209 protein-coding genes, 4 tRNA genes, 4 rRNA genes and 2 pseudogenes (2 of these 219 running past the window's edge) are annotated in these 230686 nt (G+C 65.2%); 102 read left to right on the forward strand and 117 right to left on the reverse strand.

What is annotated here, in order from left to right; all coding sequences use genetic code 11:
- Positions 1–228, forward strand: partial view of a hypothetical protein gene (locus tag EDD25_RS08810; protein ID WP_134172943.1) — the end only. The gene continues 315 nt to the left of window position 1, outside the view; only the last 228 of its 543 coding nucleotides appear in the window; the start codon falls outside the window, past its left edge; it ends in the stop codon at positions 226–228.
- A gap of 22 nt (positions 229–250) precedes the next feature.
- Here the strand turns inward: EDD25_RS08810 and EDD25_RS08815 are convergent, their stop codons facing one another.
- The 8 genes from EDD25_RS08815 to EDD25_RS08850 form a co-directional block, all read right to left on the reverse strand.
- Positions 251–706, reverse strand: coding sequence for a DUF2975 domain-containing protein (locus EDD25_RS08815; protein ID WP_134172944.1), 456 nt, complete (start codon positions 704–706; stop codon positions 251–253).
- A 176-nt stretch (positions 707–882) separates the two neighbouring features.
- Positions 883–1455, reverse strand: a complete 573-nt coding sequence (locus tag EDD25_RS08820) for a recombinase family protein (RefSeq protein WP_134172945.1) — start codon at positions 1453–1455, stop codon at positions 883–885.
- Positions 1456–1589: 134 nt separating this feature from the next.
- Positions 1590–2963: a TniQ family protein gene (locus EDD25_RS08825; protein ID WP_134172946.1), complete on the reverse strand. Its 1374-nt coding sequence runs from the start codon at positions 2961–2963 to the stop codon at positions 1590–1592.
- Between the two features lie 10 nt (positions 2964–2973).
- Entirely contained in the window at positions 2974–3882 is a 909-nt protein-coding gene (locus EDD25_RS08830) for a TniB family NTP-binding protein (protein ID WP_134175310.1), read from the reverse strand.
- Between the two features lie 2 nt (positions 3883–3884).
- Complete coding sequence (locus EDD25_RS08835) at positions 3885–5465, reverse strand: Mu transposase C-terminal domain-containing protein (RefSeq protein WP_166671248.1); 1581 nt, start codon at positions 5463–5465, stop codon at positions 3885–3887.
- 283 nt (positions 5466–5748) lie between these two features.
- Positions 5749–6408: a 2-phospho-L-lactate guanylyltransferase gene (gene cofC, locus EDD25_RS08840; RefSeq protein ID WP_198418895.1), complete on the reverse strand. Its 660-nt coding sequence runs from the start codon at positions 6406–6408 to the stop codon at positions 5749–5751.
- Complete coding sequence (gene cofE, locus EDD25_RS08845) at positions 6405–7217, reverse strand: coenzyme F420-0:L-glutamate ligase (protein WP_134172949.1); 813 nt, start codon at positions 7215–7217, stop codon at positions 6405–6407. The genes cofC and cofE overlap by 4 nt, the downstream gene beginning before the upstream one ends.
- Positions 7218–8219: a TIGR03557 family F420-dependent LLM class oxidoreductase gene (locus EDD25_RS08850; protein ID WP_134172950.1), complete on the reverse strand. Its 1002-nt coding sequence runs from the start codon at positions 8217–8219 to the stop codon at positions 7218–7220. It abuts the gene before it with no gap.
- A 116-nt stretch (positions 8220–8335) separates the two neighbouring features.
- Between EDD25_RS08850 and EDD25_RS08855 the strand changes: the two genes are divergently transcribed.
- Positions 8336–9172, forward strand: coding sequence for an exodeoxyribonuclease III (locus EDD25_RS08855; protein WP_134172951.1), 837 nt, complete (start codon positions 8336–8338; stop codon positions 9170–9172).
- A gap of 18 nt (positions 9173–9190) precedes the next feature.
- Positions 9191–9793, forward strand: a complete 603-nt coding sequence (locus EDD25_RS08860; protein WP_134172952.1) for a putative antibiotic biosynthesis monooxygenase — start codon at positions 9191–9193, stop codon at positions 9791–9793.
- Positions 9794–9801: 8 nt separating this feature from the next.
- On the opposite strand, the gene EDD25_RS08865 is transcribed toward EDD25_RS08860, so the two are convergent.
- A complete protein-coding gene (locus tag EDD25_RS08865; protein WP_134172953.1) occupies positions 9802–10518 on the reverse strand; it encodes a fumarylacetoacetate hydrolase family protein in 717 nt (238 codons plus the stop codon).
- 326 nt (positions 10519–10844) lie between these two features.
- Here EDD25_RS08865 and EDD25_RS08870 point away from each other — a divergent pair, with 326 nt between their 5' ends.
- Positions 10845–11660, forward strand: coding sequence for an alpha/beta fold hydrolase (locus EDD25_RS08870; RefSeq protein ID WP_166671249.1), 816 nt, complete (start codon positions 10845–10847; stop codon positions 11658–11660).
- 87 nt (positions 11661–11747) lie between these two features.
- On the opposite strand, the gene EDD25_RS08875 is transcribed toward EDD25_RS08870, so the two are convergent.
- Together EDD25_RS08875 and EDD25_RS08880 are read right to left on the reverse strand one after the other, a co-directional pair.
- Entirely contained in the window at positions 11748–12611 is an 864-nt protein-coding gene (locus EDD25_RS08875; protein WP_134172955.1) for an SDR family oxidoreductase, read from the reverse strand.
- Positions 12612–12795: 184 nt separating this feature from the next.
- Positions 12796–13203, reverse strand: coding sequence for a sortase (locus EDD25_RS08880; protein WP_134172956.1), 408 nt, complete (start codon positions 13201–13203; stop codon positions 12796–12798).
- A gap of 193 nt (positions 13204–13396) precedes the next feature.
- Between EDD25_RS08880 and EDD25_RS08885 the strand changes: the two genes are divergently transcribed.
- Together EDD25_RS08885 and EDD25_RS08890 are read left to right on the forward strand one after the other, a co-directional pair.
- A complete protein-coding gene (locus tag EDD25_RS08885; protein ID WP_134172957.1) occupies positions 13397–14542 on the forward strand; it encodes a methyltransferase in 1146 nt (381 codons plus the stop codon).
- A 15-nt stretch (positions 14543–14557) separates the two neighbouring features.
- Complete coding sequence (locus EDD25_RS08890; protein ID WP_134172958.1) at positions 14558–15901, forward strand: MFS transporter; 1344 nt, start codon at positions 14558–14560, stop codon at positions 15899–15901.
- Here EDD25_RS08890 and EDD25_RS18370 read toward each other — a convergent pair.
- The 3 genes from EDD25_RS18370 to EDD25_RS08905 form a co-directional block, all read right to left on the reverse strand.
- Entirely contained in the window at positions 15816–16142 is a 327-nt protein-coding gene (locus EDD25_RS18370) for a DNA alkylation repair protein (protein ID WP_422386800.1), read from the reverse strand. The two genes, EDD25_RS08890 and EDD25_RS18370, sit on opposite strands and share 86 nt — an antisense overlap.
- A gap of 197 nt (positions 16143–16339) precedes the next feature.
- A complete protein-coding gene (locus tag EDD25_RS08900; RefSeq protein ID WP_134172960.1) occupies positions 16340–16594 on the reverse strand; it encodes a DNA alkylation repair protein in 255 nt (84 codons plus the stop codon).
- 39 nt (positions 16595–16633) lie between these two features.
- Positions 16634–18073 carry an APC family permease gene (locus tag EDD25_RS08905; protein WP_134172961.1) on the reverse strand — a complete coding sequence of 480 codons (1440 nt, stop codon included), beginning with the start codon at positions 18071–18073 and terminating at the stop codon, positions 16634–16636.
- A 332-nt stretch (positions 18074–18405) separates the two neighbouring features.
- On the opposite strand from EDD25_RS08905, the gene EDD25_RS08910 reads away from it, so the two are divergent.
- Genes EDD25_RS08910 through EDD25_RS08925 form a run of 4 tightly spaced genes read left to right on the forward strand, consistent with a single transcriptional unit; the run spans position 18406 to position 22498 of the window.
- Complete coding sequence (locus tag EDD25_RS08910; RefSeq protein ID WP_134172962.1) at positions 18406–19812, forward strand: DUF6421 family protein; 1407 nt, start codon at positions 18406–18408, stop codon at positions 19810–19812.
- Entirely contained in the window at positions 19805–20452 is a 648-nt protein-coding gene (locus EDD25_RS08915) for an SDR family NAD(P)-dependent oxidoreductase (protein ID WP_134172963.1), read from the forward strand. Before EDD25_RS08910 ends, EDD25_RS08915 begins: the two co-directional genes overlap by 8 nt.
- A 43-nt stretch (positions 20453–20495) precedes the next feature.
- On the forward strand, positions 20496–21380 hold the full coding sequence (locus EDD25_RS08920; RefSeq protein ID WP_134172964.1) for an ABC transporter ATP-binding protein: 885 nt from the start codon (positions 20496–20498) through the stop codon (positions 21378–21380).
- Complete coding sequence (locus tag EDD25_RS08925) at positions 21377–22498, forward strand: ABC transporter permease (RefSeq protein ID WP_175183016.1); 1122 nt, start codon at positions 21377–21379, stop codon at positions 22496–22498. Before EDD25_RS08920 ends, EDD25_RS08925 begins: the two co-directional genes overlap by 4 nt.
- A 49-nt stretch (positions 22499–22547) precedes the next feature.
- On the opposite strand, the gene rrf (EDD25_RS08930) is transcribed toward EDD25_RS08925, so the two are convergent.
- The 4 genes from rrf (EDD25_RS08930) to EDD25_RS08945 all read right to left on the reverse strand — a co-directional run bounded on the left by rrf (EDD25_RS08930) (position 22548) and on the right by EDD25_RS08945 (position 28234).
- Positions 22548–22664: ribosomal RNA gene (rrf, locus tag EDD25_RS08930) — 5S ribosomal RNA — on the reverse strand.
- A gap of 173 nt (positions 22665–22837) precedes the next feature.
- A 5S ribosomal RNA gene (rrf, locus tag EDD25_RS08935) occupies positions 22838–22954 on the reverse strand.
- A gap of 140 nt (positions 22955–23094) precedes the next feature.
- Positions 23095–26221 (reverse strand): 23S ribosomal RNA (locus EDD25_RS08940).
- Positions 26222–26699: 478 nt separating this feature from the next.
- Positions 26700–28234 (reverse strand): 16S ribosomal RNA (locus tag EDD25_RS08945).
- The 16S, 23S and 5S rRNA genes sit together here, the layout of an rRNA operon.
- A gap of 685 nt (positions 28235–28919) precedes the next feature.
- Between EDD25_RS08945 and EDD25_RS08950 the strand changes: the two genes are divergently transcribed.
- The 3 genes from EDD25_RS08950 to EDD25_RS08960 all read left to right on the forward strand — a co-directional run bounded on the left by EDD25_RS08950 (position 28920) and on the right by EDD25_RS08960 (position 32390).
- Positions 28920–29990, forward strand: coding sequence for a threonine aldolase family protein (locus tag EDD25_RS08950; RefSeq protein ID WP_134172965.1), 1071 nt, complete (start codon positions 28920–28922; stop codon positions 29988–29990).
- Positions 29987–31675: a long-chain-fatty-acid--CoA ligase gene (locus EDD25_RS08955; protein WP_134172966.1), complete on the forward strand. Its 1689-nt coding sequence runs from the start codon at positions 29987–29989 to the stop codon at positions 31673–31675. The genes EDD25_RS08950 and EDD25_RS08955 overlap by 4 nt, the downstream gene beginning before the upstream one ends.
- A gap of 109 nt (positions 31676–31784) precedes the next feature.
- Complete coding sequence (locus tag EDD25_RS08960) at positions 31785–32390, forward strand: nitroreductase family protein (protein WP_134172967.1); 606 nt, start codon at positions 31785–31787, stop codon at positions 32388–32390.
- Positions 32391–32396: 6 nt separating this feature from the next.
- Here the strand turns inward: EDD25_RS08960 and EDD25_RS08965 are convergent, their stop codons facing one another.
- The 3 genes from EDD25_RS08965 to EDD25_RS08975 form a co-directional block, all read right to left on the reverse strand.
- Positions 32397–32867: a hypothetical protein gene (locus EDD25_RS08965; protein WP_134172968.1), complete on the reverse strand. Its 471-nt coding sequence runs from the start codon at positions 32865–32867 to the stop codon at positions 32397–32399.
- A gap of 50 nt (positions 32868–32917) precedes the next feature.
- Positions 32918–33964 (reverse strand): zinc-dependent alcohol dehydrogenase family protein, encoded by a 1047-nt coding sequence (locus tag EDD25_RS08970; RefSeq protein WP_134172969.1) that lies wholly within the window; start codon positions 33962–33964, stop codon positions 32918–32920.
- A 73-nt stretch (positions 33965–34037) separates the two neighbouring features.
- Positions 34038–36221, reverse strand: coding sequence for an ATP-dependent Clp protease ATP-binding subunit (locus EDD25_RS08975; RefSeq protein WP_134172970.1), 2184 nt, complete (start codon positions 36219–36221; stop codon positions 34038–34040).
- 157 nt (positions 36222–36378) lie between these two features.
- Between EDD25_RS08975 and EDD25_RS08980 the strand changes: the two genes are divergently transcribed.
- Together EDD25_RS08980 and EDD25_RS08985 are read left to right on the forward strand one after the other, a co-directional pair.
- Positions 36379–39774 carry a DEAD/DEAH box helicase gene (locus tag EDD25_RS08980; protein ID WP_134172971.1) on the forward strand — a complete coding sequence of 1132 codons (3396 nt, stop codon included), beginning with the start codon at positions 36379–36381 and terminating at the stop codon, positions 39772–39774.
- A gap of 44 nt (positions 39775–39818) precedes the next feature.
- Positions 39819–40391 (forward strand): histidine phosphatase family protein, encoded by a 573-nt coding sequence (locus EDD25_RS08985; protein ID WP_134172972.1) that lies wholly within the window; start codon positions 39819–39821, stop codon positions 40389–40391.
- Between the two features lie 16 nt (positions 40392–40407).
- Here EDD25_RS08985 and EDD25_RS08990 read toward each other — a convergent pair whose 3' ends face one another.
- The 5 genes from EDD25_RS08990 to dnaK form a co-directional block, all read right to left on the reverse strand.
- On the reverse strand, positions 40408–41574 hold the full coding sequence (locus tag EDD25_RS08990) for a class I SAM-dependent methyltransferase (RefSeq protein WP_134172973.1): 1167 nt from the start codon (positions 41572–41574) through the stop codon (positions 40408–40410).
- 119 nt (positions 41575–41693) lie between these two features.
- Positions 41694–42110: a heat shock protein transcriptional repressor HspR gene (locus EDD25_RS08995; RefSeq protein ID WP_134172974.1), complete on the reverse strand. Its 417-nt coding sequence runs from the start codon at positions 42108–42110 to the stop codon at positions 41694–41696.
- A gap of 2 nt (positions 42111–42112) precedes the next feature.
- A complete protein-coding gene (locus EDD25_RS09000; RefSeq protein ID WP_134172975.1) occupies positions 42113–43114 on the reverse strand; it encodes a DnaJ C-terminal domain-containing protein in 1002 nt (333 codons plus the stop codon).
- Entirely contained in the window at positions 43107–43790 is a 684-nt protein-coding gene (locus tag EDD25_RS09005; protein ID WP_134172976.1) for a nucleotide exchange factor GrpE, read from the reverse strand. Before EDD25_RS09005 ends, EDD25_RS09000 begins: the two co-directional genes overlap by 8 nt.
- A gap of 8 nt (positions 43791–43798) precedes the next feature.
- The gene (dnaK, locus tag EDD25_RS09010) at positions 43799–45673 is read right to left on the reverse strand and encodes a molecular chaperone DnaK (protein WP_134172977.1); all 1875 of its coding nucleotides are present in this window, start codon (positions 45671–45673) and stop codon (positions 43799–43801) included.
- Between the two features lie 304 nt (positions 45674–45977).
- On the opposite strand from dnaK, the gene EDD25_RS09015 reads away from it, so the two are divergent.
- The 3 genes from EDD25_RS09015 (at position 45978) to EDD25_RS09025 (ending at position 55586) form a co-directional block, all read left to right on the forward strand.
- Entirely contained in the window at positions 45978–50978 is a 5001-nt protein-coding gene (locus EDD25_RS09015; protein WP_134172978.1) for a DUF4082 domain-containing protein, read from the forward strand.
- 335 nt (positions 50979–51313) lie between these two features.
- Complete coding sequence (locus EDD25_RS09020) at positions 51314–53854, forward strand: AMP-binding protein (RefSeq protein ID WP_134172979.1); 2541 nt, start codon at positions 51314–51316, stop codon at positions 53852–53854.
- Positions 53855–54266: 412 nt separating this feature from the next.
- Complete coding sequence (locus EDD25_RS09025; RefSeq protein ID WP_166671251.1) at positions 54267–55586, forward strand: MFS transporter; 1320 nt, start codon at positions 54267–54269, stop codon at positions 55584–55586.
- Positions 55587–55706: 120 nt separating this feature from the next.
- On the opposite strand, the gene EDD25_RS09030 is transcribed toward EDD25_RS09025, so the two are convergent.
- Positions 55707–56231: a hypothetical protein gene (locus EDD25_RS09030; protein ID WP_134172980.1), complete on the reverse strand. Its 525-nt coding sequence runs from the start codon at positions 56229–56231 to the stop codon at positions 55707–55709.
- Positions 56232–56381: 150 nt separating this feature from the next.
- On the opposite strand from EDD25_RS09030, the gene EDD25_RS09035 reads away from it, so the two are divergent.
- From EDD25_RS09035 to EDD25_RS09080, 10 genes are read left to right on the forward strand one after another with little or no spacing between them, the layout of a single operon-like run.
- Positions 56382–56813: a hypothetical protein gene (locus tag EDD25_RS09035; protein WP_134172981.1), complete on the forward strand. Its 432-nt coding sequence runs from the start codon at positions 56382–56384 to the stop codon at positions 56811–56813.
- A gap of 38 nt (positions 56814–56851) precedes the next feature.
- Entirely contained in the window at positions 56852–57736 is an 885-nt protein-coding gene (locus EDD25_RS09040) for a V-type ATPase subunit (RefSeq protein WP_134172982.1), read from the forward strand.
- The gene (locus EDD25_RS09045) at positions 57723–59036 is read left to right on the forward strand and encodes a V-type ATPase 116kDa subunit family protein (RefSeq protein WP_134172983.1); all 1314 of its coding nucleotides are present in this window, start codon (positions 57723–57725) and stop codon (positions 59034–59036) included. Before EDD25_RS09040 ends, EDD25_RS09045 begins: the two co-directional genes overlap by 14 nt.
- A complete protein-coding gene (locus EDD25_RS09050) occupies positions 59033–59467 on the forward strand; it encodes an ATP synthase subunit C (protein WP_134172984.1) in 435 nt (144 codons plus the stop codon). The genes EDD25_RS09045 and EDD25_RS09050 overlap by 4 nt, the downstream gene beginning before the upstream one ends.
- Before the next feature lie 14 nt (positions 59468–59481).
- Positions 59482–59706: a hypothetical protein gene (locus tag EDD25_RS09055; protein ID WP_134172985.1), complete on the forward strand. Its 225-nt coding sequence runs from the start codon at positions 59482–59484 to the stop codon at positions 59704–59706.
- On the forward strand, positions 59703–60230 hold the full coding sequence (locus EDD25_RS09060; protein ID WP_134172986.1) for a hypothetical protein: 528 nt from the start codon (positions 59703–59705) through the stop codon (positions 60228–60230). Before EDD25_RS09055 ends, EDD25_RS09060 begins: the two co-directional genes overlap by 4 nt.
- Positions 60227–61963: a V-type ATP synthase subunit A gene (locus EDD25_RS09065; protein ID WP_134172987.1), complete on the forward strand. Its 1737-nt coding sequence runs from the start codon at positions 60227–60229 to the stop codon at positions 61961–61963. Before EDD25_RS09060 ends, EDD25_RS09065 begins: the two co-directional genes overlap by 4 nt.
- Positions 61960–63396, forward strand: a complete 1437-nt coding sequence (locus tag EDD25_RS09070) for a V-type ATP synthase subunit B (RefSeq protein WP_134172988.1) — start codon at positions 61960–61962, stop codon at positions 63394–63396. The genes EDD25_RS09065 and EDD25_RS09070 overlap by 4 nt, the downstream gene beginning before the upstream one ends.
- Entirely contained in the window at positions 63393–64034 is a 642-nt protein-coding gene (locus EDD25_RS09075; protein WP_277871670.1) for a V-type ATP synthase subunit D, read from the forward strand. The genes EDD25_RS09070 and EDD25_RS09075 overlap by 4 nt, the downstream gene beginning before the upstream one ends.
- Entirely contained in the window at positions 64031–64456 is a 426-nt protein-coding gene (locus EDD25_RS09080) for a universal stress protein (RefSeq protein WP_134172990.1), read from the forward strand. The genes EDD25_RS09075 and EDD25_RS09080 overlap by 4 nt, the downstream gene beginning before the upstream one ends.
- 48 nt (positions 64457–64504) lie before the next feature.
- On the opposite strand, the gene dcd is transcribed toward EDD25_RS09080, so the two are convergent.
- Complete coding sequence (dcd, locus tag EDD25_RS09085) at positions 64505–65110, reverse strand: dCTP deaminase (protein ID WP_134172991.1); 606 nt, start codon at positions 65108–65110, stop codon at positions 64505–64507.
- Positions 65111–65181: 71 nt separating this feature from the next.
- Between dcd and EDD25_RS09090 the strand changes: the two genes are divergently transcribed.
- Positions 65182–65252: transfer RNA gene (locus EDD25_RS09090), tRNA-Gly, on the forward strand.
- 228 nt (positions 65253–65480) lie between these two features.
- Here EDD25_RS09090 and EDD25_RS09095 read toward each other — a convergent pair.
- Positions 65481–66518 (reverse strand): LCP family protein, encoded by a 1038-nt coding sequence (locus EDD25_RS09095; protein ID WP_134172992.1) that lies wholly within the window; start codon positions 66516–66518, stop codon positions 65481–65483.
- Positions 66519–67064: 546 nt separating this feature from the next.
- On the reverse strand, positions 67065–68543 hold the full coding sequence (locus tag EDD25_RS09105) for an HNH endonuclease signature motif containing protein (RefSeq protein WP_134172993.1): 1479 nt from the start codon (positions 68541–68543) through the stop codon (positions 67065–67067).
- A gap of 233 nt (positions 68544–68776) precedes the next feature.
- Between EDD25_RS09105 and EDD25_RS09110 the strand changes: the two genes are divergently transcribed.
- The 3 genes from EDD25_RS09110 to EDD25_RS09120 all read left to right on the forward strand — a co-directional run bounded on the left by EDD25_RS09110 (position 68777) and on the right by EDD25_RS09120 (position 70919).
- The gene (locus EDD25_RS09110) at positions 68777–69631 is read left to right on the forward strand and encodes an NAD-dependent epimerase/dehydratase family protein (protein ID WP_134172994.1); all 855 of its coding nucleotides are present in this window, start codon (positions 68777–68779) and stop codon (positions 69629–69631) included.
- A 279-nt stretch (positions 69632–69910) separates the two neighbouring features.
- Positions 69911–70327 carry a DUF4383 domain-containing protein gene (locus EDD25_RS09115; RefSeq protein WP_134172995.1) on the forward strand — a complete coding sequence of 139 codons (417 nt, stop codon included), beginning with the start codon at positions 69911–69913 and terminating at the stop codon, positions 70325–70327.
- Positions 70328–70361: 34 nt separating this feature from the next.
- On the forward strand, positions 70362–70919 hold the full coding sequence (locus tag EDD25_RS09120; protein ID WP_134172996.1) for a hypothetical protein: 558 nt from the start codon (positions 70362–70364) through the stop codon (positions 70917–70919).
- Positions 70920–70947: 28 nt separating this feature from the next.
- Here the strand turns inward: EDD25_RS09120 and EDD25_RS09125 are convergent, their stop codons facing one another.
- Positions 70948–72255 (reverse strand): ATP-dependent DNA helicase, encoded by a 1308-nt coding sequence (locus EDD25_RS09125; protein ID WP_134172997.1) that lies wholly within the window; start codon positions 72253–72255, stop codon positions 70948–70950.
- A 115-nt stretch (positions 72256–72370) separates the two neighbouring features.
- On the opposite strand from EDD25_RS09125, the gene EDD25_RS09130 reads away from it, so the two are divergent.
- Positions 72371–73417 carry a hypothetical protein gene (locus EDD25_RS09130; protein WP_134172998.1) on the forward strand — a complete coding sequence of 349 codons (1047 nt, stop codon included), beginning with the start codon at positions 72371–72373 and terminating at the stop codon, positions 73415–73417.
- An 18-nt stretch (positions 73418–73435) separates the two neighbouring features.
- Here the strand turns inward: EDD25_RS09130 and EDD25_RS09135 are convergent, their stop codons facing one another.
- From EDD25_RS09135 to EDD25_RS09205, 15 genes are all read right to left on the reverse strand, one after another.
- Positions 73436–75412: a bifunctional copper resistance protein CopD/cytochrome c oxidase assembly protein gene (locus tag EDD25_RS09135; RefSeq protein ID WP_134172999.1), complete on the reverse strand. Its 1977-nt coding sequence runs from the start codon at positions 75410–75412 to the stop codon at positions 73436–73438.
- Between the two features lie 201 nt (positions 75413–75613).
- Positions 75614–75901 (reverse strand): HU family DNA-binding protein, encoded by a 288-nt coding sequence (locus tag EDD25_RS09140; RefSeq protein WP_035835256.1) that lies wholly within the window; start codon positions 75899–75901, stop codon positions 75614–75616.
- Between the two features lie 342 nt (positions 75902–76243).
- Positions 76244–76549, reverse strand: coding sequence for a 30S ribosomal protein S14 (gene rpsN, locus EDD25_RS09145; RefSeq protein ID WP_134173000.1), 306 nt, complete (start codon positions 76547–76549; stop codon positions 76244–76246).
- A 2-nt stretch (positions 76550–76551) separates the two neighbouring features.
- Positions 76552–76719 carry a 50S ribosomal protein L33 gene (gene rpmG, locus EDD25_RS09150; RefSeq protein WP_022885354.1) on the reverse strand — a complete coding sequence of 56 codons (168 nt, stop codon included), beginning with the start codon at positions 76717–76719 and terminating at the stop codon, positions 76552–76554.
- A complete protein-coding gene (rpmB, locus tag EDD25_RS09155; RefSeq protein WP_134173001.1) occupies positions 76719–76955 on the reverse strand; it encodes a 50S ribosomal protein L28 in 237 nt (78 codons plus the stop codon). The genes rpmG and rpmB overlap by 1 nt, the downstream gene beginning before the upstream one ends.
- 145 nt (positions 76956–77100) lie before the next feature.
- The gene (locus EDD25_RS09160) at positions 77101–77502 is read right to left on the reverse strand and encodes a Fur family transcriptional regulator (protein WP_134173002.1); all 402 of its coding nucleotides are present in this window, start codon (positions 77500–77502) and stop codon (positions 77101–77103) included.
- Positions 77499–78305: a metal ABC transporter permease gene (locus EDD25_RS09165; protein WP_134173003.1), complete on the reverse strand. Its 807-nt coding sequence runs from the start codon at positions 78303–78305 to the stop codon at positions 77499–77501. Before EDD25_RS09165 ends, EDD25_RS09160 begins: the two co-directional genes overlap by 4 nt.
- Entirely contained in the window at positions 78305–79192 is an 888-nt protein-coding gene (locus EDD25_RS09170; RefSeq protein ID WP_134173004.1) for a metal ABC transporter permease, read from the reverse strand. Before EDD25_RS09170 ends, EDD25_RS09165 begins: the two co-directional genes overlap by 1 nt.
- On the reverse strand, positions 79193–79984 hold the full coding sequence (locus EDD25_RS09175) for a metal ABC transporter ATP-binding protein (RefSeq protein WP_241986439.1): 792 nt from the start codon (positions 79982–79984) through the stop codon (positions 79193–79195).
- A gap of 7 nt (positions 79985–79991) precedes the next feature.
- Positions 79992–80987, reverse strand: a complete 996-nt coding sequence (locus tag EDD25_RS09180) for a metal ABC transporter substrate-binding protein (RefSeq protein ID WP_134173005.1) — start codon at positions 80985–80987, stop codon at positions 79992–79994.
- Positions 80988–81047: 60 nt separating this feature from the next.
- The gene (locus tag EDD25_RS09185; RefSeq protein ID WP_134173006.1) at positions 81048–82766 is read right to left on the reverse strand and encodes a hypothetical protein; all 1719 of its coding nucleotides are present in this window, start codon (positions 82764–82766) and stop codon (positions 81048–81050) included.
- 111 nt (positions 82767–82877) lie between these two features.
- The gene (locus tag EDD25_RS09190) at positions 82878–84218 is read right to left on the reverse strand and encodes a dihydrolipoamide acetyltransferase family protein (protein ID WP_134173007.1); all 1341 of its coding nucleotides are present in this window, start codon (positions 84216–84218) and stop codon (positions 82878–82880) included.
- A gap of 28 nt (positions 84219–84246) precedes the next feature.
- Positions 84247–85290 (reverse strand): alpha-ketoacid dehydrogenase subunit beta, encoded by a 1044-nt coding sequence (locus EDD25_RS09195; protein WP_134173008.1) that lies wholly within the window; start codon positions 85288–85290, stop codon positions 84247–84249.
- Complete coding sequence (locus EDD25_RS09200) at positions 85290–86381, reverse strand: thiamine pyrophosphate-dependent dehydrogenase E1 component subunit alpha (protein ID WP_134175316.1); 1092 nt, start codon at positions 86379–86381, stop codon at positions 85290–85292. Before EDD25_RS09200 ends, EDD25_RS09195 begins: the two co-directional genes overlap by 1 nt.
- Positions 86382–86448: 67 nt before the next feature.
- Complete coding sequence (locus tag EDD25_RS09205) at positions 86449–87555, reverse strand: histidinol-phosphate transaminase (protein ID WP_134173009.1); 1107 nt, start codon at positions 87553–87555, stop codon at positions 86449–86451.
- A gap of 86 nt (positions 87556–87641) precedes the next feature.
- Here EDD25_RS09205 and EDD25_RS09210 point away from each other — a divergent pair, with 86 nt between their 5' ends.
- Entirely contained in the window at positions 87642–88028 is a 387-nt protein-coding gene (locus EDD25_RS09210; protein WP_134173010.1) for a phage holin family protein, read from the forward strand.
- On the opposite strand, the gene EDD25_RS09215 is transcribed toward EDD25_RS09210, so the two are convergent.
- Together EDD25_RS09215 and EDD25_RS09220 are read right to left on the reverse strand one after the other, a co-directional pair.
- The gene (locus EDD25_RS09215) at positions 88003–89553 is read right to left on the reverse strand and encodes an alpha/beta hydrolase family protein (protein ID WP_134173011.1); all 1551 of its coding nucleotides are present in this window, start codon (positions 89551–89553) and stop codon (positions 88003–88005) included. The genes EDD25_RS09210 and EDD25_RS09215 overlap by 26 nt on opposite strands.
- Before the next feature lie 4 nt (positions 89554–89557).
- The gene (locus EDD25_RS09220; protein ID WP_134173012.1) at positions 89558–89839 is read right to left on the reverse strand and encodes a hypothetical protein; all 282 of its coding nucleotides are present in this window, start codon (positions 89837–89839) and stop codon (positions 89558–89560) included.
- A 125-nt stretch (positions 89840–89964) separates the two neighbouring features.
- Between EDD25_RS09220 and EDD25_RS09225 the strand changes: the two genes are divergently transcribed.
- Together EDD25_RS09225 and purB are read left to right on the forward strand one after the other, a co-directional pair.
- Positions 89965–90492 carry a low molecular weight protein-tyrosine-phosphatase gene (locus tag EDD25_RS09225; RefSeq protein WP_134173013.1) on the forward strand — a complete coding sequence of 176 codons (528 nt, stop codon included), beginning with the start codon at positions 89965–89967 and terminating at the stop codon, positions 90490–90492.
- Positions 90489–91871, forward strand: coding sequence for an adenylosuccinate lyase (purB, locus tag EDD25_RS09230; RefSeq protein ID WP_134173014.1), 1383 nt, complete (start codon positions 90489–90491; stop codon positions 91869–91871). The genes EDD25_RS09225 and purB overlap by 4 nt, the downstream gene beginning before the upstream one ends.
- Before the next feature lie 99 nt (positions 91872–91970).
- Here purB and EDD25_RS09235 read toward each other — a convergent pair whose 3' ends face one another.
- The 6 genes from EDD25_RS09235 to EDD25_RS09260 form a co-directional block, all read right to left on the reverse strand.
- On the reverse strand, positions 91971–92222 hold the full coding sequence (locus EDD25_RS09235) for a hypothetical protein (protein ID WP_134173015.1): 252 nt from the start codon (positions 92220–92222) through the stop codon (positions 91971–91973).
- A complete protein-coding gene (locus tag EDD25_RS09240; RefSeq protein WP_241986440.1) occupies positions 92219–92818 on the reverse strand; it encodes an HdeD family acid-resistance protein in 600 nt (199 codons plus the stop codon). Before EDD25_RS09240 ends, EDD25_RS09235 begins: the two co-directional genes overlap by 4 nt.
- Before the next feature lie 50 nt (positions 92819–92868).
- Positions 92869–94242 carry an NAD(P)(+) transhydrogenase (Re/Si-specific) subunit beta gene (locus EDD25_RS09245; RefSeq protein WP_134173016.1) on the reverse strand — a complete coding sequence of 458 codons (1374 nt, stop codon included), beginning with the start codon at positions 94240–94242 and terminating at the stop codon, positions 92869–92871.
- Positions 94239–94553: an NAD(P) transhydrogenase subunit alpha part 2 gene (locus EDD25_RS09250; RefSeq protein ID WP_134173017.1), complete on the reverse strand. Its 315-nt coding sequence runs from the start codon at positions 94551–94553 to the stop codon at positions 94239–94241. Before EDD25_RS09250 ends, EDD25_RS09245 begins: the two co-directional genes overlap by 4 nt.
- Positions 94553–95740: a Re/Si-specific NAD(P)(+) transhydrogenase subunit alpha gene (locus EDD25_RS09255; protein ID WP_134173018.1), complete on the reverse strand. Its 1188-nt coding sequence runs from the start codon at positions 95738–95740 to the stop codon at positions 94553–94555. The genes EDD25_RS09250 and EDD25_RS09255 overlap by 1 nt, the downstream gene beginning before the upstream one ends.
- A gap of 205 nt (positions 95741–95945) precedes the next feature.
- A complete protein-coding gene (locus EDD25_RS09260; RefSeq protein ID WP_166671253.1) occupies positions 95946–97481 on the reverse strand; it encodes an MFS transporter in 1536 nt (511 codons plus the stop codon).
- A gap of 114 nt (positions 97482–97595) precedes the next feature.
- Here EDD25_RS09260 and EDD25_RS09265 point away from each other — a divergent pair, with 114 nt between their 5' ends.
- The gene (locus EDD25_RS09265) at positions 97596–98222 is read left to right on the forward strand and encodes a TetR/AcrR family transcriptional regulator (RefSeq protein WP_175183007.1); all 627 of its coding nucleotides are present in this window, start codon (positions 97596–97598) and stop codon (positions 98220–98222) included.
- 66 nt (positions 98223–98288) lie between these two features.
- Here the strand turns inward: EDD25_RS09265 and EDD25_RS09270 are convergent, their stop codons facing one another.
- Positions 98289–98780 (reverse strand): nucleoside deaminase, encoded by a 492-nt coding sequence (locus EDD25_RS09270; protein WP_241986441.1) that lies wholly within the window; start codon positions 98778–98780, stop codon positions 98289–98291.
- 17 nt (positions 98781–98797) lie between these two features.
- The gene (locus EDD25_RS09275; protein WP_134173022.1) at positions 98798–99580 is read right to left on the reverse strand and encodes an IclR family transcriptional regulator; all 783 of its coding nucleotides are present in this window, start codon (positions 99578–99580) and stop codon (positions 98798–98800) included.
- Positions 99581–99835: 255 nt separating this feature from the next.
- Here EDD25_RS09275 and EDD25_RS09280 point away from each other — a divergent pair, with 255 nt between their 5' ends.
- The 3 genes from EDD25_RS09280 to EDD25_RS09290 are packed head-to-tail and all read left to right on the forward strand — an operon-like array spanning position 99836 to position 102172.
- Positions 99836–100069, forward strand: coding sequence for a hypothetical protein (locus EDD25_RS09280; protein ID WP_134173023.1), 234 nt, complete (start codon positions 99836–99838; stop codon positions 100067–100069).
- Positions 100066–101349, forward strand: a complete 1284-nt coding sequence (locus tag EDD25_RS09285; protein ID WP_134173024.1) for a DUF6986 family protein — start codon at positions 100066–100068, stop codon at positions 101347–101349. The genes EDD25_RS09280 and EDD25_RS09285 overlap by 4 nt, the downstream gene beginning before the upstream one ends.
- A gap of 4 nt (positions 101350–101353) precedes the next feature.
- Complete coding sequence (locus EDD25_RS09290; RefSeq protein ID WP_134173025.1) at positions 101354–102172, forward strand: bifunctional allantoicase/(S)-ureidoglycine aminohydrolase; 819 nt, start codon at positions 101354–101356, stop codon at positions 102170–102172.
- Between the two features lie 214 nt (positions 102173–102386).
- Here EDD25_RS09290 and pucL read toward each other — a convergent pair whose 3' ends face one another.
- Genes pucL through EDD25_RS17975 form a run of 3 tightly spaced genes read right to left on the reverse strand, consistent with a single transcriptional unit; the run spans position 102387 to position 104087 of the window.
- On the reverse strand, positions 102387–103289 hold the full coding sequence (pucL, locus tag EDD25_RS09295; RefSeq protein WP_134173026.1) for a factor-independent urate hydroxylase: 903 nt from the start codon (positions 103287–103289) through the stop codon (positions 102387–102389).
- 1 nt (position 103290) lies between these two features.
- Complete coding sequence (gene uraH / locus EDD25_RS09300) at positions 103291–103629, reverse strand: hydroxyisourate hydrolase (RefSeq protein ID WP_134173027.1); 339 nt, start codon at positions 103627–103629, stop codon at positions 103291–103293.
- Entirely contained in the window at positions 103626–104087 is a 462-nt protein-coding gene (locus EDD25_RS17975) for a hypothetical protein (protein WP_241986442.1), read from the reverse strand. The genes uraH and EDD25_RS17975 overlap by 4 nt, the downstream gene beginning before the upstream one ends.
- 136 nt (positions 104088–104223) lie before the next feature.
- On the opposite strand from EDD25_RS17975, the gene EDD25_RS09310 reads away from it, so the two are divergent.
- From EDD25_RS09310 to xdhC, 4 genes are all read left to right on the forward strand, one after another.
- The gene (locus EDD25_RS09310; RefSeq protein WP_134173028.1) at positions 104224–104712 is read left to right on the forward strand and encodes a nucleoside deaminase; all 489 of its coding nucleotides are present in this window, start codon (positions 104224–104226) and stop codon (positions 104710–104712) included.
- A 127-nt stretch (positions 104713–104839) separates the two neighbouring features.
- Positions 104840–106342, forward strand: a complete 1503-nt coding sequence (locus tag EDD25_RS09315; RefSeq protein WP_134173029.1) for a xanthine dehydrogenase small subunit — start codon at positions 104840–104842, stop codon at positions 106340–106342.
- Complete coding sequence (xdhB, locus tag EDD25_RS09320) at positions 106339–108714, forward strand: xanthine dehydrogenase molybdopterin binding subunit (protein WP_134173030.1); 2376 nt, start codon at positions 106339–106341, stop codon at positions 108712–108714. The genes EDD25_RS09315 and xdhB overlap by 4 nt, the downstream gene beginning before the upstream one ends.
- Before the next feature lies 1 nt (position 108715).
- A complete protein-coding gene (gene xdhC, locus EDD25_RS09325; protein ID WP_134173031.1) occupies positions 108716–109537 on the forward strand; it encodes a xanthine dehydrogenase accessory protein XdhC in 822 nt (273 codons plus the stop codon).
- A gap of 2 nt (positions 109538–109539) precedes the next feature.
- Here xdhC and allB read toward each other — a convergent pair whose 3' ends face one another.
- Complete coding sequence (gene allB / locus EDD25_RS09330; protein ID WP_134173032.1) at positions 109540–110913, reverse strand: allantoinase AllB; 1374 nt, start codon at positions 110911–110913, stop codon at positions 109540–109542.
- Between the two features lie 116 nt (positions 110914–111029).
- Between allB and EDD25_RS09335 the strand changes: the two genes are divergently transcribed.
- The gene (locus EDD25_RS09335; RefSeq protein WP_198418871.1) at positions 111030–111860 is read left to right on the forward strand and encodes a COG4705 family protein; all 831 of its coding nucleotides are present in this window, start codon (positions 111030–111032) and stop codon (positions 111858–111860) included.
- A gap of 202 nt (positions 111861–112062) precedes the next feature.
- On the opposite strand, the gene EDD25_RS17765 is transcribed toward EDD25_RS09335, so the two are convergent.
- From EDD25_RS17765 to EDD25_RS09380, 9 genes and pseudogenes are all read right to left on the reverse strand, one after another.
- On the reverse strand, positions 112063–112230 hold the full coding sequence (locus EDD25_RS17765) for a hypothetical protein (RefSeq protein WP_198418872.1): 168 nt from the start codon (positions 112228–112230) through the stop codon (positions 112063–112065).
- Between the two features lie 72 nt (positions 112231–112302).
- On the reverse strand, positions 112303–113211 hold the full coding sequence (locus tag EDD25_RS09345) for an ATP-binding protein (protein ID WP_134173033.1): 909 nt from the start codon (positions 113209–113211) through the stop codon (positions 112303–112305).
- On the reverse strand, positions 113208–113870 hold the full coding sequence (locus tag EDD25_RS09350; protein WP_134173034.1) for a response regulator transcription factor: 663 nt from the start codon (positions 113868–113870) through the stop codon (positions 113208–113210). The genes EDD25_RS09345 and EDD25_RS09350 overlap by 4 nt, the downstream gene beginning before the upstream one ends.
- Positions 113871–113918: 48 nt before the next feature.
- The gene (gene dnaB / locus EDD25_RS09355; RefSeq protein WP_134173035.1) at positions 113919–115292 is read right to left on the reverse strand and encodes a replicative DNA helicase; all 1374 of its coding nucleotides are present in this window, start codon (positions 115290–115292) and stop codon (positions 113919–113921) included.
- Between the two features lie 413 nt (positions 115293–115705).
- Positions 115706–116155 carry a 50S ribosomal protein L9 gene (gene rplI / locus EDD25_RS09360; protein ID WP_134173036.1) on the reverse strand — a complete coding sequence of 150 codons (450 nt, stop codon included), beginning with the start codon at positions 116153–116155 and terminating at the stop codon, positions 115706–115708.
- An 11-nt stretch (positions 116156–116166) separates the two neighbouring features.
- Positions 116167–116430 carry a 30S ribosomal protein S18 gene (rpsR, locus tag EDD25_RS09365; protein ID WP_035835236.1) on the reverse strand — a complete coding sequence of 88 codons (264 nt, stop codon included), beginning with the start codon at positions 116428–116430 and terminating at the stop codon, positions 116167–116169.
- A 48-nt stretch (positions 116431–116478) separates the two neighbouring features.
- A complete protein-coding gene (locus tag EDD25_RS09370) occupies positions 116479–116991 on the reverse strand; it encodes a single-stranded DNA-binding protein (RefSeq protein WP_134173037.1) in 513 nt (170 codons plus the stop codon).
- A gap of 315 nt (positions 116992–117306) precedes the next feature.
- Positions 117307–117657 (reverse strand): annotated as a pseudogene (gene rpsF, locus EDD25_RS17770) (30S ribosomal protein S6); the annotation flags it as partial.
- A 267-nt stretch (positions 117658–117924) separates the two neighbouring features.
- A complete protein-coding gene (locus tag EDD25_RS09380; protein WP_134173039.1) occupies positions 117925–119373 on the reverse strand; it encodes a CCA tRNA nucleotidyltransferase in 1449 nt (482 codons plus the stop codon).
- A 92-nt stretch (positions 119374–119465) separates the two neighbouring features.
- Here EDD25_RS09380 and EDD25_RS09385 point away from each other — a divergent pair, with 92 nt between their 5' ends.
- The 6 genes from EDD25_RS09385 to EDD25_RS09410 all read left to right on the forward strand — a co-directional run bounded on the left by EDD25_RS09385 (position 119466) and on the right by EDD25_RS09410 (position 127280).
- Complete coding sequence (locus tag EDD25_RS09385; RefSeq protein WP_134173040.1) at positions 119466–121676, forward strand: DUF6049 family protein; 2211 nt, start codon at positions 119466–119468, stop codon at positions 121674–121676.
- Positions 121673–123295 carry a murein biosynthesis integral membrane protein MurJ gene (gene murJ, locus EDD25_RS09390; protein WP_134173041.1) on the forward strand — a complete coding sequence of 541 codons (1623 nt, stop codon included), beginning with the start codon at positions 121673–121675 and terminating at the stop codon, positions 123293–123295. Before EDD25_RS09385 ends, murJ begins: the two co-directional genes overlap by 4 nt.
- Before the next feature lie 152 nt (positions 123296–123447).
- Positions 123448–124422 (forward strand): thioredoxin-disulfide reductase, encoded by a 975-nt coding sequence (trxB, locus tag EDD25_RS09395; RefSeq protein WP_134173042.1) that lies wholly within the window; start codon positions 123448–123450, stop codon positions 124420–124422.
- Between the two features lie 10 nt (positions 124423–124432).
- Positions 124433–124756, forward strand: coding sequence for a thioredoxin (gene trxA / locus EDD25_RS09400; protein WP_134173043.1), 324 nt, complete (start codon positions 124433–124435; stop codon positions 124754–124756).
- Positions 124757–124880: 124 nt separating this feature from the next.
- Positions 124881–126200: an aminotransferase-like domain-containing protein gene (locus EDD25_RS09405; RefSeq protein WP_134173044.1), complete on the forward strand. Its 1320-nt coding sequence runs from the start codon at positions 124881–124883 to the stop codon at positions 126198–126200.
- Between the two features lie 84 nt (positions 126201–126284).
- Complete coding sequence (locus EDD25_RS09410) at positions 126285–127280, forward strand: D-alanine--D-alanine ligase family protein (RefSeq protein WP_134173045.1); 996 nt, start codon at positions 126285–126287, stop codon at positions 127278–127280.
- A 536-nt stretch (positions 127281–127816) separates the two neighbouring features.
- On the opposite strand, the gene EDD25_RS09415 is transcribed toward EDD25_RS09410, so the two are convergent.
- The 10 genes from EDD25_RS09415 to rpmH form a co-directional block, all read right to left on the reverse strand.
- Entirely contained in the window at positions 127817–128059 is a 243-nt protein-coding gene (locus EDD25_RS09415) for a hypothetical protein (protein WP_134173046.1), read from the reverse strand.
- A gap of 143 nt (positions 128060–128202) precedes the next feature.
- Complete coding sequence (locus EDD25_RS18375; RefSeq protein ID WP_422386787.1) at positions 128203–128322, reverse strand: GIY-YIG nuclease family protein; 120 nt, start codon at positions 128320–128322, stop codon at positions 128203–128205.
- A 711-nt stretch (positions 128323–129033) separates the two neighbouring features.
- Positions 129034–129993: a ParB/RepB/Spo0J family partition protein gene (locus tag EDD25_RS09425; RefSeq protein WP_134173047.1), complete on the reverse strand. Its 960-nt coding sequence runs from the start codon at positions 129991–129993 to the stop codon at positions 129034–129036.
- Positions 129993–130931 carry a ParA family protein gene (locus tag EDD25_RS09430; RefSeq protein WP_134173048.1) on the reverse strand — a complete coding sequence of 313 codons (939 nt, stop codon included), beginning with the start codon at positions 130929–130931 and terminating at the stop codon, positions 129993–129995. Before EDD25_RS09430 ends, EDD25_RS09425 begins: the two co-directional genes overlap by 1 nt.
- A gap of 44 nt (positions 130932–130975) precedes the next feature.
- Complete coding sequence (rsmG, locus tag EDD25_RS09435) at positions 130976–131611, reverse strand: 16S rRNA (guanine(527)-N(7))-methyltransferase RsmG (protein WP_424948539.1); 636 nt, start codon at positions 131609–131611, stop codon at positions 130976–130978.
- 3 nt (positions 131612–131614) lie between these two features.
- Positions 131615–132100, reverse strand: coding sequence for a Jag family protein (locus EDD25_RS09440; RefSeq protein ID WP_241986455.1), 486 nt, complete (start codon positions 132098–132100; stop codon positions 131615–131617).
- Positions 132101–132255: 155 nt separating this feature from the next.
- Positions 132256–133239, reverse strand: a complete 984-nt coding sequence (yidC, locus tag EDD25_RS09445) for a membrane protein insertase YidC (protein ID WP_134173050.1) — start codon at positions 133237–133239, stop codon at positions 132256–132258.
- 8 nt (positions 133240–133247) lie between these two features.
- Positions 133248–133559 carry a membrane protein insertion efficiency factor YidD gene (yidD, locus tag EDD25_RS09450; protein ID WP_134173051.1) on the reverse strand — a complete coding sequence of 104 codons (312 nt, stop codon included), beginning with the start codon at positions 133557–133559 and terminating at the stop codon, positions 133248–133250.
- Positions 133556–133933 (reverse strand): ribonuclease P protein component, encoded by a 378-nt coding sequence (gene rnpA / locus EDD25_RS09455; RefSeq protein ID WP_134173052.1) that lies wholly within the window; start codon positions 133931–133933, stop codon positions 133556–133558. Before rnpA ends, yidD begins: the two co-directional genes overlap by 4 nt.
- 8 nt (positions 133934–133941) lie before the next feature.
- Positions 133942–134079 carry a 50S ribosomal protein L34 gene (rpmH, locus tag EDD25_RS09460; protein ID WP_010204566.1) on the reverse strand — a complete coding sequence of 46 codons (138 nt, stop codon included), beginning with the start codon at positions 134077–134079 and terminating at the stop codon, positions 133942–133944.
- Between the two features lie 328 nt (positions 134080–134407).
- On the opposite strand from rpmH, the gene dnaA reads away from it, so the two are divergent.
- From dnaA to EDD25_RS09510, 10 genes and pseudogenes are all read left to right on the forward strand, one after another.
- The gene (gene dnaA / locus EDD25_RS09465) at positions 134408–135826 is read left to right on the forward strand and encodes a chromosomal replication initiator protein DnaA (RefSeq protein WP_134173053.1); all 1419 of its coding nucleotides are present in this window, start codon (positions 134408–134410) and stop codon (positions 135824–135826) included.
- Between the two features lie 386 nt (positions 135827–136212).
- Positions 136213–137361, forward strand: a complete 1149-nt coding sequence (gene dnaN / locus EDD25_RS09470; RefSeq protein WP_134173054.1) for a DNA polymerase III subunit beta — start codon at positions 136213–136215, stop codon at positions 137359–137361.
- Positions 137362–137393: 32 nt separating this feature from the next.
- A pseudogene (locus EDD25_RS09475) lies at positions 137394–137561 on the forward strand (6-phosphogluconate dehydrogenase); the annotation flags it as partial.
- A gap of 5 nt (positions 137562–137566) precedes the next feature.
- The gene (gene recF / locus EDD25_RS09480; RefSeq protein ID WP_134173055.1) at positions 137567–138754 is read left to right on the forward strand and encodes a DNA replication/repair protein RecF; all 1188 of its coding nucleotides are present in this window, start codon (positions 137567–137569) and stop codon (positions 138752–138754) included.
- On the forward strand, positions 138747–139259 hold the full coding sequence (locus tag EDD25_RS09485; protein ID WP_134173056.1) for a DciA family protein: 513 nt from the start codon (positions 138747–138749) through the stop codon (positions 139257–139259). The genes recF and EDD25_RS09485 overlap by 8 nt, the downstream gene beginning before the upstream one ends.
- Before the next feature lie 121 nt (positions 139260–139380).
- The gene (gyrB, locus tag EDD25_RS09490) at positions 139381–141357 is read left to right on the forward strand and encodes a DNA topoisomerase (ATP-hydrolyzing) subunit B (RefSeq protein WP_134173057.1); all 1977 of its coding nucleotides are present in this window, start codon (positions 139381–139383) and stop codon (positions 141355–141357) included.
- Between the two features lie 82 nt (positions 141358–141439).
- Positions 141440–143965, forward strand: a complete 2526-nt coding sequence (gene gyrA / locus EDD25_RS09495) for a DNA gyrase subunit A (RefSeq protein WP_241986456.1) — start codon at positions 141440–141442, stop codon at positions 143963–143965.
- The gene (locus tag EDD25_RS09500; protein WP_134173059.1) at positions 143958–144362 is read left to right on the forward strand and encodes a DUF3566 domain-containing protein; all 405 of its coding nucleotides are present in this window, start codon (positions 143958–143960) and stop codon (positions 144360–144362) included. Before gyrA ends, EDD25_RS09500 begins: the two co-directional genes overlap by 8 nt.
- Before the next feature lie 97 nt (positions 144363–144459).
- Positions 144460–144533 (forward strand) — tRNA-Ile (locus EDD25_RS09505).
- Positions 144534–144580: 47 nt separating this feature from the next.
- Positions 144581–144653: transfer RNA gene (locus EDD25_RS09510), tRNA-Ala, on the forward strand.
- Between the two features lie 161 nt (positions 144654–144814).
- Here EDD25_RS09510 and EDD25_RS09515 read toward each other — a convergent pair.
- Positions 144815–145342, reverse strand: a complete 528-nt coding sequence (locus EDD25_RS09515) for a hypothetical protein (RefSeq protein ID WP_134173060.1) — start codon at positions 145340–145342, stop codon at positions 144815–144817.
- Between the two features lie 111 nt (positions 145343–145453).
- Between EDD25_RS09515 and EDD25_RS09520 the strand changes: the two genes are divergently transcribed.
- Positions 145454–145993: a peptidylprolyl isomerase gene (locus EDD25_RS09520; RefSeq protein WP_134173061.1), complete on the forward strand. Its 540-nt coding sequence runs from the start codon at positions 145454–145456 to the stop codon at positions 145991–145993.
- Between the two features lie 164 nt (positions 145994–146157).
- Positions 146158–146856, forward strand: a complete 699-nt coding sequence (locus tag EDD25_RS09525) for a rhomboid family intramembrane serine protease (RefSeq protein WP_338419626.1) — start codon at positions 146158–146160, stop codon at positions 146854–146856.
- A gap of 107 nt (positions 146857–146963) precedes the next feature.
- Here the strand turns inward: EDD25_RS09525 and EDD25_RS09530 are convergent, their stop codons facing one another.
- A complete protein-coding gene (locus EDD25_RS09530) occupies positions 146964–147209 on the reverse strand; it encodes a cell division protein CrgA (RefSeq protein WP_134173063.1) in 246 nt (81 codons plus the stop codon).
- A gap of 118 nt (positions 147210–147327) precedes the next feature.
- On the opposite strand from EDD25_RS09530, the gene EDD25_RS09535 reads away from it, so the two are divergent.
- The 3 genes from EDD25_RS09535 to EDD25_RS09540 are packed head-to-tail and all read left to right on the forward strand — an operon-like array spanning position 147328 to position 148952.
- The gene (locus tag EDD25_RS09535) at positions 147328–148146 is read left to right on the forward strand and encodes a class E sortase (protein WP_134173064.1); all 819 of its coding nucleotides are present in this window, start codon (positions 147328–147330) and stop codon (positions 148144–148146) included.
- A gap of 9 nt (positions 148147–148155) precedes the next feature.
- Entirely contained in the window at positions 148156–148317 is a 162-nt protein-coding gene (locus EDD25_RS17520; RefSeq protein WP_166671254.1) for a hypothetical protein, read from the forward strand.
- Positions 148314–148952 (forward strand): anthranilate synthase component II, encoded by a 639-nt coding sequence (locus tag EDD25_RS09540; RefSeq protein ID WP_134173065.1) that lies wholly within the window; start codon positions 148314–148316, stop codon positions 148950–148952. Before EDD25_RS17520 ends, EDD25_RS09540 begins: the two co-directional genes overlap by 4 nt.
- Before the next feature lie 31 nt (positions 148953–148983).
- On the opposite strand, the gene pknB is transcribed toward EDD25_RS09540, so the two are convergent.
- The 7 genes from pknB to EDD25_RS09575 all read right to left on the reverse strand — a co-directional run bounded on the left by pknB (position 148984) and on the right by EDD25_RS09575 (position 157813).
- Positions 148984–150681 (reverse strand): Stk1 family PASTA domain-containing Ser/Thr kinase, encoded by a 1698-nt coding sequence (gene pknB / locus EDD25_RS09545; protein ID WP_134173066.1) that lies wholly within the window; start codon positions 150679–150681, stop codon positions 148984–148986.
- 67 nt (positions 150682–150748) lie between these two features.
- Positions 150749–152458 carry a protein kinase domain-containing protein gene (locus EDD25_RS09550; protein ID WP_134173067.1) on the reverse strand — a complete coding sequence of 570 codons (1710 nt, stop codon included), beginning with the start codon at positions 152456–152458 and terminating at the stop codon, positions 150749–150751.
- Positions 152455–153906 carry a peptidoglycan D,D-transpeptidase FtsI family protein gene (locus tag EDD25_RS09555; RefSeq protein WP_134173068.1) on the reverse strand — a complete coding sequence of 484 codons (1452 nt, stop codon included), beginning with the start codon at positions 153904–153906 and terminating at the stop codon, positions 152455–152457. The genes EDD25_RS09550 and EDD25_RS09555 overlap by 4 nt, the downstream gene beginning before the upstream one ends.
- Positions 153906–155303: an FtsW/RodA/SpoVE family cell cycle protein gene (locus EDD25_RS09560; RefSeq protein WP_134173069.1), complete on the reverse strand. Its 1398-nt coding sequence runs from the start codon at positions 155301–155303 to the stop codon at positions 153906–153908. The genes EDD25_RS09555 and EDD25_RS09560 overlap by 1 nt, the downstream gene beginning before the upstream one ends.
- The gene (locus tag EDD25_RS09565) at positions 155290–156516 is read right to left on the reverse strand and encodes a PP2C family protein-serine/threonine phosphatase (protein ID WP_134173070.1); all 1227 of its coding nucleotides are present in this window, start codon (positions 156514–156516) and stop codon (positions 155290–155292) included. The genes EDD25_RS09560 and EDD25_RS09565 overlap by 14 nt, the downstream gene beginning before the upstream one ends.
- Before the next feature lie 5 nt (positions 156517–156521).
- Positions 156522–157091 carry an FHA domain-containing protein FhaB/FipA gene (locus EDD25_RS09570; protein ID WP_134173071.1) on the reverse strand — a complete coding sequence of 190 codons (570 nt, stop codon included), beginning with the start codon at positions 157089–157091 and terminating at the stop codon, positions 156522–156524.
- On the reverse strand, positions 157088–157813 hold the full coding sequence (locus tag EDD25_RS09575; protein ID WP_134173072.1) for an FhaA domain-containing protein: 726 nt from the start codon (positions 157811–157813) through the stop codon (positions 157088–157090). Before EDD25_RS09575 ends, EDD25_RS09570 begins: the two co-directional genes overlap by 4 nt.
- A 203-nt stretch (positions 157814–158016) precedes the next feature.
- Between EDD25_RS09575 and EDD25_RS09580 the strand changes: the two genes are divergently transcribed.
- The 5 genes from EDD25_RS09580 (at position 158017) to EDD25_RS09605 (ending at position 162169) form a co-directional block, all read left to right on the forward strand.
- A tRNA-Leu gene (locus EDD25_RS09580) sits at positions 158017–158100 on the forward strand.
- A 405-nt stretch (positions 158101–158505) separates the two neighbouring features.
- Positions 158506–158859, forward strand: a complete 354-nt coding sequence (locus tag EDD25_RS09590; protein WP_134173074.1) for a hypothetical protein — start codon at positions 158506–158508, stop codon at positions 158857–158859.
- Positions 158856–159488, forward strand: coding sequence for an arsenite efflux transporter metallochaperone ArsD (gene arsD / locus EDD25_RS09595; RefSeq protein ID WP_241986443.1), 633 nt, complete (start codon positions 158856–158858; stop codon positions 159486–159488). The genes EDD25_RS09590 and arsD overlap by 4 nt, the downstream gene beginning before the upstream one ends.
- A gap of 7 nt (positions 159489–159495) precedes the next feature.
- Positions 159496–161280, forward strand: coding sequence for an arsenical pump-driving ATPase (arsA, locus tag EDD25_RS09600; protein ID WP_134173075.1), 1785 nt, complete (start codon positions 159496–159498; stop codon positions 161278–161280).
- 238 nt (positions 161281–161518) lie between these two features.
- Complete coding sequence (locus EDD25_RS09605; protein WP_243834555.1) at positions 161519–162169, forward strand: hypothetical protein; 651 nt, start codon at positions 161519–161521, stop codon at positions 162167–162169.
- Here the strand turns inward: EDD25_RS09605 and EDD25_RS09610 are convergent.
- Together EDD25_RS09610 and EDD25_RS09615 are read right to left on the reverse strand one after the other, a co-directional pair.
- Positions 162108–162728 (reverse strand): flavin reductase family protein, encoded by a 621-nt coding sequence (locus EDD25_RS09610; RefSeq protein WP_134173076.1) that lies wholly within the window; start codon positions 162726–162728, stop codon positions 162108–162110. The two genes, EDD25_RS09605 and EDD25_RS09610, sit on opposite strands and share 62 nt — an antisense overlap.
- A gap of 42 nt (positions 162729–162770) precedes the next feature.
- Positions 162771–163025 (reverse strand): hypothetical protein, encoded by a 255-nt coding sequence (locus tag EDD25_RS09615; protein WP_134173077.1) that lies wholly within the window; start codon positions 163023–163025, stop codon positions 162771–162773.
- Positions 163026–163157: 132 nt separating this feature from the next.
- Here EDD25_RS09615 and EDD25_RS09620 point away from each other — a divergent pair, with 132 nt between their 5' ends.
- Positions 163158–163802, forward strand: coding sequence for a hypothetical protein (locus tag EDD25_RS09620; RefSeq protein ID WP_134173078.1), 645 nt, complete (start codon positions 163158–163160; stop codon positions 163800–163802).
- Here EDD25_RS09620 and EDD25_RS09625 read toward each other — a convergent pair.
- From EDD25_RS09625 to EDD25_RS09635, 3 genes are all read right to left on the reverse strand, one after another.
- Positions 163799–165268: an MDR family MFS transporter gene (locus EDD25_RS09625; RefSeq protein ID WP_134173079.1), complete on the reverse strand. Its 1470-nt coding sequence runs from the start codon at positions 165266–165268 to the stop codon at positions 163799–163801. The genes EDD25_RS09620 and EDD25_RS09625 overlap by 4 nt on opposite strands.
- A 103-nt stretch (positions 165269–165371) precedes the next feature.
- Positions 165372–166832, reverse strand: coding sequence for a glycerophosphodiester phosphodiesterase (locus EDD25_RS09630; protein ID WP_134173080.1), 1461 nt, complete (start codon positions 166830–166832; stop codon positions 165372–165374).
- Between the two features lie 95 nt (positions 166833–166927).
- Positions 166928–169447: an excinuclease ABC subunit UvrA gene (locus EDD25_RS09635; RefSeq protein WP_134175328.1), complete on the reverse strand. Its 2520-nt coding sequence runs from the start codon at positions 169445–169447 to the stop codon at positions 166928–166930.
- Positions 169448–169603: 156 nt separating this feature from the next.
- Between EDD25_RS09635 and EDD25_RS09640 the strand changes: the two genes are divergently transcribed.
- The gene (locus EDD25_RS09640; protein ID WP_166671256.1) at positions 169604–170449 is read left to right on the forward strand and encodes a class II glutamine amidotransferase; all 846 of its coding nucleotides are present in this window, start codon (positions 169604–169606) and stop codon (positions 170447–170449) included.
- Between the two features lie 48 nt (positions 170450–170497).
- On the opposite strand, the gene EDD25_RS09645 is transcribed toward EDD25_RS09640, so the two are convergent.
- From EDD25_RS09645 to EDD25_RS09660, 4 genes are all read right to left on the reverse strand, one after another.
- Positions 170498–172156 (reverse strand): AMP-binding protein, encoded by a 1659-nt coding sequence (locus EDD25_RS09645; protein WP_338419627.1) that lies wholly within the window; start codon positions 172154–172156, stop codon positions 170498–170500.
- Positions 172157–172216: 60 nt separating this feature from the next.
- Complete coding sequence (locus tag EDD25_RS09650) at positions 172217–173458, reverse strand: acyl-CoA dehydrogenase family protein (RefSeq protein WP_134173082.1); 1242 nt, start codon at positions 173456–173458, stop codon at positions 172217–172219.
- Positions 173459–173508: 50 nt separating this feature from the next.
- Positions 173509–175626 (reverse strand): 3-hydroxyacyl-CoA dehydrogenase NAD-binding domain-containing protein, encoded by a 2118-nt coding sequence (locus EDD25_RS09655; RefSeq protein WP_166671257.1) that lies wholly within the window; start codon positions 175624–175626, stop codon positions 173509–173511.
- Positions 175627–175753: 127 nt separating this feature from the next.
- Positions 175754–176455: a TetR/AcrR family transcriptional regulator gene (locus tag EDD25_RS09660; protein ID WP_134173084.1), complete on the reverse strand. Its 702-nt coding sequence runs from the start codon at positions 176453–176455 to the stop codon at positions 175754–175756.
- Positions 176456–176658: 203 nt separating this feature from the next.
- Between EDD25_RS09660 and EDD25_RS09665 the strand changes: the two genes are divergently transcribed.
- Entirely contained in the window at positions 176659–177642 is a 984-nt protein-coding gene (locus EDD25_RS09665) for a bile acid:sodium symporter family protein (RefSeq protein ID WP_134173085.1), read from the forward strand.
- Between the two features lie 14 nt (positions 177643–177656).
- Here EDD25_RS09665 and EDD25_RS09670 read toward each other — a convergent pair whose 3' ends face one another.
- Complete coding sequence (locus EDD25_RS09670) at positions 177657–178490, reverse strand: LuxR C-terminal-related transcriptional regulator (RefSeq protein ID WP_134173086.1); 834 nt, start codon at positions 178488–178490, stop codon at positions 177657–177659.
- 102 nt (positions 178491–178592) lie between these two features.
- Here EDD25_RS09670 and hxlB point away from each other — a divergent pair, with 102 nt between their 5' ends.
- The 3 genes from hxlB (at position 178593) to EDD25_RS09685 (ending at position 180990) form a co-directional block, all read left to right on the forward strand.
- The gene (gene hxlB / locus EDD25_RS09675; protein WP_134173087.1) at positions 178593–179186 is read left to right on the forward strand and encodes a 6-phospho-3-hexuloisomerase; all 594 of its coding nucleotides are present in this window, start codon (positions 178593–178595) and stop codon (positions 179184–179186) included.
- A gap of 66 nt (positions 179187–179252) precedes the next feature.
- The gene (gene hxlA / locus EDD25_RS09680) at positions 179253–179876 is read left to right on the forward strand and encodes a 3-hexulose-6-phosphate synthase (protein ID WP_134173088.1); all 624 of its coding nucleotides are present in this window, start codon (positions 179253–179255) and stop codon (positions 179874–179876) included.
- 172 nt (positions 179877–180048) lie between these two features.
- Entirely contained in the window at positions 180049–180990 is a 942-nt protein-coding gene (locus tag EDD25_RS09685) for an NADP-dependent oxidoreductase (RefSeq protein ID WP_134173089.1), read from the forward strand.
- A gap of 103 nt (positions 180991–181093) precedes the next feature.
- On the opposite strand, the gene EDD25_RS09690 is transcribed toward EDD25_RS09685, so the two are convergent.
- Positions 181094–181762, reverse strand: a complete 669-nt coding sequence (locus tag EDD25_RS09690) for an HAD hydrolase-like protein (protein WP_241986445.1) — start codon at positions 181760–181762, stop codon at positions 181094–181096.
- 160 nt (positions 181763–181922) lie between these two features.
- Between EDD25_RS09690 and EDD25_RS09695 the strand changes: the two genes are divergently transcribed.
- On the forward strand, positions 181923–182921 hold the full coding sequence (locus tag EDD25_RS09695; RefSeq protein WP_134173090.1) for a DMT family transporter: 999 nt from the start codon (positions 181923–181925) through the stop codon (positions 182919–182921).
- Between the two features lie 21 nt (positions 182922–182942).
- Here EDD25_RS09695 and nucS read toward each other — a convergent pair whose 3' ends face one another.
- Positions 182943–183638 (reverse strand): endonuclease NucS, encoded by a 696-nt coding sequence (nucS, locus tag EDD25_RS09700; RefSeq protein WP_134173091.1) that lies wholly within the window; start codon positions 183636–183638, stop codon positions 182943–182945.
- A gap of 44 nt (positions 183639–183682) precedes the next feature.
- Complete coding sequence (locus tag EDD25_RS09705; protein ID WP_338419630.1) at positions 183683–184954, reverse strand: MFS transporter; 1272 nt, start codon at positions 184952–184954, stop codon at positions 183683–183685.
- Positions 184955–185081: 127 nt separating this feature from the next.
- Here EDD25_RS09705 and EDD25_RS09710 point away from each other — a divergent pair, with 127 nt between their 5' ends.
- The 3 genes from EDD25_RS09710 to EDD25_RS09720 all read left to right on the forward strand — a co-directional run bounded on the left by EDD25_RS09710 (position 185082) and on the right by EDD25_RS09720 (position 188918).
- Positions 185082–186119 carry an iron ABC transporter substrate-binding protein gene (locus tag EDD25_RS09710; protein WP_134173093.1) on the forward strand — a complete coding sequence of 346 codons (1038 nt, stop codon included), beginning with the start codon at positions 185082–185084 and terminating at the stop codon, positions 186117–186119.
- A 76-nt stretch (positions 186120–186195) separates the two neighbouring features.
- Complete coding sequence (locus EDD25_RS09715; protein WP_134173094.1) at positions 186196–187773, forward strand: ABC transporter permease; 1578 nt, start codon at positions 186196–186198, stop codon at positions 187771–187773.
- Positions 187770–188918 (forward strand): ABC transporter ATP-binding protein, encoded by a 1149-nt coding sequence (locus EDD25_RS09720; RefSeq protein ID WP_134173095.1) that lies wholly within the window; start codon positions 187770–187772, stop codon positions 188916–188918. The genes EDD25_RS09715 and EDD25_RS09720 overlap by 4 nt, the downstream gene beginning before the upstream one ends.
- A 5-nt stretch (positions 188919–188923) precedes the next feature.
- Here EDD25_RS09720 and EDD25_RS09725 read toward each other — a convergent pair whose 3' ends face one another.
- On the reverse strand, positions 188924–190300 hold the full coding sequence (locus tag EDD25_RS09725) for an MATE family efflux transporter (protein WP_134175334.1): 1377 nt from the start codon (positions 190298–190300) through the stop codon (positions 188924–188926).
- A gap of 50 nt (positions 190301–190350) precedes the next feature.
- On the opposite strand from EDD25_RS09725, the gene EDD25_RS09730 reads away from it, so the two are divergent.
- The 3 genes from EDD25_RS09730 to xylB all read left to right on the forward strand — a co-directional run bounded on the left by EDD25_RS09730 (position 190351) and on the right by xylB (position 194897).
- Positions 190351–192315 (forward strand): M13 family metallopeptidase, encoded by a 1965-nt coding sequence (locus tag EDD25_RS09730; RefSeq protein WP_134173096.1) that lies wholly within the window; start codon positions 190351–190353, stop codon positions 192313–192315.
- A 70-nt stretch (positions 192316–192385) separates the two neighbouring features.
- Entirely contained in the window at positions 192386–193288 is a 903-nt protein-coding gene (locus tag EDD25_RS09735) for a serine hydrolase (protein ID WP_134173097.1), read from the forward strand.
- Positions 193289–193481: 193 nt separating this feature from the next.
- Positions 193482–194897 carry a xylulokinase gene (xylB, locus tag EDD25_RS09740; RefSeq protein ID WP_134173098.1) on the forward strand — a complete coding sequence of 472 codons (1416 nt, stop codon included), beginning with the start codon at positions 193482–193484 and terminating at the stop codon, positions 194895–194897.
- Positions 194898–195016: 119 nt separating this feature from the next.
- On the opposite strand, the gene EDD25_RS09745 is transcribed toward xylB, so the two are convergent.
- The 5 genes from EDD25_RS09745 to EDD25_RS09765 form a co-directional block, all read right to left on the reverse strand.
- Positions 195017–196501 carry an HNH endonuclease signature motif containing protein gene (locus tag EDD25_RS09745; RefSeq protein ID WP_134173099.1) on the reverse strand — a complete coding sequence of 495 codons (1485 nt, stop codon included), beginning with the start codon at positions 196499–196501 and terminating at the stop codon, positions 195017–195019.
- Between the two features lie 535 nt (positions 196502–197036).
- On the reverse strand, positions 197037–198032 hold the full coding sequence (locus EDD25_RS09750; protein WP_134173100.1) for an NAD-dependent epimerase/dehydratase family protein: 996 nt from the start codon (positions 198030–198032) through the stop codon (positions 197037–197039).
- Positions 198033–198172: 140 nt separating this feature from the next.
- The gene (locus EDD25_RS09755; RefSeq protein ID WP_338419628.1) at positions 198173–198904 is read right to left on the reverse strand and encodes a TSUP family transporter; all 732 of its coding nucleotides are present in this window, start codon (positions 198902–198904) and stop codon (positions 198173–198175) included.
- A 112-nt stretch (positions 198905–199016) separates the two neighbouring features.
- Positions 199017–199226 (reverse strand): YbdD/YjiX family protein, encoded by a 210-nt coding sequence (locus EDD25_RS09760; RefSeq protein ID WP_134173102.1) that lies wholly within the window; start codon positions 199224–199226, stop codon positions 199017–199019.
- Positions 199226–201502: a carbon starvation CstA family protein gene (locus EDD25_RS09765; protein WP_134173103.1), complete on the reverse strand. Its 2277-nt coding sequence runs from the start codon at positions 201500–201502 to the stop codon at positions 199226–199228. Before EDD25_RS09765 ends, EDD25_RS09760 begins: the two co-directional genes overlap by 1 nt.
- Before the next feature lie 175 nt (positions 201503–201677).
- Between EDD25_RS09765 and EDD25_RS09770 the strand changes: the two genes are divergently transcribed.
- Positions 201678–203063, forward strand: a complete 1386-nt coding sequence (locus EDD25_RS09770; protein ID WP_134173104.1) for a glycine--tRNA ligase — start codon at positions 201678–201680, stop codon at positions 203061–203063.
- Between the two features lie 98 nt (positions 203064–203161).
- Here EDD25_RS09770 and EDD25_RS09775 read toward each other — a convergent pair whose 3' ends face one another.
- The gene (locus tag EDD25_RS09775; protein ID WP_134173105.1) at positions 203162–204217 is read right to left on the reverse strand and encodes a zinc-binding dehydrogenase; all 1056 of its coding nucleotides are present in this window, start codon (positions 204215–204217) and stop codon (positions 203162–203164) included.
- 460 nt (positions 204218–204677) lie between these two features.
- On the opposite strand from EDD25_RS09775, the gene EDD25_RS09780 reads away from it, so the two are divergent.
- Positions 204678–205364, forward strand: a complete 687-nt coding sequence (locus EDD25_RS09780; RefSeq protein WP_134173106.1) for an SRPBCC family protein — start codon at positions 204678–204680, stop codon at positions 205362–205364.
- A 53-nt stretch (positions 205365–205417) separates the two neighbouring features.
- Here the strand turns inward: EDD25_RS09780 and EDD25_RS09785 are convergent, their stop codons facing one another.
- Positions 205418–206803 (reverse strand): glutamyl-tRNA reductase, encoded by a 1386-nt coding sequence (locus EDD25_RS09785; protein ID WP_134175336.1) that lies wholly within the window; start codon positions 206801–206803, stop codon positions 205418–205420.
- A gap of 63 nt (positions 206804–206866) precedes the next feature.
- Between EDD25_RS09785 and hemE the strand changes: the two genes are divergently transcribed.
- The 12 genes from hemE to EDD25_RS09845 all read left to right on the forward strand — a co-directional run bounded on the left by hemE (position 206867) and on the right by EDD25_RS09845 (position 217227).
- On the forward strand, positions 206867–207997 hold the full coding sequence (gene hemE / locus EDD25_RS09790) for a uroporphyrinogen decarboxylase (RefSeq protein ID WP_424948540.1): 1131 nt from the start codon (positions 206867–206869) through the stop codon (positions 207995–207997).
- A gap of 6 nt (positions 207998–208003) precedes the next feature.
- Complete coding sequence (locus tag EDD25_RS09795) at positions 208004–209497, forward strand: protoporphyrinogen/coproporphyrinogen oxidase (RefSeq protein ID WP_134173107.1); 1494 nt, start codon at positions 208004–208006, stop codon at positions 209495–209497.
- Positions 209498–209614: 117 nt separating this feature from the next.
- Positions 209615–209962, forward strand: a complete 348-nt coding sequence (locus EDD25_RS09800; protein WP_134173108.1) for a YtxH domain-containing protein — start codon at positions 209615–209617, stop codon at positions 209960–209962.
- 64 nt (positions 209963–210026) lie between these two features.
- Entirely contained in the window at positions 210027–210443 is a 417-nt protein-coding gene (locus tag EDD25_RS09805; protein WP_134173109.1) for a phage holin family protein, read from the forward strand.
- Entirely contained in the window at positions 210433–210732 is a 300-nt protein-coding gene (locus tag EDD25_RS09810; RefSeq protein WP_241986448.1) for a hypothetical protein, read from the forward strand. Before EDD25_RS09805 ends, EDD25_RS09810 begins: the two co-directional genes overlap by 11 nt.
- 78 nt (positions 210733–210810) lie before the next feature.
- Entirely contained in the window at positions 210811–211563 is a 753-nt protein-coding gene (gene hemQ, locus EDD25_RS09815; RefSeq protein WP_134173110.1) for a hydrogen peroxide-dependent heme synthase, read from the forward strand.
- Positions 211563–212657 carry a ferrochelatase gene (locus tag EDD25_RS09820; RefSeq protein ID WP_134173111.1) on the forward strand — a complete coding sequence of 365 codons (1095 nt, stop codon included), beginning with the start codon at positions 211563–211565 and terminating at the stop codon, positions 212655–212657. The genes hemQ and EDD25_RS09820 overlap by 1 nt, the downstream gene beginning before the upstream one ends.
- Positions 212600–213607: a hydroxymethylbilane synthase gene (gene hemC / locus EDD25_RS09825; protein WP_134173112.1), complete on the forward strand. Its 1008-nt coding sequence runs from the start codon at positions 212600–212602 to the stop codon at positions 213605–213607. The genes EDD25_RS09820 and hemC overlap by 58 nt, the downstream gene beginning before the upstream one ends.
- Complete coding sequence (locus tag EDD25_RS09830) at positions 213604–214383, forward strand: uroporphyrinogen-III synthase (RefSeq protein ID WP_134173113.1); 780 nt, start codon at positions 213604–213606, stop codon at positions 214381–214383. Before hemC ends, EDD25_RS09830 begins: the two co-directional genes overlap by 4 nt.
- Before the next feature lie 64 nt (positions 214384–214447).
- The gene (hemB, locus tag EDD25_RS09835; RefSeq protein ID WP_134173114.1) at positions 214448–215431 is read left to right on the forward strand and encodes a porphobilinogen synthase; all 984 of its coding nucleotides are present in this window, start codon (positions 214448–214450) and stop codon (positions 215429–215431) included.
- On the forward strand, positions 215428–216744 hold the full coding sequence (gene hemL / locus EDD25_RS09840; protein ID WP_134173115.1) for a glutamate-1-semialdehyde 2,1-aminomutase: 1317 nt from the start codon (positions 215428–215430) through the stop codon (positions 216742–216744). Before hemB ends, hemL begins: the two co-directional genes overlap by 4 nt.
- A 129-nt stretch (positions 216745–216873) precedes the next feature.
- A complete protein-coding gene (locus EDD25_RS09845; RefSeq protein WP_134173116.1) occupies positions 216874–217227 on the forward strand; it encodes a hypothetical protein in 354 nt (117 codons plus the stop codon).
- Positions 217228–217236: 9 nt separating this feature from the next.
- Here the strand turns inward: EDD25_RS09845 and EDD25_RS09850 are convergent, their stop codons facing one another.
- The 5 genes from EDD25_RS09850 to trhO form a co-directional block, all read right to left on the reverse strand.
- On the reverse strand, positions 217237–217626 hold the full coding sequence (locus tag EDD25_RS09850) for a DUF1304 domain-containing protein (RefSeq protein WP_134173117.1): 390 nt from the start codon (positions 217624–217626) through the stop codon (positions 217237–217239).
- A gap of 39 nt (positions 217627–217665) precedes the next feature.
- Complete coding sequence (locus EDD25_RS09855) at positions 217666–218505, reverse strand: ABC transporter permease (RefSeq protein ID WP_241986450.1); 840 nt, start codon at positions 218503–218505, stop codon at positions 217666–217668.
- Positions 218502–219404, reverse strand: a complete 903-nt coding sequence (locus tag EDD25_RS09860) for an ABC transporter ATP-binding protein (protein WP_134173118.1) — start codon at positions 219402–219404, stop codon at positions 218502–218504. Before EDD25_RS09860 ends, EDD25_RS09855 begins: the two co-directional genes overlap by 4 nt.
- 75 nt (positions 219405–219479) lie before the next feature.
- Positions 219480–220700, reverse strand: coding sequence for a cysteine desulfurase-like protein (locus tag EDD25_RS09865; RefSeq protein ID WP_134173119.1), 1221 nt, complete (start codon positions 220698–220700; stop codon positions 219480–219482).
- A 34-nt stretch (positions 220701–220734) separates the two neighbouring features.
- On the reverse strand, positions 220735–221631 hold the full coding sequence (gene trhO, locus EDD25_RS09870; RefSeq protein ID WP_134173120.1) for an oxygen-dependent tRNA uridine(34) hydroxylase TrhO: 897 nt from the start codon (positions 221629–221631) through the stop codon (positions 220735–220737).
- Positions 221632–221706: 75 nt separating this feature from the next.
- On the opposite strand from trhO, the gene EDD25_RS09875 reads away from it, so the two are divergent.
- The 3 genes from EDD25_RS09875 to EDD25_RS09885 all read left to right on the forward strand — a co-directional run bounded on the left by EDD25_RS09875 (position 221707) and on the right by EDD25_RS09885 (position 224107).
- Complete coding sequence (locus EDD25_RS09875) at positions 221707–222243, forward strand: YbhB/YbcL family Raf kinase inhibitor-like protein (RefSeq protein WP_134173121.1); 537 nt, start codon at positions 221707–221709, stop codon at positions 222241–222243.
- A 123-nt stretch (positions 222244–222366) separates the two neighbouring features.
- Entirely contained in the window at positions 222367–223335 is a 969-nt protein-coding gene (locus EDD25_RS09880) for an alpha/beta hydrolase (RefSeq protein ID WP_241986451.1), read from the forward strand.
- Between the two features lie 208 nt (positions 223336–223543).
- A complete protein-coding gene (locus EDD25_RS09885; RefSeq protein WP_134173122.1) occupies positions 223544–224107 on the forward strand; it encodes a thioesterase family protein in 564 nt (187 codons plus the stop codon).
- A gap of 13 nt (positions 224108–224120) precedes the next feature.
- Here EDD25_RS09885 and EDD25_RS09890 read toward each other — a convergent pair whose 3' ends face one another.
- From EDD25_RS09890 to EDD25_RS09900, 3 genes are all read right to left on the reverse strand, one after another.
- Positions 224121–224642 carry an SRPBCC domain-containing protein gene (locus EDD25_RS09890; RefSeq protein WP_134173123.1) on the reverse strand — a complete coding sequence of 174 codons (522 nt, stop codon included), beginning with the start codon at positions 224640–224642 and terminating at the stop codon, positions 224121–224123.
- An 84-nt stretch (positions 224643–224726) separates the two neighbouring features.
- Positions 224727–226298 carry a phytoene desaturase family protein gene (locus EDD25_RS09895; RefSeq protein WP_134173124.1) on the reverse strand — a complete coding sequence of 524 codons (1572 nt, stop codon included), beginning with the start codon at positions 226296–226298 and terminating at the stop codon, positions 224727–224729.
- Positions 226299–226342: 44 nt separating this feature from the next.
- Positions 226343–227257 (reverse strand): LysR family transcriptional regulator, encoded by a 915-nt coding sequence (locus tag EDD25_RS09900; RefSeq protein ID WP_134173125.1) that lies wholly within the window; start codon positions 227255–227257, stop codon positions 226343–226345.
- Positions 227258–227413: 156 nt separating this feature from the next.
- On the opposite strand from EDD25_RS09900, the gene EDD25_RS09905 reads away from it, so the two are divergent.
- Positions 227414–230686, forward strand: partial view of a proline dehydrogenase family protein gene (locus EDD25_RS09905; protein ID WP_134173126.1) — the 5' portion only. The gene runs 297 nt beyond the window's last position; the window shows 3273 of its 3570 coding nt (coding positions 1–3273); the start codon lies at positions 227414–227416; the stop codon falls past the right edge of the window.

Below are 230686 nucleotides of genomic sequence, written 5' to 3' on the forward strand. Positions count from 1 at the left end.
GCGAAGGCCGCTGCAAATGTGTACAACGGAGAGCGGATTGTAAGAGTTTGCTTCTGGTGGACGCAAGCAAGCAGGACGTCGCCGACGACGTGTGCGAATGCTACCTTCAGCGGCGGTAGTTGGTACGCGTCGCCAGAAGAAATAGCGGTCTTCGATGACTCACTTGATTCCAACGCACCGCAGACCATCTTCAACATCCAGACCTCCCGGATAGACCCGAGGGGTTAATCGACGAGAGGAGGGGGCCGGGTCAGTTGTGCGAATAGTGCACTGCGGGCCTGGTCCCAAGGAATAGAACAAGGAAACCAGAGCCCAACAGAGCCACGAGCCCGCCAGAGATAAGTCCAAGCATCACGCCTGGGGTCGTGTATCCCATGACGTTTAGTGCGATAAAAGCTGACGCATCGAGCACGATGAACGCGACTAGGCAGCCGACAATCGCGCGTAACCATCCAAAGGACGAAGAATCGAATCTGTCATCGCGCACGAGTATGACAAGCCGCAGTCCGATGACGGCAATAGCTTGCCAGCATGCGATTGCGACGACACCCCAGATGATGGATGGCACCGCGAGCGGGTTGACCTCCGGGAATACCGATACGACGCTATCCACCGCATGGGGGAGAGCCCACACCTGGGTGAACACGGACAAGACCAGCAGAACGAGAAGTAACGCGTTCAGCGCGAACGAGGTCCAACGGCGCATCTTTGCCTCCTTGATCTACTTGACTCTTGCCACAGGCACCATACTTGCACATCGACCTAAGGATCATCGCCGCCGTCATCAGTACAGCGGCCCGGTATCGTCGCGAGACTTGTAGTGAATCTGTCGAAGCAAAGCGGAGGCGGGCTCAAACTCGAGGTCTGGCCAGTAGTTTGGCGCTAAGGGTTGAGGTGGCGGTAGATCGTTGCTCGTGAGACGCCGAGGGCTTTGGCGATTTGGGTGGGGGTTTCGCCGCGTTGTTGTCGAGCTTTGGCTGCTGCGAGCGTGTCGGGTGTTATGACGGTCGGGCGTCCACCGACCCGGCCCTGGACTCGGGCGGTGGTGAGGCCGGCGAGGGTGCGTTCGCGAATCATGTCTCGTTCGAGTTCGGCGAACGCGGCCATCATGGTGAAGAAGAATTTGCCTTCTCCGGTGGGCCGGTAAGTTCCGGCGAGTGTGCCGGTGAGGATCTGGAGGGCGATGTGTTTGTCGTGGAGGTCATCGGCGATGGTGAGGACTTCTTTGACGGATCGTCCGAGGCGGTCCAGTTTCCAGACACAGAGGGTGTCGCCTGGCCGGAGGTAGTCGAGCGCGGCGATCAGCCCGGGCCGGCTGAGTGCACGGCTGGAGATGGTGTCGGTGAAGATCCGTCCGCAGCCGATGGATGTGAGTGCGTCGTGTTGCATCGTGGTGTCTTGGCTGTGGGTGGAGACGCGGGCGTAGCCGACGAGGGTGACGTGTGTGGTGGCCATTCGTCTATCGTCTCAGAATAGTCTCAGAACATCGTCGATCCCAACTAGGTTCTGAGACGGGTTGTGGACGTTCGCGCATCGGCGTGTCGTTGATGGTGCTGTTGGTCTCGAAATGTACCGTTTTTGGACACCGGTCAATCGCCGCCACTTGCGGAGGTTGGGTCGAGGAGTGGACGATCGGCGCGGCCGCGCTGTTCACGCACTTCCTGCCGCAGCTCGGCAGCCCCGTCCCGGAGATGGGCGATTTGTTGGTCGCTTATGGTACTGAGCTCGCTGATGCGTTGGTCAGCGTGAGTTCGCTCACGCCGGGCGTTCGCCCGTGCTGCGTCGCGTTCAACGATCGCGGTCGCTAGGTGCTCGCGCAGCGAGCGACCTTCCTCCCGAAGGGTGTCCTTGGCTGTTCGGGCCTGATCGAGCTGGTCCCGAATTTTGGCGAGATCAGTCTCGATGCGCTGAGCTCGGGCTGCCTCGTCGTCGGCGCGGGCAACCGCTCCTCGAGCACGTTCTTCGGCTTCGGCCCACGCGGCAGAAGCCGTCTCGGCGCGCGCTGCGGCGTCATCGCGTTCATGCTCGGCCTCCCCCAGCCGCGTGCGCACGGTCGTCAGCTGCTCGCGCAGCCGGGACAGCTCGGCCTGCGCCTGTGCGTTCTGGGCCTTCGCCGCGGACCGGACGGCGACCAGCTCGGCCGTCACCTGGTCGAGAGCGTGCTCCCGGTCCCCCAGCTCGAGCTGAGTGACGGTGAGGTCGGCGTGCCGCTGGTCGGCCAGCTCTGATGCTTCCGTTGCTGCGGCGTCAGCTTCCAGCCGCTCCGCGTCGGCCTGACGTTGAGCTTGCTCGGCGCGGCGGGTTCGGGTGGTTGCGGCGGCGACTTGTGTGGCGGCCTCGGTCGTCACTGATTCGATCTGAGCCTCAACGGCGTCCGGGTCAGCAACGGTCTGCAGCTCCTCTTTGAGGGCGGTGAGTTGCTGGCCCAGTTGCTCGAGCATCCCTGTGATCTGGCCGCTGAGCTCTCCGGCGCGCTGGCGCGCGGCGTCAACTGGGCGTTTCTCGTCCTCGATGTTCCGGCTCGGTTCGTCGGCCAGACGGCGCCGTGCGCGCCAGCCGGCAGCCCGGTTGTGCCCGTCGTCGTCGCAATACTCCGGGGGCCGGCCACTGCCAGATTCCGCGCTCACTGCGGCGCGGACGCACCCCGGGAACCGGCACGTACGTTGCGCGCCCTGCTGCACCTCATCACTCTTATCGCGCCGCCAGGGAACCCAACCGGCCGCATCCATCTGCCGTAACCGGTCCGGGGTGACGCCGGTGCGCTCGGCCGGGACGTCGATCATGGCGGATGTCGCTGCCGCGTCGATGTCCTCAGGGGGGCGCCATCTGAGCGTGAAGCCGAGGTCATCGCCGAGGAGGGTGAGGTCGGTGCTATAGCAGGCGGCGATACGGCGCAGCCAGGAGTAGAACGTTTCACCGTCGATCGGGGCCGGATGCACGGGCCATCGGCGCGGCCCGGTCACGATGTACTGGTCACAGTAGTTCTCGTTCGAATACGCGCTTTCGTTCGGTGGGCCCGAGGTAGTCGGCCATGACCAGGGTGCGTTGGTTGATGCTTTCCTCACCGCTTTCAACAGCGGCGATCGCCGCAGCGGTCAGGAGGTGGGCGAGTTCCCCGATGGTTCCCTCGCAGCGAGCCAGCAGATATTGGGCCATGTCGTCGGTCGCGATGGTGGAAGGATGCTGCAGTGGCAACGCTCTCGCGAAGCTGGCTAACAACGACACGGTGTCGGCATTGACAGTCCATAGGGGCAGGACGACGGGTTCGAATCGGTTCTCGAGCTGGTCGTCGGATCGGATGGCAAGGTACGCTTCTCGTGTTCCGACGCCGATGATGGGGATGTGTAACTCGTTGCCGAGGAAACGCAGCAGATTGAGGAATTCCCGGCGGCTGCTGCCAGCCCCGGCTAGGACGTTATGCAGCTCGTCGATGACGAGCATGCGCACACCCGTTGACCGCAGCAGACTCAGCGACATCTGCTCCACCTCGGCCAACCGCCACCGGGGTTGAAGTGGCGCGCCCAGCGCGGCTAGGAGCGCGATGTAGAACCGCAGCACGGACGGTTCGGAGGGCATCTGCACGCACAACACGGCGATGTGTTCCCGGTGCGGTTCGGTCACTGGCAGGTGCCCTCGGCGGAACTTTTCCACGATCATCGACTTGCCATTGTTGGTTGGCCCCACCAATAACAGGTTCGGCATCCGCTGTTTGTCGGGCCAGCCCAGCAGGGCCTCCAGTCGGGCGACCGTCACTACCGCCTTGGGGTAGCCGATCCACCGGTCCGCTCGGATCAGCTCCACCCGCTCGCCCGTCGGTAGCCGTGCACTGCCGCGCACCGTGGGGTGCAGGTGAGATAAATCTGGTGCGACATCGTCGGACATGGTCACCACTGCTCGATCTGATCGAATCCAGCGACCGTTATCGCTGGCGACGGTGTGTTCGGTGGCTCATCGTCCGGTGAATCCGCCGGCTCGACGGCGCCCGGGCTCTGGGCGGCGCTCGTCGCTACGGCCGGTGTGGTGCGGCGTCGTTCGGCGTCACGGCGCATGCGTTTCGTGGTTTTCGACGCGGTGCTGGCGATGTCCCTCATCTGCCCGATCATCCGGAACAGGACTTCCTCATCCACCTGCGCGATGCCACGCTCGTGCAACCGGGCCAGGGCACGCTGGTGCTCCCAGAGACTCACAACCGGGTTCGCCATCGTCCGATACGGCACCTCTACATAGAGGTGCCCGTCGGGATCCAACACCCAGATCCGGCTGATGTCCCGCGGGTCCCGCCGGATCAGGAACGGAGCCAACGTGTCGCGCCTGCCGATCCACGGTTTCAACGCGTTGGCGAAGTAGTGGACGTGGTCGATGACGAATCCCGTCCGCGTCAGGGTCCGCCGCACAACGGGGAGAAAATCGATCAGGAACGCTGTCGGGTTCGACACCACCGCCGGCATCCCGGTCGCGGCGACGCCTTCGGCCCACCGGCCGGCGGGCGTCTGCCCCAACGTGCTGTGAAGACTGCCGTGGTAGCTGGCCACAGCCAGGGCCAACCATTTCTCCAACTCGCCAAGCGTCAGCATCGCCATTCGGTCCGAGTCATACCGGCCACGCTCGACCGGATTGGAGAAGGTCGTCCCAGGAAGTTCGTGGACCTGCTGCATCGCGGTCCCAATCACCCGCTCCACGATCCCGCCGTAGTGCGGCCGGCCCGGCGGCCGGTACGCCAGCTCGATTCCGTGCTGCTCGCACCCACGACGCAGCGCCTCGCTCTTAAACTCCGCCGCGTTATCCAAATACAACTGCCGTGGCTTCCCACTCATCGGCCACGGTGCGTCAACTCCCAGACTCTCCAGCCACGGCCGTTTATCGGTGGCAGTATGCGCCAGGCAGAGGCCCACGGACACGGCCGACGGAGCCTCCAACGTGACGACCATCCCCACCAACGTGCGGCTGAACACATCGATCGCCACGGTCAGATACGGGCGCCCGATCGGTTGTCGTTCCCGCTCGTCGACGACGATCACGTCGATGACCGTGTGATCGATCTGCACCTGCTCCAAAATGGTGCCAATCACTGGAACGTCACCGCCGGCGGGCTGCAACGACCGCACCGCATCCGGACCTCCCCGGCGCCGGCCCACCTCCACCGGATTCAACGCCCGGATCCGCCGCTCCACCGTGTTCCGCGCTGGAACTGGAAGCTGTCGCATCCGGCACGCTCCCGCGATGTCACGGTATACCGCCGCCTGGGTTCGCTTCTGCCGGGTCAGGAACTGCTTCCGCACCACCTCACGGACAAGGTCCTCAACCGCGGCTGTCAGCCGCCACGTACCTTTCCCATGCGAGGAACGCCCCGGAGCCAAATCCGTCAGCAACCCCGACCCCGTTCGATGGCGTTTGATAAGCAGGTAGACCTGGCGCCGCGATATCCCCAGCGATAATGCGGCCGCATCGACCGCGGCCCGGCCCACGATCGCTCGGGCCGCCAACGGCGCAATCACCGCTGACACCCTCATCGTGCGATCCCACAGAGCAGCCGGCATCGTCAACGTGCCGGACTCAGAAAAACGTACCGATTCCGCGTCCACCCCGCCACCTCCTTATTGTGCAGAGGAGTAGTGAGCAAAAAACAGTTTAGTGCAGGGGTGAACGGAAAAACCAGTGCTCAACACTCGCCTGCACAACCCCGAAAACACGCGGGACGCTGTGCAATCGTGAACGGAAAATGACACAAACGCCACCGGCCTGTTCGGCCTATTGCGGGGCGGGCCCGACCGGCTCCTGAAGAACCGCGCGCGAGTACGGGCCGAGACCCAGGCCGTGCGCGACGTCGAGGTCCTCGGCCGTGTCCACGTCGCGGCGTATCGTGGACCTCGCGGCCACCTCAAGCGGCACGTAGCCGGCCGCCTCGTGCGCCGCCCGCGACCCGGGGCCGAAGAGAAGCGCAGGAGGCAGGCCCGACCGCACGAGCAGCGCGGTTGTTCCGGTCCCAGCGGCATCGGGCACCATCGCCAGCGCGTACGCCGCGGCGAGGTCCAGTGTCTTCGTGAGGTCTGTGGCGCGCAGCGCGGGAAGGTCGCCCGTGACGACGGCCAGCGGGGCATCGGGGAAGGACGCTCGGGCCGCAGCAGCACCCTGCCGGATCGCCGCGTTGAGCGGGTCCTCGGACGGGGCCCCCGCCCGATCGGCTCCCCTGGCCTCGGGCACGATGACGGCACCGAGCAGCTCCAGTGCGGCACCCAGCGCGACGTCACCCGTGACGACGAACACGCCGAGCACTCGAGGCGACCCGAGCGCCACCGAGACGGTGTCAAGCGCGAAGGCCTCGGCAAGCGCGGCTCGTTCGGGCAGGGCGCCCAGTCGGCTCTTGCCTCCCGGATTCCCCTTGGCCGGAACCACAACGACCCAGCTCAATCGAATGCATCCTCGGTGAGCGCAGCGGCGCGGCCGGCGGCGTACCCCTCCGCATAGCCCTCGTCATGCGCCTCATTCGTCCCCAGACGAAACATGTCCGTCTCACTCGGGCGTTGCAGCGCGGATGCCCCGGCGAGCGTCATATCCCCCACCAGATGCGCGAGGCCACGCACGACGGCGACCGGGTTGCCGCTGGTCTTGCCCTTGACGAGGTCGGCGGCCCCGGCGATCTCGTCGGCGACGGCCGCTGCGGTGACGTCGAGGCGGCGACCAGAGGCATCCGCTGTGCCACGAAGGTCATCGAGCACGGCGAGGCCGGCCGCACCGATCGCGATGTCGGTCTGGCCATCCCGCCACGGGCGACCGGCGGTGTCGGTGATGACGACGCCGAGCCGCAACCCCGTGCGCGCCCGCAACGCGGTGCACAGGGCGCGCGCCGAGGCATCCGGGTCAACGGGCAGCAGCAGCACAACACCGTCGGGCGTGTTGCTCGTGTCGACCCCGGCCGCGGCCATGATCAGCCCCTGCCGGTTTTGCACGATGCGGGTCACGCCGCCCGGATGCGCCCTGGTGGCCACGACCCGCACGGTCTCGTCGGTGATCGCCTGCTCCCGATCGGTCGCCGCGCGTTGCCTGCCCTCGGCCTTGGAGACGATCTTGCTGGTGATGGCCAGAATGTCGCCGTCGATCAGCCGTGAGTCCACGGCCGCGGCGATGAGTGACGCCAGGTCGGCACCGGCCACGATCTCGCCGAAACCGCCCAGGGTGAATACCGTCAGCTCACCGTCCGGGGGCAGGTCGTGCGGCATCTAGCGAACGAGTTTCGGCAGTACCTGCGCGCCGAACACGTCGATCCACTGGCGCTGGTTGCGGCCCACGTTGTGCAGGTAGATGCGATCGAAGCCCAGGTCAACGAACTTCTGAATGTATTTGCGGTGCTCGTCGGGGTCGGCCGAGATGACCATGCGCCCCTCGAAGTCCTCCGGGCGCACGAGCTTGGCAATCTGCTCGAATTCGAACGGGGAGCGAATGTCGCCCTTCGGGAACTTCATTCCGCCGTTCGGCCACTCGAGCAGCGCGTTCTTCATCGCCTCTTCATCGGTTTCGGCCCAGCTCATGTGCAGCTGCAGCACCTTGGGCATCGTTGACGGGTCCTTGCCCGCGTCGCGGGCGCCGTCATCGAACTTGCCAAAGAGCATCGAGATCTTCTCGAGCGGGGCACCGACCGTGATGAGGCCGTCGGCGTGGCGACCGGCGCGCTTGGACGTCACCGGGCCCGCCGTTGCCACCAGGATCTCGGGGGCGACCTCGGGCATGGTCCACAGCCGCGTGGACTCAAGCTTGTAGAACTGGCCGGAGTGTTTCACGTCTTTGCCGGCGAGGGACGCGGTGAACAGCTTCGAAATGATCTCGATGGCCTCGAACATACGGTTGATGCGCTCGGGGGCCTCGGGCCAGTATTGGCCGACGATGTGCTCGTTGAGCGCCTCGCCCGAACCGAGTCCGAGCCAGTGCCGGCCCGGGTACATGGCGGCAAGGGTCGCGGAGGCCTGGGCGACCATGGCGGGGTGCCAGCGAAAGGTCGGTGCGGTGACGCCGGGACCCAGGTCGCCCGTCGTGCGTTCGGCGATGGCCGCGAGCACGCTCCACACGAATGAGCTCTGGCCCTGCTGCGGAACCCACGGTTGAAAGTGATCCGCCGCCATCACGCCGCTGAATCCGTGTTCTTCGGCATACGCCGACAGTGCAACCGCCTCCGAGGGGGCGAATTGCTCCAACATTGCCGCGTAGCCAATCTGCAAATCCGTCATAATGACCTTCCTGTGCATCGGGTGGTCCTCCCCATCTAACCGCAACACCACCCGTCCGCGCTTCCTTGCCCGGTTGGACCGCAGCTTCGCCGGGCGCTGGCGAATAGGCTGGACGCATGCGCATTGCCACCTGGAACGTCAACTCCATCCGTGCCAGAGTCGACCGCACCGTGGACTGGATGGTACGCGAAGACATCGACGTGCTCGCCATGCAGGAGATCAAGTGCAAGCCCGAACAGTTTCCGGCGCAGCCGTTTGAAGACGCGGGCTACGACCTCGCCATTCACGGGCTCAGCCAGTGGAACGGCGTCGCCTTCGCGAGTCGCCTTCCCATCACGGATGTTGTCACCGCCTTCCCGGGGATGCCCGGCTTCCTGAAAGGCGCGGAGGGGCCAGACCTGCCCGCCGAGGCACGGGCCCTCGGCGTGACGATCAACGAGCAGCGCCTCTGGAGCCTCTACGTGCCCAACGGTCGCGCGCTCGGCGACCCGCATTACGCGTACAAGCTCGAATGGCTCGCTGCCCTGCAGCGGCACGCGCAGAGCGAGCTCGCGGCCAATCCGCACCTCGCCCTCGCCCTGATGGGCGACTGGAACGTGGCCCCGTTCGATGAGGACATGGGCGACCCCAGTTTCATGCCCGGCGAATCGACCCACATCTCCGCGCCCGAGCGTGCGGCCTTCACGGCGTTCGAGGCCGCCGGGCTGCACGATGTCGTGCGCCCCCTCGTGCCGGAGGGATTCACGTTCTGGGACTACAAACGCCTGCGCTTCCCCCGCAACGAGGGAATGCGCATCGACTTCATCCTCGGCTCCGAGGCCTTTGCCGACCGCGTCACGGATGCGAGCATCCACCGCAACGAACGTAAGGGTGACGCACCGAGTGATCATGTGCCCGTGGTCGTCGACGTGGATATCGACGGTGAAGACGATGACCGCCCGATGATCTTTTAGCGATAGCCCCAGGACACCATGTCGACATCCGCGCCCCGACCGATCCCGCCGTCGTCGGCATCCGTTACCGTATCGATCTCACGCTGGGTCGACCCGAGCCGCATCGAGGAGGCGACCGGCTGGATGCAGGCCGGCATGGACCTCGCGCACCAATACCCCGGTTTTCTCGGTTCGGGCTGGGTGCGCGCGAGCGAGGACTCCGGGCATTGGCAGATGCTCTACAAGTTCTCCAACGCCCAGTCTCTCAAGGCGTGGGAGTCCTCGATCGACCGCTCTGAGTGGCTGCACGCAGGCCGCGACCTGGTGCTCGATGCCCGTGATGAATCGAAGCGCACGGGAATTGAGGGCTGGTTCGATGCGCCGCAGGAAGCGGAGCCGGGGACCGCCATTCTGCCACCACCACGTTGGAAGCAGGCCGTCAGTATCTGGCTCGGGTTCTTCCCCCTGAACCTGGCATTCACGTTCCTCATAGCCGCATTCGTGCCGGCGTGGAACGACCTCTGGACTGTGGCGCGCGTTCTGCTGACCACCCTCGCCCTGACGCCGATCATGACCTACCTCCTGCTGCCGTGGATCACCCGCATGCTGCGGCCCTGGCTGCAGAAACAAAAAAAGAAGTAGCCGGCCGGTTACACGACACGGAAGCTGAGCTCGCCGATACCGTCGATTCCCCCTGCCACCACGTTGCCGGTCACGATGGCGCCAACGCCGGCGGGCGTGCCGGTGAAGATGACGTCGCCCGGCAGCAGCGTGACGGAGCGTGAGAGCGCGGCAACGATGTCGGGAACGGGCCAGATCTGGTCGACAAGATCGCCGACCTGCTTCGGCTGACCGTCGACGCTCAACCAGATTCGAGCGGATACGGGATGGCCGATAACGCTCGCCGGCACGAGCGGCGTGCACGGGCCGGAGAAATCGAACCCCTTCGCGAGGTCCCATGGCCGGCGGAGCGACTTCGCGCTGTTCTGCAGGTCACGCCGGGTCAGGTCGATTCCCGCGCCGTAGCCCCACACGTGTGCGAGGGCATCGGCGGGCTCGATGCTGCTGCCCCCTTCGCCGATGGCGACGACAAGTTCCATCTCAAAATGCAGGTTTTCCGTCTCTGGCGGGTACGGCACCTCGTTCGGTGCGACCTGGCGCGCCGGTACGCCCTCGTGCACGGCGAAGACCGCGTCGGCGGGCTTGGCGAAGAAGAAGGGAGGCTCGCGGTCGGGATCGTTTCCCATTTCCCTGGCGTGATCGGCGTAATTGCGGCCCACGCAGTACACCCGGCGCACAAAGAAACGGTCGTCGGAACCGGCCACGGGGAGGCTGGCGGGCAATGGTGCCGAGAGTGCGGAACTCATGAGGTCCTTTCGAAGGCGGGCAGGGTGAGGGCTGGGCAGGGGCAGGGCAGAGTCAGGCCAGGAGCGCCGCGATCACGAGCAGCTGCATCAGCAGCGCGGGGGCGGCCACGAAGAAGGCCATCCGGTTGAGCACCCTGATGGATCCGGGCCCCCGCAATCCCGAACCGTTCCACGAGGTAACCGACCAGGATCACGAACCCAATGATCCCCAACCCCACCAGCACGCCGACCATTCACCCGAGCTTACGGCCACGTGCGCGGCGCCCTGCCGCTGGTACCAAAGCGGGGGGTATGCCCCGCATCATCCGCACCGCTACGCTCGCATCATGGCACACCTCGTTGTTCCCGGCGCATCGCTCTACTACGAGACGGCTGGGCACATCTCGGCCCCCGCCCTGCTGCTCCTGCATGCGGGAATCGCGCACCTGCGCATGTGGGATCTCCAGGTGGCGGCCCTTGCTGCGCACCACTACGTCATCCGCTTCGACGCTCGAGGTTTTGGGCGTACCGAGGCCGAAGACAAGCCGTTTTCGAATCGAGCGGATGCCCTCGCCCTGCTCGATCACCTCGGCGTGGACCGCGCGACCCTGGTCGGGTGCGACCGAGGGGGGACGATCGCCCTCGACCTGGCCGTGGCCCACCCGGAGCGCGTCGCCGGGCTCGTCACGATCGGCGCCGGACCGAGCGGTTTCCCTGAAGTTGAGCTGTCAGAGGCCGAGGACACCATCTTCGATTCGCTGGATGCGGCGTTCAACGCCAAGGACCCCGAAGGGATCTCTCGCCTGGAGGTGCTGCTCTGGGCGGTCGGTCCGCTTCGCCGGGAGAACGACCTCGACCCCTCGTTCCTCCAGTCCGCCTATGCCATGAACCTCGACAACGCAGCACACTTCGATGAGCACCCGTTCCCGCAACCGCTCGATCCGCCGGCCGCCGACCGGGTGGTCGAGATCATGGTGCCGGCCCTGGTGACCGTGGGTGAATTCGACCTCACTCCCGCCCTCGCCGAGTACGAGTACCTGCTTGAGGTGATGCCGCAGGCGAGCGGATGCACGTTCCGCGACGCCGCCCACCTGCCGAGCGTCGAGCATCCGAAGGAATTCCAGAGCGTTCTCGTGAGCTGGCTGGCCCAAAACGGTCTCTGACCGCCGCTGCCTGCGACACCTGTTGCCGAAACGGACGATTATGCCTGGAGCACCAGGCAGCATTGTCCGATTGGGGAACAGGTACGGCTAGTCGAGCTCGACAGCGTCGGGCGCGAGAGATTCGCGACCGACCCAGTCGTTCATCGAGCGGTACACGCCGAATCCGCTGGCCACCTTGTCCCAGACCGGCAGGGGCAGGGTGCCGCGCAGCGCCCGGGCGAGCGCCACCGTCCACGGCATCATCAGCATGGGTTTACCGGCCAGCATCGCCCGCCAGACCCGCTCGACCACATATTCCGGGGTCATCAGCGGGGTGAGCAGCGGCCCGCGGGCACCGTCGAACATGCCGGTGGAGACGTAGCTTGGGCACACCGTTGTCACCTTCACCTGGCCGAAGCCCTGCTGCTCCAGCTCGAGGCGCAAGGAATCGCTCCAGCCGATGAGCGCCGCCTTAGAGGCCGCGTAGACGCTCATACGCGGGTTGGACAGCGTTCCGGCGGCCGACGCGATGTTGACGATGCGGGCCTCCCGAGCGCCGTTGGTCATCATGTGCGGCAGGAATTCGCGCGCAATGTACATGGGGGCGAGCGCGTTCACCTTCATGGTGGGGCGAATGTCGTCGCCGTTGTCGTGCTCCCAGAAGAACTTGCCCCGCACGATCCCGGCGTTGCTGATCACGATGTCGGGGTCACCCACTTCCGTGCGCACCCGCTGTGCGGCCTGGGCGATGGCACCAAGGTCGGCAATGTCCACCACGAAGGGTGAAATGAGCGTGCCTTTCTCGGCACGCTCGGCCAGCAGCGATGCCGCGGTGGCGAGAGCGGTCGCGTCGTTATCCCACAGGATCACGGCCCTGGCCCCCTCGGCCACTGCTCGTTCGGCGTATAACCGCCCCATTCCCCGGGCCGCACCGGTAATCAACACGCGTGCTCCAGCAACCGTTCGACTCATGTACCCATCATTGCAACTTCTGGACCCGTTCTGGCGTCCGAACTGTTACGTTCGGTGGCGAATTTCGCACGAGACGGCGCTCGGTTTCTCGCGCGTCACCATATGGCGCCCAGCATCGACACCCGCATCCGGCCTGTTGCGCGCTCAGACAACGGATGCCGCGGGCGGCGCGCACGTTGCCTGGCTAAGCGAACATCAAAACCAAGCCGAAAATACCGGATGCGACGCCCACCAGAATCAGAAGGAGCCCGGTCAGGCGCAGGGCACGGCCATCGTGACTCGGGTCGTCGGTGCGGCAACGGTCCGGCGAGCGCGGCCGGAACCACACCGGAATGTCGTCCCCGGGCAGCAGCCCGTGGGACTCGTGGGTGTTCTGCTGACCAGCGTGCACGTCGCCCTGGCCGTCGAACCATCGGATGACCGAGCCGGTTTTGGAGACGGCGATCACGCCATCCGCTTTCACCCATCGATGACTCACCATGCGCACAATCAGCCCCATGATCAGAAGCGGAATCCCGGCCACGAAGCCCACTAGGGTGAGAATCTCCGTGATGACGCCGGCGGTTGAGTGCAGGTCCAATTCATCCGCCATTCGTCGTCAATAATCCCGTGGGTAAATGTTATCGGCTGTGCGGGGGTCTCCGGGAACGGATCTCCAGTGCCCGGCGCCGAGCGACGTGCCTGTGGCTACGTTTTTCCGCGCCGTGCAGCAGCCAGGTCGCCCCCGGGTGGGATAATTCAGAGCAGACGACCGCTTGGGCCGTTCGACCCCGGGAGCCAACGCAATGCCCAGCACCACGCACGCAACCACCGACGCGCCACGCATCCAGTGGGAGGAGGCTGGCACCGCGCACTCCGCCCTCTGGCGCTCCGACAGCGGCTGGGCCGCGCCCACACGCGTGGTCGTCGTCGACGATACCCTCACCGCCGATGCTGCGTACCGCCTCGCTTCCTCGGGCACGGGCATGTTGTGGCGGGGTGACTTTCACAATGCCCGCCAACTGCTGAGCGCACTCGCCCGCCGGGTCGAACGCGGGCAGCGGATGCGAGACCGCGACCTGACCGCGGCCTTCCGCCGGCACCGCACCGAGGCGCTGCGTCGGGCCCACCTGCTCGGGCTTCTGCTCGTTCCGCTCGACACCGACCTTCGCATTCCACTGCGTCGGGCACCCAACGTTCGCCAGGCCTGCCTCGAGGTGTATGGCCCGAAGGCTCCGGCCTCTGTCGTTTCCCTGCGTGAAGTCATGGGCGTCATCGGCGCGCACGAGTGGCGCACCAAGGGAGTGGAGATCGAGGCGCTCGGAGCTCGCATCCACCCGCACTACGGCGTGTTCTCCCCCGTGCGCGGCGAATACCTCGACCTGGTGGCGTCCGCGCCGCTGCCCGGTACCGGGCTCGCCTTCGACATCGGCGCCGGAACGGGCGTGCTCTCCGCGATCCTGGCCCAGCGCGGCGTTTCGCGCATTGTGGCCACCGACCAGGACGCCCGCGCCCTGGTCTGCGCCCGCGAGAATATTGCCGCACTCGGATTTTCCTCGAGCGTCGACGTGGTCGAGGCCGATCTATTTCCGGCTGGGCGCGCCGACCTCGTGGTGTGCAACCCGCCGTGGATTCCCGCGGCAGCGACAACGTCCACCGACTTCGCCGTGTACGACCCGAACAGCCGCATGCTGCGCGGCTTTCTCGCGGGACTCGCCGATCACCTCGAACCAAACGGCGAGGGATGGCTCATCCTCTCCGACATTGCGGAGCGCCTCGGACTGCGATCACGGGCGGAGCTGCTCGACCTCATCGAAGACGCGGGACTCGCGGTCGTGGCTCGCCTCGACACTCGCCCGAAGCATCCGCGTGCCTCCGACCCCACCGACCCGCTGCATGCCGCACGTGCGGCCGAGGTCACGTCGCTCTGGCGCCTCAAAATCGCGGCCTGACCCGAGGAGCACGTTGTGACGGCGGAACTTCAGGCCCCATCCGGGCGTTCGGCGAGGCTCGACGCCCTGCCGTTCACCCGGGAGCACCGCAAACTGCTGGTGGGCTCGGGGGCCGGCTGGGCGCTCGACGCCATGGACGTCGGCCTCATTTCCTTCGTACTCGCCCAACTGGCCGTGCAGTGGCAGGCCACCAGCACCGAGCTCTCGCTCATCGCCTCGGCCGGCTTCGTGGGCATGGCCATCGGCGCAGGCCTCGGCGGGCTGCTCGCCGACCGCATTGGCCGGCGCCAGGTCTTCGCACTCACCCTGCTGATCTACGGCCTCGCGACCGGGGCGTCAGCGCTCTCTGGCGGGGTCGCTGTTCTCATCGCCTGGCGATTCGTGGTGGGTCTCGGTCTCGGCGCGGAACTCCCCGTGGCGTCAACGCTTGTGAGCGAATTCGCGCCGCCGAAGATTCGCGGGCGCATCATCGTGATTCTTGAGTCCTTCTGGGCTGTGGGCTGGACCCTCGCGGCCGTGATCGGCTTTCTCGTGGTGCCGGCCTCAGCGGATGGCTGGCGCTGGGCGCTGTTCATCGGCGCCATTCCCGCGGTCTATGCCGTGGTCGTGCGCCTGGGCCTGCCCGAATCCGTGCGGTTCCTCGAGTCGAGGGGCCGTCACGACGAGGCGGAAGCCACCGTGCGACGCTTCGAGAAGTCGGCCGGGGTCGCGACGCCGACGGCCGAGATCGCGGCACTGCCTCCCGTCCCTCTCGCCGCGGCGAAACCGCGCGTTTCGGTGCTGTGGTCTCCCGGACTTCGTCGACGCACCGGCGCCCTCTGGCTGGTGTGGTTCTGCGTCAACTTCTCCTACTACGGCGCCTTCATCTGGCTGCCGACGATCCTGGTGGCGTCGGGGTTCTCGCTCGTGCGGTCCTTCGCGTACACGCTCATCATCACCGTGGCGCAGCTGCCGGGCTACGCCGCGTCGGCATGGCTCGTTGAACGCTGGGGACGCCGCCGCACGCTCGCCGTGTTCCTCGTCGGATCCGCGGTCTCGGCCGTGCTCTTCGGCCTCGCCGGAGACACGAGCCAGGTGATCGGGGCCGGCATGCTGCTGTCGTTCTTCAACCTCGGTGCCTGGGGCGCGCTCTACGCCGTGACCCCCGAGATCTACCCCACGAGCATTCGTGCCACCGGGGCGGGGTGGGCGGCCGGGATCGGCAGGATCGCAGCGATTCTGGCGCCACTTGCGGTTCCCCTGCTGCGGGATGTGGGCGGCGTCGGCCTGCTGTTTACGGTGTTCGCCGCCTTCTTCGTCGTGGCTGCCCTCGGCGCCCTCGGCCTTCCCGAAAAGCAGGGCGTGGCCCTCGAGGACTAGAGGATGTCGACCGCGAGGCCGCCGGTCCCGCTACCGCCGCCGTGCGCGATTGGTCGATGTGCTTCCCCGGCTCCCGCAGCATCCAGCCAACGGCCTTGTGCATGAGCGGTTCACGGTCGCCCAGCAGCCGTGTCGCCAGCTCAAGCGTCGTGCTCGCGTCGCCGCGCATGATGAGGCCGAGGCTGCCCACCATGGCCACCCGCCGGCGCCAGAGCGCCTCGCTGCCGGCCAGCTCGAACATCACGTCGCGCGGCCGGTCACACAGCTACGTTCCGAGCAGCGTGGGCACCGAGCAGTCCACGAGGTCCCAATTGTTCACCCGCCCCGCCGCACAGCGGCGAGGTAGGCTGTCGCCAGGCGGGTGCGAGCCTCTACATCGCGGGCGGCCGGCTTGCTCGCCTTCTCGAACTGCGCCACCAGGATGAGCAGGCCGGTCAGTCAATGTTCGTGCACCTCGCTCTCGAGCAACACGTCGATCTCGGCCTGGGGCAGCGCCGCGAAGGCCTTTACGCTGGTGCCCACGACCGGGACCTTGAGCCCGAGGAAAACGTCACCGTCCGCGTACTGGACCGGCCCTGTCTGGAAGAACCGCGCCACGCCCTCCGCGAATTCCGGATCGGCCAGGCCGCCCAGTGGCCCTTTCACCGCGCACGCCGTGAGTGAAGCAGGGAAGGTTCGCGCAGCATCCGTCATGTGCGCGCCCTCACCCGCCGGGGGCCGGTGGGGCTCCGGTCAGGAGCGCCCCGAACCCAGCGTCGCCAGCAGGCGGTCCTCGGCGTCATGGCCCGGCGCGATGCCGGCAGGAATGCGCAGGAAGAAGAAGACGCCGCCGACCCACCACAGCCCGAACAACAGCCAGGGTTCGAACGACAGCGCTGCGGGCATGCCCGGCAGGTACAGGCTCAGTAGCGCCAGGCAGAGGGCCACGGCCGCGACGCCGATCACGATTCCGCCGTTGCCCTTGCCGCCGATGCGCAGCGGGCGGTCCATCTGGGGTTCGCGGCGACGCAACACCACGAAGGCGACAGCCACCAGGATGTACGCCAGGACGATGCTCGGGGCACCGGAATCGACGAGCCAGCCCAGCATCTGGGTGCCGAAGAACGGGGCGAGGAACGACAACGCGCCAATGAAGAGGAGCGCATTGGTAGGCGTGCGGAACTTCGGGTGCAGCACGCCGAACCATGCCGGGAGCATGCCGGAGCGGGCCATTGAGAACATGAGACGGGATGCGCCGAGCAGCAGCGAGTTCCACGAGGTGAGAATTCCCGCGATTCCGCCGGCAATGAGCACCTTGGCCATGACGTCGGTGCCGAACAGTGCACCCATGGCATCCGCGGTCGCGATGTCGGTCTGGCCGATATCGGCCGCACTCATCGACGACGACGTGGTCAGCACGATCATGACGTACCAGATGGTCGCCAGGATCACGGCGACGACAACGAGCTTGCCGATCTGGCGCGGCTCCACATCGACCTCTTCGGCGGACTGCGGGATCACGTCGAAGCCGACGAACAGGAACGGCACGACGACGAGCACGGCGAAGAACCCGCCCATACCACCGGTGAAGAACGGCTCCATGTGCGTGGCCGATCCGCCGGTGAACGAACCGAACACGAGCATCGCGCCGATGATCAGCAAGAAGAGGACGACAAAAGTCTGTACGACCCCGGCCAGTTTCACGCCGCGAATGTTGATGCCCGTGATCACGACGGCCGCGATGGCTCCGACCAGCGCCCAGGTCAGGTAGACCTGTTCACCGGCGATCTGCCACAGCGGAATCTGGCTCAGATTCGGAAACAGGTACCCGGCGGTGCGTGGCAGGGCTACGGCTTCGAAGGCGACGATGGTGACGTAGCCTCCGGTGATCGCCCACGATCCGACGAACGACCAGCGCGGGCCCATGGCCCGAAGCAGGAAGTTGTGTTCGCCGCCGGCCTTCGGCATGGCTGCGGTGAGTTCGGCGTAGGTGAGGCCCACGATGCACATGATGATTCCGCCGGCGATCATGGCCGCGACGGCGCCCATCGTGCCGGCTTCGTTGATCCAGCCGCCCGTCAGGACCACCCAGCCGAAGCCGATCATGGCCCCGAATCCGAGCGCGAGCGCGTCTCGATTTCCTAATACTTTGAGAAGCGAATGATCAGTTTTGTGGCTCTGCATGGCAGGCATGTCTCCCAAATGTCTCGACTCGCACTCGACGCTGAGTGGACCTCGCCTTCGACGAATCACTCGGGTCGCCGACTGCGTTATTAGTGATCACTCTGCCATAGTCACTGCCGCACTCTGCCGCGGGCACAGCGTGTCATGCAAACTGCCTATTTTCCACGTAACGCCCGCAGCAGGCAGCGGCAGCGGTGATTCTCAGCGCGCAGGGACGTCCGCGCGCAATTACTGCGAGAAAATTGCAACAAAACGCCGCCTTTCCCTCGATACGCTTATGACTTGCGCGCTTGCTGCGCTCACAGTCGCAACCGCGGCGCTTCAGAGGACGGGAGGTTCCCATGTCGATGTCAGTAAAAGAAACGCACGCTCAAAATGCGCTGGTCGGTGAGCCCGAGGTTCTCGAAGATGCTCGCGTCACCGAACTGGCCGAGCACCCGGCCTGGTTGCGTCTCAAGGCCGCCGCGACCGCGCTGCAGGCAGTGCAGACGCAAGACGGTTCGGTTGCCGATACGTCGCTGCACACGGATGCCGCGGCATCCGTTGCCCTGCTCACCGGTGCCATCCAGCAGCTCGCGCCGCTCTTTGCCCACGACGTCGCCTACCTCGACGCGCTCGTGGTGGACTTCGAGCGTTGGGTGGCCGAAGGATTCGGTGTGCCCGACTTCTACGACGCCCTCATGCAGTTCCAGCCGCAGCAGGATCGCATCGACGGCCTCGCGCACCTCGTGGTCTTCCCGATGTACACGCAGAACGGCAGCACCAACCGGCTCGTCGAAGCGGTGCTGATCGAGGTGATCTGGCCGCGTTTCATTGCCGAGCTCGAGGAGGGGTACACGAACAAGCTGTTCGTTCCCATTCGTTTTCTCGACTTCACGCCCGGATACGACACGAACTCCGCTGTGCTGTTTCCCGAAACGGTTGCGATGCGGGAGATCCCGACGTTCACGTGGGGCGCGATCTTTGCCGATCGCGAAGCCGCGAGATTCCGTCGGGTCGTGCGCGCAGCATCCGAGATCACCCGCCTCGATCTTCCCGCAGAAGCGCTCGGCCTGCTGAATGACCAGCACCTCACCGAAGAAACCTTCGTGATGTGGGACCTCATCCACGACCGAACCCACATGCGCGGTGACCTGCCGTTCGATCCGTTCATGATCAAGCAGCGCATGCCGTTCTTCCTGTATTCCCTGGAGGAATTGCGCTGCGACCTCACCGCGTTCCGCGAGTCGGTCACCATCGAACGCAGCGAACTCGCCAGCCCGGAGGCTCGCAAGCATGCCAAGCTCGTGCAGTACGCCGTGATCTTCGACCGCATCTTTCGGTTTGCGATCACGGGCAGCCGGGTGCGCAACTATGACGGTCTCGGCGGACAGTTGCTCTTTGCGTGGATGCACCAGCATCACGTGCTGCACTGGACAAACACGCGTCTCACGTTCGACTGGGACGCCGTTCCCGACGTGGTCATCGCTCTGGGCAAGCAGATCGACGAGCTGTACTGGGCGTCGATTGACCGACCGAAGAAGGCGCACTGGCTCGCCGCGTACGCCATGATCTCCGAGACGCTCACCCCCAACCCGGCCTCGGTCTGGGCCAACGGGCTGCCGCGGGAGGTACTCGCGGGGGCACCCAAGGGGTACACCGACGCCGTCCTGGACGATGAGTTCCCCCTGTCGATGTTCTTCGAGGCCCTCGAGAAGAAGATGAAGACGATCATCGCATCAACGGCGGGCATCACCGCTCATGACTAGCGCCGTCGCTGGACGCACCGTGCTCATCGCCGGTGCGTCCAGCGCGGCCGGCCGTGCCGCCTGTGCCGCACTCACGGATGCCGGCGCTCGCGTCGTCGCTGTCGGATCCAATCTCGAACGGCTGCAGACCGTCGCCGCCGAGGCCCGATTCGTGTGTGATCTCGCGGACTACGCGGCCGTCACCAACCTCGTTTCGCTCGTGCATGCCGACGTCGGCCGCATCGACGGTCTCATCCACCTCGTGGGCGGCTGGCGAGGCGGCGGCGGTCTGATCGGACAGACCGACGACGACTGGGACTTCCTGCAGGCGCACGTCGTGACCACGCTGCGCAATACCACCCGGGCGTTCAACGCCGACCTTCTCGGCTCGCCAGCCGGCCGGCTCGCCATCGTCTCCTCCGTGTCGGTCAACCGGCCAACCCCCGGCGGCGCGAATTACTCGACAGCCAAGGCTGCCGCCGAAACCTGGGTGCGCGCGGTCGGTTACGGCTTCGCCAAGGCCGAATCGAACTCTGCAGCGATCATCTTCGTCGTGAAAGCGCTCGAGGGACTCGAGAGGGAGCTGGCATCACGTGTGGTCGGGCTGTGGGACGAGCCCGCGGCATCCGTCAACGATACGCGGGTCACCCTCACCACCTGACCCGGCTGGTAGCCTGCACAGCACGGTCAACGAAGAGGTGGTCATGCTCGACATCAGGGCTGTCAGCAAGCGCTACGGTAGCAAACCCGTACTCACCGATGTGAGCTTCACCGTGGTGGACGGCCGTATGACCGGCTTCGTCGGTGCCAATGGTGCCGGCAAGACCACCACGATGCGCATTATCCTCGGCGTGCTCACCCCCGACACCGGCACCGTACTCATCGATGGCGCGCCCGTGACCGCCGGCGACCGACGCCGTTTCGGCTACATGCCCGAGGAACGCGGCCTCTATCCCAAGATGAAGCTGGGAGAACAGCTCGTCTACCTGGCCCGGTTGCACGGCCTGAGTACGGCATCCGCTCGTCAGAACAGCAGCACCCTCCTGGAGCGACTCGGTCTGGCCGAGCGGACCGGTGACCTGGTGCAAGCGCTGTCCCTCGGCAACCAGCAGCGGGCACAGATCGCGGCGGCCCTCGTGCACGACCCCGAGTTCCTCGTTCTCGACGAGCCATTCTCCGGGCTGGACCCGATTGCCGTCGAAACGGTGATGACCGTGCTCACCGACTACGCCGCGAGCGGCGCGCCCGTGCTCTTCTCCTCCCACCAGCTCGACATCGTCGAGCGCCTCTGTGACGACCTGGTCATCATCGCCGACGGCCGGATCCGCGCGAACGGCTCCCGCGAGGGGCTCCGCCAACGATTCAGCCGCCCCCGGTTCGAGATTCGTTCTCCCGGCGACACGGCCTGGGTCGGCACGCTGCCCGGCATCACCCTCGTGGAGACGGCGCCCGGCCTGGCCATTTTCGAAGCAGAAACGGATGCCGCCAGCCAGGGCGTTCTGCGACACGCACTCGAACGGGGACCGGTTGACTCGTTCAGCCAGCAGCGCCCGAGTCTCGCCTCAATTTTCAGGGAGGTTGTGCAGTGAACGCGAACCGTCCGGTGCACACGGCGCCAACGTTCGGGCACAGCGTCTGGCTCGTTTCTACCCGAGAGATCGTGGCACGGTTACGGAGCAAATCCTTCCTGATCTCGACGTCCATCCTGCTGCTGATCTCCGTGGCCTCCGTCGTTGTGGGCAGCATCGCGGCCCAGAACACGATGCTCCCGCGGGTGGCCGTGGTGGGTGTCGTTGGTCAGAACATCCCGCAGCTCAAAGCTTTCACCCTCATACCGGCCGACAGTGTGGCCGAGGCGGAGACCCTCGTACGCGACGGGCGGGTGGATGCCGCGATTGCGCCCGCTTCCACCGACACGTCTCCCCTGGGGCTCTCCGTCACCGCCCTCTCGGAGCCGCCGGCGGCGATCATGGCTGCCCTCAGCGTTGCGCCAACGGTGCGGCTGCTCGAGCCGCCTGCGCGGGACACTCGCCTCGCCTACCTTGTGGCCATCGGCTTCGGTCTCGTCTTTCTCATGTCGTCCGTGACGTTCGGGTCCACGATCGCCCAGAGCGTGGTGGAGGAGAAGCAGACGCGCATCGTGGAGATCCTGATGTCGACGATCCCGGTTCGAGCGCTCCTCGCGGGGAAGGTCGCCGGCAACAGCATCATGGCATTCGGCCAGATCGTGGCCATTGGCCTGCTCGTGTCGATCGGACTGGCCACCACCGGGCAACAGGCGCTGCTGTCGGGCATCGGACCCTCAATCGTGTGGTTTGCCGTTTTCTTCGCGTTCGGCTTCGTGCTGCTCGCCTCGCTGTATGCTGCCACGGCCTCCCTCGTGTCCCGCCAGGAAGATGTGGGATCGGCAACATCACCGGTCATGATCCTCGTGATGATCCCGTACTTCCTGGTGATCCTCTTCAACAACAATCCCACGGTACTGGCCGTCATGTCCTACATTCCGTTTTCGGCGCCCGTGGGGATGCCCATGCGCATCTTCCTGGGGTCCGCGGCCTGGTGGGAGCCGCTCGTGGCGCTCGTGATTCTCGTGCTGACCACGGCAGCGGTGATTGCGGCGGGGTCACGTGTCTACGCCCACGCTCTGCTGCGCATGGGCGCGCGGGTTCCGCTGCGGGAAGCGTTGCGGCGCGGATCGGAGCGTTAACGCAGAAAGGCCGCCCCGTGGGGCGGCCTTTCTGGTCTTGCTAAGCGAAGTCCGGCGGTGTCCTACTCTCCCACAGGGTCCCCCCTGCAGTACCATCGGCGCAAAGAGTCTTAGCTTCCGGGTTCGGAATGTGACCGGGCGTTTCCCTCTTGCTATGGCCGCCGAAACACTGGGTGACGCACGAGGCGTCAAGCATTTCGAACAGTCGTTGCTTCGTTCTTCCAGTCTACAGGAACCCGGGGCCCTGCCTGACCGGTGGTGGGGGCCCGTTCGGCCTGCCGGGGTGTTAACGCAAGAAAGCCACCCCGTGGGGTGGCTTTCTGCGTGTTGCTAAGTTAAGTCCGGCGGTGTCCTACTCTCCCACAGGGTCCCCCCTGCAGTACCATCGGCGCAAAGAGTCTTAGCTTCCGGGTTCGGAATGTGACCGGGCGTTTCCCTCTTGCTATAGCCGCCGAAACACTTGGTGATGCGTGTTTCGAACCTATATTTTTTAGTTATAGACCCCTGCAATGTTTATTAGACACCGTGGGGTGTTGTTCTCGACCGTACATCGAGAACCACATAGTGGACGCTAAAGCAGCTTCTTCAAACTGAGTGTTATCAAATTATCGGCTTATTAGTACCGGTCAGCTTCATGGGTCTTTAGTCCCCACTTCCACATCCGGCCTATCAACGCAGTAGTCTAGCTGCGAGCCTCTCCCCCTAAGGGATGGAAATCTCATCTCGAAGCCGGCTTCCCGCTTAGATGCTTTCAGCGGTTATCCGTTCCGAACGTAGCTAATCAGCGGTGCTCCTGGCGGAACAACTGACACACCAGAGGTTCGTCCATCCCGGTCCTCTCGTACTAGGGATAGATCTTCTCAAATTTCCTGCGCGCGCAGCGGATAGGGACCGAACTGTCTCACGACGTTCTAAACCCAGCTCGCGTACCGCTTTAATGGGCGAACAGCCCAACCCTTGGGACCTACTCCAGCCCCAGGATGCGACGAGCCGACATCGAGGTGCCAAACCATGCCGTCGATATGGACTCTTGGGCAAGATCAGCCTGTTATCCCCGAGGTACCTTTTATCCGTTGAGCGACAGCGCTTCCACAAGCCACTGCCGGATCACTAGTCCCGACTTTCGTCCCTGCTCGACGTGTCAGTCTCACAGTCAAGCTCCCTTGTGCACTTACACTCGACACCTGATTACCAACCAGGTTGAGGGAACCTTTGGGCGCCTCCGTTACTTTTTAGGAGGCAACCGCCCCAGTTAAACTACCCACCAGGCACTGTCCCTGAACCGGATCACGGTTCGAAGTTAGGTATCCAATATGACCAGAGTGGTATTTCAACGATGACTCCACCTGAACTAGCGTCCAAGCTTCACAGTCTCCCACCTATCCTACACAAGCCACACCGAACACCAATACCAAGCTGTAGTAAAGGTCACGGGGTCTTTCCGTCCTGCTGCGCGTAACGAGCATCTTTACTCGTAATGCAATTTCGCCGAGTTCGCGGTTGAGACAGCTGGGAAGTCGTTACGCCATTCGTGCAGGTCGGAACTTACCCGACAAGGAATTTCGCTACCTTAGGATGGTTATAGTTACCACCGCCGTTTACTGGGGCTTAAATTCTCAGCTTCGCCTTGCGGCTAACCGTTCCTCTTAACCTTCCAGCACCGGGCAGGCGTCAGTCCGTATACATCGTCTTGCGACTTAGCACGGACCTGTGTTTTTAGTAAACAGTCGCTTCCCACTGGTCTCTGCGGCCTTCGAACGCTCCCGGAGCAAGTCCGTTCACGCCTCAGGCCCCCCTTCTCCCGAAGTTACGGGGGCATTTTGCCGAGTTCCTTAACCACGATTCTCTCGATCTCCTTAGTATTCTCTACCTGATCACCTGAGTCGGTTTGGGGTACGGGTGACTAAAACCTCGCGTCGATGCTTTTCTTGGCAGCATAGGATCACTGATTTCGCCCTTACGGGCTACCCATCGGGTCTCAGGCTATATGAACGACGGATTTGCCTATCGTTCGCCCTACATCCTTAGACCGGGACAACCATCGCCCGGCTCAGCTACCTTCCTGCGTCACACCTGTTAATACGCTAACCGCACCAGTGTCGGGTCGTACGCTAGGCCCCTGGCCTCACCCCGAAGGGATTAGCTAGAGGATTCAGATACTTAGCATTACTGGATTAGCTTGGGCGGTTTTTCGTCAGTACGGGAATATCAACCCGTTGTCCATCGACTACGCCTGTCGGCCTCGCCTTAGGTCCCGACTTACCCAGGGCGGATTAGCCTGGCCCTGGAACCCTTGATCTTTCGGAGGACGGGTTTCTCACCCGTCTTTCGCTACTCATGCCTGCATTCTCACTCGTGTAGCCTCCACGGCTGGTTTACACCGCCGCTTCGCTGGCCACACGACGCTCTCCTACCCATCAACACGGCTGAACCAACCACACAAGGTGGCGGCTTACCAAAAATATCAATGCCACAACTTCGGTGGCGTGCTTGAGCCCCGTTACATTGTCGGCGCGGAATCACTTGACCAGTGAGCTATTACGCACTCTTTCAAGGGTGGCTGCTTCTAAGCCAACCTCCTGGTTGTCTGCGCAACTCCACATCCTTTCCCACTTAGCACGCGCTTTGGGACCTTAGTTGGTGGTCTGGGTTGTTTCCCTCTCGACGATGAAGCTTATCCCCCACCGTCTCACTGCTGCGCTCTCACTTACCGGCATTCGGAGTTTGGCTGACGTCAGTAAGCTTTTGGGCCCCATCGGCCATCCAGTAGCTCTACCTCCGGCAAGAAACACGCAACGCTGCACCTAAATGCATTTCGGAGAGAACCAGCTATCACGAAGTTTGATTGGCCTTTCACCCCTATCCACAGCTCATCCCCTCCATTTTCAACTGAAGTGGGTTCGGTCCTCCACGACGTCTTACCGTCGCTTCAACCTGGCCATGGATAGATCACTTCGCTTCGGGTCTAGGACATGCGACTGAATCGCCCTATTCAGACTCGCTTTCGCTACGCATTCCCCTCTCGGGTTAAGCTCGCCACATATCACTAACTCGCAGGCTCATTCTTCAAAAGGCACGCTGTCACCAGAATCAGACTGGCTCCAACGGTTTGTAAGCAAACGGTTTCAGGTACTATTTCACTCCCCTCCCGGGGTACTTTTCACCTTTCCCTCACGGTACTTGTTCACTATCGGTCATGTAGGAGTATTTAGGCTTATCAGGTGGTCCTGACGGATTCACACGGGATTTCTCGGGCCCCGTGCTACTTGGGATACTCTTCGGGTGATTACTGCATTTCGACTACGGGGTTCGCACCCTCTATGACCAGGCTTTCAATCCTGTTCGTCTATACAACGCTCTAACCCTTGCCATTCGGTAGAATCGGCTGAAAAGTCCCACAACCCCGACCATGCAACGCCTACCGGCTATCACACATGATCGGTTTAGCCTCATCCGGGTTCGCTCGCCACTACTAACGGAATCACTATTGTTTTCTCTTCCTGTGGGTACTGAGATGTTTCACTTCCCCACGTTCCCTCTACCCGCCCTATATATTCAGGCGGGAGTCACCAGGTCACCTTACGGGCCTGGCGGGGTTTCCCCATTCGGAAATCCTCGGATCACAGTTCGTTTATCAACTCCCCGAGGCTTATCGCAGATTACTACGTCCTTCTTCGGCTCTACATGCCAAGGCATTCACCGTTTGCTCTTAAAAATTTGAAATCACATGAGTTTGAATCGATTAAGTATCACCACTCGAAAGTGATGATCGAAATTGACCAATGATCACGCACTTATAAATAAGTGCAGAGATCTTTGTAATCCAACGGACCAAAGTCCGTCAAATTTAAGATGCTCGCGTCCACTGTGTAGTTCTCAAAGTACGGGCGGTACCCCAACTGCCGGCCATTGATGCCAACAGAAAAGGATCCAGAGGAACAGTTCATACCCGGTCTCAACAAACTCGACCAACGATATGTTCCGGTCCCTCAGGACCCAACAGCGTGCACATACAATTCTCTCCGAACCCGAATCCTCCAACTCCCCCGTGTAAACACCGGAAAGCGTACTAACTCGAGAACGACCGTCCTCATACCAATGTCAATGTTCCACCCATGAGCGCCATCCACACCGTTCGGCGTGGCATGACTGGCATCTTTGATCTCCCTGTATACAGAGGAGAGATGCACGTGCTCCTTAGAAAGGAGGTGATCCAGCCGCACCTTCCGGTACGGCTACCTTGTTACGACTTAGTCCTAATCACCGATCCCACCTTCGACAGCTCCTTCCCACAAGGGGTTAGGCCACCGGCTTCGGGTGTTACCGACTTTCATGACTTGACGGGCGGTGTGTACAAGGCCCGGGAACGTATTCACCGCAGCGTTGCTGATCTGCGATTACTAGCGACTCCGACTTCATGAGGTCGAGTTGCAGACCTCAATCCGAACTGAGACCGGCTTTTTGGGATTCGCTCCACCTTACGGTATTGCAGCCCTTTGTACCGGCCATTGTAGCATGCGTGAAGCCCAAGACATAAGGGGCATGATGATTTGACGTCATCCCCACCTTCCTCCGAGTTGACCCCGGCAGTATCCCATGAGTTCCCACCATTACGTGCTGGCAACATAGGACGAGGGTTGCGCTCGTTGCGGGACTTAACCCAACATCTCACGACACGAGCTGACGACAACCATGCACCACCTGTATACCGACCTTGCGGGGCGACTGTTTCCAGCCGTTTCCGGTATATGTCAAGCCTTGGTAAGGTTCTTCGCGTTGCATCGAATTAATCCGCATGCTCCGCCGCTTGTGCGGGCCCCCGTCAATTCCTTTGAGTTTTAGCCTTGCGGCCGTACTCCCCAGGCGGGGAACTTAATGCGTTAGCTGCGACACGGAGACCGTGGAATGGTCCCCACATCTAGTTCCCAACGTTTACGGCATGGACTACCAGGGTATCTAATCCTGTTCGCTCCCCATGCTTTCGCTCCTCAGCGTCAGTTACGGCCCAGAGATCTGCCTTCGCCATTGGTGTTCCTCCTGATATCTGCGCATTCCACCGCTACACCAGGAATTCCAATCTCCCCTACCGCACTCTAGTCTGCCCGTACCCACTGCAGGCCCGAGGTTGAGCCTCGGGTTTTCACAGCAGACGCAACAAACCGCCTACGAGCTCTTTACGCCCAATAATTCCGGACAACGCTTGCACCCTACGTATTACCGCGGCTGCTGGCACGTAGTTAGCCGGTGCTTTTTCTGCAGGTACCGTCACTTCCAGGAAAACCCAGTCACTTCTTCCCTACTAAAAGAGGTTTACAACCCGAAGGCCTTCGTCCCTCACGCGGCGTTGCTGCATCAGGCTTGCGCCCATTGTGCAATATTCCCCACTGCTGCCTCCCGTAGGAGTCTGGGCCGTGTCTCAGTCCCAGTGTGGCCGGTCACCCTCTCAGGCCGGCTACCCGTCGTCGCCTTGGTGAGCCATTACCTCACCAACTAGCTGATAGGCCGCGAGCTCATCCTTGACCAAAATTCTTTCCACCAAGAAAGATGCCTTCCAAGGTCGTATCCGGTATTAGCTACAGTTTCCCGCAGTTATCCCAGAGTCAAGGGCAGATTGCTCACGTGTTACTCACCCGTTCGCCACTGATCAGAGAAGCAAGCTCCTCATCACCGTTCGACTTGCATGTGTTAAGCACGCCGCCAGCGTTCGTCCTGAGCCAGGATCAAACTCTCCGTAAATGTTGAATAGCTCCCCAGTCGAAACCAGGTGCCCATCTAGTGCAGAAACCCGCCGGAATAGGCGAAGAAACTGCAAGTTTGAAACTAGCAAGAACAAATCATTACTGACTTGCTTTTGTTATTTTGCGTGGTCATTAACCACGACTTCAATTGTTATTCCAAAGGAATCTCTTAGCTGCGCACCCGCTAGAAACGGATACAACAACCACGAGGTTTTTGGCATTTGACATTGTGCACGCTGTTGAGTTCTCAAGGATCGGACGCACCCAGCTTCGAACCCTAGTGGGCTATCTCGCTGAGGCAACTTGTCTAACTTAGCCACCCTGCTCGCCGCTGTCAAGTCGAGCGAAACGCACGTTCCAGGCCGCCGAAGCACACCACAAAACCCACGACTCAGACCAGGAAACCAGCGAGATGGAAGACTTACAATTCTAAACCACGAGACAACATTCATACAAGATGAACAACGGCTGTCTTCACGGCGTCGAGATGGTCCCGCATGAGGCCGAAAAGCTAAGCAGCTTTCCGCACCTGTGGGGTGACTTAGAAGACATTACGGCCATTCCCCACACGCCGCAAATCCACACCCATTTACCCACATCCCGGGCGCGCCGCCGCCCCAAACGCCTCCAGCATCCGCTCTCGCAATCGGCGGGAGTGCAGCAAGGTGCGGAACAATGGGGGCGTGACCCAACTTCATGATTTGACCCTGCGCGGTTTCGCTTCTGACAACTACTCCGGCATTCACCCCGAAATTCTCGAGGCGATCGTGCAGGCAAACGGTGCCCACCAGGTTGCCTACGGCGAAGACGTCTATACGGCACGACTACAAGAGGTGTTCGTTGAACAGTTCGGCGAAGGCATAGAGGCCTTCCCCGTCTTCAACGGCACCGGCGCGAACGTGATCGGCCTGCAGTCGATGCTCCCCCGCTGGGGCGCCGTGATCTGCACGTCCAGCGCGCACATCAATTCCGATGAGGGCGGCGCCCCCGAATATGTCGGCGGCTTCAAGCTCTTGCCCGTCGCCACCCTCGACGGCAAGCTCACCCCCGATCTCATCGACCAGGAGGCGTGGGGCTGGGGCGACGAGCACCGCGCCCAACCCCTCGTGGTCTCCATCACCCAGAGCACCGAGCTGGGTACCGTGTACACCGTCGAGGAGGTGCGGGCCATCGCCAACCACGCGCACAAGAACGGCATGACCCTGCACATGGACGGCGCCCGCATCAGCAACGCCGCCGCCGCCCTCGGGGTTCCCGTGCGGGCGTTCACCCGCGATGCCGGCGTCGACGTGCTCAGCTTCGGTGGCACCAAGAACGGCATGATGCTCGGTGAGTGCATTGTGGTGCTCAACCCCGCGGGATCCACTGGCTTGAAGTACCTGCGCAAGACGAACATGCAGCTCTCGTCGAAGATGCGGTTCATCTCGGCGCAGTTTGTTGCCCTGCTGAGCAACGAGCTGTGGCTGCGGAACGCCCGCCACGCCAACGCCATGGCGCGTCGACTGCGGGATGCGCTTGAGGCCGGGGCAGCGGATGGTTCGGTGCCGAACATCGCCTTCACGCAGGCCACGCAGGCCAACGCGGTCTTCGCGCGGCTGCCGCTGGGTGTGGCTGACCGCCTGCGGAAAAGCTTCCGCTTCTATGACTGGGACGAGCAGACCGGCGAGGTGCGCTGGATGTGCGGTTTCGACACGAGTGAGGCAGACATCGACGCCTTCGTGGCCGCCCTCAAGCGCGAGCTGGCCGCCTCGTGAACGCCTTCTCCGACCGGCCGTGGCTCGCCGCCTATGCGCCGGGCGTTCCGCACACGATCAAAGAGCCGACGGAAACGCTCAGCGACATGCTGGAGGCGTCGGTGAAGCGTTATGGTCGGCACGTTGCCCTCGACTTCTTCGGAGCGACGACCAGTTATGAGGAACTCGGCGAAGAGATCAGCCGGGTGGCGAACGGACTACGCAAGCTTGGGGTGACGCCGGGCGACCGGGTTGCCCTTGTACTGCCGAACTGTCCGCAGCATGTTGTGGCCTTCTACGCGGTGCTGCGCCTCGGCGGGATCGTCGTGGAACACAATCCCCTCTATACCAATCGAGAGATGCGCCACCAGTTCGAGGATCACGGTGCGCGCGTGGCCATTGTGTGGGACAAGGTCTACGACAGCGTGCGTTCCTTCCCCAAGGACATGGGTGTCACCGAGGTGGTCACCGTTGACCTCATCCAGGCGATGCCCCTCGGCAAGCGCCTCGCCCTCAAACTGCCCATCAAGAAGGCCAAAGCGGCGCGCGCCGCGCTCACGACGGGCCCCAGCAAGGGTGCGATCCGCTGGGACACCCTGGTCGGTTCCCGGAGGTTGCACCGCTCGCATCCGCGGCCGTCGCTCAGCGACACGGCCGTGCTGCAGTACACGAGCGGCACCACCGGCGCGCCCAAGGGCGCCGTTCTCAGCCACCACAACCTGCGTGCCAACGCCGCCCAGGGCGCCGCGTGGGTTCCAGGGCTGCGTCCCGGAAACGAAACCGTGTACGCCGTGCTGCCCATGTTCCATGCCTATGGGCTCACCCTGTGCCTCACCTTTGCCGTGAGCATGGGCGCCCGGCTCGTGCTGTTCCCCAAGTTCGACGAGAAGCTCGTGCTCGACGCCGCACGCCACGCGCCGCCCACCTTCCTGCCCGCGGTTCCCCCCATCTACGATCGGCTCGTCACGGCTGCTGCGGCTCGCAAAGTGAGCCTTGAGGGCATCCGTTTCGCCATTTCCGGCGCGATGAACCTGCCGGTTTCCGTCGTGGGACGCTGGGAAGACGCCACGGGCGGCCTGCTTGTGGAGGGGTACGGCATGACAGAGGCGTCGCCGATTGCCAGCGGCAACCCGATGGGCCCGAGCCGGCGGCCCGGCACGGTTGGCGTGCCGTTCCCGAGCACCGAGATTCGTGTGGTCGCCCCGTCCGATCCGCTCGTGGACCTGGAATTCGAGGAGGAGGGCGAGCTGTTGCTGCGCGGGCCACAGATCTTCTCCGGGTATTGGGATCGGCCGAGCGAATCTGCGCAGGTGTTGCTGCCGGACGGCTGGTTGCGCACCGGTGACATTGTGCGGGTTTCAGCAGACGGGTTCATTACCGTCGTCGACCGGATGAAGGAACTGATCATTTCGGGTGGTTTCAACGTGGCGCCCTCCGAGGTGGAGGCGGCTCTGCTGAGCCATCCCGACATTGTGGACGCCGCCGTGGTCGGGCTCCCCGGTGCAGTCGGCGGCGAGGACATCGTTGCGGCGGTCGTTCTCGTTGACGGCGCGATGCTCGACGCAGAGGCCGTGCGCGAGTACTGCCGGACCCGGCTGTCCGCCTACAAGATTCCGCGGCGCATCGTGGAGGTGGCCGACCTGCCGCGGTCGCTCATTGGAAAAGTGCTCCGTCGAGAGGTCCGCGCCACGATGATGCGCGGCTGATGAGGGGCCAAACGGATGCCGCGCTCAGGGAATTAGCTCGCGGCATCCGTGGTTGCGCCAGGTGGGTCAGCGTTGCCCCGCACATTCGCCTCTCCGAAGGATCTGCCCCATGAGCCTCATCACCGACACCCACAATCGCCGCGCCGACACCGATGCGCCGCTGATTCCGATTCTTGCCGAGCGTTGGAGCCCCCGTGGCTACGACGCGACCGCCGTCGTTGACGAGGCCGCACTGACGACCGTTCTGGAGGCCGCCCGCTGGTCTCCGTCGGCAAGCAATGTTCAGCCCGCCCGGTTCATCGTGGCCCGTCGTGGCTCGAAGAGCTTTGCCACGATCCATGGCGGCCTCATGGGCTTCAACCAGGCCTGGGCTGACTCGGCCTCCGTGCTCATCGCCAACGTGGCAGAGCTGCCCGTTGACGCGGAGACCAAGCTGGTTACGGAGAGCCCCTGGACGCGCTACGACGTGGGCCAGGCGGTGGCGCACCTCAGCATCCAGGCGCAGCACGAGGGCCTGCACACCCACCAGCTCGGCGGATTCGACGGCGTGGCCCTGTCCGAGGCCTTCGGCCTGGCCGCGAACCAGGTCATCGTGACGATCACGACCCTCGGCGTTCTGGGCGATGCGTCGACGCTCTCGCCCGCTCTGCTCGAGCGCGAGATCGCCCCGCGCACCCGCAAGCCGCTCACCGAGCTGCTGCTCGTCAACGACTAGGGATGCCTACCTCGCAGTGCGTGGCCCACGGAGCAGCAGCGTCGGAATCAACGATCCGATAATGATCACGGCCGTGAGCCACACGAGGTGAACCACGAGCGGGTACGGCCAAAACATCGTCACGCCCACACCCGCAAGCGTGATGACGATCGCCGCGAGGGCCGGCCACCACACGCGCCGCCAGGCAACCACCAGTGCCGCGGCGGGTGCCCAGTAGGCAATTTCGCTTCCCACGCCCCTGGCACGAACCATGTCGGCCGGCGCCTGCAGAAACGGCACAGCGTCGATCCAGGGTCCGAAGAACATCGCCGCGCAGTGGAACACGAGCGCAAGACCACTCACGAAGGCCACGGCGGCCCCAACCTGGCTCACGCGCACCGAACGGCGACGCAGCAGCGGGCGCCCCACCACGAGCCGAACACTTCCGGCGGCGACGGCGAAGGCCAGCAGGCCTCCCCAGAGGAACGGTTGATTCACAGCGATCCTTCCAAGGGGGACTGCGGAGCCCTCATCATTTCCAGCGGTCCTTACGGGCGGAGTAGCACCTTGATGGCGCGACGCTCGTCCATGGCCGCGTAGGCCTCGGCAACTTCGGCAAGCGGAAGCTCCAGGTCGAAGACACGGCCCGGGTTCAGGGCGCCCGAGAGCACCTCCGGCAGCAACTCGTCGACATAGCCGCGAACGGATGCGACGCCGCCGTTGAGCCCCACATTGCGGCCGAACAACGGCCGAATCTCGATCGGGCCGCCGGTGGGCACGCCGACATAGCCGACCATCCCGCCTGGCCTGGCCGACGCGATGGCCTGCTCCATCGACTCCTTGGTTCCGACGCACTCGAGCACGCAGTCAGCGCCGATGCCGTCGAGCAGCTCCTGAACGCGGGCCACTCCCTCGTCTCCGCGGAGGTCCACGATGTCGGTGGCACCGAATTCGCGGGCAACGGCCTGTCGGTCGGCGTGACGCGACATGGCAATGATGCGCGAGGCGCCGAGGCGCTTGCTCGCGAGTACGGCGCAGAGCCCGACGGCTCCGTCACCGACAACGACAACGGTGCTGCCCTGGGTGACACTGGCGGAGACGGCTGCGTGGTGCCCGGTACCCATCACGTCGGCGAGGGTGAGCAGGCTCGGCACGAGTGCGTCGTCGGGCTGCTCGGGGGTCGCCACGAGCGATCCGTCGGCGTGGGGAACGCGCACGCGCTCGCCCTGGGCGCCATCGGCGAAGCCGCCCATGCGGTCATCGGAACCCCACCAGACGCCGTTGAGGCAGGAGGTGCTCACGCCGTTCCGGCAGTTCACGCAGGTGTTGTCACAGTCGTAGAAGGGTGCGATGACGAAGTCGCCCACCTTGATCGTAGAGACTTCTGCGCCGATCTGCTCGACGATTCCCACGAATTCGTGTCCGATACGGTGTGGTTCGTTGGTGGGGGCCACGCCCCGGTAGGGCCACAGGTCCGAACCACAGACACAGGCCGCGACGACGCGCACGATGGCGTCGCCGCCGGTGGACAGCACGGGATCGGGAACCTCTTCGAGGCGCACGTCACGTTCTCCATAAATCACAGTTGCAAGCATGAATTCAACCTAACCCGCGATTCTGTGCTCTTCCGGTGCGCGCCCTGTACGGCTCAGCTCAGGCCGCAAACGCTCAATACACGTCGTCGAGATCGCCGGGTGCGACATCCTCGAGGGCGGCGGCGGCGACTATCAGCGACCCCCCGTCGCCCGCCAGTTCGACCAGCACCCGGTCCCCGTCTCGAATGTCTCCCGCGAGCAGCGCCCGAGCGAGCCGGTCGTCGATCTCCCGTTGCATGAGGCGACGCAGTGGGCGCGCGCCATAGATGGGGTCGTAGCCCTCGTCGGCGAGCCAGCGGCGGGCATCCGGTGTCACGGCGAGCTCGAGACGACGTTCGCCGAGCCGGCGCTGCAAGCGCTCGACGTAGAGCTCGACGATTTCACCGAGCTCCCCGGTGGTGAGAGTCGAGAAGATGACGATGTCGTCGAGTCGGTTGACGAACTCGGGTTTGAAGGCCTGGCGCACCAGCTGCTGCACCGCCTCCTCCTTCTGCTCGGTGGACAGCGCCGGGTCGACAAGAACCTGTGAGCCGAGATTGGAGGTCAGCACGAGGATGCTGTTACGAAAGTCAACCGTGCGGCCCTGGCCATCGGTGAGCCTGCCGTCGTCGAGCACCTGCAGGAGCACGTCGAACACCTCGGGGTGCGCCTTCTCCACCTCGTCAAAGAGGATGACCGAATACGGGCGCCGCCGCACCGCTTCGGTGAGCTGGCCACCCTGCTCGTAACCGACATAGCCGGGAGGCGCCCCGACGAGGCGAGACACCGAGAACTTCTCGCCGTACTCGCTCATGTCAATACGAACCATGGCCTTCTCGTCGTCGAAGAGAAACTCGGCGAGAGCCTTGGCCAGCTCGGTCTTGCCCACACCGGTGGGTCCGAGAAACAGGAAGGATCCGGTGGGACGGTCGGGGTCTGAGATGCCGGCGCGGGAGCGCCGCACGGCGTCGGCCACCGCACGAACGGCGGGCTTCTGCCCGATGAGACGGTGACCGAGTTCCTGCTCGAGGCTCAACAGTTTCTCGGTCTCACCCTGCAGCAACCGGCCCACGGGAATTCCGGTCCACGCGGCGACAACCGCGGCAATGTCTTCGGCGGCGACCTGGTCGTTGACCATGCGTGCGCCGTCGGACTCCTCCAGTTCGGCGGCTCCGAGCTCGCGTTCCATCACCGGAATGTCGCCGTAGAGCAAACGGGAAGCCTTCTCCAGGTTGCCCTCCCGCTGGGCGCGATCGGCGGCGCTGCGGGCAGAGTCCAGCCGTTCCTTGAGCTCGCCGATGCGGTTGAGCGAGGTTCGTTCCTTGTCCCACCGCACCTGCAGGTCGGCCAGGATCTCCCCGCGTTCCACGAGGTCGGCGCGCAGCTTCTGCAGCCGGTCCTTCGAGGCGTCGTCCTTCTCCTTCTTGAGGGCAAGCTCCTCCAGCTTGAGCCGGTCGACGCCGCGTCGCAGCTCGTCGATCTCCACCGGGGAGGAGTCAATCTCCATCCGAAGCCGGCTTGCGGCCTCATCAATGAGGTCGATCGCCTTGTCGGGCAGCTGGCGAGCGGTGATGTACCGATTCGACAGGGATGCCGCGGCCACGAGGGCAGCGTCGGCAATGGTCACCTTATGGTGGGCTTCGTATCGTTCCTTGAGGCCGCGCAGAATGGCGATCGTGTCCTCGACGGAGGGTTCATCCACGAGTACCGGCTGGAAGCGTCGCTCAAGCGCGGCATCCTTTTCAATGAATTCTCGGTACTCATTGAGTGTTGTGGCGCCAATGAGGCGCAGTTCGCCGCGGGCAAGCATGGGCTTGAGCATGTTGGAGGCGGCCACTGACCCCTCGCCACCTCCCGCACCCATAAGAGTGTGCAGCTCGTCGACGAAGGTGATGATCTGGCCGTCGGCGTCGTTGATCTCCTTCAACACAGCCTTGAGCCGCTCCTCAAACTCACCGCGGTATTTGGCTCCGGCCACGAGGGCGGCGAGATCGAGGGACACGAGCTGCTTACCCTTGAGGGAATCAGCGACGTCGCCGGCCACGATGCGTTGGGCCAGGCCTTCCACCACGGCGGTCTTGCCCACGCCGGGTTCGCCGATCAGCACGGGATTGTTCTTGGTACGGCGGGTGAGCACCTGACTGATGCGGCGGATCTCGGCGTCGCGGCCGATCACCGGGTCGAGCTTGCCGCTTTTGGCGATCTCGGTGAGGTTGACCCCGTAGAGTTCCAACGCCGTCTTGGCTTTTTCCTGTGACGGTTGCTGTCCGGCTTGCATCGCGGTTCCTCCCGAGTTGCGGCGAATTCGCTCAACTGTATCCCTCCCCCCACGACCTCACCACCCCCTGCCGCTTGCACACGATGCCGCCGAGCGGCGATGCAGGCCAAAGGTGAGAGAATGGAGGTTGGCCCAAAGACTGGAGTCCCTCTTACCTATGGCGCATACCCTCAGCACACACGAGATTGCACGACTCGTCGGCAGCCAGTCGTTTTCGCGCGGCGAACGCTACGCCCGCAACGGCCATGTCACGTCCAGGTCCTGGTTCGGCAACGGTACCCAGCTGTTCGGCAATGTGCAGGGCTCGAACCCCGAGCCCTATTCCGTGACCGTGTCGTTCACGCTCAGCTCCACGGGCGCCGTACTGCGGGCATCCGGTGTGTGCACCTGCCCCATGAAAACCAATTGCAAGCACGTGGCCGCGTTGCTCATTACGAGCGCAAGCGCGCCGGATGCCAGCCAGCCGCCACGCGGAACCGGGCGTGCACTGGGCGACAGGCGGATGCCCGTGTTTGAGTCGACCCCGGAGCCTCCGGCTCCCCCCGCCTGGCAGACCGCGCTCGGAGCGATCACCCGCCAGCGCGACGACGAGTCCACCGCAACCGCGCTGGCGCTGCAGTTCGATCTGCTGGAGCCTGCCCACGCCACACGCTTCACCGCCAGCCGTGGTCCGCAGCCGCAACGACTCGGCGCCCGCCCCATGGTGATGGGCAAGAAGAGCAAGTGGATTCGCGGCAACATCACCTGGGACAATCTCTCGTACTTGCCGGGTTCGTTCGTCCCTGAGCACCGCAAGATTCTCAGCGCCATCTATGCCCTGTATTCGGCCGGTTCGCGGTTTTACACCTACGCAGACCAGTGGATCCACCTCGACGGTTTCGCGAACCGTGCGCTCTGGGAGCTGCTCGGGGAGGCGCAGGCGAGCGGCCTCCCGCTCGTTTCCACCAACGCCACCCAGTCCGCCGTTGTCTTGAGCACAGCGGATGCCGCGCTTGAGCTCGACATCAACCGCACCGATGCGGGCCTGACGCTCACTCCCCTGGTTGAGCTCGACACCATGCGACTGCAACGCCGCGAATTCGGTTTCATTGGGGAGCCGGCCCACGGAATCTTCACCTGGTCGAACGCTGTCGACCTCGATGACGACACCGTGACGAACCTCACCCTGGCGCCACTCGCGCACCGGGTGAGCGCCGAGATGCGCGCTCTCGCCACGGCCCAGGACCCACTGCTGATTCCGGTGGCCGATGAACCGGCCTTTGTTGCCGACTACTACCCGACCCTGCGACAGCAGCTCACGCTCACGAGCCACGACGGGTCATTCACGCTGCCGGAGAGCCCGCGTGCGGTGCTCTCCCTCGACGTCACCCACCAGGCCGGCCACCGCGTTGAACTGCTCTGGCAGTGGCGCTACCTCGAGGCCGCTGACGGCACCGAAACCCCTGAACCGGATGCCGACACGGCGCACGATCTGGAGCGCTATCGCCTGGGTCTGTGGCGGTCCCCGAGCGACACCGGGTACCGCGATGACGCCGCCGAGGCAGCAATTCTCCAGGGCCTCGGCTCTGCCCTCTCCGCCTTCCCGACACTGGCTCCGGAGTACCGCGGCCACCCGCGGTTGAACGCGCGCTCCAGCCTTGAGGGCTCGGCCATGATCACGTTCCTCGACACGTTGCTTCCCGCCCTGCGTGCCCTCCCGGACCTGCGCGTCTCCGTGGCCGAAGGCGCGCCGAGTTACCGGGAGGCCGACGAGGCGCCCGTGATCAGCCTCGCCACGAGCGCCCGCGCCGACAGTCACGACTGGTTCAACCTCGACGTCACCGTGAGCATCGACGGCGAGGAGATTCCGTACGACGAGCTGTTCCGCGCGCTCGCCTCCGAGCAGGAACTCATGATCCTGGCCACCGGCACCTATTTCAACCTCGACCGGCCCGAACTGCACCAGTTGCGCCACCTCATCGAGGAAGCCCGCGGCCTGCAGGACGTCTCCTCCGATTCGCTCGGACTGAGCCGGTTCCAGGCCGACCTCTGGGAAGAACTGCAGCAACTCGGCGTCGTCGCCCAGCAGGCGGCGACCTGGCGCAGTGCCATCGCCGGCCTGACGGATGCCACCCAGATCGACGAGCGCCCGCTCTCGCCGCTCGTGCACGCCACGTTGCGCGGCTACCAGCAGGCCGGTTTCGACTGGCTCAGTTTTCTCTACGACCACGGCCTCGGCGGCGTTCTCGCCGACGACATGGGCCTTGGAAAGACCCTGCAGGCCATTGCTCTCATTGCCCACGCCCGCGACACTCATGCCGAGGACGCCGGACCCAGGTCCCCGTTCCTCGTGGTCGCTCCCACGAGCGTGGTCTCGAACTGGGCCACGGAGTGCGCACGCTTCGCACCGGGGCTCACCGTGGCCACGGTGAGCCAAACGGCCGGCAAGCGCGGCGAGACCCTGGAGTCCCTGAGCCAGGGCGCGGACGTCGTGATCACGAGTTACACGCTGTTCCGGCTCGACTTTGACGAGTACAACGGCCTCCGCTGGGCGGGGCTGCTGCTCGACGAGGCCCAGTTCGTGAAAAACCACCAGGCGAAGGCGCACCAGTGCGCCAGGCGCCTCAACACTCCGTTCAAGCTCGCCATCACCGGTACCCCCATGGAGAACAACCTCATGGAGCTGTGGTCACTGCTGTCGATCACGGCGCCCGGGCTCTTCCCGAGCCCGAGCCGTTTCACGGACTACTACCGCAAACCGATCGAGACCGACGGGGATAGTGAGCGGCTCGGGCAGCTGCGCCGGCGCATCCGCCCGTTCATGCTGCGTCGTACCAAGGACCAGGTGGCCGGCGACCTGCCCGAGAAGCAGGAGCAGGTGCTCGAACTCGACCTACACCCCAGGCACCGCAAGGTCTACGACATGCACCTAGCCCGGGAGCGCCAGAAGGTACTCGGGCTCATCGACAACATGAACGCGAATCGGTTCGAGATTTTTCGTTCGCTCACCATGCTGCGCCAGCTGAGCCTCGATGCGAGCCTGTATGACAAGAAGTACGACAGCATTCCGTCGACCAAACTCGACGCCCTGCTCGAGCTGCTTGAAGACACCGTGGCCGAGGGGCACCGCACTCTGATTTTCAGCCAGTTCACCCAGTACCTCGGCAAGGCGCGTGACCGGCTCGACGCGGCGGGGATCAGCTACTCGTACCTCGACGGCAAGACGCGCAACCGGGCCAAGGCGATCAGCGATTTCAAGGACGGCGACACCTCGGTGTTCCTGATCAGTCTCAAGGCCGGTGGGTTCGGCCTCAACCTCACCGAAGCGGACTACGTCATTCTTCTCGACCCGTGGTGGAACCCGGCGACCGAGGCGCAGGCCGTTGACCGGGTGCACCGCATCGGCCAGACCAAGCACGTGATGGTCTACCGGCTGGTATCGAAGGACACCATCGAGGAGAAGGTGATGGCGCTCAAGGCCACGAAGGCTCGCCTGTTCGAGAGCGTGATGACGGATGGCGCCGCTCGCGCGACCGCCCTGACGGCCTCGGATATTCGCGAGTTGCTCGCCTGACGGTCGTTGCGGGGCTGACCCCACCGCTGAGGCACAATAGGAGGGTGACTTCCACGACCACTTTCGCCCTCATCCGCCACGGCCAGACCGACTGGAACGCGGCACTGCGCATCCAGGGCGCCACCGACATCCCCCTGAACGACGTGGGGCGCGGCCAGGCAACGGATGCCGTGGCGCCCCTCTCCGCCTTCGAGTGGGACTTCGTGGTGTCGAGCCCACTCTCGCGAGCGGCCGAAACGGCCGACCTCATTGCCGCCGATCTCGACCTCGCGGTGAAGCACCGCATCCCGGGCCTGATAGAACGTAACTACGGTCCGGCCGAGGGGCTGACGGCCGGCGAGGAGCTCGAGGCGCTGCGCTTTCCCGGCGGGTTCCACGGCGCCGAAACCGAATCCCGCGTCGCCGAGCGCGGCATCAATGCCCTGCGGCAGCTGGCGCACGAGCACCCGGGTGCCCGCATCATCGTGGTGAGCCACGGCACCCTCATCCGCTTGAGCCTCGAACGGGTGCTGGAGCGATCAGTCGGCAGCATCGGCAATGCTTCGCTCAACCTCGTGCACCACCACCCTGCCGGCTGGAAGCTCGACATCTTGAACGGCCAGACACCGCCCGAGTAGCGCCCCCGGGGCAGGGTTACCGCCGGGTGGAGACCGTCACCGTGAACTTGGTGTTGCGGCCCACCTGGCGGGTGGGTCCCACGATGCGGGTGAGTTCCGGGCGGTAGCCGAGGTGCGTGTTCCATACCGCCCACAGCTCTCCGCCGGGACTGAGCACGCGCGCGGCGTCGGCGAACAGCTTGAGCGCAATTCCCGCGTGCACCGAAGACCCGATGTGGAACGGCGGGTTGATCAGAATGAGCTCCGCGGAGTCCTCCGCGCGGCTGCTGAGGGCGTCGTCGCGTACCACGGTGACGCGCTCGGCGAGAGCGTTGGCGTCCATGGTGGCGCGAGCGGATGCCACGGCCGCGGACGACTGGTCACTCGCGATCACGCGCAGTCGCGGACGTTGCAGGGCGAGGGCGGCGGCGAGTACACCGGTGCCGCAGCCGAGGTCGATCGCGGATTCGGCATCCGGCTTCATCCGATCGAGCACGTCGAGCAGTGCCCGGGTGCCAATGTCGACGCTCGTGCCGGCGAACGCTGCGCCATGTGCACGCACGGTGAGGCCGAGGTCGTCGTGCGTTTCGGAGTGCGGCCAGTCGGATGCGCCGGTTGCGATCGGTGACGTTGCAATGAGCACCCGCGACTTCTGGCGCGCCGGCGTCACGTTGAGGGCGCCGAAGTGGCGGCGCAGCACCTCATTCATGCTCACCGACATGTGCTTGATCCGGCCACCAGCGAAGACGAGGACGTCGGGCGCGGCGTAGCGGGCAATGGCGCCGGCGATCTCGTCAAGTTCGCCGAGGCTGCGGGGAATCTGCAGCAGCACGACGCGCGCGCCGGCCAGGAGTTCTTCACCGAGTGGGAGCGAGCGGTAGGAGTCGTCGAGACCGAAGGTGGAGGCGTTGCGCTCAAGGGCATGCTCGCCCGACAGGGCGTCCTGGTAGACGCGAAGCTTGCGGGCGCCGTGCAGGGCAGCGGCTCCCAGGGTGAGGGCGCCGTAGCGGTCCTCGAGAACGACAACGTTTCCGCTGCCGGCGCCGGCGAGTGCGCCGGCCGCTTCGTCGAGGATGAGCCGGTCACTCGCGTCGACCGCGAAGAGGTTGTCGGCTTCGACATCCGGTTTGCGGCTCAGTCGATCGAAGTCGAAATCGGTTGGTGACGCGGAGTGCGCCTGCTTGCGTGTGCCCGATTCGGACATCGTTCCCCCTGCTAACTGCGGTTACGTGGTGACGCTGATCTAGAAAGCTAAAACTGCGTACTTCATGGGTGATTCAACTGCATGGTTCATGCTGCTGGATAGTTCAACTGCATGGTGGTTCAGCCGTGGTCTCGAGGCCGCCAAATGACGACCTGGTTGGCACGCCTCGTGCGGGTGCCCGCCTTCATGGAGATGACGTCCCCGGCCGAGCCAGCCGCGAAAACGCGGCGGCCCGGTCGGTTCAGAAGCTCGTCGGCGAGTGTCGATTCCAAATCTCGTAGGCGAGATTCGAGGCGACGCACGTGATCCTCTAATTCGAGGATACGACGGATACCCTCCAAGCTCACCCCCTGAACGCCGAGTTCCGCGATCTCCCGCAGTTTGACGACGTCCCGCATCGAGTAACGACGGGACTTTCCGGCGGTGCGCTCGGGACAGACGAGGCCCATGCGATCGTATTGGCGCAGAGTCTGCGGGTGCATGCCCGCAAGCTCCGCCGCCGTCGAAATCACGAAGACCGGGGTGTTCTCATCCATGACTAGCCCTTGGCCCGAGCGATCACTTCATCGCGAGGGTTCTCCTGGGGCAGCGCCTCTGCGAAGGCTTTGAGCTTGTCCTCGGCGTCCTTGGACAGGTGCGACGGAACGGCCACCTGTACCTCGGCGAGCAAGTCGCCGGTGCCCTTGGTCGTGACGACACCTCTGCCCTTGACCCGCAGCACGCGGCCGCTGGGCGTTCCGGGTGCCACACGCAGTTTCACCGGTGTTCCCCCGAGGGTAGGCACCTCGATTGTTGCGCCGAGGGTCGCCTCCACGAAGGTGACGGGAACGTGCACGCGCAGGTTCAGGCCTTCACGCTCGAAAACGGGGTGCTTGCGCACGGTGATGGTGAGCACGATGTCGCCGGACTCTCCACCGTCGGGGCTCGGCTGGCCCTTGCCGCGCAGGCGAATTTTCTGCCCGTCGGCAACGCCGGCGGGAATCTTGACCTTGATCGGCCGACCATCATGCGTTTGCAGGCTGATCTGGTCACCCTGCGTCGCCGTGATGAAGTCGATGGTGGTTGTTGCCACCAGGTCATGACCGCGAGTCGGCGCACCTGAGCCTCGAAAACCACCCGTGGGGTTGCCGAATCCGCCGCCGCCCTGGCCGCCCCGGCCAAACCTGCCGCCGAGGAAGTCGTCGAACCCGCCTTGCTCAAAGGTGTAGCTCTGCTGGCGACCTCCGCCGCCAAACATGCCTCCGAAGGCATCTTCAAAGCCACCCGCCTGGCCACGGCCGCCGGGCGCGGCGAACCGCGCCCCGCTGCCCATGGCCCGAACGGCGTCGTACTCCTTGCGCTGCTCAGGATCGGACAGCACCGAGTTGGCCTCGCTCAGTTCCTTGAACTTCGCCTCGGTGGCGGAGTTCCCCGGATTGGAGTCCGGGTGGTACTTGCGAGCGAGTTTGCGATACGCCTTCTTCATTTCGGCCGGGGTGACATCTTTCGAGACACCCAGAACCTTATAGAAGTCCTTGTCGAACCAGTCCTGGCTAGCCATCGCTCGGTACCTGAACGACGACCTTGGCCGCGCGCAACAGTGTCGAGCCGAGGTAGTAGCCCGTTTCCGCCACGTCGCCGACGGTTTCCGTGTCGACGTCTGCGGACGGCTGCTGGAAAATCGCCTCGTGCATGGTGGGGTCGAAGGGGTCCCCGACGGTTCCGAATGAGGTCAGTCCCAGACGCTCCACGCTTGAGCGCAGTTTGCCCGCGATCGTGGCGAACGCCGTGTCACCCTCAAGGTCACCGTGCTTTTCGGCACGGTACAGGTCGTCGAGAATCGGGATCAACAGCTTCACGATGTCGCCGGTGACGCGTTCCTTCTCCACCTCACGGTTGGCTTCGGTGCGTCGACGGTAATTCGCGTACTCGGCGGTGACCCGCTTGAGGTCGGCGAGGTGCTCACTGCTCGGTTCAGCAGCCTCGCGCTCTGCAGCGTCGAGGATGTCCTGCACGGTCAGCTCGTCTTCCTCGATGCCGTCGGCCGAGGCCGCAGAGTCGGCCTCAGCCTGGGCAGCGGTCGACTCTGCCGCCTCGGTCGCCGAAGCGGCCGCGTCGGCGGATGCGGAGGAACCGGACGTCTGGTCGCCCGCCCCTGGGGCACCCTGCGTGGGTGCCCCGTCAGCGGAAGACTCGTCGTCCCGGCGCTTCTTGCCCGGGTTCTTCTTGTCTGCCATAGCTCGTTCTACTTCTTTGTCTCGTCTTCGTCGTCGTCGACAACCTCGGCGTCGACAACGTCTTCGTCCGAGTTCGCGTCGGCCGGAGCTTCTTCAGCACCTGCCTCGCCATCTCCTGCTGCGGCATCCGCCTGGCTGGCCGCGTAGATGGCCTCGCCGAGCTTGCCCTGACTCTCGTTGAGCTTGTCGAATGCGGTCTTCACGGCCGCTTCGTCGTCGCCGGCCAGAGCCGACTTGAGGGCATCAACGTCGGCCTGAACCTCGGACTTGACGTCTTCGGGCAGCTTGTCGTCGTTGTCCTTGATCAGCTTCTCGGTCGAGTAGGCGAGCTGCTCGGCCGTGTTGCGGGTCTCGGCCTCGCCGCGGCGACGCTTGTCTTCTTCTGCGTGCTCTTCGCCTTCGCGCACCATGCGGTCGATGTCTTCCTTCGCGAGTGACGATCCACCCGTGATGGTCATCGACTGCTCGGTTCCGGTGCCCTTGTCCGTGGCGGACACGTGCACGATGCCGTTGGCGTCGATGTCGAAGGTGACCTCGACCTGCGGGATCCCGCGGGGCGCCGGTGCAATCCCGGTGAGCTCAAAGGTGCCCAGGTTCTTGTTGTCGCGGGTGAACTCGCGCTCGCCCTGGAAGACCTGAATCGCCACGGACGGCTGGTTCTCGTCGGCCGTGGTGAAGGTCTCACTGCGCTTGGTCGGGATGGCCGTGTTGCGCTCGATGAGGCGCGTCATGATGCCGCCCTTGGTCTCGATGCCGAGGCTCAGCGGGGTGACGTCGATGAGCAGAACATCCTTGCGCTCACCCTTCAGAACGCCGGCCTGCAGTGCGGCGCCGACGGCGACGACCTCGTCCGGGTTGACGCCCTTGTTCGGGTCCTGGCCGCCGGTCTCGGCCTTGACGAGCTCGTACACGGCGGGCATGCGGGTGGATCCACCAACGAGAACGACGTGTGCGATGTCGGCCACCTTGACGCCGGCCTCGCGGATGACGTCCTGGAAGGGCTTCTTCGTGCGGTCGAGCAGGTCTGAGGTCATCTTCTCGAACTGGGCGCGGGTGAGCGTCTCGTCGAGGTTGGCCGGGCCGTTCTCGGTCAGCGACAGGTACGGAAGTTGGATGCTCGTCGACATGCTCGACGACAGTTCCTTCTTGGCCTGCTCTGCGGCTTCTTTCAGGCGCTGCTTCGCGATCTTGTCGCCGGAGACGTCGACGCCCGTGGTCTCCTTGAACTTCTTGATCAGGTGATCAACGATGCGCTGGTCCCAGTCGTCTCCACCGAGGCGGTTGTCGCCGGCGGTCGAGCGAACCTGGATCGTGGAGAAGTCGTCGTCCTTGCCCACCTCAAGTAGCGACACGTCGAACGTTCCGCCTCCGAGGTCGAAGACCAGGATGAGCTCGTCTTCCTTGCCCTTGTCGAGGCCGTAGGCCAGGGCGGCTGCGGTGGGCTCGTTGATGATGCGGAGCACGTTGAGCCCGGCGATCTCGCCGGCTTCCTTCGTGGCCTGGCGCTCGGCGTCGTTGAAGTACGCGGGAACGGTGACGACGGCGTCGCTGACCTTTTCTCCGAGGTACTGCTCAGCGTCGCGCTTGAGCTTGGCGAGGATACGCGAGGAGATCTCCTGCGGCGTGTACTTCTTGTCGTCAATACCGACGCTCCAGTCGGTGCCCATGTGGCGCTTCACGGAAGAGATGGTTCGGTCGACGTTTGTGACGTTCTGACGCTTGGCGGTTTCGCCAACAAGAACTTCGCCGTCCTTGGTGAATGCGACCACCGAGGGGGTGGTGCGCAAGCCTTCGGCGTTGGCGATGACGGTGGGTTCTCCACCCTCAAGTACGGCCACCACAGAGTTAGTGGTTCCGAGGTCGATGCCTACTGCACGTGCCATGTGGGTTGTTCTCCTTCAGAGTGTTCGGAGTCAAGCTTTTAAGACTTGAGTCTCATTGACTCAAGTATTCCAGCATGGAAAACTCGCTGTCAAATTTCGTGACTGAGAGTTGAGTGGGAGCGACTCAACTTTGCATGGGGAATCGCGCGCCGATGTTGTCTACCGCCCATAGTGGGCTCTCCCCACGGGCGTCGTAGAGGGCTATTGTTTGTCGGGAACAGCGCCGCTCCAGTTGTCGCGCCGCTCCAGTTGTCGCGCCGATCGGTTGCTCGTTAGTTCATTCGTCGACGAGGTGGAGAAGAACATGACCCCGGCCCGCAAGCCCTTTCTCCGGAACCTTGCCCTGTGGTTGGTGGTCCCTGCCGTCCTGGCGTCGGTCCTGACCGCCGGGATGAGCGTTCTCACGGTCGACGCCGCCGTTGCCGCGACGCATCCCTGTGCGGCGCCGGTCACGAGCGCCGTCGCCTGCGAGAACACACTGCCGGGAACGCCCACCAGCGACTGGGAAGTCTCCGGCACCGGCGACCCCAGCCTGCAGGGCTTTGCGACGTCGATGAGCGTCACGGCGGGCTCGCCGGTTCGGTTCAAGATCAAGAGCACGGCCTCGTCGTACCGCATCGACATCCTCCGGCTCGGGTACTACCAGGGCAACGGCGCACGCAAGGTAGCGGTCGGGCTTCTCCCCACCGCCTCGCTGCCGCAGACCCAGCCGGCCTGCCTCACCTTTTCCGCCACGGGCCTTATCGACTGCGGAAACTGGGCCCAGTCGGCACTCTGGAACGTGCCCGCCGACGCCGTGTCCGGCGTGTACATCGCGCATTTGATCCGCAACGACACCGGCGGCAGCAGCCTGATCCCCTTCGTCGTGCGCGACGATGCGAGCAGGAGCAGCATCGTCTTCCAGACCTCGGACACGACCTGGCAGGCCTACAACAGCTATGGGGGCAACAGTCTCTACCGGTGCACGGTCGCCTGTCCCCCCGGTAATCCGCAGACGTATAAGGCCGCCTTCGCGGTTTCCTACAACCGTCCGTTCAACCCCACCGCGCAGGGGCCCAACTGGCTGATGGACGCTGAAATGCCCATGATCAAGTTTATGGAGGCCAACGGCTACGACGTGACGTACCAGGCCGGGGTGGATACCTCCACTCGCGGTTCTCTCCTGCTCAACCACAAGGTCTTCATGTCCGTCGGCCACGACGAGTACTGGGATGCTTCGCAGCGCGCCAACGTCGAAGCCGCGCGGGATGCCGGGGTCAATCTCGCCTTTTTCAGCGGAAACGAGATCTTCTGGAAGACCCGGTGGGAGTCCAGCTCCGACGGATCGTCCACGCCGGGCCGCACGATGGTGTCCTATAAAGACACACACTTCAACGCCCCGACCGACCCCGTGGAATGGACGGGAACGTGGCGCGACCCGCGATATGGCACCTCCGGCGGGGGTGGAAATCCTGAGAATGCGCTCACCGGCCAGTTCTTTCTGGTCAACGCCGGGTCCGCCGACATTAAGGTCCCTGCCGAATATGCCCCGATGAGGCTGTGGCGCAACACTGCCGCGGCGGCGTTGACCGGAAACCAGTCGCTCACCCTCGGCGCAGGCCTGAGCACGCTCGGCTACGAATGGGACGCCGACTCCGACAACGGATTCCGCCCCGCAGGTTCCTTCCGCCTATCGTCAACCACGGTCGCCGCGCCCGAGGTCTTCACTGACTACGGGTCCACCATCGCTCCGGCCACGGTCACACACAACCTCACCATATACCGCGCGCCAAGCGGTGCGCTGGTCTTCGGAGCCGGCACAATCCAATGGTCGTACGGCCTCGACAGCTATCCGAGCCGCGGGGCGCCCGACCGCAACATGCAGCAAGCCACCGTGAACCTGTTCGCGGACATGGGCGCCCAGCCGGCCACCCTGATGGCGGGCCTGGTGGCCGCCACGAAATCGACGGACACGACGGCGCCCACCTCCGTGATCACGTCAGGCCTGGGTGGCCAGACTCTGGCCGACGGGGCGAAGATCACGATCGCCGGCACGGCATCCGACTCGGGCGGGGTCGTCGCGGGCATCGAAGTCTCCACCGACGCGGGCGCGAGCTGGCGACCGGCCACGGGAAAAAGCAACTGGACGTTCACCTGGATCGCGCACGGCAGCCCCGCATCGAACGTCAAAACCCGGGCCGTCGACGATAGCGGCAACCTGGAGACACCCGGTGCCGGAGCCACGGTGAACATCACCTGTCCCTGCTCGATCTTCGGAACCAACGTGATCCCTGATGTTGCGGATTCGGGCGATGCGGGCAGCGTGGAGCTGGGGCTGAGGTTCACGTCGGACACACCCGGGACCGTGACCGGGGTGCGTTTTTACAAGTCCGCGAATAACTTGGGCACGCATTCGGGGAGCCTGTGGTCCTCCGCCGGTCAGCGTCTGGCGACGGCGAATTTTTCGAATGAGACCGCGACCGGTTGGCAGGCGGTCACCTTCTCCACCCCGGTGACCATTGCGGCGAATACGAGCTACGTCGTGTCCTACTTCGCGCCTCAGGGGCGCTACGCGCAGTCCTCCGGATACATGTACCCGCCTCCATCCCCGATGCCGGCCGGGAACGGGTCGCTCGACAGCGCCCCGTTGCGTGCGCCCCGCAGCACGCCAGCGCAGGGGAATGGCCTGTACAACTACTCCAGCGCGAGTTCCTTCCCCTCGAACAGCTTCAACGGAGAGAACTACTGGGTCGACGTCATCTACTCGCCTGCAACCGCCACCGTCCCCAGCGTCACGTCGACGACTCCCGCCGCCGGCGCCACCGGCGTGGCCGTCGGCGCCGCCCCGTCGGCAACGTTCGACCAGACCGTCACCCCGGCGTCGATAACCTTCACCCTCACAGACGCCGCGGGCGCCACCGTCGCCGGAACAACCGGCTACGGCAGCACCACCAGCACAGCCACCTTCACCCCCACCGCCGCCCTCGCCAAAAGCACGACCTACACGGCCTCCGTCACCGGCGCCACAAACTCCGCCGGTCAGACCATGACCACCCCGAAGACCTGGACCTTTACCACTGCGGCGCCCCCGACCGTGCCTACGGTCACCTCAACGAGCCCGGCGGCTAGTGAGGTCGGTGTGGCCGTCAGCGCCCCGGTCAGGGCCACCTTCGACCAGGCGGTGACCTCGTCGTCGATCACGTTCACGCTGAAAGACGCCGCGGGCGTCGCCGTCACCGGGTCGACCACCTTTAGCACCACCACCAACACGATGACCTTCACGCCGGCCAGCGCCCTGGCCAACAGCACGAGCTACACCGCCACGGTCAGCGGCGCCACCAACTCCACCGGCCAGACCATGACCGCCCCGAAGACCTGGACCTTCACCACCGCGGCGGTCGGCGCCTGCCCGTGCAGCGTCTTCAGCCCCACCAGCGTTCCGGCGACCGTCAGCGCGAACGACACGTCGGCCGTGGAACTGGGGATGAAGTTCCGATCCGACGTGGCCGGAACGGTGACCGGCATCCGCTTCTACAAGGGAAGCCAGAACACCGGCACCCACACCGGGCACCTCTGGTCATCGACCGGCACCCTGCTCGCCTCGGTCACCTTCACCGGTGAAACCGCCTCCGGCTGGCAACAGGCCACCCTCTCCACACCCGTGAATATCAACGCCAACACCACCTATATCGTCTCCTACTTCGCCCCCAACGGCCGCTACTCCGCCAACGGCAACTACTTCGCCACCGCCACCACCAACGCCCCCCTGCAGGGACTAGCCAACGGCACCGACGGCGGCAACGGCGTCTACCGCTACGGAACAACAACGGGCTACCCCACATCCACCTACAACAACAGCAACTACTGGGTCGACGTCGTCTTCATGAAAACCAGCGCCGCCCCCGTGGTCACCACGACCACCCCCGTCGCCGGGGCCACCGGCGTGGCAGTGAACGCAGCCCCGTCGGCAACCTTCGACCAGGCGGTGACCGGCTCCTCGATCACGTTCACCCTGAAAAACGCCGCGGGCGCCACCGTCAGCGGAACGGCCGGCTACAGCAGCAGCACCAACAAGTCCACCTTCACCCCCGCCTCGGCCCTCGCCGAAGGAACGAGTTACACCGCCACCGTCAGCGGCGCCACAAACTCCACCGGCCAAACCATGACCGCACCCAAGACCTGGACCTTCCAGACCGTGGCCGCCCCGGCGGCCCCCACAATCACCGCGACCACCCCCGTCGCCGGGGCCACCGGCGTGGCAGTCAGCGCAGCCCCATCGGCAACATTCGACCAAGCGGTGACCGCCTCCTCAATCACCTTCACCCTCAAAGACGCCGCGGGCGTCGCCGTCACCGGAACGACCAGCTACAACACCATAAACAACACGGCCACCTTCGCCCCGGCTGGCACTCTGGCGTACAGCAGGAGCTACACGGCCACCGTCAGCGGCGCCACAAACTCCACCGGCCAAACCATGACCGCCCCGAAGACCTGGACCTTCCAGACCGTGGCGGCCCCGGCGGCCCCCACAGTCACCGCGACCACCCCCGTCGCCGGGGCCACCGGCGTGGCAGTCAGCGCAGCCCCATCGGCAACCTTCGACCAGGCGGTGACCTCGTCGTCGATCACGTTCACGCTGAAAGACGCCGCGGGCGTCGCCGTCACCGGGTCGACCACCTTTAGCACCACCACCAACACGATGACCTTCACGCCGGCCAGCGCCCTGGCCAACAGCACGAGCTACACCGCCACGGTCAGCGGCGCCACCAACTCCACCGGCCAGACCATGACCGCCCCGAAGACCTGGACCTTCACCACCGCGGCGGTCGGCGCCTGCCCGTGCAGCGTCTTCAGCCCCACCAGCGTTCCGGCGACCGTCAGCGCGAACGACACGTCGGCCGTGGAACTGGGGATGAAGTTCCGATCCGACGTGGCCGGAACGGTGACCGGCATCCGCTTCTACAAGGGAAGCCAGAACACCGGCACCCACACCGGGCACCTCTGGTCATCGACCGGCACCCTGCTCGCCTCGGTCACCTTCACCGGTGAAACCGCCTCCGGCTGGCAACAGGCCACCCTCTCCACACCCGTGAATATCAACGCCAACACCACCTATATCGTCTCCTACTTCGCCCCCAACGGCCGCTACTCCGCCAACGGCAACTACTTCGCCACCGCCACCACCAACGCCCCCCTGCAGGGACTAGCCAACGGCACCGACGGCGGCAACGGCGTCTACCGCTACGGAACAACAACGGGCTACCCCACATCCACCTACAACAACAGCAACTACTGGGTCGACGTCGTCTTCATGACCGGCCCGTAGCCTCACGACCGTTCGGCTTTGGTTGTGCCGGCTCGCCTGCGGTTGACCTGAGGTTTCTGGCGGGGGCCGTAGGCCGCCGTGCTGCTCGGTAGGTGGAGCACGAGTTTCCGAGCCGCGTTCGACGGCACCTACGTACTAAGGAGAGGCTTGCCTCACTAAATCGAGTAGCAAGACTTCCAACCTGAGACTGCCGTGCGAACCAACACACTAAAGAATGCATCCCCTCCTGCCAAGATATCCGCGGTGAAGCCTGTGAGAAACGCGCAGCGCAACCCGGCGATCGGTTTCGAGACCCTGCAGCTCCTCGGGGGGGGGTGCCGTCCGCGACCGCCCTTGTGACCGCGGATGGGACCCTGACCTACGCCGAGCTGGACGAACGGGTCCGGCACCGGCGGGACACACCAGGAGGCATCCGCCGACTCGTCATGGTGTCGTGCGCGAACGCTGTGGATCCCCTGGTGACCTATCTTGCCGCGCTGTCGGCTGGGCATCCGGTGCTGCTCGTCGCTGGCGACGGGGACGAGCCGAGCCAGGAGCGCAACAGGATCGGGCTCGTGGAGCGTTACGATCCCGACGTGGTTCTGGCTCGCGCAGGCGACGAGTGGCGCCTGGACGAGCGACGCGAGGGAAGCCGACACATGTTGCATCCTGAGCTCGCACTGTTGCTCAGTACTTCGGGCTCGACCGGATCGCCGAAGCTGGTTCGACTGTCACGCGAGAATGTGCGCAGCAACGCGGTAAGCATCGCCGAGTATCTTGCCCTGACACCGCAGGACAGGGCGGCCCCTACGCTGCCGATGCACTACTGCTACGGGCTTTCAGTCGTGAACAGCCACCTGATATACGGCGCGAGCCTTCTGCTCACCGAGCGTTCGGTGGTCGAACCTGAATTCTGGAACGAGTTCGAAGCGGCAGGGGCCACCTCCTTCGCCGGCGTTCCATACACCTTTGACCTGCTCGATTCCACCGACTTCGATCGGCGCGAACAGACGAGCCTGCGCTACATCACGCAGGCCGGCGGACGGCTCGCCCCCGACCGGGTGCGCGGTTACGCCCGGCTGGGCCAGCAACGCGGCTTCGACTTCGTCGTCATGTACGGCCAGACAGAGGCGACCACGCGGAAGGCCTACCTGCAACCTGAGCTAGCGGAGGCAAAGCCCGAATCCATCGGCATTCCGATACCCGGCGGACAGTTCCGCATCGACGACGCCGGCGAGGACTCGATCGGCGACCTCGTCTACACCGGGCCGAACGTGATGATGGGGTATGCGGAGAGCCCGACGGAACTCGCCGCTGGACACACCGCGGAGGAGCTGCGCACCGGCGATCTGGCCCGTCAGCACGACGACGGACTCTTCGAGATCGTCGGGCGGACCAGCCGCTTCGTCAAGATCTACGGCCTGCGGATCGACCTCGACCGGGTCGAGCTGCTCCTCGCCGACGACGGGGTCGAAGCCAGGGTGGTCAACCTCGAGGAGCACCTTGTGGTGTTCGTGCGCCATCGGTGGGCCCTCGGGCTTGTCCCGCCGATTGCCGCGAACGCACTCGGCCTGCCCAGTCACACCATCCGTGCACACCTCATCGACGAGTTCCCCCTCACGTCCAGCGGCAAGCCGGATACAGCGACCCTACTTCAGGAGGCGGCGTCCCCCGGACGAAACGAAAGCCTTGAGGACCCCGCAGGGACCGTGACGGCGGAAAATATCCGGGCCCTCTACTCGGCACTCCTCGACCGACCGGACGCGGTCACCGACGACAGTTTCGTCGCGCTGCACGGAGACTCGCTGAGTTACGTCGAGGTCTCGGTGCGGCTCGAGCAGATGCTCGGCACACTGCCCAGGGACTGGCCGGCGAAATCGGCACAGGAGTTGGCCAGCCACCGAACTGCACCGGCCGGGGCGCGACCCCGACGCACGCTGGCGCGCATGGAGACATCCGGCATGCTCCGGGCAATCGCGATCGTCCTAATCACAGGGACGCACGCCAATCTCTTCCATGTGCAAGGCGGCGCCCACCTGCTGCTCGGAATCGTGGGCTTCAACCTTGCCCGCTTCCAGTTCGCCGATGTACCTCGGCAGAGGCGGGTCAGGAGGCTGTTGCGCAGTGCCGTCCAGATCTTCGTCCCGGCCGTCCTGTGGATCGGCGGTGTCGCCCTGATCAGCGGGATGCACGAACCCGCGACGGTCTTCATGCTGCACAACCTGCTGGGCGGCGGCGATCGCTGGACGGTGCAGTGGCAGTATTGGTTCCTGGAAGCCGTCGTGTGGACGATCCTCGGCCTGGCGCTCGTCTTCTGCGTTCCTCTTATCGACCGACTCGAGCGTCGATACCCCGTTATCGTCGCGGGCTGCTTCGTCGCGGGCGCGCTTCTGCTGCGCCTGCTCCTGACCGGGGGCGTCGAGGCAGGGCCGACCGAACGGTACTCGCTGCCCATCGTGCTTTGGCTCATCGCTCTCGGCTGGCTCATCGCGCGCTCCACGGACGTCAAGCGGCGGCTGCTGACCTCGGTGGTCGTCGTGCTCACCGTCCCTGGGTTCTTCGGCGACCCGGCCCGCGAGGCGATCGCGAACGCGGGACTATTGCTTCTCCTATGGATTCCGGCGGTTCCGCTGCCGCGGATTGTGGTGCCGGCGCTCGGCATCGTGGCCTCGGCATCGTTGTACGTGCACCTCGTCCCTTGGCAGGTTTACCCCCTGCTCGAGGATGATTTCCCCCTCCTTCCCACCCTCGCCTCCTTCGCGGTAGGGATCCTCGCCTGGCACGGACATTCCGCACTGAGGGCATGGTGGGCGGCTCATCCCTCGTCCACGGCCCGCAGGCTACTGTCCGATGGTTTCGCGAAGAGGGCCAGCCGCGACCGGCGAGGCGATCGTTGACGACCTGCCGACCTGCCGACCTGCCGACGTGTAGACGTGTAGACGTGTAGACGTGTAGACGTGTAGACGTGTCGCAGAAGCTAACGTCGTGCGGGCCCGTTCTGCCAGCGCAGACTACGGCCGCGATTAGCGGGTCGCGGATTTCGTCGATCGTGCCAGCTCCTCGGCGACGGGAGCGATCTCGAATGGTTTGCGTGTGGCATCCCCACCGCTCCCGCAATAATTGCGATGGCGGCAGCCAGGAACGCAACGCCCAGCCACAACGCATTAGAGCCGAGGGTGCCGATGACGTGCATGGTTGCGTCCGCTCTGCTCTCGGGCCGCGGCGGGTCCCTGTGCGACGCCGAGGTATTGGCTGAACTCATCGTGGAACTGTGCGGCTGTCGGGCGCCCCACGCAGTAGCCTGATCGCATGACCGAGCCCGTTGTCAGTGCCGACCGCGACGTTCCCCTGCGACCCGCGCGCGGGCACGTTGTAGCGTGGGCTTTCTGGGACTGGGGATCCGCGGCATTCAATGCGGTCGTCACGACCTTCGTGTTCACCGTCTACATCACGGGTTCCTCTTTCGGCGACAAGGACGTGATTTCGGCGCAGCTCGGCTGGGCCCTCGCGATCGCCGGGTTTCTGATCGCTGTGCTCGCGCCCATCACCGGGCAGCGTTCCGACACGTCGGGTCGGCGCAAGTTCTGGCTCGGAGTCAATACCTTCGTGGTCGTGGCGATAACCGCCTGCATGTTCTTCGTCGAGGCCAGTCCGAGTTTCCTCCTCCGGGGCTTGTTCCTCGTGGCCGCCGGCAATGTTTTCTTCGAGTTCGCCGGCGTGAACTACAACGCCATGCTTGCGCAGGTGTCAACACCACGCACCATCGGCAAGGTGAGCGGTTTCGGATGGGGCATGGGCTATCTCGGCGGCATTGTGCTGCTTCTTATCGTGTACTTCGGTTTCATCCAGCCCGAGACCGGTCTCTTCGGGGTTACGAGCGAGAACGGCCTCGCCGTTCGGGTGTCGATGCTCATCTCGGCCGCCTGGTTCGGGCTGTTCGCGCTGCCGGTTCTCCTGCGTGTGCCGGAGTACCGTGCGCCGACGGCCGTACGGCGGGAGCGGGTGGGCTTCTTCCGCTCCTATGCCGTACTCGGCCACGATATTGCCCGGCTCTGGAGAACCAGCCGGCCCACGGTCTACTTTCTGCTGGCCAGTGCGGTTTTTCGCGATGGGCTCGCGGGGGTCTTCACCTTCGGGGGCGTGCTCGCCGCGTCCGTCTTCGGATTCTCGGCCGGTGAGGTGATCATCTTCGCCATTGCCGCGAACGTAGTGGCGGGCGTGGCCACGATGAGCGTGGGCGCCCTCGACGACCGGCTCGGCGCGAAACCGGTGATCGTCACCGCGCTCGTGGGCCTGCTCGTGAGCGGGCTCGTGCTGTTCTTTCTGCACGACGGCGGCCAAATCGTGTTCTGGACGGCCGGACTCGCGCTCACGCTGTTTGTGGGTCCGGCGCAGTCGGCAAGCCGCACGTTCCTGGCTCGGCTCATTCCACCGGGCCGGGAAGGTGAGGTGTTCGGTTTGTATGCCACCACGGGCCGCGCCGTGAGTTTTCTGGCCCCGCTCGCGTTCGCGCTCACGGTGACGATTTCTGGCCAGACGTACTGGGGAATTCTCGGGATCATGCTCGTGCTGCTGCTCGGCCTGCTGCTGTTGCTGCCCGTGAAAGCTCACCAGGAGCAGATCGGCTGAGGCCGGCGAGCCGTGCACCGGAGCCACGACCGCCGAGCTGAGCGGCGCCCGACGGGCGGAATCTGAGTATCCGCCGAGCCCGCCTTCGCTCGCTGACGCGTCGAGGACTGGCCCAACCGGTCAGTGGATGCGGGTGGCCTCGTTGTGCTCGATGAGCAGCCAGGTCACGCCCTCATCGGAGGACACCCACCCCTCCCACCGATACGACGTTGCGGTGATGGACGTGAAGTTCCATCGGATCGGTTTGCCGTCGGTGCGGGTGCCATCCTGGCGGATTCCGTAGCGATACGGTGTGGCCACGAGATGGCAATACTCCCCCGTCAGGGGCGAGAAGTAGCTCACACGCCAGGCGCCGGCGAGAGGGTCATAGACCCGGATGGCGGTGGCGACGGTCTCGTCCCCGGTCGGGTGCGACAGACGAGTCTCGATTTCGATGTCCTGAACCGCACGGCCATCGAGAATGAATTCCATCTGCCACACGAAGCTGCGTTCTGACCACTCGCCGGTCGCCTCGTTCAGCCGGGTGCCCGTGACGGCCCACGAACCCACGAGACGCCCGAAACGTTTCATGCGTTCCGGGTACTTCTGGGTCGCTTCAGACGCGACGAGTGCCTCGCTGAATCGGGGCGTGGGAGTGGCGGTCATGAGTTGATTTTACCGCGTGAACGTTACCTGCGTATTAACTAGACGATCAGGGCGAAGGATCAAGGGAGGCATGACGGCACCAACCTGTTGTGCCGCAGTGCGTTGGGTCTACACTCCAAGAACAGAGCGCCCTCGACTCCGAGGAGATCAATGCCAAGACAGAATTTTCTGGACCGGTTCCGCCCTGTCGGCGCGCCGGGAGGGGCGGGCCCGGCGGGCGTCCCAGCCTCAGACGAGCTCGGCCCGGAGGCCGAACTCGCCCCCGTTTTCGCCGCCCTCGCCGCCGACGTGGCGGAATGCAGCGCACTCGTCGAGGAAGCCACGAACGAGGCCGACCGTATGCTGGCCCGCGCACGTGAGCGCGCGGACGCGGTCGTGGCCCAGGCAAGACTCGACACGGGCGCCGAGGAGTCGCGTGCGGCGGCACGCGTGTTGCAGGTCGCTGCCGAAGCGGATGCTGGCCTGCTCGCTGCGGCCGATGCCGAGGCCGCCGCACTCAAGGTCGCGGGGGTCGCCCGCTTGCCCGTCGCCGTGCGGCGCGTCCTGGACGCGATGCTGGGTGAACAGCTGGCTCCGCGGTGAAGGCCGATTGGGTAGCCGCCTCCGTGCGGGCCAGGTCGATGGCCCAGCGTAGGGTCGGCGCCGGTGAAAGCCAACGCATCGCGGCGCAGCGCAGCCTCGAGGATGGCCTCGCCCTGCTCAAGCACACAACGTACGGTGAGCGCCTGGCCGGGTGCACGGATCGGGCCGCTGCAGAACGCGGCATCCGTTCGACGGTGCTGTGGCAGCTGAGGGTTCTCGCGGGATGGATACCGGGCACAGGAACGCGGCTCGCGCGGGCAGCGGCGGGCGGTTACGAGCGCGACAACATCGTGGCCCTGGCACGCAGCCTCGAGGACACCCAGCCCCCGCCTGAGTTCTTCGACCTGGGCGCTTTGGCGACGTCATGGCCTCGATTACGGGACGCGCAATCGGCTGCTGAGCTTGGCGAGGCCCTTCACACTTCCCCATGGGGAGACGCCGGATCCGGCGATACGACGGCTCGCCGAGACATCTTGACCGTCGTCTGGCTCGGTCGGCTTGCCGCAGTCGCGGAAGCCGCCCGTCCATGGGCGGAGGCGGCGAGCGGTTTGATGGCGGCGCGGATGCTGCTGGTCGACCGGTCCGTGCCCTCGGCGCGGTTCCGTGAAGTGGCGCATCCCCTTCTGGGCAGGGCCTGGGAGGGGGCCGGCAGCCTCGACGAGCTGCGCTCGGCCCTGCCGAAGGCAGCGAGCGACGCATTACGGGATGCAGACGGACCGAAGGACCTGTGGCTATCTGAAGCCAGGCTGCGGGCGACCGTGGAAACCGACGGCTTCCGCCTCCTGCGCGGTGCGATGCCCGGGCCCACGATCGTGCTGGGCGGCATTGCCGTGCTCGCGATGGATGCCTGGCGGGTGCGTGCCGCGCTCTCCGCCGCGGACTCCGGCACCGGAACGAGTGAGGTGCTCGATGCCGTGGCGTGAATCTCTCAGCCCCGTGCAGATGAAGCGGGTGGCCATCGTCGGCCCTGAGGAGCACCGCAGCGCGGTCCTCACGGCGGTCTCCCATAACGCCGCCGTTGAGCTGGATCTTCCCTACCCACCCGGGGCCGGACCGGAGGAACTCGTGCGAGCCTCGGACGCCGCGATCGTCTCCGGACCCACCGCGGCGTGGGTGGGCTGGACGCCGTCCAGGGAACTCTCCTCACTCGCCGAGGCGCTCACTCCGCTGGGCGCCGCCGTCGTGCCGTTACCTCGCCCGCGGGGCGTGCAACCGCCAACGCTGCTGACCGGCACCGGCTCCGGGCGGGTGTCGCGTACCCTTGTCGACACCTACGGCGTCGTTCCCTACGCCGACGTGGACCCGTCGCGGCTGGCCGGGCTGGCCTACGTGGTCATGTTCGGGATGATGTTCGGCGACCTCGGACACGGCGCCATCCTCTTCGCGGCCGGACTGGTGCTCCGCAGCGGCAGGATCACCCGGTTAGCCAAACTACGCAAGACGTGGCTGTTCGTGACCGGTGCCGGACTGACGTCGATGGTCTTCGGCGTACTCTACGGAGAAGCCTTCGGGCCCACGGGGCTCATACCCGTACTGTGGCTGGACCCCCTGGCCAACCCCATTCCACTGCTGGTGACGGCGCTCGTGTTTGGCGCCGTCCTGCTCGCTGGCGCCTATGCCCTCGGCACGATCAACCGGGTCAGGGAGGGAGGCTGGGGCTACGCCCTGTATGCCAGTTCCGGCATAGCCGGCTCCACGCTGTTCCTGGCGGTCGGACTGCTCGCCTGGGGAATCCTTGCCGACCAGGGCGCACTCATCGCCGTCGCGATCGTTCTCGCGGTCGCAGCACTCGGTTTCATCTTCGTGGGGTATTTCGTGGATGCGGGCGGTGGCGCAACGGGAGCGGTCCAGGCCGCTATCGAACTCGTCGACACGGTGATCAGGCTCGGGTCCAATGTTGTTTCGTTTGCGAGACTGGCCGCCTTCGGGCTTACCCACGCGGCGCTCCTCACGGTGGTCTGGGCCGGGACGACCGCCCTGTGGGCCCCGGACTGGCGTGCGGCCGCGGCGATACTCCTGTTCCTGGTCGGTAACGCTCTCACTTTCGCTCTGGAGGCCCTCGTGGCAGGAATCCAGGCGCTCCGGCTCGAATACTACGAGCTCTTTTCCCGTATCTTCCAGGCCGAAGGGCGTCCGTTTCGCCCCTGGTCGCTCACCCCTGCAGACGACTCCGCCGACGGCATCCGTGACGGCATCCGTGAAACTGAAAGGCATCATTCGTGAACATCTGGCTCGGTACGATACCTGCGTTCCTCCTGGCGACCATAGGTGCCGTCGTACTGATGAGACGCAAGCGCAGGTCCGGCCTCACCCTCCTCGTGGTCATCAACGCCGCCATCATGGCCGGCGCCCTGGCTCTCGTCGCTGCCGCGCTCACGGCGGGGCCTGCAACCGCGGCCACCGTCACGGCCGCTACCGCCACGGCCGCGACCACCACCGGCAGCGGTGGTTCCGCTCTCATCGCTGCCGCCATTGCCGTAGCGGGGTCATCGCTCGGTGCGTCATTCGCTGTCGCCTACACCGGCTCGGCCGCCCTCGCCGCAATGAGCGAACGACCAGAGATCTTCGGACGGGCAATGGTCGTCGTCGGGCTGGCGGAGGGAATCGCGATCTACGGGCTGATCATCGCCATCATCCTCATCGGTCAAGCCTGAAACGGGCAGCGATCATGTCGGATTTCGTTGCCGCGCTCGGCGAGAACGTACTGCTCGAAGGATTCGGGCTGGCCGGGGCCAGCGTTTATGTCGCAGAAACGGAGGAAGATGTGCGCCGCAGCTGGGCCCAACTCATCGGGCATGCCGGCGTCGTGATCCTCACCCCGCGCGCCGCGCGTGCCATCGGGCCGGCCGTCGGTGACCCGCATTCTCCCCTGACGGTGGTGCTGTCGTCATGACCACCCTTCAACCCGAGGCCGAGGCCGCCCTCGCCCCGGTGCGGGAAGCGCTGCTCGCCACGGCGCGGAAGACGGCCGCGCAAATCCAGGAAGATGCCCAGGCGCAGGCGCAGGTGCTCCTCGATGCGGCTCACGGGGAGGCCGATCGCATACGTGCGGGTGCCGCTGCCACCGGTGAATCAGCCGGCCGGTCGCAGGCGGCGCTGCGGTCAGCGCGCACTCGCCGACAAGCCCATGAGACCGTGCTGACGCAGCAGAACAATCTGTTTCTCGAGCTTCGACGTGAGGTCGCCGAATCCGCGACAGCTTTGCGCAGTGATCCGCGGTATCCGGATCTTCTGGACCGGCTGACCGAACGCGCGCGGGCCGCGCTGGGGCCGGATGCGACCCTCACGGAGAGCTCGGACGGAGGGGGCATCGCCGAACGTGGATCCCGCCGTCTTGATCTCTCCCTCCCGACGCTGGCTCTCAGCACCCTGGATTCCCTGTCGGCCGAGATCAGTCCCTTGTGGGTCTCGACATGACCCGCCCCGCGGGCACCGTCGTTCGAGTCAGTGGCCCGCTGGTGCAGGTGGAGGGCCTCGACCGGCTGTCCATGTTGGAGATCGTGGCCGTGGGACCCGATCGCATCAGTGCCCAGACCGTCGCCATCCGGGGCGCCCTCGCGACGCTGCAGGCCTACGAATACACCGGCGGGCTCAAAGTCGGTGATGCGGCAGAGGCCACGGGGAGCCCGCTCACCGGCCTGCTGGGGCCGGGCATGCTCGGCCGCGCCTTCGACGGGCTGCTGCGACCGCTGTCCTCTGCGCCACTCTGGCTGGAACCCGACAGAGCAGCATCCGCCGACGATCCCGCCACACTCGCCCGTGAGTGGAGTTTCGTCCCCGACGTGACGATCGGCGCCGCCGTCACCCCCGGGCAGGTCCTCGGCACCGTGCCTGAATCGGGTTCGGTGGAACACCGTGTGCTCGTGCCGCCGGGAGTGTCCGGGGTCGTGACCTGGCTGGCTGAAAAAGGTCCGGTGCGTGCGCTGGACGCCGTCGCCCGGGTGGGCGCGATCGATATCCCACTCGCCGAGTCCTGGCCGGTGCGCGCTCCGCGGCCGTTCCGAGACCGTCCCCTCGGTACCGTTCCTTTGCACACCGGCCAGCGCGTGCTGGACCTGATGTACCCGCTCGCCCGCGGGGCCTCCGCTGCCGTACCCGGCGGGTTCGGCACCGGTAAGACCATGCTGCTGCAACAGATCGCCAAGTGGAGCGACGCAGACGTGATCGTCTACGTGGGCTGTGGTGAACGCGGCAACGAAATGGCGGACGTGCTCGACGGGCTGGCGAACCTCGTGGACGAACGCACCGGCGGCAGACTGATCGACCGCACTGTCATCATCGCCAACACGTCGAACATGCCGATGATGGCGCGTGAGGCCAGCATCTACACGGGCATCTGCATCGCCGAGTATTACCGTGACATGGGCTACGACGTCGTGCTGATTGCCGATTCCACCTCGCGATGGGCGGAAGCCCTTCGGGAGTTCGCGAATCGCAACGGTGACCTTCCGGCCGAGGAGGGGTATCCGGCGGACCTCGCATCGGCGTTGGCCGCTTTTTACGAGCGCGCAGGCCGGGTGACGACCCTCGGCGGCAAGATCGCATCCGTCACGGTGATCGGGGCCGTGTCCCCGCCCGGCGGTGACATGACGGAACCGGTCACGACTGACACGCAGCGATTCATCCGTTCGTTGTGGTTGCTGGACCGAGATCTCGCCTACTCGAGACATTACCCGGCGGTCAGCTGGACCGGCTCCTTCGCGAGGGACGAGGAGGCCCTCGGTCTCTGGCATGCAGCGAACGGTGACCCCGACTGGGCCCAGCGTCGTGCCCGCGCGGCGGCGCTCCTCGCGGAGGCAGACCGCCTGAGTGACTTGGCCGAGATCATCGGAACGAACTCGCTTCCCGCCCATGAGCGCATGGTGCTCCTCGGCGGCCGGTTGCTGAGGGACGGTGTGTTGATGCAGAATGCGCTCAGCGCCAACGATGGATTCTGCTCGGCGGAGAAGGGCGCCGCCCTCCTCGACCTTGTCCTCCATGTCGTCGACGTTTGTCAGCAACTCGTGAAACGCGGAATCCCCGCGACGGTAATTGAGCAGTCGGATCTTCGGCCCGTGCTTCGGGCGAGGGAGGACACCGGCCCGGCTGACGCGGCTGCTGTTGGCTCGCTTCGGGCCGATATCGTGCGACGTCTGGAGGAACTGTCATGACCGATGCGGCGATCCCGGCGGAGGCGACACCGTTACCGGTTCGCGGGCCCGGCGACGGGCGCCTCTCGCACGGCGACGTGCGTGAGTTGCGTGGCCCCCTGGTGGTTCTCGGCGACGTCGACGACGTCGGCTGGGATGAGTTCGCCACGGTTGAGCTTTCCGGTGCACAACGCCACGGCCTCGTGTTGGAGGTCGACCACGACATCGTCACACTGCAGGTTCTGGAAGGCACCGACGGCATGGAACCCGGAGGAATCCGGGTGCGCTTCGCCGGGCGACCCCTGCAGATCCCGGTCAGCACTGGATGGCTCGGGCGTGTGTGCAATGGCCGCGGGGACCCCCTGGACGGTGGTCCCCCGGTGACCGGGGCGACGACCCTGCCCGTCACCGGCTGGCCGCTCAATCCGGTGTATCGGGAACCGCCGGCGGAGCCGGTGCTGACCGGTGTTTCCGTCATCGACGCCCTGACCACGCTCGTCAGGGGTCAGAAACTGCCCATCTTCTCGGTAGCCGGACTGCCACATCTCACCTTGGCCACGCAGATTGCGGCGCAGGCCACGTCCAGTGGCGGGGCCTTCCGTGTCATCTTCGCCGCGATGGGCCTCACGCACGCTGACATCGCCTATGTTCGCGACCGCCTCGAGGAACGATCGGCGGCCGGCGAGCTTGTGCTGTTGCTCAACGCCGCCGATGACCCTGTCATTGAGCGCATCCTCACCCCCAGGATCGCGTTGACGATCGCGGAGTATCTCGCCTACACGGAGGGCGATGATGTGCTGGTCATCATGTCTGACATGACGAGTTACGCCGAGGCCGTACGGGAGGTTTCCGCCGCCCGCCGGGAGATTCCTGCTCGCCGGGGCTATCCCGGCTACCTCTATAGCGACCTTGCAGGCCTGTATGAACGGTGCGGCCGGGTACGCGGCAGGCCCGGGTCGGTGACGATTGTGCCCGTGCTGACGATGCCGGGCGGCGACATCACGCATCCGGTGCCCGACCTGACCGGATACATTACGGAAGGCCAGATCGTACTCTCACCCGAGGCTCAGGCTCGCGGGATCTACCCGCCCGTCGATGCCCTGTCGTCCCTGTCCCGGTTGATGCGCAGCGGTGCCGGCCCTGGGCGCACCAGAGAGGACCACCTGGACGTGGCGGCGCAGCTGCTGGCCGCGCTCGCGCGCGCCCGACAGGCCAGCGAATTGGCAGAACTCGTGGGTGCTGAAGCGCTAAGCGAAACGGACCGCAGCTACCTCGCTTTCCGTGGCCTGGTCGAAGACGACCTGTTCAACCAGGGACGCGATGAGATCCGCGCCCTCGACGACACTCTCGGTCGAGCCTGGACAGCATTGGCTGCGCTGCCCGTGCCGGAGCTAACGATGATATCGACCGAGTTGCTGCAGCGGTACCTGCCCGCTCAACCGGGGCCATCGTGACGGCCACAGGGCATGCGGGAAAGGTCCGCCTCGAACGTCGGCTGTTGACGGCACGACACGGCGCGACCCTTCTCGATCGCAAACAGCGCATCATCGCCGAAGAACTCGACCGTCTGGAGCTGCATGCCGACAGCACCCGGCGGCGGTGGGAAGAGCAGGCGAACGAGGCTGCCGTATGGCTTCAACGCACCGTTGCTCTCGACGGCCAGGAACTGCTCAAGCACGCATCGCCCGCCGACCCAACCATCGTCGAGGTGAAGTGGGGCGGCGCCATGGGCGTCAGGTATCCGGTAGACGCAACCTGCGTGCTGCCCGACGCGACGCCGGCGGGCGGCAGTTCCGCGCTGGCATGGGCTACGGCGACACACCGATCCGCCATCGTCGTCGCCGCCCAGTACGCCGCAGCGCAGCGGGCGGTCGTCCTGCTATCCAGAGAGCTGACCGCGACCCGCACTCGCCAAGGGGCCATCGAGAACCGTTGGATTCCCCGGCTCGAGAACGAGCTCAGGGTGATTCGTCAGAAGCTTGAGGAACAGGAACTCGAGGAGAACCTCCGCGTGCACTGGGCCGCTAAGCACCAGGCTGAGACCTCCTCCGCGACGCGGACGAGGGACATTGGAGAAACGGATTCCCCATGAGTGACGTGATTCTGGTGGCAGTGAACGATTCTCCGGCGGCATTCGCGGCCGTCACGGCGGCCATCGATCAAGCCACGGGGCTGGGAGCCAGGCTGCACGCGGTCATGGTGGTCGAGGGCGGTGAGATCGAGCGCCACCTGGCCGCGTCCAAGATGCCGACCACCCGGCGGCAGGCGGGTGCCGACGCCGTGCTGATGCACGTTGTCGCTCGCGGCCTCGCAGCTGGTCTCGAGGTCACCGGCGTCCGGAGGTCCGGACGGGTGGCCGCCGAAATTCTCGAGGAAGCCCGCGGCGTGGGCGCGATCATGATTGTCATGGGACGCGTGGAGCGGCCAGGGCACCTCATCCCCTTCATCGGAAGTCACACCCTGCGGGTTCTGGAATTCACGACCGTTCCGGTGCTGGTCGTCCCCCTCGAGTGACCGCCGTTCTCAGCGCGTCGGCTGCAGCGAACGGATGCCTGACAAGCGTTATTCGGCGGCGGAGCCGTCTTCGTCGCCGTGCATCTTGGTGCTGTGGAAGTTCTGGAACGACCGGCTCGCCGTGGGACCGCGCTGGCCCTGGTAGCGGGAGCCGTACTGGCTCGATCCGTAGGGCTGCTCGGAGGGTGAGCTCAGCTGGAAGAAGCAGAGCTGTCCGATCTTCATGCCGGGCCAGAGCTTGATCGGCAGGGTTGCTACGTTGCTCAGCTCCAGGGTCACGTGTCCCGTGAAGCCCGGGTCGATGAAGCCGGCGGTGGAATGAGTGAGCAGCCCCAGACGACCGAGGGAACTCTTACCCTCCAGCCGGGCGGCGAGGTCATCGGGCAGGCTCACCTTTTCGTAGGTGGCGCCGAGCACGAACTCGCCCGGGTGCAGGATAAACGGTTCGTCTGGCTTCGTCTCGATAAGGCGAGTGAGCTCCGGCTGGTCCTCGGCCGGGTCGATATAGGCATATTTATGGTTATCGAAGAGCCGAAAGAAGCCGTCGAGCCGCACATCGATGCTCGACGGCTGAATCATGGCAGGGTCGAATGGGTCTAGACCGATTCGTTTGGCGTCGAGTTGGGCCTTGATATCGCGATCCGAGAGCAGCACGATGCCAGCCTATCGGCGAGAGCTTGATATGCTGGCACCGTTCCGGTTGTTGTTGACTCACGGTCGGGCGCGCGGATGTAGTTCAATGGTAGAACTTCAGCTTCCCAAGCTGATAGCGCGGGTTCGATTCCCGTCATCCGCTCACTTGTCAGTTCTCATGTCAACAGGCTTCTCAAGCCGACCTCATGTCAAGGCGACCATCTCGTTGCCACCGATCGGTGCTTGGTTGAATTTTCGCGGGTTGACCCGCGGTAAGCCCCTCGACCTTGCAGGGTCGCCGACACCATGATCATTCGTCTTTTCCGGCACAACAGCCTCGATCTCCGAGCTCTTGAGAGCTCGACAGACTCGATATTCGGGGATACCGGGTTCAACCGATCGTCTGTACCGTGGGCTCGTACTCGTCGAGGGTGTCGGTCTGGAAGCCCCTTTGCACGGCCTTGAGTTCCTCCCAGTCGATGTTCACAATCGACTGCCCGTCGGGCGAGGTTCCTGTGCCGAGCGTTGGCATCGTGAAGAACGTGACGTCGCCCACCCGAACGTCGCGCAACTCCAGGCCGAGACCGGCCAAATAGGAAGAGTTGAGGCCGTCGTCGACGGCGAGGAAGGGCGCCACCGCACCGACGAGGCCGCTAATCTTGCCGGGGTCGGTCAGTGTCTCCGCGCTCAGCGTTTGCGTCAGCACAGCCTTGATGAAGGCCTGCTGGTTCCGCGTGCGCTGGAAGTCACCGTCTTTGAAGGATTTCCGTTCACGCACGAAGTCGAGGGCCTGGGTGCCGTTCACGTGCTGAAGACCCTGGGAGAATTGGTGCCCGCCCCTGGTGAAGGGCACCTGGCTGTTGACATCGACGCCGCCGAGCGCATCCGTGATGCCCTTGAAGCCGGTGAAGTCCACAATGGCCACGTGGTCGATCCGCGCCCCGAGAACCCCTTCGATGGTTTCAATAGCCAGCGGAACACCACCGTAGGAGAGCGCCGCGTTGATTTTCGCCTTGCCGCGCCCGGGGATATCGAGCCAACTGTCGCGCACGATCGACATGACGTAGATGTTCTTTCGATCGGCCGGAATGTGCGCGACCATGATCATGTCTGAGCGCTGCCCGGTCATGTCCGCGAGTGAGCCGTTGTTCTTGCCGCGGGTATCTGAGCCGAGCAGCAGGATGTTCTGTGCCTTGCTGGCGTCGCCGGTGAGCGCAGCCGGTCGCTTGTCGAAGTTCGTGGGGAAGGGGTCGACGATCTTCTCCGCGCTGTCGAAGGTGTTGCTGAGCGTCCAGGCGTAGAGGCCGACGGTGCCGCCCACGAGGACCACGACCGCGGCGATGGCGATTAGCGCGATCTGCCAGCCGTTCCTCTTGCGGGGAGGTGCCGGCTTCTGCGCGGAGCCGAGGCTCGAAAAGATATCAGTCACTAGGGTCGTCCCAATCCAAGGTAGGTCCAGCCAGCGCCGCGCCAAGCGAACGCGCTCCGAGCGGCCGCGTCGAGCGTGTTTCCTTCATTCACGATCGTAGTAGCGCGCACGAGAAGCGCCGCCCAGACCGGGACAAGTTCGTGAAATTCGGGCTACTCGGCCACGTGACGAGTATCACGGCACCCGCGCTGGGCAGGGTCCTCCAGGCTGGTTGAGTACGTCAATTTATGACGATTGGCCAAATCCACCATGTCCGGTGGAAGCGTCCTCGACCAGTCGGTCCTATTTTCAGCTTTTCTTCGATGAGGTCGTCCACGAAACATTCCACGGAGATCCGGTACGCTTCGATGGTTTTTGGAGACAGCGCCCTGAATTTGGGCATGCATTCATGCAAGTAGTTCCGGGCATACCCCTCAGAAATTCGGGGTCGCGTTGCTGATATCTCGTTGCATTCGATTCCCATCACGTATGCGCGATCATTCAGACCGATCAACGGGACCAGCTTGTCGAGCGTGCGTGCCCGTGCGGCCAATCGACCGGTCTTTCTTAGAAGGGGGTGTCGGTGGCGTAGGTGAGGGGTTGGGCCCAGTGGTCGATTCGGGGTTTTTTGACCGGGGGTGGGGTGAGGTCTGGGGGTAGGAGTGGTGGCCGGATTCTGCTGGCGGGGTGGGTGGCGTAGTGTTTGCCGGCGGGGCTGGTCCAGGTGAGGGTTCCCTGGTCGTTTTGGCTCACGTCCCAGCCGGTTTCGTGCTTGAGTTTGTGCGATCGGCCGCAGAGCGCGGCGAGGTTGCTGAAGGTGGTTTCACCGCCGAACTGCCATGCCGTGGTGTGGTCCATGTCGCAGTGCCGGGCGCTTCTGTTGCAGCCGACGAAACGGCAGGTCTCGTCGCGCACCTCCAGGTAGCGACGGAGGGCTTTGGGCACCCGGTAGGTGTCGCGGCCGAAGGAGAGCATCGCGCCGGTCTCGGGGTGGATGAGGATGCGGTGAAACCCGGTGGCAGTGCCGGCGAGTCGGCGTGCGGTCTCGGGGTCGATCGGCCCGAATCCTTCGAGCATGGCGGGTTCGTCGCCTTTGCCCATCAGGGTGAGGATGGGGATGGTGACGTACACGTTGCCGACGACGCCGGCGCCGAGCCCGGTTTCGGTGACGCCCTTCAGCAGCAGGTCGACGGCCACGTCGCAGCGCAGCTGCGGCAGGGTGCGCTCCTCACCGGTGACGCGGAGGCTGCGCGCCATCGCTTCGACCCGGTCGTTGATGGCGCTGGCATCATCGTTGGTCAGGGTCATTTCGAGGTACGCCATGCCGTCACGGGCCGGATGCACCCCGAAACAGCGGTCTTTGACGGCGGTGGTGTGCCGGGCCCGGCTTGTCTCCGGGTGGGAGAGTTCCCGCAGGGTGATGGCCTTCTTCTTCAGTTGCGGCACCGTGAGGGTCTCGGCGTCGGTGAGCACCTCCGTCTCGTAAGTGTCCATCGCTGAGTCGGGCAACGCTAGGGCGTTGTCGATGATGACCTGCGCGTGCCGGTAACTGATGTCCCCGTCCAGCAGCGCCCGGTGTGTGCGCGGCAGGTTGTACTGGAGCAGCTCACTCTCGGTGAGCAGGTTCCGCGCGGATCCCTCGGGAAGCTTCAGCAGGGCGGCGAGCTCGGCGATGAATCCTTCGTGTGCGGCCGTCGCATCGGACCACTGAAACTCGGTGAGGTCGTGCGACCCGTTGGGCCGCCCGGACTGCGCGGTGCTCGTTGTCCACCGGTGCGCGTCCGCGATGACGACCGCGCGGGCGGCGTGAGCCATGTTGATCAGCCGGTCGAACGCGGTAATACTGTCGAGTAGTACGGCCTGGGCGTTGTCGATCACCCGGCGAATGCGCGCAACGTCAGACGGACGAACGTCACCGTTCGTAATGGCCAGCATTGGCTTCACCGGGGTCGTCAGGGGTGTCGGGTCGGGTGCAGTTGCGGGTGTGTCGGGCGGGACGGGGCCCGCGGCATCCTCTTCTGGAGGCACTTCTTCGTTGTTCTCCATAACCCAATTCAAGCAGACACCACCGACATTCCTGATTCCTGCTCAGGTTCCGATTCCACGAGTGTGGGGGCGTGGCGAGATTGTCTTGCGGGGTCTCGACAGGTCTTGGATCGAGCCTGTCGAGATTTCGACCAGCGAAGGGGTGGCGTTCCTGAGTTCGGCTCACGCGTGGGGGCGTGGCGAGGGCAGCGCACAGGGCGGGGCAGTAGCGTGGCAGGGAACGAGGAGAGCAGATGACGGTAGTAATTGCGGGATGCGGCGACCTGGGCATTGAGGTCGGGCTGCGATTCGCGGAGCTCGGCCACCGCGTCATGGGGTTGCGTCGAAACATCGACCGGCTCCCGGCGGCGATCACGGGCCAGTCGATCGATCTCACCCGGGAACAACCGATTCTGCCCGCCGACACCGAACTTGTCGTCGTGGCCATCGCGGCCGGCAGCCCCACCGTAGATGCGTACCGCGCCGCTTACGTTGACGGACTGCGCCACGTACTCGACGCCCTCGACGCCCTCGACGGCAGGGCACCGCGCCGCGTTCTTCTTGTTTCCTCGACCGCCGTGTACGACATCAACGACGCCAGCTGGGTCGATGAGCAAACCCCGGCGAACCCGAAACCGGGCACCGACACCGTTCTTCTCGAGGCCGAACGGATGCTGCACGCGCGTATTCCCACTGCCACCGTCTTGAGGTTGTCGGGCATCTACGGCCCCGGACGCGAGCGCCTGATCACGCAGGTACGCGAGGGGAAAGCCACCGTGTCCGCCGCATCCCGGCACACCAACCGGATTCACCGGGACGATGCGGCCGCCGCGATCGTGCATCTGCTGACCAGAGACGAAGCCCCCGCTCCCCTGTATCTCGGCGTTGACCATGCCCCCATTCTCATGAACGACGTGGTGACGTTTCTGGCCGCGGAGCTCGGCCTCCCCCAGCCGAGCGTCAATGACGCCCCCAGCTCCAGTCAGCGGGGCGGCGACAAGCGCCTCAGCAACCGACTCCTGCTCGAAACGGGCTTCACCTTCAGCTTCCCCACATACCAGGAGGGCTACCGAGCGCTGCTCGACGGCCGCGGAACCCGTCACACCTGACCCACGGCGCAGTAAGAGGCGCATGGGGCGCAGTCCGCACAGGCGTGGCAGCGCACTCGGCGCACGCAGCGCACTCGGCGGAGGGGCACGCCTGACGCAGGGGCACGCCGGGGCAGGGATACGCCGACGATGGCTTCACGGTGATTTCATGCCGGGCAGCGCCGGTGCGCCGCACACCGATTTCGCTCGATACACAGCCAATTCCAATCCGAGTCGACTGGACCTCCGAACAGATAGCAAGCCACGGGTTCGCCGTGACATCTACAGGAGGCAATCAACATGTCTAAATCACCCAACCGCCTCATCGCGTCCATCGTCGGTGCGGTCTATCTGCTCGTCGGCCTGCTGGGCTTCGCCTACACCGGAGGCGTCAACTTCGTGGCCACCTCGGGTGGGCTCATCCTCGGAGTCTTCGAGGTCAACCCGCTCCACAACGTCGCCCACCTGCTCATCGGGGCCGCCCTGCTGATCGCGGGCCTGTCGAGCGTTTCCGCAGCGAAGGCCACGAACACCACCATCGGTGCCGTGTACCTGCTTCTCGGTATCGTCGGGTTCTTCCTCGTGGGAACGGGTCTCAACATCCTGGCCCTCAACACGGCTGACCACTTCCTGCACCTCGCCAGCGCCCTCGTGCTACTCGGCGCCGGGCTCGGAGCGGACAAGCGCGTGACGTCCAGGACGTCGGTCACCGTCTAACCTCGCCGTTCACCAACCCTGGAAGGGAGCCCCCGTGGCCCCGACTATCCGTCTTCTGCTCGCCTTCTCTGCCATCGGTGCCGGACTGATACACCTCGCCGTCGGCGCCGGAGCTCCCTTCCCCCTGTCGGTTCTGCTGGTCGGGTTCGGCATCGCCGAGCTTGGCTGGGCGGTGGCGACGCTGTCAACGGGCCGCATCGTTCTGCCCCGCCTCATGCTGGGCGGCGCGCTCGTTCCCGTCGCGGTCTGGGCCGCGACGGCCACCCTCGGGAGCGGCCTCGGCGTATCGGCACAGGCCACCGGCCTTCCGCTGTTCCCGATGTTCATCGCCTCGCTGTTCAACATCTTCCTGGCCGTCACCCTCGCCGTCATCGCCCGGAAAGCAGCAAGCGGCTTGGGAAAGTCGATCGAATCGGCAAAACCGGCGGGGTGGAAGTTCGCCACCGCCCTGGTCCTGGGCGGAGTCATCTTCTCCGGACTCACCACGCTGGCACTGGCCGCGACGAATGCCGGGCTCTATGCCGTTCCCCACGGGTCGCACTCGGTCCCCGGGCTGGAGTTCCTCGAATCCGACGCCCACGCGGGTCACTGACCGAGAACAGCAGATCCAGGTGCCGGTACTACGAAGCCGGGTTCAGCTCGGGGGCCGCACTCGGCGGGATGTTCATGAAACGCTGCACGTTCTCGTCCACAATGATGTCGCTCGGCCGCAGCGGCCGGGTCAGGTACAACCCATCCAGGCTCGTGAGCCGACTCAGTGCCACGTAGGTCTGCCCGGGACTGAAGACCCGGGAGCCGAGGTCGACGATGGCCCGCTCGTAGGTGGCGCCCTGTGACTTATGAATCGTCACGGCCCAGGCCAGTCGCAGCGGAAACTGCGTGAATTCCGCGACAACATCCTTGCTGAGCTTCTTCGTGGCCGCGTTGTAGGTGTACTTGTACTTCTCCCACACGACGGGCTCCACCTCGTGGGTCTCCCCGTCAATGTCAACGAAAACCGTCGAGTCGACCTTGGTGACGGTGCCGATCGTGCCGTTCACCCAGCGCGGCCCGCCGTCGAGCGGCGAGTCATTGCGCAGGAACATCACCTGCGCCCCCACCTTCAACTCGAGCACCTCGTCCGCCGGGAACGTGCGACCGCCGAAGTCGCCCGTCACGTCGGCCTTGGCGGTGAGCGATTTACCCGACAGTCGTTTCAGGGCGGATGCGTTGATGCGGTTCACGGAGTCGTTACGCGTTGCCAGGGTAATGACACCCTCGGTGGGAGGAGTCCTGCCCCCGGCGGCATTCAGCGCCCCACCGATCTCGGGCGTGACCTGCCCGTGGCGCACGGCGTTGAGCATGAGCTTGAAGTCGGAGTCGCTCTGCCGGTGGATCTCGGTGAGTTCGAAGATGCGCAGATCCGCGTCTTGCCAGATCTTGGCATCGAAGAACCACATGGAGCGGTAATGGTCCGCGAAGTAGGCCCGCTCCTCCGGTCCGCCGGGCACCGGTGCCAGCTGGTACGGGTCGCCGAACAGTACGATCTGCACGCCGCCAAAGGTGTCGTGCGGGCGCTGACGGGCCTGGCGCAGGCTCCGATCAATCGCATCCATCAGGTCGGCGTTCACCATGGAGACCTCGTCAATGACGAGGGTGTCGATGGTGTTGAGCAGCTTACGGACCTGGTCGTTCTGGTCGATGGGGCTGTCCGCGATCACCCCGATCGGCAGCCGAAACAGGGAGTGCAGGGTTTGTCCGCCGACGTTCAGCGCGGCAACGCCGGTGGGCGCCGCGATCACGATCTGCTTGCTCGTGTTCCACGACAGGTGGTTGAGCAGCGTCGACTTTCCGGTGCCGGCCCGGCCGGTGACGAACACGTTCTGGCGGGTGCCCTCAATGGCCGCGAAGACGGCGGCCTGCTCGCGGGACAGTGGAATATCAGACACTCAGTACTTTCGATAGAACAGAACCCGTGTGCTCAGCCACCCACGGTGACTGCAACGGGACATTCCACTGTAACCGCCCAGCAGAGTACCCACTACTGCCCCGTAGGATATTGGAGTGACCCATGCCGACGAGAAGCAGCGCACTGCCCTGCTACGCGCCATACTGGCCTTCTGTGTCGTCGCCGCGGTCCTGGTGGCCGCCCTGTTCGCCACGATCGGTGCGCTCAACAAAGGCATCTACAGCGCGGGCGGCTTCGTTGGCCAGTATCTTGACGCGCTGGCTCGCGCCGACACCGAGGGGGCTCTCGCCCTCGATGGTGTGCAGCCCACCGAAGCTCAGCTCGACGCTGCGGGGCTCCCGAGCGATCTGCCGACAACGCTGCTGCGCGCATCCGTTCTCGGCGATCTCACCGACATTTCGCTTGCGAGCGATGTCGAGACGGAGTCGGGGTCGCACACCGTGGTGTACGACTTCAAGCTCGACGGGCGTACGTCGAGCATGCAGTTCTCCGTGGAGCCCACGGGTAAGTTCGGCGGCGTCTTCGACAGCTGGCGCTTTGCGACAAGCCCGATCGCCGCTCTCGCCGTTTCCGTTCAGCACGAGTCGACTTTCACGGTGAATGGGCTCACCCTCGACACTCGGGCGCATGCGGTAGCGGATGCGCCGGCGTCGTTCAACAATGCGGCCACCTATCTCGCCTTCGCGCCGTCTGTCTACACATTTCAGCACGATTCGGCTCTGCTCACCGCCCCGCCGGTGGCCCTGGCGGTTACACAGCCGGGCGTCACGGAGGTGTCGGTCGAGGCGGTACCGAACGAGGCGTTCACCCAGCAGGTTCAGGATGAACTCAATAAGTTTCTCGATACGGAGTGCGTCGCCCAAACCGTGCTGCAACCCACCGGCTGCCGATTCGGCATGGACATCAATAACAGAGTGCTCAACGCACCGACGTGGACCATCGCCGAATATCCGGTTGTCGCACTCACCCCAGGAGAGGTGGATTTCGAGATGCCGGACACGGCGGGACAGGCACACATCAACGTGAAGGTGCAGTCGCTCTTCGACGGCAGTATCGTGACCCGCGACGAAGATGTGCCATTCACCATGGGACTCAGCGTGACCATCCAGCCAAGCGGCGCCCTGGCCATACAGCTGCACTAGTGCGGGTCGGTTCGCCCGCTACTGGTCGCGGGCCGCCATGCGGGACAACCGTGCGTTGTATTCGGTGAGTTCGGCCTCGTGGGTGCGGTCGGCGTTGCGGTCGAGTCGCTTCGTCTCCTTGGCGTCGCTGCGGCTCCACTGGATCGCCACCGCAATCGCCAGGGCGATAGTGGGAAGTTCGCCGACTCCCCACGCGATGCCACCGCCCACTTGCTGGTCCTCAATGGCGCTGAGCCCCCAGGTGCGGCCCATCGCGCCGTACCAGTCGGCCAGCAGCAGCCGGGTTCCCATCATGAGGGCCACACCGAAGAAGGCGTGGAAGACCATGGTGCCAATGAGCAGCAACAGACGGAAGGCGTGCGGCAGACGGTACGGCACCGGGTCGATACCGATGAGCGACTGCACGAACAGGTAGCCGGTGATCAGAAAGTGCACCATCATCCACTGGTGACCGATGTGTTCGGTCGTTGCCCAGCTGAAAATCGGAGTGTAGTAGAACACCCACAGCGAGCCGGCAAACAGCCCTGCCGCCACGAGCGGGTTGGCGACCGTGCCCGCAAATTTCGAGTGCACAGCAAGCAGAATCCACTCGCGTCCGCCGCGGCTGCCGTCTTTGCGCTTGCGAATGGCTCTCGCTGCGAGCGTGACGGGCGCACCGGGAACAAGCAGCACGGGAACGAGCATGGTCAGCATCATGTGCATGAGCATGTGACTGGAGAACAGGTACTCCTGGTAGACCGTAACGCCACCACTCGTGAGGTAGAAGAGCACCACGAGGCCGGTGACCCAGAATACGGATCGGTGGATCGGCCACTTGTCGCCACGGCCGCGCAGGCGGCGCACACCGGCGAGGTAGAAGAAGATACTGAAGGCGCAGAACAGCAACCACGCGAGGTCAACCTCCCACTCGGTGAAGTACCTGGCGAAGGTGAGTTCGGGCGGCAGGGGCTCGCCGGTGAGGATCTGCGCTGGCGTTGAGGTCGGCACGGCCGACGCCACGACCTGGGCAACCGGGGTCGCCGTCCGGGCGAGCGCGGCCGCGACACCGGAGGCGAGGCCCATGAAGCCGAGTTCGGACACGACGAGCCACCAGAACCAACGCCGCTCGTGCTCGGAGCTCGAGTTGAGCCGCCTGATGAAGAAGCGCCGGTGCAGGATTCCCAAGCCACCCAACACGATCAGTGCCGCGACCTTCGCCAGCACGAGGAGTCCGTAAGGCGTGAACAAGTTCTCCCACGTGCCCACACGCAGCTCCGCGCTCACGTAGCCGGAGGCGGCCACCACGACGAACGATACGAGCGCAAGCGAGGAGTAGCGCCCGAGCACCTCACCGAGGCGGTCCTTGCCGAGGTGATTGCGCAGCACGATGATGGTCAGCAGCCCGCCGAGCCAGATGGCGGCGAACACGAGGTGCAGCCCCAGGGCCGTGATGGCCGCATTGTGCCCGGAGGCGCCTGCCGAGTGCCCCTGCTCGGCCATGGGCAGAAGGGAGAGCAGCGACACCCCGAACACGAACACGAGCGCCGTCTGGTTGCGCACGGCAAAGCACAGAACGGTGATCAGTGCGGCGAGGAGGGTCGTGGCAAGCCACGCCTGGCCGAGCGCTATTTGGCCGAAGAACTGTCCCACTGTGGCGCTGAACCGGTCATCGAGGCTGATCGGCACGTTCGTGACCTGCAGGAACGTGAAGAAACCGGTGAAGGCCGACGTCACGGCGAAAACGGCGGCGGATGCCGCAGCGAAGTCGAGCGCGAGCGCAAATTCGCGTGCCTTGGGAGTGAAAGCGAAGACCGCGAGCATGAGCGCACCGATCGCGCCGGCTGCGGAGATATTGACGAGCATCTTGGAGAGGGGAAGCCCCCACCGCACGACCGGGCCCGGATCGGCGAGCAGTTGAGCGGCCGCTCCCCCGCCGACGTTGAGGGCGACAAGGGTGGACAGCAACGCGACCAGCAGCAGGACTGACGGACCGAGAACGCGGACAAAACGAGGCACGAGCCAATCTTAACCGCCGCACGGGTGCGGCAGCCGCACGCCCGCCGCCCCCCGGGCGTCCACTCGTCGTGCGAGCACACAAAAAGGGCGCCGACCGAGGTCGACGCCCTGTTGTGCTCTAGGACTTCAGGGGCTACGCAGCCTTGGCTGACAATTCAGTCAGCGACACCGGAGCCTGATGAAACCGTAGTTTTTCTGAGACTACTTAGCGGCAGCCTTGAGCTTGCTACCGGCGGTCAGCTTGACGCGGTGACCGGCAGCGATGGCGATTTCTTCGCCGGTCTGCGGGTTACGGCCGGTGCGAGCGGCGGTTGCGGTGCGCTCGACGCCCAACCATCCCGGGATGGTGACCTTGCCGTCAGCGGCAACGGTCTCTGCGAGGGTTGCGAAGAATGCGTTCAGAACGCCGTCAACTGCAGCCTGGCTCTGTCCGGAGTCAGCGGCAACCTTGGCAACGAGCTCGGTCTTGTTCAGCGACTTGTCAGCCATTGAGTGTCCTCCTCGGACCTATGTCTGTAAAAAACAGCGATATTCGTAAACGGAAGCAACTCGTGAGAATTGCCAACTCGGTCGGTTCGACCGAGTTGAAATCTAGCAGAGATCCGCGCAATTCCGCGGATTTACGCCTGTTTGGGACGGTTTCACGGCACTTTCACTCTCTGGAGCGCTGCATTTGCGCTGTCGGCGAACCAACACGGCGTTGTCGGCAACCCCACGCGGCCTGACCCGCGAAACGAGCACACTGGCTCCGGGCACAAAAAACGGGATGTCGACCGAGGTCGACATCCCGTTCAGATGTTTCAGAGGCCGTTCACCGGCCGCCAGCTTGAGTTACCAGCTGGACTTGATGATGCCGGGCAGCTCGCCGCGGTGCGCCATGTCGCGGAAACGAACCCGCGAGATGCCGAACTTGGAGAGGTGGCCACGGGGACGACCGTCAACGGCGTCACGGTTGCGCAGTCGCACCGGACTCGCGTTGCGCGGAAGCTTCTGCAGGCCCTTGCGTGCCTCTTCGCGAGACTCGTCGGTGCCGGCCGGGTCCACGAGGGCCTTCTTGAGCTCAAGGCGCGTCGCGGCGTAGCGCTCGACGATAACCTTGCGCTGGTTGTTCTTGGCAATCATGCTCTTCTTCGCCATTTTTAGCGCTCCTCACGGAAGTCAACGTGCTTGCGCACTACGGGGTCGTACTTCTTGAGTACGAGACGGTCGGGGTTGTTGCGACGGTTCTTCTTGGTTACATACGTGTAACCAGTGCCGGCCGTCGAACGCAGCTTGATGATCGGACGTACGTCATGTGCCTTAGCCATTAGATCTTCACCCCACGAGCGAGAACGTCCTTGACAACGCGCTCGATACCACGTGCATCAATAACCTTGATGCCCTTTGCCGACAGCGTCAGCGTTACATTGCGACGAAGCGACGGTACGAAGTACGTCTTCTTCTGCACGTTCGGGTCGAAACGACGCTTGGTGCGTCGGTGCGAGTGCGAAATGTTGTGTCCGAAGCCGGGAACAGCTCCGGTCACCTGGCAGGTTGCTGCCATGGTTTCCTCCATTACCGAAGGGCGATTGCCCTTCCCAAGATTCCTTGTCGGCGGGTGCCACACGTGGCATATTCCCGCAATGTACGCACACAGGCGTAGCAGCCTTCAACGATACGTGTTCCGGGCGGTCAGCGCAAACCGATGTTCAGCCAGCGGATGCGGCGGATGCGGCGCACGTCGCGCACAGCCCGAAGACGTCAACGACATGCGCCGCTTCGGTGAACCCATGCTCCGACGCCACGTTCTTCGCCCACGTCTCCACGGCATCCGCTTCGATCTCAACCGTGAGACCGCAATTGCGGCAAATGAGGTGGTGGTGGTGGTCGTTCGTGCTGCACGCACGGTACAGGCTCTCGCCCTCGGGCGACTGCAGGGAATCGGCGCTGCCGTCGGCGGCGAGGTCGGCCAGCGCGCGATACACCGTGGCCAGGCCAATCGGTGAACCGGTGGCGTGCAGTGTGGCGTGCAGGCCCTGCGCGCTGACAAAGCCCTCACTCGCGCCGAGTGCGCCGCGCACTGCCTCGCGCTGCCAGGTGTTTCGCTTCATGCCTTTAACCGTAACCACATCTGACCCATTCGGCTCACGCCCAGGGCGAGCAGGAAGAACCCTGCCGCGGTGAGGGCGATCGCGGGTCCGGCGGCCACCTCGAGCGCGCGCGACAGCATGACGCCGATGACACCGGAGGCCGCGCCGAGCACCGGGGCGATCACGAAGATGTGCGTCGTGGTGTGCGACACCAGACGCGCGGCGGCGGCGGGTGCCGCGATGAGCGCAATGGCGAGGATGGCACCAACCGCGGGCATCGCGGTGACAACCGTCGCCGTGATGAGCGTGAGAGAGAGCACCTCGATGGGCCATTCGCGGTAGCCCGCTGCGCGGTATCCGTCGACATCAAACGTGGAGAACATGATCTGTTTTCCCAGAACGACGATCACCACGACGGCCACGAGTAGAACGCCGACGGCCAGCACGATATCGCCGGTGGTCACGGTGAGAATCGAGCCCACGAGAAAGGAGTCGACGCGCACGGGAAGGTCGGGATTGAGCGATTGCAGCAGCACGCCGAGGGCGAAGCCGGCCGTGAGAAGGATGCCGGAGGCCACCTGGCTGCCCTGGCGACGCACCCGGCCGATAAGGGTCATGAGCGCCACGATGAACACACTCGCGACAGCCGCGCCGAGTGGAATACTGCCGCCGAGGATCGTGGCGCCCACTGCTCCCGGAAATGTGGCGTGCGTGAGCGCCTGCGCGAAGAATGTGCGTTTGCGCAGAACAACGAGAGTGCCCACGAGGCCGCTCAGGGCACCGATCACCACTGCGGCGAGTAGCGCCTGTTCGAAGTATCCCATCAGCGCCTCGCCCGAAGCGGCTGGCGTGCGGAGCGACCCGTGAAACGATCAACGGCCAGTCGCGCCAGCAGCGCCACGGCGTAGCCGGCCACGAGCACCAGAACCACGGTAGCGCCACTCGGCAGGTCAATCCCGGCGTTGACGGATGCCGCGTACCCGACGGCGAGGCCGAACCAGGCGGCGAGCACGGCGAAGCCGGCCGCAATCGGGAAGAGCAGCCAGAGCCGGGTCGTGACGAGCCGTGCAAAGGCGCCTGGCACGATCAACACGGCGAGCACGAGCAGGTTGCCGACGGCATTGCTCGCCGCCACAACCACCAGAGCGATCGCCACGTTGAGCACAATGTCGAGCACGAGCGGGCGATACCCGGCCGCCGCGCTGCCGGAGTGATCGAAGGCACGAAACACCTGTTGCTTGAGGGTGAAGCTCACGAGCAGCAGTGCTACCCCACAGATCACGGCAGCTTGCACCACCTCCGTAACGCTCACGGTGAGCAGCCGACCGAAGAGCAGCTGTTCGAGCTGGCCCACGTAGTTGGTCTGCCGGGACACCACGATGATGCCGATGCTGAACATGGCCGTGAAAACAATGGCGATGGCGGCATCCGAGCTCACGGCCCGGCGCACGATCAGGGTGAGCACGACCGCTGCAATGAGCGCCGCCACCATGGCGCCCACGAAGAGACCGTCACGGCCGCCCCAGACGAATCCCACGGCGATGCCGGGAAAGACGGCATGGGTGAGACCATCACTGATGAACTCGAGTCCGCGCAGGTTCACGAGCACGCCCACGAGCCCGGCGACGAGGCTCAGCAGCACGAGTACGAGCAACGCCCGTGCCATGAACGGGAGGGTGAACGCGTCAAAGAGCGCGCCGGTGAGGTCCATTCAGTAACCGTCGTGACCGGGCAGCACCAGGGTGTGCTCGTCCATCTCCACGGACACGTCATGGAAGGTGCGCTGCACGTTATCGAGCGTGAGAACCTCCTTGCGGGGGCCGAAAGCCATCTGGGTGCCATTGAGCAGCAGCACTGATTCACACACCGCCCGTGCCAGTTCGAGGTCGTGAGTGGAGACCAGCACGGCCACGCCATCGGCCTTGAGACGCCGCACGGTTTCGATGAGCGCATCACGGTTCTGCTGGTCGAGACCGTTGAAGGGTTCGTCAAGCAGTAAGAGGCGGGGACCGGATGCGATAGCGCGCGCCAGCAGACCGCGCTGCTGCTGGCCACCGGAGAGTTCGCCGAAACGCGTCTTGGCCCGGTCACTGAGACCGACGGCCTCAAGGGCAACGGCAACGGCCTGGCGGTCAGCCCTGCCCGGCAGACGCAGCCAGCCGAGCGAACGGTAGCGACCCATCATCACGACCTGCGCGAGGGTGATGGGAAAATGCGGATCGAGCTGGTCGGCCTGCGGCACATAACCGACGGCTCCGGCCGGTGCCGGGGATGTCCCGAGCACCTCGACGGTTCCGGTCGTCCGCTGGATGAGACCAAGGACGCCCTTGAGGAGCGTCGACTTGCCGGAGCCATTGGGGCCGATGAGGGCAACGGCCTCCCCCGGCATAACCCGAAAGTCAATGTCGGTGAGCGCGGGCGCCTGAGTGTACGCGAAGGAGGCCCCCGACACACGAAGCGCGGCGGGCGCCTCCGGCGGTTCTTGAGAAGGGTTCTCGTTCACGTGTCAACTATCGCAGGTCGGCGGGAAGCGCGGCGGGCGTGGCGCCCCAGGACTCGAGAATCAGGGTCGTGTTGTGGATCTGCGCCTTGAGGTAGGTGTCACCGGCACTGCCGGGGGGACCGAGCGAGTCGACGTAGAGGGCATCGTCACCGGAATAGACCTTCACGTTCGCCTCTTTCGCGATGGTGTCGGCGGTCTTGGGGCTCAGTGAGGCCTCGGAGAACACAGCCTGCACGCCCGTTGCCCTAATGTCGGTCACGAGCGTGTCGATTGCCGCAGCGCTCGGCTCGGCGTTGTCGTCGAAGCTCGGAATGACGGCTCCCACATAGGTGATGCCGTAGGCCGTGGTGTAGTAACCGATCGCATCGTGATTGCTCACGAGCAGCCGCTCCGCAGCGGGTACGGCATCGATGTTGTCGCGGATCCAGCCGTCGAGGCTCGCGAGCGTGGCCGAATAGGCCGCCGCGTTCGCGGCAAAGAGAGCGACGTTCGACGCACTGGCGCCTTCGGCGCCGGCGAGGCCCGCTTCAACCGTTTTCACGATTGTTTCGGCGTTGCGCACGTCGGTCCAGATGTGCGGATCGCCATCGGTGTGCCCGGCGGACTCCCCTGCCTGATCCGTGCCGCGCGCGCTGCCGAGTACGGTGACATCGCTGCTCGCGTCAATGGTGACCCCCGTGAATCCGGAGGCATCGATCGCGTCATCCAGCCACTCCTCAAGACCGACACCGTTGATCACGAGCACGTCGGCGGAGGCAAGCGCGGTGAGGTCGGCGACGGAGGGGTCGTAACTGTGGGCGCTTTCGTTGGGCTGAATCAGCTGGGTGAGACTCACGTCCGGGGCGTCACCCACGACGGCGCGGGTGAGGTCCGCGACCTGCGTGGTGGTCGTCACAATCTTGATCGCGGCACCCGACCCGGTTGAGGCTGGCGTGGCGCACCCCACGAGGGTCAATGTCGCGGATGCGATCAGTGCCGGAACGGCGAAATATCTCTTACGCATTCTTCAACATTAACGTTGTTGATAATGATTGTCAACACCATTAGTGGTGCTGGGGACTCGCTACTGGTACGTCACGAGATCCGGGGTCGGGGCCACGCCGGTCATCGTCTGTTCCGGCGTCAGCATGGGGCGATCTTCATCAATGAAATTCTTCCACCCCCAGGCCACGCCGAGCGGGGCGTCCCTGTGGAGGGTCGACCAGGTGGCCTGTTTGTCGGGCTGTCCACCGAGGCCGTCCACGTGAAGGAGCAGGGCAAGCTCCGGGTGCGTCATGTCGAGAGCTCCCCGATTCTGAAGCATGCTCGGACGGAATTGGTGCAGCACGAGCAGCTTCTGCGGCAGGGCGTGTTCGTTCGTGAGCTCGGCCAGCCAGCCGACGACGGCGTTGATCTCGTCAATGTCGACGCGTCCAATTTGCGCGAGATGCCGCTGATCGGGCCCGAGCCGCCATTCGGGATCGAGCGCGAGGCCCACGTAGGGCAGCTCAAGCAGGCTGGAATACCGCTGCGCCTGGCTGAGGAAGTCGGTGCGCCCCGGCTGCAGGTCGAGCACGACATAGATGCCGGCGGCGCCCGCCGCCTCCACCCAGGGACGCAGCTTCTCCGCAGGGATCTCGTTCGAATAGTTTCCGTCGCCACCGGCGTCTGCCGCAGCCACGGTTGCAATGATCTCGTGCATGGGAATGACCGGTCGGTCGCTGAACGGCTGATAGGCCGCCGCCATCTGCTTCGCCCGCGCAATCGCCTCGGCCACCCCCTGCTCCCCCAGTACTCCGAGCACCGGCGTGCTGGGCGTTCCGTACAGGGCCACGAAGCGGCGATCGGGAAACAGAAGTTGCCCCCCGCCCGGCACCTGGGTGCCGGATGCGGCGGCGCGCACCTTGTAGTCGAGGCTCGGCTCGGCCGCGAAGGGCTCGCCAACGGCCAGTACGGCCGTGGGTGCCGCAGCGCCGAGTGCCGTCACGGTCTCGGCCGAGGCTTGCGGGTTCGGCCGACTCGATGGCACAAGCGTGACCATAACGGATGCCGCCCGCGCCGTGGCAACGCCGGCCAGCTGCGCCGGGTCATCCGTGGCCAGCATGAGGCCGCCGGTGAGCGCCGTGGCACGGGAGATGGGCGGCAGGATAATCTCGGACTCCGCCGCGGAGGGGTTGGGCGTCGGCGCCGTGTCCGATGTTGGCGGGAGTTCAAGGAGAACCGGCGCGAGGGGATCCACCTGGGCCAGGGCCGTGAGCGCGAGCGGGGCCGAGGCCACGCGCACGATCCGCAGCGGGTTCGGCAGGATGGCGTTCACGGCGTCCGCCGTTGCCGGCACCGACAGTCGCGTGCGGGGAACCTCCGCTCGACGCGTCATGGATGGCGTCGTCGTGGCGCTCACACTGCGACCGCCGCCGCCCACGCTCACGACATACGAGGCGTGCAGGCGAGTGAGCTCGGCGCTGACCACAGACGTGGTCGGGGCCCCGAACTCTGGCGTCAGCAGCAGGGGAACGCCGAGATCAACGGCGGCCGAGGCTGCGAGCAGCTGGGCGCGGTCGTTTCCGACGGGTGCCGTCACCACGAACTCGGATGTCTCGTAGAGGCCGCCGCTCACGGCAACGGCGTTCAGCACCGGGTCGACGTCGGCCACGACGGTGAGGAACGCAATCGGAAGCGCCGTTCGCGCCTGCAGGGCCGAAGGCGGGCTCGCCTCCTCCTCGGCCATGCACCCGGTGAGACCGCCGAGGGCCGCAACGGTCGCAACCAGCAGCAGGGTCAGCGAGCGACGGAGGGTTCTCATTCGCGACACCGCATCATTTGTCACCATTCCGCCGAGACGCTCTCATTTTAGCGACGCGCTCGCACCACGACAAGCGTTTACATGACCGTGTCGGGCGCCCGGGCGCAGAACCTACTCGAGCAGCAGCGCCGGCTCCTCGATGATGCTGGCCACGTCGGCGAGGAAGCGGCTCGCCACATCGCCGTCGACGACCCGGTGGTCGAAACTCGCACCGATCGTCGTCACGAAACGCGCTCGCACCTCACCGTCCACCACCCACGGCTTCTGCTTTATTGTTCCGAGGGCCACAATTCCCGCCTCACCCGAATTGAGGATGGGCGTTCCCGTGTCCATGCCGAACACGCCGATGTTGGTGATCGTGATGGTGCCATTCGCCGTTTGCGCCGGGCTGGTCTTGCCGTCTCTCGCGGTGAGGGTGAGCGCCTCGAGCGCGGAAGCGAGCTCCAGCAGGCTCATGTCCTGCGCCTCCTTGATGTTCGGCACGATCAGCCCGCGCGGGGTCGCCGCGGCGATGCCAAGATTCACGTAGTGCCGCACGATGACCTCTTCATCGGTGAACGTGGAGTTCACCGTGGGGTTGCGTCGCACGGCCCAAATCATCGCCTTGGCCATGATCAGCAGCGGCGACACCCGTACCCCGGCGAAATCGGTCGATGCCTTGAGGCGTTTGACGAATTCCATTGTGCGGGTCGCGTCCACGTCGACGAACAGGCTGACGTGCGGCGCCGTGAACGCGCTCTTCACCATGGCCTGGGCGATGGCCTTGCGCACACCCTTCACGGGAATGCGCTCGTCGCGGTCCACCGGCCATTCCGGCGTCTGGATGTTGCGGAACACGCTCGCCTGCGTCGCGGCGCGCAACACGTCTTCACGTGTGACATCGCCGACCGCTCCCGTCGCCTCCACGAGGCCGAGCTCAACACCCAGGTCCTTCGCGAGCTTGCGGATCGGCGGCTTGGCCAGAACCGGGCCATCGGATGCCGCGGGTGACGTCGCGGGAACGGCAGCGGTCGTGGATCGGGCCGGCGCCGGCGCCAACGTCTCGTGGGCGATCGCCCTGCCCCCGTGCCGCTGACGGCGAGTGGGCATCGTGGCCGGGGCCGCGCGTCCCACCAGCACCTTGTCGCCCGGCTCCTCGGTGATGGTCGAACTGGCGTCGGCGGCGGCGTCGGCAATTTCGCCGGCGCCGGCCGCGGCATCCGTTGCGTCACCGTGGGAACGAATCGTGATGATGATCGTACCCACGTCGATCATGGTGCCGGGCTGCACCAGGATCTCGCCGACGACACCCACGAAGGGCGACGGGAGTTCCACGAGCGACTTGGCCGTTTCGATCTCAACGAGAACCTGGTTGATGGCGACGGTGTCGCCGGGCGCCACCTTCCACTCCACGATCTCGGCCTCGGTGAGACCCTCGCCAACGTCGGGGAGGGTGAAGTGCGACACGCTCATGGGGTGCCTTTCTTGCAGGTGATGGAGGTCATGAGAAGGCGAGCGACCGGTCGACGGCTTCGAGCACGCGGTCGGGGCTCGGCAGGAAGTGCGTCTCCACCGCCGCGGGCGGAAACGGGGTATCGAAACCCGACACCCGCAGCACGGGGGCCTCAAGGGAGTAGAACGCCTTTTCGGCCACGGTCGCGGCAATTTCGCTGCCGACACTCACGAAGCCGGCGGCTTCCTGGGCGACCACCAGGCGGCCGGTCTTGTGCACGGACTCGAGGATGGGTGCGTAGTCGATCGGCGAGAGTGACCGGAGGTCGATGACCTCCATACTGATGCCCTCGGCCGCGGCGAGGTCGGCGGCCTGCAGCAGCACGCTCACCATGGCCCCGTGCCCCGTGACGGTGACGTCCGTGCCCACGCGCACGACCTTGCTTGCATGCAACGACATGCCGCTCTCCCCCAACAGGACCTCGCCCTTGGGCCAGTAGCGGCTCTTGGGTTCGAAGAAGATCACGGGGTCGTCGCTCTTGATCGCCTGCTGCATCATCCAGTAGGCGTCGTGCGGGTTCGACGGGCTCACCACGCGAAGGCCGGGGGTGTGCGCGAAGTACGCCTCCGGGCTTTCCTGGTGGTGTTCAATCGAGCCGATGTGCCCGCCGTAGGGAATGCGAATGACCACCGGCATGATCAGGCCACCCTCGTGGCGGTTGCGCATGCGGGCCAGCTGACTGGTGATCTGGTCGAAACCAGGAAACACGAACCCGTCGAACTGGATCTCGCACACCGGCCGGAAGCCGCGCATGGCGAGACCGATGGCGGTGCCGATGATGCCGGATTCAGCGAGGGGCGTGTCGAGTACGCGCTTGTCACCGAACTCGGCAATCAGGCCCTCGGTGACCCGGAAGACGCCACCGAGCGGGCCGATGTCCTCACCCATCAGCAGAACCTTGGGGTCGTCGAGCATCGCCTGACGCATGCCCGCGTTAAGGGCCTTGGTCATCGGCAGGGTGACGGATTCCGGGGCGGGCGCGGCGAGGTCCGTCGGGGCGATCGTCGCCGGACGCAGGGTCGTGTCGGTCATCAGTGGGACCCTTCCGCAAAGGATGCTTCGTAGCGTTCGAGCCAGGCCTTCTGCTCCGCCACGAGTGCGTGCGGTTCAGCGTAGACGTTGTCGAAGATCACCGAACGCTCGGGGCCGGTGATCTCGAGTGCGCGCCGTCGGGCGTCGGCGGCGAAGTCGGACGCCTCTTCGTCGACCGAGTCGAGGAACTGCTGCTCAATGCCGCGCCCCTGCAGGTAGCTGCGGAAACGCAAGATCGGGTCACGAGCCACCCAGTAGGCGAGCTCATCCGGGTCACGGTACTTGGTGGGGTCGTCGGCCGTGGTGTGGGCGCCAACGCGATAGGTGAGCGCCTCAATCAGGGAGGGGCCACGGCCGGCGCGGGCGTCATCCATCGACTTGCGCGTCACCGCATAGCTCGCGAGCACGTCATTGCCGTCGATCTGGGTGCCGGGCATGCCGAAACCGCCCGCTCGCAGGTACAGCGGGGTGCGGGACTGGCGGGACACGGGCACGGAGATGGCCCACTGGTTGTTCTGCAGAAAGAAGACCTGCGGCGTCTGGTAGCTCGCGGCGAAGACGAGGGCCTCGCTGGCGTCACCCTGGGATGAGGCGCCGTCGCCGTAGTAGACGATCACGGCCTGATCGGTCTCCGGTGTTCCGGTGGCCGTCGAGCCATCGAGCTGCATGCCCATGGCGTAGCCGGTTGCATGCAGGGTCTGCGAGGCGAGCACGAGGGTATAGAGGTGAAAGTTGCCGTGTTCTTCGGGCTTCCAGCCGCCCAGGGTGACGCCCCGCAGCATCCGCAGAACATCGACGACGTCAAGGCCGCGGATCATGCCGACGACGTGCTCGCGGTAGGACGGGAACACGTGGTCCTGCGGGCGCGTGGCGTAGGCGGAACCCACCTGCGCGGCTTCCTGGCCGTGGCTCGGCACCCAGAGGGCCAGCTGGCCCTGGCGCTGCAGGTTGGCGGCTTCCACATCGAACTTTCGCACCACGACCATGTCGCGATAGAAACGGCGGTAGTCCTCTTCGGTCAGGGCGTCGAGGTATGGCAGAAACTCCGCCGCGGAATCGCTCGGCTCGAAAAGCCCCTCGGGCGAGAGCATGCGCACGGTCGGGCTCGCTGAATCGGTCTGCGGACTCGTCGGGTCATTCGTCTGGGCGCTCACAGGCCTAATCCTTCCGCCGTGCCACGTGTTCGGGCGGCAACGACTCGATAATGTCTGCGGTCACGGTGAGGAGTTTCTGCATGGCTTCGTCTTCGCCGATGGACACCCGGATGCCCTCCGGCGCGAATGGCCGCACGATCAGCCCGGCATCGGCGAGCGTTTCGGCCGCGGCCGCTGTCTCGTCGCCGGTGGGGAGCCAGAGAAAATTCGCCTGCGACGCCGGGAGATTCCAGCCCTGGAGGGTGAGGGCACGCCAGGTGGCGTCACGGCGGGCCACGAGTACCCCCACGCGCCCGAGCAGTTCAGGTTCGGCGGCGAGGCTCGCGATGGCAGCGGCACTGGCCTGCCCGGTGACCGAGAGCGGGATCGCGGTGGAGCGGGCCGCATTGAGAACGGCGACAGATCCGAGGGCGTAGCCCACACGCAGCCCCGCAAGACCGTATGCCTTGGAGAAGGTACGCAGCACCACGAGGTTCGGGTAGCCCACGAGCAACGGGCTTCCACCGACCGCGTCGGCGTCGGTCACGAACTCGGCGTACGCCTCGTCGAGAAGCACGAGCAGGTCGGTGGGGACCGCCACCATGAAGGCGTGGAATTCGTCAGCGGTGACGATGGCGCCCGTGGGGTTGTTGGGCGAGCAGATGATGACGACACGAGTGCGGTCGGTGATGGCGGCAGCCATGGCCGGCAGGTCGTGCCCATGGTCGGCTCGGTTCGGTACGCGAACGCTCGTGGCGCCGGCAACGGCGACGAGGCCGGGGTAGGCCTCGAAGGAACGCCAGGAGTAGATGACCTCGTCACCCGGTCCCGCGGCCGCCAGGATGAGTTGCGCCAGCAGGGCGACGGACCCGCTTCCCACGTGGACCTGCTCGCTGTCGACACCGAACTTGGCGGCGAGCTGTTCACGCAGGGCCAGTGCCGAGGCATCCGGGTAGCGGTTGAACGCGGTTTCGGCCTGCACGGCGGCAATGACGCCGGGCATCGGGTCGAACGGGTTCTCGTTGCTGGACAGTTTGAACGCATCGGCCTGTGCCGGTTTGCCCTGCTTATATGCCGGCAGGGCGATGATCTCCGGGCGCAGTCGGACTGAGGGCTGGTCAGATTGGCTCACTCCGCGAGTCTACGCCGCCCCATATTCACGGTTGGGCATGTTTTTCCAGGCCTTGTTCAGGCTGGCGAGGGTGTCATTATGGGAACATGGCACGTTTTCTGATCAAGCTCTTCGTTAATGCGGTGGCCCTGTGGGTGACCGCGAGCATCGTCTCCGGCGTGCACGTGCTGTCCTACGCCCCCGACACCGGTGCCGTGATTGTCACGTACCTGGTCATGGCTTTCATCTTCGGCCTGGTGAACTCGATCGTGGGAACCGTCGTTCGCGTCGTTGCCTTCCCGCTCTACGTGCTCACCCTCGGCCTCTTCGCGCTGATCGTGAACGGGGCCCTGCTACTGCTGTCCGCGTGGTTCTCCGGCTTCCTCGGCTTCGGGCTCGTGGTCGACGGCTTCTGGGACGGCGTTCTCGGCGCCCTCGTGCTCAGCATCGTGAGCTGGCTCCTCGGCCTCATCGTGCGCGCCCCACGGGACTAGGCACCAGGCGTTCCCCCTTCCACCGTGTGACGGAGCCGGCACCTGAGCTGGCACCAGCACCTGAGCCAGCACCAGCACCCAGGCCAGTACCAGCACCCAGGCCAGCACCGAGGGTTGTGGTCAGGAGCGTTGCAAAGCCCGTCAATCGGCTCTCCGTCGAGCGGTCCATGGCCCGGGCCGTGTCCGTGTAAGCAGACATGCTGTGGGCGGGGAGCGGTTCGTCGGTGGGGATCGGCTCGTTGTGAAAAGCCTCCCGGCGCACGATGAGCCGGTCACCGACCGACTCTGCGCCCCCGACGCCGCCCATGCCGGTAAGGGCGGGAACGAGGTCGTTCGTGTGCTCCACGGCAACCTCGGACACCCCCTGTGGGACAGGAACGTTGCCCTCCGGCGCGCCAAAGGTCACGACGGCCTTCGCATTGAATTCCTCGTCCGCGGCAATGAGCTGCACCACGGCGCCGCCCTGCGAGTGCCCCGCGAAGATCACCGGGTCGCCGGGTCTGATCCCCGCCTGGCGCATGGCCAGGGCGACCGCCTGGGCCGAGGCGGGTTGCCCACCGGCCACGGCCTGGAGGTTGGAGGTGATGTCCCACGGTTCCGTGGCCGTGACCGGGCTCCATTCCACCGTTCCTGGCACGTACACGCCCCAGGCGGGGTGCTGCGGGTCACCATACTTCTCAATCCGCACCTGCGGGCGATCCGCCTCGGCCTTCGGGATGCGGGCCGCCACCTCCTCCAGGGTGTCGGGTGCCAGCACGGGGACGGCCCCTCCCCAACGTGTAACGATCACGGGACTGTTCTGCAGAACGCCCACGGAACTTCCCGCCATGACGGCCTCGCGCGCCACGCTCTTCGTGCCTCGAACGCCCGCGCCACCCTCGCCGAGAAGCCGGGACAGGGCGAGGGGCATGTGCAGCGCACCGGCTTGAACGTCGTCAAGCGAGGACATGACCACGCGCAGCGCGCTGACAAACGCCGTGCTCGTGAGGAGGCGAGGATCCAGGCGCACCGTGGGCGCCGAGGCCGGGGGCCTCGGTCGAGGGTCCTCTCCAACCTTCGTGAACCGCGGTCCTCCGTTCACGAGGACTCCAACGCTCTGGACTGCGAGGCCGCCGGCGACGATCGCGGCGGCCCAGAGCAGCAGCATCTGTACCGGGGGAAGCTGACCGAGTGCGGCACCCAGCCGCCACCCGATCTCTTCGCCCACGATGCGACCGACGTTCGCTCGGCCGCGTTCGACCAGTCCGTATGCCTCGGCAGCGCGGGCGAGCCTGTCGGCGAGGTCGCCGCTGTCACCCTGGATCGACTCGACCGCCCCCTCGGCCCGCATCACCGCCGCTCCGACGGTTCCGTGTACCCACTGCGGCGCCGGACTCGTTTGCAACTCACAAATGCGCGCGAGCCGCGCCTGCCATCCGTTCGCCTCTGCCTGCACCCGCCGCATGAGCTGCATCTGCGCAAAAACCGTGTCGGTTTCGACCATGACGGTGCCTCCGCCGGAGAGGACCAGGTCACCGTCGCTCATCGTGCTACAACCCGGCGTGTGCCAGGTCGATGGCCAGGGCCACCTCCCGCAGCGCGTCATCGAGCAGGCGTGCGAGTGCGTGCACGTCTCGACGCAGAGACTCGAGCCGGTCCAGGTACCCCTGCTGCGCCCTCCCTCGCCACGTGTCGGTGACGTCGTCTGCCGACAGGCTTCGCCACGCGGCCTGCACATCGTCCCGCAGCGCGTCCAGCAGCGCGCGCTGCTGGCGCAGGCCCGGAATCGGATCCGCCGCGGCCGAGCCCAACAGGTCGGTCATGAGGTACATGTCGTCTCCTTCTCACCGCCGAGAATTCCACGGCCTACCCCCGTTCACCCGGCAATTTCAGCATCCGTGGGTAAATATTCATCTGGACCACTGTGGAGGATCGCAAAGTGCTCCAGAATGGCTGCATGAGTTTTGTGTCGCTCAGTCCCGACGAGTCGACGCCCTTCCGCATCATTTTCGTGTGCACCGGAAACATCTGCCGCTCCCCCATGGCCGAACTGGTGCTGCGGGATTTGGTCACCCGGTCGGGCCTCGGACGTCTCGTCAGCACGAGCTCCGCCGGCACCGGGGACTGGCACGTGGGTGAGCGCGCCGACGCGCGCACCATCGCCGCACTGGCGGCGAGGGGCTACGACGGAAGTCACCATCGTGCGCGACAGTTTGACCCGGCGTGGTTCGCTGATTTCGATCTCGTAGTCGTGCTCGACCGGGCGCAGGATCGAATTCTGCGTAACTGGGCGACGACCGAGTCTGACCGCGACAAGGTGCGGCTACTGCTCAGTTTCGACCCGGAACAGGCCGCCCTCAGCGATGTTCCCGACCCCTACTATTCGACCGATGCGCTCTTTGCCTCGGTATTAGGCATGATTGAGAGAGCAAACCAGGCGCTTTTCATGCAACTCGCGCCGGCAATACGACAGGGAGACCGATGAGTCCACTACCCCCGCAGGTTCTGAGTCCACTCGATGGCCGTTACCGCAGCATCGTCACCGAACTGGGTGAATACCTCTCGGAGGCCGGGCTGAACCGCGCCCGCGTGCAGGTTGAGGTGGAATGGCTGATCGTTCTCACCGACCGCAGCCTCTTCGGCTCGGCCCCGCTCAACCCCGAGCAGAAGGCCGCGCTGCGGTCGCTCGTGGCCTCGTTCGGCCAGGCGGAGATCGACGAACTCGCCGAACTTGAGGCCACCACACGGCACGACGTGAAGGCCGTGGAATACCTCGTTCGTCGGCGCCTCACCACGCTCGGCCTCGACCACATTGCCGAGCTCACCCACTTCGCCGCAACCAGCGAAGACATCAACAACCTGTCGTACGCGCTCACGGTGAGCCAGGCCGTTCGCGAGGTGTGGCTTCCGAAGTACCGGCGCGTGATCGACGCCCTCCGCGGCCGGGCCCTCGAATTCCGCGGCGACGCCATGCTCGCCCGCACGCACGGCCAGCCAGCCACGCCCACCACCATGGGCAAAGAACTCGCCGTGTTCGTGTACCGGCTCGAGCGCATCCTCGCGCAGGTGGAGTCCAACGAGTACCTCGGCAAGTTCAGCGGCGCAACCGGAACCTTCGCCGCGCACGTCGTTGCCGAGCCATCCGTTGACTGGCCCGCCGTCTCTCGCGAATTCGTGGAGGGCCTCGGCCTCGGCTGGAACCCGCTCACGACGCAGATCGAGTCCCACGACTGGCAGGCCGAGCTCTACTCGAAGATCTCGCATTCCAACCGTGTGCTGCACAACCTCGCAACGGACATCTGGACCTACATTTCGATCGGCTACTTTCGGCAGATCCCCCAGGTCGGCGCCACCGGATCCTCCACGATGCCACACAAGATCAACCCGATCCGCTTCGAGAACGCTGAAGCGAACCTGGAACTCTCGAGCGCGATCCTTGACTCACTCGCCTCGACGCTCGTGACCTCGAGAATGCAGCGCGACCTCACCGACTCCACGACGCAGCGCAACATCGGCGTGGGTTTCGGGCACTCTGTGCTCGCCCTCGACAACATCGTGCGCGGCCTCGGCGAAATCGACATCGATCGTGCGCAGCTCGAAAGCGATCTTGACTCCAACTGGGAGATTCTCGGTGAGGCCATCCAGACCGTGATTCGCGCAGAGGTGTCGGCCGGACGCTCCGCGATCGCCGACCCCTATGCGCTGCTCAAGGAGCTCACCCGAGGCAAGCGCATCAACCGCGACGACCTCGTGACCTTCGTCTCCGCCCTCGACATCGGCGAGGCCGCGAAGGCCCGCCTGCTCGAACTCACACCGAGCACCTACGTGGGACTGGCCGACCCCCTCGTGGAATACCTGGGCTAAGGCGCACGGAGAAACTCACCCGCGCCAACAAAACGGATGCCGCGAGCCCTGATTCCAGGGTTCGCGGCATCGGTTTTCGTGGGGGACGGACGGTCGCTGCTAGTGACCGTCCTGCTCATCCATGTCGGACTTCTCGTCGGCATTGGGCTTGATGCCGAGCACGAGCATGGCGATGACGACGAGCGCGACGATGAACGTTATGCCAAAGGCAATGAGGGACAGCACGACATCGCGGGTGGTCAACAGGATCGTGAGGGACACGAAGAGGGCCATCACCCCGGAGATTCCGACGAGTTCGGCCGGCTTCAAGCGGTCGCGGCGACTGGGCTGGTGCGGGGTGTTCTGGGTCACGGGGAGTCCGAATCTGTGGCGACGGGGGCGACGGTTGCCACGGCATCCGTTGTCGCCCATTTGAGTGAGAGTCCGGCAATCACGAGGTACACGCCGATCATGACCAGGTAGGCACCGAGCAGGCCCACCGACACCACGGCGTTCGGGGGCAGGAGCAGGAAGGTGAGAGCGAGCACGGCGGTGGCGGCGCCGAGGAGCATCCAATCCTTCGCCACAAGCGAGCGCCCACGTGCGCGAGTGCCGCTGTAGAGCTCAAGGAAACCGGTGACGGCGGCCCAGACGCTCACGAGGTAAAGAAAGAAGCCAAGGCCACCCGTGTGGAAGGCGAGCGCCAGGGAACCGGCGACGATACCCACGATGCCCTGAATGAGGAACAGTCGGCGGGCGCGCACGTCGGTGAGAGTGAGCCAGCTGAGCACGGCCACCAGGAGGCCCGAGGCGAGCGCGAAGGAGCCGAAGGCCAGCAGGCCGAAGGCCGCGGAGTGGTCACGGTTGAACGTGATCACGGCCGCAGGGACCAGGGCGAGAACGGCCCGGCTGATCGGAACAGCCCAGTACCGTGCGCCGGTACCGGATGTTTCCAGCGCTGTGGCCACGCCTGCCTCTTTCACTCCGCGAATATCTACCCCTGTAGTCTACGCGGCGGCTAGAGAGCCTTAACGGCGGTGAGCACCTTGCCGAGGCTCTCCTTCGCGTCACCGAAGAGCAGGGTTGTCTTCGGGTCGAAGAGGAGCTCATTCTCGATACCGGCGAATCCGGGACGCATGGAGCGCTTCAGGAACACGACCTGCGCCGCGTGGCTCACCTCGAGGATGGGCATGCCGTAAATCGGCGACCCCGGCGAGGTCTTCGCGGCGGGGTTCACCACGTCGTTGGCTCCCACAACGAGCACCACGTCGGTGTTCTTGAACTCCGGGTTGACCTCGGCCATTTCCTTGAGCGACTCGTAGGGCACGTTCGCCTCGGCGAGCAGCACATTCATGTGTCCGGGCATGCGACCGGCCACCGGGTGAATCGCGAAGACGACATTCACTCCCTGCTCCTCAAGGGTCACGGCCAGCTCGGCCACCGCGTGCTGCCCCTGGGCGACGGCCAGTCCGTAACCGGGCACGATAACGACGCGCTCGGCGTAGCGCAGCAGCACGGCAATGTCGTCGGGAGCGCCTGAACGCACCGGGCGGTCACTTTGCGTGGTCGAACCGGCCGTTGATCCGCCCCGGAAGGCCCCGAAGAGAATGCCACTCACGCCGCGCCCCATGGCCGAGGCCATCGCCCGGGTGAGGATCGTTCCGCTCGCTCCCACGAGGGTGCCGGCCACCACGAGCAACACGTTGTCGAGCACGATTCCCGAAGCGGCCACGGCGAGGCCCGTGAAGGCGTTCAGCAGGGAGATGACGATCGGGACATCCGCTCCCCCGACCGGTAGCACGAGGAGCAACCCGAGGGCCAGGGACACCGCGAGCAACAGGATCGCCCAGATCAGGGCTCCCGTTCCGACGAGAAGGCCGCCGGCCACGACCGCGAGGAGCAGCACGCCCGAGACAACCCAGCGCATGCCGGGGAAGATGAGCGGGCGGGTGCTGATGAGTTCCTGCAGCTTCGCCACGGTGACGGTTGACCCGGCGAAGGAGACCGAACCAATGAGCAGGGTGAACGCCACGGCCAGCAGGATGCCGGGACCCTCGCTGTGGGCTATTTCCAGAATGGCCACGAGCGCCGCTGCCCCGCCGCCCACGCCGTTGAACAGGGCGACGAGCTGGGGCATCTGGGTCATCTGCACACGCCGGGCGATCGGGGCGGCGATGGCGGAGCCCACGGCGATGGCGATGAGAATGGCCGGAATGTTCTCGAGCCGTGCCGAGAGAAAAACGGTGGTCACCGCGAGCAGCGCGCCACCGGCGCCGATGAGGTTACCGCGACGGGCGGTGCGCGGAGAGCTCAGGCCCTTGAGGGCGAGAATGAAGCAGATCGCGGCCCCGAGGTAGAGCACCGCGGTCCACTGCGTCGACAGGATGCTCATTTCGACTCCCCCGTGCGATCGGTCGCCGGGGCCGGCCGCCGGCCGCGGAACATACCGAGCATTCGGTCCGTCACGACGAACCCGCCCACGAGGTTGACGGTCGCCAGGACAACCGCCACAAGCCCAAGGGCCAGCACCCAGCCGTTTGTGGCCTGGCCGGCCACGATGATGGCACCCACGAGAATGATGCCGTGGATGGCATTGGCGCCGCTCATCAGCGGAGTGTGCAGGGTGCTCGAAACCTTCGATACCACCTCGAAGCCCACGAAAACGGACAGCACCACGACGGTCAACAGGGTGATCGGGTCCATCAGCGTTCTCCCTCGGTCGCGGGTGCACTGGATTGCGGCTCAACGACGGGCGGCGCCAGCAGCGCGGCGGTCGGCGCGTGCCGAACGACACCCTCGTGGGTGAGGCAGGCCCCGCTGATCACCTCGTCGTCGAAGTCGGGCGTGACGGTTCCGTCCTGCGTCATCAGGGCAAGAAAATTGGCGACGTTTTTCGCATAGAGCCGCGAAGCATCCGTCGGTAGCGCGGATGCCGCATCCTTCATTCCCACGAGGGTCACGTTGCCGTCCCCCTCCGTCGACGGCACAAGCACATCATTTCCGGCGATGACACCGGCCACATTGCCTCCCGACTCGGCGGCGAGGTCGACCACGATCGAACCGGGGCGCATCCGGGCCACCATCTCTTCCGTCACGAGCAGCGGGGCCGGTCGACCGGGGATGGCCGCCGTGGTGATGAGCACATCGGCGGCGGCCACGAAGGGCGCGAGCAACTCGCGTTGCCGCACGGCGCGGTCCTGGCTGAGCTCCCGTGCATACCCGCCGGCGCCTTCGATCGCGTCGAGGTCGAGATTCACAAAGGTGGCCCCCATCGAGGCGACCTCGTCGGCCGACGCCGGACGCACGTCATAGGCCGAGACCCGGGCGCCGAGTCGTTTGGCGGTGCCGATGGCCTGCAGGCCGGCGACTCCCGCGCCAAGCACGAGTGCGCGGGCCGGTGGGATGGTTCCGGCGGCCGTCATATAGAGCGGAAAAAACCGGGGAAAACGGATGGCTGCCTCAAGGACCGCGCGGTAGCCGGCCACGAGAGACTGCGAGGTGAGGGCGTCCATGGCCTGCGCCCTCGACAGGCGCGGCACGAGTTCGAGGGCGAAAGACGTGACACCGGCCGTCGCCAGGGCGTTCACCGTGGCAAGCTCGGTGGCCGGGGAGGCCAGGCCGATGGTGATGGCTCCGCGGCGGAGCCGGGCAGCCAGGCCCGGCGCCAGCGGGCGCACGTGGCAGAACACGTCGAGGTCACCGACCGCGAGCTGGGTGACGACCGTGGCACCGGCCTTCACGTAGGCCGAATCGGCGTGACCGGCCTGCACTCCGGCTCCGGTTTCGATGAACATCTTGAGTCCCAGGGCCGCGAGCTGCGCGACCGTCTCGGGTGTCGCAGCGACGCGGCGTTCCCCCGCTCGACGCTCTCGCGCAATCACAACCCTCACGTGCGGATCCCTCCCGACGGGCGCCGCCCCGGCCGGTGAAGGTCTCGTGCGACGCTCTGACATACCCGGTCTTCTGACCTACTCAGTAGCGTAGCGAAAACGCAGGCCTGTCCGACCGACGAGGCTGGACCTGGAAGAGTAATCCGACGCCGGGGCGAGGTACGACGTGGTCGGGCGAGGGCGCATCCGCCTCGCCGGCGGCCGGTTAGGTGAGTGGCGGCTGGACGGCTCGCGGGGTGGCCTCACCGGTCGGGGCGTTGCCGTGCGGATTCGAGAGCGAGATGCCGTGTCCAATCCGCCGAAACAGCAGGGCCGCGATGATGGCACCCACGAAGAAGAACCCGGCACCCCACCAGTACGCGGTGGCATAGCTCTGAATGGCGCCCTGCGCCGCGACCGCAGCGGTGACCGGAGCATTGGCGACCAGATAGTTGGTCGCCGCCGTCGCCGCGAGGGTATTGAGCAGTGCCGTGCCGATCGAGCCGCCCACCTGCTGGCTGGTGTTGACCATGGCCGAGGCGACCCCGGCGAACTGGCGGTCGACACCGAGGGTGGCCGTCTGCATCGAGGCGGGCATGATCGATCCCATGCCGAAGCCGATGATCATGAGCGGCGGCAGAACGTCGACCACGTAGACGCTGCCAAGATCGAGGTGGGTCAGGTAGGCCATTCCGATCGCGCCGAGCATCATGCCGAACGGAACCATGACCTTGGGGCCAAACCGCGGCACCAACAGGTTCGTCGACAGTTGCGCGGCAAGAACCAGCATGGCAATCATCGGCAAGAACGACAGGCCGGTCTGCACCGGCGTGTAGAGAAGCGACGTCTGCAGGTAGTACGTCACGAAGAGGAAGACACCGAACATGCCGGCCCCGGCGATGAGAACGGAGATGTAGGCGGCGCCGCGGTTGCGGTCAAGCACAATCGCCAGCGGCAGCAGCGGATGCTCCGCCTTGCGCTGCCACAACACGAACGCGAACAAAAGAATGCCGGCCACCACGAGCATTCCCCAGGTGAGAACCGAACCCCAGCCACCCGTTTCGGCGTTGGAGAAACCGTAGACCAGGCCGAAAAGGGCACCGGAGACGAGGAGGGTCCCTGGAATGTCGAGCTTCGGCCGCGGGCCGGTGCGGGTGACGTGCTTCACAAAGATGGCCGCGCCGACAACCCCGATCACGGCGATGAACACGTTGATGTAGAGGTTCCAGCGCCAGTCGAAGTATTCGGTGAGGTAACCGCCGAGGAGCAGGCCCACGGCACCGCCGGCACCGGCGATGGCGCCGAAGACGCCAAAGGCCTTGGCACGCTCCTTGGGAATGGTGAAGGTCGTCGTGAGCACGGCCAGGGCCGTGGGGGCCAGCAGGGCACCGAACGCACCCTGCAGGGCGCGCGCGCCCACGAGCATCCCGAAGCTGCCGGCCGCACCACCAAGCGCCGACGCCACGGCGAACCCTATGAGGCCGATGATGAAGGTTCTCTTTCGACCGATCAGGTCGGACAGACGACCGCCGAGCAGCAGCAGGCTGCCGAAGGCGAGCGAGTACGCGGTCACGATCCACTGGCGGTCCCCGTTGGAGAAGCCGAGGTCGGCCTGCGCGGAGGGCAGGGCAATGTTCACGACGGTGGAGTCGAGCACGACCATGAGTTGGGCGAGGGCGACGACGCTGAGCGTCCACCAGCGGTGGGATGGCACCGGTGGCAAGCTGGTGACGCTCGAAGAAGACGGGAGAGTCTGTGACATGAGCGCCACTCTATACGACACTGACTAGTTTCGGATAGGCTCGGTACCGGAATGTGTGACGGTAAAATAAACGTTCCCGCAGCATCATGAACCACGAACCTGAAGGCGGCAGCAGTGACGCAGCTCGACCCCACCGTGATCGCTGAGCCTCCTCGGCTGGGACGCAAGCGAGACCACAGCCGCGACTCCGACATCCTGGATGCCGCCCTCGCGATCCTGGCGGAGGTTGGCTACGACGGTATGACGATCGACATGGTCGCGGCCCGGGCAAAGGCCGGCAAGGCGACCCTGTATCGCCGCTGGGCTTCGAAGGGTGAACTCGTCATCGACGCCGTCGCCTGCATGAAGAAGATCGAGGTTGACGAAACGAAGCTGCCGGACACCGGCACCCTGCGCGGCGACCTCCTCGCCCTGATCAAGCCGCACTCGCTCGAAGAGGCCGAGAAGAAGCTTCAGGTCATGGCCGGGCTCGTCTCCATGCTTGCCAGCTCTCCGGAACTCTCCGAGGCGGCGAATGCGGCCATCGTCGAGCCCCGGGTGGCGGTGAACCGCGTTCTCATGCGACGGGCCATTGACCGCGGCGAGATCTCAGCGAACTGCGACGTTGAGACGCTCTCACTGATCACGCCGGCCATGGCCGCGTATCGCGTGCTGATTCTGCGCAAGCCCGTCGACCGGGACTATATCGTGTCGCTGATCGACGGGGTCATGCTGCCGGCCGTCGGGCTGGGGCCGCACTAGCGATCCGGGCTGGTCGGCGCGAGGGCCGGTCATCACCTTGGGCCCACAGTCGATTCGTGCCCGCTGTCAGTCCCAGAAACCGCGATGGGCGGCGGCGGCCTCCGCCTCGAGAAGCGGTCCGACGACACAGATCGCGCGTTGACCGCGCGCGAAAACCTCCCGGCAGGGCAGCGACAGCGTGGGGTTTTCGGGATTGTCCCCAGTGAGGCGCAGCAGCTCCAGCTCTGACAGGGCATAGACCACCCGGCCGATCCCGGTCCAATAGATGGCACCGGCACACATGACGCACGGCTCGGCACTTGAGTACAGGGTCGCCTGAGCCAGCTCATCCGGCGTCGCGTGCAGTGACGCTTCGGCGGCGGCCTGCAGCTCGGCGTGCTGCGTCGGGTTGCCACCCGGCGGCATCGAATTGTTCTGCCCGACGGCCAGGACGACCTGGTCCCGGCCGACCACGAGGGCGGCAAACGGATGCCGACCGATATTTCGCGCGTCCTCAGCGAGTGCGATACACCGGTGAAGGTGCTCCAGGTCTGCCGCCGTCGGTACGGATTCATCCACGCCGCGCATCGTCACTCTCAGCTCGGGTTCGTCGAGTCGGTGACCGTGGCTCGGCTCAACCCGCCGCTGATGAGGCCGGCCGCCACCTGCAGCAGCGGGACTGCGCGGCTGCCGAACGACTCGTCGACCCGAGAAACGGGACCGGAGACGGAAATTGCGGTGGGGGTCGGCGCATCCGGGACGAGCACCGCAAAACAGCGAACGCCGATTTCCTGCTCATTGTCATCGATGGCATAGCCGCGAGCGCGGATCAGCTCAAGATCTGCCAGGAGGTCCTCGATGGTTCCGAGGCTCTTGTCGGTGGGCGTCGGCATGCCCGTACGACCAATGATGCGGCGCACCGCACTGTCATCCAGTTGAGCCAGGATCGCCTTGCCAACGCCGGAATCATGGGCGTGTACCCGCCGCCCCACCTCGGTGAACATTCGCATCGAGTGCGCCGACGGCACCTGGGCAACATAGATGACCATGTCCCCGTCGAGCATGGCCATGTTGGCCGATTCGCCCAGCTCGTCAACCAGCGAGGTGAGCTGAGGGATCGCCAACGACCCGAACTGTCGGCTGGCGGCGTCACCGATTCGAATCAACCGGGAACCCAGCACGTAGCGTCGATTGGCCAGCTGCCGTGCGTACCCGAGGGCAATGAGGGTGCGCAGCAGGCGATGAATCGTGGGGAGGGGAAGGGTCGTGGACGCGGCCAACTCGGAGAGCGTGGCGCCTTCTGCTGCATCAGTGATGAGTTCGAGGAGCACGAATACTCGCTCGACCGATTGCACTCCGCCAGGCGTTTTCTCGGACATATTCGAGTTCTCCCGCTGTATCTCAAGCCGCCGCCGGTGAAAACGACATTCTCATTCCGAATGGTGACAATCTGTTTTCAATTATATCGCCGGCCACTTGTCCCGACGATAAGACAAGAATCGTCCCTATTTCCATAGGGTAGAGATTATTCTCCATAATATGAAATGGTTGACTCAGGTTTGGCCGTCCAACGAGGGACGAATACCTCTCGCGGCACCCCAGCGGCGCCAGCAGCGAAGAAGATAGGACCAACCATGACACTCACAGCGACCGACCCGAAGCCCTTCACGCGAGCGGATGAGACCCTCGGCAGCGAGGCGTTGGCCTCCGTCGCGGCACTCCGTCACCGCGTCAATCCTGGCCGCCACGATTGCTTCACCGCCCGGTCCGCCCGCATTTCAACGGCGGCCGACTCCGGCGGACTCGACCTTCTGCCGAAGACCGCGCCGACACGGAGCACGGCCTGCGAACTGGTTGCCCAGCTGTGACGACCACGGGTTCCCTGAGCGAGGCAGACCTGAACCAGATCGAAGCACAACTCGCCGAGACCGACGAGTTGCTGGAGAAGAACTACCCGGGAGACGACGGCAGCAGACAGCCCGTGCACACGGTCTATGTTGCAGCTGACCGGTTCACGCCGGACTTCAGCGAATGCTGGGGCGACGAAGCCATGGCGGCCGCGACGGCACAGGGCGGCCTGGCCGAGCTCTGTAGCCTGCTCGGGCAGAGCGACTCGCTGGCCGAGGCGGTGGCGGCTCGCGTGGCGGCAAAGTTGACGACCGAGCCGGTCGAAGACCTCCGGCTCGACTTCGAAGACGGCTACGGCGATCGAGGCGACGAGACCGAGGATGCCGATGTCGTTGCGGCTGCCCGCCGGGTGGCCACGGCCGTGGCGACCGGAAGCGCGCCGCCCTTTATCGGCATCCGCTTCAAATGTTTCGAGGCGGCCACCCGTGCGCGGGGCCTGCGTACGCTGGACCTCTTCGTGTCGGGACTCGCGTCGGCCGGCGAGCTGCCGGCCGGGCTGATTCTCACGCTCCCCAAGGTGACGACGGTCGCTCAGGTGCAGGCGATGGACTTCGCTGTCCATCGGCTGGAGGAGGTCCATGGTCTGGCCCCCGGGCGGCTCCGGTTTGAGGTACAGGTGGAAACACCCCAGCTGATCCTCGGTGCGGACGGAACGTCACCGGTGGCCCGGCTCCCCCATGTCGTTCCCGGCCGAATTTCGGGGCTGCACTATGGAACCTACGATTACAGCGCCTCGCTGCAGATTTCCGCGCAATACCAGTCGATGGAGCACCCCGTCGCGGACTTTGCGAAAGAGGTCATGCAGTTGGCGGTGGCTGGCACAGGCATCCGCCTCTCCGATGGATCGACCAATATTCTGCCGGTGGGCGACGGGGCGCGCGGGGCCTGGCGCGTGCACAGCCGGCTCGTACGTCGCTCCCTCGAGCGGGGCTTCTACCAGGGCTGGGATCTGCATCCGGCTCAGCTCCCCAGCCGGTTCGCGGCAACCTATGCCTTCTACCGGCAGGGGCTGTCCGCCGCAGCGCTCCGACTGCGCAACTACGTCGAACAGTCCACGAGCGCAGTCATGGACGAGCCGGCGACGGCGCGCGCGCTGGCCGGCTTCATGCTGCGCGGGGTCCAGTGCGGGGCCATCGGCTCCGAGGAGGTGCGCGCCCTGGCCGGAATCGGTCCCGAACGCCTCATTGTCCTTGCGCACCCACGACTGGCGACCGCCCACCCCCCGAAACGGAAGAATTGACGTCATGGCCAACTATTACTCTCCCGACGGCGGTCTTCCGCCGCAGACCGCGCTGCTGACCGACCGGGCAGTGGTGAAGGAGGCCTACACGGTCATCCCCAAAGGGGTCCTTCGAGACATCGTCACGAGCAACCTGCCCGGCTGGGACAAGACCAGGTCCTGGATTCTGGCCAAGCCCATCCTCGGGTTCGCCACGACCTTCTCCCAGTTGATCGTCGAGGTGTCGCCGGGCGGCGGCAGCAGTCACCCCGAGGCCGAGGCCGGCGTCGAAGGCGTCATCTTCGTGACGCGCGGTGCCGTCATGCTCACCCTGGACGGCGAAGACCACGCCATGGAGGCCGGCGGCTACGCCTACCTCGCTGCGGGTTCTGACTGGTCACTGAAGAATTCGGCCGCCCACACCGAGGCAGCCACGTTCCAGTGGATACGCAAGGCCTACGAGCCTCTTGCCGGCTACCGGGCGACGTCATTTGTGACCCGGGACCAGGACGTCACACCGCGGGCCATGCCCGGCACCGACGACACGTGGGCGACGACGCGGTTTGTCGACCCGGATGACCTGGCTCACGACATGCACGTCAACATCGTCACGTTTCAGCCCGGTGGCACGATCCCCTTCGCTGAGACCCACGTGATGGAGCACGGCCTGTTCGTACTCGAGGGCAAGGCCGTCTACCGCCTCAACGACGATTGGGTCGAGGTCGAAGCGGGCGACTTCATGTGGTTGCGGGCGTTCTGCCCACAGGCCTGTTACGCGGGCGGCCCCGGTGCGTTCCGCTATCTGCTCTACAAGGACGTCAACCGACAGATTCGCCTCACCTGAGACCCGAAACCGCCACAATGATCAGGTCCATATTGTCGGGGTAGTTCACCGAAGCGAGTGTGCGGATGCCGCTGGTCGCGAACGTGGCGCCGATTGACAGCCGTGCATCTTGGACGTGGTTCCGGTGCGTTCGATCACCGGGCGACCCTCGTTGTGCTCACGTGACACGGTGGTGGTGATCGTCGGCCGGTGGCCGACGACCGGGAGCTCACTCTCAGCAGAAGCCGGCGATGCCTTCCCAGGCGTTGCCGGCATCCGACGCATTGTCACGGAGCACGGTGGCTTCAATGAGACCGTATGGGCGGTCGGCGGCGAAGAAGACCTCGTTCGGGTTATCGAGTCCGAACGGGGACAGGTCGACCAGAAAGTGATGTTTGTTCGGCATGGAGAACTTGATCTCGTCAATTTCGGGGTGGGCTTCCAGGACCTTCTCGCCCATCTCGTACAGGGTCTGCTGCAGGGCCAGCGAATAGTTCTCGCTGAACGCTTCGAGCAGCAGCCTCTGTACGTCGTCGTACATCGCGTTGAAGTCCAGATCCGTCGTGTTGTAGCGCCAGCGGGCGGCGACATCCGTGGCCAGGATTCTGTCGGTCACCTCAGTAAGAGTCGTATATTCGTCGCGGGGAAAGCCCACGAAGCCGGATTCGGTCGACTTGAGCACGGTGAGGTTCTTCAACCCGCCGATGACGTGCGCCGTGTCACCATCGCGCACGACAACGGCGGTTCGCACCGCCTGGCCATTACGCACGAAGGAGTGCGGGTGACCGGTTCCCTCAGCCTGGATCCGGTCCCAGCCAAACGAGTCGGCCGCCCATCGCCCGCCACTGACCCAGTCGAAGCTGGAGGTGAAGTGATCGGCGAGCCGGAGCAGGAACGCCTCCGGCGACCCGACGCCCTGGCGGGCCAGGGCGTAGACGGTGTTCTTTTGGGTGTCGGTCGCGACCACGTGGGCGGTGTCGCCGTCCAGGTGCGCGGCCTCGAAGTCACCGCGTAGTTGCGAGGTGACGTTGAGGTCTTCGATCTCGTGCCGGGCGGTGTCGCGGGTGATCTTCACCAGGCGAACCTCTGCCTTGCCGTACTGATTGGATCCAAGGATGATCCGGCTGTTGCGTGACATGTCAGCTTCCCTTGTATGTCGAAAAAGTGAAGGGGGCCAGCAGCAGAGGTACGTGGTAGTGCGCCTCACCCGCTGTGATGCTGAACGTCACGACGACCTCGGGGAAGAAGGTCGTGAGCTGGCGACCGGCGAAGTACTCACCGGTGGCGAACTCCAGTCGGTAGCGCCCGGGCGGAAGAATGTCCGGTCCGAGTCCGTTCACGCGGCCGTCGGCATCGGAAACGCCCGAGGCAATCTGTGACCAGCCGTCGGCGGCGGCGAGGAGCTCGACCGAGACGCCCGCGGCCGGTCGGCCGGACACTGTGTCGAGGATGTGGGTGGTGACAAATGAACGGCTCATGCCTGCAGTACTCCGTCTAGTCTCAGCCGTGCGATTTCCCGTCCTTGTTCTCGCACGATGGGTTCTTCCTCGTCGGGCGCCTGCCCCAATCGTTGTTGCAGGGCGGCGTTGCCCTCCCCATCAGCAAAGGGGGATGCGGCGCGTCCCGTGCACGCGAGCACTGCGTGCTTGCTCGGATAGGGCCGCGACGGGATGTTCTCGTTAATCCAGCGTTGAATATCGAGGCGGGGCCGGAGGGCCGTATCAATCTCCGAGCGCGCGGTTGCGTTGAACCGTTCAAGCAACATTGCCTGGTCCTTACGATTAATGCTGGCATCCACGGTGTAGGGGCTATACGGCGGCTTGCTTCCGTATCGTGGAACTGTTATTTCAGCACATTTAGAAGTAAAACGCATCGGTGGAATGGTGTCAACGCCGGACGCCCGCCCTGCCGCTTTTTCATTATTCAGAGTAACCATTCCAGAATCCGTGGTGATTGCTTTCCGCTGCTGTTACTGTCGGTTTCAGTCCCCGCCGGATCAATGGAAATCACGCGACTCACGTCAATCCAATCGTTGGCGATCCGGCTCCCCACGACAGAGGAAGTCCCCGCTGATGGATGCAACGAAACAAGACGTGCTCGCCCTCTCCATGGCCATCGACCTGGCCACCGAAAACGTCCGGAACAGCGGTGGCCCCTTCGGCGCGCTGGTTGTGGCCGCCGACGGCAGGGTCTTTGAGGGCACGAATCGTGTCACCGCGAACCTGGATCCGACCGCACATGCCGAGGTGAGCGCCATTCGAGCCGCTTGCCAGGGCCTCGGCACCTTCGATCTCAGCGGCGCCACGCTCTACAGCAGCTGCGAACCGTGCCCCATGTGCCGAGCCGCCGCCCTGTGGGCGCGGATCGGCACCGTCTGCTTCGCCGCCGACCGGCACGACGCGGCGGACGCGGGATTCGACGACGCGGCTTTCTACGAGTACTTCGAGCACCCCGCTGACGAGAACAGCCTCATGCCGATCGTTCGAATCGACCTCGAACGCGAGGAGGCGCTCAGGCCCTTCACCATCTGGACCAAAACCGCCACCCGAATCCGATACTGACTGCGCGCCAACTGGCGCATTATGGAATATGAATTCCACAGCAAATCCAACAGGAACCGGATGCCGTTAGGCTCGCTTCAGACGTAGGTGATTGGTTGTCACAGGCGAGACCAGAGTAAGGAAAACCATGGAACCGCGGAGCGCAACGGGGAATCTCAGTGTCACCGTGAACGGGAAACTTCGGGACATTTTCGACGGCCGAGCACACACCACCGCACTGGAGTGGCTGAGGGGCAGCGGGCTCTCCGGAGCCAAGGAGGGGTGTGCCGAAGGAGAGTGCGGTGCCTGCGCGATCATGCTGGCCCAGGCGGATGGCTCCGGCGGGACCGCCTGGACCGCAGTCAATTCCTGTCTGCTCCCACTGGCCGCACTGGACGGGCAGGAGATCGTGACCTCCGAGGGCCTGGCGACACCCGGCACCCTGCATCCGGTCCAGGTCGAACTCGCCGAACGCGGGGGGTCACAGTGCGGCTACTGCACCCCCGGTTTCGCCTGCAGCATGGCGGCTGAGTTCTATCGCCGTGGCCGGGGAACGGAGAGCACTCCCGTTGGCCACCCCGCCGACGGTGGAGATCTCGACGGCACGGAGGGATGCGGTGAGCGTGGGCCCAACGGGTTCGACCTGCACGCCCTGAGCGGCAATCTCTGTCGCTGCACCGGCTACCGGCCCATCCGGGACGCGGCCTATGCGCTCGGGGAACCAGACCCAGGCGACGCACTGGCCGCCCGCCGCGACCGTCCGTCGGCCAGCCCGTTGACGACGGTCGTGACCGCACCAGACGGCACATTCATCCGGCCGGCCACCCTGGCCGGCGCCGTGGGGCTCCTCGCCGAACACCCCGACGCCGTCCTGGTCGCCGGGTCGACGGACTGGGGGGTTGACGTGAACCTCCGCGGGCGGCGCAGCCCCGTCGTCATCGCCATCGATGCCCTGCCGGAACTTCGCGGGGTCGACGTCGGCGCCGAATTCGTGCAGATTGGTGCGGCCGTAACCCTGTCCGAGGCAGAACGGGTCCTGGCCGGACGGGTGCCGCTGCTCGCCGGGATGTTCCCCCAATTCGCCTCAAGGCTGATCCGCAACCGGGCAACCTTCGGCGGAAACCTCGGTACGGGTTCGCCCATCGGGGACACTCCCCCGGCGCTGCTCGCATTGGACGCCCGACTGGTGCTCGCCTCCAGCAGCGGTCAGCGCGAGGTCGCCCTCGAGGAGTACTTCACGGGCTATCGCACGACCGTGCTGCGGCCGGGTGAGCTCATCATGGCCGTACGCATTCCGCTGCCGCTTGCCACGCTGTCCGTCTTCCACAAGATCTCCAAGCGCCGCTTCGACGACATTTCGAGCGTCGCTGTTGCCTTCGCGATCGACGTACAGAACGGCGTCGTTCGTCGGGCCCGAGTGGGCCTCGGCGGAGTGGCCGCCACACCGTTGCGCGCCCACGATACGGAACGTGCACTCACGGGGCAGCCGTGGACGAGTGAAACCGCGGCTGACGCGGCCCGCGTGCTGGGCACGGAGGGCACCCCGATGGACGACCATCGAGCAAGTGCCCGGTATCGCAGCGCCATGCTCGAGCAGGCCCTGCTCAAGTTCTACAGCGACGTCACTCTCGACCAGGAGGCCGTCTCATGAGCACCCTCTCCTCCCGCCCCGCCGAGTCGGCCGTCGGCCGCAGCGTTGCGCACGAGAGTGCCGCGCAACACGCGACGGGTAAGGCCCTGTACACCGACGACCTGGCCGCGCACACGGTCGGCGTCCTGACAGCTTGGCCGGTTCAGGCCGGCCACGCGCATGCCAGCATCACCGGCCTGCGCACCGACAAGGCGCTGCTGGTGCCCGGTGTGGTTCGGGTGCTCACCGCTGCCGACGTGCCCGGCGTCAACGATGCCGGCATCAAGAGCGACGAACCGCTGTTTCCCTCCGAGGTAATGTTTTTCGGACACGCCGTGTGCTGGGTGTTGGGGGAATCCACCGAGGCCGCCCGGCTCGGCGCGGCGGCCGTCGAGGTCGACTATGCACCCCTGCCCTCGATCGTGACCGTGCAGGAGGCCATCCGGGCCGAATCGTTCCAGGGAATGGCTCGGACCGTGCAACGGGGTGACGCCGGTGCCGCGCTCACCACCGCCCCCCGGGTGTTCGAGGGCGTGACCGAGTTCGGCGGACAGGAGCACTTCTACCTTGAGACGCAGGCCTCCCTCGCCCAGATCGACGACGCCGGGCAGGTCTTCGTGCAGTGCAGCACGCAGCATCCGTCGGAGACCCAGGAGATCGTGGCCCACGTTCTCGGTCTCAGCAGCAACGCCGTCACGGTGCAGAACCTGCGCATGGGTGGTGCCTTCGGTGGAAAAGAAATGCAGCCGCACGGATTCGCCGCCGTCGCGGCGCTCGGTGCGCTCCTCACCGGCCGGCCCGTGCGTCTGCGCCTGAATCGTACCCAGGACATGACCATGACCGGAAAACGCCATCCGTTTCACGCATCCTGGCGCGTCGGTTTCAGCGAGGACGGCCGGGTCCTGGGCCTGCAAGCGACCCTGACAGCGGATGGCGGATGGAGCCTCGACCTCTCCGAACCGGTCCTCGGGCGGGCCCTGTGCCATATCGACAATGCCTACTGGATCCCCGACATTGAGGTGCACGGTCGGGTCGCGAAGACGAACAAGACCTCGCAGACGGCATTCCGTGGTTTCGGCGGCCCCCAGGGCATGTTCGTCATCGAAGATATACTCGGTCGCTGCGCTCCGGCGCTGGGTCTGGCTGCGGCGCAGCTGCGGCAACAGAATTTTTACACCCCCGGCCAGTCGACCCCCTACGGTCAGCCGGTTCGCCACGCGGAGCGGCTTGGGACGGTCTGGGACCAGCTGTCCACGACGAGCGAGTTCGAGACGCGTACGAGCCAGATCGCGCTGTTCAACGCCGCGCACCCACACGTGAAGCGTGCCCTGGCCATGACACCCGTCAAGTTCGGCATCTCCTTCAATTTTGCCGCGTTCAACCAGGCCGGCGCGCTGGTGCACGTCTACAAGGACGGGTCGGTGCTCATCAACCACGGTGGCACCGAAATGGGGCAGGGTCTTCACACCAAGATGCTCCAGGTCGCGGCGACCGCGCTCGGTCTCCCCCTCGACGCGGTGCGCCTGGCGCCCACGCGCACCGATAAGGTTCCCAACACGTCGGCGACTGCCGCCAGCTCCGGGACCGACCTCAATGGTGGGGCGATCAGGAATGCCTGTGATCAGATTCTTTCGCGCATGGCCGACGTCGCCGCTGGCCTGCTCGGCGTCAATGCCGCAGACGTGCGCTTTGCGCAGGGACAGGTCACGGGACTCGGTAAACCGAACGCGGCCATCCTCAGCTTCGGCGAGGTGGCCGGGGCCGCATACCTGCAGCGGGTGCAGCTCTGGGCGGCCGGTTTCTACCGCACCGCGGGGCTGCACTGGGACCCCGAGCGAATGCAGGGCGAACCGTTCAAGTATTTCGCGTACGGTGCCGCCGCGACCGAGGTGGAAGTGGATGGCTTCACCGGGGCGTACACGATTCGTCGCGTCGATATCGTGCACGATGTGGGTGATTCCCTGTCCCCCCTGATCGACATTGGTCAGATCGAAGGGGGTTTCGTGCAGGGTGCCGGGTGGCTCACCCTGGAAGACCTGCGGTGGGACGAAAGCGACGGTCCGGGGCGTGGGCGGCTGCTCACCCAGTCCGCCAGCACCTACAAACTGCCCAGCTTCTCGGAGATGCCGCAGATATTCAACGTCACGCTGCTGGAGCGTGCGACCGAAGACGGCGTGATCTACGGTTCAAAAGCGGTCGGCGAACCGCCATTCATGCTCTCGTTCAGCGTGCGTGAAGCGCTCCGGCAGGCTGCCGCGAGCTTCGGTGCCCCCGGGCACAGCGTCGAGCTCGCGTCACCGGCAACGCCCGAAGCCGTGTATTGGGCGCTGACGCGGGCCCGGCAGGACGCCGAGCGCGACGTCACGCTCTCCCCTGCCCTCGCGGACGCCTGACATGGAATGGCTGGACGCCCTCACGCGCCTGCGTGCGGCGCGCCAGGCCGGCGTGATCGTCACCGTGGCATCGGTGCGCGGCCACGCTCCGCGCGCCAGCGGGGCGAAGATGGTGGTGTCGTCGGACGACATGTGGGGTACCGTCGGCGGGGGCAATCTCGAGGTGACGGCCATTGAACACGCCCGCGGCATGATTGCGCGGAATGTGGCCGAACCGGACATGCTGACGCTGCAGCTCAGCGACAAGGCGCCGGCGATGCACGGTGTGCAGTGTTGCGGCGGGGAGGTCACGATGTTGCTGGAACCAATCCGGGTGATCCCCGCGGTCGCCGTGTTCGGTATCGGCCACGTCGGCCTCGAGCTCGCGAGGGTCCTCGTTCGCCACGACATTGAGCTTCACCTCATTGATTCCCGCGCGAGCATGGTCGCCGAGGCGCGCCTGCGCGTTCTACAGGGCAACGTGGCAACGCTGCGCGTTCACCACACCCCCGCGCCGGAAAGCGTTGTGAACGAGCTGCCGCCCGGCACACACCTGCTGATCATGACGCATGATCATGCCGAGGATATGGTGCTGTGCGACACCGCCCTCCGCCGCCGGGCATTGGGTTCCATTGGCCTGATCGGATCGAGCGCGAAATGGTCGCGGTTTCGGGTGCACCTGCTGGCGGAGGGGCACACGGATGCGGAACTGGAACGCATCCAGACCCCCATCGGAATCCGGCAGATCACGTCGAAGGACCCGGCGGCCATTGCCGTGAGCGTGGCGGCCGAGCTGCTGCGCCTCTTTGAACGAAGCGATAGCCCGGCCACGACGGCGGAGTGAGGCTACGCCTCGCCTCGGCGCAGCAGCGTTCCCCTCGGTTCTCGCCCGTCAATTTCGGTGCCGCGCAAGAAGGTCCTGCGTACCACCCCTGAAAGCGTCCGGCCCGCGTAGGGGGTGATCGGGTTGCGGTGATGCAGCCTGGCCACGTCAACGACGAAGGTGTCTTCGGGGGCGAAAATGACAAGGTCGGCGTGGTGACCGACCGCCAGGAGACCCTTACGCGCGAGGCTGGCGATGGCAGCCGGTGCTGCCGACATCCACTGCACAACCTGTTCGAGTGGGATTCCGCGCCGGTGCGCCTCTGTCCAGATCAACGGCAAGCCCAGCTGCAGTGACGACACCCCGCCCCACGCCACGGCGAAGTCGCCGCGCTCGAGGTCCTTCAAGTCGAGGGTGCTCGGGGAATGGTCAGAGACGATGCAGTCGATGGTCCCGTCGAGCAGTCCCTGCCAGAGCAGCTCACGGTTCGCGGCTTCGCGAATGGGCGGGCAACATTTGAACGCGGTGGCCCCATCCGGGATCTCTTCCGCCGTGAGCGTGAGGTAATGCGGGCAGGTCTCGACGGTGAGCCGCACGCCGTCGCGCTTGGCGTCCGCAATGATCGGCAGCGCGTCGGACGAGGATACGTGCAGGATGTGCGCTCGCGCCCCGGTCGTGCGCGCGTGCTCGATGACCTCGGCGATGGCCAGGTTCTCGGCTGCACGGGGCCGCGACGCCAGAAACGTGTCGTAGCGGTTCCCTCCGGCGGGCGGCGCCTGGTTGATCGCGTGCGCATCCTCGGCGTGCACGATCAGCACCGAGTCGAAGGACGCCACCTCCCCAAGGGCGGCATCCATCTCATGGACGGACAGGTGTGCGAATTCCTCCACACCGGAGTCCGCCAGAAAGCACTTGAAACCGAAGACGCCGGCGTCGTGCAGCGGATGCAGATCGGCCAGGTTTCCCGGCACGGCACCGCCCCAGAAGCCGACGTCGCAGAACACCTGGTCTTCGGCGACGCTGCGCTTGAGATTCAGGGCGTCGACCGTCACCGTCGGAGGGAGACTGTTGAGGGGCATGTCAATGATGGTCGTCACCCCGCCGGCAACCGCGGCCCGCGTGGCGGACGCGAAGCCCTCCCACTCGGTGCGCCCCGGTTCGTTGACGTGCACGTGGGTGTCGACGAGCCCCGGGAGCAGGGTCTCGTCGTCCGCCAGTTCAATGAGTGTCGTTCCGGTCAGGCCGGCACCGAGCGGTTCGACGGCCACGATGATGCCGTCGCGGATGCCGACCTCATGCGGTGCCACTCCGGCCGCGGTCATGATCCGGTGGCCACGAAGAACGAGGTCGTACTCACCCGCGTTCGGGAGGCCGGGGATGGGCGTGTCAGTGGTCATGTTCTTACTCTCTCAGGGTTGCGTCGGCCCGGCGACTATCGGGCGGTCGCTCGCACAACAGCACGGCCGGGAAGCCAATCAGGTTCGGTGCAGGTCTGAGCAGCCATGCTCACAGGATGACCTCACACAACGACATCATTCGGAACCAGGCCAGCGCCCGCCCGACCGACCGTGCCCGCTCGAACGCAGCGGTTCGGATGCTCAACAAGGTGCCGGAGGTCACGATCTATTTCTGGATCGTGAAAGTGCTGGCCACCACCGTCGGTGAAACCGGCGCGGACCTCTTGTCGACAACCCTCAACTGGGGTCTCTCGGTCACGACGTGGTTCATGAGCACTCTGCTCATCGCCTCCCTCGTTCTCCAGTTTCGGGCGCGACGTTACACGCCCTCGCTCTACTGGACCGCCGTCGTGTTGATCAGCGTCGTCGGCACCCTGTTCACCGACAACCTGGTGGACAATTTCGGTGTGCCGCTCTGGGTAACGACGGCCCTGTTCGCTGTGGCTCTGGCCGGGACATTCGCCGTGTGGTTTGCCCGTGAACGCACCCTGTCCATCCACACGATCCTGACGCGCAGGCGCGAGTCGTTCTACTGGCTCACGATTCTGTTCACCTTCGCCCTCGGGACCGCGGCCGGAGACCTCATTTCTGAGGGGCTCCAGCTGGGCTACGCCCTGGCCGTTGGGGTGTTTGCCGGCCTGATCGCCCTCGTCGCTGTCGCTCATTACGTGTTCACGTTCAACGTGGTGCTGTCCTTCTGGCTGGCCTACATTCTGACCCGACCGCTCGGCGCATCCGTTGGAAACCTCCTGTCGCAGGCGCACGGTGACGGCGGCCTGGGCCTCGGCACGATTGGGACCAGCCTGCTGTTCCTGGCCGTGATCGTAGCCGTCGTGATCTCCTTCACGAGGTCCGAGCGCCGGTCGCGGCTCCTGATGGCCAGGTAGCCGACGAAGACGACAATCGCCCCGGTCAGGGCGAGGGTCCCCCCACGTCGCAGCTTCCAGAAAACCAGCGCAGGAATCGCGATGATCGTACCGAACACGCTCACGAGCACGACCGCGAGCCAGTAGAGCGCGGGCAGGTAGCGCGTGGCCCGAAATTGCAGCGCGAGCACGGCGGCGAACACTCTCTACGACAAGGGCGTGCTCAGCGACGCAGCGGGTCGACGGTGGTGACCAGAAAGTCAGAGGCGGTCTCTCCCATTCCCGTGGTGAGAACCTTGGTGATCCAGAACGCCACGGTGATCTCGGGGACCTTGCTGAGGGCATCTGTTTGCGAAATGCGCTGTGTGGTTGTGTGGACGGTGTCGGTCAATGCGGACTCCTCCGCGAGGCTCTGGTGTGCGGATCTCACAACGCTAGAACCGGCCACCTGCCTCCACCCTGACTACCTCGATCGCGTGGCCACTGGGCGTGTACTCGGCAGGGTGAGCACAAACGTCGTGCGCGGTTCGCCCGGTCGCACGTCAACGTCTCCCCCGGCGGCGCGAGCGAGGCGCCGGGCCAGCGCCAGACCGAGGCCGACGCCGGGGCCGGGGCCATTGGCCGCGCGAATGCCGGGCGAGAAGAGGTCACTCGGATCGATACCGAGACCCGGGCCGTCGTCGACGACACGGATCTGGACCAGGTCCCCGCACTCCACGGCGGACACGCTGATGGCGGAGCGACTGAACCGCAGCGCGTTTTCGATCAGCGGCGCGAGCGCCCGCACCGCGACGGCCTGCGGTACCGCGAGCTCAAGCCCGGTCGACGGTGCGACGGTGACCGTTCGTTCGTCAGAACGGATGCCCGTCGTCGCCGCGGTCAGCACCTGGTCGGCGGACTCGATGATGCGCTCGAACCGTGCCCGCTGTTCGCGGGGCAGGTGGGGGTCGAGGGTGGCCAGCTCTGACTCGGCGCGCACGACCGTGAGGGGTGTGCGCAGTTCGTGAGCGAGCTCCGCACTCAGGCGCTGCTCGGCCAGGATGGCGCGGGACACCCGCGCGAGGAGTGCATCGAAAACCTGTCCGAGCTGGGTCAGCTCGTCACGCGGTTCGCCGAGGTCAAACCGGTGCGAGAGGTCATGTTCGCTCCATTCCGATGCTTTCTGGGCCATGACCGCGACCGGGCGCAGGGCGCGCCGCACGACCCAGGCCGTGAGTGCGCTGACCCCGGCCACAACCAGGACGCCGAGGCCGAGACCGAGACCCGCGAGCAGGGTGCGGTCCTGGGTGGCCCGGTAGGGCGTCAGTGAGACGCCGGCGATCACGACGCCGGCCTGCGCGGGTTCACCCTCGAGCACGGGCGGGCGGCTCATCGAAGTACGTATCCGACGCCGCGGACCGTTTCGATGCCGACCGGGGAACCCAACTCGGTGAGTTTGTGGCGCAGGCGCCGCATGTAGGAATCGATCGTGTTCTCCTGAACCATGGCGCCGTACGGCCAGGCGGATGCCACGACGTCGCGACGACGCACAACCTCGCCCGGACGTGCGGTGAGGGCGGCGAGCATGCGAAATTCGGTGGGGGTGACCGACACCTCGGCCGTGCCGCAGCGTACGGAGAATCGTTGCGGGTCGAGGCGGAGAGCCGAGTCCTCTTCGGGTGACGGGCGTCGTCGACGGGACAGTGCCTCCACCCGCACCAGTATTTCGGTCATCTTGAACGGCTTCGTCACGTAATCGTCTCCCCCGGCATGGAAGCCGGTAACGACATCGTTGAGAGCGCCCAGAGCCGTGAGGAAGAGCACGGGAGCGAATTGCCCGGCCGCGCGTAGCGCCTGGCACACGTCGCGCCCATCCGAATCCGGCAGGCCGATGTCCAGGATGATCACGTCAAGGGTCGCCTCATGGGCGAACAGGCCGAAGGCCTCCTGACCGTTGTGCGCCATCACCACGGTGTGGTTGCCCTGCGTCAACGCCTCGCGGAGCAGGCGGCGGATCTGGGGATCATCCTCGCAAACTCCGACCAGTGCCATGTCGCCATCGTACGCACCGCGAACTCACATGGACCCCAGCCAGGGTGATTAGCCGCCGGCGACCATGTCGGCGAAGCGCGAGTAGTGGCCGTGGAAGGCCACGGTGACGGTGCGCGTTGGTCCGTTACGGTGCTTGGCGACGATGAGGTCGGCCTCGCCGGCGCGCGGGTTGTCTTTCTCGTAGGCGCTCTCGCGGTGCAGCAGGATGACCATGTCGGCGTCCTGCTCGAGCGAACCGGATTCTCGCAGGTCGGAAATGGCCGGCATCTTGTCGGCGCGCTGCTCGGGGCCACGGTTCAGTTGGGACAGGGCGATCACGGGAACCTGAAGCTCCTTGGCCATGAGCTTGAGCGCACGCGAGAACTCACTGACTTCCTGCTGACGCGACTCGACCTTTTTACCGCTCGTCATGAGCTGCAGGTAGTCGATGACCACGAGTTTGAGCCCGATGCGCTGCTTGAGGCGACGGCACTTGGCTCGAATCTCGACCAGGGTCATGTTGGGGCTGTCATCGATGTAGAGCGGCGCATCGTTGATGCGACCGCGCGTGGAGGCAATGGTGGTCCAGTCCCTGGCCTCAACCGTTCCCTTACGCATGCTCTGCAGGGGAACGGATGCCTCGGCGGCGAGCAGACGCATCGCAATTTCGCTGCGTCCCATTTCGAGCGAGAAGAAGATGCTGGGCATGTCGTGCTTGATGGACGCAGCACGGGCGAAGTCGAGGGCGAGGGTGGACTTTCCGAGCGCGGGTCGGGCCGCCACAATGATCAGCTGGCCCGGATGGAAGCCGTTGGTCAGCTCGTCCATGTCGGCGAAGCCGGTGGGCACGCCGCTCATCTGGCCGTCCTTGAGCTTGGCCGCCTCGATCTCTTCAATCGCGGCCGTGACGGCGTCGGTGAGCGGAACGTAGTCTTCGGTCTGTGTGCCGCCGGTGACGGCATAGATCTCGGCCTGGGCCGTGTTGACGAGGTCGAGCACCTCGCCCTCTCCGGAATAGCCCATCTGGGCGATGCGCGTGCCTGCTTCGACCAAGCGGCGGAGCAGGGCGCGCTCGGCCACGATGGTGGAGTAGAAGCCGGCGTTGGCGGCGGTGGGAACGAGGCTCGTGAGCGTGTGCAGGTAGTCGGCACCACCGGCCCTGGTGAGTTCGCCGAGCTTGGTGAGCTCGTCGGTGACCGTGATGACGTCGGTGGGTTCACCCTGCGCGTAGAGCGAGAGGATGGCGTCGAAGATGATCTCGTGTTTGGGAACGTAGAAGTCCCCGCCCCGCACGGTCTCGACGACGTCGGCCACGGCGTCTTTGCTCAGCATCATTCCACCGAGGGCACTCTGCTCCGCAAGGAGGTCATGCGGCAGCATTCGTTCGGTCTGGCGTGGCTCCGAAGTCTTCGGCGTGGCCAGGCCCAGCTGTGCAATTGACACTCGGCACCTCTCTCTTCGCGTATTTTCAGGTGTATCAGAAGCCACTGACAGCGAGCCCCGACGCACCAACAACGTCAAGCTCGGCGCTCGCCCACACTAAATCTGCGCCGGGCGGCAAACAAACGACCCTGTGGATAACTCTGTGAGTAATCTGGGCAAAACGCCGCGTTACGTGTGCACAACCTGTGCACTCACTTGTGGATAAGTCTGGAAAACTCCAAATTAAACCGTGCTTGACCAGGGGTTAAGACTTTCCACATGGCTGTGGGAAAAGTAGTCTCAACCTTGGCTTGAATGTTCGTCATAAGGCTGCACACCTGTGCATAAAACAACCCCTTGCGTGCACATCAGGGCCCTTAATCACCTGTAGCGGAGAACCCCACTGGGGGCGCTCCGCTACCGGGTTTATCGTACTACTTTGCAGCTACCACCACGAGGGTGAGCGTTGCACTCAGTTCGTCACGAAGGCGAACAGTCGCCTTGTGCTGGCCGGTGAGCTTGATCGAGGAAAGCTCGATCTTGCGCTTGTCGACAGCACCAAGACCGGCTGCTGCAACTGCGTTAGCAACATCAGCGGTCTTGACGGAACCGAAGAGACGCCCACCAGCGCCGGCCTTGACGACCAGCGTGATCTTGGCGGCTTCAAGGGCAACCTTGAGAGCCTGTGCCTCTTCGAGGGTGGCGTGCTCGCGCGCTGCGCGGGCTGCCTTGATCTGCTCGATCTGCTTCTCGCCACCGCGGGTCCACGCAATAGCGAAGCCCTTCGGAACGAGGTAGTTGCGAGCAAACCCATTTTTGACGTCTACGACGTCGCCGGGTGCACCGAGGCCAGAAACCTCATGCGTCAGAATCAATTTCGACATGTGTGGGCTCCCTACCGGCCTGAGCCAGCGTAAGGCAGCAAAGCCATTTCGCGGGCGTTCTTGACGGCACGCGCGATGAGGCGCTGTTCCTGGACGGAGACGCCGGTGATACGACGTGCGCGAATCTTTCCACGCTCGGAGATGAACTTACGAAGGGTGGGGACATCCTTGTAATCGATGACACCTACCCGGATCGACTTCGCGGGGGCAGCGTTCTTGCCACCCTTAGCACCGCGGAGCGGCTTGCGGCGGTCGCCGCTCGACTTTCCAGCCATGATTTCCTTTGCTTTCTTAAGAGTTTTTAGCCAGGCCCAAGGCTCGGCTTAGAAGGGTGTCTCGTCGCTGAAGTTGCCCGGGCTGTTCCAGACGTCCCCACCGGATGCGGCGGGGACGCCGGATGCAGCGGGAGCGGTCGGAGCCCATGGCTCGTCCCTGCCCTGCGCGACGGGAGTGCCGCCGCGAGGACCTGACGACTGCGCGCGAGTGAGCGAGGCGGTGGCGTAGCGCAACGAAGGACCAATATCGTCGATCTCGAGCTCCATGCTCGTGCGCTTTTCACCTTCCTTCGTCTCATACGAACGCTGCTTGAGACGCCCGGAGGCAATGACACGCGAGCCCTTGGTCAGTGAACCGGCCACGTGTTCGGCGAATTCACGCCAAACGCTCGCGCGCAGGAACAGCGCGTCGCCATCTTTCCACTCACTCGTTGCGCGATCGAAATTGCGCGGAGTGGATGCGATGGTGAAGTTGGCAACCGCCAGCCCGTTCTGCGTGTAACGCAGTTCCGGATCGCTGGTGAGGTTGCCCACCACGGTGATTACGGTCTCGCCGGCCATGGTCTACTTGTCGCTTGCCTTGTCGGTCGCGTCGGCCGGAGCCTCGGTGACCTTGGCAGCAGGCTTCGCAGAAGCGGCAATCTTGGCGGCCAGTGCGGCAACGTTGGCGGCAACGTTAGCTGCCGTCTTCGTAGCAGCGGCTTCGGCCTTGACGGCAGCAGCGGCAGCGGCAGCGGCCTCGGTCTCGGCCGGAGCCTCAACCTTGGGGGCAGCCTTCGCGACAGGAGCCTCGACGACAACCGGCTTCGCAGCAGCGGCAACCTTGGCAGCCTGTGCGGCTACGACGGCTTCGGCCTTGGCGGCAATTACCTTCGGGTTGGCTGCCTTGCGGGCGGCCTTCTCGGCGGCAAGCTTGCCTGCAACGATCACCTGGGCGATGCCCTCTTCGGCGCGGAGCACCTTGGTGCGCATGACGGCCTCGGACAGCTTCAGCTGACGATCGAGCTCGACCGTTGCGTCGGCGTTCGCGGTGAAGTCGACAATGGCGTAAATGCCTTCGGTCTTCTTGTTGATCTCGTAAGCGAGACGACGGCGACCCCAGACATCAACCTTGTCAACGGTTCCGCCATCGTTGCGAACAACGTTGAGGAACTTGTCAAGGCTGGGAGCTATGGTGCGCTCATCGAGCTCGGGATCGAGGATAACCATAAGTTCGTACTGATGCATGACTAACCCACCTCCTTCGGACTAAACGGCTGCAGACTTTCTGCAACAGGAGGGTTCTGCATGTGTTAAACGTGGAGGCCGGGAATCCGGCGCACAGACAACCTGCCCAGACTACCGGATGCCGGCAACTTTCGCCACCACTGGCCCACGTTCACTGTTTCTCACCTGCGCGACCCTGTCACGACCGAGTGTGGCACCGCCGGTCTCCGCTCGCCGGGCCGTGCGAAGAAGCCGTGCGAAGTATCCATTCGCTGGCCCTGGGGAGGACTACGGGGTCGGAGGAACCTCAGCGCGCGCCGCCCACCACGCCAGCAGTCGACGGGTTGCCTCCTCGGCGCCGATGGGACCATCATCGAGGCGTTGTTCGAGCAGATACCGGTAGGCCTCACCGACCTCGGGGCCTGGTGTCACACCGAGGATGACCATGATCTGTTCGCCGTCAAGATCCGGGCGCACGGCGTCTATTTCTTCACGCTCTGCGAGGCCGGCGATGCGCGCCTCGAGGTCGTCATAGGCGAAGCCAAGCGCATCGGCCTTGCGGCGGTTGCGCGTGGTCACGTCGGCGCGAGTGAGAATGTGCAGGCGTTCGAGCTGGCTGCCCGCGTCGCGCACGTAGCGGCGCACGGCCGAGTCGGTCCAGGCTCCCTCGGTGTAGCCGAAGAAACGCAGGTGCAGCTCCACCAGGCGGGCGACCGCATTGATGGTGTCGTTGTCGAAGCGCAGGGCGCGCAGGCGCTTCTTTGCCAGCTTGGCGCCGACGACATCGTGGTGGTAGAAGCTGACGACCCCGCCGGGTTCGAGCTTGCGCGTGGCCGGCTTGCCGATGTCGTGCAGCAAAGCCGCGAGGCGCACGATGAGGTCGCCGGCGGGATCGAGCCTGCCGCGGGATTTCTCGTAGCCGATGGCCTGCTCGAGCACCGTGAGCGTGTGCTGGTAGACGTCTTTATGGTGGTGGTGCTCGTCGGTTTCGAGCTGGAGGCCCGGAATCTCGGGCAGCACGATCTGGGCGAGGCCCGACTGCATGAGCACCTCGATACCCGCCCTGGGGTTGTCGGCGAGCAGCAGCTTGGAGATCTCCTCCCCCACGCGTTCGGCCGAGATGATGCGGATGCTCTCGCTCATCCCATCCATCGCATTCGCGGTGTCGGAATCGAGCCTGAACCCGAGCTGGGCAGTGAAGCGCGCCGCCCGGAGCATGCGCAGCGGGTCATCCCCGAACGACACCTCCGGGGTTGAGGGGGTGCGCAACACTCCGGCGAGCAGGTCGTCGATACCGCCGGACGGGTCGATGAGCGTGACCGCCGGCAGCCGCAGGGCGAGCGAGTTGACCGTGAAGTCCCGCCGCAGGAGATCGTCCTCAAGGCTCGTGCCGAAGACCACATCGGGTTTGCGTGTCTCACCGTCGTAACTGTCAGCGCGGTACGTCGTTATCTCCACGGTTTCGCCGTCCATCACCGCACCGATGGTGCCGAACGCCCGACCAATGTCCCACTGGGCGTCGGAAATCGGTTTAACGAGCCTGAGGATCTGGTCGGGCGTCGCATCCGTGGTGAAGTCGAGATCGTGCGTTGGCCGATTGAGAAAGGCATCACGAACTGGGCCGCCGACGAGGGCGAGTTCATGGCCGGCACCGGCAAACACGTTCGCCAAACGGGAAATTGTGGGGGACGCAGCCAGATCACCCAGCCGCTCGAGGGCTGCCGCGACACTCTGCATTCCTACATATTATCGGTTGGGAATGTTTTCCGGGACCGGCTGGCGGCTCCGGCGCAGCGTGCTCCCGGGGCGCACGTCGTAGAATTCGTTACATGATGGCCGATTGTGATCCTGCGCGCCGGCCAGTGCCCACGGCGAACCGGAGCCGGTCGACTCGCCGGCCAGCCCGCTTGCGGCGGGTCGCGGCATCCGTTCTCGTCGCTGCGATGCTCGGTTTTCTCGGTACGCCCGCCCTCGCAACGACCGGCGGGGCGGCGCGCACCGCAACAACCGAATTCGACGATGTCTCGGTCACCGTCACCCCCGCGGCGTCGGCGTCGCTGCACCCCGGCGAAGATCTCGCCCTGACGGTGACGGTCGAAAACGGAACCGGTGCAACGGTGGGCCTCGGCACCGTTGATGTGTCGCTCGCGCAGCGCGCCCTGACCAGCCGGGTGGCGCTGGAGAATTGGTTGCGACCGGAGAAGGATTCCAACAGCGGTGACCTGCTGCTCGGCACACCGACCACCGAGCCGATCGCGGCCGGCACGACACTGATCATGCCGGTGACGGTGCCCGCCGCAGACGTTGGACTCAGCGTTCGTAATGCGTGGGGGGCCCGCGGTGTGGCCGCAACATTCACCGTCGATGGCGCGACGGCCGAAGGTCGCGGCACCTTCGTATGGGATCTGGGCGACACCGTGACCCCGGTTTCCCTCGCCACGGTGGCCCGAATCACGACCCCGGAGACCACGGACGGCCTGCTATCCACCACCGACCTGCAAGCGTTTACAGGGTCGTCCGGCCTACTGACAGCGCAGCTCGATGCCGTGTTCGACCGTCCGGTCGCGATCGCGATCGACCCCCGCATCATCGTCTCGATTCGCCTACTCGGAAATGCGGCGCCCCCGAGCGCCACAACCTGGCTCGACCGGCTTTCCAGGGCCACCAACGATATATTCCCGTTGCGGTATGCAAATTCAGATGCGTCTCTTGAGGCGCAATCCGGCGCAGAAACGCTTCTGGAGCCCCTCCCCTTCGGAGCACTCATCGATCCCGCGAACTTCGCGACCGTGCCAGAGGCCACATCGCCCACGACGCCGATGGTGCCGGAGCTCGTCGCCGGCCGGGTGCCCACGACGGCCGAGCTATTGGCCTGGGACTACACGGCAACCGACATTGTCTGGCCGCGAGGCAATGCCGTCGCCCGCTCAGACCTCGAGATGTTCACGGCGAACGGCCTCACCACCACCATCCTGTCGAGCGGCAACGCGCGGCAATCCGATTCCTTCACTCCCAACAGTGTCTTCGCCCACCCCGACGGCCGGGGCCTCGTGGCCGACCGGGCCGTGAGCGACGCCATCAACGAGGCTGCCCAGGCGCGCACGGCCGCCGCCTGGCGCGAGGCAGTCGCCGAGGCGCAGTCCCTGCTCGCAATCGTCTCGGCCGAGGATGTCCGCAGCCCGCGCACCCTGCTGGCCACCCTCGACCATGTCGTGCCCTCCGCCGGCAACCGGCTCGGCGAGACCCTCAATGCGCTCGCCGGCGTGCCGTGGGAAACGCCAGCATCGCTCGCTAACGCTGTCAGCGCGCCCGTCGCGAACACCGTCGAATTTCGCGGCCGGACCGAATCCGACGACCGTGTGGACCTGGTTCGCCAGCTGCTTGCGGCCGAGAGAGAAATGACCGCGTTCGCGGCATCCGTTGCTGAACCGTTCGCGGTGACCGCGCCACACCGACTCAACCTGCTCACACTGCTCTCCCCAGGCTGGACCCAGCAGCCCGACCTCTGGGAGGAGAACGTGAGGGCGAGCCTCACGAAATCCTCTGCGGTTATCAATTCGGTGACCGTCACCACGCGCGGCCCCATCAATGTGGCCGCCGAAGAGGTGGACTTCCCCATCACCCTGCGAAACGAGCTGAACCAGCCCGTAACCGTGCGCGTGCAGGTGGTTCCCTCCAATGGGCGCCTGCTCGTGGAAAGCGACATCGACGCCACGATCGACGCGAACTCGGCCCAGACGATCACAGTTCCCGTTACCGCCGCGGTGGGAAATGGGGAAGTCGCCCTGCGCGTCACCATGTACTCGCCGGACGGGGTGGCGATCGGCCAACCGGCTGTTATCGCCGTGAATGTGCATGCCGATTGGGAAGGAATTGGGGCGTGGATCGTCGCATCCGTTGCCTTCCTCTTCTTCGGCTTCGGAATCTGGCGCAACATTGTGCGCCGCCGCAAGGAACGTAAGGGAGAGCCAGTGCGCGCCGACACCGATGAGGCCGAGGCGACGCCCGCCGCGGCTCCCACCGCTCGCGGGGACGAATGACTGACACGGCAACGTCCGGCGGCATCGGCCGAGCGAGCGCATTCCTCGCCTCTGGCACGATCGTGTCCCGCATTCTCGGATTCATAAAGCTCATCGTGCTCGCGGGCATCATCGGGCAATTCGGGGCGAGCGCCAACACCTTCGCCATCGCCAACCAATTGCCGAACACGGTGTACGTGATTGTGGCCGGCGGCATTCTTACCGCGGTACTCGTGCCCCAAATTGTGCGGGCCAGCCTGCATACCGACGGCGGCACGGGCTACATCAACAAACTCCTCACCCTGGCCCTCCTCGTACTGGCCGTGGCCACGATCGCGGCCACCCTGCTCGTGCCGTTCATCACCGGAATCATTGGCGTGAACCTCCCGCCCGACCAGCTGAAACTTGCCATCGCGTTCGCGTACTGGTGCGTGCCACAGATGTTCTTCTACGGCCTCTACACGCTGCTCGGCGAGGTGCTCAACGCGCGCAGGTCGTTTGGCCCGTTCACCTGGGTTCCCGTGCTCAACAACGTCGTGGCCATCGCGGGTCTGCTCGTTTTCGCTGCGCTGTACGGCGCCGATCCGAACGGTTTTCGCTCGGCCGGTGAGTTCACCGCCGCCATGATCGCCGTGCTGGCGGGCAGCGCCACACTTGGTGTGATCGCGCAGGCCGTGGTGTTGTTCTACTTCTGGCATCGCATCGGGCTGCGCTACCGGCCCGACTTCCGCTTTCGCGGCGTCGGCCTCGGCGCGGCCGGCAAGATGGCCGGCTGGACCTTCGGGATGCTCCTACTCACCACCACCGCGGGGATCATCGAGACGCAGGTCGTCACTCTCGCCGGCGACAAGGCATCCGTTGCCGTGCTCGCAACAGCGTGGCTCATCTTCATGTTGCCGCATTCGGTGATCACCGTGTCAGTGGCCACGGCGTACTTCACGCGCATGAGCGAACATGCCTCACTCGGCAAGCTCGCACTCGTGAGAACGGATGCATCGAGCGCGATTCGAGGCACGGCCCTGCTCATCATGCTGGCCACCATGGTGATCGCCGTGTGCGCCTACCCGTTCGCCCGGGTCTTCGTGGCGCCATTCGACCAGGTTCAGGGCATCGGAAACGTGATCATCGCCTTCATCCTCGGTCTCGTGCCCTTCTGCGTGCTCTTCGTTGTGCAGCGCACGTTCTACGCCCTCGGTGATACGCGCACGCCGTTCTTCTTCACACTGTTCCAGGTCGTTATCCTCATTGCCGGGGTTCTGGGCTGCTCGTTTCTGCCCGATGAGTGGATCGCGGTCGGTATCGCCCTCGTCATCACAATTTCCGGCGTCCTGCAGGCGGGCCTGGCGGCGATGCTGCTGCGACGGCGACTCGGTGGAATCGACGGCCGCCGCATCACGCGCAGCCTCGTGACGTACCTGGCGGCGGCCGTGCTCCCGGTGATTCTCGGACTGACCCTGCTGTTCCTGCTGGGCGGCACTGCGGAAGGCGGGTTCGCCGTTCTCAATCGCGTGACGGCAATCGTGTCGATGATCATCATCGGCACCGTGATGGCCGCGTCCTACCTGGGGATGCTGCTCGTCATGCGCAGCGCGGAGCTGAGCGCCTTCCTCACGCCTCTCAGGGCCCGTCTGCGCCGCTAGAACGTGGCACCGCCCCCGAGGCGGCGCGGTGCACGAGCGCCCGCGACACGAGCACTGGAATACCTGCCGATTATGATGTGTTGTACCGGGCAATGGGCCAATCAGGCCCATACTGCCTCAGATTTTTTCCACCGACCGCTAGGAGTGTGCGCGTGCGCCAAATCATCATCATCGGGTCGGGTCCGGCCGGTTACACGGCCGCCATCTACGCCGCTCGAGCCAACCTCAAGCCGCTGCTCATCGCGAGTTCGGTCGAAGCGGGCGGCGAGCTGATGAACACGACCGACGTCGAAAACTTCCCCGGTTTCCCCGACGGTGTGCAGGGTCCCGAGCTCATGACCAAGATGCAGGAGCAGGCAGAGCGGTTCGGAACCGAGGTCGTCTACGACGATGTCGAATCCCTCGACCTGACCGGCGCGATCAAGAAGGTCACGCTCGGCTCCGGCGAGACGCAGGAAGCACTGTCCGTGATTTTCGCCACGGGTTCGGCCTACCGCAAGCTCGGACTGCCCGACGAGGAGCGCCTCTCGGGCCGCGGAGTGTCGTGGTGTGCCACGTGCGATGGGTTCTTCTTCAAGGGCAAGACCATCGCCGTCATCGGCGGAGGCGACTCCGCCATGGAAGAAGCCACGTTCCTCACTCGTTTTGCCGAGAAGGTTTACGTGATTCACCGCAAGAGCGAACTGCGGGCGTCCAAGATCATGCAGGACCGTGCCTTCGCGAACGAGAAGATCGAATTCATTTGGAACTCCGAAGTCGTCGGCATCACCGGTGACGAGGCCGTCAATGGCCTCACTCTCCGCGACACTGTCTCCGGCACGGAGGCGAGCCTGCCAGTGGGCGGCGTGTTCATCGCGATCGGTAACGACCCGCGCACGCACCTGATCCACGGCCAGTTGGACCTCACCGCGGAAGGCACCATCGCGGTCGCTGGCCGCTCGTCGAAGACCAGCCAGATCGGCGTCTTCGCCGCCGGCGACGTCATCGACTCGAACTACCGTCAGGCCATCACGGCTGCCGGGTCAGGATGTGCCGCCTCACTCGACGCGGAACACTACCTGAGCATGATCCCCCAGGACTTGCTGGCTACGGCCGGCGGCACCGAACTCGCAACTGCTACCAACTAAGGAGAATCACATGACTGCACGCGCCGTAACCGAGGCCAACTTCGATCAGGAAGTCATCAACAACGAGAAGACCGTTCTGGTGGACTTCTGGGCCGAATGGTGTGGCCCCTGCCGCGCTGTCAGCCCGATCCTCGACCAGATCGCGTCCGAGCACTCGGACAAGCTCGACATCGTCAAGCTCAACGTGGACGATCACCCGGCACTCGCTGCCAAGTACCAGATCACGTCGATTCCTGCAATGAAGGTCTTCCAGAAGGGCGAGGTCGTCAAGACCGTTATCGGCGCAAAACCGAAGCCTGCCCTCGAAGCCGACCTGGCCGCCTACCTCGCGTAGTCGCCCCGTCGAATAACTGACCCGCCCGGCTTTCGCCGGGCGGGTTCTTTTTTGTAAGTTCAGGGTGTCCCAGGGGACCCTCTCGCACCCCATACGATTAAGACTTGACCAGATCGGACGTGACGTGACTAAACAGGGCCCTCTTCAAGCCGGCAATAATCTCGACCCGTGGTACCACCACTACGCCGAACGAGCCGCGGGGCTCAAAGCCTCCGAGGTGCGCGCGCTCTTCGCGGTGGCCAGTCGTCCCGAGGTTGTCTCCCTCGCCGGCGGCATGCCCTATGTGGCGGCGTTGCCGAACGATCTCGTCACCGATGCCATGTCGCGAGTCATGACCAAGCAAGGTCCCACTGCCCTGCAATACGGCTCTGGTCAGGGAGTTCCCATTCTCAGGGAGCAGATCACCGAGGTCATGGCGCTCGAAGGCATCCGCGCGAACGCCGACGATGTTGTCGTGACGACCGGGTCCCAGCACGCCCTCGAACTCGTCAGCAAGCTCTTCCTGAACCCCGGCGATGTGGTTCTCTCCGAGGGCCCCAGCTACGTGACCGCGATGGTCATTTTTCGCTCGTACCAGGCCGATGTCGACCATATTCCCATGGACGCCGACGGTATGATCCCCGAAGCGCTTCGGGAACACATTGCGCGCCTCAAGGCTGCGGGTCGAACGATTAAGTTCCTGTACACGATCCCCAGCTTCCACAATCCCGCCGGGGTCACCCTCTCGTGGGCGCGACGCCTCGAAATTCTCGAAATCTGTCGTTCCAACAACATCCTGGTCCTTGAGGACAATCCCTACGGGTTGCTCTATTTCGACCGACCGGCACCGGATGCGATCCGCTCGGTCGAGCGGGAGGGCGTCGTCTACCTGGGCACATTCTCAAAAACCCTGGCGCCGGGTTTTCGTGTCGGCTGGGCTCTCGCCCCGCACGCCATCCGAGAAAAACTCGTGCTGGCCAACGAGGCCGCCGTGCTCTCCCCCAGCTCGTTCACACAACTCATCATCTCTGAGTACTTGTCGACCGCCGATTGGAAGGGTCAGATCAACACCTTCCGCGGTGTGTACCACGAGCGCAAGAACGTCATGCTCGCGGCGCTGCAGGAGTACCTGCCGGAACTAACGTGGACGAACCCCAACGGTGGCTTCTACGTATGGGTCACCCTGCCGGAACGACTCGACTCGAAGGCCATGCTCCCCCGTGCGGTGAAGGAGCTCGTGGCCTACACGCCCGGCACGGCGTTCTTCGCCGACGGAGCCGGACGCCAGAACATGCGGCTGTCCTTCTGCTACCCGACCCCCGAGAACATTCGAGTCGGCATTCGGCGCCTCGCGACGGTCATCCGCGGTGAGCTGGACCTGCTCGACACCTTCGCCGGCACCGGTTCACTCAACCCGCCGCCCGACGAGCAGCGCTTCGCCGCGGGACCCCCGAACATCTCGTAGTCCAACTTCACCAACCGCTTCCCAATCACGATTCCGTGTCGTTAGTGACCATCGTGAGCATCCATCGGAGGAAAAGTCTTGATCATGAGCGATAAAATTGCACCAGACGTTACCGGCACCGAGTCAGCTCCCACGCTGGATATTGTTGTTCTCGCAGGCGGAATATCGCATGAACGCGATGTTTCCATGCGTTCCGGTCGGCGCGTGGCCGATGCGCTCACGGGCATGGGTCACCGAGTCACGGTACTCGACCCGGGCGCAGGGCTACTGGCGGAACTAGCCGAGCGCCGCCCCGATGTGATTTGGCCAGCGTTGCACGGTGCCACGGGCGAGGACGGTGCCCTGCGTTCACTGCTCGGCACCACGGGGATTCCCTACGTAGGGTCACGGGGTGAGGCCTCTGCATTGGCGTGGTCGAAGCCCGTCGCCAAGGAGCTCGTTCGCCGGGCCGGGTTTGACACCCCCTCATCGATCGCCCTGTCCAAAGAGACGTTTCGCGACCTGGGCGCCTCCAGCGTGCTCGAGCACCTGCTGGGAGCCCTCAACCCGCCCGTGGTTGTGAAGCCCGCCCAGGGAGGCTCCGCGCAGGGTGTCACCATCGTGGCCAGTGCCGGGGCACTGCCGCGCGCAATGGTCGATGCCTACACGTACGCCGATGTCGCGCTCGTTGAGTCGCAGGTGGAGGGCACAGAGCTTGCCGTGGCCGTTGTGGACGGCATTGACGGGCCTGAGGCCCTTCCTGCGGTCGAAATCGTACCGGTCAGTGGCGTTTACAGCTTCGAAGCGCGCTACAACGCCGGCGAGACAGACTTTTACACGCCCGCACGCATCCCCGAGGATGTTGCGCAGCGAGTGAACGCTACGGCCGTCGCCATTCACGAGCTACTGGGCCTGCGCCACATCTCTCGCATCGACCTCATCGTCGACGCCGAGGGAACCCCGTGGTTCCTGGAGGCGAATGTGTGCCCCGGGTTGACGGAGACCTCGCTCGTTCCCCAGGCCATCGAGGCGTCGGGCCAGACACTTGGCGACGTCTACACGGCCCTCGCGCGCTTGGCGATAGCAGACGCCGCCTCCTAGGCCACCAACTGCTGGGTCCCCCGGGCGAATGTTTCACGTGAAACGGATACCGGGTCCCCCGCCGCAGTCCCTGGGTCTCGACAGGCTCGACCACCGCAACGACTGTTCCCGCGCGGCAGTCAGCGATACCCCTGGGTCTCGACAAGCTCGACCAACGCAACAGTCGCACCCCACGCAACACCGCACTGATCGAGCCTGTCGAGATCACCCCCGCACCCAAACACCTCCACCCCTGCGAGATCGCCGAGCTTATTCAACGCTACGGGCGTCCCCGCGCGACCGTCAGCTAAACCCCTCGGCCTCAACCGGCGACCCCAAACAACGGCCACCCCCGCGCTACACGGCCAGGCACGCACCCGACGCGCCCCTGCGTATCGCCAGGGTCTCGCCAGGGTCTCGACAGGCTCGACCACCGCAACGGCCGCGTCCCGCGCAGCGCAGCCGTCCACTCCACCTCGCTGACCGCGTCAGCACCTGCGTCGACAACGATCCCGATCAACGCCATCCACGCCTCCTCGCCCATCACCTATCGGGTTTCACACGAATGTTTCACGTGAAACGGATGCCCTGGTTCCCCGCCGCGGTCCCGAGGCCTCGACGGGCTCGACGGGGTCGACGGGCTCGACGGGCTCGACGGGGTAGACGGGGTCGACCAACGCAACGTGACGGACAACACCCGCACGCCACCGCCATCCACAATTCTCGACGCACCCTGCGCCGATCGAGCCTGTCGAGATCACTTCTCCCGCCTGCACTCCGTCGACGCCCGACTCAACCACGGGAGATCCTCTGGTCGGCCGTTAATCAGTGCTTCCCGCTTCGTAAATCCCGAGTTCTGCACCTGCTTCTCACGCCAATAGGATTCCGATATCAACTCGTACTCTTCGTAGTAGACAAGCGTCACCGGGCGCCGTCTCTCCGTCTACGACGCTCCCCCACCGTTGTTGTGCTGCCAGACTCGTTGCCATAACCGCCATGTGCTTCCCACATAGTACGAACCGTCGGAGCACTTGAGAATGTACATGAAGAGCATGCCGACCATGGTGCCCGCGAAGCGGCTGAATGGGAGTTATCCACAGACTTGTACCCAGCCTTGAACGCGCAGGCTCTGGGCGTGTTTCACGTGAAACATTCACTGGAGAAAGGGTGGCAGCTCCAGCAGAAGACCTCCCTTCCCAATGAAACATTGAAGTGTCCCGGGGCCTTGCGAAATCTGGCTGTCAGACTTCCGGCGGAACGCTCCCCAAATATCCGCCGTCAAGTACGAAAGTTATCCACAGAGCGCAGACTCATGACCACCGAGCTGCAAAGTCCCAATCACAGCCACTTTGGCCGCACCTATCCAGCGCTCTCGCCACGATCTCGACAGGCTCGATCAGCGCACGGGAGAGCTTCCGAGGTCGACCGGCGGGGGTCTGCGCGGAGCAACCGCGCGTTAGTCGAGGCAGTTTCAGACCACGAAATGTGGATCTCGACAGGCTCGATCAGCGCACGGGAGAGCTTCCGAGGGCGACCGGCGGGGTCTCCCAGCAGACGTAAACGCGAGTTAATGCGGTCCCACGAGACCACGAAATGGGAATCTCGACAGGCTCATCAGCGCACAGGAGACGCTGGCGGGGGTGGTCGGGAGAGATATGTGGGGCGCGAGGAGGCGCTGGTCGAGCCTGTCGAGACCTGGGAACGTGTCTGCTGGGGTACGAAAATGCCCGCCAGCGAGTCGCAGGCGGGCATGTTTCACGTGAAACGTGGGGGTTTAGCTCACGTTGGGACCGTAGCCAGGCTCCCCCAGAGAGCCCAGAATACGGTTCAGGTCACCGATGGTGGCGAAATCGACGGTAATCTGCCCTTTTCGAGCGCCCAGATTGATCCTAACGCGCGTATCGAGACGATCGCCGAGGTGTTCTGCGATCTCATCGAGGTGACCCTGCCGTCTTCCGGGCACGGGCTTGGGCTTTTCTGCCTTCGAACCCGCTGCGGCCGCCGCCTCCGCGGCACGAACCGACAGGTCCTCGTTCACGATCTTGTCGGCCAGACCCAACATACCCTGGTGATCCCCCACCGACAGGATCGCCCGAGCGTGCCCGGCGCTCAACACGCCGGCCGCAACCCGAAGCTGCACCGGATCGGGCAGCTTGAGCAGCCGGATGGTGTTGGTGATCTGCGGACGGGACCGGCCAATGCGCGTCGCTAGTTCATCCTGGGTGATGCCGAAATCCGCCAGGAGCTGCTGGTACGCAGACGCCTCTTCGAGGGGATTGAGCTGTGCCCGGTGCAGGTTCTCCAGCAAAGCATCGCGGAGCATATCGACATCGGCAGTCTCCCGCACGACGGCGGGAATCGTGTCGCGACCCGCTTCCTTGCTCGCGCGGAGGCGCCGCTCCCCCATGACCAGCTCATACTTGCCTGGCGATTCCGGCAGAGGACGAACGACGATGGGCTGAAGAACGCCAACTTCGCGGATGCTGTGTACCAGCTCCGCCAGGTCGCCCTCGTCAAACGTGGTCCGAGGCTGCTGTGCGTTCGGGACAATGTCGATGATATTGAGGTGTGCGAGATGCGCCCCGGGAACGGCAGCGAGCTCTGCGATCTCCTCGTCCGTCTCCGGGACGGTACGCGGAAAAAATACGTCGACCGGACGATCCGCCGACGGGTTCTCCAGAATGGGAATCAGCGCGCCAATTCCACGCCCTAAACCAGTGCGTTTTGCTGCCATTAGTGCTGTTCCCCTGTTTTAGGTGCCCCACGCCGAGCAATTTCGGCCGCTGCTTCGAGGTAGGAGAGCGATCCTGCTGAGTTCAGGTCATAACTGATGACGCTCTGGCCGTAGCTGGGAGCCTCAGAAACGCGCACGGAGCGCGGAATGAGCGTGTCCAGCACCTGTTCCGGGAAATGATCGCGCACATCCTGCGCAACCTGGTTCGCCAGATTGGTGCGACCGTCATACATCGTTAGCAAAATGGTGGAGACAGTGAGGTCGGGATTCAGGTGCTTCTCAATCAGCTGGATGTTCTTCAGCAGCTGACTCAGCCCCTCGAGAGCGTAATACTCGCACTGGATCGGGATCAGTACCTCGCGGGCGGCGACAAACGCATTGATGGTCAAAAGCCCCAACGATGGTGGGCAGTCAATGAAAACGTAGTCGAAGGGGTCGTCAAGGCCCTTGAGATACAGGTCCAACGCTCGGTGCAGACGCTGCTCCCTCGCGACCAGGGAGACGAGTTCAATTTCGGCCCCAGCCAAGTGAATTGTGGCTGGAACGCAGTAGAGGGCCCCGAATTCGGGGCTCTTCTGCACGACGTCCTCCATAAGCACGTCGCTGACAATCACGTCGTATACGCTCGGCATGTCGGCGTGATGTTCAACGCCGAGGGCTGTTGAGGCGTTCCCCTGCGGGTCGAGGTCGATCACGAGAACCCGTGCGCGCTGACGTGCCAACGCGGCAGCAAGGTTGACTGCCGTGGTCGTCTTGCCGACTCCACCCTTCTGGTTGGAGATCGTCAGAACGCGGGTTTTCTCCGGCCTCGGCAGACTATCCGATGCAATGACCTGGCGTCGACGCGTGAGCTCAGCGATTTCGCGTGCGAGCGGCGGGAGTCCGTCATTTTCCGGTGTTGTACTGCTGACTTGCTGGTCTTCACCAGGATGTTTCACGTGAAACCTTTACGATTGTGATTCGTGAGAGTGGCCATCGAAGACTACTTCACTGTAGCCCTGATTACCCGGGTAACGTCGGGAAGCACTCCCTGTCCTAGTGTGAGAATCTCAATATCGTGCACGCGGTATTTCTGGATCGCCTTGCCCGCCCCCGCCACTTCTGCGGACGCACGCTCGCCCTTCATGAGGAGAAGCTCACCACCGGCACGAAGAAGGGGTGCGGTCAGGGGAATCAATGTGCGGAACGCGCTCACAGCCCTGGCCGTCACCTGGTCGAGCGGATGCTCAAGCTTCACATCCTCGGCGCGGGCACGGACGACCGTGACGTTGGTGAGCCCCAGTGCCTTGACCTGATCGCTCAACCACGTCACGCGTCGCTCCATCGGTTCGATCAGCACGAACGTGACGTCGGGGCGCGCGATGGCGAGCACGAGACCGGGAAGCCCCGCTCCAGAACCCACGTCACCCACCAGTCCGGGACGCAACAAGGGAGCCATGAGTGCGCAATTCAGTACATGCCGGCTCCACAAGCGAGGCAACTCCAGCGGGCCAATAAGGCCCAATTCTTCGCCCTGATCAGCCAAATTGCGGGTAAAAGCACGAGCGACTTCTAACTGGTCACCAAAAAGTCCAGCCGCGGCAGCCGGTTCGGTCTCAAGTAATTCCGTCACAGGCACAGGCTAGATCGCAGTAATGACCGTGTGACGGTCACGACCCTCACCGTGGGAGGCGGACGTGTATCCGCGAGCAGCCACCAGATCATGCACGAGTTTTCGCTCATACGATGACATGGCAGGGAGAGCCGCCTCGGCCGCTCCCCCTTCAATTCGTTCCACGGCGCGGGTCACGAGGACCGCCAACTCTGCTTCGCGGGCATCACGTGACCCCCCGATGTCGAGGATGAGACGAGAGAACGAACCCGTCTTGTTCTGCACGGCCAGACGGGTGAGTTCCTGCAGGGCATTCACCGTATCGGGCTTGCTCAGCACACGAAGGTTGCCCTCGTCCGATGCATTGACGGAGAGGTACGCGCGGCCATTGCGCGCATCAATGTCGATGTCCCCATCGAGATCGCAGATGTCGAGAAACTCCTCGATGTAGTCTGCGGCGATGTCGCCTTCCTTCTCCAGCTGGCTCTGCGTTGGAGTGTCGTCCAGCGCCGCCACAGACGCCTCGGTGCCGCTCACGACCGGCTCCTGAGACGCCTCCGGGACGTCGGGCCCTGCCTGGTCAGAAACACCCGTCGCTTCGCCACTCGACGCCGTCGAGAGTGCATCACCTTTGATCACATCAACCTTCTCAGTCACGAGGTCTCGTTTCTCTACTGTTTGGGGCCGGTTTGCTTCTTGGCGCGGTTCTTGTTGACCGGCTGCTGACGCTGAATCGGCTTCTTGGGCGCCGTGGGCTCGTCAACAACGATGATGTCACCATCCGTTGCCAACAGTTTTCCCTTGCGGGCCAAGCGCTCCTCGCGCGCCTTCGCGGCCTCACTACCGGGCGTGGGCATGTTGCGGATGACCAGGAACTGCTGAATCATGGTCCAGAAGTTTGAGGTCAGCCAGTAGAACATGACGCCGAGCGGGAACGCGACACCGGAGAAGGCGAAGACGAGCGGCAGCAGGTACAACATGATGCGCTGCTGCTTGAACATCGGGCTCGCCTTGGTCTCCGGCGACATGTTCTTCGACACGATCTGCAGCTGCGTGATGAACTGCGACGCCGTCATCAGCACGACCATGACGGCCGCAATGATCATGACGGACACGTTGAAGTCGGTGCCGGCGATCATCCGGGTCCACTGGGATGCAAAGGAATCGTGCAGTGGCGCATCGCCGAAGAGGGTTGCATCCCCAAAGCTCTCGGCCAGGCCCTGGTTGAGCGGGCCGACGCCGGCGTTCGACTTCTGCGCGGCGTTGAGAACGGAGAACAGCGCGAAGAAGATCGGCATCTGCAACAGCAGCGGCAGGCACGAACTCAGTGGGTTCGTGCCTGTCTTCTTGTACATCGCCATGGTCTCGCGAGACATGGCCTCACGAGAGAACTGGTCTTTCTTACCCTTGTACTTGTCCTGGATCTTCTTGAGCTGCGGAGCGACCTCGAGCATCTTGCGCTGGCTCTTGATCTGCTTGACGAAGATCGGGATGAGCGCGGCTCGAACGACGAGGACCAGGCCCACGATCGACAACACCCACGTGAGGCCCTCGTTGTAATCCATTCCGAGGACAGAGAACAAGCTATGGAAGGTGACGAGCAGGAGCTCGACGGCCCACTTGAGTGGCCAGAGGATCGTATCTATGAAACCCATACTTCGGATCAGCCCTTTCCGTGGCTTGGTAAGCAAACAAAACCAAATGACGTCACGGAATAGCGACGTTTACGTTTGAGCGGAACATCATCTATTCCACCTTCGGCCCACGGATGGCATCGAGCGAGCCGACGTGCGGCTAAGGCTGAACCAATCGTAAGTCCGTGTTCCTGAACTGCAACCAGTGCATACGCCGAACAGGACGGGTAATACCGGCAAACATTGCCGTACAACGGGGAAACCACGGCTCGATACACACGAAGTATGAGAACCCCGATATTCCGGGGTATCAACAACACTGTCGCCACGACCGCGTTCATCGCTTCGACGTCCCCCGACGAACCGTCAACGGTTGATTGACAACCGTGCCCAGTTCGCCCTTCAGGGTCATCCAAGTGGCATCGTGGGCTGCCGGAAGCGCCCGCACCACGATGTCCGTGCCCGGTACGACCTGAGACAACAGGTCGTAGCTGGCTGCTTTCAGCCGACGCCGAACTCTGTTGCGGCTCACGGCGTTGCCAACGTTTTTGGCAACGATGAAACCAAAACGTGCGGGAACACCCTCCGCGCCGACCGGCACGTCAGGGTTTTTCCGCACGTAAATGACTGTGTGTGCGCCAACACGGCGCACACCACGCCGAACGACACCCTGATAATCGCTCCCGCGCGTTATGCGATTCACGTGAGCGAGCATCGGGAGGCTTAGGCGGAGAGCTCGGTGCGACCCTTGCGACGGCGGGCACCGAGGATTGCGCGACCTGCACGGGTGCGCATGCGCAGACGGAATCCGTGCACCTTGGCGCGACGGCGGTTGTTCGGCTGGAACGTTCTCTTGCTCATTATTCAATCTCCACGTGATTGGATCTCCGCTGGCCAAAAACAGCGGCTGCGAAAGAAGTCTGTAGCCCACGGGATGGGGTCAACTGATTAAATCTACGGCCTCGACCAACTTTGGTCAAACTCAAGGCCGCAAACTCGTGAGTTTCCACAATAATGTCCACAGGCCGGCCTGAGAAGTCCACGGCTGAATTAGCCTCGATGAGCGGGACTAGCTACCGTGAAGAGAAGTTATCCACAGGTTGTGCACTATTCCTGAGAATTACGCCGCCATTACACACAGGCGGTGGATAACTTTGTGAAAAGACGAAATACAGAGATTGAAGGAACCATGGCGAACGGCGAACAGCCCATTGCCCAGACGTGGCAGTCGGTACTCACCACACTGGAGTCCGACGCGACCATCACGCCCATGCTCTATGGCTTTCTGAGCCTGGTCGAGCCGAAGGGAATCGCTGCGGGGACTTTTTACCTCGAGGTCCCCAACGAATTCACGGCCAGCATGCTCAACCAACGGATGCGAGTTCCGCTTCTGACCGCCATGGGCCAGCTCGATGAACCAGCAGTAGTTTCCACGTTCTATGTTGTGGTGAATCCGGAGCTCGAACAGGAATCTCTGCGTCCGCTGCACCAGGCGTCGACCCCGCCAGACACTATCGCTCCCGCGGCCTCACAGTCGGTCTTCGATGGAACAGCCCCCACTCCCCCGCACGAGACCCGACTGAATCCGAAATACAGTTTCGATAATTTTGTCATCGGACAGTCGAACCGTTTCGCGCACGCCGCGGCGGTGGCTGTGGCGGAAGCGCCGGCGAAGGCGTACAACCCCCTCTTTGTATATGGCTCCTCCGGGCTGGGCAAAACCCACCTCCTGCACGCCATCGGTCACTACGCGATGAGCCTCTACCCGGGAATCCGAGTTCGCTACGTCAGCAGCGAGGAGTTCACCAACGACTTCATCAACTCGATCGCCAATAACCGCGGGTCCGCGTTCCAGTCCCGGTATCGCAACATCGACATCCTGATGATTGACGACATCCAGTTTCTGCAGGGCAAGGCAGAAACGCAGGAAGCGTTCTTCCATACTTTCAACACCCTTCACGATCACAACAAGCAGGTCGTCATCACGAGTGACCTGCCGCCCAAGCACCTCACGGGGTTCGAAGACCGCATGCGCTCCCGTTTTGAGTGGGGCCTCATCACGGATGTCCAGGCTCCAGACCTCGAGACCCGCATCGCCATCCTGCGCAAAAAAGCGCAAAGCGAAAAGTTGCAGGTTCCCCACGACATCCTCGAGTTCATGGCGTCCAAGGTCTCGTCCAACATCCGTGAGCTCGAAGGGACCCTGATTCGGGTGACGGCGTTCGCCAGCCTCAACAAGACGCCCGTCGATATGGACCTCGTGCAGACCGTGCTCAAAGACCTGATCACCCTGGACGACGACAACGTCATCGCGCCCGTGGACATCATCACGAATACCGCAAACTACTTCAAGCTGTCAGTCGATGACCTGTACGGGTCCTCGCGCAGCCAGGCCATTGCGACCGCGCGACAAATCGCGATGTACCTCTGTCGAGAGCTCACGAATCTCTCCCTGCCCAAAATCGGGCAGCTGTTCGGCAACCGCGATCACACCACGGTGATGTACGCCAACAAGAAGATCACCGAACTCATGAAAGAACGCCGTTCGATTTACAACCAGGTCACGGAACTGACAAATCGCATCAAACAGGACCACCGCTACAAATAAATGACGATTTTTCGCACTTTCGTACCTGTGTATAACCCTGTGGAATTTAACTCTTAAACGGGTGAAAGCCTGTTGAAACACGGCGGATGCCTGTGGAAACTCAAAACCAGTTAACTTTGCTCGTCCGCAGCGACAGTTAACTTCTCCACAGACCGCCAACAAGTTACATGTGTGTAGTTCCCAGTGCTTAACTGAGATTTTCAAAGTTATCCACAGTTTCCACAGCGGTTAAGAACATTAACGTTTAACTTAAATCTCTCTCGGTCCGACAACCTTTACGACTCAGGGCCCCTATCCGCATCGGTTCCAGAACCGAGCTAGGGTTGAGGCCCACCCCGCCAAACTGCGTGCCATTCCTCGGCCCTTCATCGAACAGGAGCCCCTTCGTGAGATTCCAGGCCAATCGTGACGTTTTCAGCGAAGCCGTTTCGTTCGCTGTCAAGCTCTTGCCGCAGCGTACGACGCTGCCAATCCTGAGCGGCGTACTCATCGAGGCCACCGAGACAGGCCTGATTCTCTCGTCGTTCGACTACGAGGTTTCGGCCCAAACCGAAATTGCGGCTGAGGTCGAAGAAACGGGCAAGGTGCTGGTATCGGGACGACTGCTCGCGGAAATTGCGAGTCGCCTGCCGAACGCACCCGTTCGATTCAGCACGGAGAACTCGCGTATCAAGGTCAGCTGTGGTCCGGCGAGCTTCACACTTTTATCTATGCCTGTTGAGGAATATCCAAGTATTCCCCAGATCAGCGCCGAATCAGGTCTCGTACCGGCCGAAGAATTCGCTGCAGCCGTTGCCCAGGTTGCCGTCGCCGCATCACGCGATGACGTGACCCCGGTGATCACGGGCGTGCAGCTGGAGGTAACCGAAAATAGTCTCAGCCTTGTTGCCACCGACCGTTATCGTGTCGCGGTGCGCAGCATCGACTGGGATCCGGGTAGCAACACCGGGCAGGGAACGATCACGGCCCTCGTACCGGCTCGCACTCTGCAAGAGGTTGGGAAGACCTTTGGGCACAGCGGAACGATCTCGGTGTCAATCACGAACAGCGACGACCGCGAGCTCATCGCGTTCACGGCCAATAAAAAAACCGTGACCTCGCTCCTGATCAAGGGAAACTTCCCCCCCGTGCGTCGCTTGTTCCCAACCGCCGTGGATAACTACGCCGTGATGAACACCGCCGAACTGATCGAAGCCACACGTCGAGTGCAGCTGGTGCTCGAGCGCGAGGCCGCCCTTCGATTCACTTTCACCGACGACGGGCTGACGCTTGAAGCCGTTGGTTCCGAACAGGCCCAGGCCTCTGAGTCCGTCGACGCCATCCTCTCCGGGAGCGATACCGTCGTGTCGCTCAAGCCGCAGTTCCTGCTCGATGGCCTGGGAGCGGTTCACTCCGAATTCGTTCGCATCTCGTTCACCAAGACGGAAAACCCGAACAAGCCTGGTCCAGTTCTCATCACGAGCCAGACCTCGCGTGAGCAGTCCGGTGCCGACAGCTACAAGTACCTGCTGCAGCCCAACCTGCTGTTGCGCTAGTCGTCACCGTCACGGAGAAAACGATGCACGTCGGAGAAGGGCGCTCGACGCTCGAGGAAGCGCTGGTCACTGCTGATCCGGCCGTGAGCGCGGCCATTTTCGCTCGGCCTCTGTCTCGGGAAAGCGACTCCCCCGTGATGAAGGCCGTGGCCGCTCTGCGGAGCCCGTTCGGCGGCCACGCCGTCAAGAAGGCCGACTGATCTGAGTGCGCGTCACTCATCTGTCACTGACCGACTTCCGGAATTATAAGGAGGCAGAGGTTCCCCTGCAGGCGGGAGCCAACCTCTTCGTTGGGCGCAACGGGCAGGGTAAGACCAACCTCGTGGAGGCGTTGGGCTATCTCAGTATCCTCGGCTCCCACCGGGTCTCCGATGACAAAGCGATGATCCGAGCCGGCGAGGCAGCGGCAATCATCCGTGCCCGACTCGAGTACAACGGTCGGGTAATCCTGGCCGAGGTTCAGCTCAACCGCGCCGGACTCAATCGAGCGCAGGTGAACCGCTCGGCTATTCGTATGCGGGACCTTCCCCGGTATTTCTCGAGCGTCGTCTTCGCTCCGGAAGACCTGGCACTGGTGCGCGGGGATCCGTCCGGTCGCCGCCGCTTTCTCGACCAGCTTCTCGTGCTGCGCTCGCCCCGGCTGTCGGGTGTCATCGCCGACTACGAGCGCGTACTGAAGCAACGTAACACCCTACTGAAGTCGGTTAGAGGGTCTTCGGTGAAGCAGAGCCAGTTGAGCACGCTCGACATTTGGGATGAGCGGCTGGTGGAGTTGGGGTCCGAGATCATTGATGAACGCAGTGCACTCGTGTGTTTGCTTGGTGAACCGTTGCGTGCCGCGTATCGTGCGGTCGTCGGCGACGATCACGGGCCAAAGCTGGTGGAATCACTGAGTATTTATGGGGCGGATGACGAGGCCGGGTCCTCGGCGCGTGAGGGTGAGGCCGGCCGCGACTCGACAGAGGAGGATCAGGGCCTGACGAGTACGGGCGGGGGGACGGCGGTAGCTTTTCGCGCCGCTCTGGCGGGGGTTCGTCGGAAGGAGCTTGAGAGGGGGATCACCCTGGTGGGCCCGCACCGGGACGATCTGGTGTTCATGCTCAATGATTTGCCGGCCAGGGGCTACGCAAGCCACGGCGAATCGTGGTCCTTTGCGCTGTCGCTCAAGCTCGCATCGGCTGAGTTGCTTCGCCGTGATTCCGCGAGCGGCGACCCCGTACTGATCCTCGATGATGTGTTTGCCGAACTCGATCAGTCGCGTCGTCGCCGTCTGGCGGAAGCGATCGGCGGATACGAACAGGTTCTCATCACGGCCGCCGTGCTCGACGACGTGCCAGAGGCCCTGACCGCGCACACGATTCACATTCGGGGCGGTGCCGTCGTCGATGCCTGAGCCGATCGAACCACCCGAACGTCACCTGAGTGAGGCGGCCCTGGTTTTCTTGCGCCTCAAGAATGTGTTCGGCGACCCCAATGCGCGCAGATCCCGCGGCAAGCGGCGTCCGCGTGACGAACAGGGCTCAAGCGTCCCATTTGGAGTGGGCCGCGATCCGCGGGGCATCGGTGACACCATTAATTCGCTCACCATGCAGCTCGGGTGGAATTCTCCCCTCGCCCAGTCGGAGCTCCTCGCCTCGTGGGCCGAACTCGCCGGCGACGAGACCGCCAGGCACTCCAACCCAGCGGGAATCGACGAGGGGGTGCTGACCGTGCACTGCGAGTCGACGGCCTGGGCGACGCAATTGCGGCTGATGCGCAACGAGATCATGAATCACATCGCCAACAAGTACCCGGACGCCGGGATCGAGTCGATCCGTTTCCAGGGGCCCAACGCGCCGTCCTGGAAAAAGGGTCCCAGATCAATTCCAGGGCGCGGTCCACGCGATACCTACGGGTAACCTAACAAATTAGGTCCCCCGGCCGAAAAAAAGGCGTCAAACGGCGATTATGGCCGGTGACCCGCCCCCCGTTTGGTAAACTGAATGGTCGCCCGTGCGATGGTCAGGAGCCAAATTTCAGATGACAGTTGAACCGACGCCCATGCCGGAGCACGAATACGGTGCAGACGACATCCAGGTTCTCGAAGGACTTGAAGCCGTTCGCAAGCGACCTGGAATGTACATCGGTTCCACTGGTCCCCGTGGTCTACATCACCTCGTGTACGAAATTGTTGACAACTCTGTCGACGAAGCTCTCGCGGGCCACTGCGACCTGATCGATATTCGCATCCTGGCGGATGGCGCGGTGCGCGTCGAAGACAACGGTCGTGGTATTCCCGTTGATATTCACCGCAAAGAGGGTCGCTCGACCGTTGAGGTAGTACTCACGGTTTTGCACGCCGGTGGAAAATTTGGCGGTGGCGGCTATTCCGTCTCCGGTGGATTGCACGGCGTCGGTAGCTCCGTGGTGAATGCGCTGTCCTCGCGCCTCGAGGTTGAGGTACGCCGTCAGGGCCACGTCTGGCGCCAGTCATTTGCTGACGGCGTGCCCGACGCTCCCCTGGCCAAGGGCGAGGAATCCACTGAAACGGGCACCACGATAACGTTCTGGCCGAGCGCCGAGACGTTCGAGACCGTTGAGTTCGACTATGAGACGCTGCGCGCGCGGTTCCAGCAGATGGCGTTCCTCAATAAGGGTCTGCACCTCAAGATCAGCGACGAGCGTCCGGACCACGCGGACGACAACGGCGAGGTCGTCACCAACGCGTTCATGTATGAGCAGGGGCTCGTCGACTACGTGCAATACCTCAACCGCTCCAAGAAGGCCGACCTCGTCAACGACGAGATCATCTCCTTCGAGTGGGAGGACCACGATAAGAAGATGGCCCTTGAGGTGGCCATGCAGTGGACCACCGCATACACCGAGAGCGTTCACACGTACGCGAACACCATCAACACCCACGAGGGCGGCACCCACGAAGAGGGTTTCCGCGCCGCTCTGACCACGCTCGTCAACAGGTACGCGCGTGAAAAGGGCATCCTGAAAGAAAAGGATGACAACCTCACCGGTGATGATGTGCGCGAGGGCCTAACAGCCGTCGTGTCGATCAAACTCGCCGAGCCGCAGTTCGAAGGCCAGACGAAGACCAAGCTCGGCAACACCGAGGCCAAGACCTTCGTACAGCGCGTCGCCGGCGAACAGCTCTCACACTGGTTCAACATGAACCCGAATCCCGCCCGCGAAATCATTCGCAAGGCCCTGCAGGCCAGCAACGCCCGCATGGCTGCCCGCAAGGCCCGCGAGACGGCACGCCGCAAGGGCCTGCTTGAGGGCGGGGGGATGCCGGGCAAGCTCAAGGACTGCCAGAGCAAGGATCCCTCCCTCTCGGAAATCTTCATCGTTGAGGGTGACTCGGCCGGTGGATCCGCCGTGCAGGGTCGTAACCCCGAGACGCAGGCGATCCTCCCTCTCCGCGGCAAGATCCTCAACGTGGAGAAGGCTCGCCTCGACCGTGCCCTCGGTAACAACGAGGTCCAGGCCATGATCACGGCCTTCGGCGCCGGAATCGGCGAAGAGTTCAACCCCGACAAGGTGCGGTACCACAAGATCGTTTTGATGGCCGACGCCGATGTTGACGGTCAGCACATCACGACCCTGCTCCTCACGCTCCTCTTCCGCTACATGCGCCCGCTGATCGACCTGGGCTACGTGTACCTTGCCCAGCCGCCCCTGTACCGCCTCAAGTGGTCCAATTCACCCCACGAGTACGTGTACTCGGACCGTGAACGCGATGCACTGCTTGCCGATGGCGCCGCCGCCGGCAAGCGCATCCCGAAAGACAACGGGATCCAGCGCTACAAGGGCCTCGGCGAGATGGACTACAAGGAGCTGTGGGAGACCACGATGGCCCCCGAGTCCCGCACCCTGCTGCAGGTCACGCTTGACGACGCTGCCGCCGCTGACGAAATCTTCTCCACCCTGATGGGCGAAGACGTCGAGTCTCGACGGAACTTCATCCAGAAGAATGCAAAGGACGTGCGTTTCCTTGACATCTGATGACACCGACCTGCCTGAGGCTGCGAACACCGAGACCGGCAACACGGTCGAGGCAGCGGATGCCGCGGCTGCGGCCGCTCACCTGACTCGCCACGGCAAGATCGACCAGATCGATCTCCAATTGGAGATGCAGCGCTCCTACCTCGACTACGCCATGAGCGTGATCGTGGGCCGAGCCCTGCCCGACGTGCGTGACGGAATGAAGCCCGTGCACCGTCGCGTGATCTACGCCATGTTCGACGGTGGCTATCGGCCGGACAAGGCCTTCTCCAAATGCGCTCGCGTCGTCGGCGACGTGATGGGCCAGTTCCACCCGCACGGTGACTCGTCCATCTACGACGCGCTCGTACGCCTCGTACAGCCCTGGAGCCTGCGCTACCCGCTCGCCCTTGGCCAGGGCAACTTCGGTTCCCCCGGCAACGACGGTGCTGCCGCCCCTCGATACACCGAAACGAAGATGGCGCCGCTCGCCCTCGAAATGGTTCGCGATATCGACGAGAACACCGTCGATTTTCAGGACAACTACGACGGCCGCACGCTCGAGCCCACGGTTCTTCCCGCCCGCTTCCCGAACCTGCTGGTCAACGGCTCTGTCGGAATCGCGGTGGGAATGGCCACCAACATCCCTCCGCACAACCTGCGGGAGGTCGCTTCCGGTGCCCAGTGGTACCTCGATAACCCCGAGGCGACCCGCGAGGAGCTTCTCGAGGCCCTCATTCAGCGCATCAAGGGCCCCGACTTCCCCACCGGTGCACAGATCCTCGGAGTCAAGGGCGTTCACGACGCCTACCGCACGGGCCGCGGGTCCATCACGATGCGTGCCGTCGTGAGCATCGAGGAACTCCAGGGTCGCAACTGCCTCGTCATCACCGAGCTGCCGTACCAGGTGAACCCCGACAACCTCGCGATCAAGATCGCTGATCTGGTGAAGGATGCCAAGATCACCGGCATTGCCGACATCCGCGACGAGACCAGCGGGCGAACCGGCCAGCGCCTCGTGATCGTGCTCAAGCGCGACGCCGTAGCCAAGGTTGTGCTCAACAACCTCTATAAGCACACGCAATTGCAGGAGAACTTCGGCGCGAACATGCTCGCCATCGTGGACGGTGTGCCCCGCACGCTGGCCATTGACGGCTTCATCTCCGCCTGGGTTGCGCACCAGATCGAGGTGATCGTTCGGCGTACCCAGTTCCGCCTCAACAAGGCGGAGGCCGAGGCGCACATCCTGCGCGGCTACCTCAAGGCGCTTGACGCTCTCGACGAGGTGATCGCGCTCATCCGTCGGTCAAGCACCGTCGATGATGCCCGTGAAGGCATCATGGCCCTGCTCGAGGTGGACAAGCTCCAGGCTGATGCGATCCTCACCATGCAGTTGCGTCGCCTCGCCGCGCTGGAACGCCAGAAGATCATCGACCAGGCCGCCGAACTCGAGCTGCAGATCACCGAGTTCAGGGCCATTCTGGCAAGCCCGGTACGCCAGCGCACGATCATCAAGGAAGAACTCGCGGTGATCACCGACAAGTTCGGTGATGACCGTCGCACCGAGATCATGCTCGGCTTCGATGGCGACATGTCCGTCGAAGACCTCATCCCCGAAGAAGAGATGGTGGTCACCGTTACCCGCGGTGGCTACATCAAGCGCACTCGCAGTGACAACTATCGCAACCAGCACCGCGGTGGCAAGGGAGTCAAGGGCGCGCAGTTGCGTGCCGACGACGTGGTCGTACACTTCTTCGTGACCACGACGCACCACTGGCTGCTGTTTTTCACGAACACCGGACGCGTGTACCGCGCCAAGGCCTACGAGGCTCAGGAGTCGGGGCGCGACGCCAAGGGCCAGCACGTCGCCAACCTGCTCGCCCTGCAGCCGGGCGAGGAAATCGCGCAGATCCTCGACATCCGTGACTACAACGTGGCCCAATACCTCACGCTAGCCACCCGCGATGGTCTGATCAAAAAGACCGCACTGAGCGAATACGACACCAACCGCACGGGTGGCATCATCGCCATCAAGCTGCGCGAGGGTGACGAGCTCGTCTCCGCTCTTCTGGTCGAAAACGACTCCGATCTGCTGCTGGTTTCCCGAAAGGGCATGTCCATTCGCTTCACCGCCACCGACGAGGCCTTGCGCCCCATGGGTCGCAGTACCTCTGGCGTGATCGGCATGCACTTCCGCGGAGAGGATACGCTGCTGGACGCATCCGTTATTGATGACAAGGGATTTGTCTTCGTCGTGACCGAAGGCGGGTACGCGAAACGCACCGCCGCCGACCAGTACCGGCTGCAGAATCGTGGGGGTCTTGGCATCAAGGTGGCCAAACTCAACGAGGACCGTGGCGACCTCGTCGGCGCACTGATCGTCAATGCCCAGGACGAAGTTCTTGTGGTTCTTGCCAGCGGCAAGGTGGTACGCTCGCACGTCGCGGAGGTTCCGGCGAAGGGTCGGGACACCATGGGCGTCGTCTTCGCTAAGTTTGCGACGCAAGACAGAATCATTTCCATCGCCAAGAATAGCGAGCGCAATCTCGTGGTGGAGGAATCCGAAGTCACAGCTGACACTGCGGCACCGAATGCTGATTCGGGGAAAGTAGAATCACCAGATGAGTAGCGTTGCGGAAAAACTGGCAAAAAAGTCTAATCGAGGACCGTCGACGAAGCAGGTTCGCCTGAAGTTGGTGTACGTCGACTTCTGGTCGGCCGTCAAGCTATCGTTCCTGGTGGCGCTGTGCCTGGCTGTCGTCACCATTGTGGCGTCATTCCTCGTGTACACGGTGCTCGCGCAGACGCAGATCCTCGACAAAGCCGACACGCTGTACACGGACATTTCGGGAGCCTCTGCTGACCTGCTGAGCATTCTGTCGATCGGTAACGTCATGGGCTTTGCCATGGTCGTAGCCATCCTCAACACCGTTGTGATCACCGCACTCGGTGCGGTTTTTGCGGTACTGTATAATCTCAGCGTCAAAATCACCGGCGGACTTCTCGTCGGTTTCACCAACAACTAGGCATCAAAAGTTAGTTGTTGGGTTCCTGACACGCGCGGATGTTCCGCTCGATTTCAGGAATCGGGCAGATTCCGATAGTCTCGAATCTGCCCAACAGGGGGATATAGCTCAGTTGGTTAGAGCGCTTCACTGATAATGAAGAGGTCCCAGGTTCAAATCCCGGTATCCCCACGCACGTTGCTTTTGATTTTGTCTCCACAAAATTTCCGAGATTTTTCGGGGCCATAGCTCAATTGGTAGAGCGCCTGCTTTGCAAGCAGGAGGTCCGGGGTTCGATTCCCCGTGGCTCCACAAATAAAAAGGAATGCCTGGCCACGTGAGTGGCCAGGCATTCCTTCGTTAAGGCCCCTGGCCGGCGTGCTTCAACCGCCACAGGCGGCGTTCTGAGGCCTTAACGGCGCAAGGCCCCCATCCGGTGGCGAATGTGGGCCTTACGTGAGCTGGTGGGTCGCTCAGTCCTCGCGGGAGCTGCCCGGCTCGGCGTCCTCGTCGGAAACCCACAGCTCGTCATCGGCGCGGAACGTCTGCCACACGGCGTACGCGACTCCGGCTGCGGCCGCGATGGCCAACCCGATTGCCACGTAGGTTGCTGCCCCCGTGCTCTTCTGCTCCACCACGACGGGCTTCTGCAGGTGAATACGGCTCAGCGCGGCTCGTACGCGGGCGTCGCGGGCGACATCTCCGACGGACATGACCGTGCCGATTGCGGTGCCAATTCCCGGAAGTACGTCGTGCATAACGGCACGTCGAACATCCTGGGCCAGGCTCTGCGTGGCATCCACGCGGGGACGCACGTAGTGGTCGTAACTTTCACGTACGCGCGGAACGACTTCTTCTCGAGTGAGTACACCGGCCTGGTGGCCGGCCTCTCGTGCGACGGCGTTGGCGCGTTCCAAGACTTCTGCCTGGTGGCTCCATAGTTCGTCTGCGCTTTTGCGCAGCCGAATGAGTTCCTTGCGGCGCTTGCGTGACAGGCTCATCTGGACCCTCCATTGTTGTAGTACGGCGAATATGTCCATCTTGCCACTGAATCGACTGGGAGCGGTCTGGGTATCCGAATCCGTCAATACGGCTGTGCAAGAATTGCCATCATGTCTAAGCACACGGCTGTCGCCACCCTAAACACCACCCTCGGACCGATCAAGGTCAACCTGTTCGGTAACCACTCGCCGAAAACCGTGAAGAACTTCGTGGGTCTCGCGACCGGCGAGATCGAGTGGAAGCACCCCGCAACGGGCGTGAAGTCCACTACGCCGCTCTACGACGGCACCATCTTCCACCGCATCATCAAGGACTTCATGATCCAGGCCGGCGACCCGCTGGGCCAGGGCACCGGCGGACCCGGCTACCAGTTCGACGACGAGATCAGCCCCGACCTCGACTTCACGCAGCCGTATGTGTTGGCCATGGCCAACGCCGGCATCCAGGGCGGCCATGGAACCAATGGCTCGCAGTTCTTCATCACCGTGGTCCCCACCACGTGGCTGCAGGGCAAGCACACCATCTTCGGTGCTGTTGAAGACGAGGCCTCACGGGCCATCGTCGCGAAGCTCGCGACCGTCGCAACGGATGGCCGTGACCGTCCTCTCGAAGACGTTGTCATCGAGAGCGTCACCGTCGAGTCCGTCTAAGCACGAGCAATTCCGCACAGATGAGCGATCTGCCTGCCTCGGCGGCGAATTTTTGTTACCGCCACCCGGGGCGGCAGAGCCTTATCCTGTGCCAGCGTTGCGGGCGAACGATCTGCCCGGAGTGCCAAACGCAGGCCGCCGTCGGTGTGGTCTGCCCAGAGTGCATGAAAGAGCAGCGTAAGAACGCACCCCGCACCAAACCGGCCCTGCTCACGCGTCTCACCGGTGAGGGCAGGCCCACCGTGACCTCGGCGCTCATTGCCGTTACGGCATTCATTTTTGTGCTGCAGTGGGTTCCCGGTCTGGGCATTTACCAGCACTTCGCGTATATGCCGACCCTGACCGTGATTGAGCCCTGGCGCATGATCACGAGCGTTTTCCTGCATTCCCAGGGCTTCATCTTCCACATCCTGCTCAACATGTACATTCTGTGGATCTTCGGGCAGCTGCTCGAGAGACTGCTCGGCCGTGGCCGATTCCTCGCCCTGTACCTCGTCAGCGGATTTGCCGGCTCCGTCGGTGTTCTCGTCCTGTCGGCCTCCAACACGGTCGTTGTGGGCGCCTCCGGTGCAATCTTCGGGCTTATGGGCGCCTTCCTGGTGATCCAGCGGCGCCTTGGCGGTAACTCGACCCAGCTACTGGTGCTGCTCGGCATCAACTTCGTGATCGGCTTCATCCCCGGCCTCAACATTGCCTGGCAGGCGCACCTCGGCGGACTCCTCGCGGGAGCCGCGATGGGACTCATCTTCATGCAAACCCGCCGCTTCAAGCACCTGGGCGTGCAGGTGGCCCTGATTGCGGGTCTCACGGTTCTTCTCGCGGTAGTGGCCGGCGTGAAGGTGTTCAGCTACCTCAACGGTTAGCCGCTCACCCGACCGCCCAGTTATCCACAGGTTATCCACAATGGGGATAATTACATGGTTGTCATTAGCTGTTCATGTTCCCGTAGGACAAGGGGCAGAATAGGGGACTAGCGCCAGCGCGTCGTCATGAGGAAGCCGATGAAGGCGATGCCGAACCCGACCATGATGTTCCATGAGCCGAGGGCCGCGACAGGAAGCTGACTCTGGCTCACGTAGAAAACAATGATCCAGGCGAGGCCGATCAGCATGAAGCCGAACATGACTGGTTTGAACCAGACAGGGTTAGGGGCTTCCTCGCCGGAGCGGGCAACCTCGGTACGGGCGGGCTTGGTGCGGGGATTCGTTCGTGCCATAGATGCGATCTTACCGTCATCACGTGTGATGGGCTCCGGGACCCGCTCGGGCTGGCCGTTCCGTGCGTGTGCGGAGGGCAACGAAAACTCCGCGGGGCAACTTGAATAGACTTGGAGTGTGACCTCCATCGAACCCGACGCCCAGCCCACTCGCGGGCGCCGGGCGCGCCCCAGGGGACGCCACGGCGTGCGTCGCAGCGTGAGGGTCTTCGGCGTCATCGGGGAGCTGCTGATCACTGGTGGTGTTCTCGTGATGCTGTTCATCGGTTGGCAGCTCTGGTGGAACGACATGATCGTGGCCCGCGAGCAGTCCAGAGCCGCCGCGGCGATCAGCACGGGCTGGATTGACGAGGCTCGCCAGCACAGTGAGCAGGATGCCGCGCCGGCCGCGCCAGGCGAACCCGGCTACGGTAACCCGGTTGTGGCGACCGCCCCTGGCAATGCGCAGCCCTTCGCCGTGCTCTACGTTCCCCGCTTCGGGGCGGACTATCACCGCACCGTCGCTGAAGGTACCGGCCGTAACGTGCTCAACAGCACCACCCTTGGAATTGGACACTATCCGGACACGCAGATGCCCGGCGAGGTGGGAAACTTCGCTGTGGCCGCGCACCGCAGCGCGTACGGCGGAGGCATGCACCTGATTAATGAGCTGCAGCTCAACGATGCGATCTATGTTCAGACCGCAGACGGCTACTACACCTATCGATTCCGTGACATGGAATACGTGGCGCCGTCCAGGATCGAGGTGCTCTCCCCGGTGCCCAACGCCCCCGGTGTGGCTCCCCTTGACCGAATCATCACCCTCACGAGCTGCAACCCGCTGTACTCCACCGCCGAGCGCATCATTGCGTACGGCGTTCTCGAATCGTGGAAGCCGATATCCGCTGGGGCGCCCGCCGAGCTCGCGCCCATCATCGCCGCCCAGGCGCAGGGCTAGGAGGCTCTCATGTACGCAGCACTCTGGCGCATTCTTCCCGGACCGGTGTGGGCTCGCCTGCTCCTGGTTCTGCTTCTTCTCGCGGCGGTGCTCTTCGCACTCTCAACGTGGGTTTTTCCCTACATCGACCAATTCGTCACCAATCAGGAAGCGACGGTGGGCGGTCCATGACCCGCATCCTTGTAATCGACAACTACGACAGCTTTGTATACACGCTCAACGGTTACCTGATGGAGCTCGGGGCCGAGACGGTGGTCATGCGTAATGACGCCTTTGCCGCGAGTGAGGCGGCGGAGCAGCTGGCTGGGTATGACGGCGTACTGCTGTCCCCCGGGCCGGGCAAGCCAGCGGATGCCGGCGTGTCAGTTGCCATGGTGGGCGCGGCGCTCGAGTCCGGCATACCGCTCTTCGGTGTTTGCCTGGGCCACCAGGCGATCGCCGAGGCCTTCGGGGCCACGGTTACGAACGCCGAGGAACTCATGCACGGCAAGACGAGCCTCATCACCCACGACGGTAGCGACTTCTACGACGGCGTGCCCCAGCCGTTCACGGCCACGCGGTATCACTCCCTGGCGGTCGTGGATTCAACGGTCCCGCGTGAGCTCATCGTGTCGTCACGAACCCAGGGCGGCGTGATTATGGGCCTGCGGCACGAGTCCGCGCCCATCCTGGGTGTGCAGTTCCACCCCGAATCGGTGTTGACGGAGGGTGGCTACCGTATGGTCGGCAACTGGCTGGCCCTCGCCGGCCTGCCGGAAGCGAGGGAGACCGCCAAGGACCTCCACCCGCTGCTGCGCCTCGGCTGACCCCACGCGACTGGCGCCGCGCTGTCGGCCGCTAGCCGGCGCAGTACGTGAGCGTGATCTCTGAGTTCTGCGAAACGTCACCCGGGGCGAGTGACTGATTCGTCACGGGGGAGCCGCGCTCTTGTTTGCAGTCGTAATCGGGGTTCGGCTTCGCGACCAATCGCAGGCTTTCGCCGGCCAGCAGGTCCGATGCCGCGCTGAGGGACTGGCCCGTCATGTCGTTGAGGGTGACGAGGCCGCTCGACACCACGTAGTTCACCGTCACCCCGGCTGTTTCGGCGCTCTCTGGCGCTGGGTCAGTGCTCATCACGACGTTCGCGGCCACCGTGGGGGAGTTCTCCCTGGTGACCGAACCGGAAACGAGACCTGCGGCCTCAATCGCGGCCTGAGCATCCGCTATCGACTGGTTGAGCACATTGGGTACGGTCACCGGAACAGCGCCCGTTGAAACGAACACCTTGATGACCTCGGTGGGCTGAACCACCGTTCCCGCGGGGGGAACGGTGCGAATAACCTCGCCGACGGGCACGGTGGCGCTGCTCTCCTCGGCCCTGGTCGCTGCGAGATCGAGATCCAACAGGGTGTTCTGTGCCTGGTCGTAGGTCTGACTGGTCAGAGCCGGAATTCGGCGCGAATTGTCGGGGATGTCTGTGGAGGGCGTGAGGGTGTAGACCCAGAACATGACGGACACAACTATGACAACCACGGCCACGATGCCGGCCCAGACCCAGATGACCGGGGGACGCCTCTGGGTACGCACCATCGTCTGATCTTCGGTGAGCTGCTTGATGGCGAGCACGGAACCCGACTCAGGATTGGGCGCGGCGCCGAACAGACCGCCACCGGCCTCCTCGAAGGAACGACCGGTGGGAATGTGCCCCTGGCCGGCGGTCGACACGTCTGCCCGGAACTCGACCGCGCTCTGATAACGGGCGAAGCGGTCCTTGGCGAGAGCGTGCGCCACGACGTAGTCGAGGGCGGGAGAGACCTTCGGGTTGAGGGACGACGGCTTGACCGGCTCTTCGCTGACGTGCTGGTACGCCACCGCAACCGGGGTGTCCCCGCGGAACGGCGTGCGGCCGGTGAGCATCTCAAACAGCACAACGCCAGCGGAATAGAGGTCGGTGCGGGCGTCCACCGACTCACCCTTGGCCTGCTCGGGAGAGAAATAGGACGCGGTGCCGAGGATCGCGGTGGTCTGCGCCACCGTCGTCGAGGAATCTGAGATGGCCCTGGCGATTCCGAAGTCCATGACCTTGACCTGGCCGGACTTGGTGATCATGATGTTGCCCGGCTTGATGTCGCGGTGTACGACACCCGCTCGGTGCGAGTACTCGAGTGCCGTGAGAACACCGTCGATGATGCGCACGGCCTCCACGGAATCAACCGGTCCCTCGCTGATGATGTCCTTGAGGAGGCGGCCGTCGACGTGCTCCATCACGATGAATGGAATCTGCGAAACCGAACCCCGCTCGTCGGTGACCGTTTCCTCACCGGCGTCGAAGACGCGCACAATCGTGGGGTGGGCCATGCGAGCGGCGGCCTGCGCCTCCTGACGGAAGCGGGTACGAAAGGCCGGATCGGCCGCCAGTGACGACTTGAGTAGCTTGATGGCGACCGTGCGACCCAGGCGGGAATCCGTGCCAATGTGCACGTCGGACATGCCACCGCGACCAAGGAGGGCACCCACGCGATAGCGACCAGCTAGTAAACGACCGTCATCACTCAATGCGTAAACTCCCGAGCTATATGGACACAACGATCATTATTTTACCGGGTATGAAGTTGCCTCGCGGCTATCCGCCGGTTGCGCCAGTCACAACGACGGTCGTTGCCGGTGAGGCATCGGACTCAACCTGGCCGCAGAAATACGTGTACGAGACGTTGAACTGTGCCGCACCGGTGGCCGGACCGGACATGACCTTGGCGCTCGTGGCGTCGGCCGCTGTGGGATTCGCTCCGGTTACCGTTGCACCGCCGTCAACGATCACCCGGTAACCGCCCAGGGTCTGCCCGGTAGGGCAGCTCTGCGCGGCCCAGGAGACGGTCACCTCGGTGGCCGGCGCCACAGGGTTGGGCGCGGCTGTTGGTGCGCTTGAGGGCGTCGTTGGGGCTGCGGGCGCCGCATAGACCTTCACGAGGATCTCGGTGCCCGGCAGCACGGAACCGGTGGGGTTGACCGAGTACACGGTTCCCACGGCCTGCTCGGGTGACGTGGACGCATTGCCGTCCTGCACGTTCGCGACAAGCTCCATGCCATCGAGCTTCTGGCGGGCCTCTTCACTCGTGAGCCCCTCGAAGTCGGCAAGATTCACGTTGACCCTGGTGCTCGTGGGTGTGGCGCTGGGTGTTGGCGTGCTGGTTGGCGTGGGTGTTGGCGTGCTGGTTGGCGTGGGTGTCTCAGACGTTGGTGCTGGTGCCGGGGCGGCGTCGTTCTGGGTCACCAGCGCATAGACCGCTCCGGCCAAGACGAGAGCGAGAACCACGATCAGTGCGATGAGTGACCAGGACCACGGACTCTTCTTCTTCGTCGGGGAATCTGCCGCCACTGCGTCGGCGCGGGTGCCGGGCAGTGAAGCGGGAAGCATCGCCGTGGCCTGGTCGTTGCCGCCGGGAATCAGCATCGTGGCGGCGGTGACGGTGGCACCGCCGAGTACACCGGGAACCGCGACGGCTGCGGCAGCGACGTCCCCGCGACGCAGGGCGGAAGCGGCGCGGGCGAGGTGAGCGGCAGAGGCCGGACGCTCGGCCGGATTCTTGGACAGGCAGGCGAAGACAAGGTTACGGATCGGCTCAGAAACGGTGGCCGGCAGGTCGGGCGCGGTCTCATTGATCTGCGCCATCGCGATGGCCACCTGCGACTCACCCGTGAACGGGCGTCGGCCGGCAAGTGACTCGTAGGCGACAATGCCAATGGAATAGATGTCGGTCGTGGGGGAGGCGGGATGACCACTGGCCTGTTCGGGCGAGAGATACTGCACCGTTCCCATGACCTGGCCGGTCGCTGTGAGCGGTACCTGGTCGGCGATGCGGGCAATGCCGAAGTCGGTGATCTTGACGCGGCCCTCAGGCGTGATGAGCAGGTTTCCCGGCTTGATGTCACGGTGAACGAGACCGGCTGCATGTGCGGCGTGCAGAGCGAGGGAGGTTTGCGCCACAAAGTCGAGCACCTTGTCGGCGGGCAGCACGTGCTCGCGCTCGAGGATGGTGGACAGGGCCTCACCGGGCACGAGCTCCATAACGAGGAAGGCGCTGCCGTCTTCTTCGCCATAGTCGAAGACGTTGGCGATTCCTTCGTGATTGACGAGAGCGGCGTGCCGGGCTTCGGCGCGGAAGCGCTCCAGGAACCCGGGGTCGCCAAGGTACTCGTCCTTCAAAATCTTGATGGCAACCGTCCGGCCGATGACCAGGTCGGTCGACTTCCAAACCTCGCCCATACCGCCGATGGCGATGCGGGACTGCAGCTCGTACCGACCACCGAAGGTGAGCCCTGCTGTGGGTCTCATTTGTTAAGCACCGCCCCTAGAACCTTTTGTGCGATCGGTGCGGCAAGAAGGTTGCCGAATCCTGTTTGACCCATACCGCCACCATCCTCAATCAGAACGGTGATGGCATGCTTCGCGTCGTTCGCGGGGGCAAACCCGGTAAACCACAGTGTGTACGGCTCTGTCGAACCGTTCTCCGCAGTGCCCGTTTTTCCCGCCACTTTGACCCCGTCTATTCTTGCATTGCTCGCGGCGCCATCCTGGACGTTGTTGACCATCATCGCGGTGAGACTTGCCGCCGTTTCGGTGCTCATCACGCGTCTGAGCACCTCGGGTTCGAAGCTCTGCAAGGGGCTGAGGTCAGGAGCCAGGATTTCTTCCACCATGTTTGGTTTCATGGCGACGCCCCCATTGGCGATGGCGGCCGATACCACGGCCATTTGCAGCGGCGTTGCGCGCACGTTGGTCTGTCCGAAGGAGGAGAGCGCGGTCTGCGCCTTGTCAAGAGTTTGCGGGTAGTTGCTCTTCGTGGCCCGGAGCGGCGTGCTGAACGTGTCGTTGAAGCCGAACTTCTCTGCGGTCTCGCGAATTGCCTCATCTCCGAGCTGCAAGCCAAGCTCGGCCATCGGGATGTTGCAGGAAAGACGCAGGGCGTTGGCGATGGTGACGGTGTCGCCCTCTCCGCATGTGCCACCACCGGAGTTGGTCACGATGGAACTCGACCCGGGCAGCTGGAACGTCCCGGGGTTGGGGAACGTGCTCTCCGCGGTGAACTTGCCCGACTCCAAAGCGGCGGTCACCACGACGAGCTTGAAGACGGATCCGGGAGGGTTCAGGCTGTTGATGGCCCGGTTGATGAGCGGGTTGCCGGCGTCGTTGAGCAGTTCCTGATAGCTGTTGGTGACGTCCGCGTTGTTGTGCACACTGAGCAGGTTGGGGTCGAAACTCGGCTTGGATACCATCGCGAGGATTCGGCCGGTCTTCGGCTCAAGCATGACGACCGAACCAGTTTTGTCGCCCAGGGCATCCCAAGCCGCCTGCTGGGCAATGGGGTCGATCGTTGTCTCCACGGCCGCACCCTTCGGGTCTACTCCGGTGACGAGGGCGCTGACCTTATCGAAGAACTGGGCGTTTGAGGTTCCGGTGAGTTCACCGTTGAGGGCGTGCTCGAGGCCGGTCGGGGCGCCATTGATGGGGATGAACCCCGTAAGCGGCGCGTAGAGCGGTCCGTTGCTGTACGTGCGCAGGAATTTGAAGGCGTCGTCGACCGGGATCGACTGGGCGACGGGTTCGCCATTCACCAGAATGGCGCCGCGCTCCACGGAGTAGCTGTCGAGCAGCGTTCGCGTGTTGCGGGCATCCGCTGACAGATTGTCGGCTTGAAAGGCCTGCACAATCGACGTCGAGGAGAGCAGGGCGACGAACATGAGCAGCACGACGACGCTCACTCGCTTGAGTTCACGATTCATTAGACCACCAGCCTGGGTTGGTTGCGCACCGTGTCAGAGAGACGCAGCAGGAGCGCTGCGATGATCCAGTTGGCAACGAGTGACGAACCACCAGCCGCCAGGAACGGCGTGGTGAGACCGGTGAGCGGAATGACGCGCGTGACGCCACCGATCACGATGAAGCATTGCAGGGCCACAACGAAGGACAGGCCGACGGCGAGGAGCTTGCCGAAGTCGTCCTGACCGGCGAAGCCGATGCGGAACCCGCGGGCCACAAAGAGCAGGTAAAGGGCGAGGATGGCGAAGATTCCGGCCAGGCCGAGCTCTTCGCCGAGACTGGCGATGATGTAGTCACTCTGCGGAACTGGGGTGATGTCCGGGCGGCCCTGACCGAGGCCGGTACCAAGCAGGCCACCTTTGGCGAGGCCGAACAGGCCCTGTACCAGCTGGAAGCTGCCGCCCGGCGCGCTGTACACATCCGGGTTCATGGCGTCGAGCCAGTTGGTGAACCGGCCGTTGACGTAGGTGAGGGTCTGGCTGGCCAGAATGGCCCCGCCGAGGAAGAGGGCCATTCCGAGCAGAACCCAGCTGAGACGGCCGGTGGCCAGGTAGAGCATCACAAGGAACAGGCCGAAATAGAGCAGTGCGGTTCCGAGGTCACGCTGGAAGATGATGACCGACATGGACAGCGCCCACACCACGAGGATGGGACCGAGATCGCGCAGGCGGGGGAAATGCATGCCCATGAAGCGCTTGCCGACCATGGAAAGGCTGTCGCGGTTGCGCACGAGATAGCCGGCGAAGAAGACCGCGAGGGCGATCTTGGCGATTTCACCGGGCTGGAATGTGGCGAATTGACCAATGCCGATCCAGACCCGAGCACCGCTCACTTCGCGGCCGAGGCCGGGTACGAGGGGCAGGAGCAGCAGTATCACGGCGACAAAACCGGCTATATACGTGTAACGGAATAGGATCCGGTGATTGCGAATAACCAGGATGACGGTGATCGCGCAGGCGATGGCGAGCCCGCTCCACGCGGTCTGTCGCACGGCAGCGCTGCTCCAGCCCTCGACGCCGTCGGCGATGTCGATGCGGTAGATCATCGCAATACCGATGCCGTTGAGCAGCGTGGCGATCGGCAGGATGAATGGGTCGGCGTCGCGGGCCACGAAGCGCATGACAACGTGCAGGGCGAGAACAAGAACGCTCAGGCTCGCGCCAAGCAGCACGAGCGTCGTGTCAATGTGACCGAGAGCGCCGAGCTGCACGAGCACGACGGCACCGGCGTTGATGGCGCACGCGATGACAACGAGGAAGAGCTCGAGATTACGCAACTTCTGCGGCAGGTGAAGGCGTCGCACCTTGTCGGCCTTCGGCGTTGTGCGCGCCGGGGCTCCTACGCTGTTACTCGCTACCATCGTGTAACCGTTCGACTATGAGTTCTGCTTCGGCGACGGATGCCGCACTGATGGTTTTCTCGACCTGCTGGCGGTCGTAGACGCGCAGGTTGGAGAGCTCAAGATCCGTGTCTTCGTAGACGCTGGACAGCTTGATTGGTCCGAGGTCCTGCTGGATACCCTGGTAGATGGCGACGGTGGTGCCCTCGACGCCGACGAAATAGCGGGTCTGGGTCCATTGGTAGCCGAGCACGGCGGCGCTGGCAATGGCGAGCACGAGCAGGATCACGGCGACCAGCCAGCTGACCTTGCGGCGCCGGGCACGGCGGGCGTCTTCTTCGATGAGCTCGGACAGGTAGTCCTGCGAGTCCGGTTCGAAGTGCGTCTCGCGCACGGGGTGCAGGCGCAGGGGTGGAATGCGGAGCGGACGCTGGCGCACCGGCTCTTCGCCGACGGCGAGGCGCGCGGCGGCCGAACCCACGACGGTGGGTGAATCGTCGCGCTCGGCGGCATCGCCCACATCGACAATGACGACGGTCACGTTATCGGGCGCCCCGCCGTCGAGACTTTCTTTCACGAGCCGGTCGGCGACATCCTCGGCGCTCAGCCCGCTTGAGAGGGCGGCTGTCATGGCGGCATGCGACACGACGCCGGTGAGGCCGTCGGAGCAGAGCAGCCAGCGGTCGCCCGGAAGGGTTGCGAGGATGGACGTGTCAATTTCGGGGGAGGAATCGACGTCCCCGAGCACGCGCATGAGCACGGAGCGGCGCGGATGCACCATGGCTTCCTGTTCGGTGATGCGGCCGCTGTCCACGAGGCGCTGCACGAACGTGTGGTCAATGGTGATCTGCGAGAGCTCATTGTCACGCAGCAGGTAGATGCGCGAGTCGCCGATGTGGGCGATGGCGACCTCATCGTTGAGCACGACCAGGGCGCTCACGGTGGTGCCCATGCCCGTGAGTTCGGCGTGCTCGAAGACGGTCTCAGCGAGCTGTGCGTTGGCTCCGATGAGGGCAGCCTGCAGGGCGAATTCGGCGTCGGCGGCCGAGGCGTAGTCCGTGTCGGCCTCGATGATGCGTTTCACGGCAATGGCGGACGCGACGTCTCCACCGGCATGGCCGCCCATACCGTCGGCGACCACAAACAGGTTGTGCCCGGCGTAACCCGAATCCTGATTGTTGGAGCGTACCCGGCCAACGTCGGACGCGGCTGCGCTGTGAATCACTGTTGCCATGGAACCTACCGCCGAAGCTCGAAGCTGGTCGCGCCAATTTTCACGGTGGCGCCCAGCGGCACGGGGGTGGGCACCACAACGCGAGTGCCGGCCAGGAATGTGCCGTTGGTCGAGTCGAGGTCCTGGATCATCCACTCGTCGTTCCAGAGCATCAGACGGGCGTGGTGGGTGGAGGTGTAGTCGTCCCGGATGACGAGGCTCGAGTCGTTCGACCGGCCGATGGTGATCGGGTCGGTGCCGAGGGGAAATTCGGTGCCCGACTTCGGGCCGGAGGTGATCACCAGGCGTCCGGTGTTGAGTGCAGTGGCCTTCCCCGTGGCGGCGGGCCTGGCGGGAGCAGCCGGCCGCGAGAGTTGCTCGGTCGGCGCGGCAGCCGCGGGAACCGACGTGGCGGCGACCGGCGTCTGGAACGCGGGCGGCGTGGTGGGCGCGGCCGTGGCATCCGTGCTCAGCTTGCGGACCCGCTGGCCGAAGAGGTCGCTACGCAGCGCGTAGACGATGCCGAAGATGAACAGCCAGAGCACCAGCAGGAAGCCGATGCGCAGCACGAACAGCGTTAGTTCACTGACGCTCATTTTGAGGGCCCCCAGAATCCGCCCATGTCGTGGCGTTCGTTTGAGTCTCCGGCGGATTTGCCCTGTGCGAGCACGCGGAAGACGATACGAGTGCGGCCGATGGTGACCACCGAGTCCGGCTCAAGGATCGACTGCGTGACGGGGGAGCCGTCGAGCTGTGAACCATTGGTGGAGCCGAGGTCAGTCACCTGGGCCCGAGCGCCGTCCCAGGTGATCTCAACGTGGCGCCGTGAGGTGCCGGAATCGTCCACGGTGATATCGGCATCGCTGCCACGGCCGATGACGGTGCGTGATTTGATCAGCGGGTAGCGTTTGCCGGCGATGTCGAGAACCGGGGTCCAGGCGACGTCGCCCTTGAACGTGCTCGAATCGATCTGAACCATGCCTTCGCTGAGGCTGCGGTCGTCGGAAAGGGTGATCGACACCCCTCCGGTGAACTGGTAACGCTGCTCGGCGGCATGCTTCTTGACGAGCTTCGTGAGCTCGTCAATCAGGGTATCGCCGAGGGCGGTCATGCGGGCATGGTCTGCGCGGGACATACGCACGGTGAAGCGATTGGGCGCGAGGATGCGATCACGGGCGACGACTGCCGCTTTCGTGTCCAGTTCGCGACGCAGTGCCGAGGTGATCTCGACGGGCTGCAGTCCCGACCGAAAGGTCTTGGCGAAGGCGCCGTTTACGGCGCGCTCAAGACCTTTCTCAAAGTTATCCAGAATGCCCACAGGTCTCCCGATCCGGTCCGATTGGCTATGAGCATGTTACTTGTCTCGGGCGTAACCCGCCTGAAGGGCGCAGGGGGCACGAAGGATGAGTCTACCCGCGCGACTTGCAGGGCGGTTAATTCGGGGGACTTTCGAGGGGGCGCGCCGGGTCGAGCGCGTCGAATGGCGTCGGACCCCATTTCAGTGTTAGCATCTGTAAGTTCGCGCGAGTGGCGGAATTGGTAGACGCGCTGGCTTCAGGTGCCAGTGCCCGTAAGGGTGTGGGGGTTCAAGTCCCCCCTCGCGCACAATGCGAACAGAAAGGCCCCCGAGAAATCGGGGGCCTTTTGTCGTTCATGATTCTGGCAGGGCGAAATGCCCGCTCCGGTCGGCCGTGCGGATGCGGCGGCTCTTCTTGATCTCATCCCTGACGCCCCGGTCGGTGAGGCCTCAGGGGCGAGCAATATGTCTTGCAATGGATAATACCCCGGGGGGTATGCTACTGTCAGTTTTACCAGAAAGAAGGAGGACCACCGTGTGCTACCAGATCACATGTTCAACCTGTAAAAAAGCGACGTGGGACGGTTGCGGCCAGCACATCGAAGACGCGCTCTACGGAGTCGCGGAAGCCGATCGCTGTACCTGCAATGCCGGCGCCTGACGGACCTGATCTTCTGGCCGTAGCGTGAGCAGGATTTAAGGGTGTGAGCCTCGTGGGTGATTCACGTCTCACCAGGACCGGCGTTCTGCAGGCCCGAGCCCACGCTGCGCAGGAATGGTCGATGTCGCTGGGCGACACGACCTCCTGTGCCTTGGCGAAAGACGGACACTCGCACCCGTCGGCCAAGTTTCACGAGGGAAAAGTGGCGGCCCTCGGTGAGTTGGCGCGAAGAATTACCGACGACACCGATGACGGGTCCAGTGCTGCGGCGGCAACCGCCGTGAAGATGCGCTGGGCTGACCAGGTGATGCCCGGCGCCCGTCAGGACCGTGACTGGGAGGCCTACCGCGCTGGAGGAATCCAGGCCATGACGGAGATCGCCGTTACGCACAGAGCGGTCCCATGACGGCCCCGGAACCGCCGGTGATCGGCGAGATGGACGATGGAATCGACTTTCCCATGGTCAACGAACGAGCGGTTCGGGCATCCGCCGGCGCCAGGTACACACCGAGCCCCATCGACAACCGTCGATATAGTGGGAGAACCGCCAGCACAACATTCTGTCTCGGACAACGACGACTAAGGAACGGTTCGCTCATGACCAACATCCAGATCTTCGAACCCGGTCTCTGCTGCGGCACGGGCATTTGCGGTGTGGACGTCGACCAGCAACTCATCACGTTCTCGGCCGACATGGACTGGGTGCGCACCGAGGGCGGCGACGTCACGCGTTTCAACCTCGCCCAGGAGCCGCTCGCATTCGCCGAAAACGATACCGCCCGCACCTTCCTGAAGACGGCCGGCGAGGAGAGCCTGCCCGTCGTGCTCGTCGACGGCGCTACCGTCCTGACCGGCCGCTATCCGACGCGCGCCGAACTGGGCCGGTGGGCCGCACTTGACTCGGCTCCTCTCGCGGAGGTAATGCCGCCCACCCCGGCCGCGGTCCAGCCCGAGGGATCCCGCCAGCTGCTGCCGATGGCCGCGGCGACGCAGCAGGGCGACTCGTCCTGCTGCGGCGGAACCTGCTGCGGCTAGCATGAGGATGACGGCTCTGAGATTCCTCGACGCGGCTCCGCGCTTTGTCTTCTTCACCGGCAAGGGCGGGGTCGGCAAGACTTCCATCGCGTGCGCGGCGGCCGTACGGCTGGCCGATGCTGGGGCATCCGTTCTACTCGTCAGTACCGACCCTGCCTCCAACGTGGGCCAGGTCTTCGGCGTGACCATCGGCAACACTCTCACTCCCATCGACTCGGTGCCGGGCCTGTCTGCCCTGGAAATCGATCCGGAGCAGGCCGCCGAACAGTACCGGGAACGTATCGTCGGGCCGGTACGCGCCGTGCTCCCGGCTGCAGCGGTCGCCTCGATCGAGGAACAGCTCTCTGGTGCCTGCACGACCGAGATCGCCTCGTTCAACGAGTTCACCGATCTCCTCACCGATGCCGCGTGGACGGCAGCCTACGACCACATCATCTTCGACACCGCGCCCACCGGCCACACCATCCGGTTGCTCCAACTGCCCGGTTCCTGGACCGACTTCCTCACCGAAGGCAAGGGCGATCCCTCCTGCCTCGGTCCGCTGTCCGGACTCGAAAAGCAGCGGGCGATCTACACGGAAGCTGTCGGCACCCTGGCCGATCCCGCCCGCACCCGGCTGGTCCTGGTCGCCCGAGCGCAGCAGTCCACACTGCAGGAAGCCGAGCGCACCCACACCGAACTGGCCGCAATCGGCATGGAACGCCAGTACCTGGTGGTGAATGGAATCCTCCCCGATGACGTCGTGGGTGCCGACCCCCTGACCGTGTCCATCCACGACAGTGAAAGCCGTGCCGTGGCGGAGCGATCCGAGGCGTTGAAGGCGCTGCCGACGGACTACATCGAACTCAAGAACGACAACATGGTGGGCCTGCCCGCGCTGAGAAGCCTGCTTCAGGCCGGAAACTCTCCGACTGAGGCAGTGCATTCCTCACTGGGCACGACAATCGCGCCGCTATCGGCGCTGGTGGACGAGATCGCGGCCGGAGGCCACGGACTCATCATGCTCATGGGAAAGGGCGGCGTCGGCAAGACCACCATGGCGGCGGCCATCGCCGTGGCCTTGGCCGAACGCGGACTGCCTGTGCACCTGACGACGACGGATCCCGCCGCACACCTGGCGGACACCCTGCGCGGCGCCGTGGAGAACCTTGCGGTCTCCCGCATCGATCCCGCTGTTGAAATCCAGCGGTATGCCGCCGACGTCATGCGCAGCAAAGGCGCCCACCTCGACGAACAGGGGCGGGCGATGCTGAAGGAGGACCTCCGTTCACCCTGTACCGAGGAAATCGCAGTCTTCCAGGCGTTCTCACGCGTCATCCGGGAAGCGAAGACCAAGTTCGTGGTGATGGACACGGCCCCAACCGGCCATACCCTGCTCCTCCTGGACGCGACCGGCTCATACGACCGTGAAGTCAAGCGTCAGGTCGGGAGCACGATGCATGTCACCACGCCGATGATGAAGCTGCAGGACCCTGAGCAAACGAAGGTGCTGCTCGTGACCCTGGCCGAAACCACACCGGTGCTCGAGGCCGCCGAGCTGCAGGAGGACCTCCGCCGTGCCGGCATCAAGCCGTGGGCCTGGATCGTCAACAACTCGATCGCGGCCGCGGCGCCCACGTCCGCCTTCCTCCGGGCACGGTCAGCCAATGAGGTGGCCGAAATCACGCAGGTCACGGAGAACTACGCGGACCGGCTGGCACTTGTTCCCTTGCTTCCCGTCGAACCCGTCGGCATTCCCGCCCTGCGCGCATTGGGGCACTCCCGCTTCGTCCGGATAGCAGCAGACGCATAGGCTGCACCCGCGGCCGCGGGTCTCGGTAGTGAAACTTTCGATCTCCATTTTCGTGAGTCGCGCTACCATGCGAGCACGTTCCGGGAAACGCACAACAACATGATCCTCGGCGCCGTGCGGCTCAGCAAGGCAAGGGGCTTGGCCGCACAACCGGGCCGGCAGAAAAGGGGAGTGGCGTAGGAGTGAGGCGAGCGATGCGGCGGGCCCTCACGAGTACCGGGTGCGCGAGATTATCACGGTGTTCGTGCTGTCGGTGACGGCGGTGCTGACGGCGTGGTGCGGGTGTGAATCCTCCAAATGGGGCGGCGAGATGTCGATCGATTTCAGTCAGGCATCCTCCGCCCGTATCCAGGCCACCGACTACGACGGGCAAGCCCGTGATGCCCGGCAAATCGACGTCGCCAGCTACCTCCAATGGATCGAAGCGACCGCTGACGAGCTCCCCCAGCGCGCCCAATATTACGAGGACCGGTTCACTCCGACATTCGCCGTTGCCTTCGACGCGTGGGAAGCCGGCGATAGGGAGGAAGCCTTCCCATTCGTCCTCGACGAATACGTGCCAGAAGGAACCGCGGAAGCGGCGGAGATGAATGCGACCCCGGATGCCCGTTTCGCGGACGCGCTCAAGAGTAACCAGCGCGGCGACAACTATTCCCTGCTCACGGTCCTGTTCGCGCTCGTGCTGTTCCTGACCGCGATGTCGCAAAGGAACAACAGCGAGTGGGCGCCCGGGCCCTCCTCGGTCTCGGCGCCGCCGTCAGTATCAGGGGAGTGGTCCTCATGCTCACGTTCCCGATCAAGATCTGACCAGGAACCCCGGGATTCCTTTACGCGCGAGGGCGGAAGTCGCGCGGCCAGTCGGCCGTGCGGATGCGGCGGATCTGCTTGATCTGGCCCATGGTGCCCCACTCGTCGAGGCCCAGTCGGGAGAGCGGATCCAGCAGATCAATGCGCGGGTGGTCTCCGTCAAGTACGTCCGTACTGATGGCCGCGTGGGTCACCAGCCCGAAGACGAGGGTGCAGTCGCCCATGCGGATGGTTTCGTGCAGGCGGCACTCCAGGGCGGTGGGGGACTCCTTCACCCTCGGGCTCGATACGGTGCGGCTCGGCTCACGGGTGAGACCGGCCCGGTCGAACTCGCTCACGTCGGGTTCGAACGCTGTTGCGGTGGCGTTGATCTCCTCGAAGAGGGAGGCCGGGCTGAAATTGACCACGAAGTCCCCGGTGGCCTCGATGTTGCGCAGGGTGTCCTTCTCGCCCACCGACGTGAACTGGATGATGGGCGGAGTCACCGAGGCCACCGTGAAGAACGAATGCGGTGCAAGGTTGTGCACCCCGGTGGCCGAGGTACTCGAGACCCACGCGATCGGGCGAGGAACAACCACAGACGTCAACAGGCGATAGAAATCCCGCGAGGGCAGCTGGGCCGGATCAAAGTGTGTGCGCATGTTCCACAGGCTAACGGCTGGTCGTGCGCCCAGAACTCGGGCCTAGTCGGCGTCCGACTCGCGCGCGGTGTCGACGGCCGCCGACGCCTGATCCACGAGGGCCTCGACCTTGCTCTGCGCCACTGCCGCTGCATCCTTCGCCGCCTGCTCCGTCTGCGAGATCACCTTCTGCAGATTGGGGTCGCTCCAGGCATGTTGGGCCTTCGCTGACAGCGCCGCGGCGGCGCGCCTGCCGGCCCTGGACGCGAGCAACAGGCCGGTGGCGACGCCAACGAAGAAGATCATTCCGTTTTTCATTCCTGAACCTCCGAGTCACGCTGATTCTGATCCTGCAACCGTAATGTCGTCGTCGAATCCGCTCAAGGGATTGACAAGCAGAACATAATCTAGAGGGATGCACCCCGTCGAAGCACAGATTCTGGAGCCGAATTGACCCACGCGTATGAACTGCACGTCGACCTCCTGGCGCAATGCTTCTGCTGCCGGTCGCGGCAGCCGTTCAACTTCACGTCAGCGACCGACCAGGTTGTGTGCTCGTTCTGCACCCGTCACGTCGGCTCCGATAAGTCGGAGCGTCGGGACCAGGACCATCTGCGTCTCTGGGTCGAAATTTTCAGCGACGAGCAGGCGATGCACCGGGCCTATGTGGCGGCCACGCAGCAGGGCATCGCCGAGCGGGACGCGACGATCGAGGACCTGTCCTCGCGGGTCACGGAACTCGCCGACCTCGTGGCAGGGCAGTTCGACGAAACCCCCAGCGACGGCGTGCGCGGCCTGCTGCAGAACGACCTGGTCAAGCGTGCGGAGCGTAAGACCGAGCTGGCCTCCCGTCAGATCGACTGGGCCATGGCCGTGATCTGGCGCCTGAGCGTGTTGCATCACGACGACGCGGACAAGCCGCTGTATTGCGTGTGCGGGCGCCGTGCCCCGAGTTGCGCGGAGGCGAAGGCCATCGACCCCGTGCGCACGGCGGTCACCGACTGGGAGAAGAAGAACGAGCGTTTGCTGCTGGGCGGCAAACGACACGGCCTGCCCGATGACCACCCCGCGGTGACCACCGGACGACTCGCTTAGCCGAGAGGCTGCGTGCTGAGCCGAGCGCGACCCACGAGGAACGCGAGGGGAATCGCGAACACGGAGATGACCGCGCCGTAGACGAACGCCGCGTGAACGCCCGCCGCGGTGGCGGTGGCCTCTGACGCACCGTCGGCGATCAGGCCGGCCGATTGCGCCGACAAGACGGCGATGAACAGCGCGGTTCCGATCGCGGCCGCGAGCTGCTGAACGGTTCCGACCACGGCGCTGCCGTGCGAGTACAGTTCGGGCGTGAGGGACGCGAGGCTCGAGGTGAACAGCGGCGTGAAGATGAGCGCCAGGCCGGCGCTGAGTGCGATATGGGCGGCCATGAGCAGTGAGGGAGCGGTTGATGCTCCCATGAGCGTCATGGACCAGAGGGCCGCGCTGACAAAAATGGATCCGGGAACCAACAGGACCGTCGGACCGAATCGGTCGTAGACGCGACCGACGAACGGTGCGAGAACGCCCATGGTGATTCCGCCGGGAAGCAGAAGCAGGCCGGTGGACAAGGCATCGAGGCCCAGCACGGTCTGCATGTAGATCGGCAGCAGGATCAGGGTCCCGAACAGGGCGATCATGCTCAGGCCGAGCATGACAATGGCGATCGTGAACGTACTCGACCGGAAGGTGCGCAGGTCGAGCAGCGCACGATCCGAACGCTGCAGGCTGACCTGACGAAGCACGAAGGCCACGAGGGCCAGCGCACCGATGACCAGGGAAATGACCCCCACATAGGCACCCGATTCGCCCGTGGAACCCAGGTTGCTGAGTCCGTAGATCAGGCCACCGAAGCCGAAGGCCGAAAGAATGATGGAGAGGGTGTCGATCGGCACCGTGCGCGGGGTTGTCACGTTCTGGATCCTCCCGGCGCCGAACAGCAGCGCACCGACGGCAATCGGCAGAACCAAAATGAACATCCAACGCCAGTCGAGCACGCTCAGGATGACGCCCGAGATGGTGGGCCCGATGGCCGGGGCAACCGAGATGACGATGGAGATGTTTCCCATCGTCTTACCGCGAGAGGCGGGTTCAACGAGCATCATGACCGTGGTCATGAGCAACGGCAGCATGATGGCCGTTCCGCTGGCCTGCACCACGCGGCCCACGAGGAGAACCTCAAATCCGGGCGCGATGGCTGCGATGAGGGTTCCGAGGCTGAACAGGGACATGGCAGCGATGAAGACCGGCCTGGTGTGGAAGCGCTGCAGCAGGAACCCGGTGATGGGGATGACCACGGCCATGGTGAGCATGAAGGCGGTCGTCAACCATTGGGCCGTGGATGCCGTGATGCTGAGATCCGTCATCAGGTGCGGGAGGGCCACACCCATGATCGTTTCATTCAGGATGACGATGAAGGCCGAGGTCAGCAGGATTCCGATGACGAGGCGATTGCGCTTTGAGTCATCGGCGATCGGAGCCGCGTCGGCTGTCGCGGGCGGCTGCGAAAGGGTTCGTTCGGTCATTCAGGGTCCTGTCAATGGTGCGGCCGCGGCCGCGACTGCGGTGGAGACGGTGCGCAGCGCCATCGCCCACGCACTCCTAAGCCAGCGTTGAGCGGGGTGTGCTTTATTCCTGATCCGAGACCGGGGTCACCGAAATGGAGCGGAACTCCACCGGGGGGCCGGCGTAGTAGTTCTTGCAGAGCCAGAAGTATTGTCCCCGGTACGACGTGTCGGAGCTGTCGAGCGACCAGCCGACGCCATCCACTCGGGAAACGCGGATGCCGCCGGGTGTCACGGTGATCTGCAGGCGAATCCACTGCCCGGGCCGGGTGGCAGCGGTGCGGATAGCGCCCAGAGAGGCCCCTCGCTTGGTCTGGGCCGCCCGGCTGAACAGTTCGACGCGGCCGCTCGCGCGCACCGTCACGTGGTACCCGGGCGTGTCCCCGACGATGCGCACACGATAGGGACGGTCGTCGGGCGTCCCGAAGGCAATCCCGGCGTGGTCGGAGGAATCCGGAGGAAGCTCGCTCGGCCAGCGCATCTCGAATGTCAACGTGTACGCGTCGGCCGGGACTGGGCACAGCGAGCCCATCAGGTAGCTCTGTGTTCCCTTGGCCGAGATCGCGATGGACGCCGTCTCCGCCGTGATCACCGGCTGCAGCTCTGTGCCCTTGTCCATGGTCCATGGGAGGTCGCCGGGGGCACGCAGGCCCGACGCAAAGGCATCCGTGGTGGCCGACGGCACCGCCGTGGAGGCGTACGGCACGTTGGAGCACATCATGCCGGTCACGCCCAGGCTCAGCATGCGGTCGCGCATGGATCGGTAGTGAATGGGCCAGGCGACGACCGGTTTGCCGAGCGCCACCACCTGCGCGATCTCGGCATCGGTGGCCGAATGCTCGACGCCGAGGTAGTCATGCGCTGCGCCGAGTTCTTCCGCCCTGGCATAGAGGTCCTTGGTGAAGTACCCCCAGGTTTTGTATCCGGCCGCCAGGATGGCCGCTGGAGGCTCGTATTCCACCGATTGCTTCCACACGAAATGCGAGGTCGCCTCCGGAAAACTCTTCATGAGGCTGACCAGCTGCGGCTGGTGGGTGCCCTGTTTGTCTTCGATAAAGACGACGTTCTGGTGGGCGACGGCGGTGAGAACATCGTCGAGTCGGGGGATGGGTTGCAGGGCGGCGGACGGCCCGAGCCATTCCCTGGCGTCGTTGTGCAGACCTGACAGCGTGTCCCAGGAGGTCTCGGCGATCACCAGTTGCTCTCCCGTCATGCGTGTCGTCGTGGCGTCGTGATGACACAGCAGCACGCCGTCGGAACTCGCGCCGACCGACACCTCCACGGCTGGCGCCCCGAAGGCAATCGAGCGGGTATAGGCGTCGAACGTGTGCTCCACCCAGTTGTCCCCGGAGCCCCGGTGCGCGATGAAAACCGGGGCGGTTGCGAACAACACGTCGAGGGGGTTGGGGCCAACGGATGCCGTGGGTGTTGGCGACGCGATCGGCGGCGGGGCCGCGGACTGGCACGCCGTGAGCGCGAACGTCGTCGCCCCGAGCCACAGAAACTGCCGCCGATTCAGGGGCACGGCGGTACCTCAGACTCCCTGGCGCCGTCGGGGCACCCAGCCAGAATCTACTCCCCGACCGCCTGCCCGTCGAGTCCCCGAGTTGGCACCGCGCCTCAGGCGAGGCTGAGCGCCAGATACGGGGCGGTGCGACTCGTGGGGTGGTCGGCCACGGTTTGCGGGGTGCCTTGGGCCACAATGGTCCCGCCCTTGTCGCCACCTTCGGGTCCCATATCGATCACCCAGTCCGCGGAGGCCACCACGTCCATATCGTGTTCCACCACGATCACGGTGTTACCGGTATCGACCAGGCGGTTCAGTTGCTTGAGCAGCAGCACGACATCGGCCGGATGCAGCCCGGTCGTGGGCTCGTCGAGAACGTACAGTGTGTGCCCGCGCCGAGCGCGCTGCAGCTCGGTCGCGAGCTTGATGCGCTGCGCCTCTCCGCCGGACAGCTCGGTGGCCGGCTGCCCGAGGCGCAGGTAGCCGAGTCCCACCTCGCGCAGGGTCTCCAGGCTACGCAGGGCGACGGGCACGTCGGCAAGAAAATCGACTGCCGCGTCGACGGTGAGCCCGAGCACCTCGGCCACGTTCTTGCCGCGGTAGGTCACCTCGAGGGTCTCGGGGTTGTACCGCGACCCGCCGCAATCGGGGCAGGGTGCGTAGCTGCCGGGGAGAAACAGCAGGCCGACGGCCACGAAGCCCTCACCGAGGCAGGTGGCGCAGCGCCCGCCGGTCACGTTGAACGAGAAGCGTCCGGCGCCGTACTTGCGTGCTCGCGCCTCCGGGGTTGCCGCAAAGGTGGATCGGACCGCATCGAAGAGTCCGGTGTAGGTGGCGAGGTTAGACCGCGGCGTACGGCCGATGGCCTTCTGGTCGACGCGCACGATTCGACCGATCATGTCGGCGCCGGTCAATGCCTGCACCGTTGTCGCCGACTCGGTGTCGTCGTCGGGCGCCTCGTCCTCTTCGGTGGCTCCCGTCGATGCCGTTGACGTGTGCACGTCCTGGTTGGGGTGCAGATGCAGGGCAACGGCCTCGGCGAGCACCTGGCTCACAAGCGTTGATTTGCCGGACCCCGAGACGCCGGTGACGACCGTGAGTACGCCCAGCGGGAACCGGGCATCGAGGTCCTGCAGGTTGTGGCGGGTGATGCCCTCAAGCATGAGCCAGTCGAGGGGATGCCGCGGCGCGCGCCCTGTCACCGGGGTGCGCTGCTGCGCAAAGAGAAACTCCCGGGTGACGGAGTCGGTGACGGCCGCGAGGCCATCCGTCGGCCCGCTGTAGAGCACACGTCCACCGTTGTCGCCGGCGTGCGGACCCACGTCCACAACCCAGTCCGCGCGCCGCACGACGTCCATGTTGTGCTCCACGACGAACACCGAGTTGCCGGTGGACTTGAGTTCCTCCAGGACCGCCAGCAGCGGTTCCGCGTCGGCCGGGTGCAGCCCGGCGGAGGGCTCGTCGAGTACGTAGATCACGCCGAAGAGGCCGGCGCGCAGCTGGGTGGCGATGCGCAGGCGCTGCATCTCACCGGGAGAGAGGGTCGGGGTGGCGCGCCCGAGGCTCAGATAGCCGAGGCCCAGTTCGAGCAGCACGTCGAGTCGTCGTCCCAGGTCAGCGGTGATCGTCGCGGCCACCTCGGCGCGGGCATCGGCCGCCCCGTCCGGGTGTGCGCGGAGAACCACGGCGAGGTCGGTCAGTGGAAGCGCGTTGAGCTCGGCGATGGTGCGGGAGTCGAACGTGACAGCGAGTGCGGCGGTCGTGAGTCCGCTGCCGCCGCACAGTGCGCACGGCCCGGACTCCACGTACTGCAGCACCCGATTGCGCACCGATGCGCTTTTGGAGTCGGCGAGCGTGTGCATGACGTAGCTCTTGGCGCTCCAGAACTTGCCCTTGTACGGCCGCGGGCGTTCCCGCTCCGGCATGATGTCGACGACCGGTTGCTCCTCGGTGAAGAGGATCCAGTCCCGGTCCGACCGGGACATTTCGCTCCACCTCGTGTCCACGCTGTAGTCGAGAGCGCTGAGGATGTCGCGCAGGTTCTTGCCCTGCCAGGCTCCCGGCCACGCGGTGACGGCGCCCTCACGAATGGTGAGGGTGGGATCGAGAACGAGCGAGTTTTCGGTGGCCGTGTGGGCGGTTCCGAGCCCCTGGCAGGCGGGACATGCGCCCATCGCGGTGTTCGGCGAGAAGGAATCCGACTCGAGCCGGGTGGCCCCCGCCGGATACATGCCTGCTCGGGAATACAACATGCGCAGGGAATTGGAGAGCGTGGTCACGGTACCCACGCTTGAGCGGGAGCTCGGCGTTCCCCGTCGCTGCTGCAGGGCTACCGCGGGCGGCAGGCCAGTGATCTCGTCGACGTGGGGAGTGTGACCCTGCTGAATCAGGCGACGGGCGTACGGCGCCACCGATTCGAAGAACCGTCGCTGCGCCTCCGCGAAGATCGTACCGAAGGCGAGAGACGACTTGCCGGAGCCGGAGACCCCGGTGAAGGCGACGATGGCGTCGCGCGGCACGTCAACATCGACGCCCCGCAGGTTGTTCTCGCGCGCCCCGCGTACGCGAACGAAGCCGGGTGTGCGCTGGGGGTCGGTGGTGGGAGCGGACGCGGACGTTGAATCGAGCTGCATCCGATCAATGTTACGGGAGCGGGATCGGCCGGGATCGCTGATCATCTTCCGTTTCTTTGCACGCCTTCTCGATGCCGACCGGAACGTGACGTAATCTGGAAGGGGGTTACCCCATGGGTCCCGCCCATTCGGATGGATCCATCACGAAAGGCAGTTATGTGCCGGCTGCTCGCCTATGCATCGCCCGCTCCACGAACCACTCGAGACGTGCTGGGGGGAAACCAGAGTGCCGTCTTCCAGGATATGACCGAGTTACACAAAGACGGCTGGGGCAGTGCCTGGATTGTCAGTGACTCCGCCGCTGACCGTGTGGTGAAGAAGGAACGCTCCGCGCTGACCGGCGAGGGCGACCACCGTTTGACGCAAGCCCTGTCAGACCGCCTGTCGCGGGCCCAGCTCGTTCACCTGCGCATGGCCACGGATGGCATGACCTGCCAACCCGCGAACACGCATCCGTTCGTTCGTGACGGTTTCGCTTTCGCCCACAACGGTTCGCTCTCTCCGGCGTCGGCGATGGACGGGCATATCGCTTCCGACCTGCTTGCTTCCCTGGAGGGGGACACCGACAGTGAGCGGTATCTCGCCGTGATCCGCACGAAGATTGCCGAGGGGCATGCTCCGTTCGACGCCGTGTGCCAGTCCGTGCTCGAGCTGCGACCGATTTTTCCCGACCTGAGCATGAACGCGATAATTCTCACGACCACCGAGCTCATTGCCGTGCACGCGAGTGCGAACGCCAACACTCCGCACGATATGTTCGATGCGAGTGGCCTCACCGAGCTGAGCCTCCCCCAGGACCATCGCACCGCCTATTACCTGATGCGTCAGCGTCGGTACGACGATGGCACGGTCGTGTTCGCGTCGAGCGGACTGGATATTGTGGGGTGGGAGTCGCTGCCGGCCGAGAGCGTCACGCGGGTGGACCTGGACACGCATGAGATCACGACTCGCTTGCTCGACCTGGCACCCAGCAGTGCCCTTCTGACGCACCAGCTCCCGTAGACCCGGTGTGAGGCCCGCGATTGCTCGCGGGCCTCGCCGGGAGTGGGTTCAGGGCTTAGCGGCCAGTTCGGCGGCGGCGTCCTGCTCCTGCAATGCTCGCAGGGCGACCTTCAAGATCTTGCCGGTGGCTGTGCGCGGGAGGGCCTCAACGAAGTCGATGTAGTCCGGAACCTTGAAGCTCGCGATCAGGTAGCGCGTGTGGGTGAGCAGGTCCACCTCGGTGATGGTCTGGTCGGGACGGAGCACCACATAGGCCTTCGGACGTTCGCCCCACTTGGCATGCGGGACACCGACGACGGCGACGTCGAGCACGGTGGGGTGGGCGAGGAGGGCGTTCTCGACCTCGATGGTGGAGATGTTCTCTCCGCCGGAGATGATGATGTCCTTTGCACGGTCCCGCAGCTCGATGTAGCCGTCGGGGTGCATCACGCCGAGGTCACCCGTGTGGAACCAGCCGCCGCGGAACGCCTCGGCCGTGGCAGCGGCGTCCTTGTAGTACCCGGCCATGACGTTGTTTCCCCGCAGCACGATTTCACCCATCGTTTGTGCGTCGGCGGGAACATCCTGCATGGCGGAGTCCACGATCCGCGCGGATTCGGCCTGCAGCATGCCAACTCCCTGGCGGGAGATCTTCATGGCTCGCTCATGCTTGGGCAGGTCGTCCCACTCGTTCTGGTACTCGCAAATCGTGTACGGCCCGTAGACCTCGGTGAGGCCGTAGACGTGCACGACGTTGACGCCCAGCGTGTCGAGCTGCTCGATGACCGTTGGCGACGGTGGTGCGCCCGCCGTTGTGATGCTCAGGGGGCGTTGCACCTCGTGGGCCTGCGGGGCGTTGGCAATGATTCCGCACACCGTCGGAGCACCGCACAGGTTGGTGACGCCGAGGGAGTCAATTGCCGACCAGACAGCCTCGGCCCGAACAGCCCGGAGGCACACGTGAGTAGCGCCCGCGCCCGTGACGGCCCATGGCGTGCACCAGCCGTTGCAGTGGAACATGGGCAGCGTCCACAGGTAGACGGACTCGGTGGTGAACTGGTTGTGAAAGATCTCGCCGAAGGAGTTCAGGTAGGCGCCGCGGTGGGTGTACATGACGCCTTTGGGCTTGCCCGTCGTGCCGGACGTGTAGTTGATGGCGATTACCTCGCGCTCGTCTTCCACTTCCCAGCGCAGCGGCCGGTCGTCGGCACTCCCCGGCACTATGCGGTCGGCCTCGGCCAGGAAGGATTCGAAGCTCTGCTGGCCGAAGGCGAGCCCGCTTTCGACGAGCCCGAACTCCGGGTCGGCGATTTCGATGACGTGCTTCAAGGCGGGGCTCGCGTCGTAGGCGGACCCCACAGTTCCGACGAGCTCGGCGTCCAGGAACAACATGGTCGCCTCGGAGTGCGCGATGACGTAATCGATTTCCGGCTTGGCCAGGCGCGAGTTGAGGGCCACGAGAACGCCGCCCGCCAGGGGAACCGCGAAGTGGGCGATGAGCATTTCCGGAATATTCGGTGCAAGGAATATGACTCGATCACCGGGGCTGATCCGAGCGCGAATGGCGCGGGCCAGACGCTGGGCGACGGCGGAATACTCCGCGTAGGTGTACGTGCGGTTGCCATAGATGATGGCATTCTTGTTTGGGAATACTTCTGCTGAGCGCTGCAGGAAGCGCATCGGGGTGAGCGGCGAATCGTTGGGCGAGCCGAGCTGGGGGTCAATCACGAGAGACTCCTTTGTCAGGGTGTTCTGGAAGGGTGGCGCGGATGCGTCAAACGTGCCCTCTTATTTGAAGGCGCTCACTCCGGTGAGATCGCGGCCGATGAGCAGGGCCTGAACGCTTTCGGTTCCCTCGTACGTGTGGATGGCCTCAATGTCGGCCATGTGTCGCACGACGTGGTTTTCGAGCAGGATGCCGTTGCCGCCGAGCATGTCGCGCCCGAGGGAGGCGATTTCACGGGCCGCACGGGTGTTGTGGTACTTGGCGAGGGAGGCCTGGATGGGGCGAAGCGTTCCGGCCTCGTCGAGCGTGGCGAGGTGCATGCAGTGCAACTGCATAGAGGTGAGACGGGAGAGCATCACCGTGAGGCGCTCCTGAACCAGTTGGAATCCGGCCAGCGGCTTTCCGAACTGGGTGCGCTGGGTCGAGTAGTTCAGCGCAGCCTCGAAGACCGCCGTGGCGTGACCGAGGGCCGACCACGCCACGCCGAGACGCGTGGCGTAGAGCACGGCCGCGGTGTCCTTGAAGGTGTGGGTGCCGGGGAGGACGGCGTCGAGGGGAATGCGCACATTGTCGAGCACGATCCGGGCCTGGTGGATGGCGCGGAGCGATCCCTTGCCGGTCATGGTCTTCGCGACGTAGCCGGGTGTTGCCTGGTCGACGAGGAATCCGCGCACGTCACCGTGTTCATCGCGTGCCCAGACCACGGTGACGTCGCCAACCGAGCCATTGCCGATCCACATCTTCTCGCCGTTGATCACCCATTCATCGCCGTCGCGGCGGGCGGAGGTGACGAGTCCGACCGAGTCGGAGCCGTGCTCCGGTTCGGTGAGGGCGAAGGCGCCGAGTTTCTCGGCGCGGGCGAGGGGCACAAGCCAGGTGGCCTTCTGCTCGGCGCTGCCGAAGAGAGCGATGCTGCGCAGCGCGAGGCCTCCCTGCACCGCCACGACGGTTCCCATTGATCCGTCGCCGCGGGAGATCTCCATGTTGACCAGTCCGGCCGCGAGGGCCGACATGGGAGTCAGGCCCGGGCCCTCGACCGCGTCGGTCAGCAGGTCGAGTTCACCCAGGCGACGCGCGAGGTGCAGCGGGTACTCACCCTTGTCCCAGGCCTCGGTGAGCTCATCGAGGCTTTCCTCGGCGAAGGTTCTGGCGCGGGACCAGAACGCTCGATCGGCTTCTGGCACGTCGGCGAAGACCGCGTAGTAGTCGGTATCCAACGGAGTGGAGACGTCATAGTCCGGTACCTGCCTGGTCTCGGGCGCGCTGGGGGTGCGTTCGGTGTCGATCACAGGGACGGAGTTCATTGGTGACTCGCTTTCAGGTGTGGGTAGGCAGAGGAGACGGGGTGTCCGGGTCAGGCCGGAACGGGCGCGCTGGCGACTCCGGGCGAGTGGAACGTGACGCCATTGGCGGCACGCGACGCGCCCGATCGGTCAAGGAGGGGCGTGAGCCCACCGGTGTGCTGGGGGTAGTTCGCGCCAAGGATCATGCATGCGTCAATCTCGTCCGCGCTCTCCACGGTGCCCTCGGCGAGCATCCGCCAGGCCTCATCCGCCAGGCCGGACAGCAGGAAGGTTCGGATGCTTTCGGGGGTTGACGGGAGCATCCGCGTGGAAACGTAGTCGATGTCGTCGACGATTGCCGTCGCCTCGGCACTCAGCCGGCCGTCGTCGCCGAGGTAGCCCGTGAGCTTGTTCTCCACGATGCGGCGGAGGCTTGGACTCACCCGGAAGCGCTCGTTGGCGCTCGCGTTCATGGTTTCGAGAATGTGCAGCTGCACGGCCGGACCAATGTACGCGAGCAGGGTGAGTGCGCTCATCGGCAGGCCGTCGTTCACGAGGGCGTTGTCGACGGCGTGGGCATCCGTTCCGGCGTCGACGAGCTCAAGCGTGTCGCTGAACAGGCGAGTGAGCAGGCGGTTCACCACGAAGCCGGGTGAGTCCTTGACGAGAACGGCGGTCTTGCCGAGCGCGCCGGCGAGGGCGAATGCGGCGTCGACGGCGGCCGGACTCGTGTGCGGCGACCGTACGATCTCCACGAGCGGGAGCACAGCCACCGGGTTGAAGAAGTGAAATCCGATGAGGCGCTCCGGGCGGCGCAGGTCGGCGCCCTGGTCTTCGATCGACAGCGAGGAGGTGTTGGTGAGCAGCACCGCGGTATCACTGACGACATTTTCAACGGATGCCCACACCTGACGCTTGACCGCGAGGTCTTCGAACACGGCCTCGATGACGACCTCGCACGGGGAATGGTCGTTCGCGTCGGTGCTCCCGGTGATGAGTGTGGCGACGCGTTCGCGCTCCGGAGCGCTCATGCCTCGTTTCTCGGAGCGGTCGAGCTGGGAGGAAATGCGCTCGAGGGCGAGGTTGACGCGATCGGCGCTGAGGTCGATGAGGTGGGTGGGGGCGTCGAGGCGCTCGGCAAAGAGAAGGGCCAGCTGCGTGGCCATGAGGCCGCCGCCCACGACGCCCACCTGGGTGATGGGAGTCTCCAGGGCGGCCTCGGGCCTGGGCTTCGCCGGACGTGAGCGCTTGCGCGCTGCCTGCACGGCGAAGAAGGCGTAAATGCTCGCGCGGCACTCATCGCTGTGCAGGAGAGTACCGAACGCGGTGATGGTGTCGGCCTCGAGCGAGTCGCCCGCGCGGGCCTTCCGCGCGGTCGTGCGGTCGCCGGTCCCGGGCGCGGGGTTCTGGTCGTTCCAGGTGGAGAGCAGGGCCAGCGCGGTGTCGACGGCGGGAAGCGTCCCCGGGATGCGTTTGGCGACGCCGGCTCGCACCGCTGCGGGGCTCCAGGACAGATCGGCGGTGGCGGCGATGTCGGTCATGCCGGCGACCCGGGCGGAGTTATCGAGGAGTGCAGCGGCCCAGGCTACGGAGGAGACAAGAAAGTCATCGTGCGCGAGCACGACGTCGGCGAGGCCGAGTCGATGAGCGTCGCGCGCCGACGCGTGTCGGCCCGCAAGAGAGCGGGTGATTGCCACGTCGGCGGCAGTGGTGACTCCCACGAGTTCGCACAGGGAGGTGAGACCGCCCCAGCCGGGAACGAGGCCGAGCCGCACTTCAGGCAACCCGATATTGCGAGCGGATGCCGAGACGGTGCGGTAATCGCAGCGAAGCGCGAGCTCAAGGGCGCCGCCGACCGCGGCACCGTTGATGAACGCAAAAGTGGGAACGGCGAGGGCGCTTATGGCAGCGAATGCGAGGTAGCCGTCGCGGGCGAGCTGCTCACCGTCGGCCGCGGAGCGGGCCGGCTGAAACCCTCTAAGGTCGGCTCCCGCTCCAAACGCGGTGCCGGTACCGACGAAGGCAACGGCATCGAACTGGCTGCTGTCGATCTTTCGAACCGCGGTCGCAAGTGCTCGAAGCGCGTCCGCGGTCCACGTCACGAGGTTTCCGGGTGCCGGAACGAAGGTGACAACGGCGATTCGGTGGCCAGCGCTCTCGTGCGGGCTCACCACGACTCTGGTGTTCACTCCACTAACCACGGTGCTCCTTCGCGCCGAACCGACAGATACAAGTACTGTCTAGCTGAGACTGAGTTTCATGTCAAGTGAAACTGAGTTCCAATAAGGGTGTCAGGCGAGAGGGGTTTGCGCAGTGTCAGTGCGTGATCGAGCGGAGCTGTTCTTCGATGGCCCTGGCCATGTCGGCCGGCGACGTGGACGCCGGGAAGACGGCGACGACGACGTCGGACCGAGCATCCGGTGCGCCGCCGGCCTCGAAGGTGGGCGAGAAGAGGCGGCGCACCTCCACGAGTTTCACAGCGAGTTCCTCTGGGCCGCCCCGGTCATTCGAGCGGATGAGTGCGCGCAGCTCGAAGTTGTGTGTGGCGGTCACCGCCGCCGCGAATTGAATGGCCGTGAGCGGCTGGATGTGCGGAAGCATTCGCCGCAGATACGCCGCGAATGTCTTCTCATACCGGGACACCATCACGGTTTCACGGTCGCGCAGCACTTGCGTCTCACGCACGACCAAGTCGCGCACGCGCACGATCTCGAGTCGTTCCCGAAAGCGCTCGAAGACGAGGGAGGCCGCCTCGCAGACGGCAACCCAGGGATCCTCGTGCTCGTTGGTGAAGTATGTGGAGATCTGGGCGAGAAGCTCGTCGTGGTCGGCGAAGATCACATCGTCCTTCGAGCCGAATTGTCGGAAGAAGGTGCTGCGTGACACCCCCGCAGCCTCGGCGATCTGGGTCGCAGAAGTGGCCTCATATCCGTTTTCGCGGAAGAGCCGCACCGCGATGTCGGCCACGTCGACGCGGGTGAGGGGGGCGTGCGCGGCGGCGGGGGAGGTGTCAGGCATGGTGAGGTGAAATTATCACGAAATTTCGCGTAAAGGCATTCGTCGCGCGCGATCGTGCGGTATCGCTCGCGGTGCGGGCAGCGCATCGCGGGCAGACTGCTCGGCCGGCGGGGTGCTTGCTGGTTGCTAGCCTGTGCAGCGGGGGCGTTCTGCGTGCCCGTTGGCTACCCATTCCGTCCCACAGCTGAAGAAGGTTGTTGCCCGTGCACCGCATCAGAATTATCAGCAAGTTCGTCGGGCTCTGGTTCGGCCTCATCGTGCTGGCGGCGGGTGGCCTCGCACTCGCCATGCCGGAAGCCTTTGCCGGAATGACCGTGGCCATTCCGTTGCTTCTCTCCGTCATCATGCTGGGCATGGGGATGACGCTGCGCCCGGTTGACTTCGTCATCGTGGCCAAACGGCCCTGGGCGCTGTTGGTCGGCGTTGCGGCGCAATACGTGGTCATGCCGCTACTCGGCCTCGGCATTGCCGTGGCCCTCGATCTGTCGCCGATGTTGACCGCCGGCTTGATCCTCGTCGGAGCGGCCCCGGGTGGAACGGCCTCCAACGTGATGGTCTTCCTGTCCAAGGGTGATACTGCCCTGTCGGTCGCGATGACGACGGTCTCAACGCTGCTCGCGCCGATACTGACGCCGCTGATCGTGGCCGTCCTCGCTGGCCAGTTCCTTCCGGTGGACCCGGGTGCCCTCTTCATCTCGATTCTGAAGATCGTTCTGGTACCCGCGCTGCTCGGCCTCGTGCTGCGCATGCTGCTGCCGAGCCTGATCGAACGGTTCCTCGACGTTCTTCCGCTCGTCTCGGTCGCGGCCATCACCGCCGTGGTCATGGCCGTCGTTGCGGCGAGCTCCTCCACCCTGATGTCCATCGGCATCGTGCTGGTCGTGGCGGTCATTCTGCACAACGGCCTCGGCCTGACCGTGGGCTACCTGATCGGTCGAGTCTTCGGGCTTCCGGTCGCGAGTCGCCGCGCCATCAGCATTGAGGTGGGCATGCAGAACTCCGGTCTGGCCGCCGCGCTGGCCGTGGCGCACTTCAACCCGGTGGCCGCGCTTCCCGCCGCCCTCTTCTCGGTCTGGCACAACGTGTCCGGGTCGCTTCTGGCAGGTTATTGGTCCCGCAAGGCGCTCCCCGCCGAGTCGGCCCCTGAGCCGACTCCCGAGTCGGCCACGGTCGGCACTGGCAGCTGATCCGCCCCGGACGACTACCGGGCGAGTGAGGCGAGCTCGGCGCGCGTCGTCGCGCCCACCTTGCGCAGCAGGTTCGCTACGTGAAACTTCACCGTGTTCTCGCTGATCAGCAGCGTCGCAGCGATCGACTTGTTGCGGGCGCCCGAGGCCACGAGTTCCAGCACGTCACGTTCGCGAGGGCTCAGCCCCCAGGCCACTTCGGTGACAACGGATGCCTTGGGCGGGTCGAGAGGCAACGACACCGACATCTCGGAACCCCACCCCGGGGTCGCCTGCACATCAAGCTCCCCGCTGAGGGACACCACGCGGTCAGCCAACTGCCGGACGCTCGGAACCTCGGGGTTGAGATCGCCGGGGCCGTCGTCTCGGATGCGAATGAGGAGATTGCTTCCGTCGCAGTCCCACTGAACACGCACCTTGGCCACCCCGCTCTGCTCCACGAGCGCGAGCACGGCTCCGCGCACGATCGCGCGCGCCTCTTGAGCGACCTCGCCCGGCAGCGCTCGGCCGTTGACCGGCGGCTCGATGAACTGAACGTCGAGGTCGCCGAAGCGCACGAGCGGCCGCAGATCGTCGCGTAACCGTTCGAACGCGCGGGCCACGGGTTCCTCGGTGAGCGAGCGGTCGAGGTCGCTCACCGCGCGCAGCGCCACCATGGCCGAAGCCGCGAGGTCGGTCGCCGTCTGTCTGGCCGCCGTGTCACTCGTGGAACTCGACCGCAGCACCGCGAGAAGCGACTCGAGGGTCGTGGCATGGGTATCGGTGAGGTCGGCGATGATCCTCGTTCTCTCGGCTGCGGCCAGCCGCGCGGACTGGCCTGAATCGTGTGCAGGGAGGGGGGAAGTCATATCCCCAGCCTACCCAATTCGGAGCCTGCCCACCCAAACGGGTAGGCAAACTAGCCATTTGATGAGCAGAAAGCCCGCCCAAAAGAGTAGAAGATAGGAAACATGAACGCAACGACAACTACCCCGACACACGTCGTGACAGCGGATGCCCTGGGCGTCGTCCTCGCCGAGAACGTGCACGTGGTCGGCCAGCTGCGCGAGACATCCATCGACTCGTTCGACGCCGCGGCAGGGCGCTTGCGCCGTGCCGAGCGCGTCTTCGTGCTTGGTGCCGGCCGGTCCGGTCTTGCCCTGCGCATGACGGCCATGCGCCTCATGCACCTCGGGCTCGTTGTGCACGTGGTCGGCGACGTCACCACCCCGGCGATCACTCGTGGCGACGTGCTGCTCGTGGCGAGCGGCAGTGGCACAACGGGCGCCATTGTGCGGGCCGCCGAAAACGCAGCGGCGGCGGGCGCGGGCATCGTGGCCTTCACAACGGATGCCGCCTCCGCGCTGGCCGCGCTTGCGGAGGTCACGGTCGTGATTCCCGCCGCCGCCAAGCAGGACCACGGCGGACCGCTCTCGGAGCAATACTCGGGCGGATTGTTCGAGCAGAGCGTTCTCCTGCTCTGCGACGCGATCTTCCACGCGCTCTGGAAGGCCTCCGGTGCGACCGCCGAGGAGCTGTGGCCCCGCCACGCCAACCTCGAGTAACGGTCCCGACTCTCCACCCCCAATTTTCCACTCCACATTTCGTTGAATCAACAGAAAGAAGACCCCATGAAGCTTCAGGTAGCAATGGACGTACTCACCACCGAGGCCGCACTCGAGCTTGCCGCTCAGGTTGCCCGACACGTGGACATCATTGAGCTCGGCACCCCGCTGATCAAGGCCGAGGGCCTGCGCGCGGTCACAGCGATCAAGGCCGCACACCCCGACAAGATCGTCTTCGCCGACCTCAAGACCATGGATGCCGGCGAGCTCGAGGCGGACATCGCATTCGCTGCGGGTGCCGACCTCGTGACCGTGCTCGGCACGGCCGGGGACAGCACCATCATCGGGGCCGTCGCGGCCGCGACCAAGCATGGCAAGGGCGTTGTCGTCGACCTGATCGGCGTGGCCGACAAGGTCACCCGTGCCCGCGAGGTCACCGTCCTCGGTGCGCGATTCGTGGAGATGCACGCCGGTCTCGACGAGCAGGCCGAGGAGGGCTTCACCCTCGACACGCTGCTCAACCAGGGCGAGACCGCCAGGGTTCCGTTCTCGCTTGCCGGTGGGGTCACCGTCGCGACGATCGCCAGGGTGCAGCGGGCTGGGGCATCCGTTGCCGTGGCCGGTGGCGCCATCTACGGCACCGCTGACCCGGCTGCAGCCGCTGCCGAGTTGCGCGCCGCGATCATCTAGGTTCGTAGCTCACCCGAAATGCCGCCCTCGATTGCCGAGGGCGGCATTTCTGTGTCCGGCACTCGTTCCGACCCCTGGCACATGTTTCACGCAGTGCCATCGCGGCTGACGAGTGCCGCTGCGGCGAAACCCGCCCAGGGGCGCCCGTCATTGGATGGTGTTGACTGTGCGTATGGCGCAGAGATGGATTGCAACGGACTTTGGCGGCCTCGACGTATTCGAGCAGGTGGACGACGAGGTTCCGGCCCCCGGCACCGGCGAGGCCACCATTGAGGTGCGAGCCGCCGGCATGAACCCGGCCGATTTCAAGCACGTCGCACGCGGTGATGACCGGAGCCTGCTGCCGGTTCCCGTGGGCTATGAGGTGTCCGGAGTGATTTCGGCGCTCGGCCCCGACACGCAGATCGCCTCCGGCGCCGGTGCCGTCGGCGACGCGGTTCTCGCGTTCCGGGTGGCGGGCGGCTACGCATCCGCGCTCACGGTTGCCGCGAAGGACGTCTTTGCGAAGCCCGAAAACCTCAGCTTTGCCGAGGCCGCAAATCTTCTGTTGGTCGGTACGACGGCGGCAGAAATGCTGCATGTGTGCGGGGTTAGCCGCGGCGACACGATTCTCGTGCACGGCGCATCCGGTTCGGTCGGGGTGAGCGTGCTGCAACAGGCGAAGCTGATCGGCGCGCGCGTCATCGGTACCGCGAGTGAGTCCAACTTCGAAACGGTGGCGACGTTCGGCGGTGAGCCCGTGAGCTACGGCGACGGCCTGGAGGCGCGGGTCCGCCTCGCTGCTCCCGATGGTGTCGTCGCGGCGCTGGACTGTGTCGGTACGGATGAGGCCGTCGACGTCTCGCTCGCCCTGGTGTCAGACCGCCAGCGCATCGTGAGTATCGCCGCCTTCAGTCGTGCGAAGGACGACGGCTTCCGAATCATCGCCGGGGCAATGCCGGCGAGCACGGCGTTTCGCGACGAGGCGCGTGCCCGAATCATTCACATGGCCGCGGCTGGAGACCTCGTTGTGCCGATGGCCAGAACGTTTCCCCTCGCCGACGCCACGACCGCGCTGGATTTTCTGCGCGGCCAGCACCCGGGAGGCAAGCTAGCCCTGATTCCAGAGCACTAGTTCAGGCACGCTCGCTCGGTTCGTTCCGCTGGCCGCCAAATAACCCGGTCTGGGTGACGTTGTCACCGGGGATTGCCTGTTTGCGGCGATCCCCGGGGCGGGTCTAACCGAGCAGGAGTTTGCCGAGCATGTCGGTGGAGTGCACGATCGCGGTGGCGTCCGTCGCCTCCGCGGGGGAACCATATCCCCACTCGACGAGAATTGCCGGAAGGTTGTTCGCCGTGGCGCCGTCGACGTCGTGATGGCGGTCTCCCACGAGCACGGGGGTGCTCACGTCTGCGCCGTTCTCACTGAGGCGACGGAGCGCTTCAGTCACAATGTCGGCCTTCGTTGCTCGCGAGTCGTCTGCCGATGCCCCGACCATCACGGTGAAGAACCGGGCCAGATCGAAGTGCGTGAGAATGTCGATTGCGGTCAGTTCGGGCTTACTGGTGGCGAGGGCGAGGGGGATTCCGGCCTCATGGATGCGCTCAAGCAGTCCAGACACGCCGGGGTAAATCGCCGTGTCGAGGGCGGCGGCGCCGCGGTACTCGGAGCGGTACACCACGGCGGCCTCGGCGGCCGCCTCGACGGTCATTCCGGCGTACTCCTGAAAGGCGGAGTGCAGGGGCGGACCGACATAGGCAAGCAGATCATGGTCGGAGGGAACGGGGCGGCCCAGCAGAGCGAAGGTGCGGGCGAGTGAGCTGGTAATGGCCGGGGCGGAATCGGTAATCGTTCCGTCGAGGTCAAAAAGTATGGCGCTCCAGGTGCGCGTCAGGGTAGGATTCACTCACTTATCTTAGGCGGCGTCACCTGCGAAACCCCCGATACGCCCGACGTTCACCCCTAACCTCAGGGCGGCGCATGTCGCGCATCCGTTTTCTACGCTATTATCCAGATGCTGAGGGGCGATCTTTGGCCAGGGGTGGTAACAGGGGGAAGGTCGTTCGATGCGGCATTGGTGGCGGAGACCCGACGTTCTCATGGTTGGAGCGACCGCTCCGGCGTACGTCGCCACGCGTGAAGCCCTGACAGTTTTGTCACCGCAGGACCTCACCTCCCTGCGGTTTCTTGGCGCTGCCGCAGTCCTCGGCCTGTATCTTCTCGTGAACAGGCAACGCCTGCGGATCACCCGGAGGGATGTCCCACGGTTGCTGGCTGCTGCTCTGTGTGGCTATGCCGGTTTTGGCCTGCTGTTGAGCCTCGGCCAGTCCACGGTTCCGGCCGGAACGACCAGCCTGCTGCTCAACATCTCTCCCGTATTCGCATTCATCCTCGGGTACTTCGTTCTCGTGGAACGAACCACAACACTCGGCTACATCGGCATGGTCGTGGCCGTCGGCGGCGTGGTCATCGTTACCTTCGGCGACAGCACGGCCACAGGCTTCGACGAGAATGCGCTGCTGATTGTGGGTGCGGCGCTGCTCCTATCGGTGTTCCTGATCGTGCAACAGCCCCTGCTCGCCCGCGTGCCAGCGGTGGAGATCGTGTTCTGGAGTTGCGCCATCGGCGGCATCGGTGCTCTCCCCCTGGCGACTTTCGACGCCGACCCGGCGCAGGTCACGACGAGCTTCTGGATGGCGATCGTGGTGCTCGTGGTTCTGAGTACTGTGCTCGCGAACTCGATGTGGAACGTGACACTCAAACACTCGAGCGTGGCAGAGGGCGGGTCGCTCCTGCTCGTGGTTCCCATCTTCTCGCTTCTGCTCGGATGGCTGGTACTCGGTGAGGCGCCGAGCCTCGCCGCCATCGGCGGCGGCGCCATCGCCCTTGCCGGAGTCGTGATGCTGTCGCAGGCCACGTCGCGGCGCAAGCTGGCCGGGCCCGGTTTGCTGACCGGTGCCATACCGATCATCGACGTGCACCCCGGACTGGTGCCCATCGTGACGATGCCGCTGACCCTCGCGGATCTGCCGCACTTCGAGATGGTCTCGCCGGACGCTGACTAGGCGAGCACAACCAAAGCGTGCTTAGAAGAGGCGGGTTTTTGTGTCGTCGATGCCGCGCATTGCGTCGTAGTCGAGCAGCAGACAGCGGATGCCGCGGTCCTCGGCCAGTCGTCTGGCCTGGGGTTTGATCTCCTGGGCGGCGAAAACCCCGGTCACCGGGGCCAGATGCGGATCGCGGTTCATGAGTTCGAGGTACCGGGTGAGCTGCTCCACGCCGTCAATGTCTCCGCGCCGCTTGAGTTCCACGGCCACGGAGTGCCCACCGGCATCCTGGGCGAGAATATCGACCGGGCCGATCGCGGTCATGTACTCGCGGCGCACGAGGGTGTGGCCGTCGCCGAGCAGGTGAATGTGCTCGGCGAGCAGCTTCTGCAGGTGCGCCTCGACGCCCTCCTTGATGAGTCCGGGATCGATGCCGAGTTCGTGGGCCGAGTCATGTTGCACGTCGTAGATGCTCACCACGAGTTCATCGGCGGTCTTCGAGTGCGTCACGGTCCACAGCGCGGTGATTCCGGCGGCGGCCTGGTCGGCATCCGGCCCCTGCACCGACAGCGTGCAGGGCGAGCTCATCCAGTTGAGTGGCTTGTACGAGCCTCCATCGGAGTGCACGAGCAGGCTGCCGTCCGCCTTGATCATCAGGAGGCGGTTGGCGAGCGGCAGATGCGCGCTGAGCCTTCCGGCATAGTCAACGGAGCAATTCGCAATAACAAGGCGCACTCGACGAGCTTAACCGCAGGAGCTGAGCGGCGCATCCGCGGGGTTCAAGACCGTGCCGCGGATGCCGCCGGCCGAGCCGCCGGGGCAGCCAGCCCCGCGAGTACCATGAGCGCCAAAATCACATACAACGCGTTCAATACGCCCCAGGCATCGCCGAGCAGGCCCAGAACGGGCGGACCGACCAGAAAAGCGAAATACCCGATCATGGCCACGGCGCTCACCCGCGCGGCAGCATTCCTGGCGTCATCGGCCGCGGCCGACATCCCCACGGGAAAACCGAGCGAGGCGCCGAGGCCCCACAGCACGGTTCCCACGTACACGAGCCAGGCGGCCGGCGCCAGAATGAAGAGAATCAGCCCCACGATCCCCACCGCCGCGCTCGCGCGGAGCACGGCGACGCGGCCGTAGCGGTCCAGAACGGGCCCGCCGAGAACCCGGCCCACGGTCATGGCGCTCACGAACACGCCGAAGACGATCGCCCCGGAGGCGTTCGAGAACCCGTGACCGTCGACGGCGGCGAGGGCCAGCCAGTCGTTCGCTGACCCTTCGGCAAAGGTCATGCCGAGCACGATCATGCCGATCAGGAGCAGCTTGCGGTCGCGCCACACCGTGAGGTTCTGTGCGAGGCGTTCGCGCCACGATCCGGCGGGCTCTGCCGGGGCGTCGTCGCCGAGGTCATGCCGCAGTGGCAAAAAGCGCACGGCGGCAACCACGGTGCCCAGTACCAGGATGGCGATGAACGCGAGATGCCAGAACACCGAGACGCGCAGAACGGATGCCACGGCCCCGCCGAGCGCGCCCATCACGGTGCCGAGGCTGAAGCACGCGTGCATCAGCGGCATGAGCGTTCGGCCCACCTCGCGTTCGGCGGCCGCTCCCTCCACGTTCATCATCACGTCGAGTGAACCTATGCCGAAGCCGAAAACGGCGAGGGCGCCGAAGACGAAGGGTGCGGAGGGGAACAGGCTGACGCCGGCGCCCATCAGCACGAGCCCGGCGGCGGCCAGTGACATGCTCAGCGTCATGGCGCGGCGGGCGCCCAGGCGGGCGAGGAGCCAGGCGGCGAGGATGAGGCCGATGACCGATCCGGCGGAGAGCCCGAAGATGAGCAGGCCTACCTGGGTCGTGTCGAGACCGAGGCGGTCCCGCACGGCGGGGATGCGGCTCATCCAGGACGCGAGGCCGAGTCCGTTGACAAAGAAGGTGGCGAACACGGCATTGCGCCACTGGAACAGGGCATGCCGGGCGGGGGACGGGGTGGGGCGAGCATTCACGGGACGCGGCACGTTGTCTCCTGAGGGAGGGAGTCGATCCAGGAGGACCGCCCATAAAGGCTATCGGGTTGGCGCGTTTGACGGGCCTGGCGGCACGGCTCGATTCGCGCCGCACTGTAGGTTAGATTAGCCTTACCTTAGTTCAGCAATTCACGTCCCGGGAGACCACATGCGCCTATCGATTCCGCTCGCCGCTTTTGCCGCAGGCATGACAGCCCTTGCCCTTGTTGGCTGCTCCACGACTGCCGAGATTGACAGCAGCGGCTCGGAAGCCGATGGCTCCGTCACGCTCTACTCCGGCCGCGATGAGACGCTCGTGCAACCGCTCATCGATCTCTTCGAAGAGCAGAGCGGCATCTCGGTCGAGGTGCGGTACGGCAACACGGCCGAGCTCGGCGCGCTGCTGCTGGAAGAGGGCGACCGCACCCCCGCCCAGGTCTTCCTCTCCCAGGACGCCGGAGCGCTCGGCGCCCTGAGCAACGCCGGGCTCTTCGCCACGCTCCCGGCCGAAACAACGGATGCCGTTCCGGCCGGGTTCACCTCCACCGACGACACGTGGGTGGGCGTCACCGGTCGTGCCCGCGTCATCGCCTACGACCAGCAGCAGCTGAGCGCCGAGGAGGTGCCGGCATCGGTCGACTCCTTCACCGAGCCGGAGTGGTCGGGTCGCGTCGGCATCGCGCCCACGAACGCGAGCTTCCAGGCCTTCGTCACGGCGTACCGCGTGCTGAACGGCGAAGACGCTGCCGATAAATGGGTGGCGGATCTCGCCGCGAACAAGCCGCAAATCTTCGACAACAACCGGGCCATCCTCGCCGCCGTCAACGAGGGCGTCGTCGACGTTGGCCTGATCAACCACTACTACTGGTTCGCCCAGGCGGCCGAGACCGGCGCCGAGAACATGCGCGCCCAACTCTCCTACCCCGAGGCCGGTGACGCCGGGTCGATCGTGAACGTCACGGGCGCCGGCGTGCTCACGGGCGCCGCAACGGACGCCGACGCTCTCGCGCTCGTCGACTTCCTCGTTTCGGCCGAGGCGCAGCAGTACTTCGTGGACGAGACCTTCGAATACCCGCTCCGTCCGGGCGTCGACGCCCCGGCCGGCCTGCCGGCCCTCGACTCGCTCGTGAACCCCGACCTCGACCTCGCCGACCTGGAATCGCTCGCCGAGACCCAGTCGCTGCTTGGCAAGCACGGCCTCATCTAACCCCGGTGCAAACGGCTGCGCGGGCTCGCTTCCTGGGCCCCGCCCTGCCCGATTGCGCGGTCGGAACGAGCGCCGCATGAGCGTGCTTGTTCCGGAACTTGAGCTGGTCGCGAAGCCGCCGCGCCCGCGCGGCGGCTACCGCTTCGGGGCGCCGGGCTGGCTGCTCGTGCTCGCCGCCGTGTGCGCCTCGGCCGCGGCCATTCCTCTCGTCTACCTCGTGGTGCGCACGAGCGAGGCCGGGCTCGCCGAGCTCCTCGACACCCTGCTGCGCCCCCGGGTGCTGCAGCTCACGCTCAACTCGGTACTGCTCGCCGCCGCGGTGACGGTGTCGTGCCTCACGCTCGGAATCGCGAGTGCCTGGGTGCTCACCCGCGTACGCCTGCCCGCTGGCCGCGCGCTGTTGATCGTGGCGGCGCTTCCCCTCGCTGTGCCGAGTTACCTCGCCGCTTACGGCTGGCTCGTCTGGTTCCCGTCACTCAACGGATTCTGGGCCGCCTGGTTCGTGATGACCGCGGTCTGCACCCCCTACGTGACGCTCCCGGTCGCGGCCGCGCTGCGCGGGGCATCCGGTGACCTGGAAGCGGTCGCCCGCACCCTCGGCCGGGGCCCGTTCGGCGCGTTCCGGGCGGCGACCTGGCCGCAGATTCGCCCGGCCGCCATCGCGGGCGCCCTGCTCGTGTGCCTCTACTCCCTGTCGGACTTCGGCCTCGTCGCGATGCTGCGCTTCCAGACGCTCACCTGGGGAATCAACGCCGCCTACGGGGCGAGTTTCGACCGCAATCAAGCCGCGCTGCTCGCCCTCGTGCTCGTGGTGCTCGCCCTCATCGTGGTGGCGGGCGAGCGCAAGAGCCGCGGCCAGGTCGAGCGGACGGGCGGTCGCAGCACCCTGCCGGTGCACAGGCCGGGCCGCTGGCTCGTCGCTCTCGTGGCGCTCATCCTGCTCGCGCCGGGCGCGGGCATCGTCGTGCCGATCCTGGGTCTGCTGAGCCGCCTGCTCGACGCGGCAACGCTTCGAGCCGTCGACGTTCCCCGGCTGCTCGAGGCCGTGGGCGCCACCCTGGGGCTGGCCCTCGCTGCCGCTCTCGTGGCCGCCGTGCTCGCCCTGCCGATCGCCGCCCTCGCCGCGCGCCACCGTGGCCGGCTCGTGACCGCGATCGAGGCCGTGGGTTTTCTCGGCCACGGGCTGCCCGGCATTGTCGTGGGCCTCGCGCTGGTATTTTTCGCACTCGCCGCGGTTCCGGCGCTCTACCAAACCTCCGTGGTGCTCGTCTTCGCCTACGTCGTGCTCTTCATGCCGCGGGCGATCGGCAGCATGCGCAGCAGCATCGCCGCCGTGCCGGGCAGCCTCACCGATGTGTCACGGATGCTCGGCCACTCGCCCCTCGTCACCTGGTGGCGGGTCACGGCGCGCCTCGCCCTGCCCGGCATCGGCGTGGGCGCGCTGCTGGTTGCCATCTCCGTCATGAAAGAATTGCCCGCAACACTGTTGCTGCGTCCCACCGGTATTTCCACGCTCTCCACGGAGCTCTGGAGCCGCACGTCGGTGTTCGAATTCGGCGGAGCCGCGCCCTACGCGGCGGCGCTCGTCGTGCTGGCAGCCATCCCCACGGTGCTCCTGTCGGGCATCCGCGGTGTTGCAAAGGAGAAATCGTGACCTGGGTCACCGTTCAAGAACTGCGCGTCTCGTACGACGAGACCGACGTGCTCGAAAACATCGACCTCGCCATACCGCGGGGCAGCCTCGTGGCCGTGCTGGGTCCCAGCGGATGCGGTAAGACCACTCTGCTGCGTGCCATCGCCGGCCTGCTTCCCGCGTCGGCCGGCACCATCACGGTGGCCGATCGCGTGGTCTCCGCACCGGGCGTGCAGCTCGCTCCCGAAAAGCGCGGCATGGGCTGGGTGCCTCAGGACGCCTCCCTCTTTCCCCACCTCAGCGTGGGCGAGAACATCGGCTTCGGGCTGCCGCACGCCAGCCGGGCCGACCGTGCGAAGCGCACGGCGCGCATCGCGGAGCTGGCCGAGCTCGTGGGACTGGCCGGTTTCGTCGACCGGGCCCCGTCGCAGCTCTCCGGCGGGCAGGCGCAGCGAGTCTCGCTCGCCCGGGCCCTCGCGCCGCGCCCCGACCTGATGCTGCTCGACGAGCCGTTCGCGGCCCTCGATCCGCTGCTGCGTGGGGCGCTGCGCAGCGAGGTCGCTGCCTTGCTGCGGGACCAGAAGAGCACGAGCCTGCTCGTGACCCACGACCAGGAGGAGGCCCTGTCCCTGGCCGATTTCGTGGCCGTGATGCGCGATGGAGGCCTGCTGCAGTGGGGCACGCCGGCCGAGGTGTACGAGAACCCCGTGAGTTTCTGGGTCGCGGCGTTTGTGGGTGACACGGTGGAACTCGAGGGCACCTGGTCCGACGGCCGGGTCGAATGCGCGCTGGGATCGATCGCCGCCGATGCCGTCGACGGCGGAACGTCCGACGTGGATGGAACCCCGGTGCGGCTCATGCTCCGACCGGAATGGATCCACCTATCGCCGGCCATCACCCGCATCGTATCGCCCGCAGCCCTGCCCGCTAGTTCGCGCGTCGTGGCTCCGCACCGCTCCGGCCTCGGTATCGAGCCGGCCGGCACCGAACGCATCACCGCGACGGTCATGTCCATTGCGTACGGCGGCCACGACGCGCTCGTGAGCCTCGAACTCCTCGGCGGAGCGATCATCCGGGCGCGCGTCGCGGCCCCTGACCTGCCGAAGCGCGGCGACCGCGTGCGAGTCAGCATCCGCCGCCCCGCGCTCGCCTACCCGCTCGACTGAACCGGTCAGCGTGCTCCGACGACCATCCACGCCGTGCTTCGGGCACGCAACGACAGGGTGATCGCCCGGGCGCCGAGGTAGCCGAGCGCGAACGCGGACATCAGCCAGGCGAGACCGCTGGCACCCTCCGGGGCAAGCCACAGCACACCCAGCGCGAGGGGGACGAAGGCGGCGAGGTTCACCAGGCCGGTCAGCGCGAGGTAGCGCGCATCCCCGGCACCGATCAGCACCCCGTCGAGCACAAAGACCACGCCGCCGAGCGGTACCGACAGGCCCAGCACCACGAGCGTCGCCGGCAGCAGCTGGGTCACGGCCGGCGAGTTCGTGAAGAGGTGCCCGAGCACCCCGCTCGTGGCGATCACCAGCGCCGCGAGCCCGATGCCGGCCAGCACGCCCCACTCGAGGCACCGGCGCAGCACGGCCCGCACCCCGGCGACATCGTGGGCACCGAGTCCGCGGCCGACGAGCGCCTGCGCGGCGATGGCGAGGGCGTCGAGGGCGAAGGCGAGCGTCGCGAAAAGGGTCATCGCGATCTGGAATGCCGCGAGCTCGGGTGAGCCGAGCTGCGCGGCCACGAACACGGCGAGCAGCATCGCCGCCCGCAGGCTCAGGGTGCGCACGAAGAGCCAGCCGCCGCTGCGCGCACCGAGCAGCACCCCTCCGCGATGCGGCCGCAGCGGGGCCTTCTCCCGGCGAGCGTGCCGTACAACCACCACGAGGTACACGGCCACCATGCCCCACTGCGCAACGACCGTGCCCACGGCGGAGCCGGCGATCCCCCAGTCGAGCAGGTAGATGAACACGTAGTTCAATACAATGTTCACGGCGAACCCGATGCCGGCCACGAAGAGCGGCGTTCGGGTGTCTTGCAGCCCGCGGAGCAACCCGGTCGCGGCAAAGACCAGCAGCATCGCCGGTAGACCGAACATGGAGATGCCCAGGTAGGTCGAGGCATCCGCGGTCACGGATGCCTCGGCGCCGAATGTGCCGACCAGCGCCGGGGTCGCGGCGCGGCCCACGACCGCGAGCACCACACCGAGGCTGAGGGCCAGCCACAGGCCGTCGATGCCCACGCTCACGGCCCGACGCGCATCCCCGGCGCCGAGCCACCTGGCGACGGCCGGGGTGGTGCTGTAGGCGAGAAACACCATGAGGCCAATGATGGTCTGCAACACCGCGCTCGCGAGGCCAAGCCCGGCGAGGGGTATCGTGCCGAGGTGGCCCACCATGGCCGAGTCGGCGAGCAGAAAGAGCGGCTCGGCGATGAGCGCGCCGAGGGCGGGTATGGCGAGGCGCAGGATGTCGCGATCGATGGCCTGGGGCGTGAAAAGTCTGATGCTGTCGACTCTAGTTCGCGCCACCGGGACCTGGTGCCGTAGCATCTGCATGCCCAAGGTTCTCGGCGCCCATCCCACCGGAATAGGCTGGACGCATGACTGATCAGGTGAGCGCATCCGGAATCGACCGTAGTGAACTGGACCCGGAGATTCGGCCTCAGGACGACCTCTTTCTGCACGTGAACGGCAAATGGACTTCGCGCACCGAAATTCCCAATGACAAGGCCCGCTGGGGTTCGTTCACCCTGCTCGCCGAGGAGTCGGAGAAGGCCGTGCGCGACATCATCGTCGAGGCGCAGTCCGCCGTACCCGGCACGCTTGAGCGCAAATTCGGCGACCTGTTCACGAGCTTCCTCGATGAGGAACGCATCGAGGCCCTCGGCGCCACGCCCCTCGTCGCCGACCTCGCGACCGTCGATGCCATCACATCCATCTCCGAACTGCTCGCCGACCTCGGCCGGCTTGAGCGCGCTGGCGTGAGCGGTGCGTTCCACCTCTTCGTCGACAACGACCCGGGAGACCCCGAGCAGTACCGCGTGTTCATCGAGCAGGGTGGCTTGGGCCTCCCCGACGAGTCGTACTATCGCGAAGAGAAATTTGCCGCCATTCGTGAGGCTTACGTGCCTTTCATCGAGCGCATGTTCACCCTCGCGGGCGTCGACGACGCCGCCGCGCGCGCCCAGCGCGTGTTCGAACTCGAAACCGAACTCGCCGTGCACCACTGGAGCAAGGTCGAGACCCGCGACAGTGAAAAGACGTACAACCCGCGAACCTGGGGCCAGTTCTCCGCGCTCGCGGCTGGCGCCGACATCGACCTGTGGCTCGAGGGCGTCGATGCCCCGGTCGGAACGCTCGAGGAGGTCATCGTGCGGGAACCGAGCTTCATCGTGGGCCTCGCCGCCACCATGAGTGACGACCGGCTGGAATCCTGGAAGGACTGGCTGCGCTGGCAGATCATTCGTTCGAGCGCGTCGTACCTCTCCGGCGATTTCGTGGAGGCGAGCTTTGATTTCTACGGGCGCACGCTCAGCGGGACCCCGCAGCTGCGAGAGCGCTGGAAGCGCGGTGTCTCTCTCGTGGAAGGCGCCCTCGGCGAGGCCGTTGGCCGGATCTACGTGGATCGCCACTTCCAGCCGAGCGCCAAGAAGAGCATGGACGTGCTCGTGGAGCACCTCGTTGAGGCATATCGCCAGAGCATCTCCACCATCGGCTGGATGACGGAAGAGACCAGGGCTCGTGCCCTGGAGAAGCTCACGAAGTTCACCCCGAAGATCGGCTACCCGGTGAAGTGGCGCGATTATTCGAGCCTCGAGATGACGCCCGACGACCTGATCAGCAACGTGCGCGCGGCCAACGAGTTCGAGTTCCAGCGTGAACTGGGCAAGATCGGCAAGCCGCTCGACCGCGACGAGTGGTTCATGACACCGCAGACCATCAACGCGTACTACAACCCCGGCTTCAACGAGATCGTGTTCCCGGCCGCCATCCTGCAGTTCCCGTTCTTCGTGACCGAGCGAGATTCCGCGGCGAACTACGGTGCCATCGGCGCCGTGATCGGGCACGAGATCAGTCACGGCTTCGACGACCAGGGATCCAAGTACGACGGCGACGGCCGCCTCACCGACTGGTGGACCGAGGCGGATCGAGCAGCCTTCGAGGAGCGCACGAGCTCGCTCATCGCCCAGTACGAGGGCCTCTTCCCGAAGCAGGTGCCCGAGCACCACGTGAATGGCGCGCTCACGATCGGTGAGAACATCGGCGACCTCAGCGGGCTCTCCATCGCGTGGAAGGCCTACCTGCTGTCCCTCGATGGCGAAGAGCCGCCCGTCGTCGATGGCCTGACCGGGGCCGAGCGCTTCTTCTTCTCCTGGGCGCAGGCCTGGCAGATGAAGCTGCGCGATGCCGAGGCGATCCGTTTGCTCTCGATCGACCCGCATTCCCCGAATGAGTTCCGGTGTAATCAGATCGTGCGCAACATTGACGAGTTCTACACGGCCTTCGGCGTGACCGAAGCGGATGCGCTGTGGCTCGACCCCGATCAGCGCGTCACGATCTGGTAGCCCACCAGCCTCGTGCGTTAGGGTATCTGCGGGGAAGACCCTGACCGAGAGAGGCCCGTCGAGAGTGGTTATGGCAGTGCGGGATTCTGAGAAACGGTCGAGGCACCTGGCCGAAAATCACGGCAAGCACCTGGGCGCCGAGGTGCCCGAGAACTTTTCCCGAGGCTTCGAAGCGCTCGCCGACCTCGCGGTCAACGGCGTGCAGGTGTCGGCCAGGGCCACCGACCTCACGACCGGTCGTGTGCTTTTCTCCGTGGATGACCACGTGGCCATGCCCACGGCCCACATCGGGACCGTTTTGCTGCTCATCGAGGTCGCCGCCAAGCTGCGTGACGCAGATTTTGGCGCGCACACGGTTCTTGAACGCACGGTCGCCGACTCGGTTTCCGGAGCGGGCATCTGGCAGCACCTGCAGGTGTCGTCGTTGCCCATCGCCGACCTCGCGGCTCTCGTGGGGTCGATGAACGACAGCCTGGCGACGAACGTGCTCATTCGCGCCGTTGGGCTCGACGCCGTGCGGGCACGCACCGAGAAGCTCGGTCTCACCCGCTCTGCACTGCTCGATCGTGTTCGCGACCACCGGGGCCCCGACCACGCACCCCAACTGTCAGTGGGCAGCGCCAAAGAACTCACCTGGCTCTTCACGGCGCTCGCTCGGGGCGAGATCATCGACGCCGAGGCGAGCGAGCGGGTGCTGGGGTGGCTGTCTCTCAACACCGACCTCACGCTCGTGGCCGGTGCGTTCGGCTTCGACCCCTTCGTTCATCGGGAGGGCGACCACGGGCTGCTGCTCGTGAACAAGACCGGAACGACCGCGGGGGTACGCAGCGAGGTCGGGATTCTGCGCGGTCCACGCGCCGGTGTCACCTATGCCGTGTCGATGTCCTTCGCCGACACCGACTTGCCCACGCGGCTCAGGGTGCATGAGGGGCTGCGGTCAATCGGCCTCGACCTGCTCGAATACGTACACTGACTCGCGCCAGCCGCGCCAGTTACCAGCGAGGGCGACTCCTTCTTGAACGATCCGGCCGACCGGCCAGGAACCGGTCGCTTCAGCCTGCTCGTGGTCATCATGAGCGTGCTGCTGCGTGTGATCAGGATGGCCCACCTCGTCGAGGCTCGCGGTTAGGCTGAGCCGACGGTCGGTTCGAAGGGGATACCAACGCATGAGCGCACGCCGAACAGTGGCTGGGATCGACTCGTCGACGCAGAGCTGCAAGATTGTCACCGTGGATGCTGACACCGGCGAGCAGCTCACGCAGCGCAGCGCCCCGCATCCCGACGGCACGAGCATCGACCCGGCCCGCTGGTGGGACGCCTTCCTGGCAGCCGGGGGCGATGAGCTTGGCGGCGGCGTGGCCGGCGGCGTGGCGGCCCTCGGGGTGAGCGCGCAGCAGCACGGCATGGTCGCGCTCGATGCCGCCGACAAGCCGGTTCACGACGCACTGCTCTGGAACGACGTGCGTAGTGCCCCGCAGGCTGCGGCGCTCACCGAACGGTACGGCGCCCAGATGTGGGCCGACGAGGTGGGCGTGGTGCCGGTTGCCTCGTTCACGATCACCAAGCTGGCCTGGCTGCACGCGAACCGTCCGGAGCTCGCCGCGAAGGTGGAGCAGGTGCTGTTACCGCACGACTGGCTCACCTGGAACATACTCGGGCGCCCGGCGCAGGCCGCGACCGACCGCAGCGATGCCTCCGGCACCGGCTACTTCTCCGTGCACACCAACAGCTACCGCATGGACCTTCTCGAGGCCGCCCTCGGTCGCGAGGCGCGAGTTCCCACGGTTCTCGGCGCCTCCGAGCGCGCCGGTGTCACGCCCGGTGGCGTGGTGGTCTCGGCCGGGGCCGGCGACAACGCTGCGGCAGCCCTCGGACTCGGCATTGGCGAGGGTGACGTGGTGGTGTCCATCGGCACGAGCGGCACCGTTTTCGCCAGGACCACCGCCCGGATAGCGGATGCCTCCGGCTCGGTGGCCGGGTTTGCCGACGCCGCCGGGGGACAGCTTCCCCTGCTCGCCACAATCAACGGCGCCCGTACCCTCGTGTCCACGGCCCGCATGCTCGGTGTGGACATCGAACGTTTCGGCAGCCTTGCGCTTGCGGCACCGGCGGATGCCGGCGGACTGCTGTTGATGCCCTATCTCGATGGTGAACGGACTCCCAACCTGCCCGATGCCTCCGGCTCGCTCACCGGGATGCGCCGGGCGAACATGACGCCGGAGAACCTGGCGCAGTCATCCGTTCTTGGACTCGTCTGCAGCCTCGCCGATGCGCTCGACTCGCTGCGGGGCCAGGGCGTGGCCGTGCGTCAGGTGCTGCTGATCGGCGGCGGTTCGCAGTCGCCCGCCGTACAGAAGATTGCAGCGGATGTCTTCGGTGTGCCGGTCGTGCTGCCGGCGGCCCGCGAATACGTGGCTCTCGGTGCCGCGCGCCAGGCCGCCTGGGCCCTCGACGGCGGCAGCGACTTTCCGAGCTGGCCGCGCGCGATCGCGCTCGAATTCGAGCCGGCGGCCGACCGGTCGTGGGCCGCGGAGGTGCGCGCCCGTTACGCCGAGGCCCGCGGCACCATCTACGGCGCCTGACCCCTGCAGTTCGACCCCTGCAGTTCGACCGCGGCCGGGCTGCAGGGGCCTCCCCGGAGCTCACCTGCCGCTCGGCTTCCAGGGTTCACCAGCCCAAAGGCCCATCACGACCCCGGGTCCTATTGTCTGGATCTGCTCCACGGAGGATCGGCGCTCGGAGTGTTCGCGCGGTGGCTGGCCGCTGGTCGCCAGGTTCGGGTGGGGTCGAAGAGCACCGGGCCGCGCAGGTGGGGCCTCCCGGTGATCATTCGAATGTCCCACCCGGCGGTGTCGATGGTGTGGTGGTGGAACCAGCACAGCAGCACACCGTTTTCCACGTCGGTCAGTCCGTGGGACTGCCACGGAATCACGTGGTGCACTTCGCACCAGGCGGCGGCGATTTTGCAGCCGGGGATGACGCAGCCGTCGTCGCGGGCGGCGATCGCGCGGCGCTGGGCGGGGCTGAAGAATCGTTCCGTCGCTCCGAGGTGCAGTACGTGGCCGTCGTCGCCGATGATGACCTGCTGGTAGCCGCCGGCGCACAGCCGCTGGTTTACGCTGCGGAGGCTGATCGGGGCGTCGACGCCGTCGATCCAGCCGACGCCGCGACCGTTCTTCAGGTCGCGGGCGTTCACGTGCACCATCACGACGGGTGCCGCGCCGCCCATGGTCGGGGTTTTCGGGTCTCGGGCGGTCTTTTCGAACACCGCCCGCAGAATGTCGGCGCATTTCTCGCCGCCGGTGCGGTCGTCGACGGCTTCTTCGGCGCCGGGGATGAGTTCCCCGGCCTCCAGGCGCGCCTGGTCCTCCGCCGACGGAAACGCCGGTGCCGCGTGGGCACTGAGGAACGTGTTGAACACCCCGTTCATCACGCCGCGAAGGTCGGGCGTCACACCGCCGCGCAGCGGATACAGCCCATCCCGCAGGAGCCCGAACCCGAACGTGCTCTTCGCGGCCGTCTTGTCGTCGCAAGGCGCCGCCCCCTCAGGGTCGAGCATCGCCGCCCATTCGTGGGCCTGCGCCCGAATGAGGTCGGCACTGAACGCGATCCCCGCACCCGGGAGTCCTTCGGTCTCCGGGATGATCGCCCCCGTCGCCGACGCCACCAGGGCGCGTTCGGCCCGGTCGAGGTCGTCCGGGGCGACCCGGGTCGAGATCTGCTCGAGTGCGGTCACGATCACGTCGGCGGCGTCGATGCCGAGTTCCCCGGCGGCCAGACTCTCGGCGACGGCGGGGTGCCGCACCGGCATGACTTGCCCGACCAAGCCGCTGGTCGCGGACGAGACCCCGGTGATGGTGCCGCCGAGGCGCATCCGCCGCTTCGCCTCGCTACTCGAGATACGCGTCACCCCGGTGATCAGTTCGAACTTGCCGCGGCATCCGTTCTTCCACGCGAGCGAGTCATGACCGAGGCCGGAATCGGCGCGAAAAGCCACGTTGGCGGCGGAGCTGATCCGGCCACCATCCACCCGACGCCCCACGGCTTCCAGCGCGCCCATCACGGCCAGCGCCGCATCGTCGTCCAGGAGTGCGAATTGCACTCCGGCGAGGGCGGCCGTGACGAGTTCGCCGGCCTGCAGTAGCAGGGCGACCATCTCAGCTCCGGACTTCACCGTCGTGAACATACCCCCATTTTAGCGCGAATCGAACGTAAAAGCGAGGGTTGCTCACCTATTTCTTTATAGACCTTAGTAAGTAATTCTGCCGACCGAAGCCCGTAAACGAACCCGCCAGCGCCCTCACGGGCGCGGTTGGCGCCGGTTCCGGGCGCCAACGCAGCCCGCCTACCGGCCATTCCTCGGCCCGGAGGTGGGCGCCCAGCGCGCCCAGCGCCGCACTCCGAACGCGCCCCCGGCATCCGCCCCCCTGGTTGCTACTTCAGGAGATCCGCGGTCGACAGTACCCGACCGCCGCGTAGTCTCGCGGGTGAGCGGATGTTCCCGGCCGGATCTCCTGAAGTAGCAACATCACCCAGCGAGCGAGCGAGCGTGCGAGCGCCCGAGCCGCCGGGCATCCGTTTGCCAGATGGATGGCGTGGCCGTTCCCGCGCCGATAGGTGTTGTCCGTGCAGACAGTAGTGATTCGCGCACCAGACACAGGTGTCCGATTCGGCCACCTTTGAGGTCGGGAGGTCGGGAGGTCGGGAGGTCGGCAGCGCGACTACGGTCGGGGGAGGAACGCGTCTTCGGCGGCGTAGCGAAACCAGTCACGCTCCCCGTGGCGGGCCGCGGTGTACGGAAAGACCTGACGCCAACTGGCGCCTCGTTCCTGAGCCGCCGTCACGGCATCCGATGCCCAGCGGATGTCAATGGCCAGGCCGTCGACATAGCTGACGGCCGGCCGGTACCCGAGCTGTTCCCGCGCGGCGGCCATGCTCAGCACCTCGGACTGCCCACGGTCCCAGGGGCTCGCACCCACGCCGCCGCGCGGCGGCCCGGCGAACGTGTGCACCTCGGCGTCATGCTGCATGAGGGCGAACACGAGTCGCGCCATCTCGGCGGGGGAGTGCGCCTGCTCGTCGACCGCGTTGAGCACTCGCAGCCCGGGCTGCTCGGCGCACAACAACACGAGTTCGGCCACGTTGACGGTGGCCGAGGTGCTCAGGGGGCGGCCACCGTGGTCGGCGAGCAGAACGCTGCGTCGGCCGTCGAAGACCCGCTTGATGAAGAACCATTCGCGCAGCTCGGTCGTGTGCGGGCCGTGGATGGCACCGGGCCGCAGAATGCTCACCGGCAGGTCGCGAACCGCGAGGAGCGCCTGCTCGAGCCGCACCTTCGCGGCGGGGTAGCTCATCCCGGATTCGTTGATCACCGGCGCCTCCTCGGTGAGCGGTTCGGTGTCGGGCGCCGGTGCGTAGAGCATTCCCGTGGAGATCACAACGAGTGAGCCCACATCCCCGGCGAGACCGGCGAGCTGCGTGGCGTTCTCGGCGTCGAATGCGGCCGTGTCGAGCACCAGATCGCGCCCGCGGGCCGCGGCGAACAACGCGTCTGAGTCGGCATGATCGAGACGGATGCTGCGGGTCGCGCCCCGCGGATCGGCCGGCGCGTCACCGCGGTAGGTCACCGTCACATCCCAGCCGGCTCGTCCGAGTCGGCCAGCGGCCGCGACGCCCAGTTGGCCTGTTCCCCCGATGATGAGTGCCGACTTTCCCATGAGATCACCGTAGGTCACGCCCCGCTATCGCCCCCGAGGCGCGTCGACGTCACCCCTGTTTGGGGGCCGCCTTCCGGACCGCATCGCCAGTGGTGATCACCTGGCCGCAGCGGGGCAGGGTAGAGGTGAGGTGACCCGCCTCACAGCTGGCTGAAGCCGCGCACAATGGTTCCGGCGGCTCCCACGTAGGCGATGACCACGAGCATCCGCCTCGCAATGTTCGGCTCGATGACCCGTGCGAGGAGTTCGCCGAGCAGGAGCCCGGCCGTACACGCGGCCGCGATCAGCAGCCAGGTGAGCAGTGTCAGCTGAGGAGGCTCTGCGCCTCCGAAGACGAGCTTCGCCACGAGCGAGGCCCCGCTGATGGTGATGAAGTAGGGCTGCATCGTGGCCGCAAAACCGCGCTGGGACCAGTGCGTGGCCATCGCGTACATGCTCACGGCGGGGCCGCCCAGGCCCGCGGTCGCGTTCATGAACCCGCTCGCAGCACCGGCCACCGCCCGTACACCTGGGCTGTCCCGGAGCGACGCCCGGCGCAGAGTCACCGAGACGGTGAGGGCCGTCGCGAGCAGCAGGCCGATGGAGATCTGCAGCCACGCCCCCGGCACCTGCTGCACGACCACGGCGCCGGGCACGATGCCGAGCAGTGCGAAGGATGCCAGCACGGCGTAGCGGCGCCAGCTGATATGCCGAATCACTCGCGGCAGGATCAGTCCGGCGGTGAGAATGGCGCAGGCGTTGACCAGGACGATGCCGTCAATCGGCCCGAGCAACAGCACCAGAAAGGGCGCGGCCACGAGGGCGAGGCCCATGCCGGTGATCCGCTGCATGCTTGCGCCTACGAATACGGCGACGAGCACCAAAATCGTCATCCACACGTCTGGTCTCCACGTCGGGTAGTGCTGTCCGTTGTTTGCTGAGAGCGGCCAGGCCAATCCGGCCGCGCGCTCCGACCAGCGGGTGCTGGGGGAACGGGGTGCGCGCTCAGCAGCACCGGCCCTGCGGGTTCTTGTCCTGGCGGTCGGTCTGGTCCCGCCAGAACTCGCGTTCGGTCATCGGTGGCGGTGCGTCGGGGACGGCGTGCCGGGAGGCGTGATGGGCGGCGTACTTGTCGTACGCGTCTTCACCGAGCAGGGCGCGCAGGTACCAGGCGGCGCCGCGCGCACCTCTCCGCACCCCGTCCAGGATGCTCATCAGTGACCGGTCCCCACGGGCTTCTTGTCGGACGGAAGGCCGTTCCACTGCGCCTCGAGGGCCTTCTCGGCTGGCGTGGGAATGAAGCCGGCCGGGCCGTAGATGAGTGACTGCACGGGCGGGTCTTCGCTGCTCGCGTTCGAACCCGAGCGGTAGGCCCGCACGGTGGCCTGAATCGCGGTGACGATCACGATGATGGCAAGCACCACGAACAGAATGGAAAGCAGGCCCTGAATCATGGTGTTGCGCACCACGGCCTCCATAGCCAGAACTGATGGCGCGGTGCCAAAGCTCGTTTCACCGGCGGCCAGCGCGTCGGAGAACGCCCTGTTCTGGGCGAAGTAGCCCACTCCCGGTACGGGCGAGAAGATTTTCAGGAACGAGGCGTAAATCGTGATGACCGCCGTGAAGCCCAGGGGAAGAGCGACAACCCACAGGTACTTGAACAGCCCGCGCTTGGCGACGATGGCCATGCACACGGCCAGGGCGATCGCGGCGAGCAGCTGGTTGGCGATGCCGAAGAGCGGGAACAGGGTGTTGATTCCACCGAGCGGATCCGTGACACCCATGATGAGCACGGCCCCCCAGGCGGCCACCATGATTCCCGTTGCCATCCAGGCTCCGGGACGCCAGCTTGTGTTCTTGAACTTCGGGAAGAAGTTGCCGAGCGTGTCCTGCAGCATGAAGCGGGCCACGCGCGTGCCGGCGTCGACGGCAGTGAGGATGAAGAGCGCCTCGAACATGATCGCGAAGTGGTACCAGAACGCCATCATCCCGCTGCCGCCGGCGACCTGCTGCATGATGTGGGCCAGGCCCACGGAGAGGGTGGGGGCGCCGCCGGTGCGGGAGACGATGCTCGCCTCGCCCACGTCCTTCGCGGTCTGGGTGAGCATGTCGGGCGTGAGGTTGACGCCGGTGAGGCCGAGGCTGTTCACAAACGTGACGGCGCCCTGTACCGTGCCGCCGGTGAGGGCGGCCGAGGAGTTCATGGCGAAGTAGATGCCACGATCAATCGACAGCGCGGCGACGAGCGCCATGATGGCCACGAACGACTCCATGAGCATTCCGCCATAGCCGATGAAGCGGCTCTGGCGTTCCTTCTCAATGAGCTTGGGTGTGGTTCCCGAGGCGATGAGGGCGTGGAATCCCGACAGGGCCCCGCACGCGATCGTCACGAACAGGAAGGGGAAGAGGGTTCCGCTCACGACCGGGCCGGTGCCGCTCGTGGCGAACTCGCTGACGGCGGGTGCCGAGATCTCCGGACGCACGATGATGATGGCCGCGGCGAGCATGCCGATCGTGCCGATTTTCATGAAGGTGGAGAGATAGTCGCGCGGGGCGAGCAGTAACCACACGGGCAGGATCGCGGCCACGAAACCGTAGACGATGATGCCCCAGGCGATGGCGATCTTGTCGAGCGTGAAGAGGGCAGTTCCCCATTCGGTGCCGGAAATCGCGCCGCCGCCGATGATCGCGGCGATGAGCAGCACGAAGCCGATGATAGAGATCTCGGTGATCTTGCCCGGTCGGAAGAAGCGCAGGTAGACGCCCATGAAGAGCGCGATCGGAATGGTCATGCCCACCGAGAAGACGCCCCACGGGCTCTCGGCGAGGGCGTTCGTCACCACGAGGGCGAGGATGGCCACGATGATGATCATGATCACGAGGGTGGCGATCAGGGCGGCGGTTCCGCCGATGAGGCCGAGTTCGTCGCGAGCCATCTGGCCCAGCGAACGTCCGCCGCGGCGCATGGAGAAGTAGAGGATGAGGTAATCCTGCACGGCACCGGCGGCGACGACGCCGACGATGATCCAGATCGTGCCGGGAAGGTAGCCCATCTGCGCGGCGAGAACGGGGCCGACGAGGGGGCCCGCGCCGGCGATGGCGGCGAAGTGGTGGCCGAAGAGTACCCGACGGTCGGTGACGGCAAAGTCCTTGCCGTCTGCCTTGTACTCGGCGGGGGTGGCGCGACGGTCATCGGGCTTGAGCAGGTGCTTCTCAATGAACTTCGAGTAGAACCGGTATCCGATGAGATAGGTGCAGACGGCCGCGAACACGAACCAGATCGCGTTGACGGTCTCCCCGCGCACAATGGCGAGCATCGTCCAGCTCACAGCACCGAGCAGCGAAACGGCGGCCCAGATCGCGATCTTGAGTGGAGTCCAGTGCCGTTCCTCGGCCTCCTGGATCTCGGGATCGAGGGCCACGGGCAGTGGTCCGGGAACCCGTTGCAACGGGTCTGCTTTTTCGGCTGAGTCTTGCGCGGTGCGGGCCATGACGTTTTCTCTCCTTTGAGAAGCTGCCAAACGCAGCCTGCATCAGGTGCAACCGTAACAGGGCGTGCCGTATGTTTTCGCGGCGGGAATTTTCTGTCGGCGACCGAGCGCCTAAAATAGGAGGATTGCCCTTTGGGCACTGCCCGCCATTCCGCTTTCGACCATTGGAGCCACCATGGCCGCCCCCACTCATCTCGACGCCGTCATCGCCCTCGCCCGCCATCGCGGGTTCGTTTTCCAGGCCGGTGAAATCTACGGTGGTTCCCGCTCGGCATGGGACTACGGGCCCCTGGGTGTTGAACTCAAAGAGAACATCAAGAAGCAGTGGTGGCGTTCGATGGTCACGAGCCGCGACGACGTGGTCGGCCTCGACTCCAGTGTGATCCTGCCTCGAGCGGTCTGGGAGGCATCCGGTCACGTTGAGGTTTTCAGTGACCCGCTGATCGAGTGCACGAGCTGCCACAAGCGTTTTCGCGAGGATCACCTCGTCGAAGAGTTCGAGGAGCGCAAGGGTCGCGCCCCCGAGAACGGTATCGATGACATTCCCTGCCCCAACTGCGGCAACCGTCACATCTGGACCGAGCCGCGCGCCTTCTCCGGCCTGCTCAAGACCTACCTCGGACCGGTCGACGACGAGGCCGGTATGCACTACCTGCGCCCCGAGACCGCGCAGGGTATCTTTGTGAACTTCGCCAACGTGCTGCAGGCCTCCCGCTCGAAGCCCCCGTTCGGCATCGGCCAGATCGGCAAGAGCTTCCGCAACGAGATCACACCAGGAAACTTCATCTTCCGCACCCGCGAGTTCGAGCAGATGGAGATGGAATTCTTCGTCGAGCCCGGCACGGACGAGACCTGGCACCAGTACTGGATCGACACCCGCATGGCCTGGTACACCGGGCTCGGCATCCGCGCCGAGAACCTTCGCCTCTTCGAACACCCCGCCGAGAAGCTCTCCCACTACTCCAAGCGCACCGTCGACATCGAGTACCGCTTCGGCTTCGTCGGCGGCGAGTTCGGCGAGCTCGAGGGGGTGGCCAACCGTGGCGACTTCGACCTGTCGACGCACGCCAAGGCATCCGGCAAGGACCTGTCGTACTTCGACCAGACGAAGAACGAGCGCTGGACGCCGTACGTGATCGAGCCGGCTGCCGGCCTCACCCGCTCGCTCATGGCCTTCCTCGTTGACGCGTACCACGAGGAAGAAGTGCCCAACGCAAAGGGCGGCACCGACAAGCGCACCGTGCTCAAGCTCGACCCGCGCCTCGCCCCGGTGAAGGCCGCGATTCTGCCGCTGTCGCGCAATGAGCGTCTCTCGCCAATGGCCCGCGAGCTCGCGGCCCGCCTGCGCGAGTCGTGGAACGTGGACTTCGACGACGCCGGTGCCATTGGGCGCCGCTACCGTCGCCAGGACGAGATCGGCACGCCGTACTGCATCACGGTGGACTTCGATTCGCTCGATGACCAGGCCGTCACCGTGCGAGACCGCGACACCATGCTGCAGGAGCGCGTTCCGCTGGCCGAGCTCGACGCGTACCTCGCGGTGCGCCTGCGCGGCGCGTAACCGCAGCCCCGGCCCGCCTGCGCGGCCGAGTGGTGCCAAAAATACCCTCCCGGTCGACGGGAGGGTATTTTTGGCGCTAGCAGATGTGTCGGCGAGGGTCAGGTGGCGGGCGCGACCTCGATCAGGGTGACGCCGGCGTCCGCGGTGGGACTCGACATGGCGGCGAGGGCCTCGGGTGCCTCCGATAGTGGGATTCGGCGTGTGATCAGGTCTTGCGGGCGCAAGCGACCGTTCACCACGAGGCCGAGCAGGGCGGGATAGTCCCTGGTCGGCATGCCGTGGCTGCCCAGAATGGTGAGCTCGCGCGCGATCACCAAGCCGAGGGGAAGGCGCGGGTCCTCGTCCAGCAGGCCGATCTGCACGTGCCGCCCACGAATCGCCAGCGAGCGGATGGCGATGCTCACCGTGTTGGCGTGGCCGAGCGCCTCGACGGTGACCTCGGCCCCCGCGCCCTCCGGGGTGAGTTCGCGGATGCGTTCGATCACGTCGGCGTCATCGAGCCCGGCGGAGTTCACGGTGTGAGTCGCGCCCACCCGGGTCGCCGCCTCGAGCGCGGCAGAGCTGATGTCGACGGCGATCACGGTGGAGCCGAGGGCCCGGCCGATCATTACCGCGGACAGACCAACGCCGCCGCAACCCACGACCACGAGGGTTTCGTCGGCCTGCAGACGGGCCTGGTGAACGAGACCGCGGTACGACGTGGCGAAACGGCATCCGAGCAGGGCGGCCGCGCCAGCGTCGAGGTCGTCGGGCACCGCCACGAGGTTGAAGTCGGCGTGGTGCAGGGCCACCCGCTCGGCGTACGAACCCCAGTGGGTGAATCCCGGCTGGGTCTGGTTGCGGCACACCTGGCCGTTGCCGCTGTCGCACTCCGGGCATTCGCCGCACGCGCACACGAACGGCACCGTCACGCGCTGGCCCACGCGAAACCGCCGCACGAGCGGACCGATGGCGTCGATGACGCCCACGAGTTCGTGTCCGGGAACGTGCGGCAGCGCGATGTCGGCGTCGTGGCCGATCCAGCCGTGCCAGTCACTGCGGCACAGTCCCGTGGCCTCGACCCGCACGATCACCCCCGCGGCGCTCAACAGGGGCTCTAGTACCTCGCGTACGACCGGCAGTTCGCCGAATTCCTCGAAATAGACCGCTTTCATGTCCCTAGTCTGCCTGATGACGTTGTTCCAACAACGTTTTCTTCCGACGCACACCTCGGCGCGCCGTCGCGGGGGCGAACTGCACCAAGATGACGTACCCGAACCCGCAGGCTGCGACTCGCGTCCTCCAGCTGGTTATCCTCAAGGACGCCTCGCGCAAGCCGAAGGTTCCCGTGGCCATCCACTTCTGTGGGCCGTGCCGTGCCGCGCCTGGCACCTCACGTCGAAGAAGCAAACCGACAAATCACGGCAGTGGAACCTGGTGGCTGGCCAGCGCACCGCCATCTCAAATGGGGTTCTTGTGTGCAGTGTCTGTCACCACCGCAGTCCTACCGCAGTCCCCCGAACCCATGCGGCCGGTGCCGCACATGCCTCGCCGGCCCGGAAATCCGCAGTTGCGAACCGGAATCCGGCCGTAGGCGGCTACAGTGGCCACACCACTACACCCGGGAGAAATCACATGGGCAGGCAATTCGAGGTCGTTTTCGAGGGAGAGTTTCCCGGCACGCCGGAGCAGGTGTGGGAGGCCATCACCACGCAGACGGCAGCGTGGCTCTTCCCGTCGGAGGGGATGGAGGGTACCGACCTCGTCTCCGAGCGTCCGACGCACCGAGTCAACCGCATGGACGGGCCGGATGGATGGTTCAACCAGCTTGATCAGGTCATTGAGGAGCGTCCCGACGGTCGCTCGTTCATGCGTTGGGTGCACAGCGGCGTCTCACAGGACGACCGTGATCCCGAGAACATCGCTGTGAATCTTCACACGGCCTTCTACATGCACACGCTCGCGGAGTACCTCGAACACTTTGTGGGCCGCCCCGCGGTCTTCGCGGACATTCAGGGGCCGGAGGCGTCGACGGCGCCGGAGTCCTTCGAGATTGTGCGTGCCGCACTCGGCATTGACGTCGGCACGGTAGCGGGTGATTCCACGTATGTGGCCCTTCCCGGTGAGCCGGCTCCCGGGGCCTTCGTCGACTACACCAGCGAGCACTTCATCGGCCTTCGAACGAACGACGCCCTCTACCGCTTCTTCGGACGCAACGCCTTCGGCGGCCCCGTCGGCATCACCGTGCACCACTTTGGCGGAGCCGAGCCGATCCTGATCGAGCACGAATGGCACGAATGGATCCTCGACCTGTTCACGTAGCCGAGAGCTACGGGGTGTCGTCACGCCGCAGGATCGCGACGTGACCGCGCGGGTCAGGAGGCGGCGGGAACGTCCGCGGACGCGGCATCCGCTGCCGGGGCGGCGGAGGACGACGCGTCGAGGTCGACCTGCACGCCGAAGAGGGCATCAAGGCCCGTGATGTAGGACTCCTGCTCGCCGGCCCTAGCCAGCTCGCGCGCGCGCACCATGGGGGTGTGCAGCAGCACGCCGGTGAGGTGGCGCAGCGCCTGCTCGGTCTGTTCGCTCGAGTCACCACGGCTGCGTGCCCTGGCGATCTCGGCGTCGCGCAGTTCGAAGATATACGTACGCAGGGCCACGACGGCCGGGGCGAGGCTCTGTTCCTCGGCGACGGCGGAGAACTTGCGGGCGGCACGGCCCACGAGCTCGCGGGCCTCATCGGTGGCGTTGAGCTCTTCGAGGGGCGCGTGGATGCTGATGGTCTCGAGGTCGAGCAGCTCGACGCCGGCCACGTCCACAACGTTCGGGGCCACGTTCCGCGGAAGTCCGAGGTCAATGATGAGCTGCGGCGGGGCCTCGGGGGCAGCATCCGCCGGGCACAGGTGCACGGCCCTGGATTCGGTGTCGATCGGGTGGGAATTCACACCAACGGCGGCGCGGCCGGCCAGGATGAGGGCGGCGTCGATGACATGGTCCTCACCGAGCGTGCAGGTGACCACGACGTCGGCGCCGGCGACCGCGCCGGCGAAGTCGGCGGCCAACACGGCGTCGATCCCGTGGGACGACGCGAACTTCTGCGCGCGACCGGACGGCGAGTACACGCGCACGTTCTCCGCACCGCGATCGCGCAGGGCGGCGAGGGAAGCGCCGGCGTAACGTCCGGTGCCCACGAGCAACACGCGGGCCTCGGCCCAGTCGCTCACCCGGCTCTCGGCGAGCTCGAGGGCGAGGCGCACGAGGGAGCGCCCGGCCGACCCGATACCGGTGCGGTTCTTCACGCCGCGTGACGTCTGCGAGGCGCGTTGAAACAGTCGTTCGAGCTCGGGGCTCGTGGTGCCGGCGGCCCTGGCCTGCTCGAGCGATCGACGCACCTGCCCGGCAATCTCTCCCTCGCCCACAACCACGGATTCGAGCCCGCTCGTGACCGCAAAGAGATGTTCGGCAACGCCATTGCCGTGCACCAGGGTCAGGGTGTCGCGCAGGGTATCTTGCGGAACACCGCTGTTCGCACTCACCGCTTCGATGGCCGCGTAGACCGCCGGGAGAGGCGAGACCCCGTAGGGCTCATCGAGATCGAGGTAGGCCTCGAAGCGGTTGCAGGTGGCCACGATCACGGCGCCGCTCAGGGCAACGTGCTTGGCGACGATGTGACCGGCCGTTTCGCCGCCGCCGCCAACAGACAGCATCTCCAGCACTTCGAAGCTGGAGTTCTTGTGGCTGGCGGACAACAAAATTAGCACCATTCAAGTCTAGAGGCCGAGGCTGGGAGCTTCGACTCGTTGATTCCGGGGATATTTGAGAGAATGGAGTTGATGATCCTCGACGCGCAGCACCCTCTGTCCTCCGGCGTCACCGCCGACTCCCGCCTGATTCGGGCCTATCAGGGCGCTCGCCCCGACGTGACGCCCGTGTGGTTCATGCGTCAGGCCGGCCGTTCCTTGCCCGAATACCGCGAGCTGCGCGTGGGCACGCGCATGCTCGACGCGTGCCTCGACCCCAAGCTCGCGAGCGAAATCACGCTGCAGCCCGTGCGTCGCCACAGCGTGGACGCCGGCATCTTCTTCAGCGACATTGTTGTTCCCCTCAAGCTCGTGGGTGTCGACGTTGAAATTGTGCCGGGCAAGGGCCCCGTGCTCGGCAAGGCCGTGCGAACGAAAGCGGATGTCCAGGAGCTGACCGCCCTCGATCCCGCTGTTCTCGACGACGCGCTCGCACCCATCAGGGAGGCCGTCAGCCTCACCGTGGCACAGCTCGGTTCCACTCCCCTCATCGGATTCGCCGGCGCCCCGTTCACGCTCGCCGCCTACCTCGTGGAGGGTGGCCCGTCGAAGGATCACCTCCACGCGCGCGCCCTCATGCACTCCGACCCGGAGGCCTGGCAGCAGCTCATGGCGTGGACCGCGGATGTCACCGGCCGTTTCTTACGCGCCCAGGTGGTTGCCGGTGCGAGTGCCGCGCAACTGTTTGACTCGTGGGCCGGAGCGTTGTCTCTTGCCGACTACGCGGCATCCGTTGCCCCCGCCTCGGCGGCCGCCATCGCCCACGTGCGCGACCTCGGGTACACCGAACACCGGGTGGGTGCCGATGCGGTGGAACGCAACGTGCCGATCGTGCACTTCGGCGTTGGTACGAGCGAACTGCTCAAGGAGATGCACAACATTGGCGCCGACGTCGTGGGCGTTGATTACCGTCTTCCCCTGGACGAGGCCAGTCGTCGCCTCGGCGGCGTCGTGCCGGTGCAGGGAAACGTTGACCCCGCCCTGCTCACGGCGCCCTGGCCCGTGCTCGAGGCCCACGTGCGCGATGTCCTCGAACGCGGGCGTGCGGCGCCGGCGCACGTGCTCAACCTCGGCCACGGCGTTCCGCCGGAGACCGACCCTGACGTGCTCACCCGCCTGGTCTCGCTCGTGCATTCCGTCAGCGCCGAGAGCTAGGCCGACATGCAAGACGTTGTGGTCATCGGCGGAGGCATCGCCGGTCTGGTCGCCGCCCGCGCCTGTGCCCGCCTCGGTCTCGGAGTCACCATTATTGAGGCGGCGGATGCCGTGGGCGGGCCGGTCGCCGGCCATGAAATCGCCGGGCTACGCCTTGACAGCGGCGCCGAGAGCTTCGCCGTGCGCGGCGGAACGGTCGCCGCATTCGTGGAGGAGCTGGGACTCACGGAGGAGATCGTGGCCCCCAACCCGGCGGGGGCGTGGCTGCACCTCCCCGCACTGAAGGCCGACCAGGGCTCGGTGAGCGTGCCACTGCCCCAGGCCGGCGTGCTCGGAATTCCCGGGTCGCCGCTCGCCGAAGACGTGCGACGCGTGATCGGCTGGGGCGGCGCGCTGCGCGCCTACCTTGACCGGCTCATGCCCGTGCTCACGATCGGGCGAGAGCACAGCCTCGGTGACCTCGTGGGCAAGCGAATGGGACGCCGGGTGCTCGAACGCCTCGTGGAACCGGTGGCCTCCGGCGTGTATACGACGTCGAGCCGCGACCTGGAGATCGACGTGGTCGCTCCAGGGCTCAACCGCGCGCTCACCACCACCGGCTCGCTCTCCGGTGCCGTGCTGGCCCTGCGTTCCGGCGCCCCGGCCGGTTCAATGGTGGGTGGACTACGCGGCGGCATGTCGCGACTGCCCGCAGCGCTCCTCGCCGACCTCGAACACTTCGGTGCCGTTATCGAGACCGGCCGCGCGGCCACGAGTCTCGTGCGTATTGACGCCACGGCCGATTCTGAGCAGGGCTGGGCGATCACCCTCGCTCCAACCGACGCTGATTCCGTCGAAACGGCGACCGACTCTGCCCCTGACCCTGCGGACGCCGAGCGCACGGCGCGCTTCGTGATTGTGGCGACGCAGGGCCGGCAAGCACTTCGACTGCTGGCGCCCCTCGGCGTCGCCCACGACGCGCTGAGCGAGCTGGAGTGGCCCGGTCCGACCGCCGTGACGCTCGCCACTCTCGTGCTTGACGCCCCCGAACTCGACGCTCATCCCCGGGGCACCGGTGTGCTCGTGGCCGCCGAGGCCACCGATGTCGCGGCCAAGGCGCTCACCCATGTCACCGCGAAGTGGTCATGGGTGGCGGCGGCCGCCGGACCCGGCCGACACGTCGTGCGCCTGTCGTACGGACGCGTCGGCCAAGCGAACCCCGCTGAGGGGGTGACCGACGAGGATCTCGAGGCGCTCGCGCTTCGAGATGCGTCGGTCCTTCTCGGCACCTCGCTGTCCGCTGGCATGGTGCGCGGCTTTGCGCGCACCGAATGGCGTGACGCCATCTCGCCCGCCACGATCGGAGCGCCCGAACGAGTCACGAGCGTGCGCGAGGCTCTTTCCGACACTCCCGGGCTCGAGGTCACGGGTGCCTGGCTCGCCGGAACCGGCCTGGCCTCGGTGATTCCGGATGCCCTCGCAGCGGCGGGCCGCATTCGACAGGCTTCGCTGGGCCTCTGACACTTCATTGACGGCGGGCGGGCCGGTCGCCCCCGCATGGTTCGGCCTGATCCGGCGTGCATTCACAGCGCCAACCGCGTTACTGTGGATATCTGAACCTCGACGAGTGGAGTATCAATGCGCGCAAAGCTTCTGTTCATCACGGGAGGGCTGGTTGGCTATGTGTTGGGTGCACGCGCCGGACGCAAACGCTACGACCAGATCGCCGCTGCCGCGACTGACCTCTGGAACGCTCCTCCGGTTCAGCGGCGGGTGACCGAAGCGCGTGATTTCGGACTTGAACTGGTTGGTGACGTTCCCGGAGTGATCCTCGACGCCGGCAAGAAGTTCGTGTCCTCCGTCGCAGGCAAGACCTCGCAGGGCAGCTCGCGACCTTCGACGAGTGCGGCATCCTCGACGAGCACCGCCTCGTCGAAGAAGCCCGCAGCGAAGCCCGGCACGACCGAAGACCCCAGCAGCCACTGAACACTTCGAGCAATAACACCCCGTTCGTTACCACCTCGTTTCATGGCACTGGGAAGGGTCACCCGTGACTACTAGTGGATTCAACCCGAAGAGCAAGCGATCACTGGTCGCCCTGCTCTCGGAATTGCCCGGTCAGATCAGTGATTTGGTCAAGGCCGAGCTCGACGCCTTCAAGGCCGAATTCGCGAGCAAAGCCAAGAACTTCGGCGTGGGCGCAGCGCTCTTCATTGTGGCTGCCGCCATCGGGGTCTTCGCCCTCGGCGTTCTGGTCGCGCTGCTGATCATCGTGTTCGACCTGTTCCTGCCGCTCTGGCTGGCCACACTCATTGTGCTCGTGCTGCTGCTCGCCATGGCAGCAGTGCTCGTCCTCGTGGGCGTCAACCGGGTCAAGGCTGCCACCGCGCCGGACCCGGAGGGCGTGCACGCGAGCCTTCGCCACGATGTCGACGCATTCAAAGGGGTTGGTCGTTATGAAAACTGAGAAGACGCAGGGCATCGAATCCGCCGATCACGCGCCCCACGGCAAGAGCGAGTTGCGCGCAGAGGCCATGCGCGCCCGCGCGCAGCTCGCGAGCACGCTTGATGCGATCGAGCTCAAGCTCAATGTGCCCAAGCAGCTGAGAATCACCAAACGACGCATTCACGTGGCCCTGCTGCGCCTCGGTAATGACAACCCCACGGCCCTCGCCGGGATCGCCCTCGGTGCTGCGGCGTCGGTGGGTACGGTCGTGTGGCTGGGCGCGCGCGCGGTGCTGTCCAACCGCTCCTAGGCATCCGCTACCGCGGTTGGGACCAGGCCGACTCGGATCGCATTTTGCGGCTGGCCCCTTTCGGAGCACACTAGGGTTATGACTCACCCGGCTGCCGGAGAGGCAGTAGACCCTACAGAGACCGCACCTTCCAACAACAGCGAGGCTCCCGAAGCCTCGCCACAGGGATTCACGCTCTTCACGGTGTTGCGCAAAGACCCGCACAACCCCGACGACCTTGATGGTCGCGATGTTCCGCACGCCGTCAACGAGCTCGATGACATCGTTGCGCTCGTCGAAGCCGAGGGCGTCACCGTACGCGGCTTCTATGATGTGTCCGGTCTCAAGGCCGACGCCGACGTGATGATTTGGACGCACGCGCCGGAAGCGGAGACCCTGCAATGGGCGAACCGCGAGCTGCGTCGCAGTCGCCTGCTCAAGAGCCTGCTGCCCACGTGGAATGCCATGGGTGTGCATCGCGACGCCGAGTTCAACAAGAGCCACGTGCCCGCGTTCCTACGCGGAGTCGAGCCTCGTGCCTGGCTCACCGTCTATCCCTTCGTGCGTAGCTTCGAGTGGTACCTGCTCCCCGAGGCAGACCGCAGCCGCATGCTCGCCGACCACGGCCGCAAGGGTGCTTCCTACCGTGGCGCGCTCGCGAACACCGTGTCGGCGTTTGCGCTCGGCGACTACGAGTGGATCCTGCCGATCGAGAGCGACGAGCTCGTGGAGCTCGTGGACCTGATGCGCGGCCTGCGCGATACAGAGGCGCGCCGTCACGTGCGCGAGGAGATCCCGTTCTTCACCGGTCGTCGCGTCGGCACGGCCGAACTCGTTGAGGTGCTTCAGTAATGGGAACGTACGACGCCATCCTGCTCGCCGGCTTCGGCGGACCGGAGGGGCAGGACGACGTGATTCCGTTCCTGCGCAATGTGACCCGTGGTCGCGGAATTCCCGAGGAGCGCCTCGAGGCCGTGGCCACCCACTACCGCCACTTCGGCGGCGTGAGTCCGATCAACGACCAGAACCGCGTGCTGCAGGCAGCACTGCAGCGCGAACTCGACAGCCGTGGCATCGACCTGCCCGTGCTCTGGGGCAACCGCAACTGGGCTCCGTACCTCAGCGACACCATCAGCGAGGCGCACGACGCCGGCCGCGACCGGCTGCTCGCCATTGCCACGAGCGCGTACAGCTCGTACTCCGGGTGCCGCCAGTACCGCGAGGACTTCGCGGCGGCGCTCACGACGACCAACCTTGAGGGTGTCGTGCACATTGACAAGGTGCGCCAGTTCTTCGACCACCCCGGATTCGTCACCCCCTTCGTCGACGGTGTTGCTCAGGGGCTGGCGGATGTTGCGGCGCAGCTTCCCGGCATCGACCTCGAAACCGAGGTGGAGGTTTTGTTCTCCACCCACTCGATCCCGATGACCGACGCCAATAAGAGCGGCCCGTCAGAGCGTGGATTCGGTGAGGGTGGCGCATACGCTGCCCAGCACATGGCCGTGGCCCAGGTGGTCATGAAGGGGCTCACCACTCCGTGGCAGCTGGTGTTCCAATCCCGCAGCGGACCCCCGAGCATGCCGTGGCTCGAGCCTGACATCAACGATGCCATTGCCCTGCTGCCCGCGCGGGGCATCCGTGCGGTCGTTATTGTGCCGCTCGGCTTCGTCAGTGACCACATGGAAGTGATGTGGGACCTCGACAACGAGGCGATGGAATCCAGCGAGAAGAACGGTCTCTTTGCCGTGCGCGTTCCCACGCCCGGAGTGTCGCCGGACTTCGTGAGCGGCCTCATCGACCTCGTCGAGGAGCGCCTGAACGATACCCCCGATGCCGACCGCAAGTCGGTCACCGACCTTGGCCCCTGGTACGACGTGTGTCGCCCCGGATGCTGCGAGAACGTGCGACTCGGCTTCAAGCCGGCCGTCGCGGGGGTGGCACCGTGAGCGTCATTCGCGTTGGCACCCGCAGCAGTGCCCTGGCTCTGGCCCAGACGACGACCGTTGCCAACCGCATCGCCAACTCCTCGGGCTCCGAGGTACAGATCGTGCCGATCGTGACCCACGGTGACACGTCGACCGACTCGCTCTCAAGCCTCGGCGGCACCGGCGTGTTCGCGAGTGCCCTGCGTGAGGCGCTGCTGAACGACGAGTGCGACCTCATCGTGCACTCGCTCAAGGACCTCCCGACCGACGCCTACCCGGGCCTTTCCCTCGGGGCAACGCCCAAGCGAGCGGATGCCCGCGACGTGCTCTGCGCTCGTTCCGGGTTCACGCTCGGCACCCTCCCCGAGGGGGCACGTGTGGGCACGGGTTCGCCCAGACGCGTGGCGCAGCTGCTCGAGCGACGGCCCGACCTCACCGTCGTCGACATTCGCGGCAACATCGACACCCGGCTCGGGCGCGTCGTCGAGGGAGACCTCGACGCCGTGGTGCTCGCCGCGGCCGGACTCGGCCGCCTGGGACGTCTCGACGCGGTCAAGTCCGAGCTGCTTGAGCTCTCCGCCTGGCCCACCGCTCCCGGGCAGGGCGCGCTCGGCATCGAGGTGCGCAGCGGCCAGCTCGACCGCGTGCTCGCTTCGGCCCTGCAGGCCATCAACCACGTGTCCACCGAGGCCGTCGTCTCGGCGGAACGACTTGTTCTTGCGCGGCTGGAAGCCGGCTGCGCGGCACCCATCGGCGCCACTGCGGTGCTCGACACCGGACTGTTCTTTCTCACCGCCACGGTCTACAGCCCCGACGGCACCCGAAAGATCACCAGCTCGCATGCGGCGACACCGGATTCGCATTCCGCCCCGCATCTCCACGACGCGGCGCAGGATGTGTCCGAACGCGTCGCAACCGATCTCCTGGCCGGTGGCGCGGCCGAATTTGCACCCTTGAAAGTGACCACGTGACTTCTGCACAGCTTCCACGCAAACCCCTCGCCGGCTGGCGAGTTCTCGTGCCCCGCGGCGGGCCCTGGGGCGATCAGGTTGCCGCAAACCTACGGTCCAGGGGCGCCCAGCCCATCGTCGCCCCGATGATTAATTTCGCGGCAACCGATGATGCTCCCGCGCTCAACGAAGCGCTCACCCGCCTCGCGGCGGGCGAGTTCGATTGGATGACGATCACCAGCGCCACCACGGTCGACGTGTTGTCATCGCATCGCGCGGTCGTGGCCGCAGGAACCCGAATTGCCGCAGTCGGCGAGACCACGGCGGCGGCGCTCGTGGCCGCCGGGTACCGCGTAGACATCGTGCCCTCCGAGGAGAACTCGGCGCGCGGGCTGCTCGAGGAGTGGGAGACGGCCACCGCCGGCGTCATTCCCCTGCGCGTGCTCACCCTGCGCAGCGAAATTGCCAAGCCCCTGCTCAGCGAGGGCTTGCGGCGCATCGGACACGACGTGGAATCCGTCGTGGCGTACCGCACGATCGGCGTTCCCGTCAGCGACCAGGTCGTCGCCGACGTGAAAGCCGGCCTCGTGCAGGCCGTGCTCGTGACGAGCGGCAGCGTGGCACGTCAGGTCAAGGACCAATTCGGGCTCATCCCCGAAAACACCCTGGTGGCCTGCATTGGTCCGCAGACAGCGAGGGACGCGCGTGCCATGGGCCTGCGCGTCGACGTGGTGGCCAACGAGCGCACGGCCGCGTCCCTCATCGAGGCGCTCGTCAAGGTGGCCGAAGAGCGCTGATGGTGACACCGCGGCCGGCGGCGAACGCAGGATCAGTGCGGCGCGGCGGCGTAGGGTTAGGGGCGTGAGTAACCCCGTTATCCGCCCGCGACGCCTGCGCACCACGCCCGCGCTTCGTCGCCTGGCAAGTGAAATCCGTGTCCACCCCGCCGAGCTCGTGCTGCCCATGTTCGTGCGTGAGGGCAACGAGGTCATGCCGATCCAGTCCATGCCCGGTGTGGTGCAGCACAGTGTCGACAGTGCGCGCCGCGCCGTCGTCGCCGCTGCGGAAGCCGGCATCGGCGGAGTCATGCTCTTCGGGGTTCCCGACGTGCGTGACGCCACCGGCACGGGAGCGACCGACCCGAACGGCATCCTCAATGTGGCCACGAGGGCCCTCGTCGACGAGATCGGTGACGCCCTCGTCGTACAGACCGACCTGTGCCTCGACGAATTCACCGATCACGGTCACTGCGGCGTACTCGCCACCGACGGTCGTGTCGACAACGACGCCACCCTGCTGCGCTACAGCGACATGGCCGTTGCGCAGGCGTCCTCCGGCTCGGCACTCCTCGGCCTGAGCGGCATGATGGACGGCCAGGTCGCCGCCGTGCGCTCCAGCCTCGACGCCGCCGGGTTCGAAGACACCGCGGTTCTGGCCTACTCCGCCAAGTACGCCTCCGCCTACTACGGCCCCTTCCGTGAGGCCGTCGCCTCGACGCTCGTCGGAAACCGCCGCACGTACCAGCTTGACCCGGCGAACCGCCGCGAAGGCGTGCGGGAGACGCAGATCGACATCGACGAGGGCGCCGACATCGTGATGGTCAAGCCCGCCGGCAGTTACCTCGACGTGCTGGCGGAGGTCGCCGCCATGAGCCCGGTGCCGGTGTGGGCCTACCAGGTGTCCGGCGAGTACGCGATGATCGAAGCGGCCGCAGCACAGGGCTGGATCGATCGTCGCCGCGCGGTCGAAGAGTCAATTCTGAGCATCCGCAGGGCCGGCGCTGACGCCGTGCTCACCTACTGGGCCGTCGAGCTCGCCAACTGGTTGAATGAGGAACGAGCATGACCCACAACGACGAACTCTTCGAACGCGCGCAGCAGGCCATCCCGGGCGGTGTGAACTCGCCCGTGCGCGCCTTCCGCTCCGTGGGCGGCACTCCGCTCTTTCTGGTGAAAGCGCAGGGCGCCTACGTCACCGACTCCGACGGGCGCGATTACGTCGACCTCGTGAGCTCCTGGGGTCCGGCCATTCTCGGCCACGCGCACCCCAGCGTGGTGAAGGCAGTTCAGGATGCCGCCGCCCTCGGCCTCTCGTTCGGCGCCTCGACGCCGGCCGAGACCGAACTGGCCGAACTCGTGAAGCAGCGCGTTGGTGCGGTCGAGAAGCTGCGACTCGTCTCCACCGGAACCGAGGCCACCATGACCGCGATTCGTCTCGCGCGTGGATTCACCGGTCGTGAGCTGCTGATCAAGTTCGCCGGTCACTACCACGGCCATTCGGACGGACTCTTGGCCGAGGCCGGTTCCGGCCTGGCGACGCTTGCCCTGCCCGGCTCCGCCGGCGTCACCGCGGCCACTGCCGCGCAAACCCTCGTGTTGCCCTACAACGACCTCGATGCGGTGAGGGCCGCCTTCGAGGCGCACCCGGGGCGCATTGCCGCGGTCATCACCGAGGCCGCCGCCGCCAACATGGGCGTCGTGGCTCCCGACCCCGGCTTCAACGCCGGGCTGGCCGCGCTCGTGCACGAGTACGGTGCCCTGCTCATCTTCGACGAGGTGCTCACCGGGTTCCGCGTGGGACCGGGCGGATACTGGGGCCTCGAGAACGCGACCGATGACCGGTACAAGCCCGACCTGCTCACCTTCGGCAAGATCATCGGTGGCGGCCTGCCGGTGGCCGCGCTCGGCGGTCGCGCCGACGTGATGGACTACCTCGCACCTCAGGGGCCGGTGTACCAGGCCGGAACCCTGTCGGGTAACCCCGTGGCCGTCGCCGCCGGCATCGCGACTCTGAAGGCCGTGGACTCCGCGGTGTACGAGCACATCGACGCCACGTCACTCCTGCTGTCAGAGGCCGTCTCTGCCGCGCTGGCCGCGGAGGGCGTCGCCCACCGGGTGCAGCGGGCGGGCAACCTGTTCAGTTTCGTTTTCGGCGCGGAGGCCGAGGCGCGCGCGCCACGCACCTACGCCGAGGTGCAGCGTCAGGAGGTCTTCCGCTACGGTCCGTTCTTCCACGCCATGCTCGACGGTGGAGTGTCGCTTCCGCCGTCGGTGTTCGAGGCCTGGTTCGTGTCCAACGCGCACGACGAGACGGCCATCGGCCGCATCTTCGACGCCCTTCCGGCCGCAGCCAGGGCCGCAGCAGCCGCGACCGCCTAACTCCCGGCCGTTTGCCGGGCCGATGCCGGGTGCGGGCCGGTGCCGGTTAGGGGCCGGCGCCGGTTGCACTTGCGACCAATTGGGGGGGTTTCGGTGACACGATGCTGCCCGAACCACCAGACTAGAGATATGGCATCACTGAGCGTCCACCGCGATCGGCTTGAGATTCACCTCTCCCGCACGGAGAGAACGTTGGCGGTGCGACGGGACTCACTTGTCGTACAACGGGAGAACATCCGCTCGGTGATCATTGCGGAGGATCCGTGGATCTGGCTGCGCGGCATCCGCTCACCCGGTACGTTCATACCGCTCGTGCTGGCCGCTGGCACGTGGAAATTTCATGGCGGCAAGGACTTCGTGTCGATCAAGCGCCAGCGTCAGGCCGTGGTGATCGACCTCGTGGACGAGGAGTTCTCCCGCCTGATTCTCACGAGTCAGCACGCCCCCGACCTGATCGCGTCGCTCCAACTCGACCCCCGGTAGTCGCGGGGCTCAGCTGAAGAGGGCGACGATAAAGAGGATGAAGCCCACGAGCGGCAGCGTGCCCTGGGTGAGTGCGGCGCGGGTGTAGCTCGGGCCGGACGTGCGCAGCACGATCGCGGCGAGAACCATGCAGGCCGTTGTGAACAGGATGAGGGTCACGCCGGGGATCCACAATCCGCCGAAGTACAGGCCAAGGCCGAACACGGCACCGAAGCCGAGAAACAGGTTGTAGAAGCCCTGGTTGTAGGCCATGGGCTTGATGACGTTGGCGTTGGCCTGATTCTTCACACCGAAGCGTTTCCAGACCTCAGGGCGTGCCCACCACAGGCTTTCCATGAAGAAGATATACCCGTGTAGCAGTGCGGCGAGGGCAACGAAGAGTCCAGCGATATAGGCCATGGCCCCAGCCTAAAGGGCTGGAGCCGTGGCCCCGGGGCGCTAGGTGACGTCGCGCTTCCAGCTGACGAAGTAGCCGACGACGGTGAAGGCGATGGCGTACGCGAGCAGCACGAGGCCGCCCTGCCACCAGTCGAGCATGACGACCGAACCGGTCGGGCTCATCATCGAGTAGAAACTCGAACCCACGAGGGCGTCGGATGCCGCGCCAGGCAGAAACTGGCCCACGGTCGCGGTCCAATCGATGAACGACGTGGCCAGCCGCAGCAGCGGCTCAACGAACTGTGTGAAGGCGAGCACGATCACGATGGCGGCCACCTGGCTGGGCACGAGTACGCCAAGTCCCACACCGACGATCGCCCACAGTGCCATCGCCAGCACGAGCCGCCCCACAAGTGCCCACGTGTCGGCCTCGCCGAGCTGGGTATCAACGCCGAACGCTGCCAGGGTGAGCGCCCCGGTGCCAACGGATGCGAGAACAGCGACAACTCCGTAGCCCACACCCATCACGAACAGTGCGATCGCCTTCGCGGCGAGCACGCTGCCCCGGCGGGGATTCGCAAGGAACGTGGGGGTGAGCGTCTGGTGGCGCACCTCGCTGGTCGTGGCGAGGGTGCCGATGAGAATGGGGAACACGTAGCCGACGGCAGCGCCGAGGCCGTAAACGAGCGTCGGCAGGGCTGTGAGGCCGGGCACGCCCATGCCGCTGGTGTTGGCCACATCAGCCGGGATGGCACCGCTGGAGATGCCGCCGAAAAGTGCCGCAAGCCCGACCGCCAGCATGGCGATGTAGCCGAAAAGCACGAGAAGAAGGATCCACCACATGCGCGTGGTGAGGATCTTGGCGAACTCGGCACTGACGCCGCGCAACAGTGTGCTCACAGCGATCGTTCCCCGCCCACGAGTGCGAGAAACGCCTCTTCGAGGCCGGCCTTCTGCCGATGCAGCACGCTCAGTTCCACGCCGGCGGTGAACGCGATATGGCCCACGTGCCCCGGGTCGGTCGCTGCGGCGAGCAGGCCGCTACGACCGGGCGCAAAAGTGATGCCCGCTGCAGTGAGGGCGGAGGCGAGCGCCTCGCGATCGGGGGAATCCACGACCACTTGCGGCGCGGTGTTCGTCTCAAGGCTCGACAGCGGGCCGAGGTGCACGAGCTCGCCGCGGGCGATGATCACCAGGTCGTCGACGCTCTGCTGCACCTCAGAAAGCAGGTGGGAGCTCACGAGAACCGTGCGCCCCTCGGCAGCCATGTGGCGCAGGAAACCGCGGATCCACTTGATGCCCTCTGGATCGAGGCCGTTGATCGGCTCGTCGAGTACGAGCACGCCCGGGTTGCCGAGCAGCGCGTAGGCGAGGCCGAGGCGCTGCCGCATGCCGAGCGAGTAACCGCCCACGCGCTGGGTGGCGTGCTCGCCGAGGCCCACGAGCGTGAGTACCTCCATGACCCGGGTGCGGGGGAGGCCCGTCGCGATCGCGTAGACGCGGAGGTGGTTGCGAGCTGTGCGTCCGGGGTGAAAGCTTGCCGCCTCCAGTGCGGCGCCCACGGTGCTCAGCGGATGCGGCAGGTCGCGATAGGGCACACCATTGAAGGTCGCGGTTCCGCTGTCCGGCGTGACGAGGCCGAGCAACATGCGCAGGCTCGTGGTCTTGCCCGAACCGTTGGGTCCGAGGAACCCGGTGACGCGACCCGGCTCAACTGTGAATGACAGGTTGCTGACCGCCCTGGCGGCGCCGAATGTTTTGGTGACATTGCTGAATGTGATGACTTCTCCGGTTGGCATGCTGGTCCCTCCGTCGGTGGCATCAGCCTATTACGCCTCTCGGTCTCCTGGTCTCTTTTGTGCGCCGATCAGGGGTTATGCCGGCAGAAGAAAGTCTTCGAGGCCCACGAGCAAACGCTCCACCTCGCCGGCGTTCGTGTACGGGGCGAGGCCGATGCGCAGACCGCCCTCGTCGCCCAGGCCGAGGTGACGGCTCGCTTCGAGCGCATAGAACGAACCAGCGGGCGCGAGAACCCTGCGCTCGGACAGAAACTGGGAGGCGTCGGCCGCAGAGTGCCCCGCGAAGGTGAGCAACAGCGTGGGTGTGCGGTCGGCGGCGAGAGAGCGGATGGTGACCCCCGGCAGGTCTGCGAGGCCGGATTCCAGCCGCGCGAGCAGGGTGGCCTCGTGCTGTTCGAGGGCCGCGAACGAATGCACGAGCTGCGCGCGGCGGGAGGCCGTGCCGGCCGCCGCGTCGCCGGGAACGAGGGCGGCGAGAAAGTCGATCGCTGCCGTGACCCCGGCCATCGTTTCGTATGGCAGCGTTCCGAACTCGAAACGCTCGGGTACGGCATCCGTCGACGCCAGAAGTTTGTCGGGGTGAATGGTGTCGAGGAGCGCGGGGTCGGCGGCGAGAACGCCGCAGTGGGGGCCGAGGAACTTGTAAGGGGAACACACGAAGAAATCCGCGCCGAGGGCGTGCACATCGACGCTCGTGTGCGCGGTGTAGTGCACGCCATCGACCCAGAGCAGCGCGCCCACCGCGTGCGCCAGGGCGGCGATCTCGGTGATCGGTGGACGGGTGCCGATGAGGTTGCTTGCGGCGGTCACGGCCACCAGCCGGGTGTTCGGGGTGATGGCCGCGGCGACCATCTCGGCGGACAGCTCACCGGTGGCCGGGTCAAAATCGACCCAGCGCACGGTGGCGCCGACGTGCTCGGCGGCCTGGATCCACGGGCGAATGTTGGCGTCGTGATCAAGTCGGGTCACCACGACCTCGTCGCCGGGACCCCAGTCCTTCGCCAGGTGGCGGGAGAAGTCGTAGGTCAGGGCTGTGGCGCTACGACCGTAGACGATGCCGAGCGGGTCGGCGCCGAGCAGGTCGGCGCAGGCCAGCCGGAAACCGGTGACGGCGTCATCGGCATTGCGTTCGGGCAGGCTGCGCGTGCCGCGGTTGGAGAGCGGCCGTGTGAGTGCGAGTGCGATCGCTGCCCCCACCTGGCGCGGAGTCTGCGTTCCGCCCGGCCCGTCGAAGTGGGCCAGGCCCTCGTTGAGGGAGGGGAAGTGGGAGCGAACAGCCAGTGCGTTGTAGGTCACCCCTGAATCCAATCACACGCGTGAGCGCCTCTGGTTACGCGTGCAGCGCGCAGGCAGGAGCGGCGACGGCAGCGCAGGCTTCGCAGACCACGAGTTGCTCGCGGCACGAAACGTCCCGGCAGTTGAGCATGTGGTGCGTCGGCTCGCCACACTCGCGGCAGTGTCCGAGAACAGCGGCGTGGTCGCTGAACTCGATCGACATGCGCTGGTCGAACACGTAGAGCGAGCCGTTCCACAGGCCGTCGTCGCCGAAGGCCTCGCCGTAGCGGGCGATTCCGCCCTCCAGCTGGTACACCTCGCCAAACCCGCGTGACTTCATCAGGCCGCTCAACACCTCACACCGGATGCCGCCCGTGCAGTAGGTCACGACCGGTTGGCCCTTGAGGTGGTCGTACTTGCCGCTGTCGAGCTCCGCCACGAACTCCCGGGTGTTTGCGACGTCCGGCACGACGGCATTGCGGAAGCGACCAATCTCGGCCTCGAACGCGTTGCGGCCGTCGAAGAAGACGACGTCGTCGCCGCGCTCCGCCACGAGCTCGTGCAGGGCGGCGGGGTCGAGCCTGGTTCCGCCGCCAACCACGCCGCCAGCATCCACTGTCAGCTCGCCGGGGGCGCCGAAGCTCACAATCTCATCGCGCGCCTTCACGACGAGCCGCGGAAAGTCGAGGCTGCGTCCGGACTCGTCGAGAGCGGTTCCCTCGCTCCATTTGAAGTCGATGAGCTTGAACGCGGGGTAGTCTCGCGTCTTGCGAATGTAGCGTTTGAGGGCGGGCAGGTCGCCGCCGAGGGTGCCGTTGAGGCCGTCTTTCGACACGATAATGCGGCCGCGCAGGCCGAGCGCCTCGCACAGGTCGCGCTGCCACAGGCGCACGGCGTCGGGGTCGGCGAGCGGAGTGAAGACGTAATAGAGAAGGATCTTCGGAATGGCCACCCTCTATTTTAGCTGCCGGTTACTGGCGGACGAGGAGGGCGACGTCGTAGGCTTCCCGCAACACTTGGAGGCCACATGACTTTTGACCCGCTCGCTCGATTCGGCGAGGTTGCGCAGTTCACGCTCACGAGCACCGATATGACGGATGGCGCGCCGCTGCAGGCCGCGCAATACGCAGCGGGCTCCGGCGGTGAGGACCGCTCGCCGGAACTCTCCTGGACCGGGTTCCCGTCGGGGACAAAAAGTTTCGCCGTGACGATGTACGACCCGGATGCCCCAACGGGCAGTGGTTTCTGGCATTGGGCGGTCTACAACCTGCCGGCATCTGTCATCTCACTCGCCGCCGGCGCGGGGGCCGAGGCGAGCCCGCTCCTGCCGCCCGAGGCGCGAACGCTGCCCAATGAGACCCGGCAGCGTTCGTTCCAGGGCGCCGGGCCGCCTCCGGGAACCGGCACGCATCGTTACCAGTTCATCGTGCACGCCCTCGATGTGGAATCGCTTCAACTCGATCCGGAGGCGACGCCCGCCGTGCTCGGATTCAACGCACACTTTCACACCCTGGGCCGGGCGGTGCTCGAGGCAACGGGCGTCGCGGGCGGCGCGGCCACCTAATAGGTGGCCGTTTGGCCGGGCCTCGGCCGAGCAGGGAACCGTTCGTCCCCCGACTTGGGGGTTAACAGGTTGTGTGGGGGCGCTTCCCAGCACCCCCACACGAACCCGAGTTATACTCACTCAGTGCGAAAGTCCCGTAATTCTCCCAAAGAAACCGGTCTCTCCCGGGTTCCGGTCTGGGTGTGGCGGGCTCTGATGCTGCGCCTTCCCGTGAACGATGCCACCCGGGTGAGGGCCAAATCCATCGCTACCGTGGAATACAACCTCGACATCGACTACGTCGGTGACGGGGTGCGCGACCACCGCCTCGATGTGCTCGTGCCGCGAGGCGCGCCGGAATCCCTGCCCGTGTACGTGTATTTTCACGGCGGGGGCTGGACCTCCGGTGACAAATCGTCGCTCACCAAATACTGCGCCAGCCAGGCCGAAGAGGGCATGATCGTCGTCAACGCGAACTACCGCATGGCCACGCGTTTTCAGCTCTCCCACATGATGAGCGACGGTAATGACGTGCTCGACTGGGTCGCGCGCAACATCAGCGAATTCGGCGGGGATCCCTCCCGTATCGTGCTCGGCGGTGACTCCGCGGGCGGCCACATCGCCGCGCTCCTCACCGCATCCGCCTTCGAGCCCGAACTCGCCGCCCACTACAACATCAGCCCCCGGGTCGACCGCAGCAACCTGCTCGGCCTGGTGCAGCACTGCAGCATCGCCGATTTCTCGGTCATGTTCGAGCGTGGCTTTGTGTTGAGCCTCAATTTTCTGCGGATACTGCTGCCCGCGCGGGGCCGCGGGCTTCACCTTCGCAGCGCCGCCCGGTTCATGTCGCCGATCGAGTGGCTCGACAGCGGGTTTCCGCCGGTGTTCATCACAACCTCCGAGCGGGACTATTTCTATCGCGCAAACCTCAATTTCATTGCGGCGCTGCGCAAGAGGTCGGTCCTTGTCGACACCCTGATCTACGCCAGGAACCGCGTGAACACGCGACACACGTGGCAACAGGAGTCCAGGCATCCGGAGTCGCAAGAGGTATATCGGCGGTTGGGCGACTTTGTGCGTCGCGTCGCCCCGCGCCCGGTCGTGCTCGCCTGACCCCTGGTGCCGAAGCCAACGCTCGCGGGGACAACCTGCGCGCTCGGCAGCACGCCCCACATCATGCAGCAGGCGGCAGCGAACGACGTCATCCGCCCCTTTCCGGGTATGTCGGCGCGCCGCCGCAGGCGGTTCCGCTGCCAGCCGAGTGGCCCGGTGCGCGGTTGCGTGCGCATCGACCGACGGTCTGTGCCGATAGCATCACAGCATGCATATGTTCTTCCGTACGCTCCTGCACTCCCTGCTATCGCGCTTCGGCCCGAGGATCGGCCACTACGACGTGGCCCGCACTCGTTTCGTGACATCGCCGACCGACCTCGACATCCTGCGGCACATGAACAACGGCGTCTACCTGTCGATCATGGACGTTGCCCGCTTCGACATGCTGCACCGCACGGGCGTGTGGAAGATTTTCGTGGAACGCGGTTGGTACCCCGTGGTCGTGTCGGAGACCATCAGCTTTCGCAAGTCACTCACCGTGGGAGAGCGTTTCACGGTTGAGTCGCGCATCCTCGGCTTTGATGCGAAGGCTGTTTATGTGGAGCAGCGATTCGTGCGCCCCGACGCCACGGGGGCGCCCGAGATCTACGCCCATGGGTTCATCCGTGGGCGTTTCCTGAAGCGAACCGGCGGGGTCGTCACGATTGACGAACTCCAGGACGCCGTGGGAATCGCCCCCTCAAACGTCACTGTGCCTGAGTGGCTGCTGGAGTGGAGCGACGACGTGGCCATGCCAGCCACGCGCGCTCCCGCCCCGAGCATCTGGCAGTAGGCGTCGGCAGAACCTAGCCCGCGCTCGCTCTGACGCTGCGCGTCGGAATGACGAGGTTCTTGTAGTACATGGCCAGCGCCGGGTAATAGGCGTCCCACTCGGGCAGCGGGCGCCCCGCGCGGTACGCAACGAGCCGGTCCAGGTAGTAGTCCCACCCCGGTCCCACGGTGGCGGCATCCGTCGCGTTACGCAGTCGCTGGCCGAACGTGACCGTGGTCATTCCGTTGCCTTCCACGAGGTGGAACAGGGCGCGCCAGGCGTCTTCGCCCTCACCAAAGTCGCCGAAGAAACGATGGGGCGCAGCGCACTCCAGTATCGTCACGTATTGCCAATTCGCCTCCGGCTCCGCCGACATGCGGAATTTGGCGGCACCCGTGGTGGGCGAACCCGTGTAGGTCCCAATCCATTTGGCCAACTCTGCCGGCCGGGTCATGCTTGCCCACACGTCTTCAATGGGGGCTTTGAACAGCCGATCGATCATGAGATACAGTCCGTCCTCGCGGTAGGCGAGGCGTCCGGTGGGCTTCCCTGTCATGGTTTCCTCCGTACTGAGTGAAACTCGTTTGCCTTCACAGGCTAAACCTCTTTTGTCGTCGTCGCCAGTATGACGACGCACCGGTTAGGACTCAAGCACAGCCATCGCCGCGTTATGCCCGCCGATGCCGCTCACCCCGCCGCCGCGCCTGGCTCCGGCGCCGCACAGCAGGATGCGCGGATGTGGCGTTTGCACACCCCACCGTTCGGCCGGCGTCGATCGCGGCGCGTCGTCTTCGATGAAGGGCCAGGCGAGTGGCCCATGAAAAATGTTTCCGCCGGGGAGGTTGAGGGCGATCTCAAGATCTCGGGTGGTCTTGGTTTCAATGCAGGGGTGGCCTGCGGCATCCACGACGAGGAGGTCTTCGACCGGCTCGGCGAGCACCGAGTTGAGCGACCGGAGCACGGCGGCCTGTAGGTGGTCGCGGAGCTCGGCGTTCGCACGTTCTCCCCGATCGCGGTGAGGAGTGTGCAGGCCGAAAACGGTGAGGGTGTGCACGCCGGCGTTGCGCAATTCGGGCGACAGGATGCTCGGATCCGTGAGCGAGTGACAGTAGACCTCGCACGGGATCAGGCCGCCCGACTCGCCGGGCGCAGGGTCCTGGAGCGCCGCGGTGAAGGCACGCTCCAGCTGCCCGTAGGTCTCGTTGATGTGGAACGTCCCCCCGAATGCGGCCTCGGGGGAGATGTCTGGCTCACGCAGCCGCGGCAGCCGCGACAGCAACAGGTTCACCTTCACCTGGGCGCCCACCGGCCTGACCAGGCTCTCCTGCGGTTCGAGGAGGAGCCCGCCCAGAACCCATGGCGCCACATTACTGAGCACGAACGCACCGGTCACCGTGTGGTCCTGCCCGCCCTGCCGGAAGCGCACCTCGCCGGCCGGGGTGATGCCGGTGACCTCCGCCTCGGTTTCGAGGCGCGCGCCGGCCTGGGCGGCCGCCTTCGCGAGTGCGCCCGAAACGGCGCCCATGCCGCCGATCGGTACATCCCAGTCGCCGGTTTCGTTGCCGATCACGTGGTACAAGAAGCAGCGATTGGCGTGCAGGCCGGGGTCGTCGAGCGAGGCGAACGTGCCGATCAGGCCGTCCGTCGCCACGATGCCGCGCACGAGGTCACTCTCGAAACGTGCGGTGATCACCTCGCCGAGGGGGCGCTCGATGAACGCGTTCCACAGCGTGTCATCGGCCACGAGTCGGCGGGCCTCCGAACGGGTGAGGAGAGGCTCGCAGACCGTGGGAAAGAGGGCCCGGGCGAGCACCGCCGTGTCTGTGTAGAACGCGGTCCAGGCCGGGAAGTCGGCCGGCGCCACCCGGTTGAACGAGGCGCGCGTGGCGGCGGTATCGCCGTGGTCGACGAGGAGTCCGGTTTCCGGCTTGTCGGGATGGGGTGTGTAGGAGGAATATCGGCGTCGGGCGAACCGCACGTCGAGACCGAGCTCGTCGATGATGCGCCGGGGCAGCAGGCTGACCAGGTAGGAGTAGCGCGAGAGCTGTGCGTCGACGCCGGGGAAGGCATCCGCCGACACTGCCGCGCCACCGACCTGGCGCTCACGCTCCAGAAGCAGCACGGACTTGCCGGCGAGGGCGAGGTAGGCGGCTGCGGTCAGTCCGTTGTGCCCGCCACCAACGATGACCACGTCGTACCCGGATTCACTCATGCCCAGAGCCTAATCGCGTCGGGCACGGTTCAGCTGGGCTCGGTTCAGCCAGGGGAGGGCGCCGCCACGAGGGCCACGGCGCGGGCGAGCGCGTCGCGCACCGCGAGCACGCCAGGGCGCCCGGCGCTCGACCGTCGCGCCGCAGAGAACACCGTTCGATGGGGCAATCCGGGCAGCTCAAGCAGGTGCACGGCGGGCGACTGGCCTGCCCACACCAGGTCGGGGAGGATCCCGACGGCATTGCCTGATTCGATCAGGTGGATGTGGGCGATGAGGTCCGCGCTCTCGAAGCGCACATCGGGCTCAAACCCGGCCGAGCGGCACAGCTGCGTGGCCCACTGCCGGCTCGCGGTTCCGGCGGGTTCCATCACCCAGGGGAGCATCGTGGCGTGTTCGAGGCTGCTCACGACCGCGCGGCCGTCCCGGGGGCGCGGCACGGCGAGTCGCAACGCATCCGTTGCCAGGTTGATGCGATCGAGGTCGGCGCGATGCGCGCGAGTGTGCCCGGGGTATTGTTCGGCGAGAACGAGGTCGAAGTCGCGCGCCGACACCGCGAACAGGCCGGCCTCGGGTTCGCGTTCGGTGATCTCCACCCTCAGCCCCGGAAACTCCTCACCCAGAATGGTGAGTGCCGGCGGGATGATGGCGTGCGCGGCGGACTGGAAAACCGCGACCCGCACGGTACCGGACACCGTGGTGCGCGAGGCCATGAGGTCGGCCTCGGCGGCCTCGAGTCGGTCGAGCAGGTGCTCGGTGTGTTCCGCCAGGATCTCGCCCTGCGGCGTGAGTTTCACCCGCCGGCCCACCCGCTGCAGCAGCTCGACGCCGGCCTCCTTCTCAAGCAGGGTCAGTTGCTGCGAGACGGCGGAGGGACTGTAGGAGAGGGCCTCGGCGACCCCGGCGAGGGTGCCGCGAATCCTTAATTCGTGCAACAAGCGTAGTCGCCGTACGTCGAGCATTCGCTCTCCTCAAGGGGGTCGGGGCCATTGATCATTAATTCTAATGAATACCCGTCAGAAAGAGTCGCTTTTCTGGTGCGAAACCCGAGGCAACGCTGGGGCACACTGGGAATATCCCGAGCCGCCTACTGTGAACGTGAGACTAAAATAGTGACCATGACGAACCCCTTCATTCCCCGCGTCGACAAGGACCTCAGCGCGGAGGTTATAGTTCTCGTGCAGAAATGGCTCGACGAGAGCGCGACAATCCCGGAAGACGCCGCCGCCGAGCGTCTCGCCGGGGTGCTGAAGGACCCGAACGGCCTCGACTTCACCGTGGGCTTCGTCGACAACGTCATGCGTCCCGAAGACAAGATGGTCGCCGGATACAGCCTGCAGCAGGTTGCCAAGAAGGCGCCGGCCTTCCTGCCCTGGTACATGCGCGGTGCCATCGGCGTCGGTGGAATCCTCGGCCCCGTGCTTCCCTGGGTCGTCATTCCCGCCGCACGCAAGGTGCTGCGCCAGATGGTGGGCCACCTCGTCGTTGACGCCACGCCCGACAAGCTCGGCCCCGCGATCGCGCACCTCAAGGAATCGGGCAACCGACTCAACATCAACCTGCTCGGCGAGGCCGTTCTCGGTGAGGACGAGGCGCTGCGCCGCTTCGAGTCCACCAAGGATTTGCTCGCCCGCGACGACGTGGACTACGTCTCGATCAAGGTGTCGTCCATCGCCAGCCAGCTGTCGATGTGGGCCTTCGACGAATCCGTCACGCGCATCGTCGAACGACTCACCCCGCTCTTCGAGTTCGCGGCCGCGGCCGGCACCCCCAAGTTCATCAACCTCGACATGGAGGAGTACCGCGACCTCGACCTGACCATCGCGGTCTTCGAACGCATCCTCGACCAGCCGCAGCTCCTGCACCTTGAGGCCGGAATCGTGCTCCAGGCCTACCTCCCGGACGCACTCAACGCGCTTCAGGGCCTCACCCACTGGGCGCAGTCCCGCCGCGCCGCCGGTGGCGCGCCCATCAAGGTGCGCCTCGTCAAGGGCGCCAACCTGGCCATGGAGCACGTGGACTCGGCCGTGCACGACTGGCCCCTCGCCACCTACTCCACCAAGCAGGACAGCGACACCAACTACAAGCGGGTGCTCAGCTGGGCACTCACCCCGCAGAACACCGACGCCGTGAAGATCGGCGTCGCCGGCCACAACCTGTTCGATGTGGCCTGGGCGCACCTGCTGAGCAAGCAGCGCGGCGTCGACGACAAGGTCGACTTCGAAATGCTGCTCGGCATGGCCACGGGCCAGGCCACGGCCGTGAGCAAGGACGTCGGTCAACTCCTCCTCTACACGCCCGTCGTGAAGCCGTCCGAGTTTGACGTGGCGATCAGCTATCTCATCCGCCGGCTCGAAGAGAACGCGAGCCAGGAGAACTTCATGTCGGCCGTGTTCGAACTCACGAGCTCGCCGGCCCTGCTCGAGCGTGAGAAGGCCCGTTTCCTCGCCTCGCTGAACGCCGTCGACGACATCGTTCCCACCCCCAACCGCACCCAGAATCGCGCAGAGGTGACCCAGCTCGAAGCGCTGCCGACCGTCGAAGCGGATGCTGACGCATCCGCTGACGACGAGGCCGATGGCAACCTCACGGCCGCGTTGCTCGGCCTCACCCGGGGTTCCACCGGCGAGTCCGCTTTTCACAACGAGCCAGACACCGACCCATCCCTGCCGGCGAACCGCGCCTGGGCCCGCCGCATCCTGGGTCGCGTGGAGACGTCGACCCTCGGGCTCGACACCATCGCCGGTGCGCGCGTCAACGACGTGCCCACCCTCAACAAGGTGATCGAGACGACCGTCGCCGCGAGCGTGGCGTGGGGCCAGAAGACCGGCGCCGAGCGTGCCGCTGTTCTGCACCGCGCCGGCCTCGCCCTCGCAGCCAACCGTGAACGTCTGATTGAGGTCATGGCGGCCGAGACCGGCAAAACCATCGCCGAGGGTGACCCGGAGGTGAGCGAGGCCATTGACTTCGCCCACTATTATGCCGAGCGGGCCAAGGACCTCGACCACGTACAGGGCGCCACCTTCGTGCCCTCGAAGCTCATCGTGGTGACCTCGCCGTGGAACTTCCCCGTGGCCATTGCGGCCGGCGGGATCCTCGCGGCCCTCGCCAGCGGCGCCGCCGTGATCGCCAAGCCGGCCACGCTCGCGCAGCGCTCCGGCGCGATCGTGGTCGAGGCGCTGTGGGAAGCGGGTGTGCCACGCGAGGTGCTGGCCCTCGTGGACCTCAAGGACCACTCGCTCGGCTCGACGCTCATTGCACACCCCTCCGTCGACCGAGTGATCCTCACGGGTGGCTACGAGACCGCGCAGCTGTTCCGCTCCATGCGCAACGATCTGCCGCTCCTCGGCGAGACGAGTGGCAAGAACGCCATCATCGTGACCCCCTCTGCCGACCTCGACCTGGCTGCTGCCGACGTGGTGAAGAGCGCATTCGGCCACGCCGGCCAGAAGTGCTCTGCCGCGAGCCTCGTGATCCTCGTGGGCTCCGTCGGCAAGTCGGAGCGCTTCGAACGCCAGCTCATCGATGCGGCGCGCTCCGTGCGCGTCGGTATGCCGAGCGACCCGGTCAACACGATGGGTCCGATCATCCAGCCCGCCGAAGACAAGCTGCTCCACGCCCTCACCACGCTGGGCGCCGAGGAAAGCTGGCTCGTTGAGCCGCACCAGCTTGACGAAGAGGGCCGACTCTGGACCCCCGGAGTTCGCACCGGTGTCGCGCCCGGCTCGTACTTTCACCTCACCGAGTTCTTCGGCCCGGTGCTGGGCGTCATGCACGCGAAGACGCTCGAAGAGGCGATTCGTTTTCAGAACGCCGTGGACTACGGCCTCACGAGCGGACTGCACTCGCTCGACCCCGACGACCTGGCCGAGTGGATCGACACGATCGAGGCGGGCAACCTGTACGTGAACCGTGGCATCACGGGCGCCATCGTGCAACGCCAGCCCTTCGGTGGCTGGAAGCGCTCTACCGTGGGCCCCGGCACGAAGGCCGGCGGACCGAACTACCTGTTTGGACTCGGCAGCTGGGTCAGCAACCCGGGGCGCAACAGTTCCACGCTCCACCTGCGTGGACTTGAGCCTCGCGTGACGGAAATCATCGAGGCCTCGCAGCCATTCCTTGACTACGCAGACTTCGACGTTCTGCGCCGCTCGAGCCTGAGCGACGCCCTCGCGTGGCGCGAAGAGTTCAACGTGGTGCGTGACGCTTCGAACCTCAAGCTGGAGCGCAACGTGTTCCGCTACCGTTCGCTGCCCGTGACCGTGCGGCTCACCGAAGACGGCACCCTGTCGAACCTGCTGCGCGTGATTGCGGCGGCGACCCTGTCCCGGTCGCGTTTCACCGTGTCGAGCGCCTTGTCGGTTCCGGCCGGAGTGCGCGCCGTACTCGAA

Source organism: Cryobacterium psychrophilum (assembly GCF_004365915.1).
GTDB classification, from domain to species: domain Bacteria; phylum Actinomycetota; class Actinomycetes; order Actinomycetales; family Microbacteriaceae; genus Cryobacterium; species Cryobacterium psychrophilum.

Excerpts from the sequence above, each read along its gene's own strand:
- EDD25_RS08815 (WP_134172944.1), bottom strand. The coding sequence starts at position 706 with ATGCGCCGTTGGACCTCGTTCGCGCTGAACGCGTTACTTCTCGTTCTG.
- EDD25_RS08820 (WP_134172945.1), bottom strand. The coding sequence starts at position 1,455 with ATGGCCACCACACACGTCACCCTCGTCGGCTACGCCCGCGTCTCCACC.
- EDD25_RS08830 (WP_134175310.1), bottom strand. The coding sequence starts at position 3,882 with ATGTCCGACGATGTCGCACCAGATTTATCTCACCTGCACCCCACGGTG.
- cofE (WP_134172949.1), bottom strand. The coding sequence starts at position 7,217 with ATGCCGCACGACCTGCCCCCGGACGGTGAGCTGACGGTATTCACCCTG.
- EDD25_RS08850 (WP_134172950.1), bottom strand. The coding sequence starts at position 8,219 with ATGACGGATTTGCAGATTGGCTACGCGGCAATGTTGGAGCAATTCGCC.
- EDD25_RS08855 (WP_134172951.1), top strand. The coding sequence starts at position 8,336 with ATGCGCATTGCCACCTGGAACGTCAACTCCATCCGTGCCAGAGTCGAC.
- EDD25_RS08860 (WP_134172952.1), top strand. The coding sequence starts at position 9,191 with ATGTCGACATCCGCGCCCCGACCGATCCCGCCGTCGTCGGCATCCGTT.
- EDD25_RS08865 (WP_134172953.1), bottom strand. The coding sequence starts at position 10,518 with ATGAGTTCCGCACTCTCGGCACCATTGCCCGCCAGCCTCCCCGTGGCC.
- EDD25_RS08870 (WP_166671249.1), top strand. The coding sequence starts at position 10,845 with ATGGCACACCTCGTTGTTCCCGGCGCATCGCTCTACTACGAGACGGCT.
- EDD25_RS08875 (WP_134172955.1), bottom strand. The coding sequence starts at position 12,611 with ATGAGTCGAACGGTTGCTGGAGCACGCGTGTTGATTACCGGTGCGGCC.
- EDD25_RS08880 (WP_134172956.1), bottom strand. The coding sequence starts at position 13,203 with ATGGCGGATGAATTGGACCTGCACTCAACCGCCGGCGTCATCACGGAG.
- EDD25_RS08885 (WP_134172957.1), top strand. The coding sequence starts at position 13,397 with ATGCCCAGCACCACGCACGCAACCACCGACGCGCCACGCATCCAGTGG.
- EDD25_RS18370 (WP_422386800.1), bottom strand. The coding sequence starts at position 16,142 with ATGTTCGAGCTGGCCGGCAGCGAGGCGCTCTGGCGCCGGCGGGTGGCC.
- EDD25_RS08900 (WP_134172960.1), bottom strand. The coding sequence starts at position 16,594 with ATGACGGATGCTGCGCGAACCTTCCCTGCTTCACTCACGGCGTGCGCG.
- EDD25_RS08905 (WP_134172961.1), bottom strand. The coding sequence starts at position 18,073 with ATGCCTGCCATGCAGAGCCACAAAACTGATCATTCGCTTCTCAAAGTA.
- EDD25_RS08910 (WP_134172962.1), top strand. The coding sequence starts at position 18,406 with ATGTCGATGTCAGTAAAAGAAACGCACGCTCAAAATGCGCTGGTCGGT.
- EDD25_RS08915 (WP_134172963.1), top strand. The coding sequence starts at position 19,805 with ATGACTAGCGCCGTCGCTGGACGCACCGTGCTCATCGCCGGTGCGTCC.
- EDD25_RS08920 (WP_134172964.1), top strand. The coding sequence starts at position 20,496 with ATGCTCGACATCAGGGCTGTCAGCAAGCGCTACGGTAGCAAACCCGTA.
- EDD25_RS08960 (WP_134172967.1), top strand. The coding sequence starts at position 31,785 with ATGAGCCTCATCACCGACACCCACAATCGCCGCGCCGACACCGATGCG.
- EDD25_RS08970 (WP_134172969.1), bottom strand. The coding sequence starts at position 33,964 with ATGCTTGCAACTGTGATTTATGGAGAACGTGACGTGCGCCTCGAAGAG.
- EDD25_RS08975 (WP_134172970.1), bottom strand. The coding sequence starts at position 36,221 with ATGCAAGCCGGACAGCAACCGTCACAGGAAAAAGCCAAGACGGCGTTG.
- EDD25_RS08980 (WP_134172971.1), top strand. The coding sequence starts at position 36,379 with ATGGCGCATACCCTCAGCACACACGAGATTGCACGACTCGTCGGCAGC.
- EDD25_RS08990 (WP_134172973.1), bottom strand. The coding sequence starts at position 41,574 with ATGTCCGAATCGGGCACACGCAAGCAGGCGCACTCCGCGTCACCAACC.
- EDD25_RS08995 (WP_134172974.1), bottom strand. The coding sequence starts at position 42,110 with ATGGATGAGAACACCCCGGTCTTCGTGATTTCGACGGCGGCGGAGCTT.
- EDD25_RS09000 (WP_134172975.1), bottom strand. The coding sequence starts at position 43,114 with ATGGCTAGCCAGGACTGGTTCGACAAGGACTTCTATAAGGTTCTGGGT.
- EDD25_RS09005 (WP_134172976.1), bottom strand. The coding sequence starts at position 43,790 with ATGGCAGACAAGAAGAACCCGGGCAAGAAGCGCCGGGACGACGAGTCT.
- dnaK (WP_134172977.1), bottom strand. The coding sequence starts at position 45,673 with ATGGCACGTGCAGTAGGCATCGACCTCGGAACCACTAACTCTGTGGTG.
- EDD25_RS09015 (WP_134172978.1), top strand. The coding sequence starts at position 45,978 with ATGACCCCGGCCCGCAAGCCCTTTCTCCGGAACCTTGCCCTGTGGTTG.
- EDD25_RS09025 (WP_166671251.1), top strand. The coding sequence starts at position 54,267 with ATGACCGAGCCCGTTGTCAGTGCCGACCGCGACGTTCCCCTGCGACCC.
- EDD25_RS09030 (WP_134172980.1), bottom strand. The coding sequence starts at position 56,231 with ATGACCGCCACTCCCACGCCCCGATTCAGCGAGGCACTCGTCGCGTCT.
- EDD25_RS09035 (WP_134172981.1), top strand. The coding sequence starts at position 56,382 with ATGCCAAGACAGAATTTTCTGGACCGGTTCCGCCCTGTCGGCGCGCCG.
- EDD25_RS09040 (WP_134172982.1), top strand. The coding sequence starts at position 56,852 with ATGGCCCAGCGTAGGGTCGGCGCCGGTGAAAGCCAACGCATCGCGGCG.
- EDD25_RS09045 (WP_134172983.1), top strand. The coding sequence starts at position 57,723 with ATGCCGTGGCGTGAATCTCTCAGCCCCGTGCAGATGAAGCGGGTGGCC.
- EDD25_RS09055 (WP_134172985.1), top strand. The coding sequence starts at position 59,482 with ATGTCGGATTTCGTTGCCGCGCTCGGCGAGAACGTACTGCTCGAAGGA.
- EDD25_RS09060 (WP_134172986.1), top strand. The coding sequence starts at position 59,703 with ATGACCACCCTTCAACCCGAGGCCGAGGCCGCCCTCGCCCCGGTGCGG.
- EDD25_RS09065 (WP_134172987.1), top strand. The coding sequence starts at position 60,227 with ATGACCCGCCCCGCGGGCACCGTCGTTCGAGTCAGTGGCCCGCTGGTG.
- EDD25_RS09070 (WP_134172988.1), top strand. The coding sequence starts at position 61,960 with ATGACCGATGCGGCGATCCCGGCGGAGGCGACACCGTTACCGGTTCGC.
- EDD25_RS09080 (WP_134172990.1), top strand. The coding sequence starts at position 64,031 with ATGAGTGACGTGATTCTGGTGGCAGTGAACGATTCTCCGGCGGCATTC.
- EDD25_RS09105 (WP_134172993.1), bottom strand. The coding sequence starts at position 68,543 with ATGGAGAACAACGAAGAAGTGCCTCCAGAAGAGGATGCCGCGGGCCCC.
- EDD25_RS09110 (WP_134172994.1), top strand. The coding sequence starts at position 68,777 with ATGACGGTAGTAATTGCGGGATGCGGCGACCTGGGCATTGAGGTCGGG.
- EDD25_RS09115 (WP_134172995.1), top strand. The coding sequence starts at position 69,911 with ATGTCTAAATCACCCAACCGCCTCATCGCGTCCATCGTCGGTGCGGTC.
- EDD25_RS09140 (WP_035835256.1), bottom strand. The coding sequence starts at position 75,901 with ATGGCTGACAAGTCGCTGAACAAGACCGAGCTCGTTGCCAAGGTTGCC.
- rpsN (WP_134173000.1), bottom strand. The coding sequence starts at position 76,549 with ATGGCGAAGAAGAGCATGATTGCCAAGAACAACCAGCGCAAGGTTATC.
- rpmG (WP_022885354.1), bottom strand. The coding sequence starts at position 76,719 with ATGGCTAAGGCACATGACGTACGTCCGATCATCAAGCTGCGTTCGACG.
- rpmB (WP_134173001.1), bottom strand. The coding sequence starts at position 76,955 with ATGGCAGCAACCTGCCAGGTGACCGGAGCTGTTCCCGGCTTCGGACAC.
- EDD25_RS09160 (WP_134173002.1), bottom strand. The coding sequence starts at position 77,502 with ATGAAGCGAAACACCTGGCAGCGCGAGGCAGTGCGCGGCGCACTCGGC.
- EDD25_RS09165 (WP_134173003.1), bottom strand. The coding sequence starts at position 78,305 with ATGGGATACTTCGAACAGGCGCTACTCGCCGCAGTGGTGATCGGTGCC.
- EDD25_RS09170 (WP_134173004.1), bottom strand. The coding sequence starts at position 79,192 with ATGGACCTCACCGGCGCGCTCTTTGACGCGTTCACCCTCCCGTTCATG.
- EDD25_RS09180 (WP_134173005.1), bottom strand. The coding sequence starts at position 80,987 with ATGCGTAAGAGATATTTCGCCGTTCCGGCACTGATCGCATCCGCGACA.
- EDD25_RS09185 (WP_134173006.1), bottom strand. The coding sequence starts at position 82,766 with ATGAGAACCCTCCGTCGCTCGCTGACCCTGCTGCTGGTTGCGACCGTT.
- EDD25_RS09190 (WP_134173007.1), bottom strand. The coding sequence starts at position 84,218 with ATGAGCGTGTCGCACTTCACCCTCCCCGACGTTGGCGAGGGTCTCACC.
- EDD25_RS09195 (WP_134173008.1), bottom strand. The coding sequence starts at position 85,290 with ATGACCGACACGACCCTGCGTCCGGCGACGATCGCCCCGACGGACCTC.
- EDD25_RS09200 (WP_134175316.1), bottom strand. The coding sequence starts at position 86,381 with ATGCTCTCGCCCGAGGGGCTTTTCGAGCCGAGCGATTCCGCGGCGGAG.
- EDD25_RS09210 (WP_134173010.1), top strand. The coding sequence starts at position 87,642 with ATGGCACGTTTTCTGATCAAGCTCTTCGTTAATGCGGTGGCCCTGTGG.
- EDD25_RS09215 (WP_134173011.1), bottom strand. The coding sequence starts at position 89,553 with ATGAGCGACGGTGACCTGGTCCTCTCCGGCGGAGGCACCGTCATGGTC.
- EDD25_RS09220 (WP_134173012.1), bottom strand. The coding sequence starts at position 89,839 with ATGTACCTCATGACCGACCTGTTGGGCTCGGCCGCGGCGGATCCGATT.
- EDD25_RS09225 (WP_134173013.1), top strand. The coding sequence starts at position 89,965 with ATGAGTTTTGTGTCGCTCAGTCCCGACGAGTCGACGCCCTTCCGCATC.
- purB (WP_134173014.1), top strand. The coding sequence starts at position 90,489 with ATGAGTCCACTACCCCCGCAGGTTCTGAGTCCACTCGATGGCCGTTAC.
- EDD25_RS09245 (WP_134173016.1), bottom strand. The coding sequence starts at position 94,242 with ATGAGCATCCTGTCGACGCAGTGGACCGCGGTGCTCTACCTCGGGGCC.
- EDD25_RS09250 (WP_134173017.1), bottom strand. The coding sequence starts at position 94,553 with ATGGACCCGATCACCCTGTTGACCGTCGTGGTGCTGTCCGTTTTCGTG.
- EDD25_RS09260 (WP_166671253.1), bottom strand. The coding sequence starts at position 97,481 with ATGTCACAGACTCTCCCGTCTTCTTCGAGCGTCACCAGCTTGCCACCG.
- EDD25_RS09275 (WP_134173022.1), bottom strand. The coding sequence starts at position 99,580 with ATGTCCGAGAAAACGCCTGGCGGAGTGCAATCGGTCGAGCGAGTATTC.
- EDD25_RS09280 (WP_134173023.1), top strand. The coding sequence starts at position 99,836 with ATGACACTCACAGCGACCGACCCGAAGCCCTTCACGCGAGCGGATGAG.
- EDD25_RS09290 (WP_134173025.1), top strand. The coding sequence starts at position 101,354 with ATGGCCAACTATTACTCTCCCGACGGCGGTCTTCCGCCGCAGACCGCG.
- pucL (WP_134173026.1), bottom strand. The coding sequence starts at position 103,289 with ATGTCACGCAACAGCCGGATCATCCTTGGATCCAATCAGTACGGCAAG.
- uraH (WP_134173027.1), bottom strand. The coding sequence starts at position 103,629 with ATGAGCCGTTCATTTGTCACCACCCACATCCTCGACACAGTGTCCGGC.
- EDD25_RS17975 (WP_241986442.1), bottom strand. The coding sequence starts at position 104,087 with ATGGTTACTCTGAATAATGAAAAAGCGGCAGGGCGGGCGTCCGGCGTT.
- EDD25_RS09310 (WP_134173028.1), top strand. The coding sequence starts at position 104,224 with ATGGATGCAACGAAACAAGACGTGCTCGCCCTCTCCATGGCCATCGAC.
- EDD25_RS09315 (WP_134173029.1), top strand. The coding sequence starts at position 104,840 with ATGGAACCGCGGAGCGCAACGGGGAATCTCAGTGTCACCGTGAACGGG.
- xdhB (WP_134173030.1), top strand. The coding sequence starts at position 106,339 with ATGAGCACCCTCTCCTCCCGCCCCGCCGAGTCGGCCGTCGGCCGCAGC.
- xdhC (WP_134173031.1), top strand. The coding sequence starts at position 108,716 with ATGGAATGGCTGGACGCCCTCACGCGCCTGCGTGCGGCGCGCCAGGCC.
- allB (WP_134173032.1), bottom strand. The coding sequence starts at position 110,913 with ATGACCACTGACACGCCCATCCCCGGCCTCCCGAACGCGGGTGAGTAC.
- EDD25_RS09335 (WP_198418871.1), top strand. The coding sequence starts at position 111,030 with ATGACCTCACACAACGACATCATTCGGAACCAGGCCAGCGCCCGCCCG.
- EDD25_RS09345 (WP_134173033.1), bottom strand. The coding sequence starts at position 113,211 with ATGAGCCGCCCGCCCGTGCTCGAGGGTGAACCCGCGCAGGCCGGCGTC.
- EDD25_RS09350 (WP_134173034.1), bottom strand. The coding sequence starts at position 113,870 with ATGGCACTGGTCGGAGTTTGCGAGGATGATCCCCAGATCCGCCGCCTG.
- rplI (WP_134173036.1), bottom strand. The coding sequence starts at position 116,155 with ATGTCGAAATTGATTCTGACGCATGAGGTTTCTGGCCTCGGTGCACCC.
- rpsR (WP_035835236.1), bottom strand. The coding sequence starts at position 116,430 with ATGGCTGGAAAGTCGAGCGGCGACCGCCGCAAGCCGCTCCGCGGTGCT.
- EDD25_RS09370 (WP_134173037.1), bottom strand. The coding sequence starts at position 116,991 with ATGGCCGGCGAGACCGTAATCACCGTGGTGGGCAACCTCACCAGCGAT.
- EDD25_RS09380 (WP_134173039.1), bottom strand. The coding sequence starts at position 119,373 with ATGCAGAGTGTCGCGGCAGCCCTCGAGCGGCTGGGTGATCTGGCTGCG.
- EDD25_RS09385 (WP_134173040.1), top strand. The coding sequence starts at position 119,466 with ATGATGGCCGATTGTGATCCTGCGCGCCGGCCAGTGCCCACGGCGAAC.
- murJ (WP_134173041.1), top strand. The coding sequence starts at position 121,673 with ATGACTGACACGGCAACGTCCGGCGGCATCGGCCGAGCGAGCGCATTC.
- trxA (WP_134173043.1), top strand. The coding sequence starts at position 124,433 with ATGACTGCACGCGCCGTAACCGAGGCCAACTTCGATCAGGAAGTCATC.
- EDD25_RS09410 (WP_134173045.1), top strand. The coding sequence starts at position 126,285 with ATGAGCGATAAAATTGCACCAGACGTTACCGGCACCGAGTCAGCTCCC.
- EDD25_RS18375 (WP_422386787.1), bottom strand. The coding sequence starts at position 128,322 with ATGGTCGGCATGCTCTTCATGTACATTCTCAAGTGCTCCGACGGTTCG.
- EDD25_RS09425 (WP_134173047.1), bottom strand. The coding sequence starts at position 129,993 with ATGGCAGCAAAACGCACTGGTTTAGGGCGTGGAATTGGCGCGCTGATT.
- yidC (WP_134173050.1), bottom strand. The coding sequence starts at position 133,239 with ATGGGTTTCATAGATACGATCCTCTGGCCACTCAAGTGGGCCGTCGAG.
- yidD (WP_134173051.1), bottom strand. The coding sequence starts at position 133,559 with ATGAACGCGGTCGTGGCGACAGTGTTGTTGATACCCCGGAATATCGGG.
- rnpA (WP_134173052.1), bottom strand. The coding sequence starts at position 133,933 with ATGCTCGCTCACGTGAATCGCATAACGCGCGGGAGCGATTATCAGGGT.
- rpmH (WP_010204566.1), bottom strand. The coding sequence starts at position 134,079 with ATGAGCAAGAGAACGTTCCAGCCGAACAACCGCCGTCGCGCCAAGGTG.
- dnaA (WP_134173053.1), top strand. The coding sequence starts at position 134,408 with ATGGCGAACGGCGAACAGCCCATTGCCCAGACGTGGCAGTCGGTACTC.
- EDD25_RS09485 (WP_134173056.1), top strand. The coding sequence starts at position 138,747 with ATGCCTGAGCCGATCGAACCACCCGAACGTCACCTGAGTGAGGCGGCC.
- gyrB (WP_134173057.1), top strand. The coding sequence starts at position 139,381 with ATGACAGTTGAACCGACGCCCATGCCGGAGCACGAATACGGTGCAGAC.
- EDD25_RS09500 (WP_134173059.1), top strand. The coding sequence starts at position 143,958 with ATGAGTAGCGTTGCGGAAAAACTGGCAAAAAAGTCTAATCGAGGACCG.
- EDD25_RS09515 (WP_134173060.1), bottom strand. The coding sequence starts at position 145,342 with ATGAGCCTGTCACGCAAGCGCCGCAAGGAACTCATTCGGCTGCGCAAA.
- EDD25_RS09520 (WP_134173061.1), top strand. The coding sequence starts at position 145,454 with ATGTCTAAGCACACGGCTGTCGCCACCCTAAACACCACCCTCGGACCG.
- EDD25_RS09525 (WP_338419626.1), top strand. The coding sequence starts at position 146,158 with ATGAAAGAGCAGCGTAAGAACGCACCCCGCACCAAACCGGCCCTGCTC.
- EDD25_RS09530 (WP_134173063.1), bottom strand. The coding sequence starts at position 147,209 with ATGGCACGAACGAATCCCCGCACCAAGCCCGCCCGTACCGAGGTTGCC.
- EDD25_RS17520 (WP_166671254.1), top strand. The coding sequence starts at position 148,156 with ATGTACGCAGCACTCTGGCGCATTCTTCCCGGACCGGTGTGGGCTCGC.
- EDD25_RS09540 (WP_134173065.1), top strand. The coding sequence starts at position 148,314 with ATGACCCGCATCCTTGTAATCGACAACTACGACAGCTTTGTATACACG.
- EDD25_RS09550 (WP_134173067.1), bottom strand. The coding sequence starts at position 152,458 with ATGAGACCCACAGCAGGGCTCACCTTCGGTGGTCGGTACGAGCTGCAG.
- EDD25_RS09555 (WP_134173068.1), bottom strand. The coding sequence starts at position 153,906 with ATGAATCGTGAACTCAAGCGAGTGAGCGTCGTCGTGCTGCTCATGTTC.
- EDD25_RS09560 (WP_134173069.1), bottom strand. The coding sequence starts at position 155,303 with ATGGTAGCGAGTAACAGCGTAGGAGCCCCGGCGCGCACAACGCCGAAG.
- EDD25_RS09565 (WP_134173070.1), bottom strand. The coding sequence starts at position 156,516 with ATGGCAACAGTGATTCACAGCGCAGCCGCGTCCGACGTTGGCCGGGTA.
- EDD25_RS09570 (WP_134173071.1), bottom strand. The coding sequence starts at position 157,091 with ATGAGCGTCAGTGAACTAACGCTGTTCGTGCTGCGCATCGGCTTCCTG.
- arsD (WP_241986443.1), top strand. The coding sequence starts at position 158,856 with ATGACGGCCCCGGAACCGCCGGTGATCGGCGAGATGGACGATGGAATC.
- arsA (WP_134173075.1), top strand. The coding sequence starts at position 159,496 with ATGACGGCTCTGAGATTCCTCGACGCGGCTCCGCGCTTTGTCTTCTTC.
- EDD25_RS09610 (WP_134173076.1), bottom strand. The coding sequence starts at position 162,728 with ATGCGCACACACTTTGATCCGGCCCAGCTGCCCTCGCGGGATTTCTAT.
- EDD25_RS09615 (WP_134173077.1), bottom strand. The coding sequence starts at position 163,025 with ATGAAAAACGGAATGATCTTCTTCGTTGGCGTCGCCACCGGCCTGTTG.
- EDD25_RS09625 (WP_134173079.1), bottom strand. The coding sequence starts at position 165,268 with ATGACCGAACGAACCCTTTCGCAGCCGCCCGCGACAGCCGACGCGGCT.
- EDD25_RS09635 (WP_134175328.1), bottom strand. The coding sequence starts at position 169,447 with ATGCAGCTCGATTCAACGTCCGCGTCCGCTCCCACCACCGACCCCCAG.
- EDD25_RS09640 (WP_166671256.1), top strand. The coding sequence starts at position 169,604 with ATGTGCCGGCTGCTCGCCTATGCATCGCCCGCTCCACGAACCACTCGA.
- EDD25_RS09650 (WP_134173082.1), bottom strand. The coding sequence starts at position 173,458 with ATGAACTCCGTCCCTGTGATCGACACCGAACGCACCCCCAGCGCGCCC.
- EDD25_RS09660 (WP_134173084.1), bottom strand. The coding sequence starts at position 176,455 with ATGCCTGACACCTCCCCCGCCGCCGCGCACGCCCCCCTCACCCGCGTC.
- EDD25_RS09670 (WP_134173086.1), bottom strand. The coding sequence starts at position 178,490 with ATGACTTCCCCCCTCCCTGCACACGATTCAGGCCAGTCCGCGCGGCTG.
- hxlB (WP_134173087.1), top strand. The coding sequence starts at position 178,593 with ATGAACGCAACGACAACTACCCCGACACACGTCGTGACAGCGGATGCC.
- hxlA (WP_134173088.1), top strand. The coding sequence starts at position 179,253 with ATGAAGCTTCAGGTAGCAATGGACGTACTCACCACCGAGGCCGCACTC.
- EDD25_RS09685 (WP_134173089.1), top strand. The coding sequence starts at position 180,049 with ATGGCGCAGAGATGGATTGCAACGGACTTTGGCGGCCTCGACGTATTC.
- EDD25_RS09695 (WP_134173090.1), top strand. The coding sequence starts at position 181,923 with ATGCGGCATTGGTGGCGGAGACCCGACGTTCTCATGGTTGGAGCGACC.
- EDD25_RS09710 (WP_134173093.1), top strand. The coding sequence starts at position 185,082 with ATGCGCCTATCGATTCCGCTCGCCGCTTTTGCCGCAGGCATGACAGCC.
- EDD25_RS09715 (WP_134173094.1), top strand. The coding sequence starts at position 186,196 with ATGAGCGTGCTTGTTCCGGAACTTGAGCTGGTCGCGAAGCCGCCGCGC.
- EDD25_RS09725 (WP_134175334.1), bottom strand. The coding sequence starts at position 190,300 with ATGCTACGGCACCAGGTCCCGGTGGCGCGAACTAGAGTCGACAGCATC.
- EDD25_RS09730 (WP_134173096.1), top strand. The coding sequence starts at position 190,351 with ATGACTGATCAGGTGAGCGCATCCGGAATCGACCGTAGTGAACTGGAC.
- EDD25_RS09735 (WP_134173097.1), top strand. The coding sequence starts at position 192,386 with ATGGCAGTGCGGGATTCTGAGAAACGGTCGAGGCACCTGGCCGAAAAT.
- xylB (WP_134173098.1), top strand. The coding sequence starts at position 193,482 with ATGAGCGCACGCCGAACAGTGGCTGGGATCGACTCGTCGACGCAGAGC.
- EDD25_RS09745 (WP_134173099.1), bottom strand. The coding sequence starts at position 196,501 with ATGTTCACGACGGTGAAGTCCGGAGCTGAGATGGTCGCCCTGCTACTG.
- EDD25_RS09750 (WP_134173100.1), bottom strand. The coding sequence starts at position 198,032 with ATGGGAAAGTCGGCACTCATCATCGGGGGAACAGGCCAACTGGGCGTC.
- EDD25_RS09755 (WP_338419628.1), bottom strand. The coding sequence starts at position 198,904 with ATGACGATTTTGGTGCTCGTCGCCGTATTCGTAGGCGCAAGCATGCAG.
- EDD25_RS09760 (WP_134173102.1), bottom strand. The coding sequence starts at position 199,226 with ATGAGCATCCTGGACGGGGTGCGGAGAGGTGCGCGCGGCGCCGCCTGG.
- EDD25_RS09765 (WP_134173103.1), bottom strand. The coding sequence starts at position 201,502 with ATGGCCCGCACCGCGCAAGACTCAGCCGAAAAAGCAGACCCGTTGCAA.
- EDD25_RS09770 (WP_134173104.1), top strand. The coding sequence starts at position 201,678 with ATGGCCGCCCCCACTCATCTCGACGCCGTCATCGCCCTCGCCCGCCAT.
- EDD25_RS09775 (WP_134173105.1), bottom strand. The coding sequence starts at position 204,217 with ATGAAAGCGGTCTATTTCGAGGAATTCGGCGAACTGCCGGTCGTACGC.
- EDD25_RS09780 (WP_134173106.1), top strand. The coding sequence starts at position 204,678 with ATGGGCAGGCAATTCGAGGTCGTTTTCGAGGGAGAGTTTCCCGGCACG.
- hemE (WP_424948540.1), top strand. The coding sequence starts at position 206,867 with ATGGAGTTGATGATCCTCGACGCGCAGCACCCTCTGTCCTCCGGCGTC.
- EDD25_RS09795 (WP_134173107.1), top strand. The coding sequence starts at position 208,004 with ATGCAAGACGTTGTGGTCATCGGCGGAGGCATCGCCGGTCTGGTCGCC.
- EDD25_RS09800 (WP_134173108.1), top strand. The coding sequence starts at position 209,615 with ATGCGCGCAAAGCTTCTGTTCATCACGGGAGGGCTGGTTGGCTATGTG.
- EDD25_RS09810 (WP_241986448.1), top strand. The coding sequence starts at position 210,433 with ATGAAAACTGAGAAGACGCAGGGCATCGAATCCGCCGATCACGCGCCC.
- hemQ (WP_134173110.1), top strand. The coding sequence starts at position 210,811 with ATGACTCACCCGGCTGCCGGAGAGGCAGTAGACCCTACAGAGACCGCA.
- EDD25_RS09820 (WP_134173111.1), top strand. The coding sequence starts at position 211,563 with ATGGGAACGTACGACGCCATCCTGCTCGCCGGCTTCGGCGGACCGGAG.
- hemC (WP_134173112.1), top strand. The coding sequence starts at position 212,600 with ATGCTGCGAGAACGTGCGACTCGGCTTCAAGCCGGCCGTCGCGGGGGT.
- hemL (WP_134173115.1), top strand. The coding sequence starts at position 215,428 with ATGACCCACAACGACGAACTCTTCGAACGCGCGCAGCAGGCCATCCCG.
- EDD25_RS09845 (WP_134173116.1), top strand. The coding sequence starts at position 216,874 with ATGGCATCACTGAGCGTCCACCGCGATCGGCTTGAGATTCACCTCTCC.
- EDD25_RS09850 (WP_134173117.1), bottom strand. The coding sequence starts at position 217,626 with ATGGCCTATATCGCTGGACTCTTCGTTGCCCTCGCCGCACTGCTACAC.
- EDD25_RS09860 (WP_134173118.1), bottom strand. The coding sequence starts at position 219,404 with ATGCCAACCGGAGAAGTCATCACATTCAGCAATGTCACCAAAACATTC.
- EDD25_RS09875 (WP_134173121.1), top strand. The coding sequence starts at position 221,707 with ATGACTTTTGACCCGCTCGCTCGATTCGGCGAGGTTGCGCAGTTCACG.
- EDD25_RS09885 (WP_134173122.1), top strand. The coding sequence starts at position 223,544 with ATGCATATGTTCTTCCGTACGCTCCTGCACTCCCTGCTATCGCGCTTC.
- EDD25_RS09890 (WP_134173123.1), bottom strand. The coding sequence starts at position 224,642 with ATGACAGGGAAGCCCACCGGACGCCTCGCCTACCGCGAGGACGGACTG.
- EDD25_RS09895 (WP_134173124.1), bottom strand. The coding sequence starts at position 226,298 with ATGAGTGAATCCGGGTACGACGTGGTCATCGTTGGTGGCGGGCACAAC.
- EDD25_RS09900 (WP_134173125.1), bottom strand. The coding sequence starts at position 227,257 with ATGCTCGACGTACGGCGACTACGCTTGTTGCACGAATTAAGGATTCGC.